Here is a 230,686-nt window from a genome sequence, read left to right as displayed (position 1 = left end):
GCCCTGGCCTTGGTATACACCAGCTGTCGGTATTCGGCAGAATTTTGAGTGCTCGGAGTAGAAGCCTGCGTAGCCTTCTGATTTCCGATTTGAGCAAGTTGGCTTCCGCTAGTATAGGGAGAAATATTTTTCTTTTTTATATTTTTCTTTTTATTATATATATTATTATTATAGCAGAAGCCAGCTTGCTCGTTTCCGGCTGAATCATTTCCGTTTCCAACCGAAAAATCCTCGGAATTCATATCCTCAACTTGGGGCTCATGCCAGATGGGAGTGTAGAAAGCCAGTAGATTTCTGTCAGCATGGCGCCCCTCGTCATCCTTCCAGATAAATCCGAAGCCCTTGCATCTGATAAGAAGCTCTACGAAGTCATGGCGGTTGTGGAATTTCAACCCCTTGGCTATCTGTCCGAACATATTGCAGTCGTACACCTTGTCGGTGTTCATCCATGCCGGCTCCCCGAAGTAGAGCTTCAGCATCTTGAGAATCTGCGAATCCGAGAGCCCGGCTCTTGCCCAGGAGGCGAGAAGCTGGCGCTCGGTGATGATGTCGACGCTGGTGGTGAGTGGCTTGATGGTGAAGTCGCTTGCATAGCTAGTTGTGTTGTTTGTCATTATAATTCTGAATTTTATGATTGAATTTGTTGAAGTAGAATTTATTCAGGTTGTTAACCGCCTCAATGCTCTTGACATCTTCTGTCAGATAACTGCCAAATGTGCCGAATGCCTTGCAAAACTCCTTTCTCAGATTTTCGAAATCTTTATCATTCATGCAGGGAATCACCCCTTTGAAGTTTGTTCCTGCTTTCTTGCAACTTTCGATAAATTCGCTGTTTTTGTTGAGCGGAGGCTCCATCAGGATGATGCATACGGCCATGCGGTCGATGGCATCTCTCGAGAGGCTGTGATTATCGGGGATATCGAAGTATTTATTCACTGTGCTGTTGTTCATGTTAAGGGTCATTTCAAACACATTCTTGTGTATGCCAAAGTGCTTGTGCAGCTTTCGTACAAAGCTGCTAACTCTGCTACTCTCCTTTTTCAGAAAGACCCATCTTTCCAAGTAGAACGGATCTTTCTGAGCCATCTCTACATCGTATGTGATGTAGATGTTGCCCAATGAGTCATCGGGCTTTCCTTTTCCTTTTTCCATTATTCTTTTCTTTTCACGAAGGCGACTTTGCCTTACGCACTACAAAAGAATTAAAAAAAACTGACATAGCCAAAAAGCTCAATACTTCCTATACTATAGTCGTGAAGTATTGAAAATTGTTTCCGACCCAACTTTGTTTTCAGTATGAAAAACTTTGTTTTTGTAATAATAAATCGTAACAGAATTTGCGCAAGTATCTCCTCCACACGCCCTGAAAGGGCAGAAGCTCCTAGCCCAGGGCATCGCCCTGGGTAATGATGGAAGCAAGCCTGTCGCCCTGTAAGGGCAAAAGCTTTTAAATACCAGCAATATACAAAGCTTTTGCCCTTACAGGGCGCTTTGCTGATTGTTATTATACCCAGGGCGATGCCCTGGGCTAGGAGCTTCTGCCCTTTCAGGGCGTGTGGAGCCTACTTGCGTAAGTTTTGCAATTTATGATATTCTCTTCCTCGCTTTTCGCTTTTCAAAAAATCTGCAAAGCTTTGCGAGATTTAACAGAAATAATTTGGTAGTTTCGGATAATTGACGTATATTTGCAGGGTAGGAGAATGAACTATATAAAATTGAAGAATACAAACAATTTAACAAAATAAGAGCTTATGAAGAATAACAGATTACTTCTCTTCGCAGGTTCACTGCTCATCCCTATGGTGGTGATGGCAGGTCCGCGAAGCTTCCAGCAGGCTAAGGCTATCGCCGAAAAACAGGCGGCACTGCTGGGCGTTACCATCGACCAGAAGGCGATGACCAAGGCAAGAAAACCTTAATTCCGCAACACTATAGTTTAACATTATTTATAAGTGCCTGAGCAACAAAAAGTTGCCCAGGATTTTGCCATGTCAGAATTTTCACTTACCTTAGTGTTGCGAAAAGAAGACAAGCAAAACTCTAATATGACATGGCAAAGATACAAATAAAATCTGAGAAACTCACTCCTTTTGGAGGAATTTTTTCTATTATGGAGCAATTTGATGCTCTTTTAGCTCAAACCATAGATTCCACCTTGGGATTGAGATGCACTATGTTTGGTTATCAATATAGCGAAATTCTACGCTCTCTGATGTGCGTATATCTTTGTGGCGGCTCATGTATTGAGGATGTTACAACTCACTTGATGAAACATTTGTCTCTTCATCCAACTCTTCGCACTTGCAGCGCAGACACCATATTGCGTGCTATCGAAGAACTGACTTGTAAGAACATCACCTATAAATCTGCTTCTGGCAACTCCTATGATTTCAATACTGCAGACAAGATGAACTGCTTATTGATCAAAGCCCTGCTTGCTACTGGTCAATTGAAATCCGGTCAAGAGTATGATTTTGACTTTGACCATCAGTTCATTGAAACAGAGAAGCATGATGCAAAACCAACCTACAAGAAGTTCCTGGGCTATAGTCCAGGTGTGGCAGTCATTAACGACATGATTGTCGGTATTGAAAATAGAGACGGCAACACAAACGTGCGCTTCAACCAAAGAGAGACTTTGGAAAGAATCTTCAAGCGACTGGAGGCATCAGAAGTATATATATCCCGTGCCCGCATGGATTGCGGCTCATGCTCGGAGGAAATCGTAGATATGGTAGAGGCTCATTGCAGGCATTTTTATATTCGTGCCAACAGATGCTCTTCCTTCTACGATTCCATGTTTGCCTTGACTGGATGGAAAACTGTTGAAATCAACGGTATTGAATTTGAGCTGAATTCCATCCTTGTTGAGAAATGGAAAGGAAAACCGTATCGTCTTGTCATACAGAGACAAAGGCGAATAGATGGAGACCTTGACATTTGGGAAGGCGAATATACCTACAGATGTATACTGACTAACGATTACAAGTCGAGTGCAAGAGACATCGTGGAATTCTACAATCTTCGTGGTGGCAAGGAACGCATCTTCGATGACATGAACAATGGCTTTGGCTGGAATCGATTGCCAAAATCGTTCATGGCACAGAATACTGTATTCCTGCTTATGACAGCTCTCATCAGAAACTTCTACAAAGCTATTATGCAGAGATTGAAAACCCATGAATTTGGATTGCGTGCCACCAGCAGAATCAAGACCTTTGTTTTCAAGTTCATCTCTGTTCCTGCGAAATGGATTAAGACATCACGTAGGCATGTATTGAATATTTACTCAGACAACAATGCTTATGCCAACCTGTTCAAGACAGACTTTGGTTAAAGACCATGCTTTTCTGGTTAAACCAGCGTATTACCTCAAGTCGCTTTATGGGGTAAGGGGATTTTGTGTCTGCGACATTTCTGTTGTGCAAGAAATATGTACAATAAAATGAATTTTGTCGCTTTGCAAGCAAAATCCCACTAAACCCTATAGGTTGCGGATTTGAGGGAAAACAGGGCGATAAGGGAGAAATGAACCTATCGCAGCAAAGCTATTACGTGTTCCCTAATGCCAACAGCAAGGGATTCACCATCGTGTCGGGAGACGACAGACTGCCCGAAATCGTGGGATACTCAAGCCAGGGGTCCTACGACGAAAACAATCTCCCAGAGGGATTCGTCAGCTTTATGAAAGCCTATCAGAATCTTTACAACAAGGTGAACTTGGGCGATGCAGAGGCGTTGAAAAATCTGGCGGAAATCAAGGCGTGGAGAAATAAGAAAAATGCATCAGCAGCATCTACCTCTGCCGTAGCTCCGCTCCTGGGAAATATTGAATGGGACCAGACTTCGCCTTATAATAATATGTGTCCAAAATACGACAGCGTGCATGTGGCTGCCACCGGATGCGTGGCAACGGCGATGGCGCAGGTGATGGCATATTACAAATATCCAAAGCAGCTGAAGGCGGATATTCCGGGCTACGTGAACCGATGGAACGGCATCCCGATGGAGATTCCTACCATCACCCAGGAAGAAGGCGTCTACGACTGGGACAACATGCTGCCTAAATATAATAAGGAGGCAAATGCCACACAGCAGCAGAAGGATGCCGTGGCAAAACTCATGTATCATTGCGGTGCTGCCGTGAGAATGAGCTATGGCCCGGAATCGGGAGCAGCCGTATCTTCCTCTAAACTGGCAAAATACTTCGGCTATGATGCCGACCTGATGATGGATCTGAGCCGCTCTTCCTTCACCCTGGATAAGTGGATGCAGATCATCGATACCGAACTGGCGGCGGGCAGACCTGTGCTCTATGGCGGACAGTCGTCGGAAAATGGCCACCAGTTTATCTGCGATGGCAAGGATGAAAATGGGCTCTATCACATCAACTGGGGATGGAGCGGCAACCAGAATGCATACTTTGATCTTTCTATCCTCAACCCTGAGAAGGGCGGCACCGGTTCGGGAAGTGCGGCCGACGGATTCAACCGCTATTGCACGATGACCATCGGTATTGCGCCCGACAATGGAGTGGTGGATGCTCCGCTGGCACAGATTCCTTCCATCTCGGTGTTGTATGATGCGGATTATGTGGTTATCACCAAGGGTACCCGAAAGTCGAAGAGCGATAAGTTTGAATTCACGCAGCAGGTTACCTTCGTGAACCAGGTTAAGCAGGCTTTCAAGGGCTTCCTGGGCTTGGGAATCTTGCAGAAAGACGGAAGCTATAAGCTGGTGAGCGACAAGAAATATGTTTCTTTCGATGGAAAGCGGGAGGATGGAATGATGAGCTCCCTGGATCCGAAACTCACTGTGAATGAGGCTTTTGAGGTGGGTAAGACTCCTGTTTATGCCATCTACAGCACTGATGGAAAGACTTGGGAGAAGGCTGACTATATGAACGGCAATGCTCCATTGGTGGTGAAGGCTACGGATTACGAACTTTCGCTGGCTTCTGCGCTGAATGCCCAGTTGAAGCTGGAGTCTGCGGAGCTGAAGACGGGTGCTAAAAGTACTTTCCAGGTAACATTGAGCAACGACTGTGATTTCGAATATCAGGGCATCGTGAATGTTTTCTCTGATATGATTGCCGAGAAACCATCTGCTTTGGTTACGGACATCTTCGTCAGCGTTCCTGCCCATGGCACCATCACCCGCAGTTTCGAACTGCTTCCGAAGAAGGCTGGCGATCTCTATCTCTGGCTTGATGATGCAATGGCATGCGTGAACGTGGGTGGTACTAAAGCAGGCATGAACCTGATTGATGCCCAGAAGTTTACGGTGGAGCAGGGCGAAGTGCCAACCATTTATCTGGTTGAGGCATCAACGAATGCCGAGCCTGAACTTTACGAAACCGAGCTGGCTTATTTTGGTGGCAAACTGGTGAGAGCGCCAAGAGTGAATGACGACAAGGCTGTGTTTACCTATAAGATTCAGAACGATGGTCCTGCGTGTACAATTAATATGGGCTTTGCTGCAGTAAGTGGTGATGATCCAGAACCGATTTTCAGATATTCCATTGAAGATGTTGCATTGGCAGGTAATGGTGAGGTGACTACCTTTACGAAGACGGTGACTCCAGAGGAGAAAGGTTCTCATTCTATCTGTGGATGTATAATGGCTATCAGTTCCTCTCAGTTGGTGGATTTCCCAACCTATCTGTCTCCTTACATTCTGTATTATGTGGAACCGATAGATAACTACCAAGGTTTCAGTATGAAGCCAGCCATGCAGCTGGTTTATGTATCGGGCACTTCTGCCGGCATTTCTCATATCGAGAAGGATGCCTCTGGTTTCTGGGATGTATATACGCTGAGTGGTCAGAAGGTAAAGAGGGTTGCTGCTGGTTCAGATCTCCAGCGTCTCGGTCTTCCTGCAGGCATCTACGTAGTGAACCATCAGAAGATTTTGGTGAAGTAAGAATCATAAGAATCTTGTGAAGTAAAGGATATTCTCAAACAAAAAAGGGTGTGTCATAGGTTTATGACACACCCTTTTTTTATGTTTCCTTTTTATATTGTACTGAACTTTCGCAAGTAGCATCCTTCCGTCCCCGAAGGGGGCGAATGTGAATAACCGCGGGTGGAATGACCGAAGGGAATGGAACCTGCGGATAACAGACACACTCTCCAATCGTCCCCGAAGGGGGCGAACAGGAGCAAGACTGGATATGGTTCGCCCCCTTCGGGGACGCTTCTTCCCTCCTGATGCTTGTCCGCAGGTTTCATGACCTTCGGTCATTCCACCAGCGGTTATTGAAAGTTGGCCCCCTTCGGGGACCGGAGGTAACTTGCGAAACTTGAGTAAACAAAAAAAAGGACTGACTCTCTTCACAGAGAAATCAGTCCTTAATAATCTTAAATGCAAATGATAAGTAAATTCTTATATTCCGGAGAATTAAGCCTTACCCTCCATCTGAGCCTTCAACTTAGCAAGAGCATCGATGTCGCCGAGTGATGTACCAGCAGCAACGTTGTTGATAGCTGGAGTATCATTGTTCTTGCGACCACCATTGTGCTTGCGTCCAGATGGCTTAGAGATTGGCTCGTCCTTGCCCTCCTCGAATGTACGAGAGTGAGAGAGGATGATACGCTTTGTCTCCTTAACGAACTCGATAACCTTGAAGTCGAGAGTCTCGCCCTTCTTAGCCATTGTGCCGTCCTCCTTAGTGAGGTGCTTTGGAGTAGCGAAGCCTTCGCCGCCCTCAGCGAGAGCTACGACAGCGCCCTTGTCCATCATCTCGATGATAGTACCCTGGTGGATAGAACCTGGAGTGTAGATGTTCTCATACTCATCCCATGGGTTCTTCTCCAACTGCTTGTGGCCGAGGCTCAAGCGGCGGTTCTCCTTATCGATCTCGAGAACAACAACATCAATCTTAGCGCCTACCTGAGTGAACTCAGATGGATGCTTAACCTTCTTGGTCCAAGAGAGGTCAGAGATGTGGATCAAGCCATCAACACCCTCAGAAAGCTCTACGAAGATACCGAAGTTAGTGAAGTTGCGAACAGTAGCAACGTGCTTGCTGCCGATAGGGAACTTCTCGTCGATTGTCTCCCATGGGTCTTCCTTGAGCTGCTTGATACCAAGGCTCATCTTGCGCTCAGCACGGTCGAGAGTCAAGATAACAGCCTCTACCTCGTCGCCTACCTTCATGAAGTCGCAAGCTGAACGGAGGTGCTGGCTCCAAGACATCTCAGATACGTGGATCAAGCCCTCTACGCCTGGAGCAATCTCAACGAATGCACCGTAGTCAGCCATAACCACTACCTTACCCTTCACGTGATCACCTACCTTGAGGTTTGGATCAAGTGCATCCCATGGATGTGGAGTAAGCTGCTTCAAACCGAGAGCGATACGCTTCTTCTCCTCATCGAAGTCGAGGATAACAACGTTGATCTTCTGGTCGAGAGATACAACCTCGTGTGGATCGCTTACGCGGCCCCAAGAGAGGTCTGTGATGTGGATCAAACCGTCAACACCGCCGAGGTCAACGAATACACCGTAAGTAGTGATGTTCTTAACGGTACCCTCGAGGATCTGACCCTTCTCGAGCTTGCCGATGATCTCCTTACGCTGCTGCTCGAGCTCCTGCTCGATGAGAGCCTTGTGAGATACAACGACATTGCGGAACTCCTGGTTGATCTTTACAACCTTGAACTCCATTGTCTTGCCTACGAATACGTCGTAGTCGCGTATAGGGTGAACGTCGATCTGGCTTCCTGGCAAGAAAGCCTCGATTCCGAAGACGTCAACGATCATACCGCCCTTAGTGCGGCACTTGATGTAACCCTGGATGATCTCCTCGTTCTCGAGAGCTGCATTAACACGCTCCCAAGACTTGCTGAGGCGAGCCTTCTTGTGAGAGAGTACCAACTGACCCTTTGTGTCCTCCTGGTTCTCTACGTAAACCTCAACCTTGTCGCCTACCTTGAGGTCTGGGTTGTAACGGAACTCTGAAGCTGGGATGATACCATCGCTCTTGTAGCCGATGTTTACGATAACCTCTTTCTTGTCTACAGAGATTACGGTACCCTCAACAACCTGGTGCTCAGTTACCTTGTTCAATGTTTCGTCATAGGCCTTCTCGAGGTCTGTTTTGCTGACGCCTGCGTTTGTGCCGTTCTCGAACTCGTCCCAATTGAAGTCGTCGAGTGGCTGTACGTTCTTAAAATTTGACATAAAAAATAATTAAAAATTTAAATTAATAAAGTTAGACTTTATATATATTGTTAAAAATCGGCTGCAAAGTTACTCATTTTCTTTGGTTTACAAGCGTTTGGCATCTCTTTTCTTTTGTTTGTTAATGATATTTAACTAAAATGGGCGTTTCTTCTCGCTTTTTTCTCTTCTTACATTAATTAATGGTGGTAAAGTTTCGCACGTAACCTCCGGTCCCCGAAGGGGGCCAACTTTCAATAACCGCTGGTGGAATGACCAAAGGTCATGGAACCTGCGGACAAGCATCAGGAGGGAGAAATCGTCCCCAAAGGGGGCGAACAATACCCAATCTTACTCCTGTTCGCCCCCTTCGGGGACGGCAGAGAGAGTATGTCTTCTATCCGCAGGTTCCATTCCCTTCGGTCATTCCACCCGCGGTTATTCACATTCGCACCCTTTGGGGACGGCAGGATTCCACTTATGAAAGTTCAGAATGATGGAAAAGCTTTTGTCCTTTCAGGACTTGAAATGCGGCAGAATTGCTGCGAAAAAATCAATTGCATGTAAAATGCGTTAAAATCATTAAAAAATCATCCCGAAATGTTGCGGATTACAAAATATTTGTTACCTTTGCCCCGAAATATGAAAAAATGAATAACTATTGAGTATTATGACACTAGTCATCTTGACCATACTGATACTGGCTTGCGTACTCATTGCAACCGAGAACGTGACCAAAGTGAACCGTGCTGCCGTGGCTATCTTCGCCGGAACGGTGGGATGGGTGCTATATATATGCTTTGGTATGGACTTCGTGACTAACGAACACTCAGCAGATTACAGCCATTATCTATACCTCACGAACCTGGAATCCACCAGCACCAACGTGAAGTACTTCATCTCCAGGCACATCTTCCTGCCACAGGTGGGCAGGGCTGCCGAAATCGTGCTCTTTCTGCTCGCCACCATGACCATCGTGGATATACTCAATAACAACGGCTGCTTCGACTTCGTGCGCCAGTTGCTTCGCACGCGCAGCAGCAGGAAGATGCTTTGGATGCTCGCCATCGTCACCTTCATCATCTCTATCAACCTCGATAATCTTACCACCACCGTGTTGATGCTCACCATCATGCACGGCATCATCCCAAGCCGCCGACAGCGTATGATATTCGGCAGTTCCATCCTCCTTGCCGCCAACTGCGGCGGTGCGCTTACCGTTATTGGTAACCCAGAAGGCCTGGTGCTCTGGAATTCCGGAGCCGTTACTGCCACCATTTTCTCGCTTTCGCTCCTGCTTCCGTGTCTGGCTGCGTGGCTCATCCCAACGGCGATGATGCAGCGCATGTTGCCGGATAGGGTGGAGACGGAGTGGATTGCCATGCCTTTCCGCGGCGATGACACGCGCCTCAACGTGTGGCAGCGACTGCTGATGCTCCTGGTGGGCATCGGAGGCCTGTGGTTTATCCCTACCTTTCATAACATCACCAAGCTGAGTCCGTTCCTGGGTGCGTTGTGCGTGCTCAGCATCCTCTGGATCGTGAACGAAATCTTCAATCGCAAGCTCATGAACATGGATGCGATGGTGGAGCGTCGTACCCCATTGGTTTTGCAGTATGGCGTTATCCAGATGATGCTCTTCGTGATGGGCATGATGCTGGCTGTGGGCGTGGTGACGGAAACGGGTGCCTTCGACGATCTCACAGCATGGCTGGGCGTAAGCGATGAGCATCCTAGCGTGTGGCTGCATGGCATTGTGGCTGGAGTGCTGAGCACCGTGCTCGACAACTTCGCTACGGCGATGAACTTCTTCTCGCTGCACGACGTGGTGGGACTGGGCGACCCTCAGTCGGCCCTCGACTCTGTATATCAGACCAATGGAGTATACTGGCAGGTCATCGCCTACTGTGTGATGGCGGGTGGCAACGTGCTCGGCATCGGCACCATCAGCGGCCTTGCCCTGATGAAGATGGAGCACATGCACATGGGCTGGTATTTCCGCAACATAGGCTGGAAGGCCCTGGTGGGTGGCGTGCTGGGACTCGCCATCCTCTGGCTCTCGCACACCCTGATGGGCGGGACCATGTACTTGATGATTTAAACCATATCTGATGATGAAAAGGGGATGTGAACACGCATCCCGAACGAAAAGACGTAGATTTTTGACAATGCCCTCTTATAAGACTTATTAAGAAATCCTCTTTGCAGGAAATTTATCTTTGCGAGAAATTTATCTTTGCAGGAAATTTATCTTTGCGAGAAATCTATCTCTGCAGGAAATCTGTCTTCGGAGGCATTGGATGCAGACAAAATTGAAGAAACTAATTAAAATAATGTATCAATTAATATAATAAGGTATAAATATAATAAGGTATATAGTTATGGCAAAGATTAAGACTATAGGTATTTTGACATCCGGAGGTGATGCTCCAGGTATGAACGCAGCTATCCGCGCAGTGACCCGCGCGGCTATCTACAACGGTTTCAACGTGAAGGGTATCTATCGTGGCTACGATGGCTTGATCAACGACGAGATCAAGACTTTTACCACAGAGAATGTGAGTGGTATCATCGGTACCGGCGGTACGATACTGAAGACTGCACGTTCTAAGGAATTCATGACAGAAGAGGGCCGACAGAAGGCTTTCGAGAATATTCAGAAGGAGGAAATCGATGCGCTGGTGGTTATCGGCGGTAACGGTTCGCTCACTGGTGCGATGAACTTCGCAAGAGAGTTTGATGTCTGCTGCATCGGTTTGCCTGGCACCATCGACAACGACCTCTATGGCACAGACAATACCATCGGTTACGATACTACGATGAACACTATCGTGGAGTGTGTAGACCGTATACGTGATACGGCGCAGAGCCACGAGCGTATTTTCTTCATCGAGGTGATGGGCCGTGATGCCGGCTTCCTGGCTCAGAACTCAGCCATCGCCAGCGGTGCAGAGGCAGCCATCATCCCAGAGGATTCCACCGATGTTGACCAGTTGGCACAGTTCATGGAGCGTGGTATCCGCAAGTCAAAGAAGAGCTGTATCGTCATCGTGTCTGAGAGTCCTAAGTGCGGTGCGCTCTACTATGCCGACCGTGTGCGCAAGGAGTTCCCTGAGTTCGACGTGCGTGTATCTATCCTCGGTCACTTGCAGCGTGGCGGTCGCCCATCAGCCCGTGACCGTATCCTCGCCAGCCGCACCGGTTGCGGTGCCATCGAGGCCATCATGCAGGGTCAGCGCAACGTGATGATCGGAGTTCGCAACAACGAGGTGGTATACGTACCGCTTTCAGAGGCTATCCGTTCTGACAAGCCATTCGACCGCAAGCTCATCAAGGTATTGGACGAGCTGAGCATCTAATCAGCTTCTCCTTCCGTTGCATTTCAGTATCTGATACTGTTATCGGCGTTGGCAATAGTAAATGTTTCAAAAGTAAAAATGGTTTAAACGGAACTAAAAATGTTTTAATCCGGAGTAATTTAGTGATAAAACTCCTTAAAAATTTGCAGGTTCCATGAATTGTTGTTACTTTTGCAGCCGTTAATCGATGTGCGTGCTACGGGTTCCGAAGCCGCTTCACGCACATTGAATACTAAAAGTACGAAATAATAAATATAAATAAATTTTAAACTAATAAAGCTTATGTCACAAGTAAGTGGACGCATCTCGCAGATTATCGGTCCGGTTATCGATGTATACTTCGATACCAAGGGCGAGAATCCAGAGAAGGTGCTTCCTAAAATTCACGAAGCTCTGAAGGTGAAACGCCCAGACGGACGCGACCTGGTCATCGAGGTGCAGCAGCACATTGGTGAGGACACGGTTCGCTGCGTCGCCATGGACAACACCGACGGCTTGCAGCGTGGCTTGGAAGTTGCCGTAACAGGCAACCCAATCATGATGCCTGCTGGAGAGCAGATCAAGGGCCGTATGATGAATGTTATCGGACAGCCTATTGATGGTATGAACGAATTGGACATGAAGGGTGCTTATCCTATCCACCGCGAGGCTCCGAAGTTTGACGAGCTCTCTACGCACAAGGAGATGCTTGCCACTGGTATCAAGGTGATCGACCTGCTCGAGCCTTACATGAAGGGTGGTAAGATTGGTCTCTTCGGCGGTGCCGGTGTAGGTAAGACGGTGCTCATCATGGAGTTGATCAACAACATTGCCAAGGGACATAACGGTTACTCCGTATTCGCTGGTGTAGGTGAGCGTACCCGTGAGGGTAACGACTTGATTCGAGACATGCTCGAGTCTGGCGTTATCAAGTATGGCGAGAAGTTCCGCAAAGCCATGGAAGAAGGTAAGTGGGACCTCTCACTCGTTGACCCTGAGGAGCTTGCCAAGAGTCAGGCTACCCTGGTGTATGGTCAGATGAATGAGCCACCTGGGGCACGTGCTTCAGTAGCGCTTTCAGGTTTGACTGTTGCCGAGGAGTTCCGTGACCACGGAGGCAAGAACGGCGAGGCTGCCGACATCATGTTCTTCATCGATAACATCTTCCGTTTCACCCAGGCTGGTTCTGAGGTATCTGCGCTCTTGGGCCGTATGCCATCAGCCGTAGGTTATCAGCCAACGCTGGCTTCTGAGATGGGTGCCATGCAGGAGCGAATCACTTCTACCAAGAATGGTTCCATCACCTCAGTACAGGCCGTTTATGTGCCTGCCGACGACTTGACCGACCCTGCTCCAGCCACCACCTTTACTCACCTGGATGCCACCACAGAGCTTTCGCGTAAGATTGCATCTCTGGGTATCTATCCTGCCGTAGACCCACTGGGTTCTACCTCTCGTATCCTCGACCCGCTGATTGTGGGCAAGGCTCATTACGACTGTGCACAGCGAGTAAAGCAGTTGCTGCAGCGTTACAACGAGTTGCAGGATATCATCGCCATCCTCGGTATGGATGAGCTTTCGGATGAGGATAAGTTGACCGTGAACCGTGCACGCCGTGTACAGCGTTTCCTGAGTCAGCCATTCACCGTAGCAGAGCAGTTCACCGGTTTGAAGGGTGTGATGGTACCTATCGAAGAGACTATCAAGGGCTTCAACGCCATCCTCGACGGCGAGGTGGATGACCTGCCAGAGCAGGCATTCCTCAACGTAGGTACTATCGAGGATGCGAAGGAGAAGGCTAAGCAGTTGCTCGCAGCAGCACAGGCGTAATCTTTAAATCCACGGCTTATGTTACAGCTAAAGATAGTATCTCCTGAGAAAGTAGTCTTCCAGGGTGAGGTGGAGAGCGTACTGGTTCCGGGAACCCTCGGCTCGTTCGAGATTCTCAAGGATCACGCGCCAATCATCTCTTCGCTCGAAGTGGGCAAGGTAGAGTATACCACCAAGGAAGGCAAGCAGGCAATGAACATCAAGGGCGGATTCGTGGAATGTAAGAAAAACGAAGTAAGCCTTTGCGTGGAAGTATAATTTAGTTAATAGTTGACAGTTAATAGTTGACAGCTATATTGATAAAATAGAATAATGGAAAAAGATGAAAAGTTGCGCTTGCAGACTATCAGGCAGGCGAGCATCAAGTATAAGCAGATATCTCTGTGGCTCACAGCTCTCATGGCTTTGGCCATCCTCTTTGCCTGTAGGGTTTCTGCCTTATGCGATGATATTCTGCCACGGGTTGTTAACCCGCTGATAGTGAGTGCGATATTCTCGCTCGTTGCAAGTACTGCTTATGGTGAAGCCTGGAAGGCTGTGGCAAAGTCATCGCCCGCCAATCTCGCCAAGTTCTATCTGGCAGCATTGGTGCTGAAGCTGATGGCAGGCACGCTGGTGTTCCTCATCTACGTGCTGGTATGCGACAAGCAGAACATCCTGGGATTCACCGCCGTCTTCGCCCTGTTCTATGTCGTGCTTCTCGTGTTCGACTGCATCTACTTCGCTCGGGTAGAGAAAAAGAACCGTCTTTCATAAGCGGTTCTGATACAAATAATTAATAAACAAAGTAAGAATTAAAGAATATGAAACATCTCAAGCAATTCCTCTTGATGGCGATGCTGCTCTTTACGCTGGCACCTGTGCAGGTATCAGCCAAGGAGAATATCGACGTGAAAGAGATATTGTGGGGTCATATCAAGGATTCTTATGAATGGCATATCACAAAGGTGGGAGACCATCCCGTAGTGATTCATCTGCCTATCATCGTGAATACCACCACAGGCTGGCACGTGTTCTGCAGCAGCGAATTCTCGGAAGAGAAGGATGCCAATGGAGACCGCCCCGGACCATTCAACCTGGTGATCAAGAACGCTGATGCGCAGGCGAATCCCAACAAGATAGTAGAGAAGGTGGGAGGCCAGGAGGTTCGTCCGCTCGACATCTCCATCACGAAGACCGTTTGCGTGCTCTTCATCGATGCTATCATCCTGTTGCTCTGTGTCCTGATACCAGCCCGCTGGTGCAGGAAGCACAAGGTGGATGACCCTGCACCAAAGGGATTTGTGGGACTGATGCACATGTTCATTATGTCGGTATATACCGATGTAATTGAGGCCACCCTGGGTAAGGAAGCCCCAAAGTACGCACCATGGTTGCTTACTTGCTTCTTCTTTATCTTCGTGGCGAACATCATGGGTATCGTACCATTCCCACCAGGTGGTGGTAACCTGACGGGTAATATCGCCTGCACCGTATTCTTCGGTGTAACGACATTCCTGATCACCAACTTCACCGGTACCAAGGAATACTGGAAGGAAATCTTCTGGCCAGAGGTACCAACGTGGTTGAAGGTGCCAGTGCCACTGATGCCATTCATCGAGCTTTTCGGAATCTTCACGAAACCGCTGGCTCTGATTATCCGACTCTTCGCCAACATGATGGCGGGTCACGCCATCGCACTTTCGTTTGCGGCTATCATTTTCATCATGTTCAACATCAGTGAGAATGCTATCGCCAACTATGTGGCAGGTACGGGTATGACAATAGTAAGTGTTGCGATGAGCGCCTTTATGATGCTCCTCGAAGTATTAGTAAGCTACATTCAGGCATTGGTATTCACCATGCTGAGTGCAGTATTCATCTCGCTGGCTCATGTAAAGTCTCATGAGGCTGAGCCAGAAATCGTAAAATAGAATTATAAATAAAGAAAATATTAACAACTTAAATTATTAAGATTATGTTATCACTTTTATTAGCAGCAGAGATTGCAAAGTTGGGTGCCGCAGTAGGCGCAGGTTTGGCCGCTATTGGCGCAGGTATTGGTATCGGTCGCATTGGTGGCCAGGCTATGGACGCTATGGCTCGCCAGCCAGAGAAGATGGGCGATCTCCGTTCTTCTATGATCATTGCAGCTGCGTTGGTTGAGGGTGTTGCGTTCTTCGCTGTCATCATCGCCATCTTGGCTATCGTTATGTAATAAACGAATATTACTCTTCTCGCCCCATGCGTTTCGGCATTATTGGTTGTTAAAACCAGTAAGCATGGGGTGGAGAAGGTGATTCTTTAGAGTTAGTTAAAATAAAACGTTTAAGTAAAACTTTAACCAGTATATATGGATTTATTGATTCCTGATAGCGGTTTGCTTTTCTGGATGACGCTGGTCTTCATCATCGTAGTCATCATCCTCTGGAAGGCTGGTGGTTTCGGTGCCATCATCAAGATGGTGAACGATCGTAAGGCCTTCATCGACGAGAGCTTGCGTAAAGCTCACGAAGCCAACGAGAAGCTTGCCAATATCCAAAAAGAAGGTGAATCCATCTTGCAGGAAGCTCGCGAGAAGCAGGCTGCCATCCTCAAGGAGGCTGCTGATACCCGCGATGCCATCGTAGAGAAAGCACAGGACAAGGCTCGCGAAGAGGGCGCCCGTCTGCTCTCTGACGCCAAGGCGCAGATTGAGACAGAAAAGCAGAACGCCATTCGCGAAATCCGTGGACAGGTTGCCGAGCTCTCTGTTCAGATTGCAGAAAAAGTGCTCAAGGCTAAGCTCTCTGACGACAAGGCACAGATGGATATGATAAATCGACTGCTGGACGAGGTTTCTTCTGAAAACAAATAGTAAAGCTTATGGATATAGGTGTAATATCGGTGCGTTATGCCCGTGCCCTCATCAAGGCTGCACTCGGCATGAAGCTCGAAGATCAGGTGTACCAGGAGATGCAGACGCTCTACCAGAGCTACATCGACGTGCCTGAACTGAGATTTACGATAGACAACCCTATGCTTTCAAAGGACAAGAAGCAGGCACTTCTCACCACGGCCCTGGGTAAGAACCCAAGCGAACTGAGCAAGAAGTTCATCGCACTCGTCCTGAAGGAGGATAGGGAGAGCACCCTGCAATTCATGGCTGCTTCGTATATCACTCTTTACAGGAAACAGAAGAACATCATCCGCGGTAAGCTGATCACCGCCACTGCCGTTGACGTCTCTACGGAGGAGAAGATGCGCAAGATGGTGGAGCAGAGAACGCAAGGTACTGTGGAGTTCAAGACTGAGGTGAACCCTGAACTCATCGGCGGTTTCATCCTTGAGTATGATACTTATAGAATGGATGCGAGCGTAAAGACTAAGCTCAACAACATTCTGACACAGCTCAAAAAGTAATTTTTTTGAGTAGTTAAGAATTTAAGAAGTTAAAGGTGTTGTCTTAACTCCTTAACTTCTTTCAACTCCTTAACTCCTCATTTAACAATTAAAGTAAATAACAAAATGTCAGATAAAATTAAACCAAGTGAGGTGTCTGAAGTGCTTCAGCAGCAGCTCCAGGAGGTGAATGGCTCTCAGCAGTTTGACGAGGTGGGTACCGTGCTTACCGTCAGCGATGGCGTGGCTCGTATCTACGGTCTTCGCAATGCAGAGGCTAACGAGCTTCTTGAGTTCGAGAACGGCACTATGGCGATCGTCATGAACTTGGAGGAAGACAATGTAGGTTGTGTCCTCTTAGGTCCTACGGCTGGCATCAAGGAGGGACAGAGCGTGAAGCGTACTCACCGTATCGCTTCTATCCGCGTGAACGACAACTTCTTAGGTCGTGTCGTTAATCCTCTTGGTCAGGCTATTGACGGTCTGGGTGATATCGATCTCACCGGTGCTTTCGAGATGCCGCTGGATCGTAAGGCTCCTGGTGTGATCTATCGTCAGCCAGTGAAGGAGCCTCTGCAGACAGGTTTGAAGGCCGTGGATTCCATGATTCCTATCGGACGTGGACAGCGTGAGTTGATCATCGGCGACCGTCAGACCGGAAAGACTGCCATCGCAGTGGATACCATCATCAACCAGAAGAGTTTCTATGAGGCAGGCAAGCCTGTATATTGTATCTATGTAGCCATCGGCCAGAAAGCATCTACCGTTGCTGCATTGGTACAGAACCTGAAGGAGCACGGCGCCCTGCCATATACCATCATCGTAAGTGCTACCGCTGCCGATCCTGCAGCCATGCAGTATTACGCACCATTCGCCGGTGCTGCCATCGGTGAGTACTTCCGCGACCGTGGATACTCAGCCCTCGTAGTATACGATGACTTGAGTAAGCAGGCTGTGGCTTACCGTGAGGTATCACTGATCCTCCGCCGTCCATCAGGACGTGAGGCTTATCCTGGTGATGTGTTCTATCTCCACTCTCGTCTGTTGGAGCGTGCCGCTCGTATCAACGACCAGCAGGAGGTAGCCGAGCAGATGAACGACCTTCCTGAGTGCCTGAAGGGCAAGGTGAAGGGTGGTGGCTCTTTGACAGCCCTCCCAATCATCGAGACCCAGGCTGGTGACGTTTCTGCATACATCCCAACCAACGTGATTTCCATCACCGACGGTCAGATCTTCCTGGAGACCGACCTCTTCAACCAGGGCTTCCGTCCAGCTATCAACGTAGGTATCTCTGTATCTCGTGTAGGTGGTTCTGCCCAGATCAAGAGTATGAAGAAGGTGGCTGGTACCCTGAAGATTGATATGGCTCAGTATCGTGAGCTGGAGGCTTTCTCCAAGTTCTCTAGCGATATGGATGCCGTAACAGCGATGACACTGGACCGTGGTAGAAAGAATGACCAGTTGCTGGTTCAGCCTCAGTATCGCCCTATGCCAGTGGGCGAGCAGGTGGCTATCCTCTATTGTGGTGTGCACGGACTGATGCACGAAGTGCCAATGGATAAGGTACGCGAGTGCCAGGATCAGTTCCTCGACGCTATGCGCAGCCAGCACGCCGACGTAATCGAGACTTTGGCTGATGGTAAGCTCACCGACGATTGCATCGCGGTGATCAAGGATACCATGGCTAATGTAGCAGGACAATATAAAGCGTAATAGCCTATGCCGTCGTTAAAAGAGATTAAGACTCGCATCGCCAGCGTCAACAGTACCCGTAAGATTACGAGTGCGATGAAGATGGTGGCATCCAGCAAGTTGCATCATGCTCAGTTAGCTATCCAGAATATGCTGCCTTATGAGAATATGCTGGAGCATATCCTGAAGAGCTTCCTGGTGAGTACTCCGAATGTGGACCATGAGTTGCAGGTGGAGCACAAGGAAATCAAGCGTGTGGCTCTCATCGTATATAGCTCTAACAGCAGCTTGTGCGGTGGATTCAACTCCAACGTCATCAAGATGATGATTCAGGCGGTGGACGAGTATAAGGCTCATGGCATTGACGACATCACGGTATATCCTATCGGCAGAAAGGTGGCTGAGAAGGCACAGAAACTGGGCTTGAAGATTGGCGGTAACTTCATGGATATTGCCGATCATCCTAATTCAAGCGCTTGTGCCGACATCGCCCGCAAGCTTGCCAAGCAGTATGCTGCTGGTGAACTCGACAAGGTGGAGATGATCTATCACCACTTCAAGAGTGCCGGTTCGCAGATCCTGACCCAGAAGACTTTCCTGCCTATCGACCTCAGCACGGAGGCGATAGGAGAGGACAACGACCGTGACCTCACATCGAATGTGGCTACGGCGAAGGCTCAGGAGTATCTGCGCAAGAAGCAGGCTAGTGAGGATGAAAGACAGCGTGCAGAGGCGCATCCTCTGAACGATGACTTCATCGTGGAGCCGGATCTGGAGACTGTTTTGGGTGTATTGATTCCTAAGCAGCTTCATCTGATGGTTTACACTGCTTTGTTGGATAGTCAGGCGAGTGAGCATGCTGCCCGTATGGTAGCCATGCAGACTGCTACGGATAATGCCGATGAACTCTTGCGTGAACTGAATCTTCAGTATAACAAGAGTCGTCAACAGGCCATTACGAATGAATTGCTCGATATTGTGGGAGGTAGCGTGAATAACTAAGCTTCCCCGTTTCATCATAAAAAAAGAGGGTGTGTCATGGATTTGTGACACACCCTCTTTTTTTATTTTCCTGTATATTTCTTGATGGCTTTGATAAAAGTATCGCCATATTTCTTAATCTTGAATTCTCCAATTCCGCTGATGAGACCGAATGCCTGGAGGGTGGTTGGCTTCATCCTGGTTAATTCGTGCAGACTCTTATCAGATAACACGATGTATGGAGGATAGCCCTGTTCATCGGCAAGATTCTTACGGATTTTACGCAGATATTCAAAGAGCTTCTTATCTTCTACATTGGATGTTTCATCTTCGAAAATCACACGCTCGGCATGAACCACAGGGATGCTGCTTCCTCTTGAAGGTCTGTTGACCCTTTGCGGACGAGGAGAACGCTCTTCATTCTCAACAATCGCCAGCGAAACCTGATGTTCTCCCTTGAGAACCTTCCAGCCTAATGGCGTGACTTTCATCTGATTATGCATATTGTACGCCACTTCGAAGAACCCCATCTGCAGCATCTGGAGCATGTATGCCTGCCAGTCGCGGACGCTCACGTCCTTGCCCACACCAAAGGTTTTCAGTTCGTTGTAGTGGTTGCGAGTCACGGCAGGCGTCATCATCCCTCTCAATATCTCGATGCAGGTGCCCACGGCAATCTTTTCGCCCGCACGGACCACGGCACTCAGCGCCTTCTGGGTGAGCACGGTGCCATCGAAGGTATGGGGCGGATTCTTGCACACATCGCAGTGACCGCAATCCTTCGCCGCCGTCTCTCCGAAATAATTCAGGAGGATTCTCCTTCGGCACACTCTCGATTCGGCGTATTCTTCCATTCTGCGCAGCTTTTCCAGATTCACCGCTTTCTGTCCGCTTTCTTCGCAGAACGAACGGAGGGTGATGATATCTGCCATCGAATAGAACAATACAGTATCGGCTGGTGCACCATCTCTTCCGGCTCGTCCTATCTCCTGATAGAAACTCTCTATGCTCTTCGGCATGTTATAATGAATCACCCATCGCACGTTGCCCTTGTCAATGCCCATTCCGAAGGCGATGGTAGCGCAGACCACCTCTATCTGGTCCATCTTGAAACGCTCCTGCACAGAGGCACGCTGCTGGGCGGAGAGTCCGGCATGATAGGCTTCGGCATTGATGCCATGCGACTGGAGCGCCTCTGCCACCATCTCCGTGTTCTTGCGCGAGAGGCAGTAGATGATGCCTGCCTCTTCGGGACGACGGGCGATGAAATGGTAGATGAACTTCAGCTTCTCCTTCTTGGTGCTTTCCTGGCGCACGGAGAGACTAAGGTTGGGACGGTCGAAGCTGCTCACGAAGGTTCGTCCGTTCAGATGCAGCTGGTTGATGATGTCCTCGCGGGTAATCTTATCGGCTGTAGCCGTAAGTGCCATCACCGGAATGCCACGGAATTTCTCGTGAAGGAGTCCGAGCTGGGAATACTCCGGACGGAAATCGTGCCCCCACTGGCTGATGCAGTGGGCTTCATCCACGGCGAAGAGCGAGATTTTGATATTGCTGAATAAATAAGGTATCTCGCTGATGAGTTTTTCGGGAGAAACATAGAGCAGTTTGAGTTCGCCAGCTTCGCATCGTCGACGGATGATGACATCGTCGGTGACATCATTACCGCTGTTCAGTGCCTCGGCAGGGATTCCGTTTGCCTTGAGTGCCTCCACCTGGTCGTGCATTAAGCTGATGAGGGGCGAGATGACCACGGCAGTGCCTTCCATCGCCAGTGCCGGAACCTGATAGCAGAGGCTCTTACCTCCGCCCGTAGGCATGAGCACGAGGCAGTCGTGGCCCTGCATCACTTCCTGGATGATGGCCTCCTGATTCGGTCGGAAGGAGTCGTAACCGAAGTACGATTTTAATATCTCGTTGATTTGCATATCTCTTAACTGTTTTTACATCTTTTTCGTTAGAAATTCCTGCAAAGTTACTAAAAAAACGGGATATTTATTACATTTCCTTCTATAAAATAAGAAAAGTAGGCAGAAAAGTTTGAAAATTGAAATAAAAGTCGTACTTTTGCGGTAGAATAAAGGTTTTAAACATGGCAAAATGTAATGTAAACACCCAAGAGCGCTTCGCCGACATCCAGATGCTTCGTTACGAACTGAAGGGTTTTGACGAATTGTCGCTCAACCAGAAATTGTATATCTATTGCTTGTCAATGGCAACGCTGATGGGACGTGACATCACGTTCGATCAGCAGGGAAAGTACAACCTGCGCATCCGCAAGACCCTGGAGGCAATCTATCGCCACTATAAGGGAACAGGAGAGAAAGCAGAGACGCTGGCATCTGACATCTGCGAAAGCGGAGAGCCTTCTGGAAAAGATATCTGCGAAAGCGATAATTTCAAGGCTTTCGAGGTTTATCTGAAGCGAGTATGGTTCGCCAGCGGCATCCATCACCATTATGGCTGCGAGAAATTCAAGCCGGGATTCTCTGAGGAATTCTTCTATGAACTGATGGAGAACATCAACGAGGCGGAACTACCGCTGAAGCGTGGAGAGAGCAAGGAAGACCTGCTCCGACTGCTGGTACCCGTGATCTTCGACCCGGAGGTGATGCCGAAACGCGTGAACCAGACGGATGGCGAGGACCTGGTGCAGACTTCTGCCTGCAACTTCTATGAGGATGTGACCCAGGAGGAAGTGGAGCGGTTCTATGACAAGATGAAGGATGCCGACGATGCCACCCCGCCTTCTTACGGACTCAATTCCAAGCTCACCAAGCGCAATGGCGAGATGGTGGAACTGGTTTGGAAAGAAGATGGTCTTTATGGTGAGGCCATCAGAGAAATCGTATCCTGGTTGCTCAAGGCACAGAAATATGCCGAGAATGAGGGACAGAAGCACGTTATCGACCTGCTCGTGAAGTTCTATCGCACGGGTAATCTCGTGGATTTCGACCGATATAGCATCGCCTGGGTGCAGCAGCACGAGGGCATGGTGGATTTCATCAACGGATTCATCGAGGTTTATGGCGACCCGCTGGGACTGAAAGGTACCTGGGAGGGAATCGTGGAATACAAGGACCTGGAGGCCACCCAGCGCACGCAGACCATCAGCAAGAATGCGCAGTGGTTTGAGGATCATTCGCCTGTGGATCCCCGCTTCCGCAAGCCGGAGGTGAAGGGCGTTACAGCCAATGTAATCTGTGCGGCGATGCTTGGCGGTGAGGAATATCCGGCTTCCGCCATCGGCATCAACCTGCCTAATGCAAACTGGATTCGCCAGGAGCACGGTTCGAAGAGTGTGACCATCGGCAACCTGACCGATGCCTACAACAAGGCAGCGCAGGGCAACGGATTCAGAGATGAATTTGTTATCGACGAGGAGACCATAGCACTGATGAACCAGTATGCTGATATCACCGACGACCTGCATACGGATTTGCACGAGTGTTTGGGTCATGGCAGCGGTCAGCTTCTGCCTGGTACCGATGCTGATGCCCTGAAGGCGTATGGCAACACGATAGAGGAGGCGAGAGCCGACCTTTTCGGATTATATTATGTAGCCGACCACAAGCTGGTGGAATTGGGATTGACTCCTAACGACGAGGCTTACAAGGCGCAGTATTATGGTTATCTGATGAACGGATTGCTCACCCAGACCATCCGCATCAAGGAGGGCGACAAGATTGAGGAGGCGCACATGAGAAACCGTGCCCTCATTGTCTGGTGGACGCTGGAGCATGCCGAGGGTGCCGTGGAACTGGTGACGGAAGAGGTAAGCTATGCTTCTGCCGAGGATGCCCTGAAGGATGCTGAGGGTAATATCGTAACCACCCGAACCTATGTGAAGGTGAATGATTACGAGAAGCTCCGCCATCTGTTTGGAGAATTGCTTGCTGAGATTCAGCGTATCAAGAGCGAGGGTGATTACGAGGCAGCCCGCCAGTTGGTGGAGAAATATGCCGTGAATATAGACCCAGCCTTGCATCGCGAGATTCTGGCGAGATACAAGAAGCTGAATCTGGCTCCATACAAGGGCTTTATCAATCCGAAGATGACGCTGATGTTTGACGAGGAGGGCAATCCTATCGATGTAAATCTCGATTACGAGGAGAGCTATACCGACCAGATGCTCCGCTATTCTGAGGAGTACGGAACGCTATAGATAGTTAATAGTTAAGAGTTGATAGTTTATAGGGCAATTTTTGCTATACGGCAATTTTGCTATACGGCGAAGCCGCTATAAACTATTAACTATAAACTTTAAAAAAAACGATGACAGATAACAAGAACGAGGAATTTCCGATAGTAGATGAAATGGGCAATATCCTGGGTGCCATCACCCGAGGTCATGCCCATGATGGAAGCAAGATATTGCATCCTGTGGTTCATCTGCATGTATTCAACAGTAAGGGAGATTTATATCTCCAGCATCGTCCGGCATGGAAGGATATCCAGCCTGATAAGTGGGATACTGCCTGTGGCGGACATGTGGATTTGGGAGAGAGCGTGAACCAGGCGCTTCATCGTGAAGTGAGGGAAGAACTGGGAATCACGGATTTCGAACCGGAGTCTTTAGGACACTATGTGTTTGAGAGTCAGAGAGAAAAGGAACTGGTATATGTGCATCGCTGTGTGTATGATGGCGAGGTGAAACCGAGCCAGGAGGAATTGGCTGGCGGCAGATTCTGGAGTAAGGATGAAATCAAGGAAAATATAGGCAAAGGTGTTTTCACTCCGAATTTCGAAAACGAATACCAGAAGTTTTTCATGTTATAAGGTCACGCAGATTTCGCAGATAACGCAGATTTTTTGATTGACTCTTTTTATGTCCCACAGCTTCCACTTGTGTCCCACAGATTCCACAGATATACACAGATTTTTGACCTAAAATCTGCGTCATCTGCGAAATCTGCGTGACTATACATCATGCAGTTCCGGTTACTCGACCGAACAGGTCGCTTTCCGTTTAATCCGTGCGTAATCCGAAAAGCAAGAATGTTTCCGATAACTCCGCGTGAGATCCGATGAATAAAAACTCCGCAGATAAAATTATATCTCGAAGATACCCTTGAGTGCCCCTCTGGCGATATTCTCGAAATCTTCTCCGAAATCGCAGAAACGCATCACTGCATTGGCGGCTGCATGCTTCACACCCATGTTGTCACCCTGGAAGGCAACGGCAGCCTGATCCAGGAACTCATTGATACCACGGTCGTTAGGTTCTTTGCCATTCGCAAAGAGACGGGCTAGAAGCTGGAAACCGGCTATTTCGTAAAGCGGTTTGTCGCTGGCTATCCATTGATAGGCAATGACAGGCGCATACTCCACATGCTGCAACAGGTTGAAGGCAAGCATCTCTGCCATCTCCTGGCTCTGCACCTGCTCCATCCAGATATCCGTTATCTCGGCAAGCATCCTGTCGGCAGGCATGATGAGGGTGGCAAGAATCTTGCACTCTCGGATGTCTTCCTTCCAAAGTTCAATGGCGAGGTCGTAATCCTTGCCGTATTCCTGCGCCATCTTCTTCAATTCATAGAAGGGCACACCCCAATTCAGCTTATATCCCAAGCCCTTGTCGCGCATGGATTGCGAACCCGGACCGTTCATCAGCAAGCGAAAGCTTCGCTTGATAGTCATCAGTTTCTGATGTGTTTCTTCGTTCATCATTATTTAAATCTAGAGTTTTAATACCTTGCAGAACATTCCGTCGAACTGCTCTTCGATATTCGCTGGCTTATGCTTGAAGATGCCGAAGATGGCACTCCCGCTTCCGCTCATGGCTGCATATACGGCACCCAGATTATAGAGCTTCTGCTTGATTTCGGCAAGCTCGGGATGCATCGCAAAGATAGGAGCCTCGAAATCGTTGATGAGCTCCTCCTTCCACGTCTCGATAGGCTGGCGCACGATGTCGCGGCAGCACTTGGCAGGCTGCTTCGGGGTGATGGCAGCATAGGCATCCTTGGTGCTTACGGCGATGTCGTCGCGCTTCACCACCACAATGTAATAGCCCTTCATGTTGTCGCCAGGACCGCTCACCGGCATCAGTTCGTCGCCGATACCCTCAGCATAGCAGGCTGTATCTCCATCCTCAGGGTCAGCACTGATAAAGTAGGCGCAGTCGGCACCCAGTTTGGCCGCATATCGCTCCATCTCCGGGATTCCGATGTTGAGGCGGAAGCGTTCATCAAGCAGACGGATCATGTAGGCAGCATCAGCCGAGCCGCCACCCATTCCGGCCTGCGAAGGAATACGCTTCACCAGATGAGCATGGATGCGAGGAATCTTGAAGTCGGCAGCAATCATATTGTATGCCTTCACCACCAGGTTCTTCTGCTCATCGCAATCTACAGCGTTGCCCGTAATCTTCAAGTCACAAGGCACCTCGCTTGGAAATTCATCGCCCATCAGTTTGATTTCCAGGGCGTCGGTAAGCGGGATAGGGTAGAACACGGTCTCCAGGTTGTGGTAACCGTCAGCCCGCTTGCTTACTATGTTTAAGCCAAGATTTATTTTGGCGCATGGAAATGTAATCATAATCAATATTGTTTAAGAGTCGATAATACTAATATCATTATAATATTGATGCAAAGATATAAAAAATATCCCAATTCCAGCCCATTTCCTACAGATTATTTTCCTGGCACCATTAAAAATATTAAAATCATCCCTATTTTGCAATATCTTTTGTATCTTTGCAAAATGTATCCTCGTTTCAGAAAGAGTGATTCCGCTTAAGGGAAAATTTATTTTGAGTTAAGGCTAATAATATTTAGCCTTAAGTCTAAAAATATTTATCCTTAAGGCTAAATAATTGATTAGATAAAAATAAAAAATAAAATAGCTATGAAGAAAGGTGATAAAGTAAGATTCCTGAGTGAAGTGGGCGGCGGAAAGGTGGCCGGCTTCCAGGGCAAAAACATTGTGTTGGTGGAGGATGAAGACGGATTCGAGATTCCGATGCCTATCAACGAGGTGGTAGTGGTGGAGCAGGACGACTATGCCATGGGCAAGATGATTTCTGCCAAGATGGATGCCAAGCAGAGAGCGGAGGAGCATGCCAACACCGAACTGCATCAGGACAGCCGAAGCATCAAGGCTATCCTGAACGAGCACGAGAACGACGTGGATATGAACGTAGAGGAATATGATGCTGCCGACCGCGAGATTACCTTCGTGAAGCAGATTCAGGAGCGTACGGGCGGCAACAAACTCAGCGCTTACCTCGCCTTCGTGCCTATCGACATCAAGGACGTGACCAATACCCGCTTCGAATCGTATATGGTGAACGACAGCAACTACTATCTGCGCTACACCTATCTCGTAGCCGAGGGCAATGCATGGACCCTGAAGGCTGAAGGCGAAATCGAGCCGAACACCAAACTCTTTATCGAGGAATTCGGTCGTGAAGCCCTGAACGAGATGGAGCACATCGCCATCCAGCTGATTGCCTATAAGAAGGATAAGCCTTTCCTTCTGAAGCCAGCCACGGACGTTCAGTTCCGCCTCGACCCGGTGAAGTTCTACAAGCTTCATCTCTTCGAGGAGAATGACTTCTTCGAGACGCCAGCCTATCTCTTCACCATCGTAGAGAACGACGAGGTAGCCCGTCCGCTGGTCATTGATTCCAAGCGCTTGAAGGAGCAGATGTACAAGGACGAGAAGGTGATAGCCAACACCAGCAAGAAGAAGAGTAAGAAGGATGACGGTACCCTCATCATCGATCTTCATGCAGATGAAGTGCTTGAAACAACTGCAGGAATGAACTCTGCCGATATTCTTCATTATCAGATGGATATCTTCAAGAAGACGATGGCTGAGAACAAGAAGAACAAGGGACAGAAGATTATCTTCATCCATGGTAAGGGCGAGGGCGTATTGCGCCAGGCACTCATCCATGAGTTGAACTATCGCTATAAGAGCTGCACCTATCAGGATGCTTCCTTCCAGGAGTATGGATATGGTGCCACACAGGTTACTATCCGATAAAAGTAATCATAAAGTTCAAAGTTCAAATCTCAAAGTTCAAAGTAACATGAAGTACGGATTTATTAAGGTGGCAAGTGCCATCCCTGCCGTCAAGGTGGGCGATGTCATCTTCAACACCCAACAGATAGAAAACCAGATAGCCCAGGCGGAAGGCAAGGGCGTAGAGATCATCACTTTTCCGGAATTATCCATCACGGGATATTCCTGTCAGGACCTCTTCCGACAGCAGATGCTCCTGGAATCATCCGAGCAGGCAGTGATGATGCTGCTCGATTTCACCCGAAAGCTCGACATCATCTCTATTGTCGGTGCTCCGGTAGTGGTAGGCGACCTGCTACTGAATTGCGGTATCGTGATTCAGCACGGACAGATCTTGGGCATCGTGCCAAAGACTTATCTGCCTAACTACAGCGAGTTCTACGAGAAGCGCTGGTTTGCCTCTGCGCAGGACTTGCGCGATTGCGAGGTTCGCTATGCCGGACATAAGGTGAAACTGACACCCGATGTTCAGATATTCCACACCTTCGACGGCGTGCAGTTTGGCGTGGAGATATGCGAGGATGTATGGGCTCCGGCTCCTCCTAGCAACAAGTTGGCGCTGGCTGGTGCCGACCTTATCTTCAACCTCTCTGCCAGCGATGAACTCATCGGAAAGCACAACTATCTGAAGAGCCTGCTGAGTCAGCAGAGTGCCCGCACCATGACGGGTTACATCTACAGTTCCTGTGGTTTCGGCGAGAGCACGCAGGATGTGGTTTATGGCGGAAATGCCCTGGTTTACGAGAATGGAGTATTACTTTCACAGAGTGAACGTTTTTCTCTTGACCCTCAGATGGTTATTGCGCAGGTTGATGTAGAGAAACTCCGTTCGGAGCGTCGCACCAATTCCACCTACGTCAATGCCCAGCGCAACATCAAATATTCGGTTCTGGGCGGACAGTTCAATATCCGAAACATCGATGCTGAGCCTACCGAGAACGAGCGTGAATTCGTATTGGAGCGCGAGGTGAATCCGCATCCTTTCATTCCTACCAGCAGCGATATGAATGCCTCCTGCGAGGAGATTTTCAATATCCAGTTGATGGGTCTTGCCAAGCGCATCGTCCACACCCATGCCAAGACGGTGGTAGTGGGCATCAGCGGCGGATTGGATTCCACTCTTGCCCTGCTCGTCTGCGTCAAGGCATTCGATAAGCTGAAGATGGACCGCCGTGGCATCGTGGGTGTTACCATGCCAGGTTTCGGAACCACCGACAGAACATATAATAATGCCATCTCGCTGATGCAGAGTCTGGGCATCAGCATCCGTGAAATCAGCATCGCCAAGGCGGTGACCCAGCATTTCGAGGATATCGGTCATGATGCCAGCGTGCATGATGTTACCTACGAGAATTCTCAGGCACGCGAGCGTACCCAGATTCTGATGGACCTTGCCAACAAGATGGGCGGTATGGTGATAGGTACCGGCGACCTCTCTGAGCTGGCTCTGGGCTGGGCTACCTATAATGGCGACCACATGAGCATGTATGGCGTGAATGCCAGCATCCCTAAGACCCTGATCCGTCATCTCGTGAACCATGTTGCCGAGAGTGGGGTAGATGAGCAGAGTCGCATCACCCTGCGCGACATCATCGACACGCCAATCAGTCCAGAGCTGATTCCTGCCGATGAGAACGGAAACATCAAGCAGAAGACAGAAGACCTTGTGGGACCATACGAACTGCATGATTTCTTCCTCTATTACTTCCTGCGCTTCGGTTTCCGTCCAGCCAAGATTTACATGTTGGCTAAGAAGGCGTTTATCGATACCAAGCTGGAGCGTGTGAAAATCAGCGACAACGATCCTGATTCCTACGATGAGGAGACTATCAAGAAATGGCTCAAGACATTTGTTCGCCGTTTCTTCAACCAGCAGTTCAAGCGAAGCTGTCTGCCTGATGGTCCGAAGGTGGGAAGCGTGAGCCTCAGTCCTCGTGGCGACTGGCGCATGCCTAGCGATGCCGCATCCTCCATCTGGCTGCAGGAGGCGGAAAACCTGTAGTTTTCCAGCCAGCCTTAACAGAATATTGATTCCCGATTTGAGCATCCGATACGATTTTGGTGCTCAAATCGGGATTTTTAATAGAAAAATTATTAATTTATTACCCCTTTATTCGGGAAAAACATATTTTTTTTGTAACTTTGCGCCCAAAAGTAAAAACAATATAAAATTAAAATAGATAATATGGCTAAGAAATTTGCCGAGCACAACGGTCTGAATCTCACTCAGACAAACAATGACGTACTAGCAGCGTGGGAGAAAAACGATATCTTCCACAAGTCTATCGACGAGCGTGAAGGCTGCCCTCAGTTTATCTTCTTCGAGGGACCTCCATCAGCTAATGGCCACCCGGGTATTCACCACGTGTTGGCACGTAGTATCAAGGATACATTCAACAGATACAAGACCATGAAGGGCTTCCAGGTTCACCGCAAGGCGGGATGGGATACCCACGGACTCCCTGTTGAACTCGGTGTCGAGAAGGAACTCGGCATCACCAAGAAGGATATCGACAACAAGGCTTCCGAGAAGTATATCTCTACCGAGGATTACAACCACAAGTGCCGCGAGAACGTGATGAAGTTCACCGCCGAGTGGCGCGAGTTGACCGAGAAGATGGGTTACTTCGTAGATCTCGATCATCCTTATATCACTTACGATAACAAGTATATCGAGACTCTCTGGTGGCTCCTCAAGCAGCTCTACAACAAGGGCCTGCTCTACAAGGGTTACACCATCCAGCCATACTCTCCAGGCGCAGGTACAGGTTTGAGCTCTCACGAGTTGAACCAGCCTGGATGCTACCGCGATGTTAAGGACCTCACCACCACAGCCCAGTTCCTCATCAAGGATCCTAAGGCAGAGTGGACCAAGTGGGGCAAGCCATACTTCATCGCATGGACCACTACACCTTGGACTCTGCCATCAAACGTGGCTCTCTGTGTGGGTCCTAAGATTGACTATGTAGCCATCGAGACCTACAACCTCTACAATGGCGAGCCTATGACTCTCGTGATGGCTGAGGCGCTGGTAGGTTCATATCTGAAGGCAGACCAGGAGTGCAAGGAAGGCGATCTCCTTCCATTCGACAAGGAGAAGAAGCAGTGCCCATGGCGCATTATCGACCACATGAAGGGTGCCGACCTCGAAGGCATGCACTACGAGCAGCTCCTGCCATGGGTGAAGCCATGCGAGAAGGTAGATGCCTTTGCTCCAGCTTTCGTAACAGAATATGCAGCTGCTCATCCTGAGAAGGTATTCGCTTCTGAGGATGGTCGCGATAAGTTCGTTGAGATGGATAGCGAGGCTTTCCGCGTAATCCTCGGCGACTATGTTACTACCGATGACGGTACTGGTATCGTGCACATCGCACCTACATTCGGTGCTGATGACGCCAAGGTGGCTAAGGATGCCAACATCCCAGCCCTCTACCTTATTAATAAGAAGGGTGAGACCCGCCCAATGGTTGACCTGCAGGGTAAGTTCTATCTCATCGAAGACCTCGATGCCAACTTCGTGAACGCTTGCGTCAACAAGGAGGCATACGCTCATCACGCAGGCGACTACGTGAAGAATGCCTACGACCCACAGTTTAATGTGGATGGTGTTTGGGACAAGAAGGCTTCTGATAAGGCTGAAGATCTGAACATCGTACTCTGCTACGAGTTGAAGCAGGAGGGCAAGGCATTCAAGAGCGAGAAACATGTTCACAACTATCCTCACTGCTGGCGTACCGACAAGCCTATCCTCTACTACCCATTGGATAGCTGGTTTATCAAGGATACCGCCCGCAAGGAGCGCATGGTAGAATTGAACAAGACCATCAACTGGCAGCCTGAGAGCACCGGTACAGGCCGTTTCGGCAACTGGCTCGAGAACCTGAACGACTGGAACCTTTCACGTTCACGCTTCTGGGGTACTCCATTGCCAATCTGGCGTGACGAGAACCGTGGCGAGAAGTGCATCGGCAGCTTGGAGGAACTCTATGCTGAAATCGAGAAGTCTGTGGCTGCCGGCATCATGCAGAGCAACCCATTGAAGGAGAATGGTTTCGTTCCTGGCGACTACTGTCAGGAGAACTATGATAAGATTGACCTCCACCGTCCATACGTTGACAAGATCGTATTGGTTAACGAGGAGGGCAAGCCAATGTATCGTGAGAGCGACCTGATTGACGTTTGGTTCGATTCAGGTTCAATGCCTTATGCCCAGCTCCACTACCCATTCGAGGGAGAGATGGCTCGTGGCACAGAGGCCGACCGCGATGCACTCATCCACAGCACCTACGAGGGATATGCTATTCCTCCTAAGTTCTATCCAGCCGACTTCATCAACGAGGGCGTGGATCAGACCCGTGGATGGTTCTTCACCCTGCATGCCATCGCTACCATGGTATTCGACAGCGTAGCCTTCAAGAACGTCATCTCTTCTGGTCTCGTTCTCGATGCCAAGGGTAACAAGATGAGTAAGCACGTGGGTAACGTAACCAACCCATTCGAGATGATCGATAAGTATGGTGCCGACCCTGTTCGTTTCTATATGATGACCAACAGCGAGCCTTGGGACAACCTGAAGTTCGACCCTAACGGTGTGGATGAGACCCGTCGCAAGTTCTTCGGTACCTTATATAATACCTACAGTTTCTTCGCCCTCTATGCTAATGTAGATGGTTTCGATGCTGAGGCTGCTCAGGTGCCATTCGAGAAGCGCCCAGAGATCGACCGCTGGATTCTCTCTTCACTCAATACCCTCATCAAGGGTGTTGACAGAGAGTTGGCTGGCTATGATCCAACCCGCGCAGGCCGTCTCATCGACGCTTTCGTGAACGATGACCTCTCTAACTGGTACGTTCGTCTGAACCGTAAACGTTTCTGGGGTAAGGAGATGAGCGAGGATAAGTTGAGTGCTTACCAGACTCTCTATACCTGTTTGATGACAGTGGCTAAGCTGCTGGCACCATTTGCTCCATTCTATGCAGACGAGTTGTATCACGACTTGGGCGGCGAACTGGAGAGCGTACACCTCGACAAGTTCCCTGTAGCTGATGAGGCTGCTATCGATGCCGACCTGGAGGAGCGTATGGCCATCGCCCAGAAGATTACTTCTATGGTATTGGCATTGCGCCGCAAGGTGAACATCAAGGTGCGTCAGCCACTGCAGCAGATCATGATTCCAGCCGTAGATGATGTACAGAAGGCACACATCGAGGCTGTAGCAGGACTGTTGAAGAACGAGGTGAACGTGAAGGAGGTTAACTTCATTGAGGGTCAGGGCATTCTCGTTAAGAAGGTGAAGTGTAACTTCAGAGTGATGGGTAAGAAGTTCGGCAAGCTGATGAAGGGTGTTGCTGCCCAGATGTCAGCACTCGATCAAGACCAGATTGCAGCCTTCGAGAAGGCAGGCAACATCACATTGAATATTGACGGACAGGAAGCCGTGGTAGAGGTAGCCGACGTGGAGATTATCTCAGAGGATATCCCAGGATGGCTCGTATCTAACGAGGGCAATCTGACCGTGGCACTTGAGGTAGAGTTGACTCCTGAATTGAAGAAGGAGGGTATGGCTCGTGAGCTGATCAACCGTATCCAGAACCTCCGCAAGGAGACTGGTTTGGAGATTACCGACCGCATCAAGGTGACTGTGGCTCCTAACGAGGAGACCAATGCTGCCATCGAGTCATTCGGCGACTACATCAAGGGTCAGGTATTGGCAGACAGCATCGAAATCGGTGACAACGCAGGTGTTGAGACCGAGTTTGATGACTTTAAGTTGAACATTCTCGTAGAGAAGAATTAAATAAATAGGAGTTGGAAGTTAGGAGTCAGGAGTTATCCGAAGCTACTTGCTTCTAACTTCTATTCCTTAACCTTTTAAAAATTAATAACTTTATAACGTTTAAAGAAACATCTATGGCTAACGAAAAGGCACGTTATAGCGATGAGGAGCTCGAGGAGTTCCGCGCTATCATTGAAGAGAAATTGAAGGTGGCAAAGCAGACTTATTGCGAGTGTATGGCTCAGCTGAACCATTCAGACAGTAATGATGTGGTAGATACATCACCAACCTACAAGGCCCTGGAGGAGGGAAGCGAGGCGCAGAGCAAGGAGGAGATTATCCAGATGGCACAGCGCCAGCAGAAGTTTATCAAGGGATTGGAGGCAGCGTTGGTTCGCATCCAGAACAAGACTTACGGCATCGACCGTGAGACTGGCGAGCTGATTCCTAAGGAGCGCTTGCGTGCTGTACCTCATGCCACATTGAGTGTAGCTTCCAAGGAGGCTAGAAAGAAATAATAAATGGAGAAAAAAAGTAAATTACATATCGGCTGGCTCGTCACGGCAATGGTGGTTGTGCTGCTTATCATCGACCAATGGATTAAGCTGTACATCAAGACCCACTTTTGCCTTGGCGAGTCTGTTCGTGTTACAGACTGGTTCTTTATCGATTTCATTGAGAACAACGGTATGGCGTGGGGCATGTCGTTCATCGGCAAGTTCTGGCTGAGCCTCGTGCGCTCGGTAGCCATCATCTTCCTGGTATGGTATCTGCACCGCATCATCAAGCAGGGCAAGCATCGCCTGGTCTATATCTTCCTGGTGGCACTGGTGCTCGCCGGCGCCATCGGCAACATGATTGATTCCATGTTCTATGGCTTGATGTTCACGGCTTCCTCGCCTTATTATGTGGCTTACCAGGTGCCGTTTGGTGAAGGTTATGCGCCTTTCTTCATGGGCAAGGTGGTGGATATGTTCCGCTTCCCGTTCTTCACCTATACATGGCCGGAGTGGTTCCCAATATGGGGTGGACAGCAGGGCACGTTCTTCGACCCTGTGTTCAATTTCGCAGATTCATGTGTCAGCGTGGGTATCATCGCCATGCTCATCTTCTGCCGTAAGGAATTGGAAGAGTTGGGAGAGGGAAAGAAGAAATCTTCTGATAAGTTATCTTCATCAGAGAAATCTTCATCAGGGAAATCTTCATCAGGGAAATCTTCTGAAGAATCTGCCCAGAAATCATAAGATAGGAGGAATATGGGATGAAGAAGATTTGTGCGTTTTTCTCGATATTGATATGCCTGCTTCTGGGTGTGGTTTCCTGTAAGCCATCCTTGCCTGGAGATGTGTTGTCGAAGGGCAAGATGGCGGATATCCTCTACGATTATCACGTGGCGCTCTCAATGGCGCATACGGCTGATGGAGGGGATACCGGACAGAGCATCACATATCGCGAGGCAGTGCTCAGAAAGCACGACGTTACCTCGGCTGAATTCGACAGTTCGATGGTGTATTACATGCGCCACACCGAATTGCTGGAGGATGTATATAAGGAATTGGGCGACCGCCTGAACAACGAGATTGTAGCCCTGGGTGGTAATGCAGACGCCAGCCAGTTTGATAATCTTTCTGCCACGGGCGATACTGCCAACGTATGGAATCTGGCACCAGCCATGGTGCTTTCTGCCACCAAGCCGTTTAATGCGGTAAGCTTCGATATTCCGGTGGATACCGCCTTTCATAAGGGCGACCGCCTGATGCTCGATTTCGATACGCAGTTCATCTTCCAGGATGGCATGCGTGGTGGTGTGGCTTTGCTCGCCGTGCAGTTTAAGAATGATAGCATTGCCCAACAGGTTACCCAGATTTCCAATTCTCAGCATTGCTCTATTCAGGTGGCTGATAATGACAATCTTGGCATCAAGAGTGTGAAGGGATACTTTATGCTGTCTGATGGTTCTTTTGCTTCGGACATGCCGTCTTCTTCCACGCTCAAGCTGATGTTCGTAGAGCATATCAAGCTGGTTCGCATGCATCAGCCAAAGACTGTCCAGACTCCGGCTTCTTCTGCCGGAACATCTTCTACTGACAGTTTGAAGAAGGATAGTGCCCAGCGCATGGGAGCAGCATCCTCTGCTCCTTCATCATCCTCTCAGACTCAGATGATGCATCCGGAACCGCTTCCGGGCAAACCGGGAACGCTTCCTCCAGGAAGACCTATAAGGATGCTTCCTCCTAAGCAGCTGAAGGGTGAACCGCTGAAGGCAACCAATCTGCGATAGAAAAGTGATGGAAGATTTAAGAAGATGCGGAGCCCATCAGGTGATATTGCCCGATGGCTCGATACTGCAGCAGGCTGTGGTAGAAATACAGGAGGGCAGGGTGGTGAACTACTTTGAGTTTCGTGAGGAGTTGCCGATGACCGAATGGTTAGGTGGCGAAATCCGGGTGGAACGAGACGAGGATGGCATCCTCCGAGCCCTGTGGAACGGGAAGAGAATTGATAGTTAATAGTTTACAGTTAATAGTTGATAGTTCTTTCCTGCATAAAGTAATCAATAAACATTAAACAATAAAACATTAATAATATGTTAAGCGTAGATCAATTAGAAGACAAGTTGATAGACTTGGCATTTGCTGAGGATATCGGTGATGGCGACCACACAACCTTGTGTTGCATTCCTGAGGACGCCATGGGTAAGAGCCATTTGCTCATCAAGGAAGATGGCGTATTGGCTGGTGTAGAAATGGCTAAGAAGGTGTTCGCCCGCTTCGACCCTACCATGAAGGTGGAGGTTCTGTTGCAGGATGGTACCCACGTGAAGAAGGGCGACATCGCCATGATCGTAGAGGGTAAGACCCGTTCTCTGCTTCAAACAGAGCGCCTCATGCTCAACATCATGCAGCGCATGAGCGGTATCGCTACCATGACTGCCAAGTATGTGAAGCGCCTCGAAGGTACCAAGACTCACATCCTCGATACCCGCAAGACCACTCCAGGTCTCCGTATGTTGGAGAAGCAGGCAGTGAAGATTGGTGGCGGTATGAACCATCGCATCGGTCTCTTCGATATGATTCTCCTCAAGGACAACCACATCGATTTCGCTGGCGGCATCGATAATGCTATCGACCGTTGCCATGCTTATCTCAAGGAGAAGGGCTTAGATCTGAAGATTGAAATCGAGGTTCGCAGTTTCGATGAGCTCGACCAGGTGTTGAAGCACGGCGGTGTAAACCGTATCATGCTCGACAACTTCTCTGTGCCTGATACCAAGAAGGCAGTGGATATCATCGCCGGCAAGTATGAGACTGAGTCTTCAGGCGGTATCACTTATGATACCATCCGCGATTATGCAGAGCAGGGTGTTGACTTCATCTCTGTAGGTGCCTTGACACACAGTGTTAAGGGCTTGGATATGAGCTTCAAGGCTTGCGAATAAGAGTGATTTAAGTGAAGAGTGAAGAGGGAAGAGTGAAGAATTCAAATGCTTTTCTCTTTCTTCTTCTGAAATAATTTTGTGGAGTTAGGAGACTTTTCTAACTCCACATTCTATTTAGGTGTATATTAATAAAGATATATATTATGAATAAGATTTTTGCTTCAGCCTTGATGGCTGTGGCTATGATGGGCTGCGTCTCTGAGGCTGAGGCTTGCAGCAACTTCATCGTGGGCAAGAAGGCATCTGTGGATGGTTCCGTGATGTGTTCTTACAGTGCCGACGACTACGGTATGTTCCAGTACCTCTGCCATTATCCTGCGGCTAAGCACGCCAAAGGCGAGATGCGCAAGATTTACGACTGGGATAGCAACAAGTATCATGGTGAGATTCCAGAGGCAGCCGAAACTTATAACGTTATCGGCAACATCAACGAGTGGCAGGTTACCATCGCCGAGACTACCTATGGCGGTCGTGAGGAGATGGTGGATTCCACCGGTATCATGGACTACGGTTCGCTCATCTACGTGGCTTTGCAGCGCAGTAAGACGGCACGCGAGGCTATCAAGGTGATGACCACCCTCGCCAATACCTATGGTTACAACTCTGGCGGTGAAACCTTCACCATCTGCGATCCTAACGAGGCTTGGATCATGGAGATGATGGGTAAGGGTGCCGGTTCCAAGGGTGCTGTATGGGTAGCACTCCGCATTCCGGATGATGCCATCTGTGCGCATGCCAACCAGAGCCGCATCGGCAAGTTCAATATGAAGGACAAGAAGAACGTGATGTATGCCAAGGATGTGGTTTCCTTTGCCCGAAGCAAGGGCTGGTTCCGGGGCAAGGATGCTGATTTCTCTTGGAAGATGGCGTATGCGAAGCCTGATTTCTCGGGTCGTCGTTTCTGCGATGCTCGTGCCTGGGCGATGCTGAACCATTTCTATGACATGAGTCCTTACCTGGATTGGGCACTCGGCAAGAATCCTGATGCGCAGGATATGCCTCTCTGGGTGGTTCCTAACAAGAAGGTGAGCGTGAAGGATGTGGAGGCTGTGATGCGCGATCATTACGAGGGTACTCCTCTTTCTGTGGCCGACGGTTCTGATATCGGTGGCGGTATCTGGGAGATGCCATATCGTCCTACACCATTGATGTACAAGGTGGATGGCAAGCAGTATTTCAACGAGCGTCCTGTAAGCACCCAGCAGACTGGTTTCGTATTCGTGAGCCAGATGCGTTCATGGTTGCCAAGAGAAATTGGCGGTGTGTTCTGGTTTGCCAACGATGATGCCAACATGGCTGCGTTCACACCGGTTTACTGCTCAATGACCCAGCGTCCTGAGTGCTATAACACTCCTGGTGTTGATGCGGTGCATTTCAGCAAGAAGAATGCTTACTGGGTTTGCAATATGACCAGCAACATGGTTTATCCTCGTTACAGCCTGATGTTCCCAACCTTGAAGGAGGTTCGTGATAGCTTGGACAACAGCTATTTTGCTGCTCAGGCAGGTGTTGAGAAGAAGGCTCAGGAGCTTTATGCTCAGAATCCACAGGCTGCCGTGAAGTATCTCAACGATTATAGTGTTGAGAAGGCACAGCAGATGTTGGCTCGCTGGAACCAGCTTTTCGAGTTCATGGTGGTGAAGTATAATGATATGATTATCAAGCCAACCGATAAGAATGGTAATTTCGAGAAGACCCCTTATGGCTTGGGTGCTCGTCCAGCCCGTCCTGGTTACCCAGAGAAGTTTGCCAAGCAGCTTGTCAAGCAGAGTGGCGACAAGTTTCTGGTACCAGAGGAGAAGAAATAATAAATAAAAAAGGTCGTTTCCCAATCATTAAAGAAGGGAAACGACCTTTTTTTATTTTTAAATAGCTCTTTTATAAACTCTTTTAGATGAGCTCTAAAATTGTATTTATGATTTTTTCAATCTTTGATGAGTCTGTGGCTTGATCCAGTTTCTGGTTGATTTTTTCTTCCAGCTTTTTCTGAACCTTGTCGGCAGCCTTATCCATGGCTTCGTTAGCCTTGTCTTCCAGCTTCTTCTGAACTCTCGAACTGATGCTGCCATCGGCAGATTCATCAACAGGATTTCCGTTTTCATCAAGATTTGCATTGCTATCAGATGAAGATGAGGCTGAATTATCTCCGACGGTATTATCGTCTGATGTTGAGGAAGATTCCTCAATCTGCAGATTATCCGTATTTTCCAGCGCCTTCACCATATCATCTGCATTCATGGTATAAACCTTGCCCAGAATACCGAAACTGATGGTATGCTGCTTGCCATTAAACTCAACTGAGCCCTTGGAACACACGATGTAGTTGTGATATTCAAAGAGCTGGTTCATGGCTTCGCCCATCATATTGTCTGCCATCATCTTAGCTGCTGAACGGAGGGCTTGGGTAAAGAAGTTGTTATCCGTAGTGCTTACAGCTTTCTCTATCGCCTTGCTTACTTCCGTGCGAACCTTCTCCTTGTGCTCTTCTTCGCTTGGGTTTGTAACGGCGAAGATGGCGAAGATGAAGATGATGAGGCCGATAATCATCTTCATAACGAAGTGATTCGACTTCTTTTTCGGCTGCTTCGAATCAGGATTCGGGGTTGGGTTGAATCCCTGATTAGAATTAGGATTGAATCCTTGATTTGTGTTCTGAGTCGTGTTAAAGCCCTGATTCATGCTTGCGCCTTGCTGGAAACCTTGCTGGAATCCCTGCTGAAAGCCTTGGTTCTGGTTGAAATCCTGATTTGAATTCTGATTGAACCCCTGATTCTGATTGAACCCCTGATTCTGGTTGAACCCCTGGCTCTGGTTTGAATTCTGATTAACCTTATCAGCTTCTACAGCTTCCAATACGGCTCTTAAATCCTCTACTTTCCAGGCTGGCGTCCAATCAGCCATGCCTTGTTTCCAAACTAGAGTTTCGGGGCTGATACCTTTTTGAACAAGCTGATCCATACTGAATGGTCCTGCCTGTTGTCCATTATTATCAATTATAAAAAATTCCATAACCTATTTATATTTTAAATCAATTAGTGCGTAGCCTTCCACCAGCCTGTCTTTTCTCTACCCTTGATGGCCACGCTGTGCTGGCTTGGGTCGGAGATGGTGATGCCGCAATAGTTCTTGATCTTGAAGCTGTCGGAACTGTAGATGCAGGTGTACGCCTCGTCGGTATGATCTGATGCCTTGATGGTGAGCTTCAACTGACTCTTGAACTGGTCGAGCAGATATCCGCTTGGGTGGAGACTATCCACATAAGTCTCCAGGTCGTAGAAGAGGTTGGGACGGAAGCCGTCCAGATGCTGGATGGAATCCAGACTTACGCTGGCTGATAGCTGATACTGGGCGTTGATCTCCTTCATCACACTCGCTAATTTCTCCACCTGTCGGCAGTCGATGGCTGCCAGGTTGCAGAATGGGGCAGAGGAGTTCTTGTAGAAGTTTACGCTGGTTGAAACGATGCCCGAATAATTAGGCGTAGCAGAGTTCAGATAGCTCCACATCGAGCGATATGGCAGTCCGGCTGCCATGATTTCGCTTCCGCTGGCTATCATGTAGTTGGTAACATCTTTCAACTCGTAGGCGGTTTCTATATTGCTCATGTAGCAGGCGTCGAAGAGGATGTATTGCATCTTCAATCCGCTCTCTCTGATGCCTTCGGCGAGGGTGCTGATATCCATGGCGTTTTCTGCCAGACTCACACTGCCGAAGAAACGGGTGAGGGGGGCGTTGGGATCAGAACCAAACTGAATGCCGCTGAAGTTATTATCCCTTGGACGTGTTACGCTTGGACGTGCATAGTAAGGGTATCTGCTCCAGTCGCTGGCATAAGTCCAGCCGCAACCATGTACTCCCACGATGAGGGCATAGTTCAGTGCACTGGCTTGCGTTTTCACCTCGTTCATAATATCTGCGATGCCCTCGGCTGAGGCATACGAAGCACCCTCGTATTCCTTCAGGGGAACACGGTCCACGCTTTTGGTAGTAGCATTATATTGCAAGTCATAGAGCGTGCTGTGGTTATATTTATCGCTCAGGAACACCAGAACGCGGGAGTTGTTGAGTCCCTTTCTGTCGATGATTCCATCGCTGATGCTGTCGATGTTGTTCTGCAAATAGCCCAATAATCCCGTGCTGCTTTGGCTTCCCGTCCATGGATAGAACACCAGGATGGTCTGCTTGTTGACGCTATCCGTATCAAAAGCCTCTTCGCTGCAACTCGTGAATGTCATTGCCAGCGAAATCATGCATATAAATAAGGTGAAAAGCTTCTTGATCATGTTTATATCTAAAAAGGTTAAATGTTTAGTGCTTAGTGTATGACACACTAAACACTAAACATTATTTATAATTATTTTCCGTAATTATTTCTATAATTATTTCTAATTATGTCTATAATTACTTCTTCTTGAGCTCCTCGATGGTTGCCTTGAGGGCAGCAATCTTCTCTACAGAGTCGCTCTCCTTCTTGCGCTCCAGGGCTACTACCTTCTCAGGAGCGTGAGCTACGAAGTTCTCATTGCTGAGCTTCTTGCGTACACCCATCAGGAAGCCCTCCAGGTGCTTGAGCTGAGCCTCTGCCTTCTCAATCTCGGCTGCTACGTCGATGAGGTCGCCCAATGGTACGGCAAATTCGTCGGTGCCTACCATGAAGCTGGATGCATCGGCACTCTTCTCGGCAATAACCTCAATCTTGTCGAGGTTGGCCATCTTCAGCGTTACGTCGTTGTAAGCCTCGAAATCGTTCTTGCCTACTACCTGCAGAGACAACTGCTCCTTCTGGGCAATGTTCTTCTGGTTGCGAACGGTACGAACACCGGCGATAATCTGCTTTACAGCCTCAATGTCGGCTGCCAACTTCTGCTCCTCATCTGTAGGTGCAGGAATCTCCAGCTTCTCGCGCATGATGCTCTCGCCATCCTTGCGGTCGTAGATGTGCTGCCACAACTCCTCGGTGATGAATGGCATGAATGGATGCAGCATCTTCAGCAGGGCATCGAAGAAGCGGAGGGTAGCGTCGTAGCTCTTCTGGTCGATAGGCTGACCGTAAGCTGGCTTCACCATCTCCAGGTACCAAGATGAGAACTCATCCCAGAACAGCTTATATACTGTCATCAATGCCTCAGAGATACGGTAGTCCTTAAACTGCTTCTGCATCTCCTCGTTCACCTCCTTGAGCTTGGCATCAAACCACTTCACGGCGATTTCAGCACTCTTAGGCTGCTCGATATCCGCAGTCTCCCAACCCTTCACGAGGCGGAAGGCATTCCAGATCTTGTTGTTGAAGTTACGTCCCTGCTCGCAAAGGCTCTCGTCGAAGAGGATGTCGTTGCCGGCTGGAGCACTGAGCATCATACCCATACGAACGCCGTCGGCACCAAACTTATCAATCAGATCCAATGGGTCTGGTGAGTTGCCGAGACTCTTGCTCATCTTGCGGCCCAGCTTATCGCGGACGATACCTGTGAAATATACGTGCTTGAATGGCATCTTGCCACGATATTCGTAGCCAGCCATGATCATACGTGCTACCCAGAAGAAGATGATGTCCGGACCTGTTACGAGGTCGGAAGTAGGGTAGTAGTAGTTAATCTCCTCGTTGTCAGGATGCTCGATGCCATCAAACAGAGAGATAGGCCACAACCATGAAGAGAACCAGGTGTCGAGGCAGTCGCTCTCCTGCTCAAGATCTTCAGCCTTGATGTTGGCATTCTTCTCCTGAGCGAGTTTCAGAGCCTCCTCTGCAGTCTCTGCTACCACGAAATCCTTCTTGCCGGCATTGTCGAAGTAGTAGGCTGGGATGCGGTGACCCCACCAGAGCTGACGGCTGATACACCAGTCCTTGATGTTCTCCAACCAGTGGCGATAGGTGTTCTTGTACTTCTTAGGATAGAACTCGATGTCGTCGTCCATCACAGGAGGGAGGGCGATGTCGGCAAAGTGCTGCATCTTGAGGAACCACTGTGTAGAGAGCTTTGGCTCGATAGGCACATTGGTACGCTCAGAGAAGCCCACCTTATTATTATAGTCCTCAATCTTTTCCATCAGACCGGCGTTCTGAAGGTCGATGGAAATCTGCTTGCGCACGTCCATGCGGTCCATACCTACATAGAGGCCTGCTGCCTCGCTGATGGTACCGTTGTCGTTGAAGATATCGATGGTCTCCAAACCGTGCTTCAAACCGAGGGCGTGGTCGTTGATATCGTGAGCTGGAGTTACCTTCAAGCATCCGGTACCGAACTCGATATCTACGTATGTATCCTCGATGACAGGAATCTCGCGGTTTACGAGAGGCACGATCACGTGCTTGCCCTTCAGCCAGGTATTCTTCTTATCCTCTGGGTTGATACACATGGCAGAGTCGCCCATGATGGTTTCAGGACGGGTTGTTGCTACCACGGCATAGTAACCCTTCTCATCCTTGTGCATCACGTTCTCCTCATCCACCTGCTGGCAGTCCTGCTCTACCACGTAATACTTCAGATGATAGAGCTTAGAGTGCTCGTCCTTGTAGATAACCTCCTCGTCAGAGAGCGCAGTCTGAGCCTTAGGGTCCCAGTTAACCATGCGTACGCCACGATAGATGAGACCCTTCTGGTAGAGGTCGCAGAATACGTGGATAACGGCACGAGAGCGGGTCTCGTCCATGGTGAATGCAGTGCGGTCCCAGTCGCAGCTGGCACCGAGCTTGCGGAGCTGCTTGAGGATGATGCCGCCGTGCTCGTGAGTCCAGTCCCAAGCATGCTTGAGGAACTCATCGCGAGTCAGGTCGGTCTTCTTGATACCCTGCTGAGCGAGGCGGTTAACCACCTTAGCCTCGGTAGCGATACTGGCGTGGTCGGTACCTGGTACCCAGCAAGCGTTCTTGCCCTCCATGCGTGCACGGCGAACGAGAATATCCTGGATAGTATTGTTGAGCATGTGTCCCATGTGGAGCACACCCGTTACGTTTGGTGGAGGGATTACCACCGTATAAGGTTCACGACCATCTGGCTTAGAGCTGAAAAGCTTGTTGTCGAGCCAGTACTGATACCATTTACTTTCCACTGCTTGTGGATCGTATTTACTTGCTAATTCCATTGTTTCTATCTAATTTTTATTCTTTTTCTTTCTTTTTCCTTAAAAAACGGTGCAAAGATACGAATTTTTGGGCGAAAAATGCTATCTTTGCATCAAAATTATTAATTTTTGCACAAAACGATGGTTAGTAAATATGAATTGGGATATTATGGGGGCTTGGTTTCTCTTCAATGTCATGATGTGTGTGGCTGCTGTTTCTTTCGCCATATTTCTTAATACGAAAGCGGGGAAGAAGTGGAAGAAGAACCTTTAAAAATTATGGAACTGACCTTTCGCAAGTGGTATCCCACCGTCCCCGAAGGGGGCGAATGTGAATAACTGCTGGTGGAATGACCGAAGGGAATGGAACCTGCGGATAGCAGACACACACTCTTTATCGTCCCCGAAGGGGGCGAACAGGAGCAAGGTTGGATGTGGTTCGCCCCCTTTGGGGACGCTTTCTCCCTACTATTGGTTGTCCGCAGGTTCCATGACCTTTGGTCATTCCACCAGCGGTTATTGAAAGTTGGCCCCCTTCGGGGACCGGAGGTTACTTGCGAGACTTGAATAATAAAACAATGCATACGAAAGAAATAATTAAAACAATGCATACGAAAGAAGAGAAAATGGCGGCGTTCAGCCGCTTGCTGGATGTGCAGGACCGTTTGCGCCTGCAGTGTCCATGGGATAAGAAGCAGACATTCGAAAGTCTTCGTCCGAATACCATCGAGGAGACTTTCGAGCTTTGTGACGCCTTGATGAAGCGCGATTACAAGGATATCAAGAAGGAGCTGGGCGATGTGCTGGAGCACGTGATGTTCTATAGCATCATCGGCAGAGAAGACGGCGAGTTCGATATCTGCGATGTCTGCAATCAGGAAGCTGATAAGCTGATGTTCCGACATCCTTTCATCAACTGGAAGGAAGAGGGAGAATGGACTGTGGCAAATCCTGATATGTATATCAATGATGCGGGACAGGTGGTATATAAGGAGTCTGAAAAAGCAGAAACCGGGAGGGCAGAATCTGCAACCGGGAAGGCAGAGGCGGGGAGCTCGGAAGAAACCCTGGCTCTTGGTGCCACCAAACCCAAGAATGCTGCCTCGGTAGAGAAAACCTGGGAGCAGATTAAGCAGCAGGAGAAAGATGGCAACGAGCGCGTTCTGAGCGGTGTGCCAAATTCCCTGCCATCCCTTATCAAGGCCTATCGCATTCAGGACAAGGCACGAAACGTGGGCTTCGACTGGAAGGAGAAGGAAGATGTATGGGATAAGGTACACGAAGAACTGGAGGAACTCAAGGTTGAACTTGCCAAGGGCGACAAGGAGAATTCCACCCAGGAACTCGGCGATTTCCTCTTCTCCGTCATCAATGCAGCCCGTCTCTATAAGCTCAATCCTGACAATGCGCTGGAGAAGACAAACCAGAAGTTTATCCGCCGCTTCAACTATGTGGAAGATCACTCGCTCAAGCAGGGCAAGAATCTGAAAGACATGAGCTTGGAAGAGATGGATCAACTCTGGGATGAAGCCAAGAAGCAGGAAAAGCTTCAAGATGAGGAGTAAAGCTTCAAGAAGTAAAGCTTCAAAAAGTTATGCTTCAAGATGAGAAGTAAAGAAAAGTAAGATAATCAGATTTTAAAGATAAAAGATTATGAAAAGATTAGTTTATGTAATGATGGCTTTGGTAGTACTTTTCGCTGCCAATAGCTGTAAGGATAAGAAAACAGTGCCAGTAATCAGCACCAACGATTCTGTGGCGCTGGAGGATGCGGAGAACGACTCAACCATCTATGGCGTGTGTGGCGAGGGTACCTCTATGCACAGCCTGGAATTGATATCAGATGCAGGTGATACCCTCACCGTCTTCATCGACGATGAGCAGCCTGGCATCGTGCAGGGCGGACTCTTGGCTGGCGACCGCATCGCCCTCATCGGCTACAAGGCGCAGGATGGCGAGATGCTTGCACAGAAAGTTATCAATCTTACTTCGCTCCTCGGCAAGTGGACTTCGATAGACAAAAACTTCGATATCCTGGAAGGTGGCGAGGTGAAGAACAATGTGAAGGCGGAAACCAACCCTTGGACTTCATGGAAGATTCTGAATGGTAAGCTCCTGCTTAACAAGGATACCTTTGCCATCGACAATCTGGGTCCGGATAGTCTGACGCTGGAGAATACGCAGGGCATCTACGTCTTCAAGCGCCAGGAGTAAGAATATGATTTTTAAGCGGTAGTACGTCATCTCTATCTCTATGGAAATGACGGAATATCATCTCTGAAAATGATAATACACCGTTTCAAACCTATAAGATTGCAATAAAAATTTTGGAACCATTTAAGATACATATTCTGGGGTGTGGCAGTGCGCTGCCCACCCTTAAGCATAACGCCTCCTCGCAGCTCATAGAGATGCGAGGCAAGTGCTTTATGGTGGATTGCGGAGAAGGAGCACAGATGCAGTTCCGCCGCTCCCATATTCATTTCTCCAAGCTCAATGCCATCTTCATTACCCACATGCATGGTGACCATTGCTTCGGCTTGATGGGCCTGCTCTCTACACTTGGAATGCTCGGTAGAACATCTAAGTTAAGAATCTATGCTCCAAAGGATTATGAACCCCTGTTCAAGCAGCAGGTGGAGTATTTCATGCAGACCATGGAGTATGAGATGGAGATGATTCCGGTGGATACCGAGAAGCAGCAGATTATCTACGAAGACCATTCGCTCACGGTGGAGACGGTGCCCCTGAAGCATCGCCTGCCATGCTGCGGCTTCATCTTCCGGGAGAAACCTACGCTGCCTCATATCCGCCGCGACATGATAGATTACTATGGCATTCCTATCAGTCAGATCAACAATATCAAGAATGGGGCTGACTGGAGCAACGAGGAGGGCGAGGTAATTCCGAATGAAAAATTAGTGACACCTGCCGACCAGCCCCGCAGCTATGCCTACATGAGTGATACCCGCTATATCCCGAATCTCTGGGAGAAGGTGAAGGGTGTTACCCTGCTTTATCACGAGAGTACCTACACCTCAGATCAGGAAGATCGTGCCAAAATCTACAACCACAGCACCGCCCGTCAGGCGGCGATGGTGGCGAGGAATGCCGGGGTAGGAAAGCTGCTCCTGGGGCATTACAGTGCCCGGTATAACGACGAGAAAGTGTTGCTCAAGGAGGCAAAAGAGGTATTCGGGGAAAGCTATCTGAGCAATGAGGGAATGGTGATTTCGGTATAGAAAATCTGTATAGAAAAATCTGTATAGAAAATCTGTATAGAAAATAAGATGAAAAAAGCCTTGCATCAAAAAAAGTTTGATTTTTGGTGCAAGGTTTTGCTATGATATTCGTTTAATCAGTAAAAAAGAGAAAAATTGGAAACAGAAAAGCAACTTCTGGATGACGTGAAAGGCGGCAGTCAGGCAGCAATGCACCGGCTGTATGAGCGCTACGTAGGATATGCCATGGCGGTAGCGCTGAGGTATGTCCCTTTGCGTGATGATGCCGAGGATGTGGTGCAGGAGAGTTTCGTGAAGTTTTTCTCCAACATCGCCAGTTTCGATTTCCGGGGCGAGGGTTCGCTGAAGGCATGGCTCCTCCGCATCGTGGTGAACGAAGCCATCAGTATGACGAGGAAGCAGTCCCGACTCACCTTTGTGGATGAGGTTCCGGAAGAGGTTCCAGACGAGGATCCTGAGGTAGAACGGGTGCCGCCTGCAGAATTAACGAGGATGATAGGCGAATTGCCCGAGGGCTATCGCCTGGTGCTCAACATGTTTGTGTTTGAGCAGCGCAGCCACAAGGAAATCGCCGAGCAGCTAGGCATCAAGGAAAGCTCCTCAGCTTCGCAATATCTGAGAGCCAAAAAGCTCTTGGCAAAGAAAATAAACGATTATTTGAATACATTAAACGAGAAAGAATATGAGTAACAAGGATTGGACAAGCAAACTTCGAGATCAGATGACAGACTATCAGGAGCCTGTCAAGCACGACTTGTGGGCTGGCATTGCACAATCGCTTGCTCAGAATCAGCCTGTAGCAGGGGAGAATGGGGTTCCTGAAAATCATCCTGTCAAAAGGGTGGAGAAGGAATCGAAAGCCCGGGTTGTCACGTTGAAACGATGGTCGGCAGCCGCAGCCGCCGTGGCCTTGCTTGGAATAGGTGGAAGCTATGTTTATCTGCATCAGGAGGATGTGGAGCAGGGCAATGCACAGTTGGCATCCCTGGCGTCATCAGAAGCTTCATCTGCATCATCAGCAGCATCTTCCTCTCTGTCGGCAGCATCTCCCTCTCTGTCATCAGCATCTCCCTCTCTGTCGGCAGCATCTTCCTCTCATTCGAAGCAAGTTCCGCTGCTTGCTGCTGATATCAAATCCGCAGATTCCAAGAGTAGGCAAAAGGCTGCTTCATCGGCAGCTTCTCTGCTTTCTTCCGATTACGCCTCTGTGCCAGTTCAATCAGCTGCACCCATGAATGATGAAGGCGAAACAATGGTAGCTGTTGCTTCGGATGAGGCTCCGCTGGTTGCTTCGAAATACAAATCAGCAGAATCAGCGCAGAGTCACGCTGAACCAAATTCATCCTCTTCTTATCATTTCTCCAGGAATAGCGAAGTGGCGGGAGTATCGATGAAGCTCTATGCCGAAAATCTGGGTGCAGGAATGGGGAGTGTCAATTCCGGCAGTAACATCGCCAATCGTTATTCTGATTCGGGAGTGATGGCAGATCCGATGCCAGGCGTATATCCCGCCCCTTCGGTGGGTGGAAGCAACGACGTGGATTATCTGATGGCGGCAGCCTATAAGGCACTCCAGAAATCGCCGCAGGGAAAGGCGAAGCATCATGCTCCAGTATCCGTGGGCATGCAGATAGCCTTTGGCGTGGCTCCTCGCTTGTTGTTGAGCACGGGCGTGGTTTATACCCGCACCTCTTCCGATTTCTATCCGTATGCTCCAAACAATGACTACAATGTTCATCAGGTGCTTCATTATGTAGGCATCCCGGTAGGCTTGAATTATGAATTGTGGAGGAGTGGCGGCTTCCATGCCTACGTGATGGCTGGCGCCGAGGCAGCTTACAACGTGAAGAATGATACCGACGAAGATGGAACCAAAAAGCAGGATGCCAAGCGAGACAAAGTGCAATTCTCCGGGAAGGCTTCGCTCGGTGCGCAATATGACATCTCGCCAAGTCTGGGCTTATACATCGAGCCGGGCGCCAAGTATTACTTCGACAACGGAAGCGATATAGAGAATACCTTCAAGGATAAGAAGCTGAATTTCAATCTTCAATTTGGCTTGAGGTTCAATCTGTAAGATGGCTTTTATATATAAGCGGGTTTGTTATAAGTCAGGATAATGACTATGGCACACCCGCTTTTCTGTTATTGGTGTTCTTGTTCTCGTTGTCATCAGGCGCCTTTCTTCTGAATGCCGGTGCAAAGGTACAATGAAATTCTGATACCACCAAATTTCGGGTGGCGATAAGGGTCGATTTTCAGCAGCCTCTGATTCCGAATTTCGTTAAAAAAACTAACTCGCTCTAAATTGGACTTTGATTGAAAATCAAGAAGTTGGGCGTTTGCCTATATTATATAGGTAACAATATGGAAACGAGCGGACTTCTGCTCGTTTCTGTATTTTGCAATATGCAAAGAACGCCTCAATTCGGGGACAAAGATACGACAATTTTCTAAATATCCCATAACTAGCAAGGAGAAATTTACGGAATTTAGAACTTTTTGAGTTAAATCTGATGCTTACCAACAATATGTATCCAAAAACAAACAGCAGTATTCGGATATAGCTTATCCGAATACCTGCTGCCATAACGTTTTGTTGCTGACGATGATTCTGACATCGGCTTTCATGTACTTTTGCAACACAGGGGACTTTTGTCCCTGTGTACTCACAGTGGCTATAGCCATAAAATAGTTACCATCTTCCCTATGTATGAGCCTGGCTTTATGGCTTGTGATGTCGCAGTTATAAGATGCATTATCGTTGCCCTCGAAAGATACATGAGCCGTCCTTGGCTCATTGAAAAGATACAAATACTTGTATGGCACAAACACTTGCACTGTTCTTTGATTGATGACCTCACCATTAGCCTCTATGGATATAGGATAAGGTATCTTGTAGAAAGCAACTGCGAGGGCGAGGACTATTATCGTAATGACAACCGTTCCCAAGCTGACGAGGCGAGGAGGAACCTTGCCTATCACGTTCCTCACCTTCTCGCTTCTCAACTCGATATTATCTGTTTCTTTTTCTTTCTGTTCCATGTCAAAAGCATTTTAGTTTCCCAATTCCAACTGATTCTTCACAAGATTATAGTATGCTCCTCGCTTGGCTGTCAGCGATTCATGATTGCCAACTTCAACCACATTTCCATGGTCGATGACCACAATTTGGTCGGCATTCTTCACCGTACTCAGGCGATGAGCCACAATCACAACAGTCTTGCCCTTGTAGAACTTATCCAAGTTCTCCACGATGCTTCTCTCGTTGTTAGCATCTAGCGAGTTGGTTGCCTCGTCAAGGAAGATATAGTCAGGATTCTTATACACCGCCCTCGCTATCAAGATGCGTTGTTTCTGTCCCTGGCTCAGTCCCACGCCATCACGTCCAATCTTGGTGTTGAACTTCAGAGGCAAAGCCATCACATAATCCTTGATACAAGCTATCTCGGCTGCTTTTAGCAACCGTTCCTTGTCTATGTCACCATCATCAACGGCTATGTTACGTGCGATACTCTCCGAGAAGATGACACCTTCCTGCATCACAACGCCACATTGTCTGCGCCACCATTTCTTGTTGAGCTTGTTGATGTCTGTATTGCCTATGTTGATTTGTCCTTCCAAGACAGGATAGTAACCAAGCATCAAACGGATGAGGGTGGTCTTTCCACTGCCAGATGCGCCAACGATGGCTGTTACCTTACCTTGCGGAATGTGAATGCTCACATCGTCTATGGTTTTGCGCAAAGCATGTGGGTCGTACTTGAACATGATGTTCTTGATGTCAATGCCCTCATTCTTATCTTCAATAGAAGTTAGCAAGCCTTCCTTTCCATTCTCATCATCCATCTGGTGAATCTCGTTGATTCGCTCCAAGCTAATCTTCACATCTTGTAGAGAATAGAAGAAGTTCATCAGTTGCTCCACTGGTGAGTTGAGCTGTCCGATGATGTATTGCACGGCAAGCATCATACCGAGTGTCATTTGCCCATGAATCACGGCGGTTGCAGCGACTACCGTAATGATGATGTTCTTCACCTCATTAATAAAGATGCTTCCTGCCTCCTGAGTCTGTTGGAGTTTGAGCGACTTCATCTGCACGCCGAACAAGTCAGCTTGTGTGTCCTCCCATTCCCATCTTCTGCGTTGCTCACAACCCTGTAATTTGATTTCCTGCATAGAAGTGATAAATTCATAAGTCTTGTTATTATTGATGGCTTGCTGCTCAAACAGTTCATAATCAAGAACCTTTCTTCGTTTCAAAAACAAGGTCATCCATACACCATAGAGGATGCTTCCCAACAAGAAGATGACAAACACCAATTTGTTGTAGAAGAACAGAACCAATGAGAACACCACAAAGGTGAATATTACAAAAGTTATGTTGAGAGTCTGCTGTGTCAAGAAAGTATTTACTCGACTATGGTCGTTCATTCTCTGCATCAAGTCGCCCATGAGTTTCGTGTCAAAGAAAGACATCGGCAACTTCAATAGCTTGATGAAGAAGTCGCTCACCAACGATATGTTGATGCGCAGTGATATGTGGAGCAACAGCCATCTGCGGATAAAGTCAATAGCCGTTCTACTGATTGTGAGCATTAACTGTCCCAACAGTATAAGCCAAACGAATCCTATGTTTTGGTTCTTGATACCAACATCCACGATGGATTGGGTAAGGAATGGCAAGACAAGTTGCAAGAGACTACCGACAAATAGCCCCAATAATAACATAATGTACAAATACCTATATTTCAATATGTATTTCCACAAAACATGCTTGGATTTGTTTGAGTGATATTTGTCTATATGAAAGTTTTCCAGCTTTTCTGTAGGAGTCAGCAATAACACAGTCCCCCTCGTTCCTTGCTGTTCTGTACTAATCCAATGTCTACAAAAGTCTTCGAAAGTTAATTTTAGCAATCCTTTTCCTGGGTCTGCAATGCAAAAAACTTCTTTTTTACTAATCTTAAATAATACAACAAAGTGGTTCTGGTTCCAATGTAAAATACAAGGCATTTGTGCTTCTTTCAATTGTTCAACAGTATACAATTGCCCTTGGCAATTGAAACCAATTTCATTTGCAGCCTCTGTAATAGCAAACATTGAGACGCCATTTTTCCCTATATGTAACATTTGTGAAACATATTCTAAGGAACACTTGACACCATATGAATTGACAATCATTGCCAAACATGCAGCACCACACTGCATGCCATCGTGTTGCTTTATGAAATGTATTTTATTCATTCTTTATATCGTTAGTTTTACCGAGCAGACACACTCCCTTCCCCTCAGTTGATAATTATATGTGAAAGTGTTGACGGAATTGTAGATGGTGTAGCCATATTGATGTTGGTTCAGAATGTTTCTGATGTCAAGGGATACCTTTACCGCTTTTTTTCGATAAGACAAGCCCATATCCAATAGAGCCATCGTCTTGGTCACATCTTTCGTCAACTCATTTTTTACAATATCTGTAGATGTGTCAAATACGAAGCCATCAAAGGGCATGATTTTCAAAGAAACCTTGTGCTGTTGGCTCAGATAGCTGTCGTTTTGATAAGCAGCATAAAGATAAGTCTTGGCAAACATGCCATTGTAATCCAACTCTACGTATTTGCAAGGTTGCGATGTCAGATAAGGAGAGAACGTCAAGCTTTTCCATGTATATTTCTGTTGATAACCATTCTGCAAGGTCATTTGCCGTCTCCACTGATAGCCACCGTTCAAGGAAATCTTGGTCTTGATGGACTCTATGAATTTGGTAATGCCTACTTGCCCTATGAGACTTTTTGCTGTGTTTGGGGCATATACCTTCGACATGGTTACGAGCGTATTGCTTGCATCCTGGCTTGCCAGAATGTTGCTTCTCTCTTGATTATACAGAATATCAGCATTGAAGAACCACATTTTCAGCGGTATCTTATAGTCGTAATGCAACGAGGCGTTCAAACTCTTGTTATCCGCCAAGATGCCCGAACCCATCTTCATGGAAGTATCATCGATTCGGACAGGAGATTTCAAGAAATCCAAGATGTCTCCGAATGTACGGGCGTAGAATATGTTGGTACGAAGCACTGAGCGAGAAGTGAGCTTATAGTTGCAATACATACTTGGGCAAACAGAAAAATACCAAGAGCCAGAAGAAGATGCAATCATGTGGTCTCTGTGAGCTATATAGTCCATGCGCACAGGCACTTCCAAACGTAAGACATATCTGTATTGAAAATGCGAATATTCATATTGTGGAGCCAATGCCACTCTGAGATTTTGCATACTCACATCGTTGCTTTCATCCATAGGATGTAAAGTCGTCTGTACTTTATCCATGTAATAGTTCAGTAATATCGGCAAATAGATACGTGAATTACGATGCTTCTTAGACAGAGAGAGTGTGTTCTCTGTGCGGAAACTTTGCCCATTGGCATTCTGTACAACAGCATCTTTCGTTTCTTTGTCAAGAGCTACCTTTCCCATGGGAGAACCTTGGTATGAGACAACCGACGTCAACGACCATCGCAAGTCCTTGTGATGCCATAATGTAGAAAACTTGTTGTTCAGAAAGAACTCTCGCATGGTCTGCTTCTGGTTAAAGAGCGTGCCGTTTTCCCTTGTCGGCAACTCTGATGTCAAGAAAGAGCCAACGCCCGACAAAGTGTTGACGAGATAAGTCTTGTCTGAGTTGTCTTTGTATTCCAACTGAATGCTTGGGCGATGCACAGATGACAGAGGTGAATATGCTTGTGAGATAACGATATTGTTTTCCGCATCGGTATAGCTTCTAGTCAAGCTATAGTCATATTGACTTTTCGCATAGCTATATCCGACATTTCCCTTAATGGTAACATCCTTTCTAATCTTCCTCAATATGTTGAACGACAACAAGCGGTCAGTTGGTGAGGCATACCTATCCACCTCAATGGGAGGAGTGGAAGCGGAAATGTTTCCCAGCAAACTTGACACTGTAGATACAGTTTCCTTGCTATCGAAATGGTTCGTTCCTTCATTCAATGCGAACTGACTGATGTTGCCTGCTTTTAGCGAAGCCAACATTTGGAAGTTTGACTTGAAGAGCATTCCCGCACCATTCACTTCATACAAGGTATGCTTGCCAGCACCGAGCGAAACGCCATAAGAGCCTACAGGCTTGAACTTAGCCTTGTTGCTCATATTCACGTTGATAGCAACGTTGTCTGAAAAAACATCCTTGTCGGCTTTTACTGCCTGATGGTTGTTGAGCACTTGGACGGAGTTGACAAAGGAAGCAGGTATGTTGGTTGTGGCAATGTTATATCTTCCCCCCAACAAGTCCATGCCATTGATATAAAAGTTGGAAATCTCCTTGCCCAGATATTTGATGGAACCTTTGTCACCAACTTCGATTCCTGGAAGTTTCTTCATGGCATCCTTCAGCGTATAGTCGTTCTTTCCGATATATGAGGCTAAGTTGTAAGACAAGGTATCACCACGCTGATAGATGGCAGGGGCTTTTACGACAACTTCCTTGAGGGCTGTTGACTTCTCCTTCAGATTGAAGTTACACGCTTGTGAGAGATTCTTGATTTCCTTCTTGGCTTTCTCATATCCGATGGCTTCGGCTGTAATAGTTATCTGCTTGGCATCGGTCTTGAAAGTTATCTTGTAAGAGCCATTTTCTGCCGTTCTCGCAAAACCAAGCGTTGCCTTGTCGGCATTTATTCTAACGATGACACCTTCCAAGTTCGTGCCTGTGGTATCACGCACAACTCCTGTAACCACACTTTGTGCAAAAGTGCAGTTACAGAAGCAAGCCAACATCATCAAAAACAAAAATCTTCTCATATACCAAAATCTCCTTTTGTCTATTTTAATTCGAGAGGAACATATCCGTTAGGGCGCATTCTCAGCACCACACCATTAACCAAGGCACTGTGTCCACCATCCTCATACTTCTCGATAGTCATCTCACTGATGGATTCAGCAGGTATGTTGACCAGCGGATTTTGCTCAAACTTGTTCTTCGACTTGATGAATTGTTCCCTTGAGGTCTTGATGGCATTGGCGTATGGTTTCAAGTTCATAGGAGTGCTCGACTTGCGGAAAGTGATTGCCTTGAACTGATGTATGCCTTCAGAATCCTTTGCCGCCAATACCAACCCTGGCAGACCACAAAGTTTCCAAGGACCAAAAGACACAGGTATCTCGGTGGAATACCAAACCATCCAAGTTCTACCGCCATATTCTCCCACCGCCTTCTGGCAAGTATATCCGCAGATGGTGTCTGTATCCTCGTCAAAATTCCAAACAATCGGTGTGCCACTCTCCGCATAGCTGTAGTAATTAGGCGTAATGACACTATAAACAGACAGCTTACCCTTTGGCACATTTTGAGAGACAGACTGGTCGAAGAACATATCGTTTCTCATTTCTTGTGTCTTGAACTTCTGAATGTCTGTCTCTGGAGCTTTACAGGCAATGGCAGAGTCAGCTCGGAATGCAGTGTAATCGGAAAACATGGCTATGTTTCTGCCGATTTGCAAAATGGTAGAAGTTACATCCGAAGAACCTTTGTCATTCTTTACTTGATACTCGTATATACATTCGTATTCATCTACGGAAGTTGAACTGTTTTGTCCCATTATAGTAGGTGTCATACCTAAAAACAAAATAAGTGAAGTTAGTCTTATTATTTTCATATCTAAAAGTTTATTATGTCCATAAAATTAAATCCTTTTGGCAAGAAGTGTCCATTAAGCATAAATGAAGGGGTGGAGTGAATGTTATTATTCACACACCATTCTTTTTGCCTATCAATAAGTTGGTCTATAGACTTACGTTCTATATTTTTTGCACAGAATTTTTCCTCAAATAGCTTTTGGTCATAAACTCCAATCTCATACCAATTTTGAATAACATACATTGCCTTATTGGGATTCTGTAATATTGCAGAAACTAAAAGCTCCAATTTTTCATGCTGCTCTTTTGTCCAATATGCAAAAAACACATGTACTTTGATGGAATTACTTAAAGCCATAGCATTATACATGTTCAAGAAATCTAAAGCACAAGGAGCACATGTTGGATTCAATACAGCAACAAGATGCTTATGCGCATTTGTCTCTCCCCAATTAATACTATCCAAACATTGTGATATAGAATCTATATTTTGAGGGAAAGTATTTAACATCAATAAATATTGTTCTTTTAGATAATTATTACTTCTTCTAATATTTTCAGTTTGTACACACTTCCCCAATATATCTTTTGAATATTTTAACGAAAATGACAAATATACAATAAAAAGAAGAACACAACACATAACATCCCTAATATCAGAGTTCGAAAAATGCACATTTCCAAAATCTAAAGTACATATATTGAATACATTTAATACAAATATATCTGTTAGCAAACATAAGCATATAGGGCAAAATTTCTTCACCACGAAGATTTGTGTCCACAAACTCCAGGCAACAACAGGTATTGCTGATGCCCAAAATAATGTTGTAAATAATGTTGAAAGTTTTAAAAATACTATTAACGAGAAAAAGGTAGCAAAATATGCTGCACAAATATCAGCCAAGTCTATTATACCACCCAACCGATATTCTATATTACAATCAAAATGATGACTATTTGTGCATATTTTCTTAGCAATGTTTTTGCCTACATGCTGAGCCATAATGCAGTATGTGAGAAATCCTCCGATTCCACATCCTAAAAGATTCATGCAAATTGAAAAAATATTCTCATTTGCCAAAACAGAAAACGCACACAATACCAATAAGCCACAATAGCCCAATATTATATAAAGAGTTTGCAGTCTTTCCTCCTTTCTATGATTTTCATATTGAGGTTCACCACTATATTGTGTTTTCTCAAAGGCAAGAAAGGTACCATCCCACTTCTCAAAGAATGCATCTTTCTCTATATATGTATATTCATCTGTATATAGCTTATATATGTTTTCTTTGCAATTTTCAACAACTACAAAAGCATCATCTATTCTTGTGAGAAATGGAAGAATCTCATTTCCAAAAGTTTCCGTATTGGTAATTTTCCCTGCTTGTGTATCAATGCCATAAAGTCTAAGCATATTTGAAAATCCTAACAAATTAGTATTGTTAGGATTTTCCATATAAAGTTTATGCAAGAATGTGCATGTAAATTTTATATTTAAAAGAAATAATATATGCTTCAAAACATCCATGATTTTCTGTATTTAAATGTTTATTGCTATTTACCAAAGTGATACTTACAGTTGTCGAATGCCGTCGAATCAACATTGGGAGCTGATGAAAAATTCACTATTTCTAAATCCCAACAATTGGCAAATGCTTGATGACTGATTTTTTCAAGACTTTTGGGAAAATCCACACATTTTAGTTTTATACAACGAGCAAATGCAAAATGCTCGATGACCTTGAGATTTTTTGGAAACACTATTCTTTCTATGTTTTTGCAACCAGAAAAACATCTATCATTAATGACTTCCATATTATTTTTGAAAATCAGAGTTGTGATACCTTCACAGCAAGTAAATGCTTGTCTTCCAATCTTTATGACAGATTGCGGTATGGTAGATATAGAGACTTTATTGCAATCCCAAAAAGCCCACTCTCCTATTTCTGTTAAACTATCTGGTAAGGAAGCTAAAAGTAAATTTCTGTCCATATTAAATGCACTATTACCAATATATGTTACAGACGGGGGAATCTTTACCTGTTCTAACTTTTCACAAGTGTTAAAAGCCCTCTTCTCTATAATTTTTAATTGTGCTGGCAATATAACTTTTTTTATATGATTGTTCTTTTCAAAAGCCATCTCACCTATAATCTTAACTTTCTTTAGTTCTTTATGGCTGTTGAAATCTATGACAGAATCCTTTCCTAACCATTGCTTTAGACATAACCCATTAGGGGTTTCTGACAATGTATACTTTTTCCCATACGAAACAGAATGAGCCAATATAAGCAAAAATATAAAAATAAGTCTAAGCATATTAAGAAATTTAAAAATTAAGAAGAAAGTTCTGAGTCGAAACTCAGAACTTTCAACATTACTTAATTACTTAAGTCCACCATATTCTAAACATTCCTCAACACTAGAAACCACTTTCGTGTGTACAGAACCATCACTTTCATGAACTGTACAAGGGAAACTTTGTGTTGCTACCGCAGTACCACCACAAATGGAACGCAAATCTGCGTTTTCCATTGTGAACACTCTTTCTCCATTTTTAAAACTTACAATCATAATCTTTAGTTTTAAAATTAAACCATCAGTTAATTGCCTAGGATTCTACGTGTCTTAGAAGTTACGCCTTTTAAACAGACGGGGCTGTATCAACCTTGTGTAAAGGTTATTGGAACAATTGCACCAAAACAAAAGCAAACTGCAATTATTTGCCTCATTTTGTATTCCGAGTGCAAAGATATGAAGACTTTTTGAAACAAAGTAATTTTCAGAGAATATTTAAACTACATTAAACTATGTTGTACGTGATTACACTTTGCATAATAACGCTAAAATAGCATTTTCACTTACTTTTTTTTACGGTTTACTTGCATCTTTATTCTATTTGATTCATTAATAAGTTTCTTGCTACACTATCTTTATATGATGCTACCTCAACCATTTTATGGTGTTGATAGACAGAATCTTCATAAACATCAACTCTGGTTCTGAGCTTGTATATCACATCTTCATCTCGTTGCACATTGAAATGCTTTTCGATGTAGCGAATATTCGGCTCATCAGATGGAAGAACCATTTTCAATGCCCTATATTTCAAGTCTGCCTCCTCCCAATCTTGATGCTCTCGCCATTGGGTGAGATTGCCCCAAATGGAGAGGACAAGAGATAGAGCCAAGCCGCCAATGAAAAGAAGAACATACTTTGATGTAGGCTCGAAGCGATGGGTGACAAGTTTCTTCTGAGGTGAATTGTTCATCACTTCAAGTTTGTCTTGCAATGCCTTCGAGGAAACATCATTCCCTTGTCTCATCTGCTTGACTTCATCAACCAAGAACTTGCTTCGCTGCTCATTTTTGCCAAGTTCAACCTTAATAAGGTCAGCAAAAACGATAATGGCATCTCTTAATTTGGATATTTTACCTCTGACTTCCTCTTCTTTGATAAACATCGCATTGATTGACTTATCCAACTTGGTTATGTCATTATTTGCAGGAACGGTTTCCGCTCCTGCGTTCTTTGTGGAAGCAGAAAGTTCATCGACTTTCTGCTCCAATCTCTCAACTGTGCCGTAGATGGCTTCCAATAATTCTTCTTTCATATTTCTGATGTTGTTTGGTTTGTAACTTGCATCAAAGGCTAAAGCCTCTTCTGCGTTTCTTCTTTTTCTTCTTGGCTGATTCGTCCTCTGGGAAAGACTCAAAGGTCTGAGCGTTGGCAGAAGCAAAAAGTCCAATGGAAGAAATGCCGTCCCAAGGGTTTTGACTGCTCTCCGATATGGATGGTTCCTGGTTGTTCTTGTGATTGCCTTGCTCGTATTGCTGAGCAGATTTGGCTCTTGCTGATAAAAGGTTCTCCGTTCCCTCTAATCTCGCATTTAGTTTGCCAAAGCTATAGTCTCGGCTAATCTGCGTACCCTTGAAGCTATATCCATCCTTGCAGAAACGGATGCCTTGCACCTTGGTTTGCTCCTTATCCTTATAGACAAACTCTAAATGAATACCTCGTTTTGCAAGCTCGCTCTTGAACTTCTGCCAACTATCTGAGTTATTCAAGGCACCTTTAACTGCATTGTGAATCTCGTATTTGGCACGCTCCGCATTGCGCAATTTGCGAGTGTTAGTCTTGCTCTTGTCCGTTCCGTAACTAAGTCCATACTTGGATTTTAGAGCCTTGGTAACTTGCTCATTACGTCTGTAATCATTCCTGTCTGATATGAGTTTGCCCTCGTTATTGATGCGGTTATATACTATATGGCAATGTGGATTGTCCGTGTTGTGATGCCTTACGATGATGAATTGAGTATCTTTTATCCCCATCATCTGCATGTATTCAAGGGCTATCTTAGCCATGAATTCATCCGTCAAACGTGGCTTGTCCTCTGGCTTGAAGCTCAAAGCTATGTGCCCAACAGGCTTCTTAATCCTTGGATTTAGTTGCCTTTGTAGCTCGAAACTTTGCGTCATCTCGGCATTCGTACCGAGCAACACGCCATCCGAGACGATGATTTTCGCCTCGTCCTTGCCTGTAACATAGCGGATGCAACCAGCAAATGAGCTGCCCTTCTTTAGCTTGCCTATCATGTGGCATCCTCCTTTCTGCCCATACTGCTTGGCTTCGGTTTATAACTTACTTGGCGATACTCGCCAAGGATGGCTTTCAATCTTCTCAACAAGTCCACCACATACACATGGGTTTCGTGGAAACCTCTCTGATGCGACAGCTTGGTAAGTTGGTTGAGGTTGTTCGCCATACCGATGAGGTTCTTGGCAATGGCAACCGTATCTGTGTTGTGTCCGCTGACCACCTCGCCGTTCAAGGTGGACTCACGGATGTACTCCGCCAACTTGCGGTTGGCTTTCCTCGCCCTCAGTCTCAAAGCCTCGTAGCTTGGCTTCGAGAACTTCACCGTGACAGACTTCGACAGCTTGCGAACCCTGCCTGTAGGCGGTCTTCCGCCCTTTTTCCTATTCTGTTCCTGTATGTTTGTCATTCGATATACTGTTTACAGTTGGTACACTCACTTTCTGCGACCGCCGGGAGCAAAATTCCTCCGCCCTCATGGTGGAGCGAGGCGTTTTGGGGTTCCCAAAACATAACCTCGCTCCCTCTCATAACACGTTAGTTGGAACTACAGCCTTTCAGCTATCCACGTCCAAGGTCGCAGACCTTAATTCTCACAATTTGCGCCAAGCCTCGAAGTCCTCTTCATAAAGGCTTAGGTGGTGGCGCACGATGTTCTCGATGATGCCCGATACGCTCATGCGTCTCCCTCCGAGGATGCGGACGACACGATCAAGACGGTCTCGTACATCGGAACTGACGAAGACTGGCTTGCGGTCGTCAATCCTTGGAACCTGGAGGAAGGTCTGCTGATACTCCTCCAATGTCGCCTTGCGCTGCTTGCCACTGATGCGCTTCTGCGGATTCGGTGGCGATTGAGCCTCGTTTGTTAGCTCGTCCTCCATACAGGAGGTTGTTGCAGCCACATTCTCTGTCACAACTTCTAAATCGGAGTTCTCCACCTCTTCAAAGAAAGAGCTATGTTCTTGGGCATAGTCTTTACCATAAGTGGATGATTGAAGCGAAGCCACCACCTCCTGTGTCATTTTCTCCTGCTGTTCAGGAGACATTTTCGTTTCTTTTGTTCTTGCCATAGCTTATGCTGTTTTATTTGTTAGTATAGTGGTCACGGTTTGCACCATTGACCGATTGTCGGGTGCAAAGTAAGTGTACTGAGTGCAGCCATGCAACTGATTGGGTGTAACGTGGCAATTTAGTTGTGGCTTGCTTATTTGCATACCGAGATAGTTGTGAGAACTTCAACGTATTTCTCAACTCATCATTGTTCATGTATTCGTTGCAGTCGTGCAAGTTTTTCTTGTTGTTTTTGGCGTTGAAGTCGGCAAACCCTGGCAACATACTGCCACAGAAATTGAAAACGCTTGTTTTTAGATTGCCGTGCCTTATCTTTGCACTCACAAACGTGGAGCACTGCATATGCGTGGAGCTTTGCGACATAAACATAGTATTAACTTAGAAAAAAGAAAAGTATGGGATTCATCGTATTCGAGGAAGAGGCATTCAACTATCTTGATGCCCAGTTGGAGAACTTCGTGAAGCGCATGGACAGAATCCGTGAGCGCAGTGAGGACAAGACCATGAACAAGTGGCTCGACACGCAGGACGTGTGTCAGACGCTCAACATCTGCCCACGGACAGTGCAGACGCTTCGGGACAACGGAACTTTGGCTTATACGCAAATCAGCCACAAGACCTACTACAAGCCGGAGGACGTGATGGCTATCGTAGCGGTAGTGGAGGACAAGAAAAAGGACATGCGCTTTCGCAAGCGCACAGGTTAGGCTGTCAATATACAACAGCCACTTAATCCAAAGCAGCAAGTAAACCGAGTAACGTAAGTATCAACAATAAAACGAGACAACTATGAGCAATGAAGTAATGACAAAAAACAGCGAGTGGATGAACCACATCGTGAACCACCTCAACCGAATGGTTGACAATTTTGAACGTGCCGTGATGAACTACCGCCCCATGCTTGACGGTGAGCGCTTCATGACGGACAAGGAGCTTTGCGCCAGGCTGCAACTGAGCCGAAGAACCCTGCAGGACTACCGAAACAACGGTGTCATCCCGTATATCCAGCTTGGCGGAAAGATACTCTACCGCGAGTCCGACATTCAGAAGATTCTGATGGCTAACTATCGTGAGGCGTACAGAATGAAAGGTGTGTAGGAGAATGTCCTTGATGAGTGTGTGAAATGAACAAGGCGACAACGTATAACTTACCGAGTGTGGCTGTTATAGGTTGTCGCCTCGTTTTATTGGCTATACCGAGTTGTTCGTGTTTGCCGGGTATCATTTGTGTTACCTGTATAAATCTAATACCATGCTAAAACACACTGCGGAGGTTCGCCCAAGTGGCTGGAGGCGCAAAGCCTCCAAGGAACGTTGCTTTATGGCAGGTCTATGCCATTGGATTTTTGTTCCTTTCTCGCTTGGCAATAAGCTTATCCATGTCATTTGAAATCTTCTGCTCCGTCACCTGCGCATAGACCTGTGTGCTTGTAATGTCTGCGTGTCCCATCATCTTGGCTATGCTGCCGATGGGAATGTCCTCGTTGAGCATCAAGACTCCGAATGTATGGCGGCTGGCGTGGAATCCCAACTTATTACTTATGCCAAGCACCATTCCAAGGGTATGCACATCAAGATAGATGTCTTTCTTCTCACCCAGTGGAAAAACAGGCTTGCTGTCGTCCGTGGTATTGTAGAGCGAAAGAATCTTCTCGGCTATCGGATGGAGTGGCACGAAGAACTCCACGCCTGTCTTCTCTCTTTCCTTGCGGATGAACTTCCTACCCTCGGAGTTCTCACTGATATGGCGAGGGTACAGTTTCTTTACATCTATATAGGATAAGGAGGTGAGCGAGGCAAAAATGAAACATCTGCGTGCAAGCTCCGTTCGCTCGTCAGCCATCGGGGTAGAGAGCATCTTGATGAAGTCTGCCTTGCTGATATGGGTCATCTTCGGGGCTGCCTTCTTCTCATACCCTATCTTGACTATGGGATTGAAGCGGATAATGCTCCTGTCCACTGCCTTGTACATCAACATGTTCAGCCAGAGAAGGCAATGGTTCACGTAGCTGTCGATACGTCCCTGGTCTCGTTTCAGGAATAGCTTGTATTCCTCCCCGAAATTCTCGTCTATGTCCTCAAAGGCGATGTCGTCCTTATCCAACGAATGGACAAAGTCTCTCAGGTTCTTCTGCCATGTCCGCTTGTGCAGAAAGGTTTGTCTGGCTTTTGCGGTTCGATACCATTCTACGATGGTATCACCAAAGTTCAGCAAGAACCTTCCTGTCGTGTCCTTGTCCTTCAACACTGCCTTCAGCATTTCCACGGTGATGATGCCGTTGGTGGAAAGAAGTGAGTTGTATTTATCCTTGACCTCAGCAAGGAAACTTGCCAATCGTCCGTTGTCCCTTGCGTTCCGTACCTCTCCCTTCTTGGCGTTCCACTCCTGTGGGGTACAGGATATGCCTGTGGAAATGGCTGCGCTTTTGCCGTCAACGGTGATGCGGCAAAGTATGTTGGCTGTTCCGTCTGCCTTCACCTTCTGTCTGTTGATGTAAGGCAAAATTGAAAATGTACTTCTGCTCATAGTTGTTGTCCTTATAATATAATAATGTGGTTGAACTGTAAAAAGAAAAGTTGAAAGCCCTGTTCATAATGCGAGAACGAAGTCCTTCTCGGTTGCAGCGATGAACTTGTCCATGTCCTCAAACAGCTTCTTTTGGGTCACTCTCGCATACCGCTGCGTCATCTTCACATCCTTGTGACCGAGCATCTTGCAGATGGTCTCCATCGGCACACCTGCCTCCAGCGTAATGAGGCTGGCGAACGAGTGTCGTCCCGAATGGTAGGAATAGGTCTTGCTCGTTTCCGCCAACTTGCAGATGGTGATGAGATCGATACGAACACGATTCGTGCTCAGCAATGGAAAAAGGGTATCTCTTGCCTCGTCCTCGTATTTCGCCATCAACTCCAACGCTTCGGGCAGGAGTTTCACCCTGGCAAGTGTTCCGGTCTTCTTGCGGTTATAGATGAGCCATTTGTCACCATCCTCCAACACCTTGACATTGGCTTTCGTGATGGAAACGGTGTCTATGAAGGCTGTTCCTGCATAGCAGGCGAAAAGAAACAGGTCACGGCTAACGGATAGTCTCGGCTTGTCTTCGGGCAGTTCCACATCACGGATTTTTATGAAATCAGACATGCTGAGAGCCTTGGGTGTCATAACCCTTGGAGTGCCAACCCGATAATGGGCGAACAGCAGGTTCTTGCACAGGCCTCGCTCAAAGGCGATGCGGCACATCTTCTTGAAGAGCGACACATAGATGGTGATGGTTCCTGATGAAAAGCCTTTCTCGTCAAGCAGGTAATGGTGAAAGTCACTGATGAAAGGCTCGGTCAGCTGTCCGAAAGCCAAATCAGTCAACCTATACTTCTCCCCGATGAACTCAGCGAGATTCTTGCGAATCTTTCTGTAAGTCCAGACACTGCTCTTCGACATATCGATGCCCTCATGGGTGCTGAGTTCACTGATATGCTCGTCCACGAAGGAGAGAAGGGTGGTCTGTGTCTTGACGCTGCCCTGCAAGGCCTCCTTGACATCCTTAGCCTCGAAGTCCGTTCTCTTTTCCACAAGCACATCGAAAGCCTTTTGGATGGAAAGCAACAACTGCCCGATGTCCTTGTTGGTTTCCACGGCTTCCTTGCTCTTGCCCTCCAATCGGCTGGCACGAGAATTCCAAAGCGATGGAGTGCAAGACAACTTGCAGGAGAACTGCGCCATAGTCCTGTTCACCGTGATGCGTCCCATGATGGGAGCTTTTCCATTCTTGTCCATTCCGCTCTTTTTCAGGTAGAGCAACACCTTGAATTTTTCGATTTTCATAACGCTTACATTTTGAGTGTGCAAATATAATCATTTTGTAAGCGTTCCTTGATACGCAAAACATTGAGAATCAGCGCAATAAAATCCGTTAATGCCCAAAGTTGCCTTTCCGCATTGTTACCTGCTTTGCATAGGTAACTGTGGCTCACGATTTAGTAACTGAACTACTTCAATATTCCTCGCTCGCTTGCTTTATGTCGATTTGGCAACTTTGTGCAAATCTGCTCATTCCCAACTGTTTACGTTCCAACCTCTCTTATTCTCCTTTGGCTGCTTTAGAGCTTTATGTTAATAAAGCTAACTCGCAATTTTGTGTGCTGAGAAACATAGTCTTTTGTGCTAAGAAACATAGTTTTGTAAGAGAGAACAAGCATCGTTTGATAACAATAACAATAACAGTTTTATTTTCCGAGGGAAGAAAAAGGTGTAAGGAAATTTTATATATTATATATAAATATATATAATATATAACTTTAATTCTTACTTCTTTTCCGCTAGGGTGATGGAGCGGAATTTAAAACTGTTATTGTTATTGTTATCAATTGCAGTTTCACGTCATTCCTCAGCGGAATCAGCGAAGATGATAACAATAACAATAACAGTTTTGTTTTCCGCAAAATGAGAGGGTGCATCTGAAAGCCATCAAGGCTTTTGATACACCCTCTCGGTTTATATAATCAAATCTGATTCAGACTGGCTTCAGAGTTTATTTCTCCAAAAGCTTCTTGCTCATGTTGAGTGCAGCCTTCCGTCCATCTCCCATGGCGAGAATCACGGTGGCACCACCTCGCACGATATCGCCTCCGGCATAAATCTGCCCGATGGAACTCTGCATTTCGTCATTCACGGCGATGGTGTTCTTTCTGCCAAGTTCCAGACCCTCGATGCTCTGAGGTACCAGTGGGTTAGGACTCACACCCACGGCTACAATCACCTGATCGCATTCCAGGGTGATGGTCTTGCCTGTAGTCTCTGGGCGACGGCGACCGCTGGCATCTGGCTCGCCAAGCTGCATCACATCCAGCACCACAGCCTTTACGGCACCCTTCTCGTCAGCCTCATACTCCTTAGGGTTATGCAGGGTGAAGAAGTTGATGCCTTCTTCCTTGGCATGCTTCACCTCTTCGAGACGGGCTGGCATCTCTGCCTCCGAACGGCGATATACCAGGGTTACCTCGGCTCCCAGACGCTTGGCGGTGCGGCAGCTGTCCATAGCAGTGTTTCCGCCGCCTACTACCACCACCTTCTTGCCCAGGTTGATAGGGGTATCGGTATGAGGATTGGCAGCATCCATCAGGTTGACACGGGTAAGATACTCGTTGGATGACATGATGTTCAAGGCATTCTCGCCAGGGATATTCATGAAGTTAGGGAGTCCGGCTCCCGAACCTACGAAGATGCCCTTGAAGCCCTGCTGCTCCAAATCCTTTACGGAAATGGTCTTGCCCACGATGCAGTCGGTGATGAATTTTACGCCCATCTTCTGGAGATTCTCAATCTCCACATCCACGATGGCATTTGGCAGTCGGAACTCCGGGATGCCATATTTCAACACGCCGCCTATCTCGTGCAGAGCCTCGAACACGGTGACGCTGAATCCCTTCTTCGCCATATCGCCTGCAAAGCTCAATCCGGCAGGACCCGAACCTACTACGGCTATCTTGATGCCGTTTGCCGGGTCGCATTCCGGTACGGAGATATTGCCGCTCTGACGCTCGTAGTCAGCTGCAAAACGCTCCAGATAGCCGATGGCTACGGCTGGCTCGTTCATCTTGAGATGTACGCACTTGCTCTCGCACTGCTTCTCCTGCGGACAAACACGACCGCAAACGGCTGGCAGGGCTGAGGTGTTCTTCAGAACCTTGGCGGCGGCTAGGAACTGGCCACGCTCGATGTTCTTGATGAAGGATGGGATGTTGATGCTCACTGGGCAGCCCTCCATGCAGGTAGGCTTAGGACAGTCGAGGCAGCGCTTTGCCTCGGTGAGTGCCATCTCCTTGGTCAAGCCGATGTTCACTTCCTCGGTGCGGGTGGTAGCACGATATGCTGGGTCTAGCTCCGGCATCTTGACGCGCTGGATGGCGGTGCGCTCCTTGGCTTTCATTGCTGAGCGCAGCTCCTTGCGCCACTCGGCATTACGGTCGGTAAGTTCTTCTATGGATGCATCGGTAGGTTCCACATCCATCGTCACGTCTGTGGTCTCCTTCTTCTTCTTCTCGGCATCCACTGTAGCCAGATGTTCCTCGAAGTGCTCCATCTCCTCGCGCTCCACATCCTTGAAAGTGCCCATGCGCTTGAACATCTCATCCCAATCTACCTGGGCGCCATCAAATTCAGGACCGTCGATGCAGACAAACTTGGTCTTGCCGCCGATGGTTAGACGGCAGGCTCCGCACATGCCGGTGCCATCCACCATGATGGTGTTGAGCGATACATCGGTAGAGAGATTGTATTTCTGGGTGAGGAGGCAGCAGAATTTCATCATGATAGGAGGACCGATGGCGAACACCTTGTCGATGTGCTCCTGGTTGATGAGCTTTTCGATGCCTACGGTTACCACACCTTTCTCGCCGTAGCTTCCGTCGTCGGTCATGATGATGAGTTCGTCGCTGGATGCACGTACCTCATCCTCCATGATGACGAGGTCTTTGCTTCTACCTGCAATCACGCTGAGCACACGGTTGCCTGCGGCCTTTAGCGCCTTGATGATAGGGAGCATAGGAGCCACGCCCACGCCGCCACCGGCGCAGATTACGGTGCCGAAGTTCTCGATGTGGGTAGGGTTGCCAAGTGGTCCCACCACGTCGTGAATCTCGTCGCCCTCGTTCAGGGCGCAGAGCTTGGTAGAGGAGAGACCTACCTTCTGTACCACCAGCGTGATGGTGCCTTTCTCGATATCGGCATCGGCGATGGTAAGCGGCATGCGCTCGCTGTTGTTATCTACACGGATAATCACAAAGTTGCCAGCCTTGCGGCTCTTGGCGATGAGTGGAGCTTCCACATCGAAACGGAATACCTTTTCTGAGTATTGTATTTTCTTGATAATCTTGTTCATTGGCTACTAACTTTTTATGTTGAATATTATCTGTTCTTTCTCTTTCTTATTATTAGTTGTTATAAGTTTGCTCATGGTATAGAAAACGCAAAAGGATAACTGCGGCCGCCTTTATGGGGTAGCCGAAGTTATCCTCGTACAATATGTTTTATTTAAATTTTATCGAATGAATCGAATGAATCGATGTTTTATCGAATGAATCGAATTAATCGAAATTCTTGTCGTCGAGCATTTCGAATCCGCAGTAAGGAACCAATACCTTAGGTACGCGGATGCCCTCTGGAGTCTGGTTGTTCTCCAGGATGGTTGCTACGATGCGTGGCAAGGCGAGAGCAGAACCGTTAAGGGTGTGGCAAAGCTCAATCTTCTTGTCCTCTGCATGGCGGTAGCGGCAGTGGAGACGGTTGGCCTGGTAACTCTCGAAGTTAGATACTGATGAAACCTCCAGCCAGCGGCCCTGTGCTGCACTCCATGTCTCGAAGTCGTAGCAGATAGAAGATGTGAAGCTCATATCACCACCGCAGAGACGGAGGATGTGGTATGGCAACTCCAGCTTCTTCAAGAGACCCTCTACGTGGTCGAGCATCTCGTTCAGGCTCTCGTAAGAGTGACCTGGCTTGTCGATGCGTACAATCTCTACCTTGTCAAACTGGTGCAGGCGGTTCAAGCCACGAACGTCCTTGCCGTAGCTACCAGCCTCACGACGGAAGCAGGCAGAGTAAGCGCAGCGCTTGATAGGGAGGTCCTTCTCGTCGAGGATAACATCGCGGAAGATGTTGGTTACAGGAACCTCGGCAGTAGGGATGAGGAAGAGGTTGTCGAGATTAGCATGATACATCTGACCCTCCTTGTCTGGCAACTGACCTGTGCCGCGACCAGAATCCTCGTTTACAACGTATGGAGGCTGAATCTCCAGGTATCCGCTCTTGCGGGCCTCATCGAGGAAGAATGCCTCGAGCGCACGCTGGAAGCGAGCCATCTTGCCGATATATACAGGGAAACCGGCACCTGTAATCTTCACACCGAGGTCGAAGTCAACCAGGTTGTACTTCTTGAGAAGATCCCAGTGGCAGAGAGCGTCTGGGCCGAGGTTAGGCTTTTCGCCGCCTTCCTTTACAACCACGTTGTCGGCTGCATCCTTGCCCTCAGGTACCTGCTCGCAAGGGATGTTAGGGATTTCGAGCAACTGGTTGGTCATATCGTTCTGTGCCTTCTCCATGATCTCTTCAAGAGCCTTGGCGTCAGCCTTGAGCATAGCTACCTGAGCCTTAGCGCTCTCAGCTTCCTCTTTCTTGCCTTCCTTCATCAGGGCACCAATCTGCTTGGCAAACTGGTTAGCCTGCTGCTTGTTGTTATCCAGCTTCTGCTGAGCTTCGCGACGAATCTTGTCGTACTCCAAAACTTTCTCTACGGCCTCACGAGCATTTGGGAAATGCTTCTTTTCAAGACCTTTAACTACACGTTCAGTTTCTTCACTGATGAGTTTAAGTGTAAGCATAAAAATTCTTTTTAATATTAATTTCCTATTTTGAAGGCAAAATTACAAAAAATATTTGTGATAGCGCAAAAAAAAGCCAACTTTTTTGCAGAGAAGGGTAGAATTAAAGTTTTTTCGTGATTTTATGGGGTTAAGGAGCTTGGAAATAAACGAAGAAAGCCTGCTCTAGGTATGAGCAGGCTTCTATATTGTTTGTTTGGAATAGTTTTTTCTAAAACTTTAAAATTTAAGCGTCAGCTTTCTTAGTCTTCTCAGCGTAAACCTCTGGAGAGAGAACAGAAACTGTGCTCTTGTCCTTGCGGCCCTTGTGGAAGTAAACGATACCGTCTGCCAGAGCATACAATGTATCATCCTTACCCTGAGCTACATTCTCACCTGGGAAGTGCTTGTTACCACGCTGGCGAACGATGATGTTACCTGCGATGATGCTCTGACCACCCCAGATCTTAACGCCTAATCTTTGTGAAGCTGATTCACGGCCGTTCTTAGAACTACCAACACCTTTCTTATGTGCCATTTTCTAATTCCTCCTAATTTTAAGCGATTACAGATTTGATTGATACTTCAGTGAACTGTGCACGGTGACCGTTCTTCTTGCGATAGTCCTTGCGGCGCTTCATCTTGAAGACGATAACCTTGTCACCCTTAACGAGTGGGTTCACTACTTCTACTACTACTTTTGCACCCTCTACAGCTGGTGCACCGACAGTGATTGAGCCGTCTTTGTCAACGAGCAAAACCTTGTCGAACTCAACAGTCTGACCTGCCTCAACATCCTTGATGTGATGTACGAAGAGCTTCTTGCCCTCCTCAGCCTTGAACTGCTGACCGTTAATTTCTACGATTGCGTACATTTAATTATTTATATAAACGGGTTTTTCCGCGAGGCGTCCAGCTTCGTGCCGGATCTTGACCGAGCCCCAACGAACTTAACTTTTTCTGTAATATTTGCCCAATCCATGAGCATTCGGGGTGCAAAATTACTAACTTTCTTTGAAATAAGAGAATAGGGGAATGAAAATCTTTCTTCTTTTAGGAAGAATTAACAAAAAAGAGGGGTATTAACAAAAAAATGGCGTGGGGTTATTAACAAAAAAAAGCGATGACCTTCACAGGCTACCGCTCCAAATCTTCAATAGGTATTAGTCTTCTTAAGGTAAAAGATTGTTTTCAGGATAACTGCTGCAAAGATAAGACTTATTTTTCATATCGCCAAATTTTTTGCGATGTTTTTTTGCTCTATATCAAGTGTGTGGGAGCACAAATGCGATATTTAACTATCGTTCACATAAAGGAACGTAGAAAGGATGGCTACGGAAACAAAAAAAGCAGGAACTTTCACAAGCTCCTGCCCCGTCTGAGTAAAAGATTGAGAGGAGGATATTACCTCCCCATATAAAAATTATTTCTGATTCTTAATCTTCTCTACGTAAGCATCGATCACGGCCACGGCTGTGATGTTTACGATATCCTGTACACTGCTCTCTGAGTCAGTGAAGTGGATAGGCTTGTTCAAGCCCATCTGGATAGGACCGATGATCTCTGCCTCTGGGTTCAAGCCCTGGAGAAGCTTGTAGGCACCATTCGCACTGCTCAGGTTAGGGAATACCAATGTATTCACATCCTTGCCCTTGAGACGGGAGAATGGATACTTCTCATCGCGAAGATCCTTGTTGAGTGCATAGTTCACCTGCATCTCACCATCGATGGCGAGCTCTGGGAATTCCTTCTGCATCTCTGCCACTGCCTTCTTCACCTTTACAGGAGAACCGATGGCATCGGTACCGAAGTTAGAGTAGCTCAACATGGCCATTACCGGTTCCTCATTGAAGAACTTCACGGTGCCTGCAGACAACTTGGCGATATCGGTGAGGATATCCTCGTCTGGGTGACGGTTGATCAATGTGTCTGCAATATAATATACGCCCTTCTGGGTGTTAAGGATGTGCATGGTTCCGAAGGTCTTGTAGCCCTCGCGGATGCCGATTACGTCCTTAGCCACCTTGATGGTGTTGCTATACTTGGTGTAGAGACCTGTGATGAATGCGTCAGCATCACCCTGCTCAACCATAGACATACCGAAGTAGTTGCGCTCGTACATCTTATCGTATGCCTCCTCGAAGCTGTATCCCTCGCGGGCACGCTTCTCTGCCAGATGCTTGGCAAACTTGGCACGGCGACCCTGCTCGTTGTCGGCACGCATATCCACAATCTCGATGTTAGAGAGGTCGAGCTTCAAGCGGCTAGCCACACGGTTCAAACGGTCTGGGTTACCCAGCAGGATAGGCTCGCAGATGCCTTCGTTCTTAGCCTGAACGGCAGCCTTCAGCATGGTTGGGTTGCCACCCTCGGCGAATACCACGCGCTGTGGATGGAGACGGGCGGTATCATGGAGCTTGCGGGTGAGCTTGGTTTCCTGACCGAGCAACTGGCGCAATCCCTGCTTGTACTTCTCCCAGTCGGTGATAGGAGTGCGGGCTACGCCACTTTCCATGGCAGCCTTGGCTACGGCAGCAGAAACCTCGGTAATCAAACGTGGGTCTACTGGCTTTGGAATGAAGTACTTAGGGCCGAATGTAAGATCGTTGACGTGGTAAACGTCGTTAACTACATCTGGCACAGGCTGCTTGGCCAAATCTGCGATGGCATGAACGGCAGCCATCTTCATCTCCTCGTTGATGGCACGGGCGTGAACGTCGAGTGCACCACGGAAGATATATGGGAAACCGATTACGTTGTTAATCTGGTTTGGATAGTCTGAACGGCCTGTTGACATCAGTACGTCTGGACGGCTGTCCATAGCGTCCTCGTAGCTGATTTCCGGCACAGGGTTGGCGAGTGCGAATACGATAGGGCTGGCTGCCATCGAGCGGATCATGTCCTTGGAAAGCACGTTACCCTTGCTGAGGCCTACGAATACGTCGGCACCCTTCACAGCCTCTTCGAGTGTGTGAACGTCACGGCGGTCGGTAGCGAACAGCTTCTTCTGCTCTGTCAGGTTCTCACGGTCGCTGGTAATCACGCCCTTAGAGTCGAGCATCACGATGTTCTTAACCTGTGCACCGAGAGCTACGTAGAGCTTGGTACAGCTGATGGCAGCAGCACCGGCACCATTCACCACAATCTTCACGTCGGCAATGTTCTTGCCGGCTACTTCGAGGGCGTTCTTCAAACCTGCTGCAGAGATGATGGCAGTTCCGTGCTGGTCATCGTGCATCACTGGGATGTCGAGGGACTTCTTCAGTCGCTCTTCGATGTAGAAGCACTGAGGAGCCTTGATATCCTCCAGGTTGATACCGCCGAATGAAGGAGCGATTCTCTCCACGGTCTCGCAGAACTTCTCTGGGTCTTTCTCGTCGATTTCGATATCGAATACATCCACGCCGCCGTAAATCTTAAACAGCAGTCCTTTTCCTTCCATCACTGGCTTGCCGCTCATGGCACCGATATCGCCGAGTCCGAGCACGGCAGTACCATTACTGATTACTGCAACCAGGTTGCCCTTGTCTGTGTACTTGTAAACGTCGTCTGGGTTTTGCTGAATCTCCAGGCATGGATATGCCACGCCAGGTGAGTAAGCAAGGCTCAGGTCTGTTTGTGTGTGATAAGGTTTTGTTGGTTTAACCTCAATCTTACCAGGACGGCCACTTTCGTGATATTCAAGAGCCGCCTCTTTCGTGATTTTTACCATAACAATATATTGGTTTAAAGATTTAATTTCTTACAGATTGGCGCAAAACTTGCGCGTTTCCTAAAAGTTTGTGCAAAGGTAATAAAAAACTTATGAAAATAAGATGGTTTTTTGTTTTTTTTTGTATCTTTGCACAAAAAAATCCTGTTTAGGTGTGAAAATGTCATATAGATATTGCAATTAACAAGTTAAAGAAATGGTAGAAAATAAGCAAAATAAACTGGAATTGCGTGATAAAATCATTGCGTTTGCCATGCCCGAGTTTTATAAGCGTGGGGTGAAGGCAGTGAAGATGGACGAGATTTCCGTGGAACTCCATGTGTCTAAGCGTACGGTTTATGAAATCTTCGGCGATAAGGAGGAGATGCTGATTGCGGGCATCAAGGCAAAGCATGAGGAGATGAAGCGGAAAGTGGAGGCTTATGCCTCGGCGAAGGCGAAGAATGTGATTGATGTCATCAGTTATGTTTATCGCCAGCAGATGGAGTTGAACAAGATGGTGGGTGTGGTTTTCTATGAGGAAATCCACAGGATGCCGCGTGTGGTAAAGTTTTTGCAGGAGTTGCGTGCCCAGGAACGTGATGATAGCCTTCGCTTCTTCGAGGCGGGAGTGAGTGAAGGGCTCTTCCGTGCCGACGTGAATTATGAAATTCTGATAGATACGGCCAATGTGAGCATGGAGGAAATCATGCATAGGCAGCTTTATCGCAAGTATTCGATGAAGGATTTGTTTGCTCATCATTTCCTCATCGTGATTCGGGGTCTCTGCACGGAAAAAGGTGTAAGATTGCTCGAAAAGGCAATGGAAAGCTCCGAGCATGCTCAGAGCTTGTAAATCCATTTCAGCAGTCGGTTGATAATGCCGATGTTGAATCTGAACCAGCGGTATTTTGCCACGGGCTTGCCGCCGAAGCTGCGGATGAATTCGCGGTAGGGATTCTGTTTCCAAGGCAAGCCTACGTCCATGAAGTGGATATGCCGGTAGCCATGCCGGTGGGCGTAGTTGATGGCGTGCCACACAGTCATCGTGTCGGGATGCAGATAGATGTAGCGCTTTCGGCGTGAGGCGAGATGCCATAGGTAGGCGTCGTCTTTACTGAAGGCAAGGGTGCATCCTCCCACGATTTTCCGGCTGCCTGCTATGCAGAAATCTTCCCCGTCTATCGTTTCCTTTTCTTCGTTCCCTCTTCCGAATCTTCTTCCTCCGTAGGTGGTTACGAAGACCTTTGCCTCGTGGCTCTGGCTCAGAGACTCGAAGTATTCGATAGGGGGTACATAGCGGCGTGGCTTGAAGCGATAGAAGTTGCGGTAGAGGCGGTAGAATTTTTCTACTTCTTCCTGGTTGTGGACCTCGTGGCATTCCAGGCCCTTCTTCTTGCTGGTCTCTATCTGTCGACTGGCACGTTCCGTGAGTCGTTCTTCGGGATTCATGCTGTGAAGGGAGTTGTATATTTCCTGCCAAGCCACAGGGAAGTAGCCCAGGCGGCGGAAATGCCGGTAACCGAACATTTTCTTCTGCAACTCCGAGAACTCTATGTAGAGGCAGTGGTGACTGCAAAGTTTGCGGGTAAGGGCGTGGAGAAGGAGTGGGAAGAGTTCTTCTTCAGTTTCTTCGGAAAGATAGATGCCCTCTCCATGTGCGTGCGCGTGCGTATATATAAAAGGTGGAAACCATGTGCGATGTGTGTGGAGCACGGCAAGCATCTGACCTGCAGTTCTTCCGTCTTCGGTTGCTACGACCATGAAGGGGGTATCTCCTGATACTCCTTCGCTAATCTCGAAGAGTTCCAGGCTATGAAAGAAATTGCCCTCCAGAAGTTGGGGCAGTTCCTCGCTTTTCGTATATACCTTTATTTCATAATTCTTCTTCATATTTACATAACCACTTATATATTCGCTCTGCAAAAATAATAAATTAATTATAAAAAAACAACTTTTCTGCCCCAGTATCGTTGTTTTTTAGTATTTTTGCACATTAAATGATAGAAGTTTAATTTATTTCAAAGAAAAGGAATAGATTTATGAAGATAGTTTTGATAGGAGCAGGAAATCTTGCTACCCATCTTGGCAAGGCCTTGCATGCTGCCGGGCACGATATGGTTCAGGTGTTCAGCCGAACCATGCAGTCGGCAGAAACCCTGGCTTCGCTTTTGGATGCGGAGCCGCTCACGGATATTTCGCAGGTGCGTGATGATGCCGATGTGTATATCTTCTCGGTGAAGGATAGTGCGCTGGAGCTGCTCATCTCGCGGCTCTGCGGGGAAGAGAAGATGCTTTCTGGGGAGGAACGGCTTTGTGAGGAGGAGAAGAAGGTGTTCCTGCATACGGCTGGTTCCATGCCGATGTCGGTTTTCCGGGGAAAGGCTCTGCATTATGGCGTGCTTTATCCGATGCAGACATTCTCGAAGCAGCGCGAGGTGGATTTCAGCATCATTCCTTGTTTCATTGAGGCAAATGATGAGTTTGCGCAGAAGCAGATAGAGGGCTTGGCTGTACAGATCAGTCATCGGGTATATCAGCTTTCCAGCGAAGATAGAAGATATCTGCATCTCTCTGCGGTCTTCGCCTGCAATTTCGCCAACCATTGCTACGCTGTCAGCCAGGAACTTCTGCAGCAGCATGGCATCCCGTTCGATGTGATGCTTCCGCTCATCGACGAAACTGCTGCCAAGGTGCACGGGATGACTCCGAAGGATGCCCAGACCGGACCAGCCGTGAGATATGATGAGAATGTGATAGGCAAGCAGATCCAGCTTCTGGAGAATCAGCCTTATTTTCAGAAGATTTATGACAGCATGAGCAAGAGTATTCACGAGTTGAATTAATGCATATATTATGATAAATTACGATTTAAAAAAGATAAAGGCGATTATATTTGATGTGGATGGCGTGCTTTCTCGCCAGACTATCACGCTCGCCAGTACCGGCGAACCTCTTCGCACGGTGAACATCAAGGATGGTTACGCCATCCAGTTGGCCCAGAAGGTGGGCTTGCGCATCGTCATTTTGACAGGTGGAACCACCGAGGCTATCCGCAAGCGTTATGAAGGTTTAGGTGTACAGGACATCTTTATGGGGTGTGCCGTGAAAATCAACACCTATGATGCCTTCCTGGAAAAGTATCAGCTTTCTGATGAGGAAATCATCTATGTAGGCGATGATATCCCTGATTACGAGGTGATGCGTCGCTGCGGCTGTCCATGTTGTCCTTCTGATGCCTGTTCAGATATCAAGGAGATTTCCCGTTATATCTCGTCTCGTGAGGGAGGAGATGGAGTAGGTCGCGACATCGTGGAGCAGGTGTTGCGTGCCCAGGGTCACTGGCTTTCAAGCGCCAAGGCTTTCGGATGGTAGAAGTTAGTTAATAGTTTATAGTTGAAAGTTAATAGTTGATAGTTGAACGTTTGTAACTGAATTCTAATCATAAAGTTCAAAGTTCCAAGTTCAAAGTAATAAAGTTCAAAATAGATGAAGTATAAGATATTTTTGGCGAGCAATTCGCCGCGCCGCAGAGAACTGCTGGCAGGATTGGATGTAAATTTCGAAGTAAAGGTGTTGAATGGCATTGATGAAAGTTATCCGGATGACCTGGATGCCTATCATGTGGCAGAGTTCATCGCCCAGAAAAAGGCGGAGGCTTATCGATCTCTTTTGAATGAAGAAGAATCTTCTGCAGAGGAAAACCTGATTCTCACGGCTGATACCGTAGTCATCGCACCAGCTGCCAATGAGCAGAACGATCAGGAAGGAAAGGGTATCATTCTGGGTAAACCGAAAACTGCCGATGATGCCGTTCGCATGCTCAGGATGTTGAGTGGGAAAACTCATCATGTGGTAACAGGCGTATGCCTCACCACCAAGGAAGAGCAGCGTCATTTTTCAGTAACCACAGAAGTATCTTTCAAGGAACTTACAGACTGGGAAATCAATTATTACATCTCTCATTACAAGCCTTTCGACAAGGCCGGAGCATACGGCATCCAGGAATGGATCGGCTATATCGGATGCACCGGGCTGAACGGAAGCTATTTCAACGTGATGGGCTTGCCGGTGCAGCGCATCTACGAGGAAATGCTGAAGATGCAGGAGGAATCATGATGCAGGAGGAATCATGATGTTTGGGGAATCATGATGCAGAAAGGGTAAATGATAAGAATTTACCCCTTCGAATGTTAGATAAAGTAAGCAAAAAGGGGCTGTAACTCTCAAAAAGTAATGTAATTTAGATTTTTTAATTCTAAATCTTTCCTCATGTCATGGATAATGAGTATCTTTGTGCGTTTTATGTAACTAACAAGGATTATGACAGAGAAAATCGATGCCAAAGTCAGAGCGATTTTGGACAACTATCTGGAGAGCAATAAGCATCGAAAAACTCCAGAGAGGTATGCTATTCTCGATGCAGTGTATAGCATTGGCGGGCATTTCTCGCTAGAAGAATTGAACGAAGAGTTGGAAAGGAGAAGCTTCAGAGTGAGCAGAGCTACGCTCTATAACACGATGCATCTCTTTATTGAACTGAGACTCGTGATGAGGCACAGCCTGGTGAGCGGAGTGAAATACGAAGCTTGCTATTCTTCGAAAGACAACCACATCCATCAGGTTTGTACCGTATGTGGTGTGGTAACCGAGATTTATGCCCCCGCAGTGACTGAAGCGGTGAACGAAACCAAGTTGACGAGATTCCGCAAAGACACCTATGCGCTCTATATCTATGGCGTGTGTAGTTCATGCCAGGCCAAGATAACGCGAAAGCGTAACGAAAAGTAATAAAATAATTTATACTATTATATAAAAATGAACACAGGTAAAGTAGATGTCCTGCTCGGTTTGCAGTGGGGCGATGAAGGTAAAGGTAAGGTGGTTGATGTATTGACCCCTAAGTATGATGTCATTGCTCGTTTTCAGGGTGGTCCTAATGCTGGTCATACTCTTGAGTTCGAGGGTGAGAAATACGTGCTTCGCTCTATCCCTTCTGGTATCTTCCAGGGTGGTAAGGTGAATATCATCGGTAATGGCGTAGTCTTGGCTCCAGACCTCTTCATGGGTGAGGCTAAGGATTTGGAGAAGAGCGGACACGACTTGAAGAGCCGTCTCCTCATCTCAAAGAAGGCGCATCTCATCATGCCTACTCACCGCGTGCTCGACGCAGCCATCGAGGCAGCTAAGGGCAAGAACAAGGTGGGTACCACAGGTAAGGGTATCGGTCCTACTTATACCGACAAGGTAAGCCGTACGGGTCTTCGCGTAGGTGATATCCTCGAAAACTTCGAGGAGAAGTATGCTGCTCACAAGGCTGCCCATCTCAAGACTATCGCTAGCCTTGGCTATACTGACTTCGATATCACTGAGGTAGAGAAGACCTGGATGGAGGGCATCGAATACTTGAAGCAGTTCCAGCTCATCGACAGCGAGGTGGAAATCAACAAGGTGCTCCGCTCTGGCAAGGATATCCTCTGCGAGGGTGCTCAGGGTACTATGCTCGATGTTGACTTCGGTTCTTATCCTTTCGTGACATCTTCTAATACCATCTGCGCAGGTGCCTGCATCGGCTTGGGTATCGGTCCTAACCGCATCGGTAATGTGTATGGTATCATGAAGGCTTACTGTACTCGCGTAGGTGCAGGTCCATTCCCAACAGAGCTCTTCGACGAGACAGGTGCCAAGATCCGTGCCCTCGGTCATGAGTATGGTGCCGTTACGGGTCGTGAGCGTCGTTGCGGCTGGTGCGACTTGGTTCAGCTTAAGTATTCTGTGATGGTGAACGGTGTAACCGAGCTTATCATGATGAAGAGCGACGTGCTCGATGGCTTCGATACCATCAAGGCATGTGTGGCTTATAAGCTGAAGGATGGCACTGTTACCACAGACTTCCCTTACGAGATTACAGACGTTGAGCCTGTTTACAAGGAGTTCAAGGGTTGGAAGACAGATATGACCAAGTTCACTTCTGAGGATCAGTTCCCACAGGAGTTCAAGGATTACATCGCATTCATCGAGGAGTTCCTTGAGACCAAGATTGGTGTCATCTCTATCGGTCCAGACCGTGCTCAGACTATCGTACGTAAATAATTTTATAGTGATTAATGTTTAGTGATTAATGTTTACTTTGAGGGGTTAACATTGCGCTGAACATTAATCACTAAACATTAAACAATAAACATTAATAAATGGCTCAGAAACCAAGTATTCCAAAGGGTACCAGAGACTTCGGTCCTGTTGAGATGGCAAAGCGCAACTACATCTTCAACACCATCAAGGAAGTGTATGCCCTTTATGGATTCCAGCAGATTGAGACTCCTGCCATGGAAACCCTTCAGACCTTGATGGGCAAGTATGGCGAGGAGGGCGACAAGCTGCTCTTTAAGATTTTGAATTCAGGTGACTATATGAATAAGGTGAGCGATGAGGATATTCATTCGCTCGGTTCATTGAAGCTGGCGGCTAAACTTTGTGAGAAGGGTCTCCGCTACGACCTTACCGTGCCTTTCGCACGTTACGTGGTGCAGCATCGTGAGGAGTTGCAGATGCCTTTCAAGCGTTATCAGATTCAGCCGGTTTGGCGTGCCGACCGCCCACAGAAGGGTCGCTATCGCGAGTTCTATCAGTGTGATGCCGACGTGGTAGGTTCTGATTCTCTCCTCAACGAGGTAGAGTTGATGCAGATTGTAGATACCGTCTTCACCAAGTTTGGCGTGCGTGTCTGCATCAAGATCAACAACCGCAAGATTCTTACTGGTATTGCCGAGGTTATCGGCGAGGCTGAGAAGATTGTGGATATCACTGTGGCTATCGACAAGCTCGACAAGATAGGTCTCGACAATGTAAACGAGGAACTCCGCAATGATGGCATCTCTGAGGAAGCTATCGAGAAGTTGCAGCCAATCATCTCATTGTCAGGTTCTAACGATGAGAAACTTGAAGTGATTTCCAAGGTTCTCGAAGGTTCTGAGATTGGCTTGAAGGGTGTAGAGGAAACCAAGTTTATCCTCGATACCTTGAAAACCGTGGGCTTGAACAACGAGATTGAACTCGACCTTACCTTGGCTCGTGGCTTGAATTACTATACTGGTGCCATTTTCGAGGTAAAGGCACTCGATACACCGATGGGTAGTATCACCGGTGGCGGTCGCTACGATAACCTCACTGGCATCTTCGGTCTTCCTGGTTTGAGTGGTGTAGGTATCAGTTTCGGTGCCGACCGCATCTACGATGTGCTCAATGCACTCGACCTCTATCCAAAGGAGGCTGTGAACTCTACTCAGGTGCTCTTTATCAACTTCGGCGAGAAGGAGACAGCCTACTGTCTGCCTATCGTGAGTGCCGCTCGTGCAGCAGGCATCCGCACCGAGATTTTCCCAGACAAGGCGAAGATGAAGAAGCAGATGAGCTATGCCAATGCCAAGCAGATTCCATTCGTGGTACTTGCGGGTGAGAATGAGATGGCTGCAGGCAAGGTTACTTTAAAGAATATGGAAAGCGGTGAGCAGACCCTGGTTACTGCCGAGGAGCTGGTTGCTGCTTTTAAGAAATAACCTTTATAACACGCTGGGGGAATGAGGGTAATTGAAAAAGGTTTCCCCCAGCTTATCCGTTTTCTTCATGCTTGAATTTGTGAAAACTCAGTATGGAGGGGCGGATATCTTTTATTTTCGATTTATTTCGAAGTTATAATTTTGTATTTTCATTATACATTTTGAAGCTATAAACTACAAATCAAATCAATGACAATGAATAAAAATATTTCTTTGGGAAAGATATTTCCTCCTACCTTTCGCCTGGTGGCGATGCCGCTGGTAGCCGTGCTCTTGATATCTTTGCTGATGTCATCAAGCAGTCATAAAACTACGATTTTCATCATAGGTGACTCTACTGCTGCCGAGAAGGGAAATTACAGAAACTATCCTGAGCGTGGCTGGGGTATGGTATTCCAGGGGTGCTTCGACGATCAGATTATCGTTGATAATCATGCCGTAAACGGAAGAAGTTCGAAGAGCTTCCTGGATGAAGGCAGATGGCAGAAAATTCTGGATAAGATGCAGCCAGGCGATTATGTCATTATCCAGTTTGGTCATAATGATGAGAAGAAGTTCCCTAATCGTTACACCATTCCTGGTGGCACTTTCGATGCTCATCTTGCTAAGTATGTGAATGAAACCCGACAGAAGGGTGGCATTCCTGTACTCATGAACAGTGTGGTGCGCCGCTGCTACTATTCTGCTGATTTGGAGAATGATGACGATGAGAAGTTGCGTGGAAAGGCTTATGCTGGAGAAGAGAAAATCAACAGCGATACCTTGATAGATACCCACGGAGCCTACGTGGTGGCTCCACGTCATGTGGCTAAGGCATTGAATGTGCCGTTTGTGGATGCTACCAGGATAACTCATGATATTGAAACTAGCCTTGGCATCAAGGGCAGCAGAAAGTTGCACATGTGGTTCCTGCCGGGTGAGCATCCTCAGGTATCAAAGGGTAAGCAGGATAATACTCATTATAATGTTTATGGTGCTCATGTTGTGGCTAATGCCTTGGCTGATGCCCTGGCAGAGCAGGTGCCTGCGCTGAAGAAGCACATTCGTCATTACGATTACGTGGTGAGTGCAGAGGGTAGAGGAAACTACATGAAGCTTCAGGAAGCAGTGGATGCGGTTCCTGCCAACTCTTCTGCCACCATCCTTGTCTTAGGTGGTAAATGGAAGAAACCTGCCAATATGGAGGGAAAGTCTATCAGATTCGTCAAGCAGTTTGGTGCTGTTATCGAATAAGTGATTCCTGTTATCAGAAAAAAAGTTTCTGTTGTCAGAAAAAAGTTTCTGTTATCAGAAAAAAGTTTCTGTTATCAGAAAAAAGTTTCTGTTATCAGAAAAAAATCTGTTATCAGATAAAAAGAAGGTGTATCATAAGTTGTTCAACTCCCGTCGCCCTTTAAAAGGGTAGGGGATGACTTATGATACACCTTCATTCTTTTTGTTGATTGCTTTTAATAATCAATCAATCTTTTAATAATCAATCAATCTTTTAATAATCAATCAATCTTTTCTATCGCTTCAGGGCAATATTGTAATTATAGTATTTTGTATTGCCAGTGATATCTTCTAAAACCTGGATGAAAGGCGGGAACTTTACGCTCTCATGTTTGGCTATTCCCTTGGTTTCCAGAATCATCAGGCCCTTGATAGGCTCCATGAATTCATCCAACTCAAAATATTGTCCCTTCCAGATGAAACTCTTGCGATGCTTTCTGATGGTAGAACGGTATGGGTCTGCCTGCTGGAGCATGGTCTCATAGAGGTTTGCGTTAATCTGGCGCTCTGTTTCTACCTGTTCATTATCGGAAACACGCTTCTTGGAAGTATGAACATATACAAACTTGCCTCCCTCGAAACCTCTTCTGCGAAGACGGATCTCGCTACCAGGTTCTCCAGAAAGATAGGTCTGAACTATGTCGCTATCGATGGCATTAGGCACATCGCCAGTCAGCTTCACGATATACTTTCGCTCTTCCTCAATAGGTTGAGGAATGCCCAGCACATTACTTATCTCTTTGAGCACTCGGTTCAACTTGTTGTTGAAATCCTCATGGTTGTTGATTACGCGCAAGTGAGGATGTCCCTTCCAGGCAGAAACAATCTTCTTATCCAGCTCACGGGCTATCTGAAGACCTTCTTCGTCTGCCTTCTCCAGGCGCTGCGCATTGTTGGCTGTGGTATAAAACTGCTCTGCACCATCGGCAGCACTCACCAGGTGGAGTACGGCATCATAGCGGGCTCTGAGCTGGGTATTGGTATAACCCTGTTCAGAGATGATGCGATTCCAGAACTCAGGTGAAAGATAAGTAGAGATATCCATCGTGCCGCGGTCGCATACGATGATAACCGGCTGGTTCAGCGTCTCCGCCATGCGGGTAAAGCTGTCTTCCAATCCTATCTGGGTGAGGAAAGTAGCCTTCTCTCCCTCGAAGAAAAACTTCTCGTTCTTGGTGAGATAGTTCATGCCCGACTGTGTGAACAGGGTAGGAACCTCAGGAATGGTAAAGACCTTGTAGCCCAAACTCGAAAAATGTTCAATCACCTTGACTAAGGCTGTGGTCTTGCCGGCGCAAGGACCACCCGTAAGTACAATCTTCTTAATTGTATTCATATATCTTTTTTATCGTTTATATCATTTTTATATCATTTTACAGTCCCATGAAGGCATGCATCTGTTAATTTGAGTGCAAAGATAGCAATAATTTCTCTAAGAAAGAAAAAAACATGCACATTTACGGCTTTTTTTTCAAAAAACATGCGGTTTTATTTTGTATTGTAAATGTTTTAATGTATCTTTGCATGAAGAATATAATAATAAAATAGAACAAATGATTTACTTCATTTCAAAGAAACTGGAAATATCTGCTGCGCATTCGCTTACCCTCAGCTACGAGAGTAAGTGCAGCAACCTGCATGGACATAACTGGGAGATTGAACTCTTCTTTGTAGGCAAGGAATTGAACCAGGATGGCATGGTTATCGACTTTACGCACGTGAAGAAAGCCGTGCATAGCAAACTGGACCACGCCAACCTGAACGAGGTATTCGACTTTAATCCAACTGCCGAAAACATCGGAAGATGGCTGGTGAATCTCTTTCCTGAGTGCTATAAGGCAAGCGTGCAGGAGAGTTTCGGGAACACGGCAGTGGTTATCGACGAAGAAAAGATAAAAGGCATAGAGAACTTGATTCCATAAAGATTCTGAAAATGTATAAAGTTAACGAAATATTCTATTCGCTGCAGGGTGAAGGCAGATGGATGGGCAGACCTGCAGTGTTCGTCCGGATGAGTGGATGCAACTTGAAATGCCCTTTCTGCGATACCGATTTTCGTGGCTACAGCGAAATGAGTGCAGATGATATCTTGTCCAGATGCCTGGAAGAAGGTGGCGAATGCCGTTTCATTGTCCTTACGGGTGGCGAACCTTCTCTGCAGGTTGATGAGCAACTTATATCTACCCTTCATCAGGCAGGCTATTATCTCTCGATGGAAACCAACGGAACCCATGCCATTCCTGAAGGTATCGACTGGGTAACCTGTTCTCCAAAGGTAGATTTCACCGAGGGTGGGGAACCTGTAGTAAAGCAGGTAGATGAGCTGAAGCTGATATTCGATGGCGAACATCAAATCAGCGACCATGGCATTGCCTGCACTTTCCGCTATTTGCAGCCATGCGATGTGGGGAACGATAGCAGAAACTATCTTATCCTGAATGAGTGCATCAAGTATATCAAGGCTCACCCAGAGTGGCAGCTGTCGGTGCAGATGCACAAGATTGTGGGTATCCGATAGCATTATAGTAACAATCATTTTATTTAAAATATAGACAACATCATGGAAAAAGTAAAGACTTTGATTATAGGTAGCGGTCCTGCGGGATATACCGCTGCCATCTATACAGGTAGAGCGGGACTCACCCCGGTTCTTTATTCTGGTATGCAGCCTGGCGGCCAGCTTACCATCACCACAGAGGTAGAAAACTTCCCTGGCTATCCTAACGGAGTGGATGGCACCCAGATGATGATGGACATGAAGGAGCAGGCTGCCCGTTTCGGTGCTGATATCCGTGACGGAAGCATTGAGAAGATTGACTTCGGTTCCCGCCCATATCATCTCACGGATGAGCGTGGCAACGAAATCGAGGCTGACACCGTTATCATTGCTACCGGTGCATCTGCCAAGTATCTCGGTCTTGCAGATGAAGAGAAGTATCGCGGACAGGGCGTATCTGCCTGTGCTACCTGCGATGGTTTCTTCTATCGCAAGCGTGTGGTTGCCGTAGTGGGCGGTGGTGATACTGCCTGCGAGGAGGCGATGTATCTTTCCGGTCTTGCCAAGAAGGTGTATATGATAGTTCGCAAGCCTTATCTCCGTGCAGCAGAAATCATGCAGCAGCGTGTGAAGAACAAGGAGAATATCGAGATTCTTTTTGAGACCAATACGCTTGGACTCTTTGGTGATGATGGAGTGCAAGGTGCTCACCTGGTTCGCCACATGGGTGAGGCTAACGAGGAGAAGTTTGATATCGCTATCGATGGTTTCTTCCTGGCTATCGGCCATAAGCCTAACACCGACCTCTTCAAGGGTGTCATCGATTTGGATGATCAGGGCTTCATCAAGGTGGTTCCCGGCACAGCCAGCACCAATCTTCCTGGCGTATTTGCTGCAGGCGATGTAGCTGACCCTATCTATCGTCAGGGCGTTGTAGCCGCTGGTTCGGGTGCCAAGGCTGCTATCGAGGCAGATAGATATTTGCAGCAGTTGGGATAAAGCTATTTGATAAATGGGATAAAGCTATTTAATAAATGGAATAAATTGATAAATGGGGGGTAATGCTATTTAATAATTAGCTTCTAGCGTTAAGTTAGTTAAAAAATAAACCGAATATTTTGTCGGATGCAAAAAAAGTAGTACTTTTGCATCTGACAAAATAAGTCGAGGAAGATTGGCAGAGTGACCGAATGCGCTGGACTCGAAATCCGGTATACCCTCTTCCGGGTATCGGGGGTTTGAATCCCTCATCTTCCGCAAGGAAATATCAGATGAAATAAAAACTCCTTTCACACTTAAGTTAGCTTGGTTGAAAATCAGCAACTTGAGTATGAAAGGAGTTTTTTTTGTTTAGTACACCATGTTGGGAAATATACACCCCGAGTCGGAGAGCATGGTTTTCCGAGTTCGGAAGCATAGCTTTCCAGGTTCAAGAGTATTGCTTCTGTGAGTTTGCCACTAGACTCAACAGCTCTGCCGAGCCTAGTCAGCACGTCTGCTGACTGCAGTCGGCAGCTCTGCTGAGCCTAGTGACACTACCTTATTTCGTGCTCTTTTTCTCTTCCTTTTTTTCCTTTTCCTTCTTCTTTTCCTTCTTCGTCTTCATCTTCATTTTCTTCTTCTTGATACCGAAGAGGTCTCGCCAGCCATTGAAGTCTTTCTTCATAATCAGACCCAAGCCTTGGGTGTTCAGGCTGTTTCTGGTGAAATAGCGGTCGTTGGTCTGGTTATACATGCGGATGGCAAGGTTGCCGTTCGGATAGATGAGATAGCGCAGGTCGAAGTCTCCGATGAAACTCTGGGTGGCATTGGCGTTATCGCGATAGCCAAACTGACCGTTGAAGAGCAGTCTGTTGTTCAGCAGCCTTCCACTCAAGATGCCCTCATATTCCGCATTGTTGAATCCTTCATCACCCGTAGAGATGTTGGCTCCGAAGTTCCAGTTGTTACTCTTTACCACATTCGACAGCACCGTGTTGATTTGCTGCGAGATGGTTCCACTCAGGAAACTCTGCATCGCCAGCGAAGTCTGACTTTGCTGGGCGGCATCCTCACTAGCCTGGTTGTTGTTGGTCTGTGCGTAGAAGCGGCCGATGGCAAGCAGATAGAGCACCTGCTGGTTCATCTCTTCCTGCGAATTGATGATGGAGTAAATCATCTGCTTGGCATCTGCATTCACTGTAGGCAGGTCCATCGAGAAATCTACCTTCGGACTCTGCGGCGTGCCCGTGATGTTCATCAGACAGTCTACTCTGATATTGTTGGCTGAGAACGAACGTCCGATGCTCAGGTCGCTCAGCGGAACTCCATTCACCGTATATTTTGCCTGCAGGTTGAGTGGAGCATTGTATGGGTTTCCACCGAAGGCGATGGTTCCGCCCGGCATAAACTCGAAGTCCTTCTTGAGTACATTCTGGATGGTGAGCTTATATACGCCGTGGTCTACCACATAGTTGCCGAACATATCGAACGAACCCTTGTTAAACCAGTTGGCTCTGATTACTCCGTTGCCGTTCAGCGTGATACAGTCTCCGCTCTGTGCATCCATCATCAGCTTCAGTGTCAGATTCTCGTTCGTATTGATGAGGAAGTTGATTCGCATATCCGACGAGAAGTCGATGTCATCCTCTTCCTTGATGGTAGGGATGCTGTCGGCAAGCTGCGGAATGATTTCGTGCCAGTGGATGAAGCTCTTGTCGCTGATGGCGTCAGGACTTGCCACATTATATACAAAGATACTACCGGCTTCCGGCTGGGCATCAATGTCGATGATGGTTTCGCCGCTCTTGCCGTGGATGCCTACCTTGCCGGTGGCATATACCGTGCCGTAGAAGGTGTTGTCGCCAAACTCATGGGTGTCGTAGCCCAGGAAGTTGTGTGCCTTCAGGTCGATGTCGTAGCTCAGTCGGGTCAGGTGCTTGTGGTGGATGCCTCCATTTACTATCGCAAAGTTGTGGTTGCGGTCGTAGATGGTGTCTCCCAGCAGCTGGATGTCATCCGGAATGGCATGCGCCCTCAGGTTCTTGAAACTGTAGTCTGTGCCCAGCTGCTTCATGTGCATCTTGCCGTTTGCCACAATGTCGCCCACCAGATTGATGTTGCTCAGGTCGCCTACTACGTTCAGCTTACCCCTGCACCATGCCTGTATGTTGTTCATGAAACTGCCGCAGAAGCTTTCCAGGAATTTCATGTTGGTGCCTTGCGCCTCGATACCCAGGTCTATGTAGTTGCGTTTAGGCGATACATAGCCGTCGATGAGCGTCTGATGTTCCGGTCCGTCATCAGCCACTGCCTTGATGTCTATCTGGCTCTCTTCCTTGTTGAAGTTTACGTTGGCATGGAGCACGCCCAGTGGACCCTGCTCAAATTCAAAGTCCTTTACGTCAAGTTGCGCATAGGCATCCGGGTCGTTGAAGATGCTCTTCACGATGGCCTTTCCTGAAGCTTTTCCTGCGAAATCCACCGAGTGGAAGTTAACCAGATTCAGGATGTACTCCACATCCACATCTTTCAGCTGCGCCACGATGGAGTCTTCCTTATTAGGCGTAGCCAGTCCGTTGATGGCAATCTCCTGGTTATTATGACTGATGGCGAAATCTTCTATCTGCAGATGATTCTTGCTGTAGATGATTTCTGCCGGATGCACCTGCCATGGCTTGTTTCCGATATGCACCACGGATGGCTGGATGCCGATGTGGGCAGTAGAGATGTCTCCGTCTGCCTTGTAGAATTGCGCCTCGGCATTCAGTGCCGCCTTGATAGGTGTCTTCTCCGAGTGGTTGTCGTAACCCAGCATAGCCTTCAGGGTGTTGTCGGCAGCGGCTGCATTCACGTGCAGTTCTATTCCGTTTTCACCCGCCAGTCCTTTCTGTATCTGTGCATCCACCTTCAGCGTGTCGCCTGTGGTATGCATCTGCAGCTTGCCGCCATTGTAGGCTTTGCCGTTGTAGGCAAAGGCTGGAAGGGAGGCATAGAGATTCACGGATCGGTCGTTGTCCGAGAGGTTTCCGTCTATATATACGGGTTCTGCTATCTGCAGAGGTATGCCCAGCATGCGTTGCAGAATCTCGGTAGAGGTTATCTGCGCCTGGATGGTAAAGTCGTTGTGCACCTTCTTGCTTGTCTTTCCGATGCCTGGCAGGGTAGGCAGCTTACTGGCTATCATGTTGGTCATGCTTTGTACCAATGTTGCGTAATCGTATCTGCCTTTCACGTGCAGGTCGGCGAAGGGTGCTTCCATGTCCAGATAGCTGTCGTCACCTTCGTTCTTGGCGCTTACCTTGATATCGTTCAGCGTATATTCCTTGTCTGCCATCTTCACGCCGAGCACAGCAGGTTGCAGGTGCTCCAGGTTGAGGGTGGCATCATAGAGTTTTCTTTTGATATTGTATTTTCCTGCTACCTGCAGTTTGATATTTGGGTCAGCGATGGAAGCAAGTCCATTGATGAGTCCTTTGTTATAGCTGCCATCCAGCTTGATATTGCGGAAATTATATTTGTTGAACATGATATGTCCTATATTTCCGTTAGCCATCAGATGCTGGGTGGTTCCGCATGCATCTATCTTGGCAGCGATGGTTCCGAATTTCCTGTTGTCTAAAATTTTGCCCAGGTTGATGCTCCTGGTATCAACGCTGGCATGCAGCAGATTTCCATTTTTCGAAAGGTCGAGCTGTACGTTTCCTACGTCAGTTCGCAGGATGCCTTTCGCTGCAATCAGGTTGGTTGAGGCTGCATTCCTGTTTCCCTTGCTGCCTGCTTTGTTCTTCTCTTTGCTGCCTGTTATGTTCTTGCCATGAATGTTGCCCTGATAGTGGATGTTGCCCAGGCGGAGCACTTCCTTCGGTATCTTCACCTTGTTGCCCAGGTTCTGTGCAATGTGGCTGATGCCATCATCCGAAACCTTCAGCTTTTCGATGTTTACGTTCCAGCGTAATTGGTTGTCCCACTTGTTCGCCTTAGCGTTGGCTTCGAGCACCACGCTGCCGCTTTCTGTGTTCAGACTCAGATGGTGGATGTGTGCAGAAGAACTGGTTCCTGAGAAATGGGTGCTTAGCAGCAGGGCATCATTCCATTTACGGAGGATAGGTGCAAAGCATGCCACATCCGCCAGCGTGATATGCGATGGCTTGATGCCGCCTTCAAATTGAAGCGATTCGCTGATGAGCTTGCCCTTGTCGTCTGTGCGGTAAGAAGCAAGCAGGTCTTCCAGCTGCAAACTGGAGTGGGGAAGTTCTAGGATGAAGTTACTCAGTCTGGCTTTCTGCTTGTCTGCATCGAATTTGAAAGAAAGATTCTTGAGTTCAAGTCCTGATTTATCCGTCAGTGCTATCTTCTTTACCAGCAGATGGATATCGTTGTCAGTTAAATGATTTAATACGATATGCGCAGATAGGTTTCTTACGCCGATATGATGGGTAGAGAACACGCCGCTTGGGTCTGCCACGTTGCGCTGGTTATAGGCGATGGCACCATGGCGGATGATTACGCTACCGATGTGTAGGTCGAGTGGAGTATGCTTGGTGGTATCCTTAGAAGCCAGAGAATCGAGTACAAACTGTATGTTGAGTGGGCTCTTGTCATCCTGCTTGTAAAGGTTGGCATTCAGGCCAAACAGTTGGGCAGAAGAGATGGAGATCTTTCCATCCTTCAAAGGGAGAATATCCACCTTGGCAGATAGACGGGTGGCATAGATCATGCTGTCGCCTTTCTGGTCTAGCATTCTCACATTGTCGATGATGATACGATTAAGGAAACCAAGGTTTACTCTGCCCACACTCACTTCTGTTCCGAATTTTTTGCTGAGAGCGTCGGCAATGGTAGAGCCAAAGAAGGTTTGTACTGGTGGCAGATGCAACAGTACGATGAGCAAAACGTAGAGCGAGAATATCGTCCATACGATGCAGTTGATGATATGCTTAAAGCGTTTCAGAGCGTTTTGTTTTTTATATTCTTGACTAGTATATCCCATGGCTGAGGCCTTCCCACCTGCCATGTTTGCCTAAACGACTGAAAGGGCCTGCGCAAGGAGGGTATGTGAATCCTCTCTGTGCAGGTCCTTTTATCTTGGGTTGAATACTTTTACTTATGTAATCATATTTCAATCTATACCCAGTAATCCGATGCCTTTTTGGGGCAACCCTGGCGGATTACTTAAAATAGCGCTTGTAGAGACCAGCGAAGCCTGCGCAGTGGCGAGCCTCGTCCTTGGCCATCTCGTGAACAGTGTCGTGGATAGCGTCAGATCCCTGCTCCTTAGCGAGCTTAGCGATGCGGAACTTGTCCTCGCAAGCACCCTTTTCTGCAGCGATACGAGCCTCGAGGTTGCTCTTGGTGTCACCCAAAACCTCACCCAGCAACTCTGCGAAGCGAGAAGCGTGGTCTGCCTCCTCGAAAGCATAGCGCTTGTAAGCCTCTGCAATCTCTGGGTAACCCTCGCGGTCTGCCTGGCGAGCCATAGCGAGATACATACCAACCTCACCGCACTCACCTGCGAAGTGATCCTTCAAACCCTTGATGACCTCCTCGTTAACGCTATCCTTGTATGCCTGGCCGAGAACGTGAACTGTAGCGAATGTCAAGTCGTCATCTACAGAATCTTCCATCTCCTTGAACTTGCTGGCTGGAGCCTTGCAGATAGGGCACTTCTCTGGAGCTTCTGTTCCCTCGTAAATATAACCACAAACTGTGCAAATAAATTTCTTCTTCATAATGTTAATGTATTTATAATGTTATTGTATATGAGTTAATTCAACTTTTTGGCACATTTGGCGCAGATACCCTTGTAGTAGAGCTGCTCCTCCTGTATGATATTACCTTCCACGGTTTTCTCGCCTTCCAGTTTTGGCGCCTGTTCACCGAAGAGGTCGATAATCTTACCGCATTTCTTGCAGTAGAAGTGTACGTGGCTTTCAACGTTGCCATCATAACAAACGCGATGTTCGTCGATGGTAATCATCTGTGCTGCCTGATTCTCGCTCAACATACGGAGCGTGTTATATACTGTGGTGCGACTCAGGGTTGGCACCTTATTAGACAGTGCTTGGTACACGTCATCTATCGTTGGATGGATGGGATGGTTGATAAGGTAATCCATAATGGCCAGCCTTTGCATTGAAGGGCGGATTCCTCTCTCCATCAATCGAGTGTATGCTTCTGATTTCTTCATGCTCTTAACTCTAAGTTTTGTTTTACGGTTGCAAAGGTACGAACTTTTTTTGTAACCACCAAATAATTCTGTAAAAAATCCAATATTATTTTGGATAATTTACAGAATTAAATAGTATTTTACCAAAAATGGCTATTTTTCACTCTTTACACGCAGGAATTTATCTACCATCATCAGCTGATTCAGCTTAAAGGCTGGCTTGCAAGCCTTCTTTGCCTTCAACTTGATGGTGAAGAGATCGTGGGTTCCCTCAACGGCAGGCTGTTCGCCCATGTTCACGAAGCTAGGGTAGAGTACCTTGCTGCCATCTGAGTGCAGACGGTCTTTGGTGATATTCTCCATCTTGCCCATGTCTTTCACGTCTACGCCGATGAACTCATATTCGCTGGCACTGTATGGCAGAGCGAAGCTCAAGGCATTGAGTGATACGAGATCCTTGCCCTTGATGGTGAGGGTGATGGTCTCGCCTGCCTTGTATACCTTCTTGTCGGCTATGAGACTGATGCTGCCTGATATGGCAGGAACCTGCTTGCTGCTTACGCCGCTCTTCAGCTGGGTAGCTACCACGGAGATGTCGTAGGCATCAATGTGACCGTTGCCGTTGATATCGCCCTTGCTTACGTAGCCCTCGAAGTCCTTGTCGCCCTTGCGCAATCCGAAGTAGTTGAGATAAGAGGTGAAATCGTTCTCGTCGATGCGTCCGTCGTGGTTGATATCGCCAGCCTTCTCCATCTTGCTGCCTGGCATCTTGAATACGTACATCTCGGTTCCCGAACCTTGTCCGCCTCTGGCTTCCTCTACGGTCATCTTGATATACTGCGCCTCTGGGTTGCCCTTGAACTGGTATTCCTTTACGGCATCCTCGTTCTTCCAGTCGAAGCTTCCTGTTTCTGTCCAGTTGATACCATCGTTACTGATGGCGAACTTACCCTTCTGAATCTGTCCGTTGGTTTCTCGTTCTGAAGCTGGCACATAGTGAATCTTGTCGAGCTTGGCGATGCCGTTGAGGTTCAGGGTAACATCGAATGGCAATATATCCTTCTTATAATAGTTGGTGTGCCAGAAGTTCTTCTCGTTGAAGTCGAACATCTTCGATACGTCCAGTCCTCCCCAGTCTTCTACGGAGTTGGTGGCTGTGATGTCATGGATGGCCTCGTCCAGAGGATCCTTGATGGTATGTGCCTGCAGGGTAGTCCAGTCTGATACGCCATCCTTGTTTACGGCTCTCACCTGAACTTCGTAGTCGGTCTCCGGCTTCAGGTTCTCTACAGTGAACTCGGTGCCGCGGATGGTAGAGTGAATCATGCCATCCACCTTCATCTCGTAGTAGTCGGCGTTGGTCTGTGTATTCCATGCAGCGGTGAGGGTGAATGCCTTGTTGGCGTTCTTATTTTCCTTCATGCTTGCCTGAGGAGCTGCTAAAGCACCGGTAGAGTGGAGCATCACATCGGCATCGTCCATCTGATAACCGTCCATGCGGAGTTCTACATCGTTGGCGGTGATGTCGGTCTTAGCCAGACGTACATATACCATCGGATTCTTGTGGATGTCCTTTTTCTCGAACTCGCTGCCCTTAGTGGCAAAGCGGTTGAGCTGAGGTGCCTCGTTGTAGAACCATGAATTCTCGGTGTTGTTGAGTTCATCGAGCGAATTCACCTGGGTCAGCTTCACGCTCTTTCCGCCCATCTTCGCCGTCAACTTCTTAGGCATCTGGCTCAGGTTGATGCGCAGCTCTGTAGCCTGATTCTTCTCCTGTCCCTGGAAGCTGCCCACGGTCTTGTAGATATGGACGGTGAGACGGTTCTTCTGCAGGGAAGAGTGGATGTGGGTAGAGGCATGTTCGCCCAGGCGATAGAGCTCGGTCTTGCCGTCATCATCATAGAGCGAGTAATCTGATTCGCCGTATGGATAGAGTTCGAAGATGCGCTGGGTGTTGTCTATCTGCGATACATTGTTGTTAGGATTTACCATCGGGATGATGGCACCTCGCTTTACGAAGACAGGCAGTTTCCAGAAAGGAGCATCATACTCGTTGATGATTCTTCCACCTTTATATATATGTCCGCTGAAGTAATCTACCCATTCGCCTTCTGGCAGGTAGATGCCGTTGCGGATATCGTTGCCCTCCTTATCCATCTTGGTTTCCTTGTAGATAGGAGCCACGAGGAAGGATGGACCGCACATAAACTGATACTGTGTAGCCTTGCCCAGGGTATAAGGGTTGGCATCGTCGAGAAACATCGCTCTTACCAGCGGTTTGCCGGTCACGGCCTCGTGGGCAGCGGTGTAGATGTAAGGCATCAGCTCCGACTTGAGTTTCAGATACCAGCGGTTCACGGAAGTTGCCGGTTCGCCCAGGATATGCGGATACTTGGCATTTCTGCCCCAGCCGTCCATGTTCAATCCCATTGCGGTGAAGGCCTTCCATTCAAACTCGCGCATGTTCACTATCGGATTCTTTCCGCCGAAGATACCATCGTTATCGGATGTGATGTTGGAGATTCCCGAAAGTCCGGCACCGATGAAGGTAGGGATGTGGAAGCGGATGTACTCCCAGTCGCCACCGGTCTGGTCGCCCGACCAGATGGATGCATAGCGCTGTGTGCCGGCCCATCCATCCAGTGAGATGATGAACGGACGGGCATTCTCGCCATAGTAAGGCATAATCTGAGCCACGTCAGATACACCATTCAGTCCGAACGAATAGCCGTCGCCTACCCAGGCCACATCGGTCTTGAGTACTCTTACGCCTGCATGTCCCACCTCCTTCACGATATCACGCTGCAGAAGCGCCTCGATGCCCTGCTTTGGGTGCAGGTCAGACTGTGTCCAGAGTCCTATTTCCACACCGTGCTTGCGGGCGTAATCTCCGAATAACTTCAGGTTCTGTATGTTGCCGTCCAGGGTGCTGTCCTGGCCATATCCGGCTCCATATCCGTCGTTAGGCAGGAACCAGCCCAATGGCATGTCGTGCTTGATGTATCGGTCGATGGCCGCACGAGCCGAGAACTGGTAGTTGTTCTTCTCGCCGTTCAGTGATTCTTTGATGCCGCTCTTGTCGCTGGCACTTTCCTTGTAGGCTTTGCCATCTTCGAAAACCATGGCGTTGGCATTGTCGGTTTCCTTCCAGTAGTCGCGGTTGTAGGCATTGAGATGACCTTCATAGAAGCCGAACTTAGGCAGCAATACAGGGTTGCCGGTGAGCTGGTAATAGCCATCGAGCAAATCTGTAGGCTTTTCGCCCACCATGAAGAAAACGTCTAAGTTCTTGGATTCGTGAGAGAGTTCTACCTTTCCGTTTTGGGTAGAACCGAAGTCGTAGAGACCTGGCTTGAAGGTGTACCACATGAAGCCGTAGCCAGCGGTAGACCAATAGAATGGGGCAGGGGAAGCCACTCCGCCATCTACCCAGTTGTTGGTGTTGACGATTTCGATTTTCTCACCCTTGTGAGAGAATCTTCCGTTCTGTACGCCACCACCGAAGAAATACTCATCCGGCTGTTCGCGCAGGCTGAGGGTTACCTTTTCAGGTGTAAACTGTGCCTGGGCGATCTGCTCAGCCACGGTCTTTCCGTTTTCCAGGTTGATGATCTTGAAGAGCTGGGTAGCCTTGTCGAAGATGACCTGTGCCTTTCCGGTAGAAACGATGATGGAGTTGTCCTTTTCCTCCACATTCAGTTTGTTTACTGAAGTGCGTGGATTATCCACCAGGATGCTTGCCTCAGGCTTAGCTTCGGGTGCTCTCATCACGCCATCGTTACGATCTTCGAAGATACGGAAAACGCTTTCGCCATAGAAGTCTACGGCGACACGTTGCTGGTTGGCGAAGACAATCTCCACCAGCGTAGGATTGATTCTGAGAATCTGGACATCTCCGGTCTTCACGGTCTGTGAAGCCTTCTGGGCATCGGGAGCGGATGGAAGCAGGGGAGATGCTGGGTTGGTTGCGTTGGCAACCATTGGCAAGGTTACCGCCATTGCCATCAGGTTGCCAACAGATAATTTCTTATAAATATTACTCATTGTTTTATTTTTTGGTTTGGAAGTTAAAGGAGTTAACTCCTTTAACTCCTTAACTTCTTAACTCCTTAAACTATAGTTTTTCGATGAACGCCTTCATCTCTGCCTCGTGTTCCTTCGCCTTCAGGAAGAGATGCCACTGGTTCTGGGCTCTTACCAGGTTGTGTTCTGGATACTTGCACTTCCAGTAGTGGTCGCCGTTGAGGTAATCCCAGAGGAAGCGTACTGCCTGCATGTATGGGAAGAGTTCGGCAGCATGAGGAAGCAGGGAAATTTCCAAAGGAGAAAGGAAGGCTGAGGCTGATTCCACATAACCGCGGGTGAACGACTCGAAGATGTCCATGCGGAAATCTATCTTCTCGAACTCTGGAGAATCCTCGGCGATGGTATTGGCTGCCGTGCGGAGGAAATCACCGTAGTCGCTCACGAAGAGGGATGGCATCACGGTGTCGAGGTCGATGACGCACAATACGCGGCCTTCCTCGTCAAACATCATATTGTTCACCTTGGTATCGCAGTGGCAAACGTGCTTCTGCAACTTGCCCTCGCGGAAGAGGCGCTGGCAGAGACACATCTCGTCCATATACTTCTCGATGTCGGCGATGAAGTCCTTCACGCCTTCTGCTCGTCCGGCACGGTCTTCCTTGATAGCCTGACGCAGCTGGTCGCGGCGCAATTCCATGTTGTGGAAATCTGGGATGGTTTCTCCGAGGCGGTCGGTGATATCTGTGAGCTGAGCCTCGAACTCACCGAAGGTCTTGCCTGCGTAGTAGGAACTTTCTGGGTTCACTGCCTCCTGGGTAATGGCACGAGGGATGAATACAGAGACGCGCCAGTACTGCTGGTCTGCATCTTTCACATAGGTCTTGCCATTGGTTGCCTTGACGAAGGTAAGCACCTTGCGGTCGATGTCGTCAGCGCCCTTGGCTTCTAGCTGCTGGCGGATGTGGGTTGTAACCTCTTCAATGTTGCGCTGCAGCAGGTCTACATCGGTGAAGATGGAGTCGTTGATGCGCTGCAGAACATAGTCTGGGGCATCGGCTTCTGCTGTTGTCACCTTGTAGGTGTCGTTGATGAGTCCGTTACCGAGAGGTTTTACCTCTTTTACAGTTCCGATGATATCGAACTGTTTTAGAATAGCTGTAAGATCTTTCATTTTAGTTTGGTTTTAAATATTTATAAAGCTTTTTCTATCTTAAGTCAATGACTTCTGCACCTGGAAATTCCTTGCTGTTGAAGGTGAAGGCACTGTTAGAGATGTTCTTTGCCTTGAAGCCCGAGATGTTGATGGTGCTCCAGGTAGAACCCTGTCTCATCTTGATTTGCGAAGGCACGTGGGTGCTCTTGTCGATGGTGATATACATCTCAGCCACGCTGCGCTTCTGGTTGTTGGCTACGAGATGCACCTGATAGTTGCTTCCCACAGTCTTGAGGGTGCTTTTATATCCTGTCTTGTAGATGTGGATGAAGGTATAGGGATTCATCGACATCTGCTGTGCCTGGGTAGGATTGCTCACGTTCACCTCGTTGGTTTTCTTCATGTACGACCACTGGGTCTTGCCGTTGAACCATACGATGGCTTGTGGGGTGCGGGCATTGAACTTGTTGCCCTTGATGGTGATGGAGCCGCTAGCCGAACCAAATTTCGGACTTGACATCTTGAAGTTGGCGGTGGCTCCTTTTTTGTTGCCGATAACGGTAGCTGTCTTGTCGAGCACCTGCTGGGCGGTTTGCGCCATGGTGCCGAGGCTCATCATCGCTGCGAAAGCGATGGCTAAAATCTTTTTCATATCCTTACTGTTTATTTTGTTCATTACTACATATAAAGCCGCAGAAGCGCTGCTTTTTAAAAATGTTAGACGCTTCTGTGGCTTCAAGGTTTAAATGCTTTTGCCCTTTCAGGGCGTTTGGAGCGAATATTATCTTTTGTCCTTTCAGGGCGTTTACTTACGAGTTTCTCAGCTGCATCAGCAAGGTGTTGAGCTGGTTTTCATCCTGCAGGAGCACCTCTCTTGGCTTGCTGCCCTGTGCGGCTCCCACGATGCCTGCTGCTTCAAGCTGGTCCATCAGTCTGCCGGCGCGGTTGTAGCCGATGCTGAACCTACGCTGAATCATACTGGTGCTGCCCTGCTGCGATAGAACGATGGCATGGGCTGCCTCCTCGAAATATGGATCCAGGTTGCGGGCATCCACGCTGCCTGAACCTCCTACACCGCCATCCTCGCTGGCTGGCTCTGGCAACTCCATCGGTTCGATAGGACCAGGCTGATTGCAGATGTATTCGTTGATGCGCTCAATCTCCGGTGTATCTACGAAGGCACACTGTACACGCACTGGCTCATTGCCGTTCAGGTAGAGCATGTCACCACGACCAATCAACTGGTTGGCACCTGTTCTGTCAAGGATGGTCTTGGAGTCGATGGCAGATGTCACCTTGAAGGCGATACGTCCAGGGAAGTTGGCCTTGATGTTACCGGTGATAATGCTGGTGGTAGGACGCTGGGTAGCGATGATCATGTGGATACCCACGGCACGTGCCAGCTGAGCGATACGGGCGATAGGAAGCTCCACCTCCTTGCCGGCTGTCATAATCAAATCGCCAAACTCATCGATAATCACCACGATGTATGGCATAAATTCGTGACCGTCAGTAAGTTTCAGGCGATGGTTCACGTATTTCTGATTATACTCCTTGATGTTTCTGGCTCCCGCCTTCTTCAGCAAGTCGTAACGGCTATCCATCAGCACGCAGAGACTGTTCAGTGTTCTCACCACCTTGGTAACATCGGTGATGATAGGCTCCTCCTCATCTGGAACGGCAGCCATAAACTTATTGGTGATGCGTGAATATACGCTGAACTCCACCTTCTTAGGGTCGATGAGAACCAGCTTCAACTCGTTAGGATGCTTCTTGTAGAGCAGGGAAGTGATGATGGCATTCAGACCAACAGACTTACCCTGACCGGTGGCACCGGCAACGAGCAGGTGAGGAATCTTGGCCAAATCCACCATGAACACCTCGTTGGTGATGGTTTTACCCAATGCGATAGGCAGTTCCATCTTGGTTTCCTGGAATTTCTTCGAGTTCAGAATGCTCTCCATGCTCACGATGTTCGCCTTGGCGTTAGGTACCTCGATACCGATGGTCCCCTTGCCTGGGATAGGGGCGATGATACGTATACCCAGTGCTGCGAGGCTCAGGGCGATATCATCCTCCAGGTTCTTGATTTTCGAGATGCGCACGCCCTCGGCAGGCTGAATCTCATAGAGGGTGATGGTAGGTCCCACCGTAGCACGGATAGTCTTGATCTGCACGCCGAAGTTGTTGAGCACTTCGATGATGCGGTTCTTGTTTGCCTTCTGCTCTTCCTCGTCGATGGAAACCTCCTGGTCGTCATACTTCTTCAGCAGGTTGAGGGTAGGGTACTTGTATTTGGTGAAAGGCTCCTTCGGGTTGATAGGCGTATTGAGCACCTCGGCGTTGCTCACCGTGTTGCTGGTAGCCTTCTCTTCGCCCAATGCCACGGAGATGTCCATGCCCACATGCTCCGAAGCGGCAGCGGCAGCTTCCATCTCCATTCTTTCTCGTTCCGCTTTCTCGGCACGCTGCTTTCTTTTCATCTCCAGGAAGCTAGGTGTAGCGCTTGGAGTGGTGGTTGCTATCGGCTCTGTCGGGGTGACAGTGGCATTGGCTACGCTGTCTTCCGTTTCATTCTCATCCTTGTTGGCATCGAGATCCACTACCTGCGGCTTCTTCTCTTCGCTATTCTGCTGCGCAGGAGTTTCCTGTTTTGCATTTTCCTTTTCAGGCTCTTCCTTCTCTGGAGTCTGCTCTTCCTCCATATCCCTTCCTCTTTCAGCGTTCTGGTAAGCCAGGTCGATGTCTTCCGTATTCGAATCTCCATGGTTGGTGATTTCGAACTTCACCTTATTAGATATATATCCGATAGGGTTGAGTGCCTTTCTCACGATGGTGATGGTCTCTGTGGTGAGATAGGTGAGGAAGGCTACAGCCACGAAGAGGAGGATGGCTGTGAGTCCGGGAGGACCTACCACGTTCTCCAGGTTCTGCACCACATAGAGTCCGTGCTTGCCGCCCGGGTTGAAGATAAGGCTGCCCATCAGCGGGGTGAGGAACTTGGCGAAGGTGATGCTCGACCATATCATGATAATCATCATGCTGAGAAACCATTTCCACAGGTTGATGTTATATACATGCATCAGCTGGAATCCTGCCATCACCACGAAACATGGAAGCAGGAAGGCTGGGAATCCGAAGTTCACTGCCATCAGCCAGTAGGAGATGATGGCACCCAGCGAACCGCAGTAGTTCTGAAACTGCTTTTCGGTGTTGGTCCATTCGCCTGGTCTCAGGTTTTCTAGCAGACTTTGGTCAGCTGCACCCGTATTGATGAATGAAACCATAGCGATGATCAGAACCACAGCCATCACCACCAGGGCGAGTCCGAGGAAGAAATCGGTGATGGTATTGTTGAAAATATATTGTAAACCAATGGCTTCGCTAAATGATTTAGCTCTGCCTGAAGTCTTTTTTCTTGCCATTTTTATCTTGTTTTAAAATATTTCTCTGCAAAATTAGTAAAAAAGTGCGAGAAACAATCCTTTTTCTCGGCTTTTTTTTTTAATTTTGCAACTTGTAATGAATAAAATGTAAAATGAAGATTATTTTCACGAGTTTTGACAAGAAAACAGTCAACAGTTTGCCAAGGGTTCTTTTCCCAGGTAAGGTGATTGTGATAGATAAGGCTGAGGATACAGATGCCGCAGTGGATTACCTCTTGCAACAAGACGTTTTGGGAGTGGATACGGAGACGCGACCTAGCTTCTCCAAGGGTCATCACTACCAGGTGTCGCTGCTGCAGGTGAGTAGTCGTACCCGCTGTTATCTCTTCCGTCTGCATCACACGGGCATGACGCCTGCCATCATCCGTTTCCTGGAAGACACGAAGGTGCCGAAGGTTGGCCTTTCCTGGCATGATGACCTCCTGCAGTTGCATCGCCGCTGCGAGTTCAAGGCAGGTTATTTTGTGGAGTTGCAGGATGTGGCAAAGGATTTCGGCATCAAGGATATGAGTTTGCAGAAACTCTATGCCAACCTGTTTCATCAGAAAATCAGCAAGGCGCAGCGCCTGAGCAATTGGGAGGCCAACGAACTCCGCGATTCCCAGTGCCTGTATGCTGCCACAGATGCCTGGTGCTGCATCAACCTATATGAGGAATTCAATCGCCTCATCCAGACTGGCGATTACGAGATTGACGAATTATAATCCCTATATATAATAATGTATAAGAACGTATATTTAAAGAAAGGAAAGGAAGAATCTCTCAAGAGATTCCACCCATGGATATTCTCCGGTGCTATCCAGCGCATGGACAATGATATAGAAGAAGGTGAGGTTGTTAGAGTGTTTAACCACGCTGGCGATTTCATTGCGGTAGGTCATTATCAGATTGGATCTATCGCCGTGCGTGTGCTCTCATTCAGTGATGTTGCCATCGATGATGAGTTCTGGCGCGCCCGCCTGGAGTCAGCTTACAAGATGCGCCTGGCAGTGGATATCGCAGGCAATCCGGATAACAACACCTATCGACTGGTGCATGGCGAGGGTGATAACCTGCCAGGACTGGTTATCGACTGCTATGGTCCTACTGCCGTGATGCAGGCTCACAGTGTGGGCATGCACGTCTGCCGTATGGAGATAGCCCAGGCTTTGAAAGAGGTGATGGGCGATGAGCTGCAGAATATCTATTATAAGAGTGAGACTACCTTGCCTTATAAGGCCGACCTGCGTCAGGAGAATGGCTTTATCCTGGGCGGTGATGCCGATGATGTGGCTGTGGAGAATGGATTGAAGTTCCATATCGACTGGCTGCGTGGTCAGAAGACCGGTTTTTTCATCGATCAGCGTGAGAACCGTTCTCTGCTTGAGCATTATGCCAAGGGCAAGAGTGTACTCAACATGTTCTGCTATACCGGCGGTTTCTCAGTCTATGCCATGCGTGGCAACGCCAAGGCTGTTCACTCGGTGGATAGCAGTGCCAAGGCCGTAGAACTGACTAACGAGAACATCGCCTTGAATTTCCCTGGCGATGCACGCCATGAGGCTTTCTGCGAGGATGCCTTCAAGTATCTTGATGAGCACGATCAGCAGTATGATCTCATTATCCTCGATCCTCCTGCCTTTGCCAAGCATCGTGCAGCCTTGCGCAATGCCCTGAAGGGATACACCCGTCTCAATGTCAAGGGATTGCAGCGCATCAAGAAGGGTGGAATCCTCTTCACCTTCAGCTGTTCGCAGGTGGTTACCAAGGATAACTTCCGCAACGCTGTGTTCACGGCTGCTGCCCAGGCTGGCAGAAAGGTGCGCATCCTGCACCAGCTGCATCAGCCAGCCGACCATCCTATCAATATCTATCACCCTGAGGGTGAGTATTTGAAGGGACTCGTTCTCTACGTAGAATAATTTGTTATGAAGAAATTTTCATTAATGATATGCTTGGTTTCTGTACTCTTGTTCGGAATGTCGGGTTGTGGACATTCCGAACAGGAGCGTCATCGGCTGAGCAAGCAGGAGAAAGCCCGCCTCGACAGCATCGACCGGGCTTCCCTGAAGATAGGTGTGATGCCTACGCTCGATTGCCTTCCGGTATATCTGGCGTACGAAGACAGCATCTTCCTGAAGCAGGGAGTAACGGTGCATCTGTATCGTTATAATGCCCAGATGGACTGCGATACCGCCATCGCCCGTGGCAGGGTAGAGGGAACGGTGACCGACCTGGTTCGTGCTGCCCACATCGAGAAGAAGGGAGTGCCGCTCTTCTATCCCGTATCAACCAATCTCTATTGGCAGTTAATCTCCAATAGAAAGGCACGTGTGTCGGAACTCAAGCAGTTGTCCGACAAGATGATTGCCATCACCCGCCATTCTGCCACCGATTATCTCGCCGACCTCGCCATCGACAGTGCGAAGCCGAAGTACGAGGTGTATCGCGTGCAGATCAACGATTTGAACATTCGCCTGAGCATGCTTCTCAACAACGAGATGGATGCCATGCTCCTGCCTGAGCCTTACGCTACCAGGGCACGAATGGCTCAGAACGTGGTGCTGATGGATAGCCGCGACAAGAACATCAACCTGGGTGCCATTGCCTTTCGCACCAAGCTGAAGTCCGAACGTCGCCGTAAAGAACAGATAGACAGATTCTTGACCGCATACGACATTGCAGTGGATAGTATTAACAAAAATGGCGTTCGAAAGTACGCTACCCTGTTGAAGAAGTATTATGACCTAGATGCCCATACCATCAAAAGTCTGCCTCAGCTCAAATACAGTCATGCCATGGAGCCGCTTCAGCGCGATTTGCAGTTGGCTAGGAAAAGAGCAGAGAACAAGTAATCTTTAAATAATTAATTTTAACGAAACAATGAAAGAAAAAAAAATAGAGCAGGCTTTAGCCGAGGCACGTTCGGAGTTGTCTCATGGCGACTATCTCACTTTATGTGCCTCCCTTACCTTTCTTAATAGGGAAATCCCTGAAGCTTCGGTTTCAGATGGCGATATTTTTTATATGCTTGGATGGTTAACCCAGGTATGCGAAGGAATGGGGATTGATTATACGAAGCATGAGGCTGGCAAAGCTGTTTTTCATGCAGAAGGTAAGAAACATGATTTTTGTATCACGGGTATGGATATCAAGACTCCAGAAGGCAGAGCGGCAGAGTTGTGTAGAATTCAGAGAGAATTTAATGAATATCTGTGTGATTTTGAGGTTGCTTTCCGTTGTTCCAAGCCGGGTGTTTTTATGGATTTGAAGAAAACGGGTGATCAGATAGACAAGAAAGATTTCCTGAGCACCCTTGAATCTCAGCTTTCTGATATGGCGATGTTATATATCGATACCAACCAGACCGACGAGAAACTCAAACAGCGTCAGATTGAGTTGCAGGAAGAGCTTAATGAAATTCGTCACGTTATCTTTGCTGCAATTGTAACCTCGGGTAACTGGAGTTGGGAAACATGGTGCCTCTATCGTGATCTCATTCTTTCGCCAACCGTTGATGCCGTCACTTCCCAGTTGCTGGTTAGTGCCGTCACCTTGGCATGTACCACGGTATTCAGCTTCCAGAAGTTTGATTTGCTGAAAACTGTTTTCGAAGAGGCTAAGGATGAAGAGCTGAAGCAGCGTGCCTTGATAGGCTTACTCTTGGCTTCAACCCGCATGCCAAAGGGAGTTTGCGAAAAGGAGTACCGTGAAGAGTTGGAAATAGAATTTCCAAAGCTGATTCTTGAGATTCAGAAGCAGCTTGCCATGACCCTTAAGAGTGAAATGTTGTCTCAGGAATATACAGATAGTTTCAGAGATCGTATTTCCAATAGAATGATAGGTGCCTTGAAGCACAGCATTGCTAAGCATGCTGATGATGATTTGAAGGATTTGCTGGCTGATGATGGCATCGGCAACGAGGATGATGATGAGGCAGATAATGTCCGTATGTCGGATGACGGCAAGAGAATTGATATAGAGATGGATGAGGATGTCGATGCCCAGGAAATGATGGAAAAGGGCATGGATATTCTCTTGGGTCAGTTTAACAAGCTGTCTGACCATCCGTTCTTTGAAGAGATTTCCAATTGGTTCTTGCCATTCGATGAGAATCAGCCGATTCTTGCTGAGGCTGCTGCCATTGACACAAAGAACGATACCGACAGAATGTTCACTACCACTGCCAATCGTTCGTGTGCTGCCGATGCGTATGCGCTTGCCGTGTTGATGTTGAATCATCCTGATGATATTCCTGAAGTTCCAGAGATGTCAAAGCATGATGACGATGAGTTTGAGGATGACGAAGAACTGGAAGATGAAGAGACGTTTGAGGGTGATTCTGAAGATGGCGATGAGCAGGATGATGAGGCTGAAGATGATTCTGATGATGAGACTCCAGATGATCCTGAAACTGAAATTTGCATGATTCGCACCAGATACCTGCGCAATCTGCTTCGTTTCTACAGATTCTGCTTCAATCGTGACGAATTCTTCAATGTGTTTGAGGACGATAAAGATGAAGTTCCGGGTTACGCCGTGCTTGCTTCGCCTGTGTTCCAGTATCCTTTCTTTGATAGTTATCGTCTCGCTGCTGCCCGTTATGCCACCCGTCTCGAGGTGCCAAGTATGGTTGGGGTTTTGCTGAACGGTATGGAAGCCAACGACCTGGAAACCCATTACATGAAAGGATGGTCCTTGATGAAAAAGAAAGGCGAAAAGAATTTGATGATGGCAGTGATTCATTTCAAGAAGATGTTGGAAATCCAGCCTGGCATGAAGAAAGCCTATTCCATGTTGGCCGATTGCTATCATGATTTGAATATGCTTGAGCCTTATCTCGAGGTCTATGATGAGCTGCTCAAGAAGGGCGATTCCTTATCTGATGATTTCAAGAAATTACTTAAAATACAGAAGATGAACATGCTCTTCAAGGCGAAGCATTATGAGGATGCCATCGGGCTGGGTTACGATCTGGAATATCATTATCCAGACCTGGAATTGGTTTCTGCTATGCTCTCTTATTGTCTGCTGAAAAGAAAAGGTGAAAATGCCGAAGAGTCTTTCCTGAAAGCCAAGGAGCGCATTGGAGCCTATTTCGCTGACGAGATGGATATTGCGAATATGATGGAGGGGACTGGTTCTAACCAGAATTTGGAGCAGATATTTGCCTCTACCATGGGTCTTTTCCTGAAAATGATGCAGAAAGACAAGGAAGCAGAATTCATCAATAGCTATTCCTACTGTCTGGTTTATATGGTAGAGGGCAATCCTGAAATGGCTCTCGACAAGATGCTCAGAATCCTTACTACATGTAAGAGATCGACTGGAAAACTGGATGAGATGTTGAGAAATGACCGCGAGTGGCTTGAAGAGCATGGAGTTTCCTGGGAAGATGCGCTGCTCCTGTATAACTATGCAGTGCATGATTTCGAGAACATGATTCATGGCATAAGCGAAATATTTGATGACAAGAAGAAAAAATAAAGATAATTTATCTTGAAAATATAGAATCGAGGTTGATATGCCGACAGATAACAATAGTAATAGAAGTAATAATAGAACGAATAAAACTCAGATAGATACCAACTACGCCCACCTGCAGCCGCAGGCGGTGGAGTTGGAGAAGGTGGTGCTGGGTTCGCTCCTTATTGATGCCGATGCCTTTTCGGTGGTGTCAGAAGTGCTGAAACCTGCCACTTTCTATGATCCGCGACACCAGAAGATATACGAGGCCATCCAGACCATGAACATGGAGGAGAGGCCGGTGGATATCATGACCATCATCGATGAACTCACCAAGATGGGCGAAATACAGAAGGTGGGAGGGGCGGCTTACTTGATGGAGATTTCGTCTCAAGTAGCTTCGGCTGCCCACGTAGAGTATCATGCCCGAATCCTGGCGCAGAAGTATCTGCAGCGACAGCTTATTCACTATGCCGGCGATATCGAGACTCAGGCGTACGACGAGGGCGTGGATGTTGACGAACTGATGCAGCATGCCGAGGGCGAACTCTTCCAGCTGTCACAGGGCAACATGAAGCAGGATTATACCCAGATTGACCCCGTCATCAAGGATGCCGTGGATATCCTGCAGCGTGCCGCTCAGAACAAGGGTGGACTCACCGGTATCCCTACCGGATACCAGCAGATGGATGAGATGACTTCAGGATGGCAGCCTTCCGACCTGGTTATCATCGCCGGACGTCCTGCCATGGGTAAGACTTCCTTCGCGCTGAGCATCGCCAAGAATGTGGCTGTGGACTATGGGGTACCTATCGGCTTCTTCTCTCTTGAGATGAACAACGTCCAGCTGGTCAACCGTCTTATCTCGAATGTCTGTGAGATTTCGGGTAAGAAGATTCTGAACGGACAGCTCGACCCTGCTGAGTGGGAGCGTCTCGACAAGAAAATACGTGCCCTCACGGGTGCGCCGATCTATGTGGATGATACTCCTGGACTCTCGGTGTTTGAATTGAGAACAAAGGCTCGCCGACTGGTGCGCGAGAAGGGGGTGAAGATTCTGATGATCGACTACCTGCAGCTGATGAATGCCAACGGCATGAAGTTTGGTAGCCGCCAGGAGGAGGTTTCCACCATTTCCCGTTCGCTCAAGGGTCTTGCCAAGGAGTTGAATATTCCGGTGCTCGCTCTGTCGCAGTTGTCACGTAACGTGGAGAACCGCGAGGGTCTCGAAGGAAAGCGACCACAGTTGAGCGACCTCCGTGAATCCGGAGCCATCGAGCAGGATGCCGATATGGTGCTCTTCGTTCACCGTCCGGAATATTATCACATCTATCAGGACGAAAAGGGTAACGACCTCCATGGCATGGCTCAGATCATCATTGCCAAGCACCGTAAGGGTGCCACGGGCGATGTGCTTCTCAACTTCCGTGGCGAGTTCACCCGATTCCAGGATCCTACCGATTCCTATACTCCGGTGCAGGAGGGTGGAGAAATCATGGGCTCCAAGATGAATGGTGGTGCTGCCGGTGCACCCTCTGGCAGCGGTTCTGCAGCAGAAGGTTCCTTGCCTCCTCTGCCGCCACCTGCACCTAACGGTCCGTTACCTTTCTAGCAGAAAAGGGAATAAACTGACACGAAAACCCCTCATTCAGGGAATAATCTCATATAAAAACGGCTCATTTCTTTGGGAAATGAGCCGTTTTTTGTATTTTTATGGTAATTTGAAAGATTTTCTATTAAAAAAGTGATAAATTGTTTGCGTATATCAGAGAAATATATTACCTTTGCAAGCGAATTAAGTATAACATAAAAATATAAAAGATATGAGAGCATTAGCGTTGAATATTACAGGCATCATGATTATTCGACTTCGACTGCAGCATGTAGGCGGAAGTGATAAGGTGTGCGTATAGTTCAATGCTGGGGATATATCAAGCCTTTCTACACTTCCGTATCTGGGAGTGAGAAAGGCTTTTTCTCTTATATATATCACATATATATATCACATATATATATATCACGGCTCTTATATATATAATAAGGTGAATAATAAAAATATTGATTAGAGATATGAGTGACAGATTATTTATTTTCGACACAACCCTTCGCGATGGCGAGCAGGTTCCAGGATGTCAGTTGAACACGGTTGAGAAGATTCAGGTGGCTAAGGCGCTGGAGCAGTTGGGCGTTGATGTCATTGAGGCGGGCTTCCCTATTTCAAGCCCGGGCGACTTCAATTCGGTGGTGGAGATTTCCAAGGCGGTTACATGGCCAACCATCTGTGCGTTGACTCGTGCAGTGGAGAAGGATATTGATTGCGCTGCCGAGGCGTTGAAGTATGCCAAGCACAAGAGAATCCATACTGGCATCGGTACTAGCGATAGCCACATCAAATATAAGTTCAACTCTACCCGCGAGGAAATCATCGAGCGTGCCGTGGCTGCCGTCAAGTATGCCAAGAAGTACGTAGAGGATGTGGAGTTCTACGCTGAGGATGCGGGTCGTACGGATAATGAGTATCTGGCTCGCGTGGTTGAGGCTGTCATCAAGGCAGGTGCCACGGTGGTCAACATTCCTGATACCACTGGCTATTGCTTGCCGGATGAGTATGGTGCCAAGATCAAGTATCTGATGGATCATGTGGATGGCATCGAGAATGCACGCATATCTACCCACTGCCACAACGACCTCGGTATGGCTACGGCAAATACCCTGCAGGGTGTATTGAATGGTGCACGCCAGGTAGAGGTAACCATGAATGGTATCGGCGAGCGTGCTGGTAATACTTCGCTTGAAGAAATCGCTATGATCTTGAGGTGCCACAAGCACCTCAACATTGATACCAACATCAATACCACCAAGATTGTTCCTATGTCTCGCATGGTGAGCAGTCTGATGAACATGCCTGTGCAGCCTAACAAGGCTATCGTGGGCCGCAATGCCTTCGCTCATTCTTCCGGTATCCACCAGGATGGCGTGCTGAAGAATGTTCAGACTTACGAAATCATCGACCCTAAGGATGTGGGCTTGGATGATAACGCCATCGTATTGACAGCCCGTTCGGGTCGTGCGGCATTGAAGTATCGCCTCCACGTAAACGGCGTGAACATCGAGGACGAGGAGAAGCTCGACAAGATCTACAAGAAGTTCCTCCAGTTGGCTGATAAGAAGAAGGAAGTTACCGACGAGGATGTATTGATGCTCGCTGGTGCTGATTCTGCCGATAAGCATGGCGTACAGCTCGACTGGTTGCAGGTAACTACCGGCAAGGGCGTGAAGAGTGTAGCCAGCATCGGCTTGAACATCGCTGGTCAGAAGTTCGAGGCTGCATCATCTGGCAATGGTCCTGTGGACGCTGCCATCCGTGCCCTCAAGAAGGTCATCACCAAGGAGATGAACCTCAAGGAGTTCACCATCCAGGCTATCGACAAGGGTTCTGACGATGTGGGTAAGGTTCACATGCAGGTGGAGTACGATGGCCATGTATATTATGGCTTCGGTGCAGATACCGACATCGTGACAGCTTCCGTAGAGGCTTACATCGACTGTATCAACAAGTTCAAGGTATGATAAAGTATAATTCAGATAAATATATAATAAACAGGATATTATGAATACATTATTCGACAAGATTTGGGACAAGCACGTTGTCCAGATTGTAGAAGACGGCCCTACACAGCTTTACATCGACCGTCTCTACTGTCACGAAGTAACATCACCTCAGGCATTCGCTGGTATGCGAGCACGCGGACTCAAGATGTTCCGTCCAGACCAGATTTTCTGTATGCCTGACCACAATACTCCTACCCACGATCAGGACAAGCCTATCGAGGATCCAATCTCAAAGAAGCAGGTAGATACCTTGGCAAAGAACACCGCTGATTTCGGCGTAACTCACTTTGCCATGAACACCAAGGACAATGGTATCATCCATGTGGTAGGTCCTGAGAAGGGTCTTTCTCTTCCAGGTATGACCATCGTCTGCGGCGACTCTCATACTTCTACCCATGGTGCCATGGGTGCCGTTGCCTTCGGTATCGGTACTTCTGAGGTGGAGATGGTGATGGCTTCACAATGTATTCTCCAGAGCAAGCCAAAGTCTATGCGCATCAGTATCAACGGCAAGCTCAGCAAGGGTGTTACAGCCAAGGATGTAGCTCTTTATTTGATGAGCCAGCTCACTACGTCCGGTGCTACCGGTTACTTCGTTGAGTACAGTGGCGATGTAGTGAAGGATATGTCAATGGAAGGTCGTTTGACTCTCTGCAACCTCTCCATCGAGATGGGTGCCCGTGGCGGTTTCGTAGCTCCTGATGAGACAACATTCGAGTATATCAAGGGTCGTGAATATGCACCTAAGGGTGAAGAGTGGGACAAGGCTGTGGCTTACTGGAAGACCTTGAAGAGTGGCGATGACGCTGTATTCGACAAGGAGTTGACTTTCGAGGCAAAGGATATCGAACCACGCATCACCTACGGTACCAACCCAGGTATGGGTATCGGCATCACCGAAAGCATCCCAACACTTGATGAGATTCCTGAGGAAGAGCAGGCTGGTTTCAAGAAGAGCCTCAACTACATGGGCTTCCAGCCAGGCGAGAAACTGGAGGGTCATCCTATCGATTATGTATTCCTGGGCGCATGTACCAACGGTCGTATTGAAGACTTCCGTGCCTTTGCTTCATTGGTTAAAGGTAAGAAGAAGGCAGAGGGTGTAACTGCTTGGCTTGTACCAGGTTCTTGGCTGGTTGATAAACAAATACGTGAAGAGGGAATTGATAAGATTGTTGAGGCTGCCGGCTTCGAAATCCGTCAGCCAGGATGCTCTGCCTGCCTGGCAATGAACGATGATAAGATTCCTGCAGGCAAGTACTCTGTAAGTACATCCAACCGTAACTTCGAGGGTCGTCAGGGACCAGGTTCCCGCACCATCCTTGCCAGCCCATACGTAGCAGCAGCTGCCGCTATCACTGGTAAGATTACCGACCCAAGAGAGTTCATGTAATGTTAAGTGTTCAACGTAAAACGAAAAACTGAAATGAAACAGAAATTCAATGTAATTACATCAAGCTGCATTCCTCTTCCATTGGAGAATGTAGATACAGACCAGATTATACCAGCCCGTTTCCTCAAGGCTATCGATAAAGAGGGTATGGGCGACAACCTCTTCCGCGACTGGCGCTACAATGCCGACGGAACACCAAAGCCAGACTTCGTGATGAACGACCCTTCTTACAGTGGCGTCATCCTCGTAGCTGGCAAGAACTTCGGTTCAGGTTCTTCCCGTGAGCACGCTGCCTGGGCCATCGCAGGCGCAGGTTTCCGTGTCGTTATCAGCTCTTTCTTCGCTGATATCCACAAGAACAACGAGTTGAACAACCTCGTATTGCCAGTAGTGGTAAGCGAGGAATTCCTGAAGGAACTCTTCGAGAGCATCGACAAGGATCACAAGACAGAGGTAAAGGTAGATCTTCCTAACCAGACTGTGACCAACCTTGCTACTGGCAAGAGCGAGCACTTCGAAATCAATGGCTACAAGAAGCACTGTCTGGAGAACGGTTTGGACGATGTAGACTTCCTCGTTCAGAACCGTGACAAGGTAGAGGCTTGGGAAGCTAAGAACAAGTAATCAAGTAATTATGAACGTTAACGCAAAGAGAGATAATTCCCGCATCAAGGAGATTGAGATCATGGACTGCACGCTGCGTGACGGCGAGCAGACCAATGGTGTCAGTTTCCTTCCTCACGAGAAATTGATGATAGCAAGAATGCTGTTGCATGATATCAATGTTGATCGCATTGAAGTGGCTTCAGCACGTGTGTCGGAAGGCGAAAAGGATGCTGTCGCTCGAATTTGCCGTTATGCCAAGACCATAGGTAAACTGGATTCCGTTGAGGTATTGGGATTCGTGGATAACAACAAGAGCGTGGATTGGATTGCCGAATGCGGTGGTCATGTCATCAACCTCTTGGCTAAGGGTAGCTATAAGCACTGCACCCAGCAGCTCAAGATGTCGCCTGAGGAGCATCTCGCTCATATCAAGCAGACCATCGATTATGCTTTGAGCAAGAATTTCACCGTAAATCTCTATCTGGAGGACTGGTCGAGCGGTATGCGCGACAGCCGTGACTATCTCTTCATGATGATGGACGAGCTGGTGAAACTGCCAATCAAGCGCTTCCTGCTTCCTGATACTCTGGGTATCCTGAACCCATTGCAGTGTGTGGAGTATATGCGCCAGATGGTTCGCCGTTATCCGGATTCTCAATTCGATTTCCATGCCCACAACGACTACGATTTGGCTGTGAGCAACTCGCTGGCTGCCGTATTGAGTGGCGCCAAGGGTCTTCACGTTACCGTGAATGGTTTGGGCGAACGCTGCGGCAATGCACCATTGGCGAGCGTTCAGGTGATTCTGAAGGATATGTTTGGGGCAAAGACCAATATCAAGGAAGACCGCCTGAACGATATTTCCCGATTGGTTGAAGGATACAGCGGCATCGCCGTGGCTCCAAATACCCCTGTGGTGGGCGATAATGTCTTCACTCAGGTAGCTGGTGTGCATGCCGATGGCGACAACAAGGACAAGCTTTATTGTAACGACCTGGTGCCTGAGCGTTTCGGCAGACATCGTGAGTATGCATTGGGCAAGAATTCCGGTAAGGCTAACATCATCCAGAACCTCAATGAACTGGGATTGGAACTGACTCCGGAACAGACCAAGGCTGTGACCAAGCGAATCACCGAACTCGGCGACCGCAAGGAGCTGGTAACCCAGGACGATCTGCCATACATCGTGAGCGATGTGCTGAAGCATGGCGCTCCGGAGGATAAGGTGAAACTGGTAAGTTACATGGTTTCAACCTCTTATGGTTTGAAGCCTATAGCAAGTGTTAAGGTGGAAATCGATGGCAAGGAGTATGAAGACCAGAGCTCAGGCGATGGTCAGTATGATGCTTTCGTAAAAGCCCTCCGCAACATCTATAAGGTGAAGCTCGGCAAGACCTTCCCTAAGCTCGACAACTATCAGGTAACCATCCCACCCGGTGGTCGTACCGATGCCCTTGTCCAGACCGTCATTACCTGGCGTGAAGGCGACCGCATCTGGCGCACCCGAGGCTTGGATGCCGACCAGACGGAGGCTGCTATCAAGGCAACGCTCAAAATGCTTAATATGTATGAGGCAGATAAGAGCGATGAACAGCCAGCGTCGCCTCGAAATTTAGATATGGAATAAAAACAATTAAAAAATCAGATAAGATGAAATTAAACATTGCAGTTCTCGCCGGTGATGGTATCGGACCAGAGATTATGAAGCAGGGCGTAGCAGTAATGCAGGCCATTGCAGAGAAGTTCAACCACGAGTTTACTTACAACGAGGCAATCTGCGGCGCTCACGCTATCGACGAGGTAGGTGATCCATTCCCAGAGGAGACCTTCAAGACTTGTATGGATGCTGACGCAGTGCTCTTTGCAGCCGTTGGTGACCCACGTTTCGACAACAACCCTACAGCCAAGGTTCGTCCTGAGCAGGGTTTGCTCGCTATGCGTAAGAAGTTGGGCCTCTTCGCCAATGTCCGCCCAGTGGCTACATTCGATTGCCTGCTCCACAAGTCTCCATTGAAGGATGAGCTCTTGAAAGGTGCAGACTTCGTAGTCATCCGCGAGTTGACTGGTGGTATGTACTTCGGTGAGAAGTATCAGGATAACGACAAGGCATACGATACCGATATCTACACCCGTCCTGAGATTGAGCGCATCCTGAAGGTAGCTTTCGAGTTTGCCATGAAGCGCAACAAGCACCTCACCGTGGTAGATAAGGCAAACGTATTGGCATCTTCTCGTCTCTGGCGTCAGATTGCCAAGGAGATGGAGCCACAGTATCCTGAGGTAAACACCGACTATATGTTCATCGACAACGCTTCTATGCGCGTGTTGACTGAGCCTACCTTCTTCGATGTCATCGTTACAGAGAACACCTTCGGTGATATCCTCACCGATGAAACTTCTTGCATCACCGGCTCTATGGGCTTGCAGCCATCTAGCTCATTGGGTGAGCACACACCATTGTTCGAGCCTGTTCACGGTTCATGGCCACAGGCAGCTGGCAAGAACCTGGCAAACCCAGTAGCTCAGATTCTTTCTGCAGCAATGTTGCTGGAGCACTTCGGTTTGAACGAGGAGGGCGCTTTGATCCGCAAGGCAGTAGATGCTTCTCTCGATGCCAATGTCCGAACTCCTGAGATTCAGGTAGAGGGTGGTGCACAGTATGGCACAACAGAGGTTGGCGCATGGATTGTCAACTGGATCAAGAATGCTTAATCTAGGTTAATCTTTAGAAGTATTCTTACAAGATAGAATTTTGATTTGAATAGCCTTAAGGAAGATATTTTTTTTCCTTAAGGCTATATATATTTATCCTTAAGGCTAATTATATTTTCCCTTAAGGCTAAATATATTTTCCCTTAAGCTATGATATCGTATCCTATAATCTCAGAAAATACGGAGGTTTTGCTTAAGTTTATTTTATTTTGAAATTCCTAAACAACTTTTATCTTTGCTTTTTTGGTTGATTGCTGAAGTATTTGTAATTTTGCAGCATGAAAAAGAAAAGTATCCTATTATATAGTTGTTTTCTGCTGTCGATGCCGTTGATGGCGCAGCAGAACCATGCGTCGGATTCTAAGGCGCAGAACAAGGCGCTGCGTGATTCTTTGGCGGCAGCTACGAATGTGCTGGCGTATCATCCCGACAGTATTGATTTGCGATTGAAGAAGGCGGCGTGGAACATCCAGCTGGAGCAGTGGGCGTATGCCAAGGACGATCTGGATAAGGTGTTGTTTCTGAACAATACCAATATTGCGGGTCTCTTTTATCGTGCTTTCGTCAATGAGAAGATGAAGCGTTACAATTTCGCCCGTTTGGATTATCAGAATCTCTTGGTATTGGTTCCAGGCAATTTCCAGGCACAGTTGGGCTTGGCGTTGCTGAACGAGAAGGATAAGCATTATACGGAGGCGTATGATGGCATCAATAATCTGATAGAACAGTATCCTGACAGTGCTCTGGCGTATGCGGCTCGTGGCGGAATAGAGAAGGAGAGGGGCATGCTGGAGTTGGCAGAGTATGATTATGCCAAGGCGATGTCGCTGGATGAGGATAATCAGGATTACCGCATCAACCACATCGACCTCCTGGTAACTCTGGGCAGGAAGCAGGATGCCTACACCGAGTTGGAGGCACTCATCAAGAAAGGTGTTGCCCCCGGCCAACTCCAGGATTTCTATCGCAGATTAAAGGATAAAAGAAGGAAATAGCATTAAAACTTCCTGATGAGCTCGGCAATTCTTTCCACGTCCTCTTCCGTCATGCTCTGATTGCATGGCAAACTGAGTTCTTGCTGGTGAATCTTCTCCGTGATAGGCAGGTGCAGATGATTCCATTCCGCATAGCATTTCTGCTGATGAGGCGGAATCGGATAGTGAATCATCGTGCCAACGCCATTCTCCTTGAGATATTGCTGCAGCTCATCCCTTCTGGATGAAAGAATCGGGAAAATATGAACCACATTGCTTTCTTTTGGAGAATACAAATTGGATGGAATCAATTCATGGTCTTGCTTCCCATTCTTTTTGTCTTCTCCAAGGTATTTTACATTGTCTTCTCCCAGATACTTCAGATATAATTGCGCCAAATCTTGTCTTCTTTCATTGGTTTCATCCAGATGTGCCAGTTTTACATCAAGCACTGCAGCCTGAATCTCATCCATTCTCGAATTCCTTCCTTGGTAATCAAAAACATATTTCCTGGCACTTCCGTAATTGCCCAATGCCCTGATTACCTCAGCCAAATCATCGTCATCCGTGGTCACGGCACCCGCATCACCCAGTGCACCCAGATTCTTACCTGGATAGAAGCTGTGGGCGGCAGCAGTGCCCAGACTTCCCGTCCGTTTGCCATTCCATCCATCCGATGAAGTCTTTCCTCTATAGATGCAGCCATGCGCCTGTGCATTGTCCTCAAACAGCAGCAAATGATGCTTCTTGCAGATAGCTATCATGTTCGGCGTAACACTGCATTTGCCGTAAAGATGCACGGTGAGCAGGGCGCGGGTCTTCCCGGTGATATGGCTCTCGATGAGTGAATCATCCATCTGCAGCGTATCTATCGTTGGTTCGATGAGGATGGGAGTGAGACCCACGCTCGTGATGGCGAGGATGGTGGCAATATACGTGTTGGCAGCTACCAGCACCTCGTCACCAGGCTGCATTCTGCCCAGAATCATCTCGCCCTGCAACATCAGTTTCAGGGCATCGAGTCCGTTGCCGCAACTGATGCAGTGGCGGGTTCCGATATACGCAGCATAATGCTCCTCGAAGTCGTGGATGCGCTTGCCCTGCAGATACCAACCGCTGCTCACCACCTCGGAAATGGCATGCTGAATGTCTTTCTCATAAGGAGCATTCAGGTCTTTCAGACTTAAATATTTGATTTCTTTCATTTCTCTTTTTTTTGTTCTTTAGATTAAGAAAGTTGCAGGATTGTTTAAGAAATTTGCAGGATAACCGCCCCACTTGAACAATTCCTGACCTTGAATTCTACATTTTCTGCCAGATAAAGTCCCTGATAGGGATGATTAAGGAAGAAAGAGTCAGTAGATTCCCCATCCTTGATTTCTATCGTAAAGGATCCTGATAGAGCGATGAACACCAGTTTCGGGTGATGGGCATCAGGCTCAAGGGAGGTTCCGGCAGGCATGCCATAGCGCCATTCCACATGTTTGATATGGAATGGGATATTCTTCTGCTCCTCGGCAACGGTCAGGTTGCCGCGCGGGTCGAATATCTTCGGAAGCTGTATGATGTTAGCTATTTCTTGTTTCATATAAGAATAACGCTGATGAGTGGGGTTTTATTGTATAGAATGATAGAGGTTTATGTTATCAAGTGGATGATAGAGGTTTATGTTATCAAGTGATAGGATAGGGGGATAAAAAACTAGAGCAGCTATCTTCTCAGACAACTGCTCTATCTCAATAGGTATTAGTTTTCTTTAAGGTAAAAAGATTGTATTCAGGATAACGTTTGCAAAGGTACGAATTTTTGTTGGAATAAAAAAATAAAATGATAATTAATTTTGGAAAAAATTAATTTTTTAATAATTCCTGTCATGTTCATTTACTTTTTAGTGCAAAATGATAATTATTCCCCCAAAAAAATAAAGCTTTTGCCCTTACAGGGCGACAGGCTTGCATCCATTATTACCCAGGGCGCTGCCCTGGGCTAGGAGCTTCTGCCCTTTCAGGGCGTGTGGGGAAGTACTTGCGAAAGTTTAGTATAGTGATGGAAAGAAGAGAGGGGGTATAAAAACAAAAAAGAGACCCTTTCACAAGGATCTCTTTTTTGAGGTGTCTAGCGGAGTCGAACCGCTCTACACGGTTTTGCAGACCGTTACCTAACCGCTCGGTTAAGACACCAAGTCTAAAAATTTTACAAATTAACTCCTATGAAACGAAGTCATTAAGAGGTGTCTAGCGGAGTCGAACCGCTCTACACGGTTTTGCAGACCGTTACCTAACCGCTCGGTTAAGACACCTTGTAGAGTTATTTGCTGTCATTTCTGATAAGCGAGTGCAAAGGTACTACTTTTTTTTGAAACCACCAAATCTTTCGCCATCTTTTTTCGAAAATAATGAAAAAATCTTTAGAAACAATCAATTCTAATCATTTTTTCTTCTTCTTGCACTGCTCATAGAAAGCACAGCCCGCACACTTGTAATTCCGGTCGTGGCACTGGTTCACCTTCTTCCACGCCCGATAAATACGAATGGCGGCATACGCGATGCATGCCGCCAATATCGTAAGAATGATGATATACTGAGCAGTCATCATATCAATTTCTCCTATAGCTGAAAAACGCCGGCGTTTAGCCTACAGCGTTGTAGCCATTTGTAGAGTTCTTGCGCATGATGTCACGGATGTTCATCTCCTTGAATCCGTCGGCACGATGCTGCTCTTCCAACTCCGCCTCCTCTTCGATGTCCTTTTCTGAGCGGGTGAAGGTGAAAGCCTTGTACTTAAATTCTGCGATAGCCCAACCTACGAGTGCTACCACGATCAATGCGATCAGTCCTAATAATGCTTCCATTTCTTTCTTTATTATATATAATAATGTGTAAATTCCAGTAACTCCAGCTTCCCGCGGCTTAGTAGTCGTCGTCAGCCACGTCCTCAGCATCGTCGAGTCCCAGGTTCTCAGGGTCCTCGAAGGTGGTGCGGTAGCTTTCCTCGGTCAGCTTGTCGTCATCGAATGCATCATCGTCCTCATCAGGATCGTTGTAGTGATCCTCAATCTCTGGTGCATCCTCATCGTCATCCTCGTCTGGGTCGAGCAGGTCGTCGTTGCGGTCCAACTCGTCCTCATCCATGAATCTCATGCGAATCTTCTCCTGCTTTGGCTTCTCCTTGGCAAAGATAGCCTCCACCCAGGTACCCTTAGGCACCACGAGCACCTCGTAGTCGTCAGCCAGCTTCTTCTCGTAGAGACCACCCGGCTTCTTCAGGCGATCCTTAGGAAGGGTAGTGGTACTGATGTCGAAACCGCTCTCGATGATATCCTTGATACTCTGAGAAAGACTGTCCCAGCCACCGCCGAAGTTACGCTCCAATACTTCGATGAGCTTGGATGCGGTGATGTGACCGATGTTCTCGTAGGTGAGGTCGGTGACACGCATGATAGGGCGCTTCTTGATGGCAAACTTCTCGTTCTTGTCGTCGATGCGGAGGGTGCCGATCTTGAAACCACGTTCAATCAACTTGTCGAGCACTTCTGTGCGGTCCACTTTCACTTGCTCAACTTCGAATGCACTGCGAATGATGTCGAGGTATCTACGCTGATTGTCCTTCAGGTCGTTGTCTTTCTCGGCAGCTTCCCAAAGTCGGAAAACATCATTCTCCTGGATATCCCAAACACTGCTTTTTGACAATGTTTTGAGGGTGATAGTCTTTTCTTGTTTCATTGTTATAAATGTTTTGAATGCAAAATTAAATACTTCTTTTTATATATCCAAATTTTCAGCCCGTTTTTTTTTCTATTTCCACGATTTTTTTTCTTTTATCCCGATTTCTTGTGCACGTTTCATTTTTTTTCATTATCTTTGCAGCTAAAAATACCGAAGTAAAAAGAATTATAGAATGAGTGAACCGTTAGCTGAAAGAATGAGACCCCGGTCGCTTACCGACTATGTGGGCCAGAAGCATCTGGTGGGGGAGGGTGCCGTGCTGCGCAGGATGATCGACGCAGGCCGCATTTCCTCTTTTATCCTCTGGGGACCTCCGGGCGTGGGCAAGACTACCCTGGCGCAGATTGTGGCGCAAACCCTGAAGGTGCCTTTCTATACCCTCTCTGCCGTAACCAGCGGCGTGAAGGATGTGCGCGAGGTGATTGAGCGTGCCAAGAGTGGAAGATTCTTCAACGCTGCTTCACCTATCTTGTTTATAGACGAAATACACCGCTTCTCCAAGAGTCAGCAGGACTCCCTGCTGGGCGCAGTGGAGAAGGGCATCGTTACACTGATTGGTGCCACCACCGAGAACCCGTCGTTCGAGGTTATCCGTCCGCTACTCTCCCGATGCCAGCTCTACGTGCTCAAACCCCTGGAAAAGGAAGACCTGGAGGGACTCCTGCAGCGTGCCATCACCCAGGATGTGGAACTCAGCCAGAAGAAGATCAATCTGAAGGAAACTGGGGCGATGCTCCGGTTCAGCGGAGGCGATGCCCGGAAGCTCCTCAATATCCTGGAACTGGTGGTGGAATCGGCAGGCACCGGTGAGGTGGTCATCACCGACAAGATGGTAGAAGAACAGCTTCAGCAGAATCCCCTTGCCTACGACAAGCAGGGCGATATGCACTATGACATCATCTCCGCCTTCATCAAGAGTATCCGTGGCAGCGACCCCGATGCGGCGCTCTATTGGATGGCGCGCATGATAGAAGGAGGCGAAGACCCGCAGTTCATCGCCCGCAGAGTGGTGATCAGTGCGAGCGAGGATGTGGGACTGGCGAATCCCAACGCCCTGCTCCTGGCGAATGCTGCCTTCGATACGGTGATGAAGATAGGATGGCCCGAGGCGAGAATCGCCCTTGCCGAGGCGGTGGTCTACCTTGCTACCAGTCCCAAGAGCAACAGTGCCTACCTGGGCATCAACGATGCCATCGCCACCGTAAAGCAGACGGGCAATCTGCCTGTGCCGCTGCATATCCGCAATGCGCCGACCAAACTGATGAAGGACCTGGGCTATCACGACGGCTATAAATATCCGCACGATTATCCCGGTCATTTCACCGAGCAGCAGTATCTACCTGATGAACTGAAAGATACCCGCTTCTGGCATCCGCAGCATTCTCCTTCCGAGGAGCGCCTGTATAACTGGATGGTAACATGCTGGGGAGAGCGGTTTAAAAACTAAACAAATAATTTATTACGAGAAAAAATGACTATTCATCAAGACCCGGAACTTGTCATGACGCTGCAGCGCATCATCGAGTTCATTGGAACCTTTGCATTTGCCCTTTCGGGCATCCGACTTGCCGCCAGCAAGCATTACGACTGGCTGGGCGGCTTTGTGTGTGGCGTGGCTGTGGCCATCGGCGGCGGAACCATCCGCGATGTGATGCTTGGCCAGCATCCTTTCTGGATGCTCAGCCCCATCTACCTTTTGTGTACGCTGTTTGCGCAGCTGGTGGTCATCGGTTGCCACCATTATCTCAAGCGTCTCGACAACACGTGGTTTCTTTTCGATACCCTCGGTCTGGCGCTGTTTAATATCGCCGGAATCCAGAAAACCCTCGATTGCGGTTTCCCGTTCTGGGTGGCCATCATCATGGGCTGCATCACGGGTTCCTTCGGCGGCGTAATCCGTGATGTGCTGCTCAACGAGGAGCCTGTCATCTTCCGTAAGGAAATCTATGCGATGGCATGCGTGCTGGGTGGCCTCTGCTATTGGGGATTGACCTATCTGGGCATGAGCGTCTATATCACGTCCACCGCCTCCTTCCTTACGGTCTGCATCATCCGCCTGCTTGCCGTGAAGTACCACATCTCGCTGCCTACGCTGCGCGATGAGACGAATGAATAATTTATAATGAATAATTTATAACAATAGTTCGTTAATAATTCAATAATGTGCTAAGCAGCTATACGCTGTAAGCACGAGAGATCTTTGAAAATCTTGCTAATTAAAGTTCGGTTCGGGGTGTACCCGCTTGCTTTAAAAATTCGTTTCACCAGATAAATATTGGTCATCAGTGACTTGAATGAAGACATAGAATATTCCATTCCCATCTCCTTCATAGTTACCTTGGCAACATTTAGTGATGTGAACGAAGCATTGAAAGCAAAATCGAGTTTCCACTTATCGCGAGCCTGGCAGTCCATAAGACCAGTATAGCCTTTGGCGTCACGAAAGCAAAATTCGATCTGGAACCTGGTTCTATAATAAAGAAGTACTTCTTCACCCGAAAGTGAGGTGTCTGTAGAGAAGAATAGTTTCTTCTTGCCATTCGGCATCTGCCAGATGACAAGTCTAACTTTACACCTGAGTGCCTTGGAATAGGCTATCAAAGTATAAGCTGTTCCTTCTATATCTTTCATCTCCATCTTCTCCATTCGAGTGAGGTCAAGATTCTTCATATCAATCTTGCCATCCTTGGTCTTGGGGCGACCACGTTTTCCAGTACGTGGACCAGCATAGACATAAAAGAGACAAGCATTGTCACGAAAGCGGCTTATCAAAGAGAACCCTTCTTTCTTTATCCCATTAACAAATGTACTTGTAGAGAAGTAAGCATCTGCAACTATGAGGGTTGAGAGTTTAAGAAGTTCCTTGCGGTAACGCTTAATGACGCTGATATAGAAATCTACCATAGTCTTGTTTCTAAGACTCAGTTCTTTATTACTTAGCGACTGGTGTGCTTTTAACATCATGCAGTCTTTGGCATCAATATCAATGAGGCCAATACCCATGATTTCGAGACCATGTTTAACAGACTGTGCACATCCCGACCAAAAACGACCGATATGTGGAGTCTTCTTGCCAGCTTTGCTGATGTAGCTGGGATCAATGGCAATAGCCCATCTTCCCTGTTTACCAAAGAAGCGCTTGGCAAGTGAGACATTAAGTTTGAGCCAGTCAATGCTTTTCGACTTTTTTAAGCCGAATGCGTTGCGATAGGTTTGCTCAACATGCGAGCCATACCTCCCCATTTGGGTGAAATTTATCTTTCTTGGTATTACCATGAACAAAATTATCACCTCGATGAGTATTTTCTCGAAACTTTTTGTTAACTTTGCAGCCGAATCTTCAACTGCATCTTTAAAGATATCCATATATTGGTCAAGTCCTGTATTCATATAATTTTGCGTTTGTCGTGATTTGCAAAGTTACTGAAAATCAGCGACTTGACCAACTTTCTATAGTTAAGTTTTCATAAGCATTTCTTAATATAAGTTATTGATTTACAGACGATTAAATATTAATTTAACGCAGTATTGTTATAATTAAACAAAAACAATTAAAAATTAAGCAATAACAATAATTAAACAATAATTAATGAGAAGAGAGAAAACAATTTGGATGCTTCTGATGGCGATGATGCTGATGTTCCAGTCTTCATCGCTGATGGCACAGAACAAACGAGAGTTCCGTGGCGCCTGGATTCAGTGCGTCAACGGACAGTTTATGGGGAAGAGTACCCATCAGATTCAGACGATGCTTTCCAGGCAGCTCGATGAACTGCAGAAGGATGGCGTCAATGCCATTATCTTCCAGGTCAGAGCCGAGTGCGATGCACTCTATCCCAGCAAGATAGAACCCTGGAGCAAGTTCCTCACAGGCGTGCAGGGCAAGGCACCATCCCCTTACTGGGACCCTTTGCAGTGGATGATCGACCAGTGTCACAGCCGCGGCATGGAACTCCATGCCTGGATCAACCCCTATCGTGCCAAGCACGGTTCCACATCCCTGAGCCAGGTATCACCCCGAAGCGTGGTGAAGACCCATCCTAATCTCTGCTTCAACTACGATAACCTGGTGCTCCTCAATCCGGGACTCCAGGAGGCAGCCGACTATACCTGCCGTGTGGCTGCCGACATCGTGAGCCGCTACGACATCGACGGCTTCCATATCGACGACTATTTCTATCCATATCCCGTAGCCGGCAAGCAGATTCCAGACCAGCAGCTCTTCCGTCAGCAGGGCAGGGGATTCAGAGACATCGGCGACTGGCGACGCGACAACGTGAGCCGCTTCGTCAAGCAGTTGGGCGAAACCATCCATGCTGTCAAGCCATGGGTCAAGTTTGGCGTGTCACCTTTCGGCATCTATCGCAACAGGCGCAATTCCCCAATCGGTTCCAACACCTTCGGATTGCAGAACTACGACGACCTCTATGCCGATGTGCTCCTCTGGGTGAACAATGGCTTCATTGACTACTGCGTGCCTCAGATTTATTGGGAGATAGGCAACAAGGCTGCCGATTACAAGACCCTCATCCAGTGGTGGAACAAATATGCGGGCAACCGACCTCTCTATATCGGCGAGGACATCGAGCGCACCGCCAAGTATCCCGACCCTGTGAATCCACGCAGCCACCAGTTGCCAGCCAAGCACCGCCTGCACCAGCAGATGAACAATGTGCAGGGAACCGTGCTCTGGTATGCCAAGACTGCTGCCGACAATGTAGGCAACATCGGCCATACCCTGCGCAACTATTACTGGAAGTACCCGGCCCTCCCACCGTTGATGCCATTCCTCGACAACAAGGCACCGAAGAAGGTGAAGAGCCTGAAGATGGAGTGGACAGCCCAGGGTCCGATGCTCACCTGGAAGGCTCCGAAGGCGAGCCGCAGAAAGTGGGGCGATGTAGCCAACCGCTTTGCCGTTTACCGTTTTGCCAAGGGTGCCAAGGTTGATCTCCGTGATGTGTCAGCCCTTCAGGCGGTGGTTTATGGCACCAGCTATAAGCTTCCATACGTAAAGAACAGGAAATATACTTATGTAGTCACCGCTCTCGACCGTGTAGGCAACGAGAGCAAGGGTAAGAAGAAAACCGTTTCGCTTTAAGTGAAGCTTTCGAAATATTGATGTTCCCGGCTCGGAGATTCAGTGGAATCTCTGGGTCGGGATTTATTTTTTGTTAAAATCGTAGAAATACTTGGTTGTTTCGGGGATTTGATGTATATTTGCAATTCATTAGATAGCTTTTGATTATGGCAAGAAAATTATATCCTATAGGAATTCAGACATTTGAACGTATCCGCAAGGAGGACAAGTTCTATGTGGACAAGACGGAATACATCTATCGTATGACCCATACCGATGGAACGTATTTCTTCCTGAGCCGACCACGCCGTTTCGGCAAGTCGCTGCTGGTTTCTACCTTTAAGAGTTATTTCGAGGGCAAGAAGGAACTCTTCGAGGGGCTTGCCATCGAGAAGCTGGAGAAGGAGTGGAACGAATATCCCGTGCTGCACTTCGACCTGAGCAAGGGCAAGCACATGGAGAAGGCGCAGCTGGAAGAGTATCTGGGCTACCTTTTGGAAGATTATGAACAAAAGTATGGTATAGAAAATCACCGTAACGGAAACAACAATCGGTTCAATGACTTGATAGAAGTGGTTTACTGGAAGACGGGCAAGCAGGTGGTGGTGCTCATTGATGAATATGACGCACCGCTGCTGGATGTGGCGCATGAAAAGGAAAAACTCGATGAGCTCCGCAACACGATGCGCAACTTCTATAGTCCTTTGAAAGGCAATGAGTCTATGCTCCGTTTCGTCTTCCTGACGGGCATCACGAAGTTCTCGCAGCTGAGCATCTTCAGCGAGCTGAACAATATCAAGAATGTGAGCATGGACGAGCCTTATGCTGGTATCTGCGGTATCACCAAAGAGGAACTGTTGACCCAGATGAGCGATGACATCGACGCTCTTGCCGAGCATCTGGAACTGAGCAGGGAGGAGACCATCCAGGAACTGAAAGACCATTATGATGGCTATCATTTCTGCTGGCCATCGCCTGATGTCTTCAATCCTTACAGTCTGCTTAATTGCTTTGCTGATGGCAGAATGGATGATTACTGGTTTGGATCGGGCACACCTACCTACCTGATTGAAAAAATGAGGGAGTTTCATGTGCTGCCTTCGCAGTTGGGGCGGGTGAGGGCTAAGGCTGCATCCTTTGATGCTGCAACGGAAAGAATGACATCGCTCACTCCGCTGCTGTATCAGAGTGGCTATCTTACCATCAAGGATTATGAAAAGAAAATAGATGTTTATACGCTCGACTTTCCTAACAAGGAAATCGAGGTGGGACTGTTCGACAGTTTGTTGCCGGGCTACCTTGAATCGGGAATTGATGCGGGAAGGGTTGTGGTAGCAGATATTTCTACCTATGTTAATAGTGGTGAAATAGATGAAGCCCTGCAATTGCTGGCTGATTTCCTGGAAACCATTCCTTACTGCGACAACACCCACTACGAGGGGCATTGGCAGCAGACGCTCTACATCATGTTTGCCCTGCTCACCAACTATGATATCCTCGTGGAGCAGCATACGGCGAAGGGCAGAATCGATATCACGATGGAGACTGCAGATATCATCTACGTGATGGAGCTGAAATTCAACAAGAGTGCCGAGGAGGCTCTCGCCCAGATAGAGGCAAAGCACTATGCCGATGCTTTCAAGATGAGCGGCAAGAAGGTGGTGAAGATAGGCTTGAACTTCTCGGTGAAGGACGAGGTGAACTGCCTGGAATGGAAGATATAATGAATTGATGCAGAGATTGAATTAATATAATAAATTGATGCAGAGATTGAATTGATATAATGAATTGTATAATGTAAACAAAATATAAAGATGAAAAAGAAGAGAATGAGAGTTTGGGCGCTGGGAGCGATGACAACTTTGATGTTGGCTTCCTGCGGCACCACGCAGACCGTGCCTCTGACCGGTAGAACACACCGCATCTCGGTTTCGGATGCGCAGGTGTTGAGTTTGTCGAACCAGGAATATACCAAATATATGGCTTCTGCCAAAAAATCTACCAATGCCACGAAGACGGCGCAGGTGGAGAGAGTGGGCAAGAGGCTGGCGGCTGCCGTGGAAACCTATCTCAAGGAAAACGGATATGCCAACGACTTGCAGAACTATTCCTGGGAATTCAACCTGGTGCAGGATAATAGCGTAAACGCCTTCTGCATGCCGGGTGGAAAGATTGTGGTTTACGAAGGACTGCTCCCAGTGGCTTCGAGCGACAATTCGCTCGCCATCGTTCTGGGACACGAGATAGCGCACGCCGTGGCTAAGCATAGCGCCGAACAGATGTCGAAGGCGCAGAACCAGCAGGTGGGCACCAGCATCCTGGGCAGTGTGCTCAACCAGACTGTGGGAAGCGGTGTGGGCGACATGGCGAGTGCCGTGGCAGGACAGTATTTTTCTTTCCGCAACCTGAAGTATTCGCGTGAAAACGAGACGGAGGCTGACTACATGGGTCTTATCTTCGCCGCCATGGCAGGCTACGACCCTCAGCAGGCGATTCCTTTCTGGGAGCGCATGGCTGCGGCTTCGGGCAACAGCAACAAGAGTGATCTCTTCAGCGACCACCCTTCGGATGCCAAGCGAATCGCAGCCCTGAAAGCGGCGATGCCTACTGCCTTGAAGTATTACAAGCCGCAGAATGGAGCATATTCTACTTCTGGTGTATCTTCAAAGTCTTCAAAATCATCGAAGTCATCGAAATCTTCCAAGATTTCAAAGACTCCGGTAAGAACCATCAAAGCCAGTTCGCTAAGCGGTTTCTCGTCTACAAAGAAGTAGAATGAGCGGTTTCTTCAACGAAGAAGAGATAAGGGGGTAACGCCTAAAATATCCCCCAAGGAGTGTTGGATGCTATTTGTAAAATCTCAATAATAGAATTCATATTATGATGGACTACATCTCTCAAAACCTATGGCTATTCTGGACAGTCATTATGTTCATTTGCCTGATTCTGGAGTTGTCTTCGGGCGACTTCTACGTAACTTGTTTTGCCATCGGTGCGCTTATCAGCATACCGGTGGCGGTGATGGATGCTCCCTTCTGGGTGCAGGTGGTGGTATGGGCGGTATGCTCCGTGATGAGTATCCTGCTGATCCGTCCGCATCTGGTGAAGGCTATCCGAAAGGGTGCCGATGAGCGCAAGAGCAATTCGGATGCCCTGAAGGGACAGATAGGAGAGGTGACCCAGACCATTGTGGCGGGCGGATACGGAAGAGTGAAGCTCGATGGCGACGACTGGAAGGCGGAGGCACCCGGATGCAGGGAGGATATCGCCGAGGGAGCCCGAGTAAGGGTGAAGGGACATCAGTCTATCATCCTGCAGGTTGAGGAGTTCTAGCATCTTGCCGCAACCCGAAGAAAGCTATAGAAAAAGTATTAATTTAAATTATAAACATCATGGAAATAGGACTTTATGTATTAATCGCTCTAGTGTTACTTGCACTGGTTGTGGTAAAGAAAACCATCGTGATCATTCCCCAGAGTGAGACCAAGATTATCGAGCGATTGGGTCGCTACTATGCCACCCTGAAGCCGGGTATCAACATCATTATCCCGTTCATCGACCAGGCGAAGACCATCGTGGCGATGCGTGGAGGTAGATATACCTATACCAACAACATCGACCTTCGTGAACAGGTGTACGACTTCGACCGACAGAATGTGATTACCAAGGATAATATCCAGATGCAGATTAATGCGCTGCTTTATTTCCAGATTGTGGATCCTTTCAAGAGCGTGTATGAAATCAACAACCTGCCTAACGCCATAGAGAAGCTGACCCAGACCACCCTGCGTAACATCATCGGAGAGATGGAGCTGGACCAGACCCTTACCTCGCGCGATACCATCAACACCAAGCTCCGTGCCGTGCTCGATGATGCCACCAACAAGTGGGGTATCAAGGTGAACCGTGTGGAGTTGCAGGACATCACGCCTCCCGAGAGCGTGCTCATGGCGATGGAGAAGCAGATGCAGGCTGAGCGTAACAAGCGTGCCACCATCCTGACCAGTGAAGGTGAGAAGGAGAAGCAGCGCCTGCTCTCTGAGGGTGAGAAGGCTGCCATCGTCAACAAGGCTGAGGCTGCCAAGCAGCAGGCTATCCTCAGAGCCGAGGGTGAGGCTACGGCGCGCATCCGCAAGGCTGAGGCTGAGGCGATTGCCATCCAGAAGATTACCGAGGCGGTGGGCCAGAGCACCAACCCAGCCAACTATCTGCTTGCACAGAAGTATATCACCATGATGCAAGAGGTGGCTCAGGGCAAGGACAACAAGGTGGTTTATCTGCCATACGAGGCTACCAATCTGATGGGTTCCATCGGTGGCATCAAGGATTTGTTTAACAGTAAGTAAATTTTTGTCTAACAGTAAGTAAACTTAAAAGTATGAGTAAGAAAATTTGTATTGTAGCCGGAGCGAGACCTAACTTCATTAAGGTGGCTCCGGTGATTAGAGCGATAGAGAACGCCCAGAAGCAGGGCGAAGGGGTGGAGTATGAACTGGTGTTCACGGGTCGTGAGGACGACGAGACGCTGGAAGACTCTCTGTTCTCTGATCTGGACATCAGGAAGCCGGATGTATATCTGGGCGTGGACTGCGAGAACATGAACGAGCTTACCGGACAGGTGATGGCTCAGTTTGAGCGCTATCTGCAGCAGCATCCTACGGATGTGGTCATCGTGGTAGATGACCTGGCTTCTACGATGGCCGTGGCTATCGTTACCAAGAAGCAGGGCGTGAAGCTGGCGCATATCGCGGCAGGTACCCGCAGCTTCGATATCACCATGCCGAAGGAAATCAACCGACTGGTGATTGATGGTCTGTCGGATATCCTCTTCACGGCGGGTATCTCGAACAACAGCATCGCCAACAAGGAGGGAGCCGAACTCTCTAAGGTATATATGGTGGGCAATGTGCTCATCGACAACATCCGATTCCTGCAGCAGCGCATGCAGCGCCCTGCCGTGATGGACCAGGAGCATCTGGAGGAAGGCAAGTATCTGTTGCTTACCTTGAACCGCAAGGCGATAGTGAACAACATTGAGGAGATGAAAAAGCTGATTTCCACCATCGATGGGGTGGCAAGAAAGGCGGGCATCAAGGTGTTGGCGCCTCTGCGTGGCAAGGCATTGGGATTCGTGCTGGCTTTCAAGGCTTACCAGGATGTGGCTGATCATCAGTCGGGCATCATGGTGGTGCAGCCTCAGGGCTATCTCGACTTCTCTTATCTCGCTGCCCATGCCATGGGTGTGATCACGGATTCGGGCAATGTGGCTGAGGAGGCTACCTTCAACGGTGTGCCTTGCATCACGCTGAACAGTTATACCGAGCACCAGGAAACGGTGACCGTGGGTACGAACGAGCTGGTAGCCGAAGACCCTGAGAAGCTGCAGCTGGCGATGGAGAAGATTGTGAAGGGCGAATGGAAGAAGGCCGGCATTCCGGATAGATGGGATGGCAGATCGGCCGAGCGCATCGTTCAGATTATTTGTGGAGAATAAGAAAATCCAGACGCCCTGAAAGGGCAGAAGCTCCTAGCCCAGGGCAACACCCTGGGTAATCATGAGCGCAAGTTTGTCGCCCTGTAAGGGCAAAAGCTTTGTGTATGAGAAGCTTTTGCCCTTACAGGGCGATTTTGCTATATACCTTGTAAACCCAGGGTGTTGCCCTGGGCTAGGAGCTTCTGGGCTTTCAGCCCGTGTGGGGCTTTCGTTTATTTCACCGGATAATCGTATTGCTTATAATAGGTAGGTGTCTTTGGGGTATTATACCAATTCCCCTCAACACTCACTCCGATGGAGAAATTCTTGTTGGTGTATCTTACTCCGGCTCCCAATACGTTGGCACCGGCGGCACCCATGCCGTATCCGCCTGGCATCACACCCATGCCCCAGGCTCCGGGATACATGCCGTAACCAAATGGACCATAGCCATATCCTCTATAACCAAATGGGCCATAGCCATATCCGGCATACCTATTATATATAGAGTTATAATTATTAGCCACGCTCACCTGACCATAAACAAAAGCCTCCCAATGCTCGTTGAATTTATACCCCAGCATGCCATACACGCCACCATCGTGGAAGTTGTCGCTTCCGTAATTGATGTTGTTGATGTAGGTGCCCAGCGCCATCCACAACTTGTTGTCCTTGGTGAGAGGTGTGAGATAGGTGGCGTTGATGGTCTGGGTGAAGCCGCCCCAGTGAGGGGCATTCTTGCCGAAAGTAGCGAAAACCGAGAGATCTATCGAAAGATTCAATCCCTTGTGCAGTCCCCAGCCGTAGCCATATCGGTTCCAGCCATATCCGTTTCCAAATCCATCATTTCCAAATCTATCCCCGAAAGCCCCGCTATTGGCAAGGTTGGAAATCGGATTATTATAATAATCGCTATCCTTCGGATTCTTTAGGGCATTATTCAATCCATCCCCTAAACAATCCTTCATTCCGTAAATCTCGTCATTTAATGAACCGGAAGCGATATGCCTCAGTGGGGTATAGGTATGCTTCATCGGCTTGCCGCCATAAACCACGGTCTTTCCGTCCTGATAAACGGTGTCGCCAGGCAGCAGCCAATCCTCGCGCGGACTGTCGGGACTATGCAGAGGTCCGAAGCTCACATGTTGCGCTTGGGCTTTCATTCCAAACAGAGCGAAGCCCAAGAGAAGAAGATATAATCTCTTTTTTATCATCATTTTATCATTTTCTTTATTTTGAACGCAAAGATATAAAGAAAGTTCGAGAAAAGCATAACTTTTTAGAATAAAATCATTATCTTTGCAATCGATAACAATTGATTCGATAAAATTCATAAGAAAATGAAAAAAATACTATCTTTCTGCGCAATCTTGCTGATGGCTTGTTCGGTAAATGCGCAGGCTCAGACGAATGCACAGCAGAATGCTTCGGATGCAAAGGCAGGCCAGGCACAGCTTCTCCCATGGGAGACTCCTCGCGACACCACCTGCCACGAGGTGCTGCTCGAAACCACGATGGGCAACATCCGTGTGGCCCTCTATAACGACACGCCGCACCATCGCGACAACTTTCTGAAACTCGTGAACAGCGGCTATTACAACGGCTGCATCTTCCAGCGAGTCATCAAGAACTTCATGATTCAGGGTGGTGACTACTCCTGCCGAAAGGTGACTCCGGGAAAGGTTGAGAAGTTTGATGTAGACTATACCGTGCCTGCCGAAATCATCTATCCTAAGTACTACCACAAGCGTGGACAGCTTTGTGCGGCTCGCGAGGGAGACGATGAGAACCCAACCAAGGCTTCGGCTTCCACCGATTTCTATATCACCTGGGGCAGAAACTTCTCGCCTCGACAGATGGAATACTATGTGGAGAAGGAGAAGAGAGAGGGCAAGTCGTATGCCATCCCATCCGCCGAACTGCAGCAGGGATATATTAAATATGGTGGCGTGCCGCATCTTGACAACGGATATACCGTGTTCGGAGAGGTGCTGGAAGGCCTTGACGTGGTAGGTAAAATCCAGAATGTTGCTACCAACAAGGAGAATAACGATCGTCCGCTGGATGATATCGTCATCAAGAAAGCAACTCAGGTGAAATAAATAATTAACAATTTAATAACCAAAACATTATAGACGAGACGGATATGAAATCATTAAAGGAATTGTACAGAATAGGAAAGGGACCATCGAGCAGTCATACCATGGGTCCCCAGCGTGCCGCCAAGCTCTTCCTGGAGCGATGTGGCAATGCTTCCTCTTACGAGGTGACACTCTATGGGGCCCTCGCTGCTACCGGCAAGGGTCACATGACCGATGTTGCCATCGAGGAGGTGCTGAAGAAGCATATCGTGCACATCAACTGGGAGCCTCAAACCTTCCTGCCTTTCCATCCTAACGGAATGAAGTTTGTGGGCAAGGACCTGAATGGCGACGTCATCGACGAGTGGACGGTGTACAGCATCGGCGGCGGTGCCCTTTCTGATGGCATCCAGGGCCACGAGGAACTGGGCGCAGACGATGTTTACGACCTTCATACCATGGCTGATATCCAGCAATGGTGCTACGAGAATGGTCGTGCCTTCTGGGAATACGTAGAGAAATGCGAGGATAAGGACATCTGGGACTTCCTCCGTAAGATATGGGAAACCATGAAGCAGTCTATCCGCAACGGTCTCAACCACGAGGGTGTGCTGCCTGGTCCGTTGAAGCTTCAGCGCAAGGCTGCCACCTATCATATCAAGGCAAAGGGCTATCGGGCTTCCCTGCAGAGCCGCGGCTTGGTTTATTCCTATGCCCTGGCGGTGAGCGAAGAGAATGCTTCGGGCGGCACCATCGTTACGGCACCTACCTGTGGTGCCTGCGGCGTGCTTCCTGCCGTACTCTATCACATGCATACGGCACACGATATGAGCGAAGACCGCATCCTCCGTGCCCTGGCTACTGCCGGACTGGTGGGTAACATCGTGAAGAACAATGCCTCTATCAGTGGTGCCGATGTGGGTTGCCAGGGCGAGGTAGGCGTGGCTTGTGCGATGGCTTCGGCTGCGGCATGCCAGCTTTTCGGAGGCAGTCCCGCCCAGGTGGAGTATGCTGCCGAAATGGGATTGGAGCATCACTTGGGTATGACCTGCGACCCTGTTTGCGGCCTGGTTCAGATTCCATGCATCGAGCGCAACGCCTTTGCTGCCGCCCGTGCCCTGGATGCCGACCTCTACGCCTCCTTCTCTGATGGTCACCACAGCGTATCCTTCGATAGAGTGGTAGAGGTGATGAGACAAACCGGTCACGACCTGCCATCGCTCTACAAGGAAACTAGTGAGGGCGGCTTGGCAAAAGGCTTTAAAGGAGAATAATTGCCCTGAAGTAGAATACTCGGACTTCCCGGCACGCCCTGAAAGGGCAGAAGCTCCTAGCCCAGGGTAACACCCTGGGTAAAAAATAGCAGTTAGCAATGCGCCCTGAAAGGGCAAAAGCTTTTTATTAATTAGATGATTTATAACAGATTAAAACGATTTAGTTTAAGTACTTTAGTAATAGCAGTCTGTCTTCTCCTGTCTTCCTGCGGTTCGGATTCTTCCGATGCGAAGAAGCAGATGAAGACGAAGGCGGATTTGCAGGGCGCCGTAATCGGCGTACAGTTGGGTACCACCAGCGACGGCCTTGCCACAGAGTTGGAAAAGAAAGGAGATGGCACCAAGGTAGAACGATACAACAAGGGAGCCGATGCCATCCAGGCACTCCTTCAGGGTAAGATAGATTGCATGGTGACCGATGAAGCGCCTGCCAAGGCATTCCAGCGGGTGAACCCATCGCTCCAAATCCTGCCCGAAACCTTCGATGCCTCCTCTTTCGCCATCTGCGTGGCGAAGGATCATGGCGAGTTGAAGCAGTCTATCAACCATGCCATCCGCATCCTGAAAGCGAATGGCGTCATCGATTCCATCGTAAACCGACATCTGGAACGGGGCATTGCCGTGGCATATACGCCGAAGACATCTGCTGATAAGCTGAACTCATCTTCTGATACCCAGCACCCTTCTGGTGCGAAGAAGATGGGACCGGAAGCCTTGCAGAAGCTGGGTTTGAAGAAGAGTCTTCGCTTCGCCACCAATGCCACCTTCGAACCTTTCGAGTATTACCAGAATGGTAAGATTGTGGGTATCGATGTGGATGTGGCGAATGCCATCGGCGATGTGCTGGGTGTGGATGTGGAGATTCTCGATATGGAATTTGATGCCATCATCACCTCGGTGCAGGCGGGCAAGGCAGATGCCGGAATCGCTGGTATCACGGTTACTCCGGAACGAGAGAAGAATATCGGATTCACAGATTCCTATGCCGATGTGCGTCAGGTAATCATGGTGAACTCGGGTGATGTGAAAGTAGCTGATGCACAGCGTGGATTCGTTGATAAGTTCAAGTCATGCTTTATCGATGATAACCGCTATCAGTATATGCTCCAGGGCTTGGGCAATACCCTCATCATCACCTTCTTCGCCATCATCCTTTCCGTGATTCTCGGAACGCTGATAGCCATCGTCCGTGCCCGCCACGAGCGCAAGGGCGACTGGAAGATTCCTAACATCATCTGCCAGTTGTACCTTACCATCATGCGAGGCACGCCAACCATGGTGCAGTTGCTCATCATCTATTACGTGGTGTTTGCGTCGGCAGATGTCAACAAGATTTTCGTTGCCGTCATTGCCTTCGGCTTGAACTCAGCGGCATATATTGCCGAGGTAATCCGTTCGGGCATCATGTCGGTGGATAACGGACAGATGGAGGCGGGCAGGAGTCTCGGTCTCTCTTATGGCAAGACGATGCGTCTCATTATTCTGCCGCAAGCCTTCAAGAATGTGCTTCCGGCAATGGGCAACGAGCTTATCACCCTGCTCAAGGAAACGTCTATCAGCGGCTACATCGGACTGGTGGATTTAACCAAGGGCTCGGACATCATCCGAAGCATCACCTACGAGGCTATGATGCCATTGGGCGTAGTAGCACTGGTCTATCTCTTCCTGGTGCTTGGCTTGAATGCCGGGGTAAGGAAGCTGGAAAAGCGATTAAGAAAGAGTGAAAGGAAATAGTGCCCTGAAAGACAATTTGCAAGTTTTTTCGCAGCACGCCCTGAAAGGGCAAAAGCTTTATATGATATGGATAAAAACGAGATAATCAAGATAGAGGGACTTCGTAAGCGCTTCGGCGACAACGAGGTTCTCAAGGGCATTACCACCTCCTTCCATCAAGGCGAGGTGGTAGCCATCATTGGCCCATCGGGTTGTGGCAAGAGCACCTTCCTGCGCTCCATCAACCTGCTGGAGCAGCCAACCCATGGCAAAATCTACATCGATGGCGTGGATATCACCGCCTGGGATGTAGATATCAACAAGATGCGCCAGCGCGTAGGCATGGTGTTCCAGCAGTTTAACCTCTTTCCCAACATGACCATCCGCCGCAACATCATGCTGGCTCCGGTGGAACTGGGCAAGATGACAAGGGAAGAAGCCGATGAGAAGGCTACAGAACTCCTTACCCGCATCGGCTTGCTGGATAAGGCAGATAGCTATCCCGACAGTCTTTCGGGCGGACAGAAACAGCGTGTAGCCATTGCCCGTGCCCTGGCGATGAATCCAGAGGTGTTGCTCTTTGATGAGCCTACGTCTGCGCTCGACCCCGAGATGGTGGGCGAGGTGTTGCAGCTGATGAAGGATGTGGCTGCCGAAGGCATGACCATGGTGGTGGTGACGCACGAAATGGGCTTTGCCCGTGAAGTGGCGAATCGTGTTCTCTTCTTCAGTGATGGCTATATCACGGAAGATGGCACGCCGGATGAAGTGTTCAATCACCCGAAATCGCCTAGACTCCAGGAATTCCTGGGGAAAGTTTTGTAGAGTTAATAGTTTATAGTTAACAATTTATAGTATGGCTATTTATGTTATGACTATTTATGTTATGACTATAAAATAAAAATCCGATGCATATCTTTTTGATAGATATCCATCGGATTTTTCAACTGTTATTGTTATTGTTATCAATTACTTCTTATCATGATGATTTTTCAACTGTAATTGTAATCGTAATCAATTACTTCTTATTTTCGATAATCTCCTCAGCACGCTTCAGCGCCTTGCTGATATGATCCGTGATGTTCTCCTTGCCGAGCATATTGTAGAAACCGGCCTTCTCCAACTGAGCGTTTACCTTCTCGCAAACACCAGAGAGAACCACCTGGATGTCCTCCTTCTGACTCATCTCGCAGAGATTCGTGAGGTTGTGAATACCCGTGGAATCAACAAACGGAACCTTGCGCATGCGAATCACACGAACCTCAGGACGGTCGCCGAACGCAGCCATCACCTCCTCAAACTTATTACCCGCTCCGAAGAAGAACGGACCGTTGATCTCGTAAACCTCCACACCCTTCGGAATCGTATAGTGTTCCAGGTTGGTAGAAAGGAAGTCATACTCCTTGTTCAAGTCAATCTCATCCTCGGTAACTGCCGTAACATCAGTGGTTTCGCTCATTCGCTTCATGAAGAGCAGGCAGGCGATAATCAATCCCACCTCGATGGCAACAGTCAGGTCGAAGATGATGGTGAGGAAGAAGGTAATCAGGAGCACGGTAACGTCGCTCTTAGGATTCTTCATCAGTGCCAGGAAACTTCGCCAGCCGCTCATGCCGTAAGAAACCACTACCAAAACACCCGCCAGACAAGCCATCGGGATGTACTTGGCAAGAGGCATGAGAAAGAGGAAGATGAGCAGCAATACCACGGCGTGGATGATGCCCGCTACAGGAGTCTTGCCGCCATTGTTGATATTGGTCATGGTACGGGCGATGGCACCAGTGGCAGGGATACCGCCAAAGAGAGGAGAGGCGATGTTGGCCAGACCCTGGGCTATCAGCTCGGTGTTGGAATCGTGATGGTCGCTGATTACACCGTCGGCTACGGTAGCAGAGAGCAAGCTCTCGATGGCTCCGAGGATGGCGATGGTGATGGCTGGAGACACGAGGCTCTTGATAGTCTCCCAGTTCATTTCTGGAACCTGAGCCGCAGGCAACTCGTTGCTGATAGAGAAGCGGTCGCCGATGGTCTCGATGCTCTCAACTCCAGCAAACTGCTTGAGCAGCAGTGCCACAACGGTCATCAGGATGATGGCGATGAGCGAACCCGGAATCTTCTTGCTGAACTTAGGAGTGATGGCGATGACCACCACGCTTACCACGCCGATGAGGGCGCACCAAGGGTCGATGGTGTCGAAACTCTGGAAGTAGACACCCCATTTCTCAAGGAAGTCAGAAGGGTTAGAAGCCAATGTCAAACCAAAGAGATCCTTAATCTGCGTGGTGAAGATGGTTACGGCGATACCGCTGGTAAAGCCCACCACGATAGGGTAAGGGATGTACTTGATGATGGTACCTAAGCGGAGCAGTCCGAAGAGCACCAGGAAGAGACCTGCCATCAGGGTAGCGATGGTCAATCCCTCGAATCCATATTTCTGGATGATGCCATAGATGATGACGATGAATGCTCCTGTAGGTCCGCCGATCTGCACCTTGCTTCCGCCGAAGATGGAGATGATGAGACCTGCTACGATGGCGGTGATGATACCCTTCTCGGGTGTCACGCCAGAAGCGATACCGAATGCGATGGCCAGAGGCAGGGCTACGATACCAACGATGATACCTGCCATGAGGTCAGACATGAATGTTTTCTTGTTGTAGTTCTTCAAGCAAGAAAACAAACTCGACTTAATTGCTATTGCCTTCATTTAAAAAGTTTTGTTATATAAATTAATGTGATTTTGCTTCGTTATCCGAAAATCGAGTGCAAAGGTACAACTATTATTTCATATAACAAAATCTTTTTTAAACTTTCTTAATGTTTTGAGCCACAAAGAGCTTACTGCAGCTGCGTCATGTGGTAGCCCAGTGCCTTCAGCTGGATGGCGGCACCCATCAGATACATCTGGTGGAGGGCAGCGATGAAGCCGCGGAAGGCTGCCTCGGTGCCTGGCTCGAAACCCTGGTGGATGAGCAGGGTATAGGTGCGTGCCGCGCATTCTGCCACGAGTGCCGATGTAGCCTTGTGTTCGTTCTCATCGAGCAGGAGAACGTTGTCGAGAATGTGGTCGTCCATGTGGTCGAAGTCGATGCGGTCGCGCAGGTAGGTGTAGAGATTATCTACCTTACTATATAGCTCCCAGTCCTCGTCCCAATACTTTGCCACGGCCATGCCCACGAACATGATCCAACCCAGTGCCACGGTAGGGTATTTGGTGAATTCCCTCATGGCATCAGGCAGATAGGCCTCGCCAATCTTTGCCCACTGCTCCTCGATGTCCGGAGCATCCGGCAACTGCTCGTCTACCCGGTTCTTACCTGCAAGATACATGTGAAGATCCTGCTTGAAAATCTCTTCAATCTTTTTGCTTTTATTTTCCATTATCTTATCTTGTTTATTCAAGTTTCGCAAGTAACCTTCGGTCCCCGAAGGGGGCCAACTTTCAATAACCGCTGGTGGAATGACCGAAGGTCATGGAACCTGCGGACAACCAATAGTAGGGAGAAAGCGTCCCCAAGGGGGGCGAACCACATCCAGCCTTGCTCCTGTTCGCCCCCTTCGGGGACGGTAAGAGAGTATCTGTCACTATCCGCAGGTTCCATTCCCTTCGGTCATTCCACCCGCGGTTATTCACATTCGCCCCCTTCGGGGACGGTAGAATGCTACTTGCGAAACTTCAGTTGTTTATTCTGTTGAAACCAGATGGGCCTTATGCCCTGATAAGATGCAAAGGTACTAAAAAATGGGGAGAGACGGATATGAATTAATCTTTTTTAGGATAGAAAATTCGCAAGATGCAACAGAATCTTTCATTATATTATGATAGAATTGTCAAGTGTAGTAGTCAATTTGATAGTATAAGATGTTACAACACTATCAAAATACCCGATTTTTCGATTCCCAAAACAAATAAATCTCTCGTTTTCTTCTTTATTTTATTTTTTTTTGTTAATTTTGCAGCAGCATAGAATGTATGAATAGCAAAAATAACTTCTGAAATTTCGGAGAAACGGAATAAATAACAGAATAAGTAAGAAAATCAGTTTTTAAAAAATAATATTTTTAATGTAGTTATGGCAAATGTAATTAAGTTACGTAAAGGCTTGGACATTAACCTTACGGGTAAAGCTTCCAAGGATGTAGCCATCCCTGTGGTACAGGCAGCCGAGTACGCACTCGTGCCTGCAGCCTTCGAGGGAGTTACACCTAAGGTGGTGGTGCGCGAAGGCGACCATGTCAACGCCGGAGACGCCTTGTTTGTCAACAAGGCTTGCCCAGAGGTGAAGTTCGCTTCGCCAGTGAGCGGTCAAGTTACCGCCATTGAGCGTGGTGAGCGACGCAAGGTGCTCTGCATCAAGGTGAAGGCAGACGCTGAGCAGACCTCTACGGATTTTGGTAAGAAAAACGTTGAGTCATTGGATGGCGCAGCCGTTAAGCAGGCCCTGCTCGAGGCAGGCTTGTTCGGTTACATCAACCAGCTGCCTTATGCTGTATCCACTACTCCGGATACAACTCCTAAGGCTATCTTCGTTTCTGCCCTCCGCGACATGCCGCTTGCTGCTGACTTCGAGGTGGAACTCGAGGGAAATGAGCAGGCTTTCCAGACAGGTTTGACAGCCTTGAGCAAAATTGCGAAAACTTATCTTGGCGTCGGCGTAGATCAGCACTCAAATGCTCTCGGCGAGGCTAAGAACGTAGAACTCAATGTTTTTGATGGACCATGTCCTGCCGGAAACGTAGGCGTTCAGGTGAACCACATCGACCCAGTGAACAAGGGTGAGGTGGTTTGGACTGTTGACCCAGCTTCGGTTATCTTCTTCGGTCGCCTCTTCCTCACAGGTAAGGTGGATCTCCACAAGAAGGTGGCTATCGCTGGTAGCGAGATGAAGAAGGCAGGTTATGCTAACGTGCTGGTAGGTACTCCGTTGGCTGCTTTCGTTGAAGCACAGTTGAAGACCACAGCTCACGTTCGCCTTATCAATGGCAATCCTCTTACAGGCGTAAAGACCACCCTGGCAGATTACGTAGGTGGACACACCTCAGAAATCACTGCCATCCCAGAGGGTGACGACTGCGACGAGATGCTGGGCTGGATTCTTCCACGTACCAACCAGTTCTCTACCTCCCGTTCCTATCTCTCATGGCTCTTCGGCAAGAACAAGGAGTACAATCTCGATGCCCGCATCAAGGGTGGCGAGCGCCACATGATCATGAGCGGCGAGTACGACCAGGTTCTCCCTATGGACATCTTCGGTGAGTATCTCATCAAGGCCATCATCGCAGGCGATATCGACAAGCAGGAGCAGCTCGGTATCTACGAGATTAGTCCTGAGGACTTTGCGGTGGCTGAGTTCGTGGATAGCTCTAAGCTCGAATTGCAGAAGATAGTACGCCAGGGCCTGAACATCCTGCGCAAGGAGAACGCTTAGTTTTAGTTTACAGTTGATAGTTTATAGTTGATAGCAATGCTGCTAAACCCCTATAAACTCTTAACTATTAATTATTATAATAATGAGTGCATTAAGAAATTATCTCAATAAGATAAAGCCTAACTTCCAAGAGGGAGGTAAGCTGCATGCCTTCGAGAGCGTGTTTGACGGTTTTGAGAGCTTCCTGTACGTGCCAAATACGACAGCGAAGAGCGGAGCCAGCATCCACGATTCCATCGACTCGAAGCGCATCATGAGCTTTGTGGTAATCGCCCTGATTCCTACTTTGCTCTTCGGTATGTATAATGTGGGATACCAGAATTTCAAGGCTGCAGGCACACTGGATGCTGCCAGCTTCATCGAGGTCTTCGGCTTCGGATTCCTGGCTGTCCTTCCTAAGTTGCTGGTTAGCTACATCGTGGGTCTCGGCATCGAGTTTGCCTGGGCTCAGTGGAAACACGAGGAAATCCAGGAGGGTTACCTCGTCAGCGGTATCATCATCCCATTGATCATTCCTATCTCTACACCATTGTGGATGCTCGCCCTGGCGTGCGCCTTCGCAGTTATCTTCTGCAAGGAAATCTTCGGTGGCACGGGTATGAACATCTTCAATGTGGCTGTAGGTGCCCGTATGTTCCTCTTCTTCTCATATCCATTGGCTATGAGTGGTGATAAGGTTTGGGTGGCTAAGGACGCTATCTTCGGTCTGGGTAACACCCTGCCTGATGGCTTCACAGCTGCTACTCCTCTCGGTCAGCTGGCTCAGGGCAGCATGCCTTCAGCTAGTCTCTGCGACTCTATCATCGGTTTCATTCCTGGCTGTATCGGTGAGACTTCAGTCATCGCCATCGCCATCGGTGCCATCATCCTTCTCTGGACAGGCATCGCATCTTGGAAGACCATGGGCAGCGTATTCGCAGGCGGCATCGTGATGGCGCTTATCTTCCAGGCTCTCGGTATGACTCCTATCGCTTGGTATGAGCACATCGTTCTCGGCGGTTTCTGCTTCGGTGCCGTATTCATGGCTACCGACCCTGTAACCTCTGCCCGTACAGAGAAGGGTAAGTACTTCTACGGATTCTTCATCGGTGCCATCGCCGTTATCGTACGCGTGATGAACCCAGGTTATCCAGAGGGTATGATGCTCGCTATCTTCTTCGGCAACATGTTTGCTCCACTCATCGACTACTGTGTAGTTCAGGGCAACATCTCTCGCCGTGCTAAACGTGCTATTAAATAATGTAGGAGGAATGTAGATATGAAGACAAATTCAAATAGCTATACTATTATCTATTCGGTTATCATCGTGGTAATCGTGGCATTCCTGCTCGCATTCGTGTCTTCTTCGCTGAAGGCAACACAGGATGCCAACGTGGCACTTGATACTCAGAAGCAGATTCTGAACTCCCTGAACCTGCGCGACCTTGACAACGCTACTGCGGCTGCCAAATATAAAGAGGTGGTGAAGGACGAGAAGGAGAAGGATGGCATGAAGTATTACGAGTGCGAGATTGATGGTCAGAAGAAGACTGTTTACTCTGTAAAGGGTATGGGTCTCTGGGGCGGCATTTCAGGCTTCATCGCCGTGGATGCCGACAACAACACCATCTATGGCGTATATTTCAACCACGAAGGCGAGACAGCCGGACTCGGTGCTGAAATCAAGGACAACCTGAAGTGGCAGCAGAAATTCCAGGGCAAGAAGATTCACAAGGATGGAGTAGAGGGCATCGCTCTGGGCGTTGAGAAAGACGCTCCTGCCGGCGACCCTAACAATGTGGATGCCGTTACCGGTGCTACATTGACATCCGACGGTGTGGATGCCATGCTCAAGGAAGGTCTTGCTAAATTCATTAAATAATTAAGCGATATTATGGCATTATTTAGTAAACAAAATAAGGAGGCATTCATCAAGCCACTGAACGGCGACAACCCTGTCCTCGTTCAGGTGCTTGGTATCTGTAGTGCCCTGGCTGTTACTTCCCAGTTGAAGCCAGCCATTGTGATGGGACTTGCCGTTACTATCATCACGGCATTCTCTAACGTGATTATTTCCATCATCCGCAACACCATCCCTCAGCGCATCCGTATCATCGTCCAGCTGGTGGTAGTGGCTGCCCTGGTTACCATCGTGAGCCAGGTGCTGAAGGCTTTCGCCTACGACGTGAGCGTGCAGCTCTCAGTGTATGTGGGTCTGATCATCACCAACTGTATCCTGATGGGTCGCTTGGAGGCGTTTGCCATGATGAACAAGCCTTGGCCTTCATTCCTCGATGGTGTAGGTAATGGTTTGGGTTACGCCCTCATCCTCGTGATTGTGGGTGCTGTTCGTGAGTTCCTGGGCCGCGGCTCTTTGCTCGGTTTCCAGCTGATTCCAGAGGGAGCTTACGACTTTGGATATGTTAACAACGGTATGATGACCATGCCAGCCATGGCATTGATTCTCGTTGGATGTGTAATCTGGGTACATCGTGCCTATATTTATAAGGAGGAGAAGTAAGATGGAGCACGCAATAAGTTTGTTTTTCCGTTCGATTTTCGTCGATAACATGATCTTCGCCTACTTCCTGGGTATGTGCTCATACTTGGCAGTATCCAAGAACGTGAAGACCTCTTTGGGCTTGGGCTTGGCAGTAACCTTCGTGTTGCTCATCACCGTGCCTGTAGATTACCTGTTGCAGACCAAGGTGCTCAGCGCCGACGGCATTCTGGGTGTTGACCTCACTTACCTGAGCTTCATCCTCTTCATCGCCGTCATCGCCGGTATCGTGCAGCTGGTAGAGATGATTGTAGAGAAGTTCTCACCATCGCTCTATGCAGCGCTGGGTATCTTCCTGCCATTGATTGCCGTAAACTGTGCCATCATGGGTGCATCGCTCTTCATGCAGCAGCGCATCCTGATGGAGCCTACCAATACTCAGGCCATCACCTCAGTATGGGATAGCATCGTTTATGCCGTAGGTTCCGGACTGGGTTGGACACTCGCCATCGTTCTGATGGGAGCCATCCGCGAGAAGATGCAGTATTGCGACGTGCCAAAGCCATTGCAGGGACTCGGCATCACATTTATCACAGTAGGCCTCATGGCAATGGCTATGCTTTGCTTCTCAGGCTTGAAAATCTAAAATAGGAGGACTATAGATATGGGTAATACATCATTTATATTGGCTAGTATCGGAGTTTTCCTCGTGGTGATTCTCCTGCTGGTTATCATCCTGCTCGTGGCTAAGAAGTATCTGAGCCCTAGCGGAAATGTAAATATCGAAATCAATGGCGACAAGACCATCAACGTGCCTCAGGGCAGCAGTTTGATGACTACGCTGAATGAGAACGGCATCTTCCTGCCTTCTGCCTGCGGCGGTAAGGCAAGCTGTGGCCAGTGTAAGGTTCAGGTGCTCGAGGGCGGCGGCGAGATTCTCGATTCCGAGAAGCCTCACTTCACCCGCAAGCAGATTAAGGACCACTGGCGTCTGGGATGCCAGTGCAAGGTGAAGGGCGACTTGAAGATCAAGGTGCCTGAGAGTGTGATGGGCGTGAAAGAGTGGGAGTGCGAGGTTATCTCCAACAAGAACGTTTCATCATTTATCAAGGAGTTCAAGGTGGCTCTGCCTCCAGGCGAACACATGGACTTCGTTCCTGGTTCTTACGCTCAGATCAAGATTCCTGCATACGACTGCATCGATTACGACAAGGACTTCGACAAGGATCTCATTGGCGAGGAGTACATCGGAGCATGGAAGAAGTTCAACATCTTCTCTCTCAAGGCTCACAATCCAGAGCCTACCGTTCGTGCTTACTCTATGGCCAACTATCCTGACGAGGGTGACATCATCACCCTGACCGTACGTATCGCCACAACTCCATTCTTGCCACGTCCGCAGGTAGGTTTCCAGAACGTACCAACAGGTATCGCTTCTTCTTACATCTTCTCATTGAAGCCAGGCGACAAGGTAATGATGAGTGGTCCTTACGGCGACTTCCATCCTAACTTCACCTCGGGCAAGGAGATGATCTGGATTGGTGGTGGTGCCGGTATGGCTCCATTGCGTGCTCAGATCATGCACATGACCAAGACTTTGCACACTACAGATCGTGAGCTTCACTTCTTCTACGGAGCGCGTGCATTGGGTGAGGCCTTCTTCCTTGAGGACTTCTGGGAGCTTGAGAAGGAATTCCCTAACTTCCACTTCCATCTTTCATTGGACCGCAAGGACCCAGTGGCAGATGCTCAGGGCGTGAAGTACTACGAGGGTTTTGCAGTTAACTGCATCCGTGACACCTACTTGAAGGATCACGAGGCACCAGAGGATTGCGAGTACTATCTCTGCGGACCTCCAATGCTGATCAAGACTGTTACAGATTATCTGGATTCTCTGGGAGTTGATCCTGAGAGTATCATGTACGATAATTTCGGATAAAAGATATCCTTTCCTTCCGGAAGATTTTCCGGAAGGAGAATTTTCTGAAAGAGACTTTCCGGAAAGAGATTATAAAAATAAAAGCGATGCTTGCATGAATTTGCAGGCATCGCTTTTTGTTTAACTCTTGCAGCTCAATCGTTTAACTCATGCAGCTCGTAACGCCGAGCGAAGTGGCTACGGCAGTAAGAATCGAGATTAAAATCTGAATTAATGTCTTCCAGTTTTCCTTCTTCATAGGCAGTCGTTTTAGTGATTAATGATTGATGATTAGTGATTAATGATTGATGATTAGTGATTAATGATTGGTGGTTAATTTTTTTTCGAGATGTGATAGGATGAAAGAGTAGCCCCCGAAGGGGCTTGCTCTAGATGGTTACGTCAGCAGAATCGCCGTCGCCCTTGTCGCCACCGCCAGTTGAACCCTGGTCGGTTCCGCCACCTTGGCTGGTGTTGCCGCCCGAGCCTTCACTGCCCGTTCCGCCAGAGGTTCCGCCGCCACCCTGGCTGGTGTTGCCACCGCCGTTGGTTCCGCCTCCGTTGGTTCCACCACCTGAGGTTCCGCCTCCATCGGTCTCTTCGCCGCCACGGGCGTCGTAGGCAGTAATCTTGCAGAGCTTCTTCAGCTCGCTGTTACTCCAGTTCTTGGTATTTTTCACCAACAGATGGATGCCCTCCACGCTAGCCGAAGTAACCTTGTCTCTGCTCACCTCACCACGCGAACTCATGCCGATGGAGAAGAGGCCCAGGTCGCCCAGACGCACGCTCTTGCCGTCGAGGATAAGCTCCTTCAGGCAGTCGAGCATATCCATCATCACGCCGTGCACGGTGCCGCGGCTGTAAGGCGAGTTGTGGGATGAAATGTGATCCACGAACTCCTCGAAGTTCATCTCTCTGTCGGTAACCACGGTGGCATACCAGAGTTCCTTACCAGCGTTCTCACCCGTCTGAGGGGTGCGCTTTACTTTGCGATACTTAATGTTTCCTTGTCCCATAAGCTTTCTAGTGATTAATGATTAATACTTAGTGTTCATATTCTCGTTGTCATCAGCAGCCTTTCTTCTGAATGACGTTGCAAAGGTACGGCTTTTTTCTGATACCGCCAAATTTCGGGTGGCGATAAGGGCCGATTTTCTGCAGCCTCTGATTCCGAATTTCGTTAAAAATCCTAACTCGCTCTAAATTGGACTTTGATTGAAAATCAAGAAGTTGGGCGTTTGCCTATATTATATAGGTAACAATATGGAAACGAGCGGACTTCTGCTCGTTTCTGTATTTTGCAATATGCAAAGAACACCTCAATTCGGGGGCAAAGATACGATATTTTTCTAAATTTTCCATGATTTATAATAAAGAAAATATCAAAATTAAAACTTTTTGAGAAAAGTTAGTCAAGGTAGAGCTTTTGGTGAAAATCTCGCAAGATTATGCTTCTCCATATGTAACTAAAACATGTTTAATTGTTAAAAAGTTGTTCGATAGTGATTTTTCTTCTATCAAAATAATAGATTCCAAAAATAAAATACTAACTTTGCTAGTAGCTTACATGAAATTAATATGTAACTTGAGTATTAAGTAATATTTTAAGATATTTACTGTATAAATAAGTTCCAACTTAAAACGTTTTAATTATGAAAGCAAAAGTGTATTTAAAAATGTTAGCTTGCTTAGTAGGATTATTGACATTCTATTCTTGCAACAATGATTTAGAGCAAGACAAGAACGCTTCTGTTGAAGCGCAACAAGTTCAAAACGGACAGGAGGTCTCTCTTCAAGAGAATGCTTATGCAGATTATCTTGAACTTATGAAATCATTAAATAGTTCGCCAACAAGAAGTATGTCCACAGCTGAAATCCCTGCTTATTATGGTGGATGCTATATAAATGATGATGGAAATCTTGTAGTCTTAGTAAAAAAGGGAGAAGGTGTATCTGTTCTAAAAACTAGAGCAGCATTATCTCGTTCAACTATTTATGAAAGTTGCCAATACTCTTATAAAGAGTTGCAGCAAGTGGTTGAGGATATTCGGCAAAAAGCACTTGAAGGCAATAACTTTCTATATCAAAATGTGACAATATATGGCATATCTGAAAAAGAAAATATAGTAGAAGTGGGGTTGCTTCATAAAAATTCATCTACAATCCAAGAATTCAAGAAAAAAATCTGCGATAGCAATAAAATCAAATTTGTAAATTGCGGAAAAATCATTCTTAATGACGGAATTGATTGTGCTGGTGAAATCAAGACAATTCGTGATGGCAAAACACACAATGCATCTATAGGGTATAGAGCTAAAGATAAAAATGGCAATATAGGCATTGTCACAGCAGGTCACTTTATAAAAGTTAATGATATTTTAAAAGATTCAGCCAACGTAGAAATTGGCAAGTGTTTATATTCAAAGGAAGAGTATTATGTTGACGCTGCATTTTGTTCAATAACATCAAAAAAACATGCTCCAACTAATAAAATCAAATTCATGAAAGATTTGCAAAAAGATACACTTTCTATAGCTTTGGCTCAACCTCCAAAAGGCTCTTGGATAAATATGGTTGGAATGGTCTCTAAAAGAAGTTCAGGAACTATATTTAATGCAAGCTATGACGTTCCTAACTCAGCACAAAAAACTATTTACAAGGATGTTATATTGGCAAAATATACTTCAAATAGTGGTGATAGCGGTGGTATTGTTTATGCCTTGACAAAAGCGACAAATACGAGATATACTGTTGGGATTAATTTAGGGAGTATCACATACAATGGTATCACTTATGGAGCGTGTATTAAGGCTTATTTAATAAATCAGACCTTCGGCTTAACAAGATATTAAATTATGAATAGATTGACATTGGGTTGTTTCGTCTTCATTTTACTAATATTGGGGACTACTTCTGTTTCCTCAAAAGAAGAATATAATATTAAAAATGAAAGTAAAACATACTTGAATGATTCTTTAAAAATCAGTGCAATTGTCCATGATAAAAAACCTTCATTTGTAACAATTACAATTGAAAATTATGGTAAAAAGCAGATTAGTATTGGCAAGGTTTATGGTTTACTTACATATATAAACAATAGATGGACATATTTGACAAAAGCAAAGAATAAATTTATAAAAATCAATCCAAAGAGCGCTAAGACTATAAGATACAGTCTTTGCATAGAAAAAATTAGAAATTCAGAAATTAGCTTTACTTATTCAGAAAATCGAAAGAACAGAATCAGATTAGATGTGTATAGCAACAATGAATTTATGGGGAAAATTGATTGCGATTTTGCAACGCCTTTTAATGCAGTATGGAGTAAACATGATGGGGTGATAATCGTGAAATACGACTAAAAATTATAATTATGAGGGTGTGTCATAACTCCATGACGTACCCTCATTTTTTGAGGCTAAAAATTCATTGACATTCTGCTACAATCTCTCAATTGTTCATGAATTATATTATGCTATTTTCATTGATAAGTAGATCCTATCTGTATGCTTGGCATTCGACATGCTATTTATAATGGTACGATTATATGTCATAATCCTGTAAACAGAATGAAAAAAGCCGCATCAATACCTGGTTGGGGCAAGATACGGTTTTATTGATAAAATTTGTATTGTCCACATTATAATGGAGCTTAAATGTCCAACATTCTAATGATGTACTTACCATCTTTCTTGATAAACATGAATGGGTTGAAATGCTTATCCTGTGCATTTATTCCATACCCCAAACATTTGTATTCAGCAGGAGCGACAGACGGAAGTGGATATTCCTTAGTCTTTCCGTTTTTCCTATTTACGATGACAAAGGAATATCTGTCTTTTTGGAAGTTGTCTGTCCTTGGCATGCCATGCTTTACAAGACAATAGATGTTCCTCTTGTCCATCTTTACTGTTGTGATGCACTTTGTGAAGTAAGAACTATACAGATTTCCATATTCATGCGTATAAAATTTTGTGGAGTCTGGTGCAATCATAGGAACTGTATCTGTGTCAAACACCATGTAAACCTTATATTTGTCAAGATGAAGGCTATCTGTCACATACAGTTTTCCTGTGTAACCATTTCCATACAAGAAAGATTTTCCTTCATGTGCGAATACATTATTAAGATAATAATAGCCTGTTCTGCTATTTTCTTGAATACGCTCTAATTTGCCGTAATGTCCATCACACTTTCCGTCATTGATACGAAAAGAAGCTATTATTGGATTGAAGGTCTTATAAAAGCTGCCATTAAAAGGGTCTAAATCTTTCTGTCCTACAATATCCTCTTTCTCAAATCCATCCATAGGCCATGTCAACTTTTCGCTTCCTGTCCATAATTTGTTATTGAACAAGTCGAACACAAAGTGAAGATAGAAATACTTGGAATGTTCCAAATCGAAATCTGGTGAAATCATCTTGCCTGACGTATAATTGTTGATGTCTCGTATCAAGACAGCAGGGGCATTGTAAAAGCAAAAGTTCCATTCGTTGCCTACTTTTTTTCGAAGAATCTTTGGCAGGGAATAGGAAATTCCGATATGAGAAGAGTCCAACATATTTGCAGACAATGCTATGTAAAAGACTTGTCCTTGTTTTACTAAGTTTCTGAAATCCTTATCTGGCACGGAAACAAATTTCTTTTTCTCCGCTTCGTCTGCTTGGAAGAGTCGCTTGAATTTAAACAAACCATTTTCTTTATTAAACAGCATTATACCATTGTTCAGCATGTCGTTAAAAAAAAGGTGTCCATTCTCTATTTTGGGAATATCATATATTGATGATATTTCTACTCCATCTTTCGTGTTGACCTCGATGTCCGTTTGTTTCCATTTTGGCATAGGAACATTTATCATCGCAATCTGGTCTGCCACCTCTTTATATGAGTCTTTCTTATCCAATTCATACATGTGAGGAGCAATTCTCTTTTTACAAAGTACCAACTGCTTCACAAACTCTGCCCCTAAGACCGTATATTGTCCACCTGTGACGAACACGCCTTCTTTTGGAACTAATTTGAGTATATACAATCCGTACATTCCTTCAGAGTTGAAACTGAAGATGTTGCTATAAACTGATTTCGTATCATAAATGTAATAATCAGCCTTATAGTTGTTTTTAGAATTATACCAACTTGCTGTTTTAGAATCCCCATATGCAGTTATTAGTAATAACTTGTTGTTCGGATTATTGAGTTTCAGTTTATCATAAAATGCAGGAATTGCAGCTTCACATCTAAAACATTCAGCAGGACTATAAAGAATTGCAAAAATTGTATCTTCCTTAATGTTTGCTGAATGCAAATAATCAGACAGAAGCCCTTCAGTGTTAGGCTTCTGTCTGATTTGCAAGTCGTTCTGCTCCATTTCATTTATATAATCACGCCCCTGTGCAAATATGGTCGTGCAAAACATAAAGAAAAGGAGTGCTAAAATATGCCTTATTTTCATTCTGCCACATTTGCCTTGAACGTTCCACCCAATTTCATTGTTTCAAGCTTAATATTTGCCTTTGTTTCTGACACGGAAGATGGAGCAAAGAAATTGTTTGTAAATAATGTGTTACCATCAGCATCCTTTACCTGCTGCATCACCAAAGTTTGGTCTTCAAATGACACCAAACTTGACTCTATGGTTCCGCACTTTCTGATAGTTGCTCCCTTGCAAGGATTGTTTGCGTTAGTTGAAGCCTTTGAACCATAGAAAGTAGATACAATCTTGTCTGGTGTAGATGTGCTAAGATCATCATCTGATACTGCTGAAGCCTTAATATCATTTAAGTTTCCTGCAAATGCAGTACCACACACAATAACGGCAATCATGCCCATGAAAAACTTCTTCATTTTTTTACTCCTTATGCAACCTCTACAATAATAGCACAGCTTGGTCGAGGTCTATTAAAGCCAAGTCATGTAAGTTTACATTTGCAAAAGTAATAAAAAAAACTATTTCATCAAAATGTGTCAATCAAAATATTTTTGTTAATCAATGTAATGTGTTAATTTGATACATATAAAGCGTTATTTTTAACAAAGTGAAATATAACCAACATAATAAACGGTTTGTACTTACAAATTCGTATTTTGTATAACAAACATATACAAAACCATATAATAAGAGGTATGCATATTATATATATATGTCTACCCCTTACTATATAATTTAAGACATTAGTCCCTTAAAGAGGGAATAATCGAGTTCTTTGACATCGTTGAAAATAGTCTTATCAAATAGATCTCTTAGGTGGGTTTTGTCCATCAATGAAATGCTTAGAATCTGCAAAACTTCATATGTTGAGCGTTTCAATTGCATATCATGGTGAACAATAGCCACGAGACAATAAGTGATAATGGCAACACTAATCTGTATGCGTACAGCATTCTCCGTTGTACCCCAGAAGCTCTTTATCTTAAGATGCTGCTTTAGCCATTTGAAAAACAGCTCGACCAACCATCTTTTTTATATAGATTCGCGACATCCAACGCAGAAAGATGCTTTGCATTCGTCAGAAAAGTAAACTCACGATCATCTTCTTCATCGTAGTATCGAATGAGTCTGAATGATTCAGGATACTTCGGCTGCAAAGTACGGCTTTTTAGTTACAGTATCATTGCATCAACATTAAGAATCTATTACATTGTAAGAATGAAGAAAATAGGCATAGGCTCTTTTACTTTTTAAGCCTTTCTTTTATGTCGTTAGCTTCTTTGTTTAATTGTTTTCAAGGCTATCCTTGTAAGCAGCCATTTCAATCATTTCATAATGTCGGCGGATAGAATCCTCATAAACAGCGACACGATTTCTAACATTATTAATAGTATCATCATCACGTTGTACTGAAAAGTGTTTTTCTATGTAGCGAATATTCGGGTCATCAGATGGCAGTACCATTCGCAATGCTCGATACTTCAAGTCTGCTTCCTCCCAATCTTGGTGCTCTCGCCATTGGGTGAGGTTGCCCCAAATGGAAATAACGAGAGATAGAACCAAGCTACCGATGAAAAGAAGAACATACTTGGAGGTAGGTTCAAAGCGGTGGATAACAATCTTCTTCTGAAGCGTGTTGACCATAGCATGTAGCTTTTCGTGTACTACTTGTGAAGTAGCATCTTGCTCTTGCTTCAACTGCTTAACTGTGTCAAACAAGACTTTGCTTCGCTGTTCGCCGTTGCTTGCTTCTTTCTTGGTAAGGTCGGTAAAGATGCAAATTGCCTCTCTTAATCTTGCCAATTTGTCAATAGCTTCCCCTTCTTTTGCAGCCATAGCAAGTATGGCTTTTTCAAGTATGCTCGTATCAACACTTACAGGAACAGGAGTACTTCCTACCTCTGTATTCTTTGGTGAGGCAGAAAGTTCATCGACTTTCTGCTCCAATCTCTCAACTGTGCCGTAGATGGCTTCCAACATTTCTTCTTTCATGTTCAATTCTAATTTTAAGTTTGTAACTTACATCAAAGACTGAAACCCTTTCTGCGTTTCTTATTTTTCTTCTTGGCGGATTCATCCTCTGGGAATGGCTCATAAGTTTGGGCATTGGACGGAGCGAACAAGCCGATGGAAGAAATACCGTCCCAAGGGTCTTGACTGCTCTCCGATATGGATGGCACCTGCTCATTCTTGCGACAGCCCTGCTTATATTGCTGAGCAGAGCTGGCTCTTGCTGATAAAAGGTTCTCCGTTCCCTCAAATCTCGCATTCAGCTTGCCAAAGCTATAGCCTCGGCTAATCTGCGTACCCTTGAAACTATATCCGTCCTTACAGAAACGGATGCCTTGAACCTTGGTTCGCTCCTTGTCCTTATAGACAAACTCCAAGAGAACACCTCGCTTTGCAAGTTCATTCTTGAACTTCTGCCAACTATCAGCGCCTTTTAAGGCATCCTTGACGGCATTGTGAATCTCGTATTTGGCACGCTCAGCATTGCGTAACTTGCGAGTATTAGTATTGCTCTTGTCCGTTCCGTAGGTCAGTCCATACTTGGATTTTAGAGCCTTGGTCACCTGCTCATTACGCCTGTAATCATTCCTGTCTGATAAGAGTTTGCTCTCATTGTTGATGCGGTTATACACGATATGACAATGTGGATTGTCCGTGTTGTGATGCCTTACGATGATGAATTGAGTATCGGTGATGCACATCATCTGCATATATTCAAGGGCAATCTTAGTCATAAACTCATCCGTCAAACGTGGCTTGTCCTCGGGTTTGAAGCTCAATGCAATGTGTCCCACAGGCTTCTTAATCCTTGGATTTAGCTGCCTCTGTAACTCGAAACTTTGCGTTATCTCGGCATTCGTGCCGAGTAACACACCATCCGAGGCGATGATTTTCGCCTCGTCCTTGCCTGTAACATAGCGGATGCAACCACCAAATGAGCTGCCCTTCTTTAGCTTGCCTATCATGTGGTATCCTCCTTTCTGCCCATACTGCTTGGCTTCGGTTTATAACTTGCTTGGCGATACTCTCCAAGGATTGCTTTCAATCTTCTCAACAAGTCCACCACATATACATGGGTTTCATGGAAACCTCTCTGATGCGACAGCTTGGTAAGTTGGTTGAGGTTGTTCGCCATACCGATGAGGTTCTTGGCGATGGCTACCGTCTCTGCATTGTGTCCGCTCACCACCTCGCCGTTCAAGGCGGACTCACGGATGTACTCCGCCAACTTGCGGTTGGCTTTTCTCACCCTCAGTCTCAATGCCTCGTAGCTTGGCTTCGAGAACTTCACCGTGACAGACTTCGACAATTTGCGAACCCTGCCTGCGGGCGGTCTTCCGCCCTTTCTCCTGTCCTGTTCCTGTATGCTTGTCATTCGATATACTGTTTACAGTTGGTACACTCACTTTCTGCGACCGTCGGGAGCAAAATTCCTCCGCCCTCATGGTGGAGCGAGGCGTTTTGGGGTTCCCAAAACATAACCTCGCTCCCTCTCAGAACACGTTAGTTGGAACTACTGCCTTTCAGCTATCCACGTCCAAGGTCGCAGACCTTAATTCTCACAATTTGCGCCAAGCCTCGAAGTCCTCTTCATAAAGGCTTAGGTGGTGGCGCACGATGTTCTCGATGATGCCCGATACGCTCATGCGTCTCCCTCCGAGGATGCGGACGACACGATCAAGACGGTCTCGTACATCGGAACTGACGAAGACTGGCTTGCGGTCGTCAATCCTTGGAACTTGGAGGAAGGTCTGCTGATACTCCTCCAATGTCGCCTTGCGCTGCTTGCCACTGATGCGCTTCTGCGGATTCGGTGGCGATTGAGCCTCGTTCGTTGATGTTTCCTCTCTATAGGGAGTTGTTGCAGCAACTTTCTCTACAATTGCTCTCAACTCTGGGTTCTCTACATCATCATAGAGAGAATTACAACTACTTGGGTTGGCTTTGTTGCCATACGTAGATGGTTTAACAAAATCCAAATACTCTTTTTCCATCAGCTCCTTTTGCCCAGGAGCCAAGACTACATCTTTTGTTCTTGCCATAGCTTATGCTGTTTTATTTGTTAGTATAGTGGTCACGGTATGCACCATTGACCGATTGTCGGGAGCAAAGTAAGTGTACTGAGTGCAGCCATGCAACTGATTGGGTATAACGTGGCAATTTAGTTGTGGCTTGCTTATTTGCATACCGAGATAGTTGTGAGAACTTCAACGTATTTCTCAACTCATCATTGTTCATGTATCCGTTGCAGTCGTGCAAGTTTTTCTTGTTGCTTTTGGCGTTGATGTCGGCAAACCCCGGCAACATACTGCCACAGAAATTGAAAACGCTTGTTTTTAGATTGCCGTGCCTTATCTTTGCACTCACAAGCGTGGAGCACAGCATATGCGTGGAGCTTTGCGACATATAACATAGTATTAACTTAGAAAAAAGAAAAGTATGGGATTCATCGTATTCGAGGAAGAGGCATTCAACTATCTTGATGCCCAGTTGGAGAACTTCGTGAAGCGCATGGACAGAATCCGTGAGCGCAGTGAGGACAAGACCATGAACAAGTGGCTCGACACGCAGGACGTGTGTCAGACGCTCAACATCTGCCCACGGACAGTGCAGACGCTTCGGGACAACGGAACTTTGGCTTATACGCAAATCAGCCACAAGACCTACTACAAGCCGGAGGACGTGATGGCTATCGTAGCAGTAGTGGAGGACAAGAAAAAGGACATGCGTTTTCGCAAGCGCACAGGTTAGGCTGTCAATATACAACAGCCACTTTATCCAATGCAGCAAGTAAACCGAGTAACGTAAGTATCAACAATAAAACGAGACAACTATGAGCAATGAAGTAATGACAAGAAACAGCGAGTGGATGAACCACATCGTGAACCACCTCAACCGAATGGTTGACAATTTTGAACGTGCCGTGATGAACTACCGCCCCATGCTTGACGGTGAGCGCTTCATGACGGACAAGGATCTTTGTGCCAGGCTGCAACTGAGCCGAAGAACCCTGCAGGACTACCGAAACAACGGTGTCATCCCGTATATCCAGCTTGGCGGAAAGATACTCTACCGCGAGTCCGACATTCAGAAGATTCTGATGGCTAACTATCGTGAGGCGTACAGAATGAAAGGTGTGTAGGAGAATGTCCTTGATGAGTGTGTGAAATGAACAAGGCGACAACGTATAACTTACCGAGTGTGGCTGTTATAGGTTGTCGCCTCGTTTTATTGGCTATACCGAGTTGTTCGTGTTTGCCGGGTATCATTTGTGTTACCTGTATAAATCTAATACCATGCTAAAACACACTGCGGAGGTTCGCCCAAGTGGCTGGAGGCGCAAAGCCTCCAAGGAACGTTGCTTTATGGCAGGTCTATGCCATTGGATTTTTGTTCCTTTCTCGCTTGGCAATAAGCTTATCCATGTCATTTGAAATCTTCTGCTCCGTCACCTGCGCATAGACCTGTGTGCTTGTAATGTCTGCGTGTCCCATCATCTTGGCTATGCTGCCGATGGGAATGTCCTCGTTGAGCATCAAGACTCCGAATGTATGGCGGCTGGCGTGGAATCCCAACTTATTACTTATGCCAAGCACCATTCCAAGGGTATGCACATCAAGATAGATGTCTTTCTTCTCACCCAGTGGAAAAACAGGCTTGCTGTCGTCCGTGGTATTGTAGAGCGAAAGAATCTTCTCGGCTATCGGATGGAGTGGCACGAAGAACTCCACGCCTGTCTTCTCTCTTTCCTTGCGGATGAACTTCCTACCCTCGGAGTTCTCACTGATATGGCGAGGGTACAGTTTCTTTACATCTATATAGGATAAGGAGGTGAGCGAGGCAAAAATGAAACATCTGCGTGCAAGCTCCGTTCGCTCGTCAGCCATCGGGGTAGAGAGCATCTTGATGAAGTCTGCCTTGCTGATATGGGTCATCTTCGGGGCTGCCTTCTTCTCATACCCTATCTTGACTATGGGATTGAAGCGGATAATGCTCCTGTCCACTGCCTTGTACATCAACATGTTCAGCCAGAGAAGGCAATGGTTCACGTAGCTGTCGATACGTCCCTGGTCTCGTTTCAGGAATAGCTTGTATTCCTCCCCGAAATTCTCGTCTATGTCCTCAAAGGCGATGTCGTCCTTATCCAACGAATGGACAAAGTCTCTCAGGTTCTTCTGCCATGTCCGCTTGTGCAGAAAGGTTTGTCTGGCTTTTGCGGTTCGATACCATTCTACGATGGTATCACCAAAGTTCAGCAAGAACCTTCCTGTCGTGTCCTTGTCCTTCAACACTGCCTTCAGCATTTCCACGGTGATGATGCCGTTGGTGGAAAGAAGTGAGTTGTATTTATCCTTGACCTCAGCAAGGAAACTTGCCAATCGTCCGTTGTCCCTTGCGTTCCGTACCTCTCCCTTCTTGGCGTTCCACTCCTGTGGGGTACAGGATATGCCTGTGGAAATGGCTGCGCTTTTGCCGTCAACGGTGATGCGGCAAAGTATGTTGGCTGTTCCGTCTGCCTTCACCTTCTGTCTGTTGATGTAAGGCAAAATTGAAAATGTACTTCTGCTCATAGTTGTTGTCCTTATAATATAATAATGTGGTTGAACTGTAAAAAGAAAAGTTGAAAGCCCTGTTCATAATGCGAGAACGAAGTCCTTCTCGGTTGCAGCGATGAACTTGTCCATGTCCTCAAACAGCTTCTTTTGGGTCACTCTCGCATACCGCTGCGTCATCTTCACATCCTTGTGACCGAGCATCTTGCAGATGGTCTCCATCGGCACACCTGCCTCCAGCGTAATGAGGCTGGCGAACGAGTGTCGTCCCGAATGGTAGGAATAGGTCTTGCTCGTTTCCGCCAACTTGCAGATGGTGATGAGATCGATACGAACACGATTCGTGCTCAGCAATGGAAAAAGGGTATCTCTTGCCTCGTCCTCGTATTTCGCCATCAACTCCAACGCTTCGGGCAGGAGTTTCACCCTGGCAAGTGTTCCGGTCTTCTTGCGGTTATAGATGAGCCATTTGTCACCATCCTCCAACACCTTGACATTGGCTTTCGTGATGGAAACGGTGTCTATGAAGGCTGTTCCTGCATAGCAGGCGAAAAGAAACAGGTCACGGCTAACGGATAGTCTCGGCTTGTCTTCGGGCAGTTCCACATCACGGATTTTTATGAAATCAGACATGCTGAGAGCCTTGGGTGTCATAACCCTTGGAGTGCCAACCCGATAATGGGCGAACAGCAGGTTCTTGCACAGGCCTCGCTCAAAGGCGATGCGGCACATCTTCTTGAAGAGCGACACATAGATGGTGATGGTTCCTGATGAAAAGCCTTTCTCGTCAAGCAGGTAATGGTGAAAGTCACTGATGAAAGGCTCGGTCAGCTGTCCGAAAGCCAAATCAGTCAACCTATACTTCTCCCCGATGAACTCAGCGAGATTCTTGCGAATCTTTCTGTAAGTCCAGACACTGCTCTTCGACATATCGATGCCCTCATGGGTGCTGAGTTCACTGATATGCTCGTCCACGAAGGAGAGAAGGGTGGTCTGTGTCTTGACGCTGCCCTGCAAGGCCTCCTTGACATCCTTAGCCTCGAAGTCCGTTCTCTTTTCCACAAGCACATCGAAAGCCTTTTGGATGGAAAGCAACAACTGCCCGATGTCCTTGTTGGTTTCCACGGCTTCCTTGCTCTTGCCCTCCAATCGGCTGGCACGAGAATTCCAAAGCGATGGAGTGCAAGACAACTTGCAGGAGAACTGCGCCATAGTCCTGTTCACCGTGATGCGTCCCATGATGGGAGCTTTTCCATTCTTGTCCATTCCGCTCTTTTTCAGGTAGAGCAACACCTTGAATTTTTCGATTTTCATAACGCTTACATTTTGAGTGTGCAAATATAATCATTTTGTAAGCGTTCCTTGATACGCAAAACATTGAGAATCAGCGCAATAAAATCCGTTAATGCCCAAAGTTGCCTTTCCGCATTGTTACCTGCTTTGCATAGGTAACTGTGGCTCACGATTTAGTAACTGAACTACTTCAATATTCCTCGCTCGCTTGCTTTATGTCGATTTGGCAACTTTGTGCAAATCTGCTCATTCCCAACTGTTTACGTTCCAACCTCTCTTATTCTCCTTTGGCTGCTTTAGAGCTTTATGTTAATTGTTATCAAACGATGTTTGTTCTCTCTTACAAAACTATGTTTCTTAGCACACAAGACTATGTTCCTATACTCACAAAACTGCGAGTTATAACATTTAACATAAAGCTCTAAAGCAGCCAAAGGAGAATAAGAGAGGTTGGAACGTAAACAGTTGGGAATGAGTAGATTTGCACAAAGTTGCCAAATCGGCATAAAGCAAGCGAGTGAGGAATATTGAAGTAGTTCAGTTACTAAATCGTGAGCCACAGTTACCTATGCAAAACAGGTAACAATGCGGAAAGGCAGCTTTGTGCATCAACGGATTTTATTGCGCTGATTCTCAATGTTTTGCGTATCAAGGAACGCTTACAAAATGATTATATTTGCACACTCAAAATGTAAGCGTTATGAAAATCGAAAAATTCAAGGTGTTGCTCTACCTAAAAAAGAGCGGAATGGACAAGAATGGAAAAGCTCCCATCATGGGACGCATCACGGTGAACAGGACTATGGCGCAGTTCTCCTGCAAGTTGTCTTGTACTCCATCGCTTTGGAATCCTCGTGCCAGCCGATTGGAGGGCAAGAGCAAGGAAGCCGTGGAGACCAACAAGGACATCGGGCAGTTGTTGCTTTCCATCCAAAAGGCTTTCGATGTGCTTGTGGAAAAGAGAACGGACTTCGAGGCTAAGGATGTCAAGGAGGCTTTGCAGGGCAGCGTCAAGACACAGACCACCCTTCTCTCCTTCGTGGACGAGCATATCAGTGAACTCAGCACCCATGAGGGCATCGATATGTCGAAGAGCAGTGTCTGGACTTACAGAAAGATTCGCAAGAATCTCGCTGAGTTCATCGGGGAGAGGTATAGGTTGACTGATTTGGCTTTCGGACAGCTGACCGAGCCTTTCATCAGTGACTTTCACCATTACCTGCTTGACGAGAAAGGCTTTTCATCAGGAACCATCACCATCTATGTGTCGCTCTTCAAGAAGATGTGCCGCATTGCCTTTGAGCGAGGCTTGTGCAAGAACCTGCTGTTCGCCCATTATCGGGTTGGCACTCCAAAGGTTACGACACCCAAGGCTCTCAGCATGTCTGATTTCATAAAAATCCGTGATGTGGAACTGCCCGAAGACAAGCCGAGACTATCCGTTAGCCGTGACCTGTTTCTTTTCGCCTGCTATGCAGGAACAGCCTTCATAGACACCGTTTCCATCACGAAAGCCAATGTCAAGGTATTGGAGGATGGTGACAAATGGCTCATCTATAACCGCAAGAAGACCGGAACACTTGCCAGGGTGAAACTCCTGCCCGAGGCGTTGGAGCTGATGGCGAAATACGAGGACGGGGCAAGAGATACCCTTTTCCCATTGCTGAGCACGAATCGTGTTCGTATCGATCTCATCACCATCTGCAAGTTGGCGGAAACGAGCAAGACCTATTCCTACCATTCGGGACGACACTCGTTCGCCAGCCTCATTACGCTGGAGGCTGGTGTGCCGATGGAGACCATCTGCAAGATGCTCGGTCACAAGGATGTGAAGATGACGCAGCGGTATGCGAGAGTAACCCAAAAGAAGCTGTTTGAGGACATGGACAAGTTCATCGCTGCAACCGAGAAGGACTTTATTCTCGCATTATGAACAGGGCTTTCAACTTTTCTTTTTACAGTTTCAACTACATTATTATATTATAAGGACAACAACTATGAGCAGAAGTACATTTTCAATTTTGCCTTACATCAACAGACAGAAGGTGAAGGCAGACGGAACAGCCAACATACTTTGCCGCATCACCGTTGACGGCAAAAGTGCAGCCATTTCCACAGGCATATCCTGTACCCCACAGGAGTGGAACGCCAAGAAGGGAGAGGTACGGAACGCAAGGGACAACGGACGATTGGCAAGTTTCCTTGCTGAGGTCAAGGATAAATACAACTCACTTCTTACCGCCAATGGCATCATCACCGTGGAAATGCTGAAGGCTGTGTTGAAGGACAAGGACACGACAGGAAGGTTCTTGCTGAACTTTGGTGATACCATCGTGGAATGGTATCGAACCTCAAAAGCCAGACAAACCTTTCTGCACAAGCGGACATGGCAGAAGAACCTGAGAGCCTTTGTCCATTCGTTGGATAAGGACGACATCGCCTTTGAGGACATAGACGAGAATTTCGGGGAGGAATACAAGCTGTTCCTGAAACGAGACCAGGGACGCATCGACAGCTACGTGAACCATTGCCTTCTATGGCTGAACATGTTGATGTACAAGGCAGTGGACAGGAGCATTATCCGCTTCAATCCCATAGCCAAGATAGGGTATGAGAAGAAGGCAGCCCCGAAGATGACCCATATCAGCAAGGCAGACTTCATCAGGATGCTCTCTACCCCGATGGCTGACGAGCGAACGGAGCTTGCACGCAGATGTTTCATTTTTGCCTCGCTCACCTCCTTATCCTATATAGATGTAAAGAAACTGTACCCTCACCATATCAGTGAGAACTCCGAGGGTAGGAAGTTCATCCGCAAGGAAAGAGAGAAGACAGGCGTGGAGTTCTTCGTGCCGCTCCATCCGATAGCCGAGAAGATTCTTTCGCTCTACAATACCACGGACGACAGCAAGCCTGTTTTTCCACTGGGTGAGAAGAAAGACATCTATCTTGATGTGCATACCCTTGGAATGGTGCTTGGCATAAGTAATAAGTTGGGATTCCACGCCAGCCGCCATACATTCGGAGTATTGATGCTCAACGAGGACATTCCCATCGGCAGCATAGCCAAGATGATGGGACACGCAGACATTACAAGCACACAGGTCTATGCGCAGGTGACGGAGCAGAAGATTTCAAATGACATGGATAAGCTTATTGCCAAGCGGGAAAGGAACAGATTGTCGAACGAAAAAACTATTGGAAAATGAACAGAGGAGTTATAACTATCAGCGAGAGCGGAACGGTATCCATGCCGACCGATACTGTATGGATGACCATGCAGGAGATTGGCGACATGTATAATGTATTCGGCTGCTATGTGCGCAAGGCTGTCAAGGCTGTATTCAAGGACGGCATTCTGAAAGAGCAGGGTGTACGCCGTCATGTCAGGAAGAACGACCGCATCAGCTATGATGTGTATAGCCTTGAACTCGTCATTGCGGTAGCCTTCCGTATTGACAGCATTGAGAGCCGAGCCTTCCGGGAGTTCATCATGCAGTCCGTCATCGGCAGACAGACAAGCCGCACTAAACTGGTCTGTATCTTTACAGAGAATGCAATGGCATAGACCTGCCATAAAGCAACGTTCCTTGGAGGCTTTGCGCCTCCAGCCACTTGGGCGAACCACCGCAGTGTGTTTTAGCATGGTATTAGATTTATACAGGTAACACAAATGATACCCGGCAAACACGACCAACTCGGTATAGCCAATAAAATGAGGCGACAACCTATAACAGCCACACTCGGTAAGTTATACGTTGTCGCCTTGTTCATTTCCCCCCACTCATCAAGGACATGTATTTCTCCTACAAGCCCTTCATTCTGTACGCCTCACGATAGTTAGCCATCAGAATCTTCTGAATGTCGGACTCGCGGTAGAGTATCTTTCCGCCAAGCTGGATATACGGGATGACACCGTTGTTTCGGTAGTCCTGCAGGGTTCTTCGGCTCAGTTGCAGCCTGGCACAAAGCTCCTTGTCCGTCATGAAGCGCTCACCGCCAAGCATGGGGCGGTAGTTCATCACGGCACGTTCAAAATTGTCAACCATTCGGTTGAGGTGGTTCACGATGTGGTTCATCCACTCGCTGTTTCTTGTCATTACTTCATTGCTCATAGTTGTCTCGTTTTATTGTTGATACTTACGTTACCCGGTTTACTTGCTGCTTTGGATTAAGTGGCTGTTGTATATTGACAGCCTAACCTGTGCGCTTGCGAAAGCGCATGTCCTTTTTCCTGTCCTCCACTACTGCTACGATAGCCATCACGTCCTCCGGCTTGTAGTAGGTCTTGTGGCTGATTTGCGTATAAGCCAAAGTTCCGTTGTCCCGAAGCGTCTGCACTGTCCGTGGGCAGATGTTGAGCGTCTGACACACGTCCTGCGTGCCGAGCCACTTGTTCATGGTCTTGTCCTCACTGCGCTCACGGATTCTGTCCATGCGCTTCATGAAGTTCTCCAACTGGGCATCAAGATAGTTGAATGCCTCTTCCTCGAATACGATGAATCCCATACTTTTCTTTTTTCTAAGTTAATACTATGTTATATGTCGCAAAGCTCCACGCATATGCTGTGCTCCACGCTTGTGAGTGCAAAGATAAGGCACGGCAATCTAAAAACAAGCGTTTTCAATTTCTGTGGCAGTATGTTGCCGGGGTTTGCCGACTTCAACGCCAAAAACAACAAGAAAAACTTGCACGACTGCAACGAATACATGAACAATGATGAGTTGAGAAATACGTTGAAGTTCTCACAGCTATCTCGGTATGCAAATAAGCAAGCCACAACTAAATTGCCACGTTACACCCAATCAGTTGCATGGCTGCACTCAGTACACTTACTTTGCACCCGACAATCGGTCAATGGTGCAAACCGTGACCACTATACTAACAAATAAAACAGCATAAGCTATGGCAAGAACAAAAGATGCAGTCTTGGCTCCTGAGCAAAAGGAGCTGATGGAAAAAGAGTATTTGGATTTTGTTAACCCATCTACGTATGGCAACAAAGCCAATCCAAGTAGTTGTAATTCTCTCTATGATGATGTAGAGAACCCAGAGTTGAGAGCAATTGTAGAGAAAGTTGCTGCAACAACTCCCTATAGAGAGGAAACATCAACGAACGAGGCTCAATCGCCACCGAATCCGCAGAAGCGCATCAGTGGCAAGCAGCGCAAGGCGACATTGGAGGAGTATCAGCAGACCTTCCTCCAAGTTCCAAGGATTGACGACCGCAAGCCAGTCTTCGTCAGTTCCGATGTACGAGACCGTCTTGATCGTGTCGTCCGCATCCTCGGAGGGAGACGCATGAGCGTATCGGGCATCATCGAGAACATCGTGCGCCACCACCTAAGCCTTTATGAAGAGGACTTCGAGGCTTGGCGCAAATTGTGAGAATTAAGGTCTGCGACCTTGGGCGTGGATAGCTGAAAGGCAGTAGTTCCAACCAACGTGTTCTGAGAGGGAGCGAGGTTATGTTTTGGGAACCCCAAAACGCCTCGCTCCACCATGAGGGCGGAGATTTTTTGCTCCCGACGGTCGCAGAAAGTGAGTGTACCAACTGTAAACAGTATATCGAATGACAAGCATGCAGGAACAGAATAGGAAAAAGGGCGGAAGACCGCCCACGGGCAGGGTTCGCAAGCTGTCGAAGTCTGTCACGGTGAAGTTCTCGAAGCCAAGCTACGAGGCATTGAAACTGAGGGCAAGAAAAGCCAATCGCAAGTTGGCGGAGTATATCCGTGAGTCAGCCTTGAATGGTGAGGTGGTGAGCGGACACAACACAGAGACGGTTGCCATTGCCAAGAACCTCATCGGTATGGCAAACAACCTCAACCAACTTACCAAGCTGTCGCATCAGAGAGGTTTCCATGAAACCCATGTATATGTGGTGGACTTGTTGAGAAGATTGAAAGAAATCCTTGGCGAGTTTCGCCAAGCAAGTTATAAACCGAAGCCAAGCAGTATGGGCAGAAAGGAGGATACCACATGATAGGCAAGCTAAAGAAAGGTGCATCCTTTGGTGGTTGCGTCCGCTATGTGACAGGCAAGGACGAGGCGAAAATCATCGTCTCGGATGGTGTGTTACTCGGCACGAATGCCGAGATAACGCAAAGTTTCGAGCTACAGAGGCAGCTAAATCCAAGGATTAAGAAGCCTGTGGGACACATTGCATTGAGCTTCAAACCAGAGGACAAGCCACGTTTGACGGATGAGTTCATGGCAAAGATAGCCCTTGAATACATGCGGATGATGGGCATTACCGATACCCAATTCATCATTGTAAGGCATCACAACACGGACAATCCTCATTGCCATATCGTGTACAACCGCATCAATAACGATGGCAAGCTCATATCAGACAGGAATGATTACAGGCGTAATGAGCAAGTGACCAAAGCTCTAAAATCCAGGTATGGATTGACTTATGGAACTGACAAGAGCAAGACTAACACTCGCAAATTGCGCAATGCGGAGCGTGCAAAATACGAGATTCACAATGCTGTAAAGAGCGCATTGAGAATGGCAGATAGCTGGGACGAGTTCAAAAGTGAACTTGCAAAACGAGGTGTTCACTTAGAGTTTGTCTATAAGGATAAGGAGCGAACCAAGGTACAAGGTATCCGTTTCTGCAAGGATGGATATAGCTTCAAAGGTACGCAGATTAGCCGAGGCTATAGCTTTGGCAAGCTGAATGCGAGATTTGAGGGAACGGAGAACCTTTTATCAGCAAGAGCCAGCTCTGCTCAGCAATATGAGCAGGGCTGTTGCAAGAATGAGCAGGTGCCATCCATATCGGAGAGCAACCAGGACCCTTGGGACGGTATTTCTTCCATAGGACTTTTTGCTTCTGCCAATGCACAGACCTTTGAGCAATTCCCAGAGGATGAATCATCCAAGAAGAAAAAGAAGAAACGCAGAAGAGGCTTTAGCCTTTGATGCAAGTCATAAACTTAAAATTAGAATCGAACATGAAAGAAGAAATGTTAGAAGCCATCTACGGCACAGTTGAGAGATTGGAGCAAAAAGTCGATGAACTTTCTGACCCACCAAAGAATACAGAGGCGGAAAGCACTCCGGTCTCTGTAAGTGTTGATACAAGCAAACTTGAAAAAGCTATTCTTGCTATGGCTGTAAAAGAAGGGGAAGCTATTGACAAATTGGTAAGATTAAGAGAGGCTATCTGTATCTTTACCGACCTTACCAAGAAAGAAGCAAGCAAAGATGAACAGCGAAGCAAACTCTTGTTTGATACCATTAATCAGGTGAAACAAGAGCTGAATGCCACATCAAAAAATGTGCAGGACAAACTTCACTCAATGGATAACACACCTCTGAAGAAAGTAGTGACTCATCGCTTCGAGCCAACTTCAAAGTATGTTCTTCTTTTCATTGGAGGCTTGGCTCTATCTCTTGTCATCTCCATTTGGGGCAACCTAGCCCAATGGCGAGAGTATCAAGCTTGGGAGGTAGCAGACTTGAAATATCGGGCATTGAAGATGGTTCTTCCATCTGACGACCCAAATGTTCGATACATCGAAAAGCATTTTTCTGTTTGCCGAGATGAGAAAGTTATAGATGATGTAAGAAATTGTGTTGCTGCCTACGAGGATTATATTCGCCATCATCATGAAATGGTTGAAATGGCTACTTATAAAGATAGTATAGCCAATAAGCTTTTGCAAGAATCAAATCGCATAAAACGTGCTATGAAAAGCTCAAAATAAAGTTTCTGGAAACTAACTAAACTAAATGAGAGGGAAATAAACTTAATACATTCCCCTCTCATTTATTTAGTGTAATTTTGGAATATAATCTTTATCCCTTTATAATAAGGACATTGGGAGGATTGTCCGATTTTGAGGTAACGAATTGCCAACCGTTCTTGTTGCTGCATTCTGCTTTGATATGCTTTCTTGGCATCTCGTCTATGCTACAAAACGTTCTGAAATTTGCTGTGCTTTCACTAACGAGTGCGATTGTAACTGAATCAATATAGCAGAAATACGGTCTATTCTATTCATTTTGCATCTTTAATTTGAATATTTGAATCTTCAATAATAACAGCTTGTTTATTACTTATAGGAATAAGCTGCAACTTCTCATTATATAGTTGAACTATCTTTTCACCTTTTTTCTTGAATGGAAAATTTCCATAATGGGGAATCGTATAAAAATCGACCAAATCTAAAGAAGTACAGTCTTTCAATTCAGGAGCCTTTTCTATTGGATCAAAATTCACACTTCTCATATATTCTGCATCGGGAGAGGCTATTATTGCTCCGGCAGATTCCCCAATATACAGTTTACCCAATTTCACTTGTTTAGATATAATTTTATCAACACCTTTTCTTTTTAACTCTTGCAAAAGGAAAAATGTATTTCCACCTGTTATGTAGATATAATCGCATTTATGTAATATAGAAGATATTTCCTCTTTGGGCAGTTGGGTAATCTCGACTTCTTCAACAATCATTCCTGCTTCTTCTAAAGCCTTTTTTCCCTTTTTTACATAGAATCGTATTGGTTCTGTAAGGCTTGCAGTTGGTATAAAAGCTATAATTTTCCCTTGCAAATCTTCTTTGGCACAATCGACAAATAGATTAGCAACATCAGCAAATGATGAGCATAAAAATAATCTTTTCATATTCTATAATATTAAGTTTAACACTTTTTGATACTACATTGATGATAGGTCAGAAACTCCTCCTTGATAGTGTAAACAGAGCCGTGACTCAGTTCAGTTTACACTACCACTCTTTCTTTATGCCTCCATTTTATCTACTTATTGTTTGTTTTGATATGCTTCTTAATCTTCTTTATAGCCCAGTCGTAATGGCTTGCCGTTGTTGAAACACAGTAAGTGCCAAGCGTAGAAGAGCCTGTCCAACCGAACGAATTCTTGGCAAAGAGTTCTTCATTGGAAAATTGCTCTATCAGTGTCATTACCTCTTTATGACTCTCTTTTAAGATTGTCTTTGCTTCTGTCAGTGGTGTGCTTTGATGCTTCTTCCAAAATTCCAAGTTCATTGCTGGATAGGTTTTCCAATTGTATGGTGTAGGCAGAAACGTTTGGTACTCACCGTTAAGATTGGCTTTTATCCAACTCAGTAGCAGTTGATGCCATTCGTACAGATGTACAAGCACATCTCGCAGATTTTTGTCTCTGCTCCAGTGTGTTTCTTTACCGACCGTTGCCATTTCTTCAGCAAAGGCTGCTTCCTGCTGACTTTTAGTCATACAGTCTATAAGCTTCCACATCTTGTTGAATTGTTCGTTGGCGGATGATGTCAAATCCGCTTTTGTCGTTGCACGTGCCATAATTATTTTCTACTTAGTGTTGTTATATTATTTTCTGAAACTACCATTGCTTGCTGGTTATTGAGATTTCATTGGAAGATAGTTATATTTTTTGCATAATCTGCAATGTGACATATTCGAATATATATGCATTGAAAGTACTTATTTTTTATAAGTAATTGAGAATGAGATAAGTTTTTATCTCATAAAAAGAAGAGGTTACGAATTAGAAATATACAGAATGTAGCATCTTGCTGTGATTTGCATAACCATTCAAAGAACTCTTTCGGTTGCAAAGGTACGATATTTAATCGGGGATAAAGAATGTTTTAAGATTTTTTAAGTATTTACATCTTTTCGATGAGCCAAGGACAGCTCATGTTTCTTTCGAGGGCAACGACAATGCATCTTATAACTGCAACATCATAAGACATAATGCCAAACTCATACATAGGGAAGATGGCAACTATTTTATGGCTACAGCCACTGTGAGCACACAGGGACAAAATACCCCAATATTGCAACAGTACATGAAAGCCGATGTCAGAATCATCGTCAGCAATAAAACGTTATGGCAACAGGTATTCGGATAAACTATATCCGAATACCTGCTGTTTGTTTTTGGATGCATATTGTGTTGGTAAGCATCAGATTTTACGCAAAAGTTCTAATTTCCATAAAATTCCTCTTGTAAATCATTGGATATTTAGAAAAATATCGTATCTTTGTCCCCGAATTAAGGCGTTCTTTGCATATTGCAAAATACAGAAACGAGCAGAAGTCCGCTCGTTTCCATATTGTTACCTATATAATATAGGCAAACGCCCAACTTCTTGATTTTCAATCAAAGTCCAATTTAGAGCGAGTTATAACATTAACAATAACAGTTTTGTTTTCCGAGGAAAGAAAAAATGTAAGGAAATTTTATATATTATATATAAATATATATAATATATAACTTTAATTCTTACTTCTCTTCCGCTAGGGGTGATGGAGCGGAATTTAAAACTGTTATTGTTATTGTTATCAATTGCAGTATTTGGGTGTTATTTCAGGGCGGCAAAAAACTTTTTATTTTTTTCCCGAAATTATTTTGTTGTTTCGAAAATAATCATTATCTTTGCGCCCACGAAAATGAAACACCTGTTTCCCTCGTTTATTCAAGAGAGATGGATGCTCCAAGAATCGTAGAACTATAATAATAACCAAAGACTCTTAACCGAGTTTTTTAAAACAAAACGATTATGGACAACCAGAAAAATCCTGTAGCTGCTCAGCAGTATCGTATGAAGTCTTCTATCGAAGAGTATGAAGCCAATGGCTTGAACAGTTTGTTAATGCAGATGCATCATTGGGCATTAGACAAACGCATTGTGTCAAGGCGGGATTCCTTGATTTATTTCAATGTGGCTTATGCGGTAGCCGCTCCCTTGGAGGCTACCTCTGAGTTTTCTGTGAAACTTGTCAGAAGGAAGATAGAGGACTTATTCGAGGAGGGTATTCTAAAAAGGAAAATTCGTAAATTTTCTCAGAATGATACGCTTCTTAGTCTGTGGATGGTATATGGCATATTACATTTGCAGTGCCACAGATCTTATAAACTTAACTGTCGGCTTGAAAAAATAAGGAGTGAAATAACCGAAGACTTCATTCTCTGGGAAGTTCCCCACATGAAATTCGGTAGCGTTGCGACCCAATTCTCTGCCATGATAGATGCCGTGGAGGATAGATTTTATTCTCCAGAGTTACATGAGGTGAAGCCTGACCATCGTGACAGCGGTGAGCAGCCCATGAATCTCAATGAGATGAAGATACAGGCATTGGAGGCTCAACTTGAAGAAGAGAAGGAGAAGAATGAGCATTGCAAGGCCATTGAGAAAAGCAATTATCTCACTGCTTCCTTTAACCTGCAGCTTGAGAAGAGATTCAAACTGCTGGAAAGGCAATTGGAAGATGTGAATGCTAGGCACAACCGCGAGATGAGGAACATGCAGCTCATAATTGAACAGAAGGACGAAGAAATCAGGCAGTTGAAAGAATTGCTTAAGTCGAGAGTTCCGCAAAAGGCGAATGGTGCGAGCACCGTGAATAATTATTTCTTGGGTTCTGTTGGCGTACAGTCGAACAGTGCAAACAATGTGACGTCACATACGTATGATCCGTGGGACCGGGAAAACGAAAGATAAAGATAAGCAATCAAGGAACATCTTTTTAGTGAATTTAAGTGAATATAGTGAATTTAAACAGGGAAACTATGTATAATCAGAATGACAACAATTGGGAAAGACCGATGATTCAAAACAACTTTTATGGCAACATCGGTCAGCAGATAAACCATGTAGATAAGATTGAGGCTCATTTCGACAAGAATATGGGCATAGAGGTGGATGGACAGAACATCCTGAAGGATATGGCGCAGGCTCCTTCGCCCGACGAAGACTGGATAGACCAGATAGTTCCCTGCTTCATGGGCGTAAAAGCCAATGCCTTGGAATTTGTAAGCATGGCGAGAAATATGAAGCCAATACAGATTACGGCCTTGGTCAACGCATGGCTGGTGGAAAAGAAGATCAGCACCATCAGTTATAGGCGTGCTTTGTGGAAACCGCTCCACGATCATGGCCTCTATCCACGCTCGGAGTCATGCTGGAATGACCAGGTGCATCTGCCTGGATAAGGAATGGAGCAGGGAAAATACCCCTGTAGATAGCAATAAGAGATAAGATAACTTGTACAAACTTGTACAACTCCTTGTGAAGTGCTTGTAATTACTTGTGGAAAATTTGTACGACAAGTAATTGCAGGCACTTTTTGTTTTATGCCCCATTTTTTCTTTCTATCTTTGCATTGTCAAAACGGACAAAGGGTCTGCATTGAAGGCTGATTCCATGGTCCTGATTGATGTTCAGATTTTACAGTCTGGATTTAGTGTGTTTATAGTTTTAGAGTTTTTAAATTTAAAGTAGAAAGGAAAAGAAAATGGAAAAGTTTAAGGTAATCAAGCTCCTTGCCGTGAAGAATGGCATGAGCCAGCAGACTGGCAAACCCTGGAAATCGCGCGAGGTTGTGATTGAGAGTGTTCTGAGTGCCATGCATCCCAACCAGTTTGTAGGCCGACTCTTTGGCGATGCGGTGGATAAGTTTACCGCCCAGGAAGGCGATGTGATAGGCATCGAACTCCGTCATGGTGTGAAGGAGTTTAACGGCAGCTATTACGGCGAGACTAATATCGTTGATTTTGAGCAGGTTCAGCCGTTCTAACCATGAGTGTTTCATCTTTTTAAAAAGTAGGAAGCAACTTTTTAAATAAATAGTATTTTTAAAATAGAAAGCAATATGAATATCAAGATTCAGATTTCAGACGAATTGTACAAGAAGCTGGTAGCCAGCGGTAAGCGCATCAGAGGCAGCATTGCCCTAGTAAGCCCCAAGGAGGGTAACTTCAGTGCTTATGCCACCCAGATGGGTGTGCGAAAGGTGAGAAAGTTCATCAAGTTGCCTCATGGCAGAGCCAGCGTGAGCGAGGAGAACGTAAGACTCACGCTCTGCGTGGAGAGAATGGAGCAGCATGTGGTGCCGGCAGCAGTTATCATCGACGAGAGTGCACAGGCCAGCGTGTTTGTTGACCAGGTTACGCCCTAAGGTGATAAGAGACGATAAGATAAACAGAAATATTTACATATAATTGAAGGTTCACTATAAATAACGAATGTAAATGGCAATAGGATATTCTGACAATATTAGAAGCAAGTGGGTGCAGATTTGCACCCCCGAGCTTCTTCACCGAGCCATGAAAAGCAGCAAGGTGAAATCGGTTTGTGCCCAGCTGGTTGATGCTTTGGAAAGCAACCTGCGTGGCGAGTTGGGCAAGGAGGACTACGAGGAGATGAAGCGAAAGCTCAAGGCACAGTTGCCTATCATCACGCCTCATGCCACCTTTAAGCTGGGCAGGCGCAAGAACGATGAGGCTATCCCCAGCGGCTTGTCGATATACGACATCGACCATATTCCAGACCCTCGCGGATATTGGGAGGAGAAGAAGAAGGTGCTGGACAACAAGCAGTTGGGAGAAAACAAAGTTTCAGATTCTAAGGCAAGCAGTATCCTCGACCTGATAGTGCTCGCCCACGTTACTCCTTCCACCCAGGGCCTTCGCCTCGTGTTTATCATCCCCGAGGGGATGGATATCGCCATGGCGCAGCGATGGATGTCGGAGCAGCTGGAGGATAAGGATTATGATTCTGTGGTAAAGGATATGGCTCGTCCATCGTTTCTTGTTCCAGAAGAGTATCTTCTTTATATCAATGAGGAGGAGCTTTTCAAGGATAGAAAAGTTACACCACCAAATGCTGTTCAGCCTGCCCAACCTGCTGATAGCCATCCTGCTGATGATTCTCATCTCGGCCCTGCTGGAGCTCATCAAGCTGCTGGCGGAGTGGCACCCCTTGAAGTGTTCCCCACAGAATACCAAGGCATACCCTATAAGAATCTCGTAGATAAGCTGATTGTGCTGCTTGGCGGCGAACCGGAGCACGGCTCCCGCAACACCTTCATTTTCACCCTGGCTTGCTACCTGCGCTATCTTTGCGACGACAATGCTGCATGGATCAAGCAGGTAATCCCCACCTTCGGCGAAGACCAGCAGCGAGCTTTCTCCACCGTGGATAGCGCCTGCAACCGCAAGCAGTCGCATCGCATGCCGAGCATCGTGCGCAACGCCATCAGGCTGGTTCAGGAGGCCGACAGCAAGGCTAAGGCCGATGGAAACTTCGATGATGAAGACTTCGGGGATATCCATAATCCGGAATCTTATTTTTACAACATCCATCAGATACCGCAGAAGCTGCCTAAGCTCATCAAACTGCTCATCTCCAAGACTCCTGCCATCTATCAGCCTGCCGTATCGCAAGCGGTGTTTCCGCCCCTGGCAGCCCATCTTTGTCAAACCCGTTTCCTCTATATCGATAATGTAGAGCACGAGGCAACCCTGATGCAAATCTTGTGTGCCCCAACTGGTTCTGGTAAAGAGAGCATCAGCCAGCCTATCAACAGAATCATGGCCGATATCCGCAAACGTGATGCGGAACAGCGTGAGCGTGAGCGACTTTGGAAGGATGAATGCAACAGCAAGGGTGCCAACAAGGATAAGCGTGAACGCCCTGCCGGACTCGTTATCCAAGAGGTGAATATCGATATGACCAACCCGGCATTCGTGCTCAGAATGAAGGAGGCTGACAATCATTTTCTCTATGCCAAGATTAACGAGCTCAACCTCTTTGATGCCCTGAAAGGCAAGACCAATCAGCAATTCCGCATCATGGAGCTGGCGTTTGATCTGGGCAATTACGGTCAGGACAGAGTGGGGACGCAGAGTGTTACGGAGACCGTGAAGGTGCGATTTAATTGGAATGCCAGCTGCACGCCCAAGAAGTGCAGGGATTACTTCCGAAGGGTGGTGACGGATGGACCAGTCTCGCGCATTTCGTTTGCCACCATCGAGCGCCGACCATGCGGTTCGGAGATTCCGGTGTACGTCACTTACGATGCTGCTTTCGACGAGGAGCTTCGCCCCTATATCGAGAATCTGGTGAAGGCGAGGGGCTTGGTGAACTGCCCGCAGGCGTTGCGACTTGCCAGGAAACTGGTGGAAGAGAATGCCGAATTTGCCCGTCTTTCGCAGAACTATGTGTTCGAGAATCTCTCGTTCAGAGCCAATGTCATTGCCTATCTCAAGGCATGCGTGCTCTATGTGGCCAACGGCATGAAATGGGAGAAGAGCATCGAGGACTTCATCCGCTGGAGCGAGCGCTACGACCTGTGGTGCAAGCTGAAATTGTTCGGACAGATGATTTATGAGGCTGACAATGATCAATCTGATTCTCCGAAGACGGCACCCAGAGGACCTAAGAATATGCTGCTGCTCCTGCCCGATGAGTTTACATTTGAAGATTATATCAAATTGCGCCGCTCGCAGGGGTTTGAAGATACCAGTTTGCATAATGCGAAATGTGCTATCAACCAGTGGATTTACCGCAATTATGTAGTTAAGGTTTCCTTAGCAGGCGGAATCAGCGAAGATGATAACAATAACAATAACAGTTTTGTTTTCCGCAAGTTGAAGTATTTAACCAGCAAAACATAATGCTTATGGAAATAGTTTTAGAGCGTATAGCGAAGAAGAACTCTTATACCATCGGCCGCCTCTATATCTTGCCCGATGCCGACGTGAAGCGCAAGGCGCTTTCGGGCAAGAAGGCGGGCGACAAGAGAAGTTTTCTTCATCAGTTTGACTTGCAGAAGTTGTCGAAGGACGCTTACTTCTGCGATACCCTGGAGCCTACGTGGCGCAACCTGAAGGGTGTGGAGTTGAAGCCCGAGGAGGAGAAGGGCAAGTATAGCAGGGAGAGTGGCAAGGTGGCAAGAAAGATTCCGGGCCACACCGCTATCCCCGAGGGCACTTATCGGGTGCTCATCACCCAGTCGCCGAGGTTCAGGCAGTGGCTGCCTTATCTGCAGGGCGTGCCTAACTTCGAGGGCATCCGCATCCATGCCGGCAACTATCCCGACGACACCCAGGGCTGCATCCTGGTGGGCGAGAACAGGCTGAAGGGCATGGTGGTAAACTCCCGCATCTGGCTCCATCGGCTGATGAAGCTGATGGAGGAGGCGCAGCAGAAGGAGGAATCCATCTGGATAACTATCATCTGATGGGAAAAAAAGAAAGAGCGTCTCCGAAATAAATCGGAAACGCTCTTCTTGATGTACACCCTTAGGGATTCGAACCCTAGACCCACTGATTAAGAGTCAGTTGCTCTACCAACTGAGCTAAGGGTGCAACACAATTAAAAAGTCTAAATTTTTTAAATAACTAAAAGAATTCTCATTTTCCAAGAAAGTGATTCCGCAAGGATTCAAACCTTGAACCTCTTGATCCGTAGTCAAGTGCTCTATTCAGTTGAGCTACGGAACCTCATAACCTGGTAGATAATGGTACACCCTTAGGGATTCGAACCCTAGACCCACTGATTAAGAGTCAGTTGCTCTACCAACTGAGCTAAGGGTGCCACTTTTATTTATGTGCGTATGAAACTTCTTGAAGTATCATCTGGTTAAGAAAGTGATTCCGCAAGGATTCAAACCTTGAACCTCTTGATCCGTAGTCAAGTGCTCTATTCAGTTGAGCTACGGAACCATTCCTTTTCAGATTACTTTTTTCTTATTGTACACCCTTAGGGATTCGAACCCTAGACCCACTGATTAAGAGTCAGTTGCTCTACCAACTGAGCTAAGGGTGCAACAATTTTTTCTTGCCGCAATATGTTCAACCTTGTGTGATTCCGCAAGGATTCAAACCTTGAACCTCTTGATCCGTAGTCAAGTGCTCTATTCAGTTGAGCTACGGAACCATACCTTGTTGATTTCAGAGAATAGGGGCGATGCTTTATAGAAGTGATTCCGCAAGGATTCAAACCTTGAACCTCTTGATCCGTAGTCAAGTGCTCTATTCAGTTGAGCTACGGAACCATTCTTTTAAGCTTTTATCAAGTTTGTACACCCTTAGGGATTCGAACCCTAGACCCACTGATTAAGAGTCAGTTGCTCTACCAACTGAGCTAAGGGTGCATCTTCTTGATAGCCTCATTTCTGAATTGCGAGTGCAAAGGTACTACAAATTTTTGAATCCACAAAATTTTTCGCCGAAAATTTTCAATTTTCTTTGAATTTTTTCTTGAAGAAGGTTCCCAGTGCATGGCGGATGCCCCGCTTGTTGACGCTGTAGATGCGATATGCGCCCGGGGATAACGGCTTGATATTGATATAATTGCCTTCGCTTGTAGCTCTATAGATGGTGCTGCCTTGCAGGGTTTCTACCAGGAATACCCGTGTATCGAGATTTTTTGTGATTTCGGGTAGATGCACTTGCATTCCGTCGCAATAGAGCATTCGGGCGGAGCCTTCGGCATGCCTGTGCAGGAGCACATCAGCCGCTTTCTCCTGTGTGGCGAGGCTCTCGGTGCCATATCCGTCCATCGAGGTTACGGCAAAATAGAGCGGCTGTTCGCATTCTTCGGGTTTCAGCAGGAGCATGTTGCCCAGACGGCGTGCCGAAATCAGGTTGCGCGCATCGCTCACGTCCACCGGATAGGTGCGGCTTGCATATACATTATTATATATATAGGGCGTAGAGATGGCCGATCCGTCGGTGTAGCTGGCTTCGTTCTGCCACGACAGCTCCATGTAGCCGTTGCGCCACTTGATGTCGAGTGCCTTGGGCTGCTTGGGCTTCTGGGTGCTTGCCCAGGTCATCGGCGGCACCAGCGACGGATATTCGTTGAAGCGCCGGGTGAAGTCGAGGATGCCCTGCTGGTTGTTGAGCAGAAACTGATTCCTGAAGAAGCAGTAGCCCATGCCCAGGTTTCGGGTGAGGTGCATCTCGGGTATCACGTCGTTGATGTTCCATTTCCCCTCTTTCGGGTCGAGGAAGTAGATGCCGAGTCCGGGAACCACTATCTTGCCGTGGCTCTGCTCCTGCCAGTCGATGGCGAAGGGGTAGAAGTGCTCGTTGCGGAAGTACATCATCGGGAAGAGTGCGTCCATCAGTCCCTCGCGCAGCCATCCCTGTGCATCCTGGCATACCTTGGTGTTGGCATTCCATCCGTAGCTTGGGTAGCGGGTCAGGTCGTCGTACTTGCCCACGGGCGAGCAGCTCATCTTTACCCATGGCTTCAGGCTCTTCACGGCATGGCTTATCTTCCGGGCTATGCTGGTGATGTAGTTTCTGCCCTGCTGGCGGCTCACCTTCAGGTTCCAGTTTTCGGGGTATCGGATGTAGTCGAGATGGATGCCGTCGATGTCGTATCGTCGGGTTATCTCGCTGCATATCTGTGCCAGATAGTTGCCCGTGCGGCTGTCTTCGGGGTTCATGTATCCGTCGGCGCCTATCTTCCGGATGAGTTTCGGGAACTTGCGTCGCAGGTTCCTGCATCCCAGTGCATCCCATTTGCCCACGGGTATGGTTACCACCCAGGCGTGGAGTTCCATGCCTCGCTTGTGGCATTCGTCGATGGCAAACTGCAGGGCGTCGTAGCCTGGCGATTTGCCGGGGAATCCGGAGATGCATCCGTCCCATGGTTCCAGGGCGGACGGGTAGATCATGGTGCCGCGCACGCGGGTCTGCAGCAGCACGGTGTTGATCTTAGCCTGCTGCAGGCGGTCGAGTATCTGGCAGAGTTCCTGCTGCTGCTTTCGTGCCGAGATGGGCGACTGGGCGTAGGAGTGGGGCCAGTCTCTGCCGCCGATGGTGGTGAGCCATACGGCGCGCACCTCGTGCTTGGGAGCCTGCTGGCTTACGAGGATGCTGCCCGCCTGTTCGGCATGGCTGGCGGGGGTTGCTGCCAGGCAGTCTTGGGTTGCAGCCTGCCCGGATATGCCTGCCGCAGCCTGCTTATTTGGTAAAATTGCCCCTAAAAGGAGCAAAAAAAGAGATAATTTCTTCATATCATTTCAATTTGGCAACAAAGATACGGATATTTTTTCGTAATTCAAATAAAAATTGTAATTTTGCGGTGGAATTCGTACGAAAAAGTGCGATTTGTCTGAAAAGAGAGTGAATTTTAAAACAATAAAAGAAAAATGGTCAGTTTCATCATCAGTTTGGTGGCCCTCGTTTTGGGCTACCTTCTTTATGGAAAGTTTGTGGCGCATGTGTTCGGTCCTGACGACCGCCCTACGCCTGCAGTGACCAAAGCCGACGGAGTCGACTTCATGGTGCTGCCAAGTTGGAAGATTTTTATGATTCAGTTCCTCAACATAGCGGGCACAGGACCTATCTTTGGTGCCATCATGGGTGCGTGGTATGGTCCTGTGGCCTATCTGTGGATTATCTTCGGATGCATCTTTGCGGGTGCCATGCACGACTATATGAGCGGCATGCTGAGCATCCGCAACGAGGGTGCGGGCCTGCCTGAGCTGGTGGGCAAGTATCTGGGCGGCAGAACCAAGAAGGTGATGCTGGTGTTCTCCGTGCTGCTGTTGATGATGGTGGGTGCGGTGTTCGTATATAGTCCGGCCATCATTCTCGATGGCATCTGCCATTCGGATTCGTTCCTGGGCGGCCAGATGTTCTGGATTATCATCATCTTCATCTACTATATCATCGCCACGCTGCTGCCTATCGACAAGATTATCGGCAAGATATATCCTCTCTTCGCCTTCTCGCTGCTCTTCATGGCGGCTGCGCTGATGATAGGACTGTTTGTGAAGTGGCCTCAGCTGCCTGAGCTGTGGGGCAATCTGGCTTCTGCCAATCTCAACGAGAATCCGGCTTGGCTGGGTGCGGAGCCGTTCATGCAGAAGAGTCCGCTCTTCCCATGCCTCTTCATCACCATCGCCTGCGGTGCAATCAGTGGTTTCCATGCCACCCAGAGTCCGCTGATGGCGCGATGCATAAAGAACGAGAAGATGGGCCGTCCTATCTTCTATGGTGCGATGATTACCGAGGGCATCGTTGCCCTGATCTGGGCCACGGTGTCGATGTATTTCTTCTACTACGGCGGCTGGAGAGAGTGCGTGAGTGCAGAGGCAGCTCAGCAGTTCATCGCTCAGTTTGACGGCGGCAAGACGCTGGTTCAGCATTTCGATGCGCCTACCGTGGTGAAGATAGTATGCTCCAGCTGGCTGGGCATTGCCGGCGGCATCCTTGCCCTGCTGGGTGTGGTGGCTGCGCCTATTACCAGTGGAGATACTGCGCTGAGAAGTGCCCGACTCATCATTGCCGAGGCGATAGGCCTGGAGCAGCACAGCATGCGTCGCCGTCTCTACGTCTGCATTCCGCTGTTTGCCGTAACAATGGGCATTCTGATTTGGCAGATGAAGAATCCTGATGGCTTCAACGTCATCTGGCAGTACTTTGGCTGGGCCAACCAGACGCTGGCGGTGTTCACGCTCTGGACGCTGACGGTTTACCTGGTTCAGCAGAAGAAGCCTTATGTGATGACCCTGGTTCCGGCACTGTTCATGACGGTGGTTTGCTCCACCTTCCTGCTTGTTTCGCCTATGGCGTTTGCCCTGAGCGAGCCTGTGGCCTATACGGGCAGCGTCATCATCCTGGTGGTGGCACTGGTATGGTTCTTCGCCTGGTATCGGAAATATATTAATAACAATTTAAGATAAACTGAAGTTTCGCAAGTAGCATTCTACCCCGTCCCCGAAGGGGGCGAATGTGAATAACCGCGGGTGGAATGACCGAAGGGAATGGAACCTGCGGATAGTCACAGATACTCTCTTATCGTCCCCGAAGGGGGCGAACAGGGGGCAAGACTGGATGTGGTTCGCCCCCTTTGGGGACGCTTTCTCCCTACTATTGGTTGTCCGCAGGTTCCATGACCTTCGGTCATTCCACCAGCGGTTATTGAAAGTTGGCCCCCTTCGGGGACCGGAGGTTACTTGCGATACTTGAATAAAAAAAGAATTTAGAAAGAAAATATGGTGCAGCAATATTCTTCTGCATTGTTGGAAAAGGCGGTGGGCGAGTTTGCCAAACTGCCTGGTATTGGGCGCAAAACTGCTTTGCGCCTTGTACTTTTTATGCTCCGTCAGGGCGACAATGATGTAGATCAGTTTGTGAATGCCGTCTCGAAGATGAAGCGGGAGGTGAAGTATTGTAGGGTGTGTCATAACATCAGCGACACCGATGTGTGCCCGATATGTTCGGACCATAGTCGCGATGCCGCTACTATCTGTGTGGTAGAGAACGTGCAGGATGTGCTGGCTGTGGAGAACACGCAGCAGTTTCACGGTCTCTATCATGTTTTGGGCGGCATCATTTCGCCGATGGATGGCATCGGCCCTGCCGACCTGGAGATAGATTCGCTGGTGAACCGCGTGGCTGCGGGCGGGGTGAAGGAGGTGATTCTCGCCCTGAGCAGTACGATGGAGGGTGACACCACCAATTTCTACCTTTCTCGCAAGCTTGCCGACTATCCCGTGAAGCTCTCCGTCATCGCCCGAGGCATCTCGGTGGGCGACGAGTTGGAGTATACCGACGAGGTGACGCTGGGTAGAAGTATTCTGAATAGAACACCTTTTAATCAATAGAAAATAATGAATATCAAGCAAGTACAACGAATTCTGATGACCAATTTCTTCTTCATGGTGATTGTGTCATTGCTCCTGGTAGCACTTTACGAGACAGAGATTCTCACGCCCATGGAGAAGTTGGGTGCCGATGCCAGTCTGATGTTTGGCATCATGGTAGTGATGGAGCTGCTCACCATCGTGGTGATTCCGATGGCTCTGAAGCTCTTCAGTCTGAAGATGATTCGTCGCAAGCTGGTGGCTCAGAAGGGTGATGCCCTGCTGGTTTGGGGCACGGCACGCATCAACATGCTCTGTCTGCCGATGCTCATCAACACCTTTATGTATTATCAGACCATGGCGCCAGCCTTCGGCTATATGGCTATCATTCTGATGCTCTGCCTCTTCTTCGTATATCCTTCTATGGAAAGATGCACGGACGAGACGAGCGGAGAGGAAAGTTGATAGTTTATAGTTTATAGTTTATAATTTATAGCTAAATATTTAGATGGCATTGAAACTCTCGGTTATTATTGTAAATTACAATGTGAAGTATTATCTGGACCAATGTATCAGCTCTGTGCTCCGTGCTTTTGAGGAGATGAAGAAGGCTTCTTCTTCTGATTCTTCTGTAAATGAGGATGTGGCGGAAATCATCGTGGTGGATAATCATTCGGCAGATGGTTCGGTGAATTATCTGGAAAAGCGCTATCCTCAGATGCTGTATCCGATGGTTCGCTTCGTTCGCAGTGCCCACAATCTGGGCTTTGCCCGTGCCAACAACATCGCCATCCGACAGAGCAAGGGTGAGTATGTGCTGCTGCTTAATCCGGATACCATCGTGGGAGAGGATGCACTGAAGGCGAGTGTAGACTTCATGGATGCCCATGAGGATGCGGGTGCCGTGGGCGTGAGGATGCTCGGGGCACAGGGAAGGCGTGCCATGGAGAGCCGAAGGGGATTGCCTACGCCGATGGTATCGTTCTTCAAGATGCTGGGCTTCTGCAACCGATGGCCTCACCACCGTCTTTTCGGTAAATACTACATGGGCTATCTGCCTTGGGATGAACCCTGCCAGATTGAGGTGGTGAGCGGCGCCTACTGCATGCTGCGCCGCAAGGCTCTGGATGAGGTGGGCTTGCTCGACGAGGATTTCTTCATGTATGGAGAGGACATCGACCTGTCTTATCGTGTGCTCAAGGGCGGCTATCATAATTATTATCTGCCGGTAGATATCCTGCATTATAAGGGCGAGAGCACGCAGAAGTCGAGTTTCCGCTATGTGCATGTGTTCTACGAGGCGATGCTCATCTTCTTCCGTAAGCACTATTCGGGCATGACGTTCCTGCTGAGTCTGCCTATCAAGACTGCCATCTATGCCAAGGCGCTGATGGCGCTGGTGGGTATGCTGAGCGAAAGGATGCGCAAGAGTCTGGGTTTCTTTGCGCCGAGTGCCGAGGGTGCCCAGCACTATGTGGTCGTGGGTAGCCAGGAGATGCAGGATGCCTGCCGCGAAATAGCCCGAAGACTGGGATTGGATGCCGAATTTCATGATTCCGAATACTTGGTTCCCGTTTTATGGGAGGGTAGAAGCGAGGTGACATGGAACGAGAAGAACGACAATGTTCTGGTGCTGGATGCCGACAGCATGAGCTATGCCGACATGTTGAAGCGCATGAGCCGTTTATCGGATATGAATGTGAATGTGAATGTAACTCTGGGCACTTATAGCAAGGAAATCGGAAAGATCATCACGGATAGAGAAATTCTGGGGTAGGAGCCGTATCTATATATAATATAATGTACGCGCGTACATTATATTATATATAGAGCTTTAGCTCGTAAGCTTGAAACATTCATATCAATACGAAAATTACGAGGAAAAAATGGAAAAGAAGATATTTTTAAGGGCTCTGGAGCCCGAAGATTTGGATTTTCTCTACGAGATGGAGAACGATGAGAGCCTATGGGAGGTGGGAAGCACCAACGTTCCTTACTCCCGACAGATGCTCCTGGACTACATCGCCACGGCCTCTGCCGACATTTATGCCGACAAGCAGGTGAGATTCATCATTGAAAATGAAGCCCGTGAGAGGGTAGGCATCATCGACCTGATGAATTTCGACCCACGCCATCAGCGTGCAGAAGTAGGAATCGTGGTAAAAAAAGAGTATCAGGGGCAAGGCTTCGCCCGACTTGCCTTGACTCATCTCTTGCAGTATGCCACAAATTTGCTCCATCTGCATCAAATTTATGCCATTGTGGGCGTTCGCAATGAAAAGACTGTAAAACTGCTGAAATCTTTTGGCTTTCAGGGAGATAAACTGCTCAAAGGATGGCTCAGAAGCAGCGATGGATATGATGATGCCTATTTTTTACAAACTTTTTTATAAAAATCTTCTCGAAAAATTTGGTGGAATCAAAAAAATGTAGTACCTTTGCACTCGCAAATGAGAAATGCTCCATAAGCAATTAAGAAATAAACTTAATTTGGTGCGTTAGTTCAGTTGGTTAGAATGCCTGCCTGTCACGCAGGAGGTCACGAGTTCGAGTCTCGTACGCACCGCTGAGGACATTTTCAAATTCGCAACATATCGTTTTATGACTGGTGCGTTAGTTCAGTTGGTTAGAATGCCTGCCTGTCACGCAGGAGGTCACGAGTTCGAGTCTCGTACGCACCGCTGGTCAAGAAACGAAACATCAAGTTTAAATAGTTTGGTGCGTTAGTTCAGTTGGTTAGAATGCCTGCCTGTCACGCAGGAGGTCACGAGTTCGAGTCTCGTACGCACCGCCAACTTTTTAATTTGACTCCTCCATAATGAAAATCTGGTGCGTTAGTTCAGTTGGTTAGAATGCCTGCCTGTCACGCAGGAGGTCACGAGTTCGAGTCTCGTACGCACCGCTGAAACCTCTGAGAAGTGATTCTCGGAGGTTTTCTGTTTTTATACCCTCTGGTCTTCTCCATTCTTCACTCTTCGTTTTTCACTCTTCACTTTCTTCGCTTTTATGTTATATCTTTGTTAAGTAGGCCGAAAAATTTTGTTATTTGCCTAAAATGCAGTACCTTTGTAGCGGAATTTAAGATATAAGAGAAGAAAATGATTATCATTGTCACAATTCTGGCTTACTTCTGCGTGCTCCTGGTGTTCAGTCACCTCACAGCAAGGAGAGCCAGCAGCAACGAAACATTTTATAGGGCGAACAGGCGTTCGCCCTGGTATATGGTAGCCTTCGGAATGGTGGGAGCCTCCATCTCGGGCATCACCTTCGTCAGCGTGCCCGGCATGGTGATGAAGACTGATATGACCTATCTGCAGATGTGCCTCGGCTTCATCGTAGGCTATTTCCTCGTGGGGTTCCTCCTGCTGCCCATCTACTACAGGTATAAACTCACCACCATCTACAGCTATCTGCAGCAGCGGTTGGGCGAAAGGTCGTACAAGACGGGAGCCTCGTTCTTTCTCTTGTCGAAGATGACGGGTGCAGCGGTGAGATTCTTCGTGGTCTGCATCCTGCTTCAGCGCTTCGTGCTCGACGGGGTGGGCGTTCCGTTCTGGCTTACTGTGCCCGTGATGGTGATGCTCATCTGGCTCTATACGCGCAAGGGCGGCATCAAGACCCTGGTGTGGACGGATTCCTTCCAGACCACCTGCATGTTTGCCGCACTCATCCTCATCATCTATCAGGTGGTGGCTGCCCTAGGCATGACGCCTGCGGAAGCCGTCCAGGCGATAGCCCACGACAGTCATTCGCGCATCTTCGTCTTCGACGACTGGGTGTCGAAGCAGAATTTCTGGAAACAGTTTCTGAGCGGCGTGTTCGTGGTTATCGTGATGACGGGACTGGATCAGGACATGATGCAGAAGAATCTTACCTGCAAGTCGCTGCGTGAGGCGCAGAAGGATGTGTGCACCTATGGTTTCGCCTTTGTGCCCGCCAATCTGCTCTTTCTGAGTCTGGGTGTGCTGCTGATGATGCTGGCACAGAAGCAGGGCGTGGCGCTGCCTGAGGCTCCTGACGATCTGCTGCCGATGTTTGCGGCATCGGGCGTGATGGGAACCCTGGTGGTGGTATTGTTCACCATCGGCATCGTGGCGGCGAGCTTTTCGAGTGCCGATTCGGCGCTCACGGCCATCACCACGAGTCTCTGCGTGGATATTCTGGGCAGGAAGGACGACGTGAAGCTGCGCAAGCGCATGCATCTGCTGGTGGCCGTGGTCTTCATGGTCTTCATCATCGCCTTCAAGGCTATCAACTCTACCAGCGTCATCGATGCCATCTATATCCTCTGCTCCTACACCTACGGTCCGCTGCTGGGTTTGTTTGCCTTCAGTCTGCTTACCAAGCGGGAGGTGAACGACCGCTGGTCACCCTGGGTGTGCGTGGCGAGTCCGATGATCTGCTTCGCCATCGATACCCTTACCTCGCAGCTCACGGGGTATAAGTTCGGCTACGAGCTCCTGATGCTGAATGGTGCCCTGACCTTCGCCGGTCTCGCCCTGTCCACCGCCAGGCGTTCCGAAAAGTAAGTCCACCGCCAGGCGTTCCGACGGATTTGTAATCCGTCGTTAAAAAATGTTCGACCTATTAATTCGAGGGATTTGTAATCCCTCATACCAAATAGATTTATTTAATAAAAAACAATAATGAAAACAAAAGTGTTATTCGCAGCTTTGTTGCTCAGCGCAACAACAGCTTTCGCCCAGCAGGAAAAGTTGGGCTCTGGCATCGACAAGGCCAACATGGACTTGAGCATCAAGCCAGGAACTGATTTCTATCGCTATGCCGCAGGCAACTGGATGAAGAACAATCCACTGGATGCCGAGCATACCGACAACGGTGCCTTCACCGACCTCTATGAGCAGAACCAGAAGCGCATCCAGGACATCATCCTGGAGTATGCTTCCAAGCCACAGCAGAAGGGTTCGCTGGGCCAGAAGATCGGTTCTCTCTACAACCTCCGCATGGACAGCGTTCGCCTGAACAAAGAGGGATGGGCACCTATCAAGCCAACACTCGATCGCATCGCAGCCATCAAGGACCGCCGTGAGTACCAGTTGGTTACTGCTCAGCTCGACTTCCGTGGCGAGGGTACCATGATGTTCGGCATCGGCGTGGATGCTGACCTTCGTGATGCAGCCAACAACATCGTTCAGGTGGGCCAGGGCGGCATCGGACTGGGTGTTCGCGACTACTACGTGAACGACGACGACCAGACCAAGAAGATTCGTGAGGCTTACAAGGCTTACATGAAGAAGCTCTTCCAGATGGTGGGCAACGACGAGGCTACCGCACAGAAGAAGATGGAGGCAGTGATGGCCATCGAGACCCGCATCGCCAAGGCTAGCTACAGCCAGGTGGAGCTGCGCAACATCGACAAGAACTATCACAAGATGACTTACAACCAGCTGGTTACCGACTATCCTGGCATCGACTGGGGTAACGTGTTCCTGGCATCCGGTTTCCCTGCCTTCAAGGAAATCTGCGTAGGTCAGCCTGAGCCAATCCACGAGGTGGAGAAGGTGCTTGCCGAGACATCTCTGGATGATTTGAAGACATACGCCGAAATCAAGGTTATCGCTGGTGCTACCAGTGTTTTGAGCGATGATTTCCGTGCCGTAGCCTTCGAGTTGAGCAAGGTGATGAGCGGTGTTCAGCAGGACCGTCCTCGCTGGAAGCGTGCCGTAGGTACCGTGAGCGGCATTTTGGGCGAGGCTATCGGTAAGATTTACGTAGAGAAGTACTTCCCTGAGAGCAGCAAGAAGCGTATGCTCGACCTGGTTCACAATCTTCAGACAGCCCTGGCTCAGCGCATCGACGAGGCTACCTGGATGAGTGCGGCTACCAAGGCGCAGGCTAAGGACAAGCTGGAGAACTTCATCATCAAGATTGGTTATCCTGACAAGTGGAAGGATTATAGCGGCTTGCAGGTAGACGACAGTCTTTCGCTCTACGAGAACATGGGCAATATCTCTGAGTTCTTTGCCAAGGATGCCATCGCCCGCAAGGTGAACAAGCCAGTGGACAAGATGGAGTGGGGTATGACTCCTCAGACCATCAACGCCTACTACAATCCAACAACCAACGAAATCTGCTTCCCTGCTGCCATTCTGCAGCCTCCATTCTTCGACCCTTCAGCCGATGATGCGATGAACTATGGCGGTATCGGTGGCGTAATCGGTCATGAGATGAGCCACGGTTTCGACGACCAGGGCAGCCAGTTTGACAAGACCGGTAACCAGCACAACTGGTGGACTGCAGCCGACAAGAAGAACTTCGAGGCCCGCACCAAGATTCTGGTAGACCACTTCAACAAGATTGAGTTGGCTGGCAAGAAGGTGAACGGTCAGATGACCTTGGGTGAGAACATCGGCGACAACGGCGGTTTGAACATCGCCTTCCGTGCGCTTCAGAACGTGATGAAGACAGAGAAGTTGGGCGTAAAGGATGGTTTCACTCCTGAGCAGCGTTTCTTCCTGGCATGGGCTCGCGTGTGGGCAGGCAACGCCCGTCCTGAGTACCTGCAGTACTTGATGACCGTGGATGTTCACTCACCAAACGAGGCTCGTGTAAACGGTGCCCTGCCAATGGTGGATTCATGGTATAAGGCATTCAACATCAAGAAGGGCGACAAGCTCTTTGTTCCAAAGAGCAAGCGTGCGCATATCTGGTAAAAACATAAAAATAAAAACATAAAAAAAGTCTTGCAGGCTATATGCTTGCAAGACTTTTTTTTATGCTTGTTGCTTTCTTTGCAGAAAGCATCGTATGCTAGACTGATTACTTTGTTCCGAAATAAAGGAAGAGCATTCCGAGCAGAACGAGGAGAAGGTCTATGAACTTCGCCTTGAGATTCTTCTCGTGGAAGATGGCGGCTCCGAAGAGGAAGCTGACGATGACCGAACCACGACGAATCATGCTCACGATGCTGATCATGGCACCCGGCAGACTCAATGCGTAGAAATAAACGAAATCGGCTGCCGAAAGGAAGATGCTGATGAAGATGATGCTCCAGTGCCAATGGAATGGGGTGGAGTTCTTCTTGGTAGGCCACCATATCATCAGAAGCATCGCTCCCATGAGGAAGCACTGGTAGATGTTATACCAGCTCTGGACTATCATTCTGTCCAGTCCCACACCTCCATTCTCGGGTGGAGCCATCAGATACTTGTCATACAGTCCGCTCACCGCTCCGAGCACGGCAGCCAGCACGATGAAGTAAATCCACTTGTTGTGCTTGAAGTCGATGCCCTCCTTCTTGCCGCTGCGCGAAAGCATGGCAAAGGAGATGACGGCGAGGATGACACCAATCCACTGGTAGAGGTTGAGCACCTCGCCATAAACCAGCAGGGCGCCCACGAGTGTCATCACGGGGCGGGTGGCATTGATAGGTCCCACGATGGTGAGGGGCAGATGCTTCATGCCGAAATAACCGAAAATCCAACTGCTCAATACGATGAAACTCTTGAGCACGATGTACTTGTGAACTTCCCATCCACCTTCGGCCACATGGAACATGGTTCCATCCAGCGAGTTTCCTGTATAGCTCAAGATGATGAACGGCAGGAAGATGAGCGATGAGAAAAGCGTGTTCAGAAAGAGCACGGGAATCACTGCGTTACCTGAAAGCGCCTTCTTCTTGAAGGCATCATAGAATCCCAGCAGCGCTGCTGAGAGAAATGCTAATACTAACCACATAGTAGTGTTTAATGTTTGTTGTTAATGTTTACTGAGGCTCGCGCCCTTGTGTTATCTTTTATAATCTAATCATTTCATCTTTGAAATCATACCCCACATCTTCCAGGAACAGTGCGTTGCCTGGCATGCTTTCGCCTGCATCGCTGCGGCTGCCATTGTGCAGGATGTCGAGAAACTGATCCATCGTAATCTTGCCCCTGCCCACATCGATGAGCGTGCCCACCACTGCTCTTACCATGTTACGGAGAAAGCGGTTGGCGGTAATCTCGAAATACCAGGTGGTAGGCGAGGTCTGCACCCATCGGGCTGCGGAAACGTGGCAGATGGTGGTCTTGTTGTCACCGCCCGCCTTGCAGAAAGCCGCATAGTCTTCGTGGTGCAGGAAATGCTGCGCCGCCTGGTTCATCTTCTCGAAATCCAGCGGGTAGTTCATCTGCAGCGAATAGTGGCGCTCGAAGGGGTCCTTGCGCGTATGGATATAATAATGATAGGTACGCGAGGTGGCAGAGAAGCGGGCATGCATCCCGGCATCTACCTCCCGAACTTCATAGACGGCGATGTCGCGTGGCAGGATTCTGTTCAGTCGATACACCAGCTGGTCTGTTTCCATCGGGAGTTTTTCGAAGTCAAAATGCGCTGCCATGTTCCGGGCGTGCACCCCGGTATCTGTTCTTCCGGCTCCCACCACCTCTATCTCTTTTCTGAGTAGGATGGAGAGTGCGCGCTGCAGTTCCTGCTGCACCGAATTGGCGTTGGGCTGAATCTGCCAGCCGTGATAGTTGGTTCCGTCGTAACCAAAGAATATAAAATATCTCATTCTCTTTTTTCTCTAAATTTGGGTGCAAAGTTACTAAAAAAACGTGAAATTTGGTATAATAATACAGAATATTTTCAAAAATGATACAATCTTGAAAGAAAAGTGCGATTTTATTTTGCAATATGCTAATAATTGTGTACTTTTGCCAACGATTTTGAAATTATAGATTATGGCACAGAACATATTCAGGGGCTTAGGTGTTGCCCTCATTACTCCTTTTAAGGCCGATGGTTCGGTAGATTATCAGTCTCTCAAGAGATTGGTAGAGTTTCAAATTGACAATGGTGCAGACTTCCTCTGCATCCTTGCCACCACTGGTGAGGCTCCATGCCTGACCCAGGAAGAGAAAGACAAGATTACAGAATTGGTTCTTGACGTGAACAAGGGTCGCGTCAAGATTTTGAAATATTGTGGTGGAAACAATACCGCTGCCGTGGTTGAAGAAATCAAGAACACTAACTGGAAGGGCATCGACGGTATCCTCAGCATCTGCCCTTATTACAACAAACCATCGCAGGAAGGCTTGTATCAGCACTTCAAGGCCATCGCTCAGGTGAGTCCGCTGCCTATCGTGCTCTACAATGTTCCGGGTAGAACAGGTGTGAACATGAAGCCTGAAACTACTTGCCGCATCGCCCGCGACTTCCCTAACGTGGTGGCCGTGAAGGAGGCTAGCGGAAGCCTGGAGCAGGTGGATGAAATCATCAAGAACAAGCCAGACAACTTTGAAGTAATCAGTGGCGACGATGCGCTCACCTTCTCAATGGTGGCAAGTGGTGCTGCGGGCGTCATCTCCGTTATCGGAAATGCGCTGCCTAAGGCTTTCAGCCGCATGATCCGTCTGGAGTTCCGCGGCGAGTACGAGCCAGCCCGCAAAATTCATCATTCGTTCACCGAACTCTACAGCCTGCTCTTCGTAGACGGCAACCCTGCCGGCGTGAAGGCACTCTTGAACGACATGGGCTTCATCGAGAACGAGCTTCGCCTGCCACTGGTACCTACCCGCATTGCTACCAAGCAGAAGATGAGCGAGATTTTGAAGACACTGAACATTTAATCACTATGCATTATGGCAGAAGACAGAAAGATTATTCATGAGATTACACCGCTGATGGGAAAGGACGTGCTCTACATTGCCGACAGGCACAAGAAGGAGTTTACGTATCCTATCCACAACCACTCTGTGTATGAACTTAACTTTGTAGAGAACGCAGCTGGCGTGAAGCGCATCGTGGGCGATTCGCAGGAGATAATCGGTGATTTCGACCTGTGTCTGATTACTTCTGCCGATTTGGAGCATGTTTGGGAGCAGAACGGCTGCCAAAGCGAGGACATCCGCGAGATAACCATCCAGTTTGACTTCAGCATGGGTGAGGAGACGCTTTTCGGCAGAAATCCCTACGCTAGCATCACCCGAATGATGCAGGAGGCGAAGAAGGGACTCTGCTTCCCGATGAAGGGCATCATGAAGGTATATGAGAAGCTAGATACGCTGAGCTCGGTGAAGGATGGATTCTACGCCGTTCAGCAGTTTCTCACCATCCTCTATGAGCTTTCTAAATGCGAAGGTGCCCGCACGCTGGCATCCTCCAGCTACGCCAAGGTGGCGGTGGAGGATGACAGTCGCCGCATCCTGAAGGTGAAGAACTACATCTCCAAGAACTATATGGATGATTTGCGCTTGCCTCAGCTCGCCTCCATGGCGGGCATGAGCTCAAGTGCGTTCAGCCGCTTCTTCAAGTTGCATACCGGAAGAAACATTTCGGAATATATCATCGACCTTCGCCTGGGCTATGCCGCCCGAATGCTCGTGGATACAGCCAAGAGCATCAGCGAAATCGGTTTCGACTGCGGATTCAATAATCTGAGCAACTTCAACCGCATCTTCAAGAAAAAGAAGGGATGCTCGCCTAGCGAGTTCCGTGAGAACTATCACAAGACGAGAATCATCATATAAAGATGGACCTTTCCGTTGTAAGTTGTTATGTAACGTAATCGTTTAAGTAAATTTATCGTAAATCTTTTCCAGTTTTCATGCTTCTTTCAGAAAAAAGATGTATATTTGCAACACGAATGAAGGAAATAGATCGTAATAATAAAAAAAGTAATTCAACATTTAAAACTACTATAACGATTATGAAACAATTCATGGATGAAAATTTCCTGCTCGACACAAAGACTGCGCAGGACCTCTTTCACAATCATGCGGCTAAGATGCCTATCATCGATTATCACTGCCACCTCATCCCAGAGATGGTAGCTAATGATCACAAGTTCAAGAGTATTACAGAACTCTGGCTCGGTGGTGACCACTACAAGTGGCGTGCTATGCGTACTAACGGCGTAGATGAGCGCTTCTGCACAGGTACTGACACCAGCGACTGGGAGAAGTTCGAGAAATGGGCAGAGACTGTACCATATACATTCCGTAACCCTCTGTATCACTGGACTCACCTGGAACTCAAGACTGCCTTCGGTATCAACAAGCTGTTGAGCCCTAAGACAGCCCGTGAGATTTACGACGAGTGTAACGAGAAGTTGCAGCAGCCTGAGTTCAGCGCCCGTGGCTTGATGCGCCACTACAACGTGGAGTGCGTTTGTACAACAGATGATCCAATCGACGACCTGCGCTACCACAAGCAGACTCGCGAGAGCGGTTTCGAAATCAAGATGATTCCTGCTTGGCGTCCTGACAAGGCGATGAACATCGAGAAGCCAGACTTCGCTGAGTATATGAACAAGCTGGGTGAGGTAGCTGGTGTTACCCTCACTACATTCCAGGATATGGTAGATGCTTTGCAGAAGCGTCACGACTTCTTTACAGAGAACGGCTGCAAGTTGAGCGACCATGGTATCGAGGAGTTCTACGATGAGCCATACACAGATTCTCAGATTGAGACTATCTTCGGCAAGGCTATGCGTGGCCAGCAGCTCTCTGCTCTCGAAATCCGCCAGTACAAGCATGCCTTCCTGAAGGTTTGCGCTGAGATGGATCACGCTGCCGACTGGACTCAGCAGTACCACTATGGTGCTATCCGCGACAACAATACATTGATGTACAATAAGTTGGGTGCTGATACAGGTTTCGATTCTATCGGTGAGTTCACCACAGCCAAGGCTATGAGCAACTTCCTGAACGAGTTGAACATGGAGGGCAAGTTGACACGTACTATCCTCTATACATTGAACCCATGTGCCAACGAGGTAATCGCTACTATGCTGGGTAACTTCCAGGATGGTTCTTGCCCAGGCAAGATTCAGTTCGGTTCTGGCTGGTGGTTCAACGATCAGCTCGATGGTATGACCCGTCAGATGAACGCACTCTCTGTATTGGGTCTCTTGAGCCGTTTCGTAGGTATGCTGACTGACTCTCGTTCATTCCTCAGCTACCCACGTCACGAGTACTTCCGTCGTTTGCTCTGCAACCTTCTCGGCAATGATGTAGAGAAGGGCTTGCTTCCTAACGACATGGAGAGCCTCTCTCGCATGGTAGAGGACATCTCTTACAACAATGCTCGCAACTACTTCAAGTTCTACTAATCCATATAGTAGCAACTTAAGCAAAATACTAAGGCAAATCCCTTCATGGCATCAGAATGGTGTTGTGAGGGGATTTGTTGCTTGAAGATAACGAAAAACCTGCAGCTCATGGCGTTAATAGACAGAATCATAGGCTTTTACGAGGATATCAGGGAGTTTAATTCTTCCAATATCCAGGATTTCCGGGGCAAGTTGAAGTCCTGGATCAAGATGGGCATGCTCGCCGGTCGCATCTTCTACGTCAAGGATATGTGGGCAAGGGATGTGGCGGCATTGACCTTCGCCTCGTTCATGGCACTGATTCCGTTTATGGCGATGATGTTTGTCATCGCCCGTGGCTTCGGCTATACCGCCCTGCTCGAATCGTGGATTTCTAGCACCTTCGAGGCGCAACCCGTTGTGGCTCAGACCATCGTGAACTTCGTTCATAATTACATAGAAAACACGCAGAGCAACTATATCATCGGTACGGGTATTGTGATGTTTCTCTATACCATCATCTCGCTGATGCAGAAGATAGAGCTCACCTTCGACGACATCTGGCATACGGGCGAGCGTTCGTGGAAGCAGATTGTTACCCAGTATCCAACCATCCTCTTCGGTCTTGGCATGATGATTCTCTTTGCGTCGTTCATCAATGTATGGACGGTGAATGTGATAGACGATGTAGACAAGATTGCCGATATGGGCGAGGCGATTCCGTCGTTTCTCATGCATCTGGCGGCATTCGTCCCGATGTTCTTCTTCTTCGTGTTCTGCTATTGCGTGATTCCGAACACCTATATCCGGTTTCGAAGCACCCTGGTGCCATCGTTCCTGGCAGGTGTCAGCATGACGGCATTGCAGTATGGCTACATCTATCTGCAGGTGTTCCTTTCCAGCTACAACGTCATCTACGGTTCGCTGGCAGCGATTCCGCTTTTCCTGCTGTGGCTTCAGATTTCGTGGGCGATTGTGGTATTCGGGGCCTTGCTCTGCTATACCAATCAGAATCTGCATCATTACGATCTGGATTTGAAGTACGACCATGTGAAACTGGAGCACCGCATCAAGGTCTGCGCCGTGGTGATGCATCTGGTTTGCCATCGCTTCAACGAGGGTAAACCGGCTTATTCGCCTCAGCAGATGCATCAGATAACGAGGATTCCGCAGCAGCTCATCAACAGGGCTGTGAACGAACTCTTGAGGGCTAAGCTGCTGGTAGAGATAAGGTTGGAGAAGAGAGGAAGCTTCGAGGAATCTATCGTGCTGCATCCGATAGAGAAGATAGATCATCTCACTTATGGCGTGATGATAGAGCGCCTCTTTACGAGTGGCGAAGATGTGGCAGCACTTGCCGACCTGAACCAGGAGTGGGAGATGTGGAAAGACATCGACCTGGTTAATTCCACCTTCGTGGAAAACGGCAGAAAGATTCATTTCGTTTGAATCAAGAATGTCTGATTTATCTGAATCAGGCAGATGATTTTTTGCGAGAATCAATAATGATAATAGAATATAAACCTTTAAACCATTTAGTGTATGAGAAAATTTATTTCTTTTGCAGTCTTGGCATTGATGGCTTCTTCCATGTCGGCACAGACCGTTGCCAACATGAAAGATTTGAGTGCCGAAAAGAAATCTGCAGCTGTTAGCCTGAAGTTGACAGGAACTTTGACAACCACGAGAAATTCCGATTTCCGACAGCTTCGCGATCTCGCCTGGCAGTTGAGAGACCTCAATTTGAGCGAGGCTACCTGTCCCGTTCTTCCTAAGAACGCCTTCCATTCCCGTCATCATCTGCAGCACATCATCCTGCCAAATCAGTTGCAGGAGATAGGAAGTCAGGCTTTCTTTGCCTGCGATAACCTGCAGGAAGTGGTGATTCCGCAAAGTGTAACCAAGGTGGGTGCTGCAGCCTTCTCGGGCTGTAAGTCGCTGAAAAACATTACTATCAATGGCACTCCAGAGTTGGGTGAGTTCGCTTTTGCCAATCTTGAAGGAGTTAAGCTCATCAAGGTAAATTCCAAGATTCCGCCAAAGGCTGCCGCTACGGCTTTCTCGGGAATCAATATGCGTGGTGTGAAACTGGTGATGCCAAAGGGCAGCGAAAAACTCTACCGCAAGGCGGCAGGCTGGAACGCTTTCTTTGGCGAGGTGAAGCAGGCTAGGGAAGTATGCAACCCTGAGGCCTGTCTGATTCCTACTCCGATGGAACTGGAGGTGAATGACAAGGCGACTCCTTTGCAGGTGGCAGGAAACTGGAAGGTGGTGGCTGCCGACGGATTGGCCAACGAGCAGGAGCATGCCGAGAGAATCCTGAAGGAAAGAACTGGCGGACTGGATGCCTATGGCAAGAATGCCAGGAAGGGCGGAAACGCCAAGCAGGGCAGTCAGCTCACCATGACCCTCGCCCTGGACGAGAGCCTTCCGGACAAGGAAGCATACACCCTGGAAATACAGCAGAAGGGTGTGGTTATCAAGGGCAAGACCGCAACGGGCGTATTCTATGGCTTGATGACTTTCGACCAGCTGCTTCGTGGCGATGCTTCGAAGATAGGCTGCGACGCCATCCCTCAGTTGGTGGTAAAAGACCAGCCTCGCACCCATGTGAGAGAGCTGATGGTAGACCCATGCCGCATCTTCATTCCATACGAGGATTTGAAGGCATTCGTTCCGGAGATGGCACGCTATAAGCTCAACATGCTCCATCTGCATCTGGTGGATGACCAGGCTTGGACCATCGAAATCAAGAAATATCCCCGTCTCACTGCCGAAGCGAGCAGCCGCTGGGGTATGGACGATATGCTGATGCCTATCAAGGGCTATTACACCCAGGAGCAGATGCGCGATTTCGTGGCCTACTGTGCCAAGTATCATATTCAGGTGGTTCCTGAGATTGAGATGCCGGGTCATGAGGTGGCAGCCATCAGCGTTTATCCCGAACTCACCTGCAAGGGTGTGAGAAAACCTATCCGCACCACCTGCGGCGTATCGGATGAGTTGCTCTGCGCCGGCAATGAATTTACCTACGAATTCCTGGGCAATGTGTTCAAGGAGCTGGCTGATGTCTTCCCATCTGAGTACATCCATCTGGGTGGCGATGAGGCAGGCAATCCTGCACTCGACTGCTGGACCACCTGTCCTAAGTGTCAGGCATTGAAGAAGAAGCTCGGTATCACATCCACCGACCGTTCGGAAAACTGGAAGTTGCAGGGCTATCTCTTCGACCGCATTATTGACTTGCTCCGTACCCAGTATCACAAGACTCCGATGTTCTGGTATGAGACCGATTTCAAGAAGATTCAGCCAGGATGTGTCACTTTTGCATGGCGTGCCGGCTTAACCAAGGAGGCCTTGGTGGCAGCCGTAGAAAACAATGCCCGCATCCTGCTCTGTCCGGGAGAGCATTGCTATTTCGACTATCCGATGGCGAAGGGCGATATGCCAGAGGTAAACTGGGGTATGCCGGTTACTTCACTGAAGGCAACCTACGATTTGGATCCAGCCTGGGGAATGGGCGAGGATTTCGAGAAGAACAATCTCTTCGGTGTAGCCGGCACCCTGTGGAGCGAGTGTATCAACTCGCCTGAGCGCATCTACTATCAGGCATATCCTCGTTCGCTTGCCTTGGCAGAGGCAGGATGGAGTTTCCAGAAGAACCGTTCATGGGAGAGCTTCCTGACAAGACTGAAGCCAACCGTGAAGGATATGATGCGAAGAGGCATCACCTTCTCGATGGAATATTAAGCAAGAGGGGCGAGTTCCGTAAAAGGAACCCGCCCCATCTTTATATAAATCTCTCTCTATTTCTAAAGTGATTCAGATATATATATTATGTATATATATTATGTATATCGTAGTGTCCTATTCTTACTTGCTCAAGCTAACAGAATGGCTCATGTTAGCCATTTCTGGAATTGAGTTTACTACGTGTTTCAAGAACATGCCCATGCAAAGAACCATACCTGAAAACATAACTGCGGCGAAAGCCATTGTAAAAATAGTCATCATAATTATTAACCTTTTTAAAATTTATTATTTGTTATTCCTTAAATACGGGTGCAAAGTTAACACTTTTTTATCAAATAACGGCATCTTTTGCCGAGAAATATCATTGCAATATGTTTTTCTTGATATGGGTCAATCACTTGTTTTTAGCCTTGGAAATGACATTTTGCTATCGGATATGTTGTTTTTGTGGCAATAATTTATATATCTCATTTCTCTCACTTTGTTATGTGTGTAACAAGATAGGGCTTCCTGTCAGATGGTAAGAAAAGGGCGCTCCGTCCTAAAGGATAGAGCGCCCTTAACTTTTATGCTGTTGATGCTGAATTTATGAATTCATGGAAATCAGGAACTCCTCGTTGTTGCGAGTAGTCTGCATGCTCTTGTGGATGGTATTCATCGCCTCGATAGGGTTCATGTCTGAAATGAACTTGCGCAGAATCCACATGCGGTCGAGCGTCTTCTTGTCCTGCAAGAGGTCGTCGCGACGTGTAGAAGAAGCCACCAGGTTGACGGCAGGGAAGATGCGCTTGTTGCTGAGTGAGCGGTCGAGCTGCAACTCCATGTTACCGGTACCCTTGAACTCCTCGAAGATAACCTCGTCCATCTTGCTACCTGTATCAATCAGGGCTGTAGCGATGATGGTGAGAGAACCGCCACCCTCGATGTTACGGGCTGCACCGAAGAAACGCTTTGGCTTCTGCAATGCGTTGGCATCCACACCACCGGTCAATACCTTACCTGAAGCTGGGGCTACAGTGTTGTAGGCACGTGCCAGACGGGTGATAGAGTCGAGGAAGATGACTACATCATGACCGCACTCTACCATGCGCTTTGCCTTCTCCAAAACGATGCCTGCAATCTTCACGTGGCGCTCGGCTGGCTCGTCGAAGGTAGAGGCGATGACCTCTGCATTCACGGTGCGGGCCATATCGGTAACCTCCTCAGGACGCTCGTCGATGAGCAGCATCATGAGGTATGCTTCTGGGTGGTTGGCTGCGATGGCGTTGGCAATGTCCTTCATCAGGATGGTTTTACCGGTCTTTGGCTGAGCCACGATGAGCGCACGCTGTCCCTTACCGATTGGTGAGAAGAGGTCTACCACGCGGGTGCTCAGGTTGGTGGTGCGACGGTCGCCGCAGAGATCAAACTTCTCGTTAGGGAAGAGTGGGGTGAGGTGCTCGAATGGAACACGATCGCGTACCTCTGATGGGTCACGGCCATTGATCTTGTCGATGCTGGTAAGTGGGAAGTACTTCTCACCCTCGTGAGGAGGACGCACGTGGCACTGAACCACATCACCCGTCTTCAATCCATATCGCTTCACAAAATTAGTAGCCACATAGATATCGTCTGGAGAAGAAAGATAGTTGAAGTCGCTGCTGCGAAGGAATCCGTAGCCGTCTGTAAGCACTTCGAGCACACCATTTGCGCTGATGATGTTGGAGAAGTCGTATTCTGGCTCTCTGCCGGATGTCTGAGGTGCAGCGGCAGGAGTGTTGCCGGATGCAACCGGAGTTGTAGGGCGATCGAAGATATCGTATGTTGGCGTGGCAGCCTGGTCTTCGATTGGAATATCTACTACGGTGATGAAGTCGGTACCGTCTCCTGGGTCACCGCTCCAAACGCCGTCTGGAGTAGTCTCGGCTGCAGCGTCTCCTGCGTTGTTCGCCTTCTTGCCAGTCTCTTTAGCCGCAGCCTTTTCCTCATGGTCTGCTGGCTTGTCGTTATGAGTGTTGAGCTTTGCCTGGAGCATAGCCATCAGCTCGTTGTTGCTTTCGCTGTTGTCGCTGGCTTCGCCAACGGCAAACTGGGCTTCAGGAATGAAATGCTCTTCGCTCTCTGGGGCTGCTGCCTGGTCAGACTCAGCCTGTGCATCCTGTTCTGCGCTAGTTTGTGCATCCTGCTCAGCATCAGTTTGTGCATTCTGCTCAGTCTCGTTGTTGTTGCCGGCATCAAAAATATAGCCTTCATTTTCGCTTTCCTGTTGCTGCTGTGTTGCCTGCTGCATCTTGATGGCAGCTGCTTTAGCCGCAGCAATGGCTTCCAGTTCTGCCTTGCTCTTTCTGCCTCTGTGCTTTGGAAAAGCAGCCAGCGGATCTACGGCTGCAGGGACTTCCTGTGGGGCAGCATCCTGTGATGCATCTGCAGGTCCGGTAGCCTGGTTCTTCATCACGTCGAAGTTCTCGCCATCAGTTCCATTGACAGAATAAACACGGTCTTCTTTCTTGCTGGCAATGCGTGTACGTTTACGCTTTGGTGCAGCATCATCTGTTGGGCCTTCAGCCTGGGCATCAAGGATGGTATAGATAATAGTCTCCTTGTTGTCGCCAGATTTAATCTTGGCTCCAATCTCTTTAGCAATGTCCTTCAGTTGAATGACACTTTTTGCTGATAATTCGTCTTTGCTATACATTATTATATTGTATATTATATGATTTTTCTATGAAATGTAGCGTTTCGAGAATGGAAACACTAGTTGTTTTGAATATTTTCGGTGCAAAGATACATAAAAATTTTGTTTCTGCCAAATTTTTTTGTAACTTTGCACACAAAAATAACGAAAATGGCTAGTCAAATACCGTATTTAGACGTTCAAAACCTCACCAAACGTTTTGGAGCTGAGGTTCTTTTTGATAATATTTCCTTCTCTATCGCTGAAGGACAGAAGGTGGGACTCGTGGCGAGAAACGGCACGGGTAAATCTACGTTGATGTCGGTGCTCATGGATAAGGAGGGACATGAGAGTGGTGACATCATCTATCGCCGCGACCTGAAGGTGGGCTATCTGGAGCAGTCGCCGAAGTTCGACCCGGAGGAGAGCGTGCTCGAGGCTTGCTTCAACCACGAGGATGACCCCGAAAAGGTGCTCAAGGCTAAGCAGATTCTCACACAGTTGCATATCACCAACATGGATCAGCCGATGGGACAGTTGAGTGGTGGCCAGCAGAAGCGTGTGGCGCTTGCCAATGTGCTGATTGACGAGCCCGACTTCCTGATGCTCGATGAGCCTACCAACCACCTCGACCTGGAGATGATTGAGTGGCTGGAGGGCTATCTGAACCGTGGCAATAAGACCATCTTCATGGTAACCCACGACCGATTCTTCCTCGACAAGGTGTGCAACACCATCCTGGAACTCGATGATAAGACCATCTACACCTATCGTGGCAACTATGCCTACTATCTGGAAAAACGACAGGAACGCATGGACAACCTGCGTGCCGAAATCCAGCATTCCAAGAATCTCTATCGCAGAGAGCTGGACTGGATGCGCCGACAGCCTCAGGCTCGCGGTCATAAGGCGAAGTATCGTGAGGATGCCTTCTACGAGTTGGAAAAGGTGGCAAAGCAGCGCATCGAAGACCGACAGGTTCGCCTGAAGGCTTCTACCGTGTATATCGGTTCCAAGATTTTCGAGTGCCAGTATGTGAGCAAGGCGTTCGACGACAGGGGTAAGAAGAAGGTGATTCTCGACAACTTCTACTACAACTTTGCCCGATTCGAGAAGATGGGCATCGTGGGTAACAACGGTACGGGTAAATCTACCTTCATCAAGATGCTCCTGGGCGAGGTGCAGCCCGATAGCGGCAAGTTTGATATCGGAGAGACCGTGCGTTTCGGCTATTTCTCGCAGGAGGGATTGAAGTTCCGTGAAGACCAGAAGGTCATCGATGTCATCACAGAGATTGCCGACTATATCGACCTGGGAAACGGCAAGCACATGACGGCTTCCCAGTTCCTGCAGTTCTTCCTCTTCACTCCCGAGGAGCAGCACAATTATGTATATAAGTTGAGTGGTGGTGAGAAGCGCAAGCTCTATCTCTGCACGGTGCTGATGAGAAATCCTAACTTCCTGGTGCTCGATGAGCCTACCAACGACCTCGATATCCAGACCCTCCAGGTATTGGAAGAATACTTGCAGGATTTCGCCGGTTGCGTCATCGTGGTGAGTCACGACCGTTATTTCATGGACAAGGTGGTGGACCATCTTCTGGTGTTCAAGGGCGAGGGCGAGATTCAGGATTTCCCTGGCAACTATACGCAATATCGTGACTGGAGCCGTTTGCAGGAGAAGGATGAGGCTGAGAAAGCTGCGGCTGCTGCGAAAACCACAGCCAGCACCAGTACCAGCACAAGCGATGGAACCGGCACCGCCAAGCGTGATGCCAACTTTGAGAACAAGCGCAAGATGAGCTACAAGGAGAAGCGTGAATATGAGCAGCTGACCCAGGAAATAGATAAGCTCACCGAAGAGCAGAAAAAGTTGGAAGAGGCCCTTTGTAGTGGCACTCTCTCGGTAGAGGAACTGACGGAAAAGAGCAAGCGCCTGCCTGAAATCAAGGATGAACTTGACGAGAAGGAAATGAGATGGCTGGAATTGGCAGAAATGCTCTAGGCTTTGAACTTTGAACATTGAACTTTGAACATTGAGCTTTGAACATTGAACATTGAACTTGATGATAAGTTGGTGTGCTGCCTTTAATAATAAACATTTAAAAAGAAAATAGAAAGAATGGAAATTAAGAAATCAGAATTTACAATATCGGCTCCACGAGTGAGCATGTGTCCTAAAGATAACAAGGCTGAGTATGCTTTCATAGGCAGAAGTAACGTGGGCAAGTCGAGCCTCATCAATATGCTTTGCAATCACAAGGGTTTGGCTAAAACTTCAGCCACTCCAGGTAAAACCCTGCTTATCAACCACTTTATCATCAATAACGAATGGTATCTGGTCGACCTTCCTGGCTATGGCTTCGCCAAGCGCTCAAAGACCGTGCAGAAGCAGTTGGAGCAGATGATCAGCAGCTATATCCTGCAGCGTCCGCAGTTGGCAAACGTCTTCGTTCTTATCGATGTGCGCCACGACCAGCAGAAGATAGACCGAGAGTTCGTGGATTGGTTGGGCGAGAGTAATGTTCCTTTCTGTATCGTCTTTACCAAGGCAGACAAGTTGGGTCCTGTCAAGGCTCGCATGAATGCCGAAAAGTGGATGCATGCCCTGGAAGACCGATGGGAGGCGCTCCCTCCATACTTCATCACCAGCAGTGAGAAGAAGACGGGGCGTGACGAGGTGCTCGACTATATCGACGAAATCAACAAGTCTCTGGCAGGAGAGTAACTGCCGGAAATCTTGACTTTGAAGATTGGAAACTCGAATTTCTGAAATGGATAATAGGAGGAATCCTATGTAAAATTTGAAGAAGAGGATGAAACAGATTAACTGGGGATTTATCGGCTGCGGTGAAGTAACCGAAAAGAAAAGCGGCCCGGCATTCAACGAGGTGGAGGGATCGCAGGTTGTTGCGGTGATGAGCCGTAGCGAACAGAAGGCGCGAAGCTATGCCGAGCGCCATCATATAAGAAAATGGTACACCGATGCGCAGGAACTCATCGATGACCCTGACGTGAACGCCATCTATATCGCTACGCCACCGTCATCGCACGCCACCTTTGCCATCATGGCGATGCATGCTGGCAAGCCTGTATACGTAGAAAAGCCTTTGGCAGCAAGCTATAACGACTGTATTCGCATCAACAGAATCAGCGAGCAGACCGGTGTGCCTTGCTTTGTGGCATACTATCGCAGGTATCTTCCTTACTTTCAGAAAGTGAAGGAGATTATCAACAGTGGAACTATCGGAGAAATAGTCAATGTACAGGTTCGCTTCTCGGTGCCTCCCCGTGACTTGGATTACAAAAGCGGCAAGGAGATGCCTTGGCGTGTGCAGCCAGACATTGCTGGTGGCGGCTATTTCTACGATTTGGCGCCTCATCAGATAGACCTGTTGCAAGACCTCTTTGGTGTGATTACCCGTGCCCATGGCTATCCTGCCAACCGTGCGCATCTCTATAAGGCTGAAGATACGGTATCGGCATGTTTCTTCTTCGAAAGTGGCGTGACGGGCAGTGGCAGCTGGTGTTTCGTGGGACATGAGAGTGCCAAGGAAGACTGCATTGAGATTATCGGTGATAAGGGTTCGCTTTCGTTCTCCGTGTTCACCTATCAGCCTATCGTCTTGATAACAAGCGAGGGTAGAACCTGCATCACCGTTTCTAATCCGCCGTATGTGCAGCTGCCTATCATCAAGAATGTGATAGAGCATCTGCAGGGTATCAGCACCTGTACTTGCACCAGCGTTTCGGCTACTCCGGTAAACTGGGTGCTCGACCGCGTGCTTTGGAAGAACTAACGTTTGATTTTGTAAGTGCTAACGTGTGTTTTGAAGAACTGAATTGTAGAATTTCAAAGAGTCAGTAAGATGAAAAGAAGAATTTGGTCTTTAGTGGGAGTCTGGTTGCTCGCTTTGCTGCCAATGATGGCAGTGGAGCGGGATTCTCTTCAATTGCCTACTGACCAAAGCAAGACAGACCAAAGCAAGACTGACCAGAACAAGACTGTTGCCGATTCTTCTTTGATGAAAACGCTTTTCAACTCTACGATGTTCAAGGGAAACTCTGAGGATAGCCTGACGCGTGCCCGACATGAGAAAACCTTCTTTCACCGTTTGGGAAAGACTTTTACGAATTTCTTTCGGGAGTTTTCAAATATCAACGAACAGTATATCGAGCCTCAGCATTACAATTATACCGTGATGCTCCAGAATACCAATACCTATGAGGTCTATACCCTTTATGGTGAGGAAGGACAGCGTATCTCGTTTGCGCCTGACCCTTCATGGCGATTGGGACCTTATCTGGGATGGCGATGGGTGTTCCTGGGTTATACCATAGACTTGAAGCACATCAATATGAAGAGCGACCACAGTAGCAAGAAGGAGTTCAATCTAAGCCTGTATAGCAGTCTGCTCGGAGTGGATTTGTTCTGGCGACAGACGGGTAATGACTATCATATCCAAAGAATGGATTTGAGTGATGATGTGAATACGGATGTCCTCAAAAAGGTATCTTTCGATGGCTTTAAAGGAAGCATCAAGGGCTTGAACCTTTACTATATCTTTAATCATCGTAAATTCTCATATCCAGCAGCTTATTCGCAAAGTACGAAGCAGAAGTTGAGCGCCGGTTCGTGGATGGCGGGCTTGGGATATACCCAGCATCAGCTGGAAGTGGACTGGGATAAACTTTCGAATATCGTGGATGAACGGCTGAATCAGAAATCCAGGAATCAGCTGAATCAGAATCCCATGAATCAGCTGAATCAGGAAGCAAGGAATCAGATGGAGGCAAGGATTGATAGCTCTCTGATGTTCTCGAAGGTGAGGTATAGCGATTATTCTGCCACAGTGGGATATGGCTACAACTGGGTGTTTGCCAAGAACTGGCTCTTCAACGCCTCGCTTTCCGTGGGACTTGCCTACAATCATTCCAGATCAGACGATCCGGAACTTGACAAGTTCAACCTGAAGAACTTCAACTTCAAGAACTTCAATATCGATGGTGTGGGCCGTTTTGGTGTGGTATGGAATAATGACAAATGGTATGCGGGTATCAGTTCTGTCATTCATTCTTACAATTATCATAAAGATCATTTCTCTACCAACAATTCCTTCGGCTCCCTGAACATCTATGTGGGCGTGAATTTTGGTAAGAAGCGGGAATATAAAAATGTAAAACAATGAAAGTAAAGCATAATTTTTTGGTTTGTGCGGCGGCATTCATGATGGTGATGCCGGCTTGGGCAAAATCTGGCGTAGTGTATCAGAGCCAGGATAGTATGCGAATTGTTTCTTTGCTCCAACAGGCAAAGGCGATGAAGAAGAAACCTGCCAACTGGATGATGTGGTTCGGAAAGCAGTTTGTGGGTGTCCCCTATGTGGGCGGCACCCTGGATAGAACAAAGGAGGAGCAGCTTGTGGTGAATACCCGTGAACTGGATTGCACCACCTACGTAGAAATCGTGACTGCTCTGGCGATGTGTGCCAAGAATCACGAAACCAGTTTTGCAGCCTTTTGCAATCATCTCAAGCATGTGCGCTATGTTGGTGGCGATGTAGAGTATGTAAAGCGCCAGCATTATTTCACACTCTGGGTAGATGACAACGTAAAGGAAGGCATCGTGAAGGATATTCAGACCAATCCACCTTTCACGGCTATACAGACCATCAGCGTAAACTGGATGTCTACCCATCCATCCAGCTACAAGATGCTTTCGGCTCATCCACGATGGCAGTCGGGCATCCGGGCTTTGGAACAGAGCATCAATGGCAAGCGCTACCGCTATATTCCGAAAGGAGAGATCCGCAACAACCAGCTTTTCAGAAATACCATCAAGAATGGCGATATCCTTCTGATGATTACCCGGAAGAAGGGGTTGGACACCACGCATATCGGAATCGCTTCCTGGCACAAGGATGGTTTGCATCTGCTCAATGCCAGCAGCATCCACAAAAAAGTGATTGACGAACCGATGACACTTTATAATTATATGCAGAAGCATCCTTCCCAAATAGGTATCCGTGCTTGCAGGGTGTTGTGATATTTCTAAATATTATCCTCATCGGTTGAAACATTCCAATGAATAGGATGTTTTCCTACTTCATATTTATCCTTAAGGCTAATTATTTTTAGGCTTAAGGATAAATATATTTAGTCTTAAGGCTATTTATATTTTCCCTTAAGCCTATTGTCTCCTTCTCTTGATTTTTATTTTTCTTTCTTTTTATTTTGTTCAGTTATTTCTTTCTGATGATGTTTTTCTGTATTTTTGGCACGCTATTTGTAAAAGCAATAGGCAGAAATAAATAAAGTAAAACATATAAAACATTATAAATTATGGCACAGAAAGGTAATATCGGTGTAACGACAGAGAACATATTCCCTGTCATCAAGAAATTCTTATATTCAGATCATGACATCTTCCTTCGTGAGATGGTTTCCAACGCTGTGGATGCTACACAGAAGTTGAAGACTCTTGCTGCCCAGGGCGACTTCAAGGGTGAGATTGGCGACACTACTGTACGCATCTCTCTCGACGAGAAGGCTGGTACCCTGACTATCAGTGACCGTGGTATCGGTATGACAGAGGAGGAAATCGATAAATATATCAACCAGATTGCATTCTCTGGTGTAACAGACTTCCTCGACAAGTACAAGGAGAATGCCAACGCCATCATCGGTCACTTCGGTCTCGGTTTCTATTCTTCTTTCATGGTAGCAAGCAAGGTGGAAATCATCACCAAGAGCTACAAAGAGGGTAGCAAGGCTGTAAAGTGGAGCTGCGATGGTTCACCTGCTTTCGAAATCGAGGACACTGACAAGGCTGACCGCGGTTCAGATATCGTTCTCCATATCGCTGACGACTGCAAGGAATTCCTTCAGAAAAACAAGATTGAGGAACTCCTGAACAAGTACTGCAAGTTTATGGCAGTGCCTGTAGCCTTCGGCAAGAAGACTGAGTGGAAGGACGGCAAGAACGTGGAGACAGACGAGGATAACATTATTAATAATGTGGAGCCTCTCTGGACCAAGACTCCTAGCACCTTGAAGGATGAGGACTACAAGAAGTTCTATCACACCCTCTATCCAATGCAGGACGACCCATTGTTCTGGATTCACCTGAACGTAGATTTCCCATTCAACCTGACGGGTATTCTCTACTTCCCACGTATCAAGAACAGCATTGACATGCAGCGCAACAAGATTCAGCTGTATTGCAACCAGGTATTCGTAACAGACCAGGTAGAGGGCATCGTTCCTGAGTTCCTGACCCTGCTGCATGGTGTTATCGACTCACCGGATATCCCATTGAACGTGAGCCGCAGCTACTTGCAGAGCGACAGCAACGTGAAGAAGATTTCTACCTACATCACCAAGAAGGTGGCAGACCGCTTGAACTCTATCTTCAAGGAGAACCGCAAGGAATTCGAGGAGAAGTGGGATGACCTCAAACTCTTCATCAACTACGGTATGCTTTCACAGGATGACTTCTACGATCGCGCCAAGGATTTCGCTCTCCTGAAGGATGTAGAGGGCAAGTACTTCACTTACGAGGAGTACAAGACGCTGATCAAGGACAACCAGACCGATAAGGATGGCAACCTGGTATATCTCTATGCTAACAACAAGGAGGAGCAGTACTCTTACATCGAGGCTGCCAAGCAGAAGGGTTATTCAGTGCTTCTGATGGAAGGTCAGCTTGATACCCCAATGGTCAATATGCTGGAGCAGAAGTTGGAGAAGAGCCGCTTCACACGTGTGGATGCAGATATCATCGACCGCCTCATCGTAAAGGAAGATGCCAAGAAGACAGATTTGACAAAAGACCAGTCTGACAACTTGACAGAAGTGTTCCGCTCTCAGATGCCTAAGCTCGACAAGGCTGAGTTCTTTGTTGAGATTCAGGCTTTGGGTGAGCAGAACCAGCCAGTGCTCATCACTCAGAACGAGTACATGCGCCGTATGAAGGCGATGAGCCAGTTCCAGGCAGGCATGAACTTCTATGGTCAGATGCCAGACAGCTATAACATCGTGTTGAACTCAGACCATGCTTTGGTGAAGAAGGTATTGGAGGATGCTGAGGCTAACACCGCCGATGCATTGAAGCCAATCCTTGCAGAGATCAAGGGTCAGGAAGCTCGCCTTGCAGTGCTTCATCAGGAACAGGGTAAGAAGAAGCCAGAGGAGATTACCCAGGAAGAGAAGGATGATGTTCACAACACAGAAAAGGCTATCAGCGACGAGAAGGCTAAGCGCAATGATATCATCTCGGGCTATGCCAAGAACAACAACATCGTTCATCAGCTCATCGATCTCGCCCTGTTGCAGAATGGTATGCTGAAGGGTGCTTCTCTCGATGCATTCCTGAAGAGAAGTGTGGATATGATTAAGTAATAGGGTCTTTAAAGACGTATATAACTTTACGAGATGTAACATTGAGGTTACAAATTGTATCTAGATATGTGCTAAATGTTTCAAAGTAGACATTTAGCACATTTTTTTGTCCCTTTTCTTTGGTAGTGTTATCCGTTTTTTGTAACTTTGCATTACTTAATCGAATAAGCATATAATAATCAGAACCACCATCATGGAACGAAACAAAGAATCAGAACGCAGCTTAATAGCTGATTATTACACAAAGCATTTCGAAGAATTGAAGGCGTTTGTGTATTCCCGTCTGCCGATAGCGGATGAGGCTGAGGATATAGCGCAGAACATTTTCTTGAAACTGTTGGAGTCGAAGAAGATGATTACGCCTATCACCTTGCCTTGTTTTGTCTATACCATGGCGAGAAACTTGATTGCTGACTACTGGCGCCACAGACAGCAAGGTGAGGTGTACGAGCATTTCATCAAGACAAGCAATTGGAGGTCGAGAAGTACCGAGAGCGTCGAGTCGCTGTTCTCGGCTCAGGAAGTGAACGAAATGTTAGAACGCGGTATCGCCCAACTTTCCGATAAGCAAAGCTGTGTTTATCGCTTGAATGTTTATGAGAATATGCCGGTGAGAGAAATCGCTACAACGCTCAACTTGAGTTACAAAAATACCGAAAATCGCCTGGGTTTTGCCCGCAAGCGGGTTCGTGACTTTATGAAGAAGGCGTTGGCTAGTTAGGGTAGTTATGGACGATGTCTATCAGATAGACATTTGGGTAGGTGGTATAATGATTTTATGGTATTATGATATAATGCGAAAAAAGGCTGCATTCCTCATGTTTCAGGAATGCAGCCTTTATGGTTGTTATGTCTTAGTTCTCCTTGAAGGCGATGACTCGGGTCAATGCCTTGTCCAGATAGAATGTCTGGGTGATTTCCTGCTTCTTGCCATCATGATCGGTCAACTGATAGGTGGCCCTTATATATAATAAGGTGTCTGGGAACGTGCCATCGTTATAGTCGATGTTCTTCTTGATGTATGGAAGCTTGCTCATCTCCTGTCTCATCGACTTCACCTTGTTGAAGTCGATCATTGCCGTCTGATTGAGCTGGCTGAAATGCTCATAGCTGCAATCTTCGTTCTCAAGGTTCTCGTTGAGGAAATCCTTGACGAGCGACTTGGCTTTGTGCCGGTCGCCACATGATGTGAAGACCAGCGACAAAGCTAATGTGAGTAAGAAAATAAGCTTCTTCATTACTTCACGCTACGGAGAATGTCCAACAAGTGATTCCATACCATCTCAACGGTAGGAATCAGAAGAGCTTCCTCTGGAGTGTGCACGTTGCGAAGGGTAGGGCCGAAGCTTACCATGTCGAGGTCTGGGTAACGCTCAGAGAAGAGACCGCACTCCAGACCGGCGTGGATGCCCTTGACCAGTGGCTCCTTGCCGAAGAGCTTCTCGTAACTCTTTACGGTGATGCCGGTCAGCTTGTTGTTGGCACGCATCTTCCATGCTGGATACTTACCGCCCACATTTACCTCAGCTCCTGCCAAGAGGAAGGCTGCCTTCACGGTGTTGGTCATATTATCCAAATTGCTCATTACATTACTGCGCTGTGAAGCCACGATGTGGATGCTGTTCTCATCGGTGATGACGCTTGCTACATTGCTTGATGTCTCAACCATCTCGGCAAGCGCCTCGTCCTGACAAGTGGTAAGAGGACCGTTGTCAACAGCCTGCAAAGCCATGATGAACTTATCTGCCACAGCTTTCTCGATGACAGGAGCTGCATCGGCAGAACCCATGTTGAACAACATCGACTGCTCTGTAACGTGGAACTCATCCTCTACCTCTGAAGCGAAGATATTCCAGTCGGCACGTACCTGCTCCTTTGCCTCGTTCTTGACTGCGAATACAATCTTGCCGTCGCGAGGGATGGCATTGTGCATCTTGCCACTGTTGAAGCTAACCAGGCGGAGTTCACCATTCAGCTTTTCGCTTTCCAAGAAGAGGAAACGGGCAAGTACCTTGATGGCGTTGGCGCGTTTCTTGTTGATGTCATCGCCAGAGTGACCGCCGTTGAGTCCCTTCAGAGAAGCTTCCATGAAGAAATAGCCAGCTGGAGCCTCCTCACGATTGAAGTGGAAGGTAGCCTTGGTGGTCTGACCGCCTGCGCATGATACGAAAATCTGTCCCTCATCCTCAGAATCGAGGTTGATGAGCATCTTGCCAGTCATGAAGCCTGCCTTCATGCCTACGGCACCACTCAAGCCTGTCTCCTCGTCACGGGTAAATACGCACTCGATAGGACCATGCTCAATATCGTCGGCTGCGAGGATGGCGAGCTCGATGGCACATCCGATACCATCGTCAGCACCGAGGGTAGTACCCTTTGCCTTCAGCCATTCTCCATCCACATAAGTCTGGATGGCATCCTTGTGGAAATCGAACTCCACATCCACCAGTTTATCGCAAACCATATCCATGTGGCTTTGGAGGATGATGGTGTCAGCATTCTCATATCCTGGGGTGGCAGCCTTGCGAATCAAGACGTTGCCAGTCTCATCAACTACAGTCTCAAGGTTGTGGCTCTTGCCAAATTCCTTCAAGTACTCAATCATGTTCTCCTCGTGCTTAGAAGGACGAGGAATCTCGTTGATTTTAGCGAACTGCTCGAACACGAGAGCAGGTTTTAAATCATTTTTTTCCATTTATAATGTTATTTTGTATATATAATTCTCTTTATTTGTTATTTTTGCTTCAAGAAAGTCATTTATTTATGAAATTTCCTTTGCTTTTTGACCGAAAAGTCGTACCTTTGCAACGTGAAGTGCATTAAGGCACTGCAAAGATAATAAAAATGATAAAATTATTGCTATTTAGTCTGTTAATAATTGCTATTGCTATGGCATTATTCAGTGTGAAACTGATTTTTAAGAAGAACGGCAAGTTCTCTTCGCAGCATGTACACGACAATCCGGGTCTTCGCAAGATGGGTATCCATTGCGTGGTTGATCAAGACCGTGAGGCGCGCGAGGCAAACAAGGCGTATTAATCATCAGGCGTGTTAATAATTAAAAGAGAAAGTATAAATAAAAAGATTATAAGGAAATGAAAAAGAACATTTTGAGTTCAGTGGCTATCGCTGCTGTTGCTGCCTTGTCTTTGGCATCATGCAACAAGTCACAGCCTCAGGTTGAGGCTAAGTCTGAGAGCAAGGCTCCTGCTGATTTGAAGATTGCATACGTTGAGGTTGACTCTATCATGACTCAGTATACCTTCGCTAAGGAGTATGCTGCTGTGTTGGAGAAGAAGGGTCAGAATATTCAGGCTACTATCGCACAGAAGGGCCAGCAGTTGCAGGCTGCCGCTGCCAACTTCCAGCAGAAGATTCAGCAGAATGCTTACACCCGTGAGCAGGCTGAGGCTATCCAGGCTGGTTTGCAGAAGCAGAACAATGACCTTCAGGGCTTGCAGCAGCGTTTGAGCACTGAGTTTGCTGCAGAGCAGGAGAAGTACAACAAGGCTCTTCATGACAGCATCGCCAACTACTTGGCTCTGTATAACAAGGATAAGAAGTATAGCATCATCTTCTCTAAGAGTGGTGACAACTTGCTCTATGCTGACAAGGCATACGATATTACCAACGAGGTGATTGCTGGCTTGAACAAGGCTTACAAGGGTAAGGTGAAGGGAGCTGAGGCTGCTGCACCTGCTAAGAAGAAGTAAGATTCTTGAGGATTTTTTAATAGTATTGAAATTATGCTTCGTAACGAAAGATACGAATACATATTAAACCATTTCAGAGATGCGTTGCCGCATGTAACCACTGAGTTGCAGTTTGGCAGCGCATTTCAGCTATTGGTGGCTACCTTGCTTTCGGCACAATGCACCGATAAGCGCATCAACATGGTAACTCCTGCTCTCTTTGCCCGCTATCCGGATGCTCACCACATGGCGCAGGCGAGTGAAGAGGATATCTTCGAGTTAATCAGTTCGGTGAGCTATCCCAATGCCAAGGCAAAGCATCTTGCCCAGATGTCCAGACAATTGGTTGAACTGTTTGGGGGTGAAGTGCCTGAGGCTACTGATGATTTGGTGAAACTGGCTGGAGTAGGGCGCAAGACGGCGAATGTGATTCGTGCCGTCTGGTTTGGGCATGCTACGATGGCGGTGGATACGCATGTTTATCGTGTGAGTCATCGCATGGGCTTGGTGCCCCGCACGGCAGATACGCCTCGCAAGGTAGAGGATTATCTGATGAAACATATTCCTGCTGAAGATATCCCGAAAGCGCATCATTGGATACTATTGCATGGCAGGTATATTTGCAAGAGTGCCAAGCCGCTTTGTGATAAGTGTTTTTTTAATGAGTATTGTCCTAAACTATTAAAGGACAGCAAGCTTTAAGTAGTTGATAGTTAAAAGTTTACAGTTGATAGTTTATAGTGATTAGCTACTGTAAACTATCAACTGTAAACTATAAACTTTTAACTATCAACAAATTCTGACAGTTTTATTCAAAAGATAGTTATCCAGGATAACTATGGCTGCCATGGCTTCTACCACAGGCACGGCTCTTGGCAATACGCATGGATCGTGGCGACCGCGGGCTGTGAGTTTGGTAGGATTTCCTTCCAAATCCACGGTATCCTGTTCCATCAGAAGGGTAGCCACTGGTTTGAAGGCTACTCTGAAGTAGATATCCTGTCCATTGCTCAAACCACCCTGAATACCACCGCTATGATTGCTCTTCGTGGTGATGCGGGCAGCAACTTCCTGATTGATAGCACTATCCAGATTCTCGTTAGAATCGTCTGATGCCTTAGCTGCATCAGTCTTAGGAATGAATACATCGTTCTGCTCGCTTCCACGGGCAGTAACGCCAGCGAATCCCTCGCCATACTCAAATCCCTTTACGGCATTGATGCCAAGCATGGCAGCACCGAGTTGGGCATGGAGTTTATCGAATTCCGGTTCTCCCAATCCTACTGGACATCCCTTGATGACACAAGTGATGATGCCGCCAATGGTGTCGCCATCCGCTTTAACCTGGGCAATAAGGTCTTCCATCTCCTTCGCCTTTGTCTGGTCTGGGCAGCGTACCGGATTATCTTCAATGGTGTTGAGATCATACTGATGGTAATCTTTCTCCAAAGCGATGTTACCCACTTGGGATGTATAGGCAGTGATGCTGATACCTAACTGTTTGAGTGCCAGCTTTGCCAAGGCACCACCCACGCAGCGGGCGATGGTGATGCGCGCAGACGAACGGCCGCCGCCACGATGGTCGCGGATGCCATACTTCTCATTGTATGTGAAATCGGCGTGCGATGGTCGGAACAGACAGCGCATATTCTCGTAATCCTGAGAATGCTGGTTTTGGTTGCGCACCTCGAAGCCGATAGGGGTTCCCGTAGATTTACCTTCGAACACACCACTCAGAAATTCCACCTTGTCAGCTTCCTTTCGTGCAGTGGTGATGTGACTCTGTCCAGGGCGACGACGATTGAGCTCGTTCTGGATAAAGTCCATGTCGATGTCGATGCCTGCAGGGAATCCGTCGATGACGCCTCCTACTGCTATGCCATGACTCTCGCCAAAGGTGGTGAGAGTGAAAAGATTGCCAAATGTATTCCTCATTGCCAAATTCTTTAGTTGATATGAAGAGCGGCTATCCCAAAATGATGTTGAGACAGCCGCTATTGTTGATTCTCAAATATTACTTGTTGCAATCGCAGCCGCCTTCGCAGTTGCCATCCTTGCAGTCGCCGCCGCAGTCGCCGCCGCAGTTGTCGCAGCTGCCACCGCAACCGCCAGCCTCACCGCTGATGATCTGAGCCATCTTGGCGATTTCGTCTGCTGTTGCCTCACGGCTCTCCAAAATCTGACCGCAGAAGTTGAGCTTCAAGCCAGCCAATGGGTGGTTAAGGTCGCAAGTAACCTTATCGTCTGTGATGTTCTTTACCACTGCGTTGAAGTGGTTGCCATCCTCGTTCTGCAATGGGATGATGGCACCTACCTGTACGTGCTGAGCATCAAACTGACCATTGATAGTAAAGATCTGCTTGTCCAGGTCGAGTACGCGCTCATCATAGTGCAAACCGTAAGCCTGCTCTGGCTCCAACTCGAAGTCGAACTCCTCGCCTTCAGCCAAATCAACTACCTTCTCCTCGAAAGCTGGCAAAGTAACGCCCATGCCGCTGATGAAGAAGAAAGGACGCTCATCTGTAGTGCGCTCGATGAGCATCTCTTCGCCGTTATTACCCTTTGTTACATCGTAGAGTGCGTATGACACTCTAATAAACTTGTTCTTGTTGTTTGATTCCATTATTATATTTGTTTTTTGTTGTTATCTTACTCATACCGGATTTTCTTATTTATATAATATTGTACGCGCGTACATTATATATATTGATAATTAACATCCGGTATATGTGATACTTCATTCTATTTCTTTTTTGTTCTTTTACGCTTTTCCATCTGTACGCTTTTCACCATTTCCATGCGCTCTAAGTAGATAGGGCGCCATTTGTCGATGATGTCTTGCAAACTTTTGCTCTTGCTTGAGAGGTCTGCGTATTCTTCGCCATCAGTTTCGCCCGCCTTCTTGAGGTCAAGCATTCTGGCGATGAGATTTTTCTGGTTCTCCTCGGCAGCTTTCAGCTGGTTTCCCAGTTTTTCCAGACTTTCGAGGAAGGCGAGTGCCTTGTCTATATGATTCTGTTCTTCCATTTGTCTAAGTGTATTTACTGCAAAATTTGTTTTGTTATAGCTGATTGCAGCTTAACATTTGCAAAGATACAACAATTTATTGGGATATGGAAAAGAAATGAAGGAAATGTTCGCTTTTTCTGTAAAAAAGGTGCAAAACCATAGATTATGGGGAGTAGGATAGTGCAAAGTGGCGGTAGTATAGAGAATAGAATAAACGGATGGAACCTTTTTGTTAACGATATTGCGTTTCTTCTATCTTTTTGAATCGCAAAATATGTAATAAATGACGTTATGATGCTAAATTCTGCTTTTCAGTTTTGATATATATCAATAAATAAGCGAAATTCTGCATTTTTTTGCCTAATTGTTTGCGTACACAACAAAAAGTTCGTATCTTTGCAATGTCTTAAAGAAAAAGACTATAGGATAATGTTTAACAAGAGTCCTTCATGTAACTCCCAGGAGTTTGGAAGATGACTCGTAAAGTAAAGAAAGGTAAAAAGATTATGAAGAAGATTATGATTATGGCAGTAGCAATGTTCGCAATGGCAACAACTACTTTCGCAGCAGAGGAGAACACAAATGCAACAGCAGCGTTCAACATGAACATCAAGATGGGTAGCTTGGCAAACGCTTTGTCACTCAACCTTGATCAGGCTGAGGCTGTAGCTGATGTACACAAGAACTTCACTGCAGATATGATGAATGCAGCAACAGCAACAGCTGAGGATCGTGCTGCTATGATTGACAAGGCTGTCATCAAGGATTTGAAGTACATGCACAGCATCCTCAACGATGCTCAGTATCGTAAGTATGTGATGCTCTTGAATGCAACACTTGTAAATCGTGGTTTGAAGTAATTCGATTTCGATAGAATTCAAATAAGATTATTATAAGAGAGAGATATTTTGGAACTGCAGGTTAGACTAGAAGGTCTGACTTGCAGTTTTTCGTTTCTGCAGGTTTCTATTAGTTTCTTCAAGCTTCTGCGTGCTTCTTCCCGTATCTGCGGGGCAATACTGATACTCATTATTTCTAGGTATTCGCTAAAACCCCCATTTTTAGGTATTGCAGGGTTCGGAAAAATGTCGTACCTTTGCAACCGTAATCAGGAAAGAAATACTTTTAGATAGAATTAGATTATAGATACTGAATGAAACGAATCTTGTTCGCTAATAGAAATAATTCATAATGTTTTTGTATAATGAGAGCAGCCCGTCCGTGAGGATGGGCTTTCTCTTTTATTTCACTTTCGAAAAGTTTTATTTTTTACTTTCGAAAAGTTTTTTATTTCTCCTTCAATAAGTCGTCCAGGAAACTATCCAGGTCACTGTCCAGGTTTTCCATCAAGTCGCCTCCCACGATGATGGTGTCATCGTCGGCAAGATAAAGTTCGCCAAGATTTTCCTTGTCGTCATCTTCCAGCACAAAACTATATGGCTTTAGAATGCCGAGATTGTCGATAGTTTCCGAATTCTTACGCATGACGTCTCGTAAGGTTTTGGCAACTTCGTCGTAGAAATTCTCGTCCTTGTTGTCAATCCATTGTTCAACTACGCAGCGAGTAATCTCGTTATCTTCGTCGTCAAAAGCCAAGAGCTCACCGCTGTCTTGTGAAACTCTCACGTGGATGTCGGTCAGCACGGTGTTGTCTTCTTCCGAAAGTTGTGCTGGAAACTTTTGAGCCACTTTTCTAATGAAGCGCTCAACTTGTTGAATTGTCTGCTCTATTTCCATAATCATAGTTTTATTGTGCCTCGGCACACAAGGTGTCTTAGCGTTCTTGTTTTCTGCAAAGGTAACAAAAAAAATGGTATAAACAAAGAAGATAGAGTGAAAAATACAAAAAACCTTTTTTTTCTCTGTTTTTCCTCGAATTTGCCCGTTTTTTACCCCGAAAATGTAACAGAGAAAACGTTTACGTTTCTTTTCGTAAAATAAGTTGGGCTTTTTGTTTGTCGTTTGTAAATTAAGTGTTATCTTTGCAGAGAAATTCGATTTGCTAACTCTACTTTGCAATTATAAGGGCTATGGAAAGATTCTTGGCAGAGTGGGAGATGCAAGGAAAAATGACAAGACTAACTATTCAGTAACAAATGAGTAACAAGATAAAACATGCTGGAGTTGTTGATGGAGTAGAAGGAGAGTGCGTTCGGGTACGCATCTTGCAGTCTTCTGCCTGCAGTGCCTGTAAGGTGGCTGCACATTGCAATGCTTCAGAAACTAAGGAAAAAATAATAGATGTAATGGATGCTGATGCTTCCCATTATCAGAAGGGCGATCAGGTGATGGTTGTGGCTGATACGGCGGTTGGCTTTCGTGCCAGCCTGTATGGTTACCTCCTTCCTTTGATTCTGATGGTCGTTACCTTGGTGGGCGTTTTGGCTGCCACTCATTCCGAGGGTCTGGCGGCAGTGTCGGCATTGGGCATCCTGATCCCTTATTATGTCCTCCTCTTCTTGATGAGAAACAAACTACGAAATAGGTTGAGCTTTACTCTGGAACGTTAAAAAGGTAAAGGGTAAGGGGCTCTCTATAAACAAAATCTGAAATATTAATAAAACAATAAAACATTATGGAATTAATTTTGAGTGCTGTCTTGGTGCTCGGTGCCATTGCGCTGGTAGCAGCGCTGGTGCTCTTCGGAGTTTCCAAGAAGTTTGCCGTTGAAGAAGACCCTCGATTGGGACAGGTGGGTGAACTCCTTCCGGGTGCCAACTGCGGTGGTTGCGGTTTTGCCGGATGTTCCGGTATGGCGGCTGCGCTGGTCAAGGGTGCTGATGCCGGTAGCATCGACGGACTGATGTGTCCTGTGGGTGGTGCCGACGTGATGGGCAAGGTGGCTGATCTCCTGGGGCTGGCTGTGGCTAACACAGAGGCTAAGGTGGCAGTGGTTCGTTGTAATGGCTCTTGCGAGCATCGTCCTCGCATTGCCGAGTATGATGGTCTGCACACTTGTGCTGCTATGAACTCTTGTGGTGCTGGTGAAACCGGTTGTGGATTCGGCTGTCTGGGTTGTGGTGATTGCGTGGCTGCCTGCCAGTTTGGTGCCATCTCTATCAATCCTGAGACGGGTCTTCCTGGGGTTGATGAGGAGAAGTGTACGGGTTGTGGTGCGTGCGCCAAGGCTTGTCCACGTCATATCATCGAGCTTCGCAAGAAGGGTCCAAAGGGTCGCCGAGTTTACGTGCAGTGCGTGAACCACGACAAGGGTGCTGTTGCCAAGAAGGCTTGTAGCGTTGCTTGCATCGGATGCGGTAAGTGTCAGAAGGTCTGCAAGTTTGATGCTATCACTATCGAAAACAATGTGGCTTATGTCGATTTCAACAAGTGCCGCATGTGTACCAAGTGTGTTGACGAATGCCCAACCGGTGCTCTCGTAAAAGTTAATTTCCCAATTAAGAAAAAGGAGGAATAATCATGAATTTGAGAACTTTTAGAATTGGTGGAGTTCACCCAGAAGAGAATAAGATTACTGCTGAGATGGCTACTCAGGTGGCTCCTCTCCCTAAGCAGGCTATTTTTCCGCTTGGTCAGCACATCGGTGCTCCTGCCAAGCCTGTGGTTGCCAAGGGCGACAAGGTGAAGGTGGGTACACTCATCGCTGAGGCAGGTGGTTTTGTGAGTGCTCCTATTTACAGTTCCGTTTCTGGAACCGTGTTCAAGGTAGATACATCCATTGATGCTACCGGTTATCGCAAGCCTTGCATTATCATTAATGTAGAGGGCGACGAGTGGGAGGAGAGTATCGACCGCTCTGATAAGCTCGAAACGCTGGAGGCTCATGCTGAGCTGACTCCAGAAGAGATTGTCAACCGTATCAAGGTGGCTGGTGTCACTGGTATGGGTGGTGCCGGTTTCCCTACCTTCATCAAGCTTTGTCCTCCTCCAGGAGCCAAGGCTGAGTGTGTCATCATCAACGGTGTAGAGTGCGAGCCTTATATCACAGCCGACTATCGTCTGATGATGGAGCATGCTGATGAGATTCTCGTTGGCTTGAACCTTCTGATGAAGGCGGCTAAGGTAGAGAAGGGCTACATCGGTATCGAGGACAACAAGCCTGCTGCCATCAAGCTCTTCGAGGAAAAGACAGCCAATGACTCCCGCATCGAGATTGTTCCTCTGGCTAAGAAGTATCCTCAGGGTGGTGAGAAGCAGTTGGTGGATGCCGTTATCCGCCGTCAGGTTCCAGCTCCTCCAGCTATCCCAGTCAACGTTGGAGCAATAGTTCAGAATGTAGGTACTGCCTTCGCTGTTTATCAGGCAGTTATGAAGAACAAGCCTCTCTTTGAACGCTATACTACCGTTACCGGTAAGCAGGTGAAGAATCCTGGCAACTTCCTCGTACGTATGGGTACTCCATTCTCTCAGATGATTGAGAACTGCGGCGGTTTGCCAGAGGGCGACAACAAGGTATTGGCTGGTGGTCCGATGATGGGTAAGGCTGTAATCAGCCTTGACGTACCTGTAACCAAGGGAACCAACTCCATCACCGTACTGACCGATGCTGATGCTCATCGCAAGAAGGCTCAGCCATGTATCCGTTGTGCCAAGTGTGTGGATGCCTGCCCAATGGGTCTGGAGCCATACCTGCTTGCTACCCTGAGCGTAGTGAAGGATTATGAACGCCTTGAGGCAGAAGAGGTAACATCTTGCATCGCCTGCGGTTCATGTCAGTTCACCTGTCCATCTCATCGTCCTATCCTCGATAACATCATCAATGGTAAGGCAGCGGTAATGGGCATTATCAGAGCACGAAGTGCCAAGAAGTAAAGAATAAAAGTAAAAACAAACCAAATACTTGATGAAGTAAAATGGGAAAATTAATCGTTTCATTATCGCCACATGCCCACGGAAATGAGAGCGTGGAGAAGAACATGTACGGAGTAATCATCGCTCTCGTACCTGCCATCCTCGCATCTTTCTATTTCTTCGGCTTGGGTTCAGCAGTCGTTCTGCTCACCTCTGTGGCAGCCTGCGTCTTCTTTGAGTGGGCAATTACAAAATATCTCCTGAAGGAGGAGACCAGCTTGCTCGATGGATCTGCCATCATCACCGGTCTCCTGCTCGGCATGAACTTGCCAAGTAACCTTCCTCTCTGGATCATCATCATCGGTGCCCTGTTTGCCATCGGTGTGGGTAAGATGAGTTTCGGCGGTCTGGGTAACAATCCTTTCAATCCCGCTTTGGTGGGCCGTTGCTTCCTGCTCGTCAGCTTCCCTGCACAGATGACTTCATGGCCAGTGGCAGGGCAGATGCTCAGCTATACCGATGCTACAACTGGTGCTACACCGCTGGCTATCATGAAGACTGCCATCAAGACTGGCGATGCTTCTCTCCTGAATCAGTTGCCTGATTCCATGAGCTTGCTCTTCGGTGCTACTGGCGATACTTTCGGTGCCGGAACTACCGGTGAGGTTTGTGCTTTCGCACTCCTGCTCGGCTTGGCTTACATGCTCTGGAAGAAGGTCATTACCTGGCATATTCCAGTCAGCATCATCGCTACCGTATTCGTTTTCAGCGGTTTGATGCATTTGGCTAATCCAGTTTATGCCAATCCTCTGGCTGTCATCTTCAGTGGTGGTCTGATGCTCGGTGCCATCTTCATGGCTACTGATTACGTTACATCACCAATGACTCACAAGGGTATGCTCATCTACGGTGTCTGCATCGGTCTTCTCACCGTTATCATCCGTAACTGGGGTAGCTATCCAGAAGGTATGTCGTTCGCCATTCTTATCATGAATGCGTTCACACCTCTTATTAACACATACGTTAAACCAAAGCGCTTCGGTGAGAAGCCTGCTAAGAAATAAGGAGGACTGAGACATGCAGAAATTAGAATCATCATTAAAGAACATGGTTTTGGTGCTCGTAGGTGTAGCGCTCGTTGTGGGTGCTGTGCTGGCTTGCATCAACAACCTTACTTCAGGTCCTATAGCCGAGAAGGCTGCCCAGAGTCTGGCTGCCGGTATCAAGAGCGTGATGGGCTCTGAAGATCTCCAGGTGGCTGACCCTGAAGAGGTGAAGCAGGAGTTTGGCGGCAAGGAGTTTACCTTTATCCTCCACAAGTGCTCTGACAAGAGCGGTAAGGAGTTGGGGGCTGCCGTAGAGAGTACTACCGGCGGTTTCGGTGGCGACTTGAAGGTGCTCGTAGGTTTCGATGCCGAGGGCAAGATTATGGGTTATACCATTCTTCAGGCTTCGGAGACTCCGGGTCTGGGTGCCAAGGCAACTACCTGGTTCCAGAAAGACGGAAAGGGTAGCATCATCGGAAAGACTCCAAAGGATGGCGACCTCCACGTAAGCAAGGACGATAAGGGTGGCAATGCAGTAGATGCCATCACCGCATCAACCATTACCAGCCGTGCCTTCCTCAAGGCTATCAATCAGGCTTACGCTGCCTATGCAGGTAAGAGTGTAGATGGCGAGAGCGGTGCATCTAAAGTTGAACATAACGAAAAGAAAGGATAAGCCGATATGAGTAATATGAAAATTTTGATGAACGGACTCATCAAGGAGAACCCTACCTTCGTGTTGCTCCTCGGTATGTGTCCTACCTTGGCAACAACTACCAGTGCCATCAACGGTCTTTCCATGGGATTGGCTACCATGGCAGTATTGGTTTGTACCAACTTTGTGATTTCATGCATCAAGAAGATTACCCCAGATATGGTTCGCATCCCTGTTTTCATCGTCGTGATTGCAGCCTTCGTAACCATCCTTCAGATGCTGATGAGTGCCTATGCTCCTGACAGCATCAACCAGGCTCTGGGTATCTATATCCCATTGATTGTAGTAAACTGTATCATCTTGGGTAGAGCAGAAAGCTTTGCTGCCAAGAACTCACCGATTGCCAGTCTCTTTGATGGTCTCGGCTGCGGTTTGGGTTTCACCCTCGGTTTGACTATCTTGGGTAGTGCCCGTGAGATTCTTGGTGCAGGAAGCGTATTCGGTATCACTCTGTTGCCAGAGACTACCAATATTCTGATGTTCATCCTGCCTCCAGGAGCATTCCTCACATTGGGATACATCATTGCGATATTTAATAAGGTAAAGAAGTAAGCGTAGGCATCGCTTCTGTCAATGAAATAGAATAGAAATTATGGAATATTTATTGATATTTATCTCTGCGATATTCGTCAACAACATCGTCTTGTCGCAGTTTCTCGGTATCTGTCCGTTCCTGGGCGTATCGAAGAAAGTTGATACTGCCATCGGTATGGGTGGTGCCATCGCCTTCGTCTTGACCTTGGCAACCATCATTACCTGGTGTGTTCAGAAGTATGTACTCGATCCGTTCGGATTGCAATATCTCCAGACCCTGGCGTTCATCCTCGTGATTGCCGCCTTGGTTCAGATGGTAGAGATTATTCTCAAGAAGGTTTCTCCTGCACTTTATCAGGCGCTCGGTATCTTCCTGCCTTTGATTACTACCAACTGTGCTGTGCTGGGTGTAGCCATTCTGGTTATTCAGAAGGACTACAATCTCCTGGAGAGTGTGGTTTATGCATTCTCTACAGCCCTCGGCTTTGCCCTGGCTCTCATCGTCTTTGCTGGTATTCGTGAGCAGCAGGCTCTGGTTCGCATTCCTAAGGGTATGCAGGGCGTAGCCATCGTCATGGTTACAGCCGCTCTCCTCAGTCTTGCCTTCATGGGCTTCTCGGGTGTAGATGGAGGCTTGAAGTCATTGTTCGGATTGGAGTAAATCGATATTTAATATTGAATTGAGTCCACTTAAAAAAGCATGATACTAGGCTTTTTTAAGTGGACTTTATTGTTTTTTGGGAGGGCTTTGACCAAATGTGCCCGAGGCTTTGGGCAGTTTTACCCGGAGCTGCCGGTTAAAACTGCTCATGTTTTCGGGCACGTTTGCTCATGTTCCCGGGCTTAAGTGCTTATGTACACGGGTACAAATTGTAACGTACAGAATCAAAATGTCATTATTTGCAGCTTTTCCAGCCTACTAACTTATCCGTTCTATCACCCGTGCCTCGATAGTATATCAGAACGTCATATCGATTGGCGGTTTGAAAGAAGTTTCCTTCTGTGCTTACCGGGTGCGTGCTGCCGTCATCTTTAAGAAAGAGATACTGGTAACTGTAGTAGCCTTGCTTGAGGAACACGGTGGCGTGATAGTAATGCTTCTTCTCATCGTATTCCATGCGATATGCTGGCAGGAAACTGTCGTAGGTCCAGTCTCCGTTCAGATATACTTCTCCTGGCTGTCTTTCGGTTTGCAGAACGAAGTGAACCTGCGCATAGTCACAGGTGAAAGTATTGTCGTTGTTGTCGCTGTTGCGCACGTAAAAGGAGCCTTTGGCACTCTCGTCGTATACATAGCTGGGACGAGGCGTGTCTGGTACTACATATACCTGATATTCTGATCCATCCCATTTTATTTCGTCTATGCCCATGGTCGGATGGTCCATATCCAGCATTTCGAATTTTCGGTACTCGTTTCCTGCATTGAATATCAGATTCCGGTTGTGCTGCCATTGCAGACCGTCAGCACTGATGTAATTTGGCTTGGCATTCCATACGGCATTGTCCCAGCGCCCGTTTTGCAACACTACAGTCTTGATTTGCTGCGAAGGGTTGGTTACTCTCAGATTGCCATACTTCATGTTCAGGCTTACCTGCTGATGCTTCTTGTTGACATCAATATCCGTGTTGGAAGAATATCCGATGGCTACCTGTACTTGCGGATCTACCACCATGAAGCAGGCTGTCAGCATCTTGTTGTCATCACCATCGGCATTATCATCGTACACTGTGAGCTTATAGTTTCCGCTCATGGTGATACGGCAGTTCTCATTGGGGATGGTAAGTTGATAGTGAGTGTAGAGATGGTCAGTGTTGAGCGACTGCTCAATGTTGTCGATGGCCTGCTCGCCATTGAAGCCTCGCAGATAGTCGGCTTCGAAGAGTCCCTCTGATACCTTCCAGTTGGCATCGCAATGTTCTATCTTGTAGGTATAGCGATGGTAGTCGTGGGTCATGTCGTCGAAATCGATGTGGATAGGGAGACCGCCCAGTTGGGTGATAGGCATGGCTTGCCAGTTGGTGCCCGCCACTACTTGCAGGGTGGCGATGCGTGGGTTGAGTATCTCGTGGCGCTGTGCATGAACAGATGATGCGCAGAAAGCGAGAAGCAATATGAGTGATAAATGTATTCTTTGCATATTGATGATTGTTTTCTTAACTTTACTGCAAAGATACTGCAAAATGGGGAGAATACCAAATGTAGGGACAAAAAAAATAACTTGCAGTAGTCATTAAGACTAATTGCAAGCTTCACAAACAATAACTAACCCATAAAAACATTTGGTAGTCGATAGGGGAATCGAACCCCTATGCCAAGATTGAGAATCTTGTATCCTAACCATTAGATGAATCGACCAACGGTGCAGTTTCGAACTCAGCTTGCGGAAGGTGGGGGATTCGAACCCCCGGTACGGTAAACCCGCACGTCAGTTTAGCAAACTGGTGGTTTCAGCCACTCACCCAACCTTCCTGTTGAATTCAGTTTCTGAATCACAAGCATCGTTCTCAAATGCGATTGCAAAGGTACTAAATTTTTTTGGTTCCACCAAATTTTTCCCTTACTTTTTTGTCTAAATGTTTAGAAGATTGCTGGATTCTTGTCTTTCCTGCCTTAGGGCAAAAAAATAACTTGCAGTAGTCATAAAGACTAAATGCAAGCTTACCAACAATAACTAATACATGAAAACACTTTGTAGTCGATAGGGGAATCGAACCCCTATGCCAAGATTGAGAATCTTGTATCCTAACCATTAGATGAATCGACCTTGAAGTCTGTTGATTGTAGTCGATAGGGGAATCGAACCCCTATGCCAAGATTGAGAATCTTGTATCCTAACCATTAGATGAATCGACCTTGTAACAAAAATCTGCATTGGTCTCACAACTTTCGCAGACTTATATCAACATATTTTTAATATTGTAGTCGATAGGGGAATCGAACCCCTATGCCAAGATTGAGAATCTTGTATCCTAACCATTAGATGAATCGACCAACGGTGCAATTTCGAACTCCGCTTGCGGAAGGTGGGGGATTCGAACCCCCGGTACGGTAAACCCGCACGTCAGTTTAGCAAACTGGTGGTTTCAGCCACTCACCCAACCTTCCAATCGGATATTGTTGCCAAATCAACAAGCATCGTTCTCAAATGCGGGTGCAAAGATACTACATTTTTTTTGTTCCACCAAATTTTTCTGCAACTTTTTTCAAGAAAAGTGTATTTTTTCTTATTTTTCTTGCTTTTTGGGGAGATTATGGTAAGTAAACTTCTTTTGTCAACAAAAAAAGAGGCAGATTTACCAATTATTGGAAATCTGCCTCCTGTAGGAAAGGGCCGCTCGATGATGTGATGAAACTCCGAATGTCATAAACATTTGAGAGCTCTCCGCTTTTGTAATCCACCGGCTTTACAGCTTAGTTGACATGTCAGTTTATGTGGCCCGCCATAGGCAAGAGAAGTCTTCTCGGTTTCATAAGTGTAATTTGATGAGTATCCCGATCGAACCGACACGACCCTTATATCTTTGTCGGATAGACATAGCATGGGCTATCATCTACCGATAGAAGTCTTTGGGTTTTCTCTACTGCAAAGATAATGCAATCTTTTGAAACTACCAAATCTTTGAGCCGATTTTTTCGAAAAATCTTCTTTCTCTCAAATCAGGACTCCTTTTTCTTCAATTCTTCGTATATTTCCTCGAAATGTTTTCTCAGTTCTGCCTTGTTGTCGATGATATTGCGCAGTTCCTTCAGCGCTTTCTCATTCGGCGAATTGGGTATCCATAACTTGATGTAGCCATTTCGGGAATATTTCTCGTCCATGTGGTCAGAGAATCGCTTCCATTGTTCCTCCTTGTCTTTTTCCGGATAGTTTTCCTTGCCGTATTCGATGGCACGAAGGAATATCTCGTGTACATCGATGTCGCGGTCGGCTTCGGCTACTATCTTTCCATAGATGCTTCGGGGCTGTCTACTGGAGGAGGCGCGGTGGTCTTCCACGGCTTCCTTCATAATCTTGATTTGTTCTGCGTTGAACCAGCGTTTCAACCGGGCATCTGCCTGGAGTATCTTGCCACTGGTGATGTGGTGGATGGCTCTAGGGCCGCTCATGCCCAGGTCGTGGTAGGCGGCAACGATATAAACCATGTCGATGTCGGCACCTGTTACAGGTACGAGTTTCAGGGCGTTTCTGATAACACGGGTCACGTGGCGCAATCCGTGGCTCTCGCCAAACTCTGTATATTTGGGCAGAATTTGTGTTTCCACAAACTGCATGATTTCCAGATTTACTTGTTGCCTCATATTCTTTACCTTTTATTATATATAATGTACGCGCGTACATTATTATTTATGTGTTATAATCAATTCATCATTCCTATGATGATGAAGGTGGATATGATGCCGAAGGCGAAGATGTTGAGAGCTGTATAGCCCAGCACCTTGTTCAGCATTCTGCCTTCTCCTATCTTTTTCATCTTGGCGAAAGTTCTGTTGTGCTGTACGAGACATACAGCAGCGAAAGGCAAAAACTTAGAATCTGCATCGTAGGCAAGTGCACCGTAGATGTTGATTCCTATCATGATAAGGATGCCGATGTTACCCAGGGCACAGTAGAGACGCTCGCCGTTTTTCTTGCCGATGTGAACAATCAGGGTTTTCTTGCCGGCTTTGATATCATTGTCGTGGTCTCGATAGTTGTTCAGAATGAGCAGCGTATCTACTACCAGTCCGCAGGCGATGGAAGTCAGTATGGCTTCTGCTGATACAGTCTGCATTTCTTCTGGCATTACCAGATAATAGGTGCAGCAGACTGGCACGATGCCGAAAAAGAGAAGTACCAGCAGGTCGCCCAATCCCAGATAGCTCAGCTTGGTGGTGTAGAGGAAACAGAAGAGGACGCAGCAGATACCCACGATGATCATCTCCTTTCCGCCGTAAAAGGCGAGGGGCAAACCGATGATACAGCCTAGAAGGGTAGTGATGATGATTCCCCATTTCATGGCTTTCATGGTAATCCAGCCTTCTGCGCAGGCTCGCTTCGGTCCCAGTCGGGTTTCATCGTCGTTGCCATGCTTGAAATCGAAGAAGTCGTTCACGAAGTTGGAGTCTATCTGCATTACCCAAGCAAAGAGCAGGCAGAGCAGGGCAGGAACCCATTGGCAGTTGGCACTTGAATCCTTGTATGCCAGGGCTGTGCCTAGCATCACTGGCACTGCCGCAGCCGACAATGTCTTGGGGCGGGCGGCGAGAAACCAGGCTTTTAGTGAATTTGTCTTTACCATCATATTTTTTGCTTTAAAATTAATAGGAGCGAGGTGTCGTCCCCGCTCCTAATCATTATGTTTTGTAAAAGTCGCTTCTTGCTTAGTTGAAGAAGTTCCAGCTTACACCCATTCTGAATATACGTTCGTTCATCGGATAATGTGGGGTAAAGAAGTAGTTCTTGTCACCCTGACCTGCATTCAGGTGGCTCATCATCACGAAGAAGCGGGTGTGCTTGATGTGTACGTTGGCGTAGGCATTGACGATAGGGTAGTTGCCCACCTTCACGTTCTTGTCGCCATTGCCCTGTACGGTGTATTGTCCTATATAAGGAGAATAGTCGGGTGCCTCGTAGCTTGTGAAGTATCTGGCATCTGCACCCAGCTCGATGTTGAGCACCTTCACCACCTTGAACTTGATGAACAGGTTGGTGTATACATTGAGGTCTGGCACAGGCAGGGCGCTCTTGCTGCTGGTATGCTGGTAGGTAATCATGTTCTGCCAGTTGAAGATGCCAAACTGGAAGTCCTGCTGCAGTTGTGCTGTGAGCAGGTTAATGGCATCGCCGCTTTGCATCGGAGTCACCGTTACACCCGTTCGCAGTCCGTTTTCCGTGATGTTATACTGCTGCGAGAAGTAGGTGTAGTTCTTGATTTCATCCACGGCCACTCGCAGGGTGGTATTGGTCTTTCCGAATCTCAGGGTACCCATGATGCGGGTATGGATAATCTTGCTCAAGTCGTTGTCCCACCAGAGATGGCGGGCGTGATACTTGCGATAGTAGAACGTTGGATTTTCGTGGTGGATGAAGGCATCACCCCTCACCTGTACGGTATCTCCCAGGAATGGCAGGTTGATATCCACATTGCCGTCTACTGCGAAGGTTCCGGCGTCTACTCCGGTCAATCCCACTTCGCCTACTACATTATAGTGAAGGGTCTTTCCCTGGGTCTTGCTCAGCTGTCCGCCCACGCTCAGCGCATGTTCGTTGTATTTGGTGAATCCGCCTTCCATGTCTGGCAATTCATAATGTCGGAGGTCATAGCTGGCGAAAGCCTTCAAGCCAGCCTTAGCCCATTTGCTGAATCCTTCGAGCGTTCCCATCGCAATGGTGTTCTTGATACGCCAGTGCTTGGTCTGGTCGTAGATGGAATCGCCAGTAAATTTGCCGGCATCGTAATACTCCTTGAGATAGTAATCCTGTGGAGTCTGGTATGCCTGGTAAATACGTTTGTAATTATCAAACTGAACGGTATGGATGAAGCTGGTTACAGGCACATATTCAGACTTGTAGAAGAGAGAGTCTTGTGACTTTTTCTTCTCCAGGGCAAGAAGACTGTCGGCAGCCGCTTTTCCGTTTACGGCAATGCGGGTGCTGTCGCTCTTGAAATCCTTTCCTGTTCCGAAAGCCAAGTCTTTCTCGTTCTTCTTATCTTCTTTGGCTGGTTCATTTCCGGCGATTTTCGCATTGTCAGGGCGTCCTGAGAATTTCTTCTGATTTTTCTCGAAGGCTTTCTCGTCAAACTCCTTTCCCTGCTCTTTCGCTTTCTTGCGAGCTTCATCCTTCGCTTCCTCTGCAGCGTTCTCCTTGGCAGAAGCCATGGCGAACTTCTTGGCTTTTATCTCTTCCTCCGTCATCTTCACTTTGCGGCTGAATCCCACGTTGTAGCGATGGGTGAAGAAGATGTGCTGGTTGTCGTTACGATTCCAGTTCTGCTGCAAGACGGTAGGGATTTCGTTCGAAGCATAATTGTCTGTAAACAGCTCTGGATGCTTGATGTAGTCATCGTTGGTAATACCTCCGTTTTCGGTCACCTTCTGGTGGTTCGTACTGAAGAGGATATGCGCCTGGTAGCGGTCGCCCAGATAGAAAGTCCACATGGTGTATTTGAAGTGGGCGGTGCTTTGGGCATCGTAGAATCCGCGGCCATATTTGTAGTCGAATCTGAATCCGCCACCCAGTTGCTTGTTGGCATTTACGGCAAACACAGCTCTGAAGTCATCCTCACCATTGGTTCTGTTACCACAGCTGTTGAGCGTGATATTGGTGATTGGTGAGTAGGTGTTGGTGAAGTGGAAGTCGCTCACGGGGGTGACGATGTTGTCGTATGGTTCCGTGAACATAAAGTTGCCCTGCGTATTGCGGCGGTCGATGAAGATACGGTTGATGCGGGCGGTACCCATGTTGCCCAGGGTATTGTATTCTCCACGCAATCCTTCAGTGAAGGTGGTGTTCTGATACATTGCCTGCAGGGTGTCAACCACGGCTGCTTTGATATCGCCGAATCTCTCGTCCACAGTCCATACCCTGATGCCCTTCGGGATTTCCTTGTCCGAACCCAGTGAGTCGGTGTTTACCTTGTTGCCGGTAATGGGGCGGAACTGCGAATCTTCGTTATAGTTAAAATCGCTTTGTGCCGCAACCGGGAGGGTCGCAGCACAAACTAAGAGTGATGAGAATAGTATTTTCTTCATTTAAATCTTGATTCTTGATGATAGAAACGCTGGTTTTGAGCCATGCGTCTATTTCTTGAATAATCGGATGCAGACTTCGGCTATCTTCATGATGACGCCGATGATGAGCAGGATGTTGGCGATGGTGTGGTCGTCCATCTGGGTCCAGAGGATGACACCCACTACGGCAAACAGCATGAAGCCGATGTTGAGCCAATTGCGCACTGCCAGCATGTTGCTTTTGTCAGCGTATTCCAATCGGCGATGGCGGCGATGCTCCGGACGCACGGCATAGCTGGTTTGTGGCTGTGCGGTGGTCTCGGTAGTTTCCTTGTTTTCTGTATTCTTGATATCCATGATAAATGGTTTGATGATTTCTTACTATATGTTTATTGTTTTACCAATTATATTTATTGCTTTGCCTTATATTTATTGCTTTACCAATGCAGTCAGATCATTGAAAATCTGGTCCTTGCGGTCGATGGTGAGTCGGCGGAACTTACCGAATATCTTGGCAAGGTTTGTCTTTTTCTTGTTAAGGGCATATTTGTCGGTAATCACTTCCTCGGCAGGAGCCTTGAATCCGGTGCTTCTGTCCTCCTCGTAAATATAGTAGAGGCGCTCAAGGGTCAGCGTGAGATGATTGTCCTTGATAGAAGCCACGAGGTTGTACTTGAACTCTGTGCGGTCGAGCGAGATGAAAGAGTTGCTGAATACCAGCCATTCGTCCATGGTGTTGGCGATGATGTGCTGGTCTTTGTTCACCAGTGCCATTCTGCTCTTGATGTTGTTCTCGCCCTGAGTCAGTTCGCTCATGTATTGGTAAACGATGTTGTAGATTTCGTCAGCGCTCTTTCCGTTGGCATCAGTATCGAGTGTAAACTCCACCTTTCCTTCTGCATTGATGGTAACGGCACCATCCAGGTATTTCGCTTCTGTCTTGATGACGACGCCTTGAGCGTTTTTCTCTACTTTCTTCACCTCTGCTTTCTTGGGTTCGGCAGTAGGAATCGCCCAACCGGAAGTGGTCTTGGTCTGCTGGCTCTGGGTCTTGTTGGCTTCCGCCTTCGTTTTAGCAGCTTCTGCCTTCACTTTCTCTGCCTCAGCCTTGATTTTCTCAGCTTCTGCTTTCATTTTCTCAGCTTCCGCCTTTGTCTTGGCAGCCTCAGCTTGTAGCTTGGCAGCCTCAAGAGCCTTCTTGGCTTCCTCCAAATCCTTTTGTGCTTTCTCCAGCTGTTGCTGCGGTGTCAGCACTGTCTGTGCCTGCATCGTCAGGGCAGGGAGCAACACGAGTATCGAGATGAATAACTTTTTCATTTTCCGAATATTTTATGTTCTGTTTTTACAACCTACAAAGTTATTGAAAATTCTGCGAATATCCTATTATTATAACATATATTTATAAATTCTTTCGCAAAGTTAACATTGGTAAATAGTATGGGGGCTTGCTGAAGGAGAAAAATCGGGAAAAGAAATCGGATTGTAGAGTGAGGAGAAGTGCTATTAAAAACTTTAATAAGACGTCGGAAACTGTTACGAAAGATTACGATAGTATAAGAAAACTTAAAAAAGCATAGAAAAGAGATAGGTTTCCACCCCAAAATGGGGGTAATGATTCCGCTCGAATCATTTTTTTTAGTAACTTTGCAGAAAAATAAAAATAATGATTTTAAAAGAAAGGAACAAGATTATATGCCGTTAAGATTACCGGATAAGCTGCCAGCAATTGAATTGCTGAAGCATGAGAATATCTTCGTGATGGATGAGAGCCGTGCGCACAGTCAGGAAATCAGACCTCTGAAAATCTGTGTACTCAATCTCATGCCACTTAAGATTACCACCGAGACCGACTTGGTGCGTTTACTCTCCAACACCCCGTTGCAGTTGGAGGTGTGTTTCATGAAGCTCAAGAGTCATACTCCCAAGAATACGCCTATTGAGCACATGATGATGTTCTATAAGGATTTCCACGAGCTTTCTAAGCAGAAGTTCGATGGCATGATTGTAACAGGTGCACCTATCGAGACAATGGAGTATGAGGATGTGCAGTATTGGGAAGAAATCACTGAGATATTCGACTGGGCCCGTACCCATGTTACCTCTACGCTCTATATCTGCTGGGGTGCGCAGGCAGGACTCTATCACTTCTATGGAGTTCCTAAGTATCAGTTGGACAAGAAGATGTTCGGCATCTTCCCTCAGAAACCGTTGGATCCGTCGCAGCCTATCTTCAGAGGCTTTGATGACATCTTCTATATGCCGCATAGCCGCCATACCGAGGTGCGCCGCGAGGACATAGAGAAAGTGCCTGGACTCGACATCATCGCTGAGTCGCCGGAAAGTGGCGTGAGTATCGTGATGGCAAGGGGAGGAAGAGAGTTCTTCGTTACCGGACATCTGGAGTATGCGCCTAACACCCTGGACAAGGAGTACAAGCGCGACATGGGCAAGCGCGACGATGTGGAACTGCCGAAGAATTACTATTATAACGACGACCCTAATGAGGCACCGTTGGTAACCTGGCGTGCTCATGCCAACCTCTTCTATAGCAACTGGATTAACTATTACGTTTACCAGGAGACTCCTTACAACATTGATGATATCAAGTAAGTTGGGAGTGAGAAGTTAGGAGTTAGAAGTTTTACGCTGAGCGTTATTGCCCAGATAAAGAAGTTTTTAAATTATGGAACAAGAAAAAGACAACAAGGTTTCCCCAAGAAAGCTAGAGCTTCTGGCCCCAGCTAAAAATTTGGAGTGTGGCATTGCCGCCATTGATCATGGTGCCGATGCCGTGTATATTGGCGCACCGAAGTTTGGAGCTAGAGCTGCTGCGGGCAACTCACTTGATGATATCAAGCAGCTCTGCGAGTATGCCCATCAGTTTGGTGCCAAGGTTCATGTCACGGTGAATACCATCATCTATGATAATGAGATGAAGGATACACTTGAGATGATTGCCGAGCTCGACCGTATCGGTGTGGATGCACTGCTGCTGCAGGATATGGGCGTGCTTTGGGAGACGAGAGCCGGTAAGCTGTGGCATCGCCATCTGCATTCCAGTACGCAATGTGACGCTCGTTCTGCCGACAAGGTAGCTTGGTTGCATCATATTGGCTTCTCTAGAGTGGTCTTGGCTCGTGAACTTTCGTTAGACGAAATTCGAGCCATCCACGAGAAGGTGCCTTATGTGGAGTTGGAAGCATTCGTGCATGGTGCGCTTTGCGTGAGCTATTCGGGTGTGTGCTATGCATCCGAGAAATGCTTTGCCCGTTCGGCAAACCGCGGAGAGTGTGCTCAGTTCTGCCGCATGAAGTTCAATCTCGTAGATTCAGATAATCAGGAGATTGAACATCAGCGTCATCTGCTTTCGCTCAAGGATCTCTGCCAGATAGACCACGTGAAGGATCTTGCCGATGCAGGCGTCTGCTC

194 protein-coding genes, 21 tRNA genes and 3 pseudogenes (2 of these 218 only partly in view) are annotated in these 230,686 nt (G+C 47.5%); 126 read left to right on the top strand and 92 right to left on the bottom strand.

Features of this window, described 5'->3' with window-relative positions:
- Window positions 1-614: the 5' portion of a hypothetical protein gene (locus KUA49_RS11575; RefSeq protein ID WP_218413040.1), read on the bottom strand. It extends 553 nt beyond the left edge of the window; 614 of the gene's 1,167 nt are visible here — the first part of the coding sequence; it begins with the start codon at window positions 612-614; its stop codon lies beyond the left edge, outside the window.
- The gene (locus KUA49_RS11570) at window positions 595-1,152 is read right to left on the bottom strand and encodes a hypothetical protein (RefSeq protein ID WP_218413039.1); all 558 of its coding nucleotides are present in this window, start codon (window positions 1,150-1,152) and stop codon (window positions 595-597) included. Before KUA49_RS11570 ends, KUA49_RS11575 begins: the two co-directional genes overlap by 20 nt.
- A gap of 599 nt (window positions 1,153-1,751) precedes the next feature.
- Here KUA49_RS11570 and KUA49_RS11565 point away from each other — a divergent pair.
- The 3 genes from KUA49_RS11565 (at window position 1,752) to KUA49_RS11555 (ending at window position 5,922) form a co-directional block, all read left to right on the top strand.
- Window positions 1,752-1,919, top strand: a complete 168-nt coding sequence (locus KUA49_RS11565; RefSeq protein ID WP_218413038.1) for a Spi family protease inhibitor — start codon at window positions 1,752-1,754, stop codon at window positions 1,917-1,919.
- Between the two features lie 131 nt (window positions 1,920-2,050).
- Window positions 2,051-3,337 carry an IS1380-like element IS942 family transposase gene (locus KUA49_RS11560; protein WP_055235773.1) on the top strand — a complete coding sequence of 429 codons (1,287 nt, stop codon included), beginning with the start codon at window positions 2,051-2,053 and terminating at the stop codon, window positions 3,335-3,337.
- 191 nt (window positions 3,338-3,528) lie between these two features.
- The gene (locus KUA49_RS11555; protein WP_218412764.1) at window positions 3,529-5,922 is read left to right on the top strand and encodes a C10 family peptidase; all 2,394 of its coding nucleotides are present in this window, start codon (window positions 3,529-3,531) and stop codon (window positions 5,920-5,922) included.
- A 477-nt stretch (window positions 5,923-6,399) separates the two neighbouring features.
- On the opposite strand, the gene rpsA is transcribed toward KUA49_RS11555, so the two are convergent.
- A complete protein-coding gene (rpsA, locus tag KUA49_RS11550) occupies window positions 6,400-8,184 on the bottom strand; it encodes a 30S ribosomal protein S1 (protein ID WP_218412765.1) in 1,785 nt (594 codons plus the stop codon).
- Window positions 8,185-8,833: 649 nt separating this feature from the next.
- On the opposite strand from rpsA, the gene KUA49_RS11545 reads away from it, so the two are divergent.
- The 11 genes from KUA49_RS11545 (at window position 8,834) to KUA49_RS11495 (ending at window position 19,385) form a co-directional block, all read left to right on the top strand.
- Window positions 8,834-10,264: an SLC13 family permease gene (locus KUA49_RS11545; RefSeq protein ID WP_218412766.1), complete on the top strand. Its 1,431-nt coding sequence runs from the start codon at window positions 8,834-8,836 to the stop codon at window positions 10,262-10,264.
- A gap of 280 nt (window positions 10,265-10,544) precedes the next feature.
- On the top strand, window positions 10,545-11,522 hold the full coding sequence (pfkA, locus tag KUA49_RS11540) for a 6-phosphofructokinase (RefSeq protein WP_218412767.1): 978 nt from the start codon (window positions 10,545-10,547) through the stop codon (window positions 11,520-11,522).
- 282 nt (window positions 11,523-11,804) lie between these two features.
- A complete protein-coding gene (gene atpD / locus KUA49_RS11535) occupies window positions 11,805-13,331 on the top strand; it encodes a F0F1 ATP synthase subunit beta (RefSeq protein ID WP_089543456.1) in 1,527 nt (508 codons plus the stop codon).
- 18 nt (window positions 13,332-13,349) lie between these two features.
- Window positions 13,350-13,589: an ATP synthase F1 subunit epsilon gene (gene atpC, locus KUA49_RS11530; protein WP_203038663.1), complete on the top strand. Its 240-nt coding sequence runs from the start codon at window positions 13,350-13,352 to the stop codon at window positions 13,587-13,589.
- Window positions 13,590-13,643: 54 nt separating this feature from the next.
- Window positions 13,644-14,087 (top strand): hypothetical protein, encoded by a 444-nt coding sequence (locus KUA49_RS11525; RefSeq protein WP_203038665.1) that lies wholly within the window; start codon window positions 13,644-13,646, stop codon window positions 14,085-14,087.
- Window positions 14,088-14,134: 47 nt separating this feature from the next.
- Window positions 14,135-15,244 (top strand): F0F1 ATP synthase subunit A, encoded by a 1,110-nt coding sequence (locus tag KUA49_RS11520; RefSeq protein WP_203038667.1) that lies wholly within the window; start codon window positions 14,135-14,137, stop codon window positions 15,242-15,244.
- A gap of 44 nt (window positions 15,245-15,288) precedes the next feature.
- Entirely contained in the window at window positions 15,289-15,528 is a 240-nt protein-coding gene (atpE, locus tag KUA49_RS11515; RefSeq protein WP_006846851.1) for an ATP synthase F0 subunit C, read from the top strand.
- Window positions 15,529-15,663: 135 nt separating this feature from the next.
- Window positions 15,664-16,167 (top strand): F0F1 ATP synthase subunit B, encoded by a 504-nt coding sequence (gene atpF, locus KUA49_RS11510; protein ID WP_218412768.1) that lies wholly within the window; start codon window positions 15,664-15,666, stop codon window positions 16,165-16,167.
- An 8-nt stretch (window positions 16,168-16,175) separates the two neighbouring features.
- Window positions 16,176-16,712 (top strand): F0F1 ATP synthase subunit delta, encoded by a 537-nt coding sequence (locus KUA49_RS11505; RefSeq protein ID WP_218412769.1) that lies wholly within the window; start codon window positions 16,176-16,178, stop codon window positions 16,710-16,712.
- Between the two features lie 105 nt (window positions 16,713-16,817).
- Window positions 16,818-18,404, top strand: coding sequence for a F0F1 ATP synthase subunit alpha (gene atpA / locus KUA49_RS11500; protein ID WP_203038673.1), 1,587 nt, complete (start codon window positions 16,818-16,820; stop codon window positions 18,402-18,404).
- A 6-nt stretch (window positions 18,405-18,410) separates the two neighbouring features.
- Complete coding sequence (locus tag KUA49_RS11495) at window positions 18,411-19,385, top strand: F0F1 ATP synthase subunit gamma (protein WP_218412770.1); 975 nt, start codon at window positions 18,411-18,413, stop codon at window positions 19,383-19,385.
- A gap of 62 nt (window positions 19,386-19,447) precedes the next feature.
- On the opposite strand, the gene recQ is transcribed toward KUA49_RS11495, so the two are convergent.
- Window positions 19,448-21,292: a DNA helicase RecQ gene (gene recQ / locus KUA49_RS11490; protein WP_218412771.1), complete on the bottom strand. Its 1,845-nt coding sequence runs from the start codon at window positions 21,290-21,292 to the stop codon at window positions 19,448-19,450.
- 164 nt (window positions 21,293-21,456) lie between these two features.
- On the opposite strand from recQ, the gene KUA49_RS11485 reads away from it, so the two are divergent.
- Together KUA49_RS11485 and KUA49_RS11480 are read left to right on the top strand one after the other, a co-directional pair.
- Window positions 21,457-23,529: a dipeptidyl peptidase 3 gene (locus KUA49_RS11485; protein WP_218412772.1), complete on the top strand. Its 2,073-nt coding sequence runs from the start codon at window positions 21,457-21,459 to the stop codon at window positions 23,527-23,529.
- Between the two features lie 110 nt (window positions 23,530-23,639).
- The gene (locus KUA49_RS11480; RefSeq protein WP_218412773.1) at window positions 23,640-24,143 is read left to right on the top strand and encodes an NUDIX hydrolase; all 504 of its coding nucleotides are present in this window, start codon (window positions 23,640-23,642) and stop codon (window positions 24,141-24,143) included.
- Window positions 24,144-24,416: 273 nt separating this feature from the next.
- Here KUA49_RS11480 and KUA49_RS11475 read toward each other — a convergent pair whose 3' ends face one another.
- Window positions 24,417-25,031, bottom strand: coding sequence for a DNA alkylation repair protein (locus KUA49_RS11475; protein WP_218412794.1), 615 nt, complete (start codon window positions 25,029-25,031; stop codon window positions 24,417-24,419).
- Between the two features lie 12 nt (window positions 25,032-25,043).
- Window positions 25,044-25,904, bottom strand: coding sequence for a 4-(cytidine 5'-diphospho)-2-C-methyl-D-erythritol kinase (gene ispE / locus KUA49_RS11470; RefSeq protein WP_218412774.1), 861 nt, complete (start codon window positions 25,902-25,904; stop codon window positions 25,044-25,046).
- Window positions 25,905-26,213: 309 nt separating this feature from the next.
- Here ispE and KUA49_RS11465 point away from each other — a divergent pair, with 309 nt between their 5' ends.
- From KUA49_RS11465 to KUA49_RS11425, 9 genes are all read left to right on the top strand, one after another.
- Window positions 26,214-27,356 carry a DUF2027 domain-containing protein gene (locus tag KUA49_RS11465; protein WP_218412775.1) on the top strand — a complete coding sequence of 381 codons (1,143 nt, stop codon included), beginning with the start codon at window positions 26,214-26,216 and terminating at the stop codon, window positions 27,354-27,356.
- Window positions 27,357-27,402: 46 nt separating this feature from the next.
- Window positions 27,403-29,397: an NAD(+) synthase gene (locus tag KUA49_RS11460; RefSeq protein WP_218412776.1), complete on the top strand. Its 1,995-nt coding sequence runs from the start codon at window positions 27,403-27,405 to the stop codon at window positions 29,395-29,397.
- Between the two features lie 183 nt (window positions 29,398-29,580).
- A complete protein-coding gene (gene ileS, locus KUA49_RS11455) occupies window positions 29,581-33,192 on the top strand; it encodes an isoleucine--tRNA ligase (protein WP_218412777.1) in 3,612 nt (1,203 codons plus the stop codon).
- 113 nt (window positions 33,193-33,305) lie between these two features.
- Entirely contained in the window at window positions 33,306-33,689 is a 384-nt protein-coding gene (locus KUA49_RS11450) for a TraR/DksA family transcriptional regulator (RefSeq protein ID WP_218412778.1), read from the top strand.
- Window positions 33,690-33,692: 3 nt separating this feature from the next.
- Complete coding sequence (locus KUA49_RS11445) at window positions 33,693-34,415, top strand: lipoprotein signal peptidase (protein WP_218412779.1); 723 nt, start codon at window positions 33,693-33,695, stop codon at window positions 34,413-34,415.
- Between the two features lie 17 nt (window positions 34,416-34,432).
- Window positions 34,433-35,452 carry a DUF4296 domain-containing protein gene (locus tag KUA49_RS11440; protein ID WP_218412780.1) on the top strand — a complete coding sequence of 340 codons (1,020 nt, stop codon included), beginning with the start codon at window positions 34,433-34,435 and terminating at the stop codon, window positions 35,450-35,452.
- A gap of 7 nt (window positions 35,453-35,459) precedes the next feature.
- A complete protein-coding gene (locus KUA49_RS11435; protein WP_218412781.1) occupies window positions 35,460-35,681 on the top strand; it encodes a hypothetical protein in 222 nt (73 codons plus the stop codon).
- A 77-nt stretch (window positions 35,682-35,758) separates the two neighbouring features.
- The gene (gene nadC / locus KUA49_RS11430) at window positions 35,759-36,610 is read left to right on the top strand and encodes a carboxylating nicotinate-nucleotide diphosphorylase (RefSeq protein WP_006846832.1); all 852 of its coding nucleotides are present in this window, start codon (window positions 35,759-35,761) and stop codon (window positions 36,608-36,610) included.
- 143 nt (window positions 36,611-36,753) lie between these two features.
- Window positions 36,754-38,418, top strand: a complete 1,665-nt coding sequence (locus KUA49_RS11425; protein WP_218412782.1) for a dipeptidase — start codon at window positions 36,754-36,756, stop codon at window positions 38,416-38,418.
- 82 nt (window positions 38,419-38,500) lie between these two features.
- Here the strand turns inward: KUA49_RS11425 and KUA49_RS11420 are convergent, their stop codons facing one another.
- The 3 genes from KUA49_RS11420 to KUA49_RS11410 form a co-directional block, all read right to left on the bottom strand.
- The gene (locus KUA49_RS11420; protein ID WP_218412783.1) at window positions 38,501-39,619 is read right to left on the bottom strand and encodes a GYF domain-containing protein; all 1,119 of its coding nucleotides are present in this window, start codon (window positions 39,617-39,619) and stop codon (window positions 38,501-38,503) included.
- Between the two features lie 23 nt (window positions 39,620-39,642).
- The gene (locus KUA49_RS11415) at window positions 39,643-40,893 is read right to left on the bottom strand and encodes a clostripain-related cysteine peptidase (RefSeq protein ID WP_218412784.1); all 1,251 of its coding nucleotides are present in this window, start codon (window positions 40,891-40,893) and stop codon (window positions 39,643-39,645) included.
- A gap of 118 nt (window positions 40,894-41,011) precedes the next feature.
- Complete coding sequence (locus KUA49_RS11410; RefSeq protein ID WP_218412785.1) at window positions 41,012-43,693, bottom strand: valine--tRNA ligase; 2,682 nt, start codon at window positions 43,691-43,693, stop codon at window positions 41,012-41,014.
- Window positions 43,694-44,277: 584 nt separating this feature from the next.
- Between KUA49_RS11410 and mazG the strand changes: the two genes are divergently transcribed.
- The 5 genes from mazG to KUA49_RS11385 all read left to right on the top strand — a co-directional run bounded on the left by mazG (window position 44,278) and on the right by KUA49_RS11385 (window position 48,991).
- Entirely contained in the window at window positions 44,278-45,237 is a 960-nt protein-coding gene (gene mazG, locus KUA49_RS11405; RefSeq protein ID WP_218412786.1) for a nucleoside triphosphate pyrophosphohydrolase, read from the top strand.
- A gap of 88 nt (window positions 45,238-45,325) precedes the next feature.
- Window positions 45,326-45,886, top strand: a complete 561-nt coding sequence (locus KUA49_RS11400; protein WP_203038710.1) for a hypothetical protein — start codon at window positions 45,326-45,328, stop codon at window positions 45,884-45,886.
- Between the two features lie 113 nt (window positions 45,887-45,999).
- Window positions 46,000-46,914: a ribonuclease Z gene (locus KUA49_RS11395; RefSeq protein WP_218412787.1), complete on the top strand. Its 915-nt coding sequence runs from the start codon at window positions 46,000-46,002 to the stop codon at window positions 46,912-46,914.
- A gap of 135 nt (window positions 46,915-47,049) precedes the next feature.
- Complete coding sequence (locus tag KUA49_RS11390) at window positions 47,050-47,604, top strand: RNA polymerase sigma factor (protein ID WP_203038714.1); 555 nt, start codon at window positions 47,050-47,052, stop codon at window positions 47,602-47,604.
- Window positions 47,597-48,991 (top strand): outer membrane beta-barrel protein, encoded by a 1,395-nt coding sequence (locus KUA49_RS11385; protein WP_218412788.1) that lies wholly within the window; start codon window positions 47,597-47,599, stop codon window positions 48,989-48,991. Before KUA49_RS11390 ends, KUA49_RS11385 begins: the two co-directional genes overlap by 8 nt.
- Window positions 48,992-49,482: 491 nt before the next feature.
- Here the strand turns inward: KUA49_RS11385 and KUA49_RS11380 are convergent, their stop codons facing one another.
- The 11 genes and pseudogenes from KUA49_RS11380 to KUA49_RS11330 all read right to left on the bottom strand — a co-directional run bounded on the left by KUA49_RS11380 (window position 49,483) and on the right by KUA49_RS11330 (window position 61,244).
- Complete coding sequence (locus KUA49_RS11380; protein WP_256624846.1) at window positions 49,483-49,959, bottom strand: hypothetical protein; 477 nt, start codon at window positions 49,957-49,959, stop codon at window positions 49,483-49,485.
- A gap of 12 nt (window positions 49,960-49,971) precedes the next feature.
- Window positions 49,972-52,125 carry a peptidase domain-containing ABC transporter gene (locus KUA49_RS11375; protein WP_412178608.1) on the bottom strand — a complete coding sequence of 718 codons (2,154 nt, stop codon included), beginning with the start codon at window positions 52,123-52,125 and terminating at the stop codon, window positions 49,972-49,974.
- Between the two features lie 39 nt (window positions 52,126-52,164).
- Window positions 52,165-54,735, bottom strand: a complete 2,571-nt coding sequence (locus KUA49_RS11370) for a carboxypeptidase-like regulatory domain-containing protein (protein WP_256624847.1) — start codon at window positions 54,733-54,735, stop codon at window positions 52,165-52,167.
- A gap of 20 nt (window positions 54,736-54,755) precedes the next feature.
- Window positions 54,756-55,589, bottom strand: coding sequence for a GLPGLI family protein (locus KUA49_RS11365; protein WP_218412790.1), 834 nt, complete (start codon window positions 55,587-55,589; stop codon window positions 54,756-54,758).
- A gap of 2 nt (window positions 55,590-55,591) precedes the next feature.
- The gene (locus KUA49_RS11360) at window positions 55,592-57,103 is read right to left on the bottom strand and encodes a vitamin K epoxide reductase family protein (protein ID WP_203055481.1); all 1,512 of its coding nucleotides are present in this window, start codon (window positions 57,101-57,103) and stop codon (window positions 55,592-55,594) included.
- A 26-nt stretch (window positions 57,104-57,129) separates the two neighbouring features.
- Window positions 57,130-57,894: a leucine-rich repeat domain-containing protein gene (locus KUA49_RS11355; protein ID WP_203055480.1), complete on the bottom strand. Its 765-nt coding sequence runs from the start codon at window positions 57,892-57,894 to the stop codon at window positions 57,130-57,132.
- A gap of 66 nt (window positions 57,895-57,960) precedes the next feature.
- Window positions 57,961-58,149 (bottom strand): hypothetical protein, encoded by a 189-nt coding sequence (locus KUA49_RS11350; protein ID WP_203055485.1) that lies wholly within the window; start codon window positions 58,147-58,149, stop codon window positions 57,961-57,963.
- A 287-nt stretch (window positions 58,150-58,436) separates the two neighbouring features.
- Window positions 58,437-59,188 (bottom strand): annotated as a pseudogene (locus tag KUA49_RS11345) (hypothetical protein).
- 31 nt (window positions 59,189-59,219) lie between these two features.
- Entirely contained in the window at window positions 59,220-60,170 is a 951-nt protein-coding gene (locus KUA49_RS11340; protein WP_218412792.1) for a relaxase/mobilization nuclease domain-containing protein, read from the bottom strand.
- A complete protein-coding gene (locus KUA49_RS11335; protein WP_218412793.1) occupies window positions 60,167-60,580 on the bottom strand; it encodes a plasmid mobilization protein in 414 nt (137 codons plus the stop codon). The genes KUA49_RS11340 and KUA49_RS11335 overlap by 4 nt, the downstream gene beginning before the upstream one ends.
- 184 nt (window positions 60,581-60,764) lie before the next feature.
- Entirely contained in the window at window positions 60,765-61,244 is a 480-nt protein-coding gene (locus KUA49_RS11330) for a DUF3408 domain-containing protein (RefSeq protein ID WP_117988923.1), read from the bottom strand.
- Between the two features lie 396 nt (window positions 61,245-61,640).
- Here KUA49_RS11330 and KUA49_RS11325 point away from each other — a divergent pair, with 396 nt between their 5' ends.
- Both KUA49_RS11325 and KUA49_RS11320 read left to right on the top strand, forming a co-directional pair.
- The gene (locus KUA49_RS11325) at window positions 61,641-61,952 is read left to right on the top strand and encodes a helix-turn-helix domain-containing protein (protein ID WP_008656559.1); all 312 of its coding nucleotides are present in this window, start codon (window positions 61,641-61,643) and stop codon (window positions 61,950-61,952) included.
- An 82-nt stretch (window positions 61,953-62,034) separates the two neighbouring features.
- On the top strand, window positions 62,035-62,343 hold the full coding sequence (locus KUA49_RS11320) for a helix-turn-helix domain-containing protein (protein ID WP_089545418.1): 309 nt from the start codon (window positions 62,035-62,037) through the stop codon (window positions 62,341-62,343).
- A gap of 232 nt (window positions 62,344-62,575) precedes the next feature.
- On the opposite strand, the gene KUA49_RS11315 is transcribed toward KUA49_RS11320, so the two are convergent.
- From KUA49_RS11315 to KUA49_RS11285, 7 genes are all read right to left on the bottom strand, one after another.
- Window positions 62,576-63,772 carry a site-specific integrase gene (locus KUA49_RS11315; RefSeq protein ID WP_318331607.1) on the bottom strand — a complete coding sequence of 399 codons (1,197 nt, stop codon included), beginning with the start codon at window positions 63,770-63,772 and terminating at the stop codon, window positions 62,576-62,578.
- A 63-nt stretch (window positions 63,773-63,835) separates the two neighbouring features.
- The gene (locus KUA49_RS11310) at window positions 63,836-65,068 is read right to left on the bottom strand and encodes a site-specific integrase (protein WP_218412827.1); all 1,233 of its coding nucleotides are present in this window, start codon (window positions 65,066-65,068) and stop codon (window positions 63,836-63,838) included.
- Window positions 65,069-65,774: 706 nt separating this feature from the next.
- Entirely contained in the window at window positions 65,775-68,123 is a 2,349-nt protein-coding gene (locus KUA49_RS11305) for a bifunctional dihydroorotate dehydrogenase B NAD binding subunit/NADPH-dependent glutamate synthase (RefSeq protein ID WP_218412826.1), read from the bottom strand.
- A gap of 205 nt (window positions 68,124-68,328) precedes the next feature.
- Window positions 68,329-69,621, bottom strand: coding sequence for a serine--tRNA ligase (gene serS / locus KUA49_RS11300; protein ID WP_022109697.1), 1,293 nt, complete (start codon window positions 69,619-69,621; stop codon window positions 68,329-68,331).
- Between the two features lie 226 nt (window positions 69,622-69,847).
- Window positions 69,848-70,138, bottom strand: a complete 291-nt coding sequence (gene rpmA, locus KUA49_RS11295; protein WP_006848684.1) for a 50S ribosomal protein L27 — start codon at window positions 70,136-70,138, stop codon at window positions 69,848-69,850.
- Window positions 70,139-70,157: 19 nt separating this feature from the next.
- Window positions 70,158-70,475 carry a 50S ribosomal protein L21 gene (gene rplU / locus KUA49_RS11290; RefSeq protein ID WP_006848683.1) on the bottom strand — a complete coding sequence of 106 codons (318 nt, stop codon included), beginning with the start codon at window positions 70,473-70,475 and terminating at the stop codon, window positions 70,158-70,160.
- Window positions 70,476-71,023: 548 nt separating this feature from the next.
- Window positions 71,024-73,312, bottom strand: a complete 2,289-nt coding sequence (locus KUA49_RS11285; RefSeq protein WP_218412825.1) for an NADP-dependent malic enzyme — start codon at window positions 73,310-73,312, stop codon at window positions 71,024-71,026.
- Between the two features lie 196 nt (window positions 73,313-73,508).
- Here KUA49_RS11285 and KUA49_RS11280 point away from each other — a divergent pair, with 196 nt between their 5' ends.
- Window positions 73,509-74,147: a TetR/AcrR family transcriptional regulator gene (locus KUA49_RS11280; RefSeq protein ID WP_218412824.1), complete on the top strand. Its 639-nt coding sequence runs from the start codon at window positions 73,509-73,511 to the stop codon at window positions 74,145-74,147.
- Here the strand turns inward: KUA49_RS11280 and KUA49_RS11275 are convergent.
- Window positions 74,135-75,184 (bottom strand): GNAT family N-acetyltransferase, encoded by a 1,050-nt coding sequence (locus tag KUA49_RS11275; RefSeq protein WP_218412823.1) that lies wholly within the window; start codon window positions 75,182-75,184, stop codon window positions 74,135-74,137. The genes KUA49_RS11280 and KUA49_RS11275 overlap by 13 nt on opposite strands.
- 149 nt (window positions 75,185-75,333) lie before the next feature.
- Between KUA49_RS11275 and KUA49_RS11270 the strand changes: the two genes are divergently transcribed.
- The 7 genes from KUA49_RS11270 to KUA49_RS11240 all read left to right on the top strand — a co-directional run bounded on the left by KUA49_RS11270 (window position 75,334) and on the right by KUA49_RS11240 (window position 82,080).
- A complete protein-coding gene (locus tag KUA49_RS11270; protein ID WP_218412822.1) occupies window positions 75,334-76,137 on the top strand; it encodes a Rossmann-like and DUF2520 domain-containing protein in 804 nt (267 codons plus the stop codon).
- Window positions 76,138-76,147: 10 nt separating this feature from the next.
- On the top strand, window positions 76,148-76,666 hold the full coding sequence (locus KUA49_RS11265; RefSeq protein WP_218412821.1) for a KdsC family phosphatase: 519 nt from the start codon (window positions 76,148-76,150) through the stop codon (window positions 76,664-76,666).
- Window positions 76,667-76,780: 114 nt separating this feature from the next.
- The gene (locus tag KUA49_RS11260) at window positions 76,781-77,410 is read left to right on the top strand and encodes a Maf-like protein (protein WP_218412820.1); all 630 of its coding nucleotides are present in this window, start codon (window positions 76,781-76,783) and stop codon (window positions 77,408-77,410) included.
- A 204-nt stretch (window positions 77,411-77,614) separates the two neighbouring features.
- Window positions 77,615-78,082, top strand: coding sequence for a Fur family transcriptional regulator (locus KUA49_RS11255; protein WP_218412819.1), 468 nt, complete (start codon window positions 77,615-77,617; stop codon window positions 78,080-78,082).
- A 27-nt stretch (window positions 78,083-78,109) separates the two neighbouring features.
- Window positions 78,110-79,384, top strand: coding sequence for an adenylosuccinate synthase (locus tag KUA49_RS11250; RefSeq protein ID WP_218412818.1), 1,275 nt, complete (start codon window positions 78,110-78,112; stop codon window positions 79,382-79,384).
- Between the two features lie 98 nt (window positions 79,385-79,482).
- On the top strand, window positions 79,483-80,847 hold the full coding sequence (gene hisS / locus KUA49_RS11245) for a histidine--tRNA ligase (protein WP_217764560.1): 1,365 nt from the start codon (window positions 79,483-79,485) through the stop codon (window positions 80,845-80,847).
- 252 nt (window positions 80,848-81,099) lie between these two features.
- Complete coding sequence (locus KUA49_RS11240) at window positions 81,100-82,080, top strand: GDSL-type esterase/lipase family protein (protein WP_412178607.1); 981 nt, start codon at window positions 81,100-81,102, stop codon at window positions 82,078-82,080.
- A 274-nt stretch (window positions 82,081-82,354) separates the two neighbouring features.
- Here the strand turns inward: KUA49_RS11240 and KUA49_RS11235 are convergent, their stop codons facing one another.
- On the bottom strand, window positions 82,355-83,455 hold the full coding sequence (locus tag KUA49_RS11235) for an AAA family ATPase (protein ID WP_218412817.1): 1,101 nt from the start codon (window positions 83,453-83,455) through the stop codon (window positions 82,355-82,357).
- A gap of 220 nt (window positions 83,456-83,675) precedes the next feature.
- Here KUA49_RS11235 and queD point away from each other — a divergent pair, with 220 nt between their 5' ends.
- The 4 genes from queD to KUA49_RS11215 all read left to right on the top strand — a co-directional run bounded on the left by queD (window position 83,676) and on the right by KUA49_RS11215 (window position 85,873).
- Window positions 83,676-84,041: a 6-carboxytetrahydropterin synthase QueD gene (gene queD / locus KUA49_RS11230; protein WP_218412831.1), complete on the top strand. Its 366-nt coding sequence runs from the start codon at window positions 83,676-83,678 to the stop codon at window positions 84,039-84,041.
- An 11-nt stretch (window positions 84,042-84,052) separates the two neighbouring features.
- Window positions 84,053-84,637 carry a 7-carboxy-7-deazaguanine synthase QueE gene (locus KUA49_RS11225; protein ID WP_218412816.1) on the top strand — a complete coding sequence of 195 codons (585 nt, stop codon included), beginning with the start codon at window positions 84,053-84,055 and terminating at the stop codon, window positions 84,635-84,637.
- A gap of 42 nt (window positions 84,638-84,679) precedes the next feature.
- Complete coding sequence (gene trxB / locus KUA49_RS11220) at window positions 84,680-85,615, top strand: thioredoxin-disulfide reductase (RefSeq protein ID WP_218412815.1); 936 nt, start codon at window positions 84,680-84,682, stop codon at window positions 85,613-85,615.
- Between the two features lie 169 nt (window positions 85,616-85,784).
- Window positions 85,785-85,873: transfer RNA gene (locus KUA49_RS11215), tRNA-Ser, on the top strand.
- A 283-nt stretch (window positions 85,874-86,156) separates the two neighbouring features.
- Here KUA49_RS11215 and KUA49_RS11210 read toward each other — a convergent pair.
- From KUA49_RS11210 to KUA49_RS11180, 7 genes are all read right to left on the bottom strand, one after another.
- A complete protein-coding gene (locus tag KUA49_RS11210; RefSeq protein WP_218412814.1) occupies window positions 86,157-90,587 on the bottom strand; it encodes a translocation/assembly module TamB domain-containing protein in 4,431 nt (1,476 codons plus the stop codon).
- A 178-nt stretch (window positions 90,588-90,765) separates the two neighbouring features.
- A complete protein-coding gene (locus KUA49_RS11205; RefSeq protein ID WP_218412813.1) occupies window positions 90,766-91,326 on the bottom strand; it encodes an NADH peroxidase in 561 nt (186 codons plus the stop codon).
- A 35-nt stretch (window positions 91,327-91,361) separates the two neighbouring features.
- Entirely contained in the window at window positions 91,362-91,784 is a 423-nt protein-coding gene (locus KUA49_RS11200) for a Fur family transcriptional regulator (protein WP_218412812.1), read from the bottom strand.
- Between the two features lie 132 nt (window positions 91,785-91,916).
- Window positions 91,917-95,807 carry a TIM-barrel domain-containing protein gene (locus KUA49_RS11195; RefSeq protein ID WP_256624849.1) on the bottom strand — a complete coding sequence of 1,297 codons (3,891 nt, stop codon included), beginning with the start codon at window positions 95,805-95,807 and terminating at the stop codon, window positions 91,917-91,919.
- Window positions 95,808-95,877: 70 nt separating this feature from the next.
- On the bottom strand, window positions 95,878-96,960 hold the full coding sequence (locus tag KUA49_RS11190; RefSeq protein ID WP_218412811.1) for a phosphotransferase enzyme family protein: 1,083 nt from the start codon (window positions 96,958-96,960) through the stop codon (window positions 95,878-95,880).
- 34 nt (window positions 96,961-96,994) lie between these two features.
- Complete coding sequence (locus KUA49_RS11185) at window positions 96,995-97,594, bottom strand: LolA-like putative outer membrane lipoprotein chaperone (RefSeq protein ID WP_218412810.1); 600 nt, start codon at window positions 97,592-97,594, stop codon at window positions 96,995-96,997.
- Window positions 97,595-97,751: 157 nt separating this feature from the next.
- A complete protein-coding gene (locus tag KUA49_RS11180; protein WP_218412809.1) occupies window positions 97,752-100,367 on the bottom strand; it encodes an FtsK/SpoIIIE family DNA translocase in 2,616 nt (871 codons plus the stop codon).
- A gap of 113 nt (window positions 100,368-100,480) precedes the next feature.
- On the opposite strand from KUA49_RS11180, the gene KUA49_RS11175 reads away from it, so the two are divergent.
- The 11 genes from KUA49_RS11175 (at window position 100,481) to KUA49_RS11125 (ending at window position 115,151) form a co-directional block, all read left to right on the top strand.
- Window positions 100,481-101,092: a 3'-5' exonuclease gene (locus tag KUA49_RS11175; RefSeq protein ID WP_218412808.1), complete on the top strand. Its 612-nt coding sequence runs from the start codon at window positions 100,481-100,483 to the stop codon at window positions 101,090-101,092.
- Window positions 101,093-101,107: 15 nt separating this feature from the next.
- Window positions 101,108-102,289 carry a class I SAM-dependent rRNA methyltransferase gene (locus KUA49_RS11170; RefSeq protein WP_218412807.1) on the top strand — a complete coding sequence of 394 codons (1,182 nt, stop codon included), beginning with the start codon at window positions 101,108-101,110 and terminating at the stop codon, window positions 102,287-102,289.
- A 6-nt stretch (window positions 102,290-102,295) separates the two neighbouring features.
- Window positions 102,296-103,222 carry an ABC transporter substrate-binding protein gene (locus tag KUA49_RS11165; RefSeq protein WP_218412806.1) on the top strand — a complete coding sequence of 309 codons (927 nt, stop codon included), beginning with the start codon at window positions 102,296-102,298 and terminating at the stop codon, window positions 103,220-103,222.
- 28 nt (window positions 103,223-103,250) lie between these two features.
- Window positions 103,251-105,854, top strand: a complete 2,604-nt coding sequence (locus tag KUA49_RS11160) for a hypothetical protein (RefSeq protein ID WP_218412805.1) — start codon at window positions 103,251-103,253, stop codon at window positions 105,852-105,854.
- A gap of 37 nt (window positions 105,855-105,891) precedes the next feature.
- Window positions 105,892-107,445, top strand: coding sequence for a replicative DNA helicase (gene dnaB / locus KUA49_RS11155; RefSeq protein ID WP_218412804.1), 1,554 nt, complete (start codon window positions 105,892-105,894; stop codon window positions 107,443-107,445).
- 458 nt (window positions 107,446-107,903) lie between these two features.
- On the top strand, window positions 107,904-109,403 hold the full coding sequence (locus tag KUA49_RS11150) for a 2-isopropylmalate synthase (protein ID WP_218412803.1): 1,500 nt from the start codon (window positions 107,904-107,906) through the stop codon (window positions 109,401-109,403).
- 40 nt (window positions 109,404-109,443) lie between these two features.
- Window positions 109,444-110,838, top strand: coding sequence for a 3-isopropylmalate dehydratase large subunit (gene leuC, locus KUA49_RS11145; protein WP_218412802.1), 1,395 nt, complete (start codon window positions 109,444-109,446; stop codon window positions 110,836-110,838).
- Window positions 110,839-110,871: 33 nt separating this feature from the next.
- Window positions 110,872-111,462 carry a 3-isopropylmalate dehydratase small subunit gene (gene leuD / locus KUA49_RS11140; protein WP_006846819.1) on the top strand — a complete coding sequence of 197 codons (591 nt, stop codon included), beginning with the start codon at window positions 110,872-110,874 and terminating at the stop codon, window positions 111,460-111,462.
- 10 nt (window positions 111,463-111,472) lie between these two features.
- Window positions 111,473-113,071, top strand: coding sequence for an alpha-isopropylmalate synthase regulatory domain-containing protein (locus KUA49_RS11135; RefSeq protein WP_218412801.1), 1,599 nt, complete (start codon window positions 111,473-111,475; stop codon window positions 113,069-113,071).
- 23 nt (window positions 113,072-113,094) lie between these two features.
- The gene (gene leuB / locus KUA49_RS11130) at window positions 113,095-114,156 is read left to right on the top strand and encodes a 3-isopropylmalate dehydrogenase (RefSeq protein ID WP_006846817.1); all 1,062 of its coding nucleotides are present in this window, start codon (window positions 113,095-113,097) and stop codon (window positions 114,154-114,156) included.
- Between the two features lie 323 nt (window positions 114,157-114,479).
- Window positions 114,480-115,151 (top strand): hypothetical protein, encoded by a 672-nt coding sequence (locus KUA49_RS11125; RefSeq protein ID WP_256624852.1) that lies wholly within the window; start codon window positions 114,480-114,482, stop codon window positions 115,149-115,151.
- Between the two features lie 2 nt (window positions 115,152-115,153).
- On the opposite strand, the gene KUA49_RS11120 is transcribed toward KUA49_RS11125, so the two are convergent.
- The 7 genes from KUA49_RS11120 to KUA49_RS11090 all read right to left on the bottom strand — a co-directional run bounded on the left by KUA49_RS11120 (window position 115,154) and on the right by KUA49_RS11090 (window position 118,852).
- Complete coding sequence (locus KUA49_RS11120; RefSeq protein WP_218412800.1) at window positions 115,154-116,335, bottom strand: DegT/DnrJ/EryC1/StrS family aminotransferase; 1,182 nt, start codon at window positions 116,333-116,335, stop codon at window positions 115,154-115,156.
- Window positions 116,336-116,379: 44 nt separating this feature from the next.
- Entirely contained in the window at window positions 116,380-116,718 is a 339-nt protein-coding gene (locus KUA49_RS11115) for a WxcM-like domain-containing protein (protein ID WP_218412799.1), read from the bottom strand.
- A gap of 521 nt (window positions 116,719-117,239) precedes the next feature.
- Window positions 117,240-117,310, bottom strand: a tRNA-Cys gene (locus KUA49_RS11110).
- A gap of 48 nt (window positions 117,311-117,358) precedes the next feature.
- Window positions 117,359-117,429 (bottom strand) — tRNA-Cys (locus KUA49_RS11105).
- 128 nt (window positions 117,430-117,557) lie between these two features.
- Window positions 117,558-117,725 (bottom strand): FeoB-associated Cys-rich membrane protein, encoded by a 168-nt coding sequence (locus tag KUA49_RS11100; RefSeq protein ID WP_256624848.1) that lies wholly within the window; start codon window positions 117,723-117,725, stop codon window positions 117,558-117,560.
- A gap of 34 nt (window positions 117,726-117,759) precedes the next feature.
- Window positions 117,760-117,981 (bottom strand): hypothetical protein, encoded by a 222-nt coding sequence (locus KUA49_RS11095; protein ID WP_203038777.1) that lies wholly within the window; start codon window positions 117,979-117,981, stop codon window positions 117,760-117,762.
- A gap of 58 nt (window positions 117,982-118,039) precedes the next feature.
- Window positions 118,040-118,852, bottom strand: a complete 813-nt coding sequence (locus KUA49_RS11090) for a hypothetical protein (RefSeq protein WP_203050233.1) — start codon at window positions 118,850-118,852, stop codon at window positions 118,040-118,042.
- Between the two features lie 175 nt (window positions 118,853-119,027).
- On the opposite strand from KUA49_RS11090, the gene KUA49_RS11085 reads away from it, so the two are divergent.
- Window positions 119,028-120,302 carry a replication-associated recombination protein A gene (locus KUA49_RS11085; RefSeq protein ID WP_218412798.1) on the top strand — a complete coding sequence of 425 codons (1,275 nt, stop codon included), beginning with the start codon at window positions 119,028-119,030 and terminating at the stop codon, window positions 120,300-120,302.
- 24 nt (window positions 120,303-120,326) lie between these two features.
- The gene (locus KUA49_RS11080) at window positions 120,327-120,971 is read left to right on the top strand and encodes a trimeric intracellular cation channel family protein (protein ID WP_218412797.1); all 645 of its coding nucleotides are present in this window, start codon (window positions 120,327-120,329) and stop codon (window positions 120,969-120,971) included.
- Between the two features lie 50 nt (window positions 120,972-121,021).
- On the opposite strand, the gene KUA49_RS11075 is transcribed toward KUA49_RS11080, so the two are convergent.
- Window positions 121,022-122,245 carry a transposase gene (locus tag KUA49_RS11075; RefSeq protein WP_153093847.1) on the bottom strand — a complete coding sequence of 408 codons (1,224 nt, stop codon included), beginning with the start codon at window positions 122,243-122,245 and terminating at the stop codon, window positions 121,022-121,024.
- A gap of 199 nt (window positions 122,246-122,444) precedes the next feature.
- On the opposite strand from KUA49_RS11075, the gene KUA49_RS11070 reads away from it, so the two are divergent.
- From KUA49_RS11070 to KUA49_RS11045, 6 genes are all read left to right on the top strand, one after another.
- On the top strand, window positions 122,445-123,956 hold the full coding sequence (locus KUA49_RS11070) for a glycoside hydrolase family 10 protein (protein WP_218413126.1): 1,512 nt from the start codon (window positions 122,445-122,447) through the stop codon (window positions 123,954-123,956).
- A gap of 146 nt (window positions 123,957-124,102) precedes the next feature.
- Window positions 124,103-125,659, top strand: a complete 1,557-nt coding sequence (locus KUA49_RS11065) for an ATP-binding protein (RefSeq protein WP_218413127.1) — start codon at window positions 124,103-124,105, stop codon at window positions 125,657-125,659.
- A 90-nt stretch (window positions 125,660-125,749) separates the two neighbouring features.
- Complete coding sequence (locus KUA49_RS11060) at window positions 125,750-126,709, top strand: M48 family metallopeptidase (protein WP_218413128.1); 960 nt, start codon at window positions 125,750-125,752, stop codon at window positions 126,707-126,709.
- 106 nt (window positions 126,710-126,815) lie between these two features.
- Window positions 126,816-127,268 carry an NfeD family protein gene (locus KUA49_RS11055; protein WP_203038788.1) on the top strand — a complete coding sequence of 151 codons (453 nt, stop codon included), beginning with the start codon at window positions 126,816-126,818 and terminating at the stop codon, window positions 127,266-127,268.
- A 59-nt stretch (window positions 127,269-127,327) separates the two neighbouring features.
- Window positions 127,328-128,281, top strand: coding sequence for an SPFH domain-containing protein (locus KUA49_RS11050; RefSeq protein WP_203038790.1), 954 nt, complete (start codon window positions 127,328-127,330; stop codon window positions 128,279-128,281).
- A gap of 32 nt (window positions 128,282-128,313) precedes the next feature.
- On the top strand, window positions 128,314-129,429 hold the full coding sequence (locus KUA49_RS11045; protein WP_218413129.1) for a UDP-N-acetyl glucosamine 2-epimerase: 1,116 nt from the start codon (window positions 128,314-128,316) through the stop codon (window positions 129,427-129,429).
- 212 nt (window positions 129,430-129,641) lie between these two features.
- On the opposite strand, the gene KUA49_RS11040 is transcribed toward KUA49_RS11045, so the two are convergent.
- Window positions 129,642-130,625, bottom strand: a complete 984-nt coding sequence (locus KUA49_RS11040; RefSeq protein ID WP_218413130.1) for a hypothetical protein — start codon at window positions 130,623-130,625, stop codon at window positions 129,642-129,644.
- Window positions 130,626-130,748: 123 nt separating this feature from the next.
- Between KUA49_RS11040 and KUA49_RS11035 the strand changes: the two genes are divergently transcribed.
- The 4 genes from KUA49_RS11035 (at window position 130,749) to KUA49_RS11020 (ending at window position 135,301) form a co-directional block, all read left to right on the top strand.
- A complete protein-coding gene (locus KUA49_RS11035; RefSeq protein WP_218413131.1) occupies window positions 130,749-131,510 on the top strand; it encodes a peptidylprolyl isomerase in 762 nt (253 codons plus the stop codon).
- Between the two features lie 44 nt (window positions 131,511-131,554).
- Window positions 131,555-132,763: an L-serine ammonia-lyase gene (locus tag KUA49_RS11030; RefSeq protein WP_218413132.1), complete on the top strand. Its 1,209-nt coding sequence runs from the start codon at window positions 131,555-131,557 to the stop codon at window positions 132,761-132,763.
- Window positions 132,764-133,003: 240 nt separating this feature from the next.
- On the top strand, window positions 133,004-134,497 hold the full coding sequence (locus KUA49_RS11025; RefSeq protein ID WP_412178578.1) for an ABC transporter substrate-binding protein/permease: 1,494 nt from the start codon (window positions 133,004-133,006) through the stop codon (window positions 134,495-134,497).
- A gap of 66 nt (window positions 134,498-134,563) precedes the next feature.
- A complete protein-coding gene (locus KUA49_RS11020; protein WP_218413134.1) occupies window positions 134,564-135,301 on the top strand; it encodes an amino acid ABC transporter ATP-binding protein in 738 nt (245 codons plus the stop codon).
- A gap of 193 nt (window positions 135,302-135,494) precedes the next feature.
- Here the strand turns inward: KUA49_RS11020 and KUA49_RS11015 are convergent, their stop codons facing one another.
- Entirely contained in the window at window positions 135,495-137,183 is a 1,689-nt protein-coding gene (locus KUA49_RS11015) for a SulP family inorganic anion transporter (RefSeq protein ID WP_218413135.1), read from the bottom strand.
- A 131-nt stretch (window positions 137,184-137,314) separates the two neighbouring features.
- A complete protein-coding gene (locus tag KUA49_RS11010) occupies window positions 137,315-137,857 on the bottom strand; it encodes a hypothetical protein (protein WP_218413136.1) in 543 nt (180 codons plus the stop codon).
- A gap of 692 nt (window positions 137,858-138,549) precedes the next feature.
- On the opposite strand from KUA49_RS11010, the gene KUA49_RS11005 reads away from it, so the two are divergent.
- The 6 genes from KUA49_RS11005 to nqrF all read left to right on the top strand — a co-directional run bounded on the left by KUA49_RS11005 (window position 138,550) and on the right by nqrF (window position 144,323).
- Complete coding sequence (locus KUA49_RS11005) at window positions 138,550-139,905, top strand: Na(+)-translocating NADH-quinone reductase subunit A (protein ID WP_218413137.1); 1,356 nt, start codon at window positions 138,550-138,552, stop codon at window positions 139,903-139,905.
- A gap of 82 nt (window positions 139,906-139,987) precedes the next feature.
- A complete protein-coding gene (locus KUA49_RS11000) occupies window positions 139,988-141,145 on the top strand; it encodes an NADH:ubiquinone reductase (Na(+)-transporting) subunit B (protein ID WP_218413138.1) in 1,158 nt (385 codons plus the stop codon).
- Between the two features lie 18 nt (window positions 141,146-141,163).
- The gene (locus KUA49_RS10995) at window positions 141,164-141,766 is read left to right on the top strand and encodes an FMN-binding protein (protein ID WP_089542478.1); all 603 of its coding nucleotides are present in this window, start codon (window positions 141,164-141,166) and stop codon (window positions 141,764-141,766) included.
- A gap of 12 nt (window positions 141,767-141,778) precedes the next feature.
- Window positions 141,779-142,405, top strand: a complete 627-nt coding sequence (locus tag KUA49_RS10990) for an NADH:ubiquinone reductase (Na(+)-transporting) subunit D (protein ID WP_089542479.1) — start codon at window positions 141,779-141,781, stop codon at window positions 142,403-142,405.
- A 1-nt stretch (window position 142,406) separates the two neighbouring features.
- Window positions 142,407-143,030 carry an NADH:ubiquinone reductase (Na(+)-transporting) subunit E gene (gene nqrE, locus KUA49_RS10985; RefSeq protein WP_006848996.1) on the top strand — a complete coding sequence of 208 codons (624 nt, stop codon included), beginning with the start codon at window positions 142,407-142,409 and terminating at the stop codon, window positions 143,028-143,030.
- An 18-nt stretch (window positions 143,031-143,048) separates the two neighbouring features.
- Window positions 143,049-144,323: an NADH:ubiquinone reductase (Na(+)-transporting) subunit F gene (gene nqrF, locus KUA49_RS10980; RefSeq protein ID WP_089542481.1), complete on the top strand. Its 1,275-nt coding sequence runs from the start codon at window positions 143,049-143,051 to the stop codon at window positions 144,321-144,323.
- Between the two features lie 142 nt (window positions 144,324-144,465).
- Here the strand turns inward: nqrF and KUA49_RS10975 are convergent, their stop codons facing one another.
- Complete coding sequence (locus KUA49_RS10975; RefSeq protein WP_203038913.1) at window positions 144,466-144,561, bottom strand: smalltalk protein; 96 nt, start codon at window positions 144,559-144,561, stop codon at window positions 144,466-144,468.
- A 130-nt stretch (window positions 144,562-144,691) separates the two neighbouring features.
- The gene (locus KUA49_RS10970; protein WP_218413139.1) at window positions 144,692-145,318 is read right to left on the bottom strand and encodes an HU family DNA-binding protein; all 627 of its coding nucleotides are present in this window, start codon (window positions 145,316-145,318) and stop codon (window positions 144,692-144,694) included.
- Between the two features lie 636 nt (window positions 145,319-145,954).
- Between KUA49_RS10970 and KUA49_RS10965 the strand changes: the two genes are divergently transcribed.
- Together KUA49_RS10965 and KUA49_RS10960 are read left to right on the top strand one after the other, a co-directional pair.
- Window positions 145,955-147,154, top strand: coding sequence for a hypothetical protein (locus KUA49_RS10965; protein WP_119227042.1), 1,200 nt, complete (start codon window positions 145,955-145,957; stop codon window positions 147,152-147,154).
- 3 nt (window positions 147,155-147,157) lie between these two features.
- Window positions 147,158-147,664 carry a hypothetical protein gene (locus KUA49_RS10960; RefSeq protein ID WP_153073255.1) on the top strand — a complete coding sequence of 169 codons (507 nt, stop codon included), beginning with the start codon at window positions 147,158-147,160 and terminating at the stop codon, window positions 147,662-147,664.
- A gap of 290 nt (window positions 147,665-147,954) precedes the next feature.
- Here the strand turns inward: KUA49_RS10960 and KUA49_RS10955 are convergent, their stop codons facing one another.
- The 7 genes and pseudogenes from KUA49_RS10955 to KUA49_RS10925 all read right to left on the bottom strand — a co-directional run bounded on the left by KUA49_RS10955 (window position 147,955) and on the right by KUA49_RS10925 (window position 153,782).
- The gene (locus KUA49_RS10955) at window positions 147,955-149,670 is read right to left on the bottom strand and encodes a hypothetical protein (RefSeq protein WP_256624885.1); all 1,716 of its coding nucleotides are present in this window, start codon (window positions 149,668-149,670) and stop codon (window positions 147,955-147,957) included.
- A gap of 80 nt (window positions 149,671-149,750) precedes the next feature.
- Entirely contained in the window at window positions 149,751-150,146 is a 396-nt protein-coding gene (locus KUA49_RS10950) for a hypothetical protein (RefSeq protein WP_218413141.1), read from the bottom strand.
- A gap of 319 nt (window positions 150,147-150,465) precedes the next feature.
- Window positions 150,466-150,875 (bottom strand): annotated as a pseudogene (locus KUA49_RS10945) (transposase); the annotation flags it as partial.
- Between the two features lie 98 nt (window positions 150,876-150,973).
- A pseudogene (locus KUA49_RS10940) lies at window positions 150,974-151,722 on the bottom strand (hypothetical protein).
- 32 nt (window positions 151,723-151,754) lie between these two features.
- On the bottom strand, window positions 151,755-152,705 hold the full coding sequence (locus KUA49_RS10935; protein ID WP_218413143.1) for a relaxase/mobilization nuclease domain-containing protein: 951 nt from the start codon (window positions 152,703-152,705) through the stop codon (window positions 151,755-151,757).
- The gene (locus KUA49_RS10930; protein ID WP_218413659.1) at window positions 152,702-153,115 is read right to left on the bottom strand and encodes a plasmid mobilization protein; all 414 of its coding nucleotides are present in this window, start codon (window positions 153,113-153,115) and stop codon (window positions 152,702-152,704) included. Before KUA49_RS10930 ends, KUA49_RS10935 begins: the two co-directional genes overlap by 4 nt.
- 184 nt (window positions 153,116-153,299) lie before the next feature.
- Window positions 153,300-153,782, bottom strand: a complete 483-nt coding sequence (locus KUA49_RS10925) for a DUF3408 domain-containing protein (protein ID WP_118171119.1) — start codon at window positions 153,780-153,782, stop codon at window positions 153,300-153,302.
- Window positions 153,783-154,179: 397 nt separating this feature from the next.
- Here KUA49_RS10925 and KUA49_RS10920 point away from each other — a divergent pair, with 397 nt between their 5' ends.
- Both KUA49_RS10920 and KUA49_RS10915 read left to right on the top strand, forming a co-directional pair.
- Window positions 154,180-154,491 carry a helix-turn-helix domain-containing protein gene (locus KUA49_RS10920; protein WP_008656559.1) on the top strand — a complete coding sequence of 104 codons (312 nt, stop codon included), beginning with the start codon at window positions 154,180-154,182 and terminating at the stop codon, window positions 154,489-154,491.
- Between the two features lie 82 nt (window positions 154,492-154,573).
- Window positions 154,574-154,882: a helix-turn-helix domain-containing protein gene (locus tag KUA49_RS10915; RefSeq protein WP_318331608.1), complete on the top strand. Its 309-nt coding sequence runs from the start codon at window positions 154,574-154,576 to the stop codon at window positions 154,880-154,882.
- A 232-nt stretch (window positions 154,883-155,114) separates the two neighbouring features.
- Here the strand turns inward: KUA49_RS10915 and KUA49_RS10910 are convergent, their stop codons facing one another.
- Both KUA49_RS10910 and KUA49_RS10905 read right to left on the bottom strand, forming a co-directional pair.
- Window positions 155,115-156,311 carry a site-specific integrase gene (locus KUA49_RS10910; RefSeq protein WP_318331607.1) on the bottom strand — a complete coding sequence of 399 codons (1,197 nt, stop codon included), beginning with the start codon at window positions 156,309-156,311 and terminating at the stop codon, window positions 155,115-155,117.
- Between the two features lie 63 nt (window positions 156,312-156,374).
- Entirely contained in the window at window positions 156,375-157,607 is a 1,233-nt protein-coding gene (locus KUA49_RS10905; protein ID WP_218412827.1) for a site-specific integrase, read from the bottom strand.
- Between the two features lie 679 nt (window positions 157,608-158,286).
- On the opposite strand from KUA49_RS10905, the gene KUA49_RS10900 reads away from it, so the two are divergent.
- The 3 genes from KUA49_RS10900 to KUA49_RS10890 all read left to right on the top strand — a co-directional run bounded on the left by KUA49_RS10900 (window position 158,287) and on the right by KUA49_RS10890 (window position 161,154).
- Complete coding sequence (locus KUA49_RS10900) at window positions 158,287-159,519, top strand: site-specific integrase (RefSeq protein WP_318331606.1); 1,233 nt, start codon at window positions 158,287-158,289, stop codon at window positions 159,517-159,519.
- Between the two features lie 64 nt (window positions 159,520-159,583).
- On the top strand, window positions 159,584-160,795 hold the full coding sequence (locus KUA49_RS10895) for a site-specific integrase (RefSeq protein ID WP_218421448.1): 1,212 nt from the start codon (window positions 159,584-159,586) through the stop codon (window positions 160,793-160,795).
- Entirely contained in the window at window positions 160,792-161,154 is a 363-nt protein-coding gene (locus tag KUA49_RS10890; protein ID WP_218421446.1) for a hypothetical protein, read from the top strand. The genes KUA49_RS10895 and KUA49_RS10890 overlap by 4 nt, the downstream gene beginning before the upstream one ends.
- Window positions 161,155-161,392: 238 nt before the next feature.
- Here the strand turns inward: KUA49_RS10890 and KUA49_RS10885 are convergent, their stop codons facing one another.
- Both KUA49_RS10885 and KUA49_RS10880 read right to left on the bottom strand, forming a co-directional pair.
- Entirely contained in the window at window positions 161,393-161,701 is a 309-nt protein-coding gene (locus KUA49_RS10885) for a helix-turn-helix domain-containing protein (RefSeq protein ID WP_008145366.1), read from the bottom strand.
- An 82-nt stretch (window positions 161,702-161,783) separates the two neighbouring features.
- Complete coding sequence (locus KUA49_RS10880; RefSeq protein WP_318331605.1) at window positions 161,784-162,095, bottom strand: helix-turn-helix domain-containing protein; 312 nt, start codon at window positions 162,093-162,095, stop codon at window positions 161,784-161,786.
- A 397-nt stretch (window positions 162,096-162,492) separates the two neighbouring features.
- Between KUA49_RS10880 and KUA49_RS10875 the strand changes: the two genes are divergently transcribed.
- The 4 genes from KUA49_RS10875 (at window position 162,493) to KUA49_RS10860 (ending at window position 165,308) form a co-directional block, all read left to right on the top strand.
- The gene (locus KUA49_RS10875; protein WP_264950963.1) at window positions 162,493-162,975 is read left to right on the top strand and encodes a DUF3408 domain-containing protein; all 483 of its coding nucleotides are present in this window, start codon (window positions 162,493-162,495) and stop codon (window positions 162,973-162,975) included.
- 184 nt (window positions 162,976-163,159) lie between these two features.
- Window positions 163,160-163,573 (top strand): plasmid mobilization protein, encoded by a 414-nt coding sequence (locus KUA49_RS10870; RefSeq protein WP_218411324.1) that lies wholly within the window; start codon window positions 163,160-163,162, stop codon window positions 163,571-163,573.
- Window positions 163,570-164,520 (top strand): relaxase/mobilization nuclease domain-containing protein, encoded by a 951-nt coding sequence (locus KUA49_RS10865; RefSeq protein ID WP_218411325.1) that lies wholly within the window; start codon window positions 163,570-163,572, stop codon window positions 164,518-164,520. The genes KUA49_RS10870 and KUA49_RS10865 overlap by 4 nt, the downstream gene beginning before the upstream one ends.
- 32 nt (window positions 164,521-164,552) lie before the next feature.
- Window positions 164,553-165,308, top strand: coding sequence for a hypothetical protein (locus KUA49_RS10860; protein WP_256624712.1), 756 nt, complete (start codon window positions 164,553-164,555; stop codon window positions 165,306-165,308).
- Between the two features lie 293 nt (window positions 165,309-165,601).
- Here the strand turns inward: KUA49_RS10860 and KUA49_RS10855 are convergent, their stop codons facing one another.
- Entirely contained in the window at window positions 165,602-166,228 is a 627-nt protein-coding gene (locus KUA49_RS10855; protein WP_004315354.1) for a Type 1 glutamine amidotransferase-like domain-containing protein, read from the bottom strand.
- 134 nt (window positions 166,229-166,362) lie between these two features.
- Complete coding sequence (locus KUA49_RS10850) at window positions 166,363-166,902, bottom strand: ClbS/DfsB family four-helix bundle protein (RefSeq protein WP_007898728.1); 540 nt, start codon at window positions 166,900-166,902, stop codon at window positions 166,363-166,365.
- Window positions 166,903-168,125: 1,223 nt separating this feature from the next.
- Here KUA49_RS10850 and KUA49_RS10845 point away from each other — a divergent pair.
- From KUA49_RS10845 to KUA49_RS10820, 6 genes are all read left to right on the top strand, one after another.
- Window positions 168,126-169,067 (top strand): hypothetical protein, encoded by a 942-nt coding sequence (locus KUA49_RS10845; RefSeq protein WP_218411326.1) that lies wholly within the window; start codon window positions 168,126-168,128, stop codon window positions 169,065-169,067.
- 68 nt (window positions 169,068-169,135) lie between these two features.
- On the top strand, window positions 169,136-169,558 hold the full coding sequence (locus KUA49_RS10840) for a hypothetical protein (RefSeq protein WP_218411327.1): 423 nt from the start codon (window positions 169,136-169,138) through the stop codon (window positions 169,556-169,558).
- A 302-nt stretch (window positions 169,559-169,860) separates the two neighbouring features.
- Entirely contained in the window at window positions 169,861-170,142 is a 282-nt protein-coding gene (locus KUA49_RS10835; RefSeq protein WP_218411328.1) for a DUF3127 domain-containing protein, read from the top strand.
- A 75-nt stretch (window positions 170,143-170,217) separates the two neighbouring features.
- A complete protein-coding gene (locus KUA49_RS10830; RefSeq protein ID WP_218411329.1) occupies window positions 170,218-170,523 on the top strand; it encodes a hypothetical protein in 306 nt (101 codons plus the stop codon).
- 73 nt (window positions 170,524-170,596) lie between these two features.
- A complete protein-coding gene (locus KUA49_RS10825; RefSeq protein WP_218411330.1) occupies window positions 170,597-173,023 on the top strand; it encodes a VirE protein in 2,427 nt (808 codons plus the stop codon).
- A gap of 5 nt (window positions 173,024-173,028) precedes the next feature.
- Window positions 173,029-173,589: a DUF5675 family protein gene (locus tag KUA49_RS10820; RefSeq protein ID WP_218411331.1), complete on the top strand. Its 561-nt coding sequence runs from the start codon at window positions 173,029-173,031 to the stop codon at window positions 173,587-173,589.
- Between the two features lie 54 nt (window positions 173,590-173,643).
- On the opposite strand, the gene KUA49_RS10815 is transcribed toward KUA49_RS10820, so the two are convergent.
- The 9 genes from KUA49_RS10815 to KUA49_RS10775 all read right to left on the bottom strand — a co-directional run bounded on the left by KUA49_RS10815 (window position 173,644) and on the right by KUA49_RS10775 (window position 176,379).
- Window positions 173,644-173,716 (bottom strand) — tRNA-Lys (locus KUA49_RS10815).
- Between the two features lie 61 nt (window positions 173,717-173,777).
- A tRNA-Arg gene (locus KUA49_RS10810) sits at window positions 173,778-173,851 on the bottom strand.
- 18 nt (window positions 173,852-173,869) lie between these two features.
- Window positions 173,870-173,945 (bottom strand) — tRNA-Lys (locus KUA49_RS10805).
- 54 nt (window positions 173,946-173,999) lie between these two features.
- A tRNA-Arg gene (locus KUA49_RS10800) sits at window positions 174,000-174,073 on the bottom strand.
- Window positions 174,074-174,103: 30 nt separating this feature from the next.
- Window positions 174,104-174,176, bottom strand: a tRNA-Lys gene (locus KUA49_RS10795).
- Between the two features lie 37 nt (window positions 174,177-174,213).
- A tRNA-Arg gene (locus KUA49_RS10790) sits at window positions 174,214-174,287 on the bottom strand.
- 44 nt (window positions 174,288-174,331) lie between these two features.
- Window positions 174,332-174,405 (bottom strand) — tRNA-Arg (locus KUA49_RS10785).
- Window positions 174,406-174,431: 26 nt separating this feature from the next.
- Window positions 174,432-174,504: transfer RNA gene (locus KUA49_RS10780), tRNA-Lys, on the bottom strand.
- A gap of 84 nt (window positions 174,505-174,588) precedes the next feature.
- Complete coding sequence (locus KUA49_RS10775) at window positions 174,589-176,379, bottom strand: glycoside hydrolase family 10 protein (protein WP_218411332.1); 1,791 nt, start codon at window positions 176,377-176,379, stop codon at window positions 174,589-174,591.
- A gap of 135 nt (window positions 176,380-176,514) precedes the next feature.
- On the opposite strand from KUA49_RS10775, the gene KUA49_RS10770 reads away from it, so the two are divergent.
- From KUA49_RS10770 to KUA49_RS10720, 11 genes are all read left to right on the top strand, one after another.
- Entirely contained in the window at window positions 176,515-178,053 is a 1,539-nt protein-coding gene (locus KUA49_RS10770; RefSeq protein ID WP_218411333.1) for a carbon starvation protein A, read from the top strand.
- A gap of 312 nt (window positions 178,054-178,365) precedes the next feature.
- Window positions 178,366-178,977 (top strand): recombination mediator RecR, encoded by a 612-nt coding sequence (gene recR, locus KUA49_RS10765; RefSeq protein WP_218411334.1) that lies wholly within the window; start codon window positions 178,366-178,368, stop codon window positions 178,975-178,977.
- Window positions 178,978-178,983: 6 nt separating this feature from the next.
- Window positions 178,984-179,421, top strand: coding sequence for a hypothetical protein (locus tag KUA49_RS10760; protein WP_218411335.1), 438 nt, complete (start codon window positions 178,984-178,986; stop codon window positions 179,419-179,421).
- 49 nt (window positions 179,422-179,470) lie between these two features.
- Window positions 179,471-180,733, top strand: coding sequence for a glycosyltransferase family 2 protein (locus tag KUA49_RS10755; protein WP_218411502.1), 1,263 nt, complete (start codon window positions 179,471-179,473; stop codon window positions 180,731-180,733).
- A 109-nt stretch (window positions 180,734-180,842) separates the two neighbouring features.
- Window positions 180,843-181,349: a GNAT family N-acetyltransferase gene (locus tag KUA49_RS10750; RefSeq protein WP_218411336.1), complete on the top strand. Its 507-nt coding sequence runs from the start codon at window positions 180,843-180,845 to the stop codon at window positions 181,347-181,349.
- 99 nt (window positions 181,350-181,448) lie between these two features.
- A tRNA-Asp gene (locus KUA49_RS10745) sits at window positions 181,449-181,522 on the top strand.
- A 41-nt stretch (window positions 181,523-181,563) separates the two neighbouring features.
- Window positions 181,564-181,637, top strand: a tRNA-Asp gene (locus KUA49_RS10740).
- 36 nt (window positions 181,638-181,673) lie between these two features.
- A tRNA-Asp gene (locus KUA49_RS10735) sits at window positions 181,674-181,750 on the top strand.
- Between the two features lie 34 nt (window positions 181,751-181,784).
- Window positions 181,785-181,858 (top strand) — tRNA-Asp (locus KUA49_RS10730).
- A 196-nt stretch (window positions 181,859-182,054) separates the two neighbouring features.
- Entirely contained in the window at window positions 182,055-183,485 is a 1,431-nt protein-coding gene (locus tag KUA49_RS10725) for a sodium:solute symporter (protein ID WP_218411337.1), read from the top strand.
- Between the two features lie 117 nt (window positions 183,486-183,602).
- Window positions 183,603-185,630 carry a M13 family metallopeptidase gene (locus KUA49_RS10720; protein ID WP_218411338.1) on the top strand — a complete coding sequence of 676 codons (2,028 nt, stop codon included), beginning with the start codon at window positions 183,603-183,605 and terminating at the stop codon, window positions 185,628-185,630.
- Window positions 185,631-185,736: 106 nt separating this feature from the next.
- Here KUA49_RS10720 and KUA49_RS10715 read toward each other — a convergent pair whose 3' ends face one another.
- On the bottom strand, window positions 185,737-186,654 hold the full coding sequence (locus KUA49_RS10715; RefSeq protein WP_203038947.1) for a DMT family transporter: 918 nt from the start codon (window positions 186,652-186,654) through the stop codon (window positions 185,737-185,739).
- A 58-nt stretch (window positions 186,655-186,712) separates the two neighbouring features.
- The gene (gene truA, locus KUA49_RS10710; protein ID WP_218411339.1) at window positions 186,713-187,471 is read right to left on the bottom strand and encodes a tRNA pseudouridine(38-40) synthase TruA; all 759 of its coding nucleotides are present in this window, start codon (window positions 187,469-187,471) and stop codon (window positions 186,713-186,715) included.
- A 169-nt stretch (window positions 187,472-187,640) separates the two neighbouring features.
- On the opposite strand from truA, the gene dapA reads away from it, so the two are divergent.
- From dapA to KUA49_RS10685, 5 genes are all read left to right on the top strand, one after another.
- The gene (dapA, locus tag KUA49_RS10705) at window positions 187,641-188,528 is read left to right on the top strand and encodes a 4-hydroxy-tetrahydrodipicolinate synthase (protein WP_203050161.1); all 888 of its coding nucleotides are present in this window, start codon (window positions 187,641-187,643) and stop codon (window positions 188,526-188,528) included.
- A gap of 12 nt (window positions 188,529-188,540) precedes the next feature.
- On the top strand, window positions 188,541-189,428 hold the full coding sequence (locus KUA49_RS10700; RefSeq protein WP_203038953.1) for an AraC family transcriptional regulator: 888 nt from the start codon (window positions 188,541-188,543) through the stop codon (window positions 189,426-189,428).
- 179 nt (window positions 189,429-189,607) lie between these two features.
- Window positions 189,608-191,011 carry a glucuronate isomerase gene (gene uxaC / locus KUA49_RS10695; RefSeq protein WP_218411340.1) on the top strand — a complete coding sequence of 468 codons (1,404 nt, stop codon included), beginning with the start codon at window positions 189,608-189,610 and terminating at the stop codon, window positions 191,009-191,011.
- Window positions 191,012-191,119: 108 nt separating this feature from the next.
- Complete coding sequence (locus tag KUA49_RS10690) at window positions 191,120-192,439, top strand: YihY/virulence factor BrkB family protein (protein ID WP_218411341.1); 1,320 nt, start codon at window positions 191,120-191,122, stop codon at window positions 192,437-192,439.
- Between the two features lie 93 nt (window positions 192,440-192,532).
- Window positions 192,533-194,740 carry a family 20 glycosylhydrolase gene (locus KUA49_RS10685; protein WP_218411342.1) on the top strand — a complete coding sequence of 736 codons (2,208 nt, stop codon included), beginning with the start codon at window positions 192,533-192,535 and terminating at the stop codon, window positions 194,738-194,740.
- 589 nt (window positions 194,741-195,329) lie between these two features.
- Here KUA49_RS10685 and rho read toward each other — a convergent pair.
- Complete coding sequence (gene rho, locus KUA49_RS10680; protein ID WP_218411343.1) at window positions 195,330-197,417, bottom strand: transcription termination factor Rho; 2,088 nt, start codon at window positions 197,415-197,417, stop codon at window positions 195,330-195,332.
- Between the two features lie 150 nt (window positions 197,418-197,567).
- Here rho and KUA49_RS10675 point away from each other — a divergent pair, with 150 nt between their 5' ends.
- The 7 genes from KUA49_RS10675 to KUA49_RS10645 all read left to right on the top strand — a co-directional run bounded on the left by KUA49_RS10675 (window position 197,568) and on the right by KUA49_RS10645 (window position 206,516).
- Window positions 197,568-199,400 carry an ABC-F family ATP-binding cassette domain-containing protein gene (locus tag KUA49_RS10675; RefSeq protein ID WP_218411344.1) on the top strand — a complete coding sequence of 611 codons (1,833 nt, stop codon included), beginning with the start codon at window positions 197,568-197,570 and terminating at the stop codon, window positions 199,398-199,400.
- A gap of 117 nt (window positions 199,401-199,517) precedes the next feature.
- Window positions 199,518-200,123 carry a ribosome biogenesis GTP-binding protein YihA/YsxC gene (gene yihA / locus KUA49_RS10670; RefSeq protein WP_203038965.1) on the top strand — a complete coding sequence of 202 codons (606 nt, stop codon included), beginning with the start codon at window positions 199,518-199,520 and terminating at the stop codon, window positions 200,121-200,123.
- 88 nt (window positions 200,124-200,211) lie between these two features.
- Window positions 200,212-201,195, top strand: a complete 984-nt coding sequence (locus KUA49_RS10665; protein ID WP_218411345.1) for a Gfo/Idh/MocA family protein — start codon at window positions 200,212-200,214, stop codon at window positions 201,193-201,195.
- A 225-nt stretch (window positions 201,196-201,420) separates the two neighbouring features.
- Window positions 201,421-202,584, top strand: a complete 1,164-nt coding sequence (locus KUA49_RS10660) for a DUF4421 domain-containing protein (RefSeq protein ID WP_218411503.1) — start codon at window positions 201,421-201,423, stop codon at window positions 202,582-202,584.
- Complete coding sequence (locus tag KUA49_RS10655) at window positions 202,581-203,441, top strand: N-acetylmuramoyl-L-alanine amidase-like domain-containing protein (protein WP_218411346.1); 861 nt, start codon at window positions 202,581-202,583, stop codon at window positions 203,439-203,441. The genes KUA49_RS10660 and KUA49_RS10655 overlap by 4 nt, the downstream gene beginning before the upstream one ends.
- A gap of 296 nt (window positions 203,442-203,737) precedes the next feature.
- The gene (gene htpG / locus KUA49_RS10650) at window positions 203,738-205,795 is read left to right on the top strand and encodes a molecular chaperone HtpG (RefSeq protein WP_218411347.1); all 2,058 of its coding nucleotides are present in this window, start codon (window positions 203,738-203,740) and stop codon (window positions 205,793-205,795) included.
- Between the two features lie 193 nt (window positions 205,796-205,988).
- Entirely contained in the window at window positions 205,989-206,516 is a 528-nt protein-coding gene (locus KUA49_RS10645) for an RNA polymerase sigma factor (protein WP_218411348.1), read from the top strand.
- Window positions 206,517-206,649: 133 nt separating this feature from the next.
- On the opposite strand, the gene KUA49_RS10640 is transcribed toward KUA49_RS10645, so the two are convergent.
- Window positions 206,650-207,033, bottom strand: a complete 384-nt coding sequence (locus KUA49_RS10640) for a hypothetical protein (RefSeq protein ID WP_203049890.1) — start codon at window positions 207,031-207,033, stop codon at window positions 206,650-206,652.
- Window positions 207,033-208,490 carry an aminoacyl-histidine dipeptidase gene (locus KUA49_RS10635; protein ID WP_218411349.1) on the bottom strand — a complete coding sequence of 486 codons (1,458 nt, stop codon included), beginning with the start codon at window positions 208,488-208,490 and terminating at the stop codon, window positions 207,033-207,035. Before KUA49_RS10635 ends, KUA49_RS10640 begins: the two co-directional genes overlap by 1 nt.
- A gap of 149 nt (window positions 208,491-208,639) precedes the next feature.
- On the opposite strand from KUA49_RS10635, the gene KUA49_RS10630 reads away from it, so the two are divergent.
- The 3 genes from KUA49_RS10630 to nth are packed head-to-tail and all read left to right on the top strand — an operon-like array spanning window position 208,640 to window position 210,189.
- Complete coding sequence (locus KUA49_RS10630) at window positions 208,640-208,834, top strand: hypothetical protein (protein ID WP_203038979.1); 195 nt, start codon at window positions 208,640-208,642, stop codon at window positions 208,832-208,834.
- Between the two features lie 56 nt (window positions 208,835-208,890).
- The gene (locus KUA49_RS10625) at window positions 208,891-209,508 is read left to right on the top strand and encodes an OmpH family outer membrane protein (RefSeq protein WP_218411350.1); all 618 of its coding nucleotides are present in this window, start codon (window positions 208,891-208,893) and stop codon (window positions 209,506-209,508) included.
- Window positions 209,509-209,541: 33 nt separating this feature from the next.
- Complete coding sequence (gene nth / locus KUA49_RS10620; protein WP_218411351.1) at window positions 209,542-210,189, top strand: endonuclease III; 648 nt, start codon at window positions 209,542-209,544, stop codon at window positions 210,187-210,189.
- Window positions 210,190-210,276: 87 nt separating this feature from the next.
- Here nth and aroC read toward each other — a convergent pair whose 3' ends face one another.
- The 3 genes from aroC to KUA49_RS10605 all read right to left on the bottom strand — a co-directional run bounded on the left by aroC (window position 210,277) and on the right by KUA49_RS10605 (window position 212,514).
- Window positions 210,277-211,422, bottom strand: a complete 1,146-nt coding sequence (gene aroC / locus KUA49_RS10615) for a chorismate synthase (RefSeq protein ID WP_218411352.1) — start codon at window positions 211,420-211,422, stop codon at window positions 210,277-210,279.
- A gap of 79 nt (window positions 211,423-211,501) precedes the next feature.
- The gene (locus KUA49_RS10610; protein ID WP_218411353.1) at window positions 211,502-212,110 is read right to left on the bottom strand and encodes an FKBP-type peptidyl-prolyl cis-trans isomerase; all 609 of its coding nucleotides are present in this window, start codon (window positions 212,108-212,110) and stop codon (window positions 211,502-211,504) included.
- A gap of 119 nt (window positions 212,111-212,229) precedes the next feature.
- A complete protein-coding gene (locus tag KUA49_RS10605; RefSeq protein ID WP_203038989.1) occupies window positions 212,230-212,514 on the bottom strand; it encodes a hypothetical protein in 285 nt (94 codons plus the stop codon).
- A gap of 488 nt (window positions 212,515-213,002) precedes the next feature.
- Between KUA49_RS10605 and KUA49_RS10600 the strand changes: the two genes are divergently transcribed.
- On the top strand, window positions 213,003-213,356 hold the full coding sequence (locus KUA49_RS10600; protein ID WP_203038991.1) for a hypothetical protein: 354 nt from the start codon (window positions 213,003-213,005) through the stop codon (window positions 213,354-213,356).
- A gap of 427 nt (window positions 213,357-213,783) precedes the next feature.
- On the opposite strand, the gene KUA49_RS10595 is transcribed toward KUA49_RS10600, so the two are convergent.
- On the bottom strand, window positions 213,784-214,239 hold the full coding sequence (locus KUA49_RS10595) for a hypothetical protein (protein ID WP_412178577.1): 456 nt from the start codon (window positions 214,237-214,239) through the stop codon (window positions 213,784-213,786).
- Between the two features lie 353 nt (window positions 214,240-214,592).
- On the opposite strand from KUA49_RS10595, the gene KUA49_RS10590 reads away from it, so the two are divergent.
- From KUA49_RS10590 to rsxA, 7 genes are all read left to right on the top strand, one after another.
- Window positions 214,593-215,006 (top strand): SoxR reducing system RseC family protein, encoded by a 414-nt coding sequence (locus KUA49_RS10590; protein ID WP_218411354.1) that lies wholly within the window; start codon window positions 214,593-214,595, stop codon window positions 215,004-215,006.
- 65 nt (window positions 215,007-215,071) lie between these two features.
- The gene (locus KUA49_RS10585; protein ID WP_218411355.1) at window positions 215,072-215,914 is read left to right on the top strand and encodes a Fe-S cluster domain-containing protein; all 843 of its coding nucleotides are present in this window, start codon (window positions 215,072-215,074) and stop codon (window positions 215,912-215,914) included.
- Between the two features lie 2 nt (window positions 215,915-215,916).
- Window positions 215,917-217,269 carry an electron transport complex subunit RsxC gene (gene rsxC / locus KUA49_RS10580; RefSeq protein WP_089542708.1) on the top strand — a complete coding sequence of 451 codons (1,353 nt, stop codon included), beginning with the start codon at window positions 215,917-215,919 and terminating at the stop codon, window positions 217,267-217,269.
- 41 nt (window positions 217,270-217,310) lie between these two features.
- Window positions 217,311-218,312, top strand: coding sequence for an RnfABCDGE type electron transport complex subunit D (locus KUA49_RS10575; RefSeq protein WP_089542707.1), 1,002 nt, complete (start codon window positions 217,311-217,313; stop codon window positions 218,310-218,312).
- A 13-nt stretch (window positions 218,313-218,325) separates the two neighbouring features.
- The gene (locus KUA49_RS10570) at window positions 218,326-218,970 is read left to right on the top strand and encodes an RnfABCDGE type electron transport complex subunit G (RefSeq protein ID WP_218411356.1); all 645 of its coding nucleotides are present in this window, start codon (window positions 218,326-218,328) and stop codon (window positions 218,968-218,970) included.
- Between the two features lie 6 nt (window positions 218,971-218,976).
- Complete coding sequence (gene rsxE, locus KUA49_RS10565) at window positions 218,977-219,561, top strand: electron transport complex subunit RsxE (RefSeq protein ID WP_089542705.1); 585 nt, start codon at window positions 218,977-218,979, stop codon at window positions 219,559-219,561.
- A 40-nt stretch (window positions 219,562-219,601) separates the two neighbouring features.
- Window positions 219,602-220,204, top strand: coding sequence for an electron transport complex subunit RsxA (gene rsxA / locus KUA49_RS10560; RefSeq protein WP_006848658.1), 603 nt, complete (start codon window positions 219,602-219,604; stop codon window positions 220,202-220,204).
- A gap of 235 nt (window positions 220,205-220,439) precedes the next feature.
- Here rsxA and KUA49_RS10555 read toward each other — a convergent pair whose 3' ends face one another.
- The 12 genes from KUA49_RS10555 to KUA49_RS10500 all read right to left on the bottom strand — a co-directional run bounded on the left by KUA49_RS10555 (window position 220,440) and on the right by KUA49_RS10500 (window position 228,574).
- On the bottom strand, window positions 220,440-221,681 hold the full coding sequence (locus KUA49_RS10555; RefSeq protein ID WP_218411357.1) for a DUF5103 domain-containing protein: 1,242 nt from the start codon (window positions 221,679-221,681) through the stop codon (window positions 220,440-220,442).
- 143 nt (window positions 221,682-221,824) lie between these two features.
- Window positions 221,825-221,899: transfer RNA gene (locus KUA49_RS10550), tRNA-Glu, on the bottom strand.
- Window positions 221,900-221,925: 26 nt separating this feature from the next.
- Window positions 221,926-222,013, bottom strand: a tRNA-Ser gene (locus KUA49_RS10545).
- Between the two features lie 223 nt (window positions 222,014-222,236).
- Window positions 222,237-222,308 (bottom strand) — tRNA-Glu (locus KUA49_RS10540).
- A 17-nt stretch (window positions 222,309-222,325) separates the two neighbouring features.
- Window positions 222,326-222,397 (bottom strand) — tRNA-Glu (locus tag KUA49_RS10535).
- 66 nt (window positions 222,398-222,463) lie between these two features.
- Window positions 222,464-222,535 (bottom strand) — tRNA-Glu (locus KUA49_RS10530).
- A gap of 26 nt (window positions 222,536-222,561) precedes the next feature.
- Window positions 222,562-222,649: transfer RNA gene (locus KUA49_RS10525), tRNA-Ser, on the bottom strand.
- Window positions 222,650-223,201: 552 nt separating this feature from the next.
- Complete coding sequence (locus KUA49_RS10520) at window positions 223,202-223,843, bottom strand: HD domain-containing protein (protein WP_203038570.1); 642 nt, start codon at window positions 223,841-223,843, stop codon at window positions 223,202-223,204.
- A gap of 59 nt (window positions 223,844-223,902) precedes the next feature.
- A complete protein-coding gene (menA, locus tag KUA49_RS10515; RefSeq protein ID WP_218411504.1) occupies window positions 223,903-224,823 on the bottom strand; it encodes a 1,4-dihydroxy-2-naphthoate octaprenyltransferase in 921 nt (306 codons plus the stop codon).
- An 82-nt stretch (window positions 224,824-224,905) separates the two neighbouring features.
- The gene (locus KUA49_RS10510; protein WP_218411358.1) at window positions 224,906-227,278 is read right to left on the bottom strand and encodes a putative porin; all 2,373 of its coding nucleotides are present in this window, start codon (window positions 227,276-227,278) and stop codon (window positions 224,906-224,908) included.
- A 48-nt stretch (window positions 227,279-227,326) separates the two neighbouring features.
- On the bottom strand, window positions 227,327-227,614 hold the full coding sequence (locus tag KUA49_RS10505; protein WP_203049916.1) for a mechanosensitive ion channel protein MscS: 288 nt from the start codon (window positions 227,612-227,614) through the stop codon (window positions 227,327-227,329).
- A gap of 72 nt (window positions 227,615-227,686) precedes the next feature.
- Window positions 227,687-228,574, bottom strand: a complete 888-nt coding sequence (locus KUA49_RS10500) for a DUF4468 domain-containing protein (RefSeq protein WP_218411359.1) — start codon at window positions 228,572-228,574, stop codon at window positions 227,687-227,689.
- Window positions 228,575-228,949: 375 nt separating this feature from the next.
- Between KUA49_RS10500 and metA the strand changes: the two genes are divergently transcribed.
- Both metA and KUA49_RS10490 read left to right on the top strand, forming a co-directional pair.
- Entirely contained in the window at window positions 228,950-229,867 is a 918-nt protein-coding gene (gene metA / locus KUA49_RS10495; protein ID WP_218411360.1) for a homoserine O-acetyltransferase MetA, read from the top strand.
- A 73-nt stretch (window positions 229,868-229,940) separates the two neighbouring features.
- Window positions 229,941-230,686, top strand: partial view of a peptidase U32 family protein gene (locus KUA49_RS10490; RefSeq protein WP_218411361.1) — the 5' end (the start) only. It continues 1,387 nt past the right edge of the window; 746 of the gene's 2,133 nt are visible here — the first part of the coding sequence; it begins with the start codon at window positions 229,941-229,943; the stop codon falls past the right edge of the window.

Origin of the sequence: Segatella copri (assembly GCF_019249655.2) — a bacterium.
Lineage (GTDB): Bacteria > Bacteroidota > Bacteroidia > Bacteroidales > Bacteroidaceae > Prevotella.
This window is presented reverse-complemented; position numbering and strand designations above follow the sequence as displayed.

Excerpts from the sequence above, each read along its gene's own strand:
- KUA49_RS10575 (WP_089542707.1), top strand. The coding sequence starts at position 217,311 with ATGGGAAAATTAATCGTTTCATTATCGCCACATGCCCACGGAAATGAG.
- KUA49_RS11450 (WP_218412778.1), top strand. The coding sequence starts at position 33,306 with ATGGCTAACGAAAAGGCACGTTATAGCGATGAGGAGCTCGAGGAGTTC.
- KUA49_RS10865 (WP_218411325.1), top strand. The coding sequence starts at position 163,570 with ATGATAGGCAAGCTAAAGAAAGGTGCATCCTTTGGTGGTTGCGTCCGC.
- nqrF (WP_089542481.1), top strand. The coding sequence starts at position 143,049 with ATGGGTAATACATCATTTATATTGGCTAGTATCGGAGTTTTCCTCGTG.
- KUA49_RS11275 (WP_218412823.1), bottom strand. The coding sequence starts at position 75,184 with ATGAAGAAGAATTATGAAATAAAGGTATATACGAAAAGCGAGGAACTG.
- KUA49_RS11055 (WP_203038788.1), top strand. The coding sequence starts at position 126,816 with ATGATGGACTACATCTCTCAAAACCTATGGCTATTCTGGACAGTCATT.
- KUA49_RS11135 (WP_218412801.1), top strand. The coding sequence starts at position 111,473 with ATGAACGTTAACGCAAAGAGAGATAATTCCCGCATCAAGGAGATTGAG.
- KUA49_RS10775 (WP_218411332.1), bottom strand. The coding sequence starts at position 176,379 with ATGAAGAAATTATCTCTTTTTTTGCTCCTTTTAGGGGCAATTTTACCA.
- KUA49_RS10840 (WP_218411327.1), top strand. The coding sequence starts at position 169,136 with ATGTATAATCAGAATGACAACAATTGGGAAAGACCGATGATTCAAAAC.
- nqrE (WP_006848996.1), top strand. The coding sequence starts at position 142,407 with ATGGAGCACGCAATAAGTTTGTTTTTCCGTTCGATTTTCGTCGATAAC.
- KUA49_RS11195 (WP_256624849.1), bottom strand. The coding sequence starts at position 95,807 with ATGAGTAATATTTATAAGAAATTATCTGTTGGCAACCTGATGGCAATG.
- KUA49_RS11030 (WP_218413132.1), top strand. The coding sequence starts at position 131,555 with ATGAAATCATTAAAGGAATTGTACAGAATAGGAAAGGGACCATCGAGC.
- KUA49_RS11410 (WP_218412785.1), bottom strand. The coding sequence starts at position 43,693 with ATGGAATTAGCAAGTAAATACGATCCACAAGCAGTGGAAAGTAAATGG.
- KUA49_RS11435 (WP_218412781.1), top strand. The coding sequence starts at position 35,460 with ATGGAAGATTTAAGAAGATGCGGAGCCCATCAGGTGATATTGCCCGAT.
- KUA49_RS10910 (WP_318331607.1), bottom strand. The coding sequence starts at position 156,311 with ATGAGCAGAAGTACATTTTCAATTTTGCCTTACATCAACAGACAGAAG.
- KUA49_RS11010 (WP_218413136.1), bottom strand. The coding sequence starts at position 137,857 with ATGGAAAATAAAAGCAAAAAGATTGAAGAGATTTTCAAGCAGGATCTT.
- rpmA (WP_006848684.1), bottom strand. The coding sequence starts at position 70,138 with ATGGCACATAAGAAAGGTGTTGGTAGTTCTAAGAACGGCCGTGAATCA.
- mazG (WP_218412786.1), top strand. The coding sequence starts at position 44,278 with ATGCATACGAAAGAAGAGAAAATGGCGGCGTTCAGCCGCTTGCTGGAT.
- KUA49_RS11485 (WP_218412772.1), top strand. The coding sequence starts at position 21,457 with ATGGCAAAATGTAATGTAAACACCCAAGAGCGCTTCGCCGACATCCAG.
- menA (WP_218411504.1), bottom strand. The coding sequence starts at position 224,823 with ATGGTAAAGACAAATTCACTAAAAGCCTGGTTTCTCGCCGCCCGCCCC.
- KUA49_RS10870 (WP_218411324.1), top strand. The coding sequence starts at position 163,160 with ATGACAAGCATGCAGGAACAGAATAGGAAAAAGGGCGGAAGACCGCCC.
- KUA49_RS10890 (WP_218421446.1), top strand. The coding sequence starts at position 160,792 with ATGAACAGAGGAGTTATAACTATCAGCGAGAGCGGAACGGTATCCATG.
- KUA49_RS11040 (WP_218413130.1), bottom strand. The coding sequence starts at position 130,625 with ATGATGATAAAAAAGAGATTATATCTTCTTCTCTTGGGCTTCGCTCTG.
- atpE (WP_006846851.1), top strand. The coding sequence starts at position 15,289 with ATGTTATCACTTTTATTAGCAGCAGAGATTGCAAAGTTGGGTGCCGCA.
- KUA49_RS10975 (WP_203038913.1), bottom strand. The coding sequence starts at position 144,561 with ATGAAGAAGGAAAACTGGAAGACATTAATTCAGATTTTAATCTCGATT.
- KUA49_RS11370 (WP_256624847.1), bottom strand. The coding sequence starts at position 54,735 with ATGAGAAGATTTTTGTTTTTGATGATGTTGGCTTGCTTCTGTAACTGC.
- KUA49_RS11205 (WP_218412813.1), bottom strand. The coding sequence starts at position 91,326 with ATGAAGAAGAAATTTATTTGCACAGTTTGTGGTTATATTTACGAGGGA.
- KUA49_RS11475 (WP_218412794.1), bottom strand. The coding sequence starts at position 25,031 with ATGAACGAAGAAACACATCAGAAACTGATGACTATCAAGCGAAGCTTT.
- KUA49_RS10700 (WP_203038953.1), top strand. The coding sequence starts at position 188,541 with ATGGCAGAAGACAGAAAGATTATTCATGAGATTACACCGCTGATGGGA.
- KUA49_RS11090 (WP_203050233.1), bottom strand. The coding sequence starts at position 118,852 with ATGAAACAAGAAAAGACTATCACCCTCAAAACATTGTCAAAAAGCAGT.
- KUA49_RS11160 (WP_218412805.1), top strand. The coding sequence starts at position 103,251 with ATGAAAGAAAAAAAAATAGAGCAGGCTTTAGCCGAGGCACGTTCGGAG.
- KUA49_RS11265 (WP_218412821.1), top strand. The coding sequence starts at position 76,148 with ATGATAAATTACGATTTAAAAAAGATAAAGGCGATTATATTTGATGTG.
- KUA49_RS10995 (WP_089542478.1), top strand. The coding sequence starts at position 141,164 with ATGAAGACAAATTCAAATAGCTATACTATTATCTATTCGGTTATCATC.
- KUA49_RS10690 (WP_218411341.1), top strand. The coding sequence starts at position 191,120 with ATGGCGTTAATAGACAGAATCATAGGCTTTTACGAGGATATCAGGGAG.
- KUA49_RS10970 (WP_218413139.1), bottom strand. The coding sequence starts at position 145,318 with ATGGGACAAGGAAACATTAAGTATCGCAAAGTAAAGCGCACCCCTCAG.
- KUA49_RS10955 (WP_256624885.1), bottom strand. The coding sequence starts at position 149,670 with ATGGAGCAGAACGACTTGCAAATCAGACAGAAGCCTAACACTGAAGGG.
- KUA49_RS10720 (WP_218411338.1), top strand. The coding sequence starts at position 183,603 with ATGAAAACAAAAGTGTTATTCGCAGCTTTGTTGCTCAGCGCAACAACA.
- KUA49_RS11260 (WP_218412820.1), top strand. The coding sequence starts at position 76,781 with ATGAAGTATAAGATATTTTTGGCGAGCAATTCGCCGCGCCGCAGAGAA.
- atpD (WP_089543456.1), top strand. The coding sequence starts at position 11,805 with ATGTCACAAGTAAGTGGACGCATCTCGCAGATTATCGGTCCGGTTATC.
- KUA49_RS10655 (WP_218411346.1), top strand. The coding sequence starts at position 202,581 with ATGAAAGTAAAGCATAATTTTTTGGTTTGTGCGGCGGCATTCATGATG.
- KUA49_RS10645 (WP_218411348.1), top strand. The coding sequence starts at position 205,989 with ATGGAACGAAACAAAGAATCAGAACGCAGCTTAATAGCTGATTATTAC.
- KUA49_RS11240 (WP_412178607.1), top strand. The coding sequence starts at position 81,100 with ATGCCGCTGGTAGCCGTGCTCTTGATATCTTTGCTGATGTCATCAAGC.
- KUA49_RS10900 (WP_318331606.1), top strand. The coding sequence starts at position 158,287 with ATGAAAATCGAAAAATTCAAGGTGTTGCTCTACCTAAAAAAGAGCGGA.
- KUA49_RS11005 (WP_218413137.1), top strand. The coding sequence starts at position 138,550 with ATGGCAAATGTAATTAAGTTACGTAAAGGCTTGGACATTAACCTTACG.
- KUA49_RS10885 (WP_008145366.1), bottom strand. The coding sequence starts at position 161,701 with ATGAGCAATGAAGTAATGACAAGAAACAGCGAGTGGATGAACCACATC.
- KUA49_RS10855 (WP_004315354.1), bottom strand. The coding sequence starts at position 166,228 with ATGAAAAGATTATTTTTATGCTCATCATTTGCTGATGTTGCTAATCTA.
- rplU (WP_006848683.1), bottom strand. The coding sequence starts at position 70,475 with ATGTACGCAATCGTAGAAATTAACGGTCAGCAGTTCAAGGCTGAGGAG.
- KUA49_RS11570 (WP_218413039.1), bottom strand. The coding sequence starts at position 1,152 with ATGGAAAAAGGAAAAGGAAAGCCCGATGACTCATTGGGCAACATCTAC.
- KUA49_RS10875 (WP_264950963.1), top strand. The coding sequence starts at position 162,493 with ATGGCAAGAACAAAAGATGCAGTCTTGGCTCCTGAGCAAAAGGAGCTG.
- KUA49_RS11200 (WP_218412812.1), bottom strand. The coding sequence starts at position 91,784 with ATGAAGAAATCAGAAGCATACACTCGATTGATGGAGAGAGGAATCCGC.
- KUA49_RS11380 (WP_256624846.1), bottom strand. The coding sequence starts at position 49,959 with ATGGAACAGAAAGAAAAAGAAACAGATAATATCGAGTTGAGAAGCGAG.
- KUA49_RS10895 (WP_218421448.1), top strand. The coding sequence starts at position 159,584 with ATGAGCAGAAGTACATTTTCAATTTTGCCTTACATCAACAGACAGAAG.
- leuD (WP_006846819.1), top strand. The coding sequence starts at position 110,872 with ATGAAACAGAAATTCAATGTAATTACATCAAGCTGCATTCCTCTTCCA.
- rpsA (WP_218412765.1), bottom strand. The coding sequence starts at position 8,184 with ATGTCAAATTTTAAGAACGTACAGCCACTCGACGACTTCAATTGGGAC.
- KUA49_RS11045 (WP_218413129.1), top strand. The coding sequence starts at position 128,314 with ATGAGTAAGAAAATTTGTATTGTAGCCGGAGCGAGACCTAACTTCATT.
- KUA49_RS11120 (WP_218412800.1), bottom strand. The coding sequence starts at position 116,335 with ATGAAAGAAATCAAATATTTAAGTCTGAAAGACCTGAATGCTCCTTAT.
- KUA49_RS11235 (WP_218412817.1), bottom strand. The coding sequence starts at position 83,455 with ATGAATACAATTAAGAAGATTGTACTTACGGGTGGTCCTTGCGCCGGC.
- KUA49_RS10850 (WP_007898728.1), bottom strand. The coding sequence starts at position 166,902 with ATGGCACGTGCAACGACAAAAGCGGATTTGACATCATCCGCCAACGAA.
- KUA49_RS10860 (WP_256624712.1), top strand. The coding sequence starts at position 164,553 with ATGAAAGAAGAAATGTTAGAAGCCATCTACGGCACAGTTGAGAGATTG.
- KUA49_RS11385 (WP_218412788.1), top strand. The coding sequence starts at position 47,597 with ATGAGTAACAAGGATTGGACAAGCAAACTTCGAGATCAGATGACAGAC.
- KUA49_RS11340 (WP_218412792.1), bottom strand. The coding sequence starts at position 60,170 with ATGATAGGCAAGCTAAAGAAGGGCAGCTCATTTGCTGGTTGCATCCGC.
- KUA49_RS10555 (WP_218411357.1), bottom strand. The coding sequence starts at position 221,681 with ATGCAAAGAATACATTTATCACTCATATTGCTTCTCGCTTTCTGCGCA.
- hisS (WP_217764560.1), top strand. The coding sequence starts at position 79,483 with ATGGCTCAGAAACCAAGTATTCCAAAGGGTACCAGAGACTTCGGTCCT.
- KUA49_RS11065 (WP_218413127.1), top strand. The coding sequence starts at position 124,103 with ATGGCAAGAAAATTATATCCTATAGGAATTCAGACATTTGAACGTATC.
- KUA49_RS11250 (WP_218412818.1), top strand. The coding sequence starts at position 78,110 with ATGAACACAGGTAAAGTAGATGTCCTGCTCGGTTTGCAGTGGGGCGAT.
- KUA49_RS10905 (WP_218412827.1), bottom strand. The coding sequence starts at position 157,607 with ATGAAAATCGAAAAATTCAAGGTGTTGCTCTACCTGAAAAAGAGCGGA.
- KUA49_RS11175 (WP_218412808.1), top strand. The coding sequence starts at position 100,481 with ATGAAGATTATTTTCACGAGTTTTGACAAGAAAACAGTCAACAGTTTG.
- leuB (WP_006846817.1), top strand. The coding sequence starts at position 113,095 with ATGAAATTAAACATTGCAGTTCTCGCCGGTGATGGTATCGGACCAGAG.
- KUA49_RS10760 (WP_218411335.1), top strand. The coding sequence starts at position 178,984 with ATGAATATCAAGCAAGTACAACGAATTCTGATGACCAATTTCTTCTTC.
- ileS (WP_218412777.1), top strand. The coding sequence starts at position 29,581 with ATGGCTAAGAAATTTGCCGAGCACAACGGTCTGAATCTCACTCAGACA.
- KUA49_RS11460 (WP_218412776.1), top strand. The coding sequence starts at position 27,403 with ATGAAGTACGGATTTATTAAGGTGGCAAGTGCCATCCCTGCCGTCAAG.
- KUA49_RS10880 (WP_318331605.1), bottom strand. The coding sequence starts at position 162,095 with ATGGGATTCATCGTATTCGAGGAAGAGGCATTCAACTATCTTGATGCC.
- KUA49_RS11375 (WP_412178608.1), bottom strand. The coding sequence starts at position 52,125 with ATGCAGTGTGGTGCTGCATGTTTGGCAATGATTGTCAATTCATATGGT.
- KUA49_RS10930 (WP_218413659.1), bottom strand. The coding sequence starts at position 153,115 with ATGACAAGCATACAGGAACAGGACAGGAGAAAGGGCGGAAGACCGCCC.
- KUA49_RS11115 (WP_218412799.1), bottom strand. The coding sequence starts at position 116,718 with ATGAAACAAGAAATAGCTAACATCATACAGCTTCCGAAGATATTCGAC.
- KUA49_RS10505 (WP_203049916.1), bottom strand. The coding sequence starts at position 227,614 with ATGGATATCAAGAATACAGAAAACAAGGAAACTACCGAGACCACCGCA.
- rsxC (WP_089542708.1), top strand. The coding sequence starts at position 215,917 with ATGAATTTGAGAACTTTTAGAATTGGTGGAGTTCACCCAGAAGAGAAT.
- KUA49_RS10965 (WP_119227042.1), top strand. The coding sequence starts at position 145,955 with ATGAAAGCAAAAGTGTATTTAAAAATGTTAGCTTGCTTAGTAGGATTA.
- KUA49_RS11255 (WP_218412819.1), top strand. The coding sequence starts at position 77,615 with ATGACAGAGAAAATCGATGCCAAAGTCAGAGCGATTTTGGACAACTAT.
- KUA49_RS11185 (WP_218412810.1), bottom strand. The coding sequence starts at position 97,594 with ATGAAAAAGATTTTAGCCATCGCTTTCGCAGCGATGATGAGCCTCGGC.
- KUA49_RS11225 (WP_218412816.1), top strand. The coding sequence starts at position 84,053 with ATGTATAAAGTTAACGAAATATTCTATTCGCTGCAGGGTGAAGGCAGA.
- KUA49_RS11025 (WP_412178578.1), top strand. The coding sequence starts at position 133,004 with ATGAAGACGAAGGCGGATTTGCAGGGCGCCGTAATCGGCGTACAGTTG.
- KUA49_RS11505 (WP_218412769.1), top strand. The coding sequence starts at position 16,176 with ATGGATATAGGTGTAATATCGGTGCGTTATGCCCGTGCCCTCATCAAG.
- KUA49_RS11440 (WP_218412780.1), top strand. The coding sequence starts at position 34,433 with ATGAAGAAGATTTGTGCGTTTTTCTCGATATTGATATGCCTGCTTCTG.
- KUA49_RS11525 (WP_203038665.1), top strand. The coding sequence starts at position 13,644 with ATGGAAAAAGATGAAAAGTTGCGCTTGCAGACTATCAGGCAGGCGAGC.
- dnaB (WP_218412804.1), top strand. The coding sequence starts at position 105,892 with ATGCCGACAGATAACAATAGTAATAGAAGTAATAATAGAACGAATAAA.
- rho (WP_218411343.1), bottom strand. The coding sequence starts at position 197,417 with ATGTATAGCAAAGACGAATTATCAGCAAAAAGTGTCATTCAACTGAAG.
- KUA49_RS10915 (WP_318331608.1), top strand. The coding sequence starts at position 154,574 with ATGAGCAATGAAGTAATGACAAGAAACAGCGAGTGGATGAACCACATC.
- KUA49_RS11320 (WP_089545418.1), top strand. The coding sequence starts at position 62,035 with ATGAGCAATGAAGTAATGACAAAAAACAGCGAGTGGATGAACCACATC.
- KUA49_RS11420 (WP_218412783.1), bottom strand. The coding sequence starts at position 39,619 with ATGGAATTTTTTATAATTGATAATAATGGACAACAGGCAGGACCATTC.
- KUA49_RS10665 (WP_218411345.1), top strand. The coding sequence starts at position 200,212 with ATGAAACAGATTAACTGGGGATTTATCGGCTGCGGTGAAGTAACCGAA.
- KUA49_RS10660 (WP_218411503.1), top strand. The coding sequence starts at position 201,421 with ATGAAAACGCTTTTCAACTCTACGATGTTCAAGGGAAACTCTGAGGAT.
- KUA49_RS10750 (WP_218411336.1), top strand. The coding sequence starts at position 180,843 with ATGGAAAAGAAGATATTTTTAAGGGCTCTGGAGCCCGAAGATTTGGAT.
- KUA49_RS10820 (WP_218411331.1), top strand. The coding sequence starts at position 173,029 with ATGGAAATAGTTTTAGAGCGTATAGCGAAGAAGAACTCTTATACCATC.
- KUA49_RS11425 (WP_218412782.1), top strand. The coding sequence starts at position 36,754 with ATGAATAAGATTTTTGCTTCAGCCTTGATGGCTGTGGCTATGATGGGC.
- KUA49_RS11555 (WP_218412764.1), top strand. The coding sequence starts at position 3,529 with ATGAACCTATCGCAGCAAAGCTATTACGTGTTCCCTAATGCCAACAGC.
- KUA49_RS11125 (WP_256624852.1), top strand. The coding sequence starts at position 114,480 with ATGCCGTTGATGGCGCAGCAGAACCATGCGTCGGATTCTAAGGCGCAG.
- KUA49_RS10960 (WP_153073255.1), top strand. The coding sequence starts at position 147,158 with ATGAATAGATTGACATTGGGTTGTTTCGTCTTCATTTTACTAATATTG.
- serS (WP_022109697.1), bottom strand. The coding sequence starts at position 69,621 with ATGCTTACACTTAAACTCATCAGTGAAGAAACTGAACGTGTAGTTAAA.
- KUA49_RS10610 (WP_218411353.1), bottom strand. The coding sequence starts at position 212,110 with ATGGAATCAAACAACAAGAACAAGTTTATTAGAGTGTCATACGCACTC.
- KUA49_RS10595 (WP_412178577.1), bottom strand. The coding sequence starts at position 214,239 with ATGATTATGGAAATAGAGCAGACAATTCAACAAGTTGAGCGCTTCATT.
- truA (WP_218411339.1), bottom strand. The coding sequence starts at position 187,471 with ATGAGATATTTTATATTCTTTGGTTACGACGGAACCAACTATCACGGC.
- recR (WP_218411334.1), top strand. The coding sequence starts at position 178,366 with ATGGTGCAGCAATATTCTTCTGCATTGTTGGAAAAGGCGGTGGGCGAG.
- KUA49_RS10770 (WP_218411333.1), top strand. The coding sequence starts at position 176,515 with ATGGTCAGTTTCATCATCAGTTTGGTGGCCCTCGTTTTGGGCTACCTT.
- metA (WP_218411360.1), top strand. The coding sequence starts at position 228,950 with ATGCCGTTAAGATTACCGGATAAGCTGCCAGCAATTGAATTGCTGAAG.
- recQ (WP_218412771.1), bottom strand. The coding sequence starts at position 21,292 with ATGCAAATCAACGAGATATTAAAATCGTACTTCGGTTACGACTCCTTC.
- KUA49_RS11285 (WP_218412825.1), bottom strand. The coding sequence starts at position 73,312 with ATGGTAAAAATCACGAAAGAGGCGGCTCTTGAATATCACGAAAGTGGC.
- nth (WP_218411351.1), top strand. The coding sequence starts at position 209,542 with ATGCTTCGTAACGAAAGATACGAATACATATTAAACCATTTCAGAGAT.
- KUA49_RS11445 (WP_218412779.1), top strand. The coding sequence starts at position 33,693 with ATGGAGAAAAAAAGTAAATTACATATCGGCTGGCTCGTCACGGCAATG.
- KUA49_RS11335 (WP_218412793.1), bottom strand. The coding sequence starts at position 60,580 with ATGACAAACATACAGGAACAGAATAGGAAAAAGGGCGGAAGACCGCCT.
- KUA49_RS11480 (WP_218412773.1), top strand. The coding sequence starts at position 23,640 with ATGACAGATAACAAGAACGAGGAATTTCCGATAGTAGATGAAATGGGC.
- KUA49_RS11075 (WP_153093847.1), bottom strand. The coding sequence starts at position 122,245 with ATGAATACAGGACTTGACCAATATATGGATATCTTTAAAGATGCAGTT.
- KUA49_RS11035 (WP_218413131.1), top strand. The coding sequence starts at position 130,749 with ATGAAAAAAATACTATCTTTCTGCGCAATCTTGCTGATGGCTTGTTCG.
- dapA (WP_203050161.1), top strand. The coding sequence starts at position 187,641 with ATGGCACAGAACATATTCAGGGGCTTAGGTGTTGCCCTCATTACTCCT.
- KUA49_RS10600 (WP_203038991.1), top strand. The coding sequence starts at position 213,003 with ATGAAGAAGATTATGATTATGGCAGTAGCAATGTTCGCAATGGCAACA.
- KUA49_RS11100 (WP_256624848.1), bottom strand. The coding sequence starts at position 117,725 with ATGATGACTGCTCAGTATATCATCATTCTTACGATATTGGCGGCATGC.
- KUA49_RS10925 (WP_118171119.1), bottom strand. The coding sequence starts at position 153,782 with ATGGCAAGAACAAAAGATGTAGTCTTGGCTCCTGGGCAAAAGGAGCTG.
- KUA49_RS10825 (WP_218411330.1), top strand. The coding sequence starts at position 170,597 with ATGGCAATAGGATATTCTGACAATATTAGAAGCAAGTGGGTGCAGATT.
- KUA49_RS11350 (WP_203055485.1), bottom strand. The coding sequence starts at position 58,149 with ATGATTGTAAGTTTTAAAAATGGAGAAAGAGTGTTCACAATGGAAAAC.
- KUA49_RS11565 (WP_218413038.1), top strand. The coding sequence starts at position 1,752 with ATGAAGAATAACAGATTACTTCTCTTCGCAGGTTCACTGCTCATCCCT.
- rsxE (WP_089542705.1), top strand. The coding sequence starts at position 218,977 with ATGAGTAATATGAAAATTTTGATGAACGGACTCATCAAGGAGAACCCT.
- KUA49_RS11165 (WP_218412806.1), top strand. The coding sequence starts at position 102,296 with ATGAAGAAATTTTCATTAATGATATGCTTGGTTTCTGTACTCTTGTTC.
- KUA49_RS10725 (WP_218411337.1), top strand. The coding sequence starts at position 182,055 with ATGATTATCATTGTCACAATTCTGGCTTACTTCTGCGTGCTCCTGGTG.
- yihA (WP_203038965.1), top strand. The coding sequence starts at position 199,518 with ATGGAAATTAAGAAATCAGAATTTACAATATCGGCTCCACGAGTGAGC.
- KUA49_RS11360 (WP_203055481.1), bottom strand. The coding sequence starts at position 57,103 with ATGGATGTTTTGAAGCATATATTATTTCTTTTAAATATAAAATTTACA.
- KUA49_RS10685 (WP_218411342.1), top strand. The coding sequence starts at position 192,533 with ATGAGAAAATTTATTTCTTTTGCAGTCTTGGCATTGATGGCTTCTTCC.
- KUA49_RS10590 (WP_218411354.1), top strand. The coding sequence starts at position 214,593 with ATGAGTAACAAGATAAAACATGCTGGAGTTGTTGATGGAGTAGAAGGA.
- KUA49_RS10520 (WP_203038570.1), bottom strand. The coding sequence starts at position 223,843 with ATGAGGCAACAAGTAAATCTGGAAATCATGCAGTTTGTGGAAACACAA.
- KUA49_RS10675 (WP_218411344.1), top strand. The coding sequence starts at position 197,568 with ATGGCTAGTCAAATACCGTATTTAGACGTTCAAAACCTCACCAAACGT.
- KUA49_RS11080 (WP_218412797.1), top strand. The coding sequence starts at position 120,327 with ATGACTATTCATCAAGACCCGGAACTTGTCATGACGCTGCAGCGCATC.
- KUA49_RS11170 (WP_218412807.1), top strand. The coding sequence starts at position 101,108 with ATGTATAAGAACGTATATTTAAAGAAAGGAAAGGAAGAATCTCTCAAG.
- KUA49_RS11050 (WP_203038790.1), top strand. The coding sequence starts at position 127,328 with ATGGAAATAGGACTTTATGTATTAATCGCTCTAGTGTTACTTGCACTG.
- KUA49_RS11060 (WP_218413128.1), top strand. The coding sequence starts at position 125,750 with ATGAAAAAGAAGAGAATGAGAGTTTGGGCGCTGGGAGCGATGACAACT.
- KUA49_RS11190 (WP_218412811.1), bottom strand. The coding sequence starts at position 96,960 with ATGAAAGATCTTACAGCTATTCTAAAACAGTTCGATATCATCGGAACT.
- KUA49_RS11310 (WP_218412827.1), bottom strand. The coding sequence starts at position 65,068 with ATGAAAATCGAAAAATTCAAGGTGTTGCTCTACCTGAAAAAGAGCGGA.
- KUA49_RS10625 (WP_218411350.1), top strand. The coding sequence starts at position 208,891 with ATGAAAAAGAACATTTTGAGTTCAGTGGCTATCGCTGCTGTTGCTGCC.
- KUA49_RS10640 (WP_203049890.1), bottom strand. The coding sequence starts at position 207,033 with ATGAAGAAGCTTATTTTCTTACTCACATTAGCTTTGTCGCTGGTCTTC.
- KUA49_RS11415 (WP_218412784.1), bottom strand. The coding sequence starts at position 40,893 with ATGATCAAGAAGCTTTTCACCTTATTTATATGCATGATTTCGCTGGCA.
- KUA49_RS10585 (WP_218411355.1), top strand. The coding sequence starts at position 215,072 with ATGGAATTAATTTTGAGTGCTGTCTTGGTGCTCGGTGCCATTGCGCTG.
- nadC (WP_006846832.1), top strand. The coding sequence starts at position 35,759 with ATGTTAAGCGTAGATCAATTAGAAGACAAGTTGATAGACTTGGCATTT.
- KUA49_RS10935 (WP_218413143.1), bottom strand. The coding sequence starts at position 152,705 with ATGATAGGCAAGCTAAAGAAGGGCAGCTCATTTGGTGGTTGCATCCGC.
- KUA49_RS11210 (WP_218412814.1), bottom strand. The coding sequence starts at position 90,587 with ATGGGATATACTAGTCAAGAATATAAAAAACAAAACGCTCTGAAACGC.
- trxB (WP_218412815.1), top strand. The coding sequence starts at position 84,680 with ATGGAAAAAGTAAAGACTTTGATTATAGGTAGCGGTCCTGCGGGATAT.
- KUA49_RS10920 (WP_008656559.1), top strand. The coding sequence starts at position 154,180 with ATGGGATTCATCGTATTCGAGGAAGAGGCATTCAACTATCTTGATGCC.
- KUA49_RS10605 (WP_203038989.1), bottom strand. The coding sequence starts at position 212,514 with ATGGAAGAACAGAATCATATAGACAAGGCACTCGCCTTCCTCGAAAGT.
- KUA49_RS11000 (WP_218413138.1), top strand. The coding sequence starts at position 139,988 with ATGAGTGCATTAAGAAATTATCTCAATAAGATAAAGCCTAACTTCCAA.
- aroC (WP_218411352.1), bottom strand. The coding sequence starts at position 211,422 with ATGAGGAATACATTTGGCAATCTTTTCACTCTCACCACCTTTGGCGAG.
- KUA49_RS11465 (WP_218412775.1), top strand. The coding sequence starts at position 26,214 with ATGAAGAAAGGTGATAAAGTAAGATTCCTGAGTGAAGTGGGCGGCGGA.
- KUA49_RS11545 (WP_218412766.1), top strand. The coding sequence starts at position 8,834 with ATGACACTAGTCATCTTGACCATACTGATACTGGCTTGCGTACTCATT.
- uxaC (WP_218411340.1), top strand. The coding sequence starts at position 189,608 with ATGAAACAATTCATGGATGAAAATTTCCTGCTCGACACAAAGACTGCG.
- KUA49_RS10990 (WP_089542479.1), top strand. The coding sequence starts at position 141,779 with ATGGCATTATTTAGTAAACAAAATAAGGAGGCATTCATCAAGCCACTG.
- KUA49_RS10950 (WP_218413141.1), bottom strand. The coding sequence starts at position 150,146 with ATGAAGAAGTTTTTCATGGGCATGATTGCCGTTATTGTGTGTGGTACT.
- ispE (WP_218412774.1), bottom strand. The coding sequence starts at position 25,904 with ATGATTACATTTCCATGCGCCAAAATAAATCTTGGCTTAAACATAGTA.
- KUA49_RS11095 (WP_203038777.1), bottom strand. The coding sequence starts at position 117,981 with ATGGAAGCATTATTAGGACTGATCGCATTGATCGTGGTAGCACTCGTA.
- leuC (WP_218412802.1), top strand. The coding sequence starts at position 109,444 with ATGAATACATTATTCGACAAGATTTGGGACAAGCACGTTGTCCAGATT.
- atpC (WP_203038663.1), top strand. The coding sequence starts at position 13,350 with ATGTTACAGCTAAAGATAGTATCTCCTGAGAAAGTAGTCTTCCAGGGT.
- KUA49_RS11325 (WP_008656559.1), top strand. The coding sequence starts at position 61,641 with ATGGGATTCATCGTATTCGAGGAAGAGGCATTCAACTATCTTGATGCC.
- KUA49_RS10570 (WP_218411356.1), top strand. The coding sequence starts at position 218,326 with ATGCAGAAATTAGAATCATCATTAAAGAACATGGTTTTGGTGCTCGTA.
- KUA49_RS11400 (WP_203038710.1), top strand. The coding sequence starts at position 45,326 with ATGAAAAGATTAGTTTATGTAATGATGGCTTTGGTAGTACTTTTCGCT.
- pfkA (WP_218412767.1), top strand. The coding sequence starts at position 10,545 with ATGGCAAAGATTAAGACTATAGGTATTTTGACATCCGGAGGTGATGCT.
- KUA49_RS10635 (WP_218411349.1), bottom strand. The coding sequence starts at position 208,490 with ATGGAAAAAAATGATTTAAAACCTGCTCTCGTGTTCGAGCAGTTCGCT.
- KUA49_RS10715 (WP_203038947.1), bottom strand. The coding sequence starts at position 186,654 with ATGTGGTTAGTATTAGCATTTCTCTCAGCAGCGCTGCTGGGATTCTAT.
- KUA49_RS11015 (WP_218413135.1), bottom strand. The coding sequence starts at position 137,183 with ATGAAGGCAATAGCAATTAAGTCGAGTTTGTTTTCTTGCTTGAAGAAC.
- KUA49_RS11070 (WP_218413126.1), top strand. The coding sequence starts at position 122,445 with ATGAGAAGAGAGAAAACAATTTGGATGCTTCTGATGGCGATGATGCTG.
- KUA49_RS11020 (WP_218413134.1), top strand. The coding sequence starts at position 134,564 with ATGGATAAAAACGAGATAATCAAGATAGAGGGACTTCGTAAGCGCTTC.
- KUA49_RS11305 (WP_218412826.1), bottom strand. The coding sequence starts at position 68,123 with ATGAACAAGATTATCAAGAAAATACAATACTCAGAAAAGGTATTCCGT.
- KUA49_RS10845 (WP_218411326.1), top strand. The coding sequence starts at position 168,126 with ATGGACAACCAGAAAAATCCTGTAGCTGCTCAGCAGTATCGTATGAAG.
- KUA49_RS11365 (WP_218412790.1), bottom strand. The coding sequence starts at position 55,589 with ATGAAAATAATAAGACTAACTTCACTTATTTTGTTTTTAGGTATGACA.
- KUA49_RS10630 (WP_203038979.1), top strand. The coding sequence starts at position 208,640 with ATGATAAAATTATTGCTATTTAGTCTGTTAATAATTGCTATTGCTATG.
- atpA (WP_203038673.1), top strand. The coding sequence starts at position 16,818 with ATGTCAGATAAAATTAAACCAAGTGAGGTGTCTGAAGTGCTTCAGCAG.
- atpF (WP_218412768.1), top strand. The coding sequence starts at position 15,664 with ATGGATTTATTGATTCCTGATAGCGGTTTGCTTTTCTGGATGACGCTG.
- KUA49_RS11330 (WP_117988923.1), bottom strand. The coding sequence starts at position 61,244 with ATGGCAAGAACAAAAGAAACGAAAATGTCTCCTGAACAGCAGGAGAAA.
- KUA49_RS11085 (WP_218412798.1), top strand. The coding sequence starts at position 119,028 with ATGAGTGAACCGTTAGCTGAAAGAATGAGACCCCGGTCGCTTACCGAC.
- KUA49_RS11315 (WP_318331607.1), bottom strand. The coding sequence starts at position 63,772 with ATGAGCAGAAGTACATTTTCAATTTTGCCTTACATCAACAGACAGAAG.
- KUA49_RS10830 (WP_218411329.1), top strand. The coding sequence starts at position 170,218 with ATGAATATCAAGATTCAGATTTCAGACGAATTGTACAAGAAGCTGGTA.
- KUA49_RS11280 (WP_218412824.1), top strand. The coding sequence starts at position 73,509 with ATGGTAGAAAATAAGCAAAATAAACTGGAATTGCGTGATAAAATCATT.
- rsxA (WP_006848658.1), top strand. The coding sequence starts at position 219,602 with ATGGAATATTTATTGATATTTATCTCTGCGATATTCGTCAACAACATC.
- KUA49_RS11180 (WP_218412809.1), bottom strand. The coding sequence starts at position 100,367 with ATGGCAAGAAAAAAGACTTCAGGCAGAGCTAAATCATTTAGCGAAGCC.
- KUA49_RS11520 (WP_203038667.1), top strand. The coding sequence starts at position 14,135 with ATGAAACATCTCAAGCAATTCCTCTTGATGGCGATGCTGCTCTTTACG.
- KUA49_RS11560 (WP_055235773.1), top strand. The coding sequence starts at position 2,051 with ATGGCAAAGATACAAATAAAATCTGAGAAACTCACTCCTTTTGGAGGA.
- KUA49_RS10835 (WP_218411328.1), top strand. The coding sequence starts at position 169,861 with ATGGAAAAGTTTAAGGTAATCAAGCTCCTTGCCGTGAAGAATGGCATG.
- KUA49_RS11270 (WP_218412822.1), top strand. The coding sequence starts at position 75,334 with ATGAAGATAGTTTTGATAGGAGCAGGAAATCTTGCTACCCATCTTGGC.
- KUA49_RS11150 (WP_218412803.1), top strand. The coding sequence starts at position 107,904 with ATGAGTGACAGATTATTTATTTTCGACACAACCCTTCGCGATGGCGAG.
- htpG (WP_218411347.1), top strand. The coding sequence starts at position 203,738 with ATGGCACAGAAAGGTAATATCGGTGTAACGACAGAGAACATATTCCCT.
- KUA49_RS10500 (WP_218411359.1), bottom strand. The coding sequence starts at position 228,574 with ATGAAAAAGTTATTCATCTCGATACTCGTGTTGCTCCCTGCCCTGACG.
- KUA49_RS11495 (WP_218412770.1), top strand. The coding sequence starts at position 18,411 with ATGCCGTCGTTAAAAGAGATTAAGACTCGCATCGCCAGCGTCAACAGT.
- KUA49_RS11355 (WP_203055480.1), bottom strand. The coding sequence starts at position 57,894 with ATGCTTAGACTTATTTTTATATTTTTGCTTATATTGGCTCATTCTGTT.
- KUA49_RS10510 (WP_218411358.1), bottom strand. The coding sequence starts at position 227,278 with ATGAAGAAAATACTATTCTCATCACTCTTAGTTTGTGCTGCGACCCTC.